We start from the raw sequence: 223,181 nt of genomic DNA on the forward strand, positions 1-223,181 counted from the left end.
ATCCATCACAGCTTCATTACGTTGGTCGGGAAATAAAAGGACTCTGTGTCAGGCGATCTCCTGTAAGGTGAGCGCCGTATCGGTCTGCAGCCACGCGAGGGGGTTCTCGGCGTCGTAGAACACTGTCCCCTCCTCGGTCTCGTAGGTCTCGGTCGTCTGGATGGCGTCCGGGAGCGCCGGCTCCGACCGCAGTTCTTCGGACCTATCCGCCTCGCCGTGGGGGGATGCGTGGTGCGACATTGGCCGTCAAACTTGGGTATGGTACTCGATGTCATATACTTTCTGCCTGTGGCAACATCCCGTCGACCGTCGGTGTTTTTATCCGGCATCTCGAAGCATGGCCAAGAATGAGTGACGGGACCCAGGGCACGCTGGGGGACTTCGAGCAAGGCGCGGAGGAGGACCGCCCAGTGGCCGACGAAGCGGCAGCCATCGCGGGCAACGGCGGCAGCGACACCGACGGAACGAGCGTCGTCGACCTCGACGAGCGCCAGTTCCCGCCGGTCGAGGAGACCGTCGAGTTCGTCGTCACCCAGGTCGACTACACCATCGAGGGCCAGGGCGACGAGGAGTTCCCAGTGGTCCACGTCTTCGGCCGTACCGACGACAACGAGCCGATTCACGCGCGGGTCTTCGATTTCAAACCCTACTTCTACGCGCCGACCGACAGCGTTACCGACGACGAACTCCGCCAGTACGGCAGCATCACCGGGTGGGAGGAGGCCGACGAGGACGGCGAGCCCTACGAATCGATCCGGGGCGAGCGCCTGACGAAGATATTCGGGCAGACGCCCCGCGACGTGGGCCAGATCCGTGACGACTTCGACCACTACGAGGCGGACATCCTCTTCCCCAACCGCCTGCTCATCGACAAGGACATCACGAGCGGCGTGTGCGTTCCCGCCCGCGAACTCGACGACGACAGTCTGAAAGTCCACCACGAGGAGATTCAGCCGGTCGAAGCCCATGCCGAGCCACGGGTCAACACCTTCGATATCGAGGTCGACGACCGACAGGGGTTCCCCGAGGACGGCGAGGAGACTATCGTCTGTCTCACCTCCCACGACTCCTACCGCGACGAGTACGTCGTCTGGCTGTACGAGTCCCCCGACGGCATCGACGGCCCCGAGGCGCTGGCCGGCTACGACCCGATTCGCGAGGACTTCGAGGCCGACGTGCGCGTCTTCGACGAGGAGGAGGCCATGCTGGAGGCCTTTGTCGACTACATCGTCGACACCGACCCCGACGTCCTCACGGGCTGGAACTTCGACGACTTCGACGCGCCGTACTTCCTGGACCGCCTGGAGGAACTCCAGAGCTACAACCACGACTACGACCTGCAGATCGACCGTCTCTCGCGGGTCGACGAGGTCTGGCGCTCCGGCTGGGGCGGGCCGGACATCAAGGGCCGGGTCGTCTTCGACCTCCTCTATGCCTACAAGCGCACGCAGTTCACCGAACTCGAATCCTACCGGCTCGACGCCGTCGGCGAGCAGGAACTCGGCGTCGGCAAGGAGCGCTACACCGGCGACATTGGCGACCTCTGGGAACAGGACCCCGAGCAGTTGCTGGAGTACAACCTCCGGGACGTGGAGCTGTGTGTCGAACTCGACCGCGAGCAGGACATCATCGACTTCTGGGACGAGGTCCGCACTTTCGTCGGCTGTAAGCTGGAGGACGCGACGACCCCCGGCGACGCCGTCGACATGTACGTCCTCCACAAGCTCCACGGCGAGTTCGCACTGCCCTCGAAGGGCCAGCAGGAGAGCGAGGACTACGAGGGCGGGGCCGTCTTCGACCCCATCACCGGCGTCCGCGAGAACGTCACCGTCCTGGACCTGAAGTCACTGTACCCGATGTGCATGGTGACGACCAACGCCAGTCCGGAGACGAAAGTCGACCCGGATACCTACGACGGCGACACCTACCGCGCCCCCAACGGCACGCACTTCCGGAAGGAACCGGACGGCGTGATCCGGGAGATGGTCGACGAACTCCTGTCAGAGCGCGAAGAAAAGAAGGCCGAGCGGAACAGCTTCGATCCCGACAATCCGGAGTACGAGCGCTTTGACCGGCAGCAAGCGGCAGTTAAGGTCATCATGAACTGCTTCACGCCGGATACCGACGTGCTGACACCGGCAGGCGTTCAGAACATTCGCGACCTTGATGTCGGCGACGAGGTGTATTCGCTGGACCCCGAGACGGAGGAGATGGAGGTCAAACCGGTGGTCGAGACACAGTCGTATCCGGACTACCGCGGCGACCTCGTGGATATAGAGACGAGCAAGATGGACTTCCGCGTGACGCCGAACCACCGGATGCTCGTCCGGAAGAACGATAAAAATGGAATCACCGAAGACGGATGGAAATTCAAAGAGGCAGGGGACCTATACGACTACTGTAACTACGAGATGCCGCATGACTGGGACTTCCAGCACAGGGACCGATTTGGTGAGACCATTGATATCGTCCAATTGGCTAGGGAATACACTGAAACTGGAATCACCTTGTCCGATGGCGGGACGATGGCTGCCGCAAAATACGGAACTCCGAATATCTCACGGAAAGTTTCTACAAACGACTTTCTGGAATTCTTAGCGTGGTACATCACTGAGGGTAGTGTCTACGAATCGAAGACTTCGAACTACCGTATTAATATCGCACAAGAACATACGGGTCGCCGTGAAAAGATAGAGACTCTCGTAGATCAATTCGTTGAGTATTGGTATACCGACGAACGTTCTGTGAGCTTTTCCAGTCGCATCTGGGCTGAGTTGCTTACTGAGCTTTGTGGCAGCGGAAGTGACAGCAAACGGATTCCAGAGCTTGTGTTCGAAGCTTCTGAAAGTCAAAAACAGCAGTTCTTGGAAACGCTGATACAGGGTGACGGTGATTGGCAGAAGAATGCATGGCGCTTTTCAACAATTAGTCAGCAACTGCGCGATGATATATTGCGTCTCTGTACACATCTCGGACTTACAGCTAGTTATAATCGTGATGGGGCAGTCTGGCGTATCTACTGTACTGAAGATGCAAAGAACTCGTTCCGAATGCATAGGGATGGCTCGGAGAGTACCGCCGGAAATGGTGTATACTGCGTAACGGTCAAAGACAATAATACCCTGATAGCGGGCCGGAACGGGAAATTCCAGAACGTGGGGAACTCTCTCTACGGCGTTCTGGGCTGGGACCGGTTCCGCCTCTACGACAAGGAAATGGGCGCGGCGGTCACCGCCACCGGTCGCGAGGTCATCGACTACACCGACGAAGTCGTCGCAAACGAAGGGTACGAGGTCGTCTACGGGGACACCGACTCCGTCATGCTACAACTTGGCAATGTCGGTCCCGACGACGTCGAGGGCGACGTCGAAATCACCGACGAGATGCGCGAGAAGCACCCCGAGATGGACGACGACGAGCTCGAACTCATCGCGACGACCATTCAGAAAGGGTTCGAGCTGGAGGAAACCATTAACGCGTCCTACGACGAGTTCGCGATGGAGCAGCTCAACGCCGAGTTCCACCGCTTCGAGATCGAGTTCGAGAAGCTCTACCGCCGGTTCTTCCAGGCCGGCAAAAAGAAGCGCTACGCGGGCAACATCGTCTGGAAGGAAGGTAAGCACGTCGACGACATCGACATCACGGGCTTCGAGTACCAGCGCTCGGATATCGCCCCCATCACGAAACGGGTCCAGAAGGAGGTCATCGACCGCATCGTCCGCGGTGAGGACGCCGAGTCCATCAAGCAGTATGTCAGCGATGTTATCGAGGACTACCAGGCCGGGAACGTCGACTACGACGACGTGGGTATTCCCGGTGGCATCGGGAAGAAACTCGACAACTACGACACCGACACCGCGCAGGTCCGGGGCGCGAAGTACGCCAACCTCCTGCTGGGGACGAACTTCCAGAGCGGCTCGAAACCCAAGCGGCTGTACCTCGACCGGGTCCACTCCGATTTCTTCCAGCGCATCGAGGAGGAGGAAGGCCTGGACCCCCAGCGGGACCCGCTGTACGGCGAGTTCCGACGGGACCCCGACGTGATCTGCTTCGAGTACGCGGACCAGATCCCCGAGGAGTTCGAAATCGACTGGGACAAGATGCTCGACAAGACGCTGAAAGGCCCGATTGCCCGAATTCTGGAGGCGATGGACATCTCCTGGGAGGAGGTCAAATCCGGGCAGGAACAGACGGGACTCGGCAGCTTCATGTAACCCACAGAATACGGGTAGTTATCTCTGCGAGAAATATTGTTTTCATATGCAGAAGTTGAGTTCACAGCAATGCGAAAGCTTCATGGGTGAAACGTACCTTCTTTCGGTTGACCTAAGAGATACCTATGGCTAAACTCGAAATCAACAATCTCCACGCAGAAGTCGCAGAAGAGGACGGTGAGACGATTCTCCGCGGTGTCGACCTCGAAGTCGAGTCCGGTGAGATCCACGCGCTGATGGGTCCCAACGGCTCGGGGAAGTCGACGACGGCGAAGATCATCGCCGGCCACCCCGCCTACGAGGTAACCGACGGCGAAGTGCTCATCCACCTCGACGAGAACGAGTTCGGTGACGAGGAGATCCCGGAGGATCTCCGAACCTGGAATCTGCTCGACCTCGAACCGAACGAGCGCGCCGCGCTCGGCATCTTCCTCGGCTTCCAGTACCCGGCCGAGATCGAAGGCGTCACGATGGTGAACTTCCTCCGCACCGCGCTCAACGCCAAGCTCGAAGAGCGCGAGGAGATCTTCGAGGACGACGACGAGGAAGAAGTCGAAGCCGAGGGCGGCGACACCAACGAGGACGCCGCTGGCTACGACACCTCCCCGATGGAGGGCAACGTCGAAGAGGGCGAAATCGGCGTCGCCGAGTTCCAGGAGATCCTCCAGGAGAAGATGGAGCAGCTGGATATGGACGAGAAGTTCGCGTCCCGGTATCTCAACGCTGGCTTCTCGGGCGGCGAGAAGAAGCAGAACGAAGTCCTCCAGGCCGCGATCCTCGAGCCCTCGATCGCCGTGCTCGACGAGATCGACTCCGGGCTGGACATCGACCGACTGCAGGACGTCTCCAACGGCATCAATGCGCTCCGTGACGAGCAGGGCGCGGGCATCCTCCAGATCACACACTACCAGCGCATCCTCGACTACGTCGAACCCGACCACGTCCACGTAATGCTCGACGGCCAGATCGCCACCTCCGGTGGCGCCGAACTCGCCGAAAAGCTCGAAGACGAGGGGTACGACTGGGTCCGAGAGGAAGCCTACGAGGCCGCGTAACGCCCTTCCGTACACAGCGATAACACTACACACACTATGAGTTCAGATCAAGACCACCTCAAAGAAACCGACACGGAGAAGCGCTTCGAGTTCAAGAAAGAGGAGAAGTCCGCCTTCGAAGCCGAGAAGGGCCTCACGGAGGAGACCATCCGGGTCATCTCCGAAGACAAGAACGAGCCGGAATGGATGCTCGAACGGCGTCTACGCGCCCTCGAACAGTTCCACGAAATGCCGATGCCGACCGGTTGGCCGGGCGCGCCCGACCTCTCGGAGGTCGACGTCGACGAGATCGTCCCGTACATCCGCCCCGACATCGAGACCCGCGGCGGGGTCGACGACTGGAACGACCTCCCCGAAGAGATTCAGGACACCTTCGACAAGCTCGGCATCCCAGAAGCCGAAAAGAACGCCCTCTCGGGCGTCGGCGCGCAGTACGAGTCCGAGATCGTCTACCAGAACATGCAGGAGCGCTGGGAAGACAAGGGCGTCATCTTCTGTGACATGGACAAGGCCGTCCAGGAGCACGAAGACATCCTGAAAGAGTACTTCATGACCAAGGCCGTGCCGCCGAGCGACAACAAGTTCGCGGCGCTGCACGGCGCCATCTGGTCCGGCGGGTCGTTCGTCTACGTCCCCGAGGACACCACGGTCGACATGCCGGTGCAGGCGTACTTCCGGATGAACTCCGACGGGATGGGCCAGTTCGAGCACACGCTCATCATCGCCGAGGAGAACTCCGAAGTCCACTACATCGAGGGCTGTTCCGCCCCGAAGTACTCCGAGTTCAACCTCCACTCCGGCGGCGTCGAAGTGTTCGTCAAGGAGAACGCACACGTCCAGTACTCGACCGTCCAGAACTGGTCGAAGAACACGTACAACCTCAACACCAAGCGCGCCATCTGTGAGGCCGACGGGACGATGGAGTGGGTCTCCGGCAGCATGGGCTCGAAAGCCACGATGCTGTACCCCTCCACTGTTCTCAAGGGGCCCGGCGCGACGGACAACCACATCACCATCGCCTTCGCCGGCGAGGGCCAGGACATCGACACGGGCGCGAAGGTCTACCACAACGCTCCCGAGACGAAGTCCACCATCGAGTCCAAGTCCATCAGCAAGGACGGCGGCCGCACGAACTACCGGGGTCTCGTCCACATCGCCGACGGTGCCGAGAACTCCTCGACCTCCGTCGAGTGTGACGCCTTGATGTTCGACAACGAGTCCACGTCGGACACGATGCCATACATGGAGATCAAGGAGTCGAAAGTCGACGTTGCCCACGAGGCGACTGTCGGCAAGATCGGCGACGAGGACGTCTTCTACCTCCAGTCCCGCGGACTGGACGACGACGACGCAAAGCAGATGATCGTCGCCGGCTTCATCGAGCCGATCACGGAAGAACTGCCGATTGAGTACGCGGTCGAGCTGAACCGCCTCATTGAGCTGGAGATGGAGGGGTCGCTCGGATAACCATGAGCACGCAGGTACACGCCACACTGTCAGAGAGTCAGGTGGAACAGATTTCCGAGGATCTCGGCGAGCCCGAGTGGCTGCTGGAGACGCGCAAGGACGCCCTTGCCGCGCTCGACGAGCTCGACATGCCGGACGTCATCCGGACGCCGGGTCGAACGTGGACGAACCTCGACGCGCTCGAATACGAGTCGCTGGTCGACCCGCTCGACTACGCACAGGACAAGGACCGCGTCGACGCAGAGGGCGTCGAAGTGCTGTCCTGGAGCGAGGCGCTCGACGAGCATGCGGACCTCGTCAAGGAGCACTTCGGCAGCGTCGTCGACCCGCAGCGGGACTACCTCACTGCGCTGTCGACGGCCCTGTTCTCTGCCGGAACGGTCGTCTACGTCCCCGAGGGCGTCGACGCCGAGGACGTGAAGATCCGGACGACGATGAACAGCCAGTCGCTGTTCAACTACACGCTCGTCCTCGCCGAGGAGTCCTCCTCGGTCACGATTTTGGAACGCCAGGGGACCGGCGAGACGACCGACGCTGACCAGTACTACTCCGGTATCGTCGAGGTCGTCGCCGAGGAGAACGCCTACGTCCAGTACGGCGCGCTCCAGAACCTCTCGGAAGAGACCTACAACTTCCAGGTCAAGCGCGGTCACGCCGACACTTACGCCACGGTCAACTGGATCGACGGCAACATCGGCTCCCGCCTGACCAAGTCCAACGTCGAGACCCGACTGCTGGGTGACTCCTCCGAGTCCCAGATTCTGGGTGCGTTCTTCGGCCACGAGGACCAGCACTTCGACATCGCGTCGCGTGTCTGGCACGAGGCCGAACACACCATCGCCGACCTCGTCACCCGCGGCGTCCTCGACGACGACGCCCGCTCGGTGTACGAAGGCGTTCAGGACGTCGGTCGCGAGGCCTGGGACACGTCGTCGTACCAGCGTGAGAACACGCTCATGCTCTCTGACGACTCCGAGGCCGACGCGTCGCCGAAGCTCATCATCAACAACCACGACACCGAGGCCTCCCACTCCGCGACAGTCGGGCAGGTCGACGAAGAGGACATGTTCTACATGACCTCCCGCGGTGTCGACCCGGAGCGAGCGGAGAACATGCTCGTCGAAGGGTTCTTCGTCCCCGTGCTCGGAGAGGTGCAGGTCGACGAACTCCGCGAGGATCTCGACCAGCTCATCTACGAGCGTCTTCGGGAGTGAGCGGTAGCGCACGACCGAAGGCTCGAAAGAACTCGTTCTTTCGGCGTCTTCGGGAGTAACGCGAGCGCAGGCTCGCGGGAGCGATTTGCTCTCCCGGTGTCTACGCTCATTTCATTCGCGCTGGTAGCGTTGCGGTCAGCCTGATACGCGCAATCAGCAGGTAGAGATTGAGAAAGTCCCTTACCGTTGCGAAACGCGGGCTCGACGACAGGGAACCGCTTAAGTCCGGGCCTCCCCGAACTACGTGTATGACTGCAGCACAGCGCCGAGTGGGGGTGTTGCCGTGAGTCTCACACAGCCGGTCGCGTCCGACCATCAGCTCGCCCGGTTGCTACAGATCGGTATCGTCCTCGAAGAGGTCGTCGAGGCACGGTCGGCCAAGCACGCCGAGGAAACGAGCGGAGAGCACGAACAGGCGGTGCTTGACCTCCTCGCACACGCCGAGACGGAGTCGGCCGAGCACCGCCGGCAACTGGAGTCGCTCATCGACGACCTCGAAGCGGACACCGTTCCGTTCGAGGAAATCGAGATGCTAGTCGAAGCCCAGTACGAGGCCGACAAGGACTTCGACGGCGTGCTGTACGACCAACTCTGTAACGAGGAGACGGCGTACAAGTTCTACGACGACCTCATCGAAGCCATCGAGGCGTCCGACGTGACATTCACCATCGACCGCGAGCGGCTGCTTGCCGTGCTGTCGGATATCCGCGAGGACGAAGCAGAGGGTGTCGAAGACGTGACCGACCTGATGGAGGACTATCAATGAACACGCAGGCCCAGTATCTGAAAGCGATCTATCTCACGCAACAGCAAGAAGACGGTCCAGCATCCACCGGCGACGTGGCCGACATGCTCGATGTCAGTCCGGCCAGCGCCAACGAGATGATCGGCAAACTCGAAAACCGAGGGCTGCTGAACCACGAGAAGTACAAGGGTGTCGACCTCACCGACGACGGCATCGCACAGGCTCGCGAGGCGCTCCAGAACTACTGCATCATCGAGCGGTTCCTCATCGAAGTGCTAGAGGTCGAGGAGTTCCAGGCCGAGGCAAAACAACTGGAGGGCGTCATCGACGAAACGGTCGCTGATCGCCTCGATACGATCATCGACCGCAAACCACAGTGTCCGGACTGTTTCGACCCCGAGGGTGACGTCTGTGGCCTGCTCGAAGTCGAGGCTGAAGTCACCAGCGACTGACCGCCCGCTCTCGAAGCGTTCAAGTGCGTTCCGTCGATTACACCGAATACGGTTAGCTTGCTCATAGCGAGCGCAGTCCCGTGGCGGTGAGCAAATCCTGTTGATTTGCGAGGTACACGGGACGAGCGAACAAAGTGAGTGCAGTCCCGTGGTGGAGAGCAGAACCGAACGGTTCTGCGACTCTCACGGGTCAAGCGAACGTAGTGAGCGCAGTCCCGTGGTGTAGTGGCCAATCATAAGGGCCTTTGGAGCCCTTGACGGCGGTTCGAATCCGCCCGGGACTATTTTCGCGCGAACAAGTCCGTGAGCGCGAAATATCCTCGGCGGTTCGAGCCCAGAAGGCGAGTATTCGAGCCTTCGCGGTTCGAATCCGCCCGGGACTATCCTGTTGCGAACGACTTCGTGAGCAGCGGGTATCCTCAGCGGATTCGAAGGACGTCACGAGCGACGCGAAGTGTCGGCGGTTCGAATCCGCCCGAAGTACCCTCCGACATGAGCACGAACAGTGCCCGCATTCTCGTACGACGCGCCAGCGAGTGGACAGGATAGCCACAGGCCGGTCGAGGTCACAATTCGCGGTGTCCTCGCATGAATAGCCCAACGGGTGTCCCAAATTCTGACACTGAACTGTAGATTTATGATGTTCCGTGCCAACTAGTGGCATATGAAAATCAGGGAGGCAGTGCCGTCGGATCGGCCGGCTATCCGTGACGTGGCGCGTCGCTCACTAGAGGCGTCGTATTCGCTGGGGCCGAAGGCGATTACGAGCGCTATCGAGGAGTGGTACGACGAAGCGCGCATCGAGGAAGTGCTTGCCGATGAGAGTAATCGGTTGATTCTCGTCGGTGAGCGGGACGGGCAGGTGGTCGGCCTCTCCGAGAGCGTCCTGTCGGGCGACAGTATCGGGACGATTCTCTGGCTGCACGTCGACCCGGCATACCGCGGCGAGGGGATTGGGTCGGCGTTGTTCGACGAGACCCACGGGGAACTCCATGACCGGGGTGCCGAGACACTCCAGGGGCGCGTGTTGGCTGACAACGTCGAGGGCAACAGCTTCTACGAGGACCGCGGCTTCGAACGCGCCGGCACGGGTGAAGTCGACATCGCCGGACGGACCTACGTCGAGAACCTCTACACCGACGCCGACGAACTCGGTCGCGAACCCGTAACTGATGACGGCCGGACGGTCTACGTCGACCACAACAACCACGAGTCCGGCTCGATGGCGCCGTTCCATGTGGTCCACGTCACAGAGGAGGGCAGCGACCGCTACGGTTACTACTGCAGTAACTGCGAGACGCTGGCGAACGCGATGGACTCGATGGGCCGCATCGAATGTGACAACTGCGGGAACGTTCGCAAGCCGATGCGCTGGGACGCCGCCTACCTGTAATTACGGGGGCGACTGGTCTCCCGAGCGCTGTGACGATTCCTGCCTGTTCGCCGGGACCAGTATCAGCTTGTAGTACAGTCCGAACAGACACAGGGCGATACCGACGCCGACGAGCACGTCAGTCACTGCGTGTTCGTTTATCGCGTGGGTAACGATCGACACATCACCGACGGGTGTGTGAAGTGGCTGGAGAGGCATATGTACTGATTTATCTATTAGCTGTAAAAAGCCGGACTAATGTTCTCAGCCGTTGAGAACCAGTCGTCGGCAATCACCCGACAGCGACCCAACTCGACACGGAGTCGGGGCCAGCGATGGTGGCTGTCCGGCGTCCGGACAACCGCTCCGAAGGCCGGTTCTGTGACGCTGTTTGCAGACAGAAATACCGGGTGTGGCAGCCGTTCTCCCTGTCGTAACGCTAAAGAGTCGAACGTACGTCTATATGTGTAAGATGACTATCGAAATCCGTCTCCGGAGGTGGTGCTGTGGGCGTCGAGATTAGGGAGTCACCTGTCTCAGCCGACGCGTTCGAGGATATGAAGGAGTTCGTCCACGACTACCTCGCGGCGAGCGTCGAAAACGAAGAAGAGGGCGGCCGCATGCGCTGGTACCCGTGGCACTCCGCGGAATACCGCTTCAACCACATCCTCAACGTCGTCGACATCGCGACAAAAATCGCCCGCAAGGAGGGGGCGAACGTGGACGTGACTCGCGTGGCAGCGTTGTTTCACGACATCGCGAAACTGGAAGCCGAGCAGGACCTCCACGCGGAAGCCGGCGCTCGGATCGCACGCGAGTATCTGAAGGCACACGGTGACTACCCCGAATCGTTTATCGAACAGGTCTGCTCCGCCGTCGATGCCCACTCGTATCAGGGGCCGCTGGACGACCTACCCCTGGAAGTACAGTGTCTCATCGAAGCGGATATTCTGGATAAGGTCGGCGCGAACGGGACCGCCCTGATGCTGTTGCGCATGGGCTATGAGTCCCGGACGCACATGGACGCGGCCGAGATGGTCGACCGGGTCATCGAGCGCGGCGAGGACGCCCGCGAGCGTGTTCAGAGCGACACCGCCGAGTCCATCGTCCACCAGCGGCTCAAGCGGACCCGCTGGTTCCAGGAGTGGCTGACGATGGAGGTCGCCGAAATGGCCGTCGAAGACGACCTCGACGACGTGGCGACCGGAATGGGCGACTCATAGCGCTCGCAGCAGGAACAGGACGCCGGTCCCGGCGAGAACAGCGGCGCTGATCCACGCGATTAGCGGTGCGAGTCGTTCGATACGCGTTCTCGCGGCGACAATCGCCGCCGGAAACCCCGTAATCCAGAGGCCGATACCGCCGAAAAACCCGCCCAGCAGCACCGGATGCCCGGTCTGTACGGTTAGCGCATCAGTCCCGACCGCAGGCACGTACGACGCCACGTCGACCACGCCGGGTTCGAGGAGGCCGACGCCGACGGTGAGCCAGAAGGCGACCTGATAGGGGTTGGTCAGCGCCAGGGCGAACGCCTTACGGAAGCCCCGGCTGTCCCCAGACGCGACCGACGAGTCCCCCTCGGTAACTGTTGTATTCGCTTCTTTGACTGCTCCGTACGCGAACCAGAGCATCAGGAGCCCGCCGGCCCCGACCATCACGCGCCGAACGCCTGGTGTCTCGGTGATGACTGTGGCGGCGCCGAGCACGGCGAGTACGAGGAAACAGGCGTCAGCGGTCATCGCGCCGAGGCCGGCGAAGAAGCCGGCCCGCCAGCCCCGAAGCGCGCTCTCCTCGGCAATAACGGCGTTCATCGGACCCGGTGGCGCGGCGAGCGCGAGGCCGAACAGGACCCCACCGAGAGCTGTCGGGACGAGCGAGAGCGCGCCGAGCTGGAGCAGGCCGAGTGAGTGATGCATCTACAGTCGGTGAAAACAGAGAGAAAATCCTACAGACTTACAGCTTGCCGGCCTTCTGGAGCTTCATCAGGTCCTCGGTGTCGAGGGTCTCGCCCTCCTTGAACTTCTGATAGATCTCCTCGGCTTCCTCGCGAGCGGCTTCCTGCTTCTCCTCGCGCTGGGAGCGCTCCTGCTCCTCTTCCTTCTTGTCGAGCTCGCGGAGGCGCTTCTGGACGCGGACGAAGTCCTCGTGGTGCTGGTCGGCCGCTTCCTGCGCTTCGACGAACTCCTCGTGTTTCTCGTCGGCCTCGTCACGGATCTCGTCGGCCTCGCGGTAGGCCTCGATCATCTCGTTGTGGTGCTTCTGGGCCTCGTCGGCCAGCTCCGTGACCTTCTGGTGGTGCTTTGAGGCTTCCGAGCGGACCTCTTCAGCTTCCTCTTTGAGTGCTTCGAGGTCGCCGCCTTCGTCGAGTTTCTCCTGTTTCTCCTGGAGTTTCTCGCGCTTGGTCTCGATCTTCTCGATGAGCTCCTTCTCGTCCTCCGAGGAGAGCACTTCGGTCTGTTGCTTGAACTCGAGGTCTTCGATCTCCTCTTTGAGTTGTTCGACCGACGTGCCCTCGTCGAGTTCGAGGTCGTTTTTCAGGTTGTCGACCTTGTCGAACAGCTCGTTTGCTTCCGCATTGAGCTCGTTGCGCTGGTCCTTGTGCTCCTGGACCTGCTCGTTGAGCTCGTCGCGCTTCTCGCGGTGTTCCTGCGCCTCGTCGACCTTCTCGCGAGTCTTCGCGTTCAGGTCGTCACGGGCGGAGGCCCGCTCGGACGCCATCTGGTTCAGCTCGTTCCGTCGGTCGCGGAGCTGGCCGGCGAGTTTGATGAGCTCGCCTTTCGATTTGTTTTCGAGATCCTCTTCGGTTACTGTAACGTTCTTTGATTCGTCTATCGAGTCTGCCATTGTTGAATCCTCTATGCCATCACCGCTTCAGCACAGACAGTCGGCCCACTACTGAGGGGCTGACACCAATAACAAGGGTTCCCTCTCATGTTGGGCTGAAAGCGATACTGCCTGAACGCGGAAGCGTTCTGGTGTCTACGAATAGAGGAGGATATTGTTTAAACATTCCGGTGCATTGAATACCGCGTCAACGTCTCACACGCCGCAATTCGGCGGGTGACCCGGTCGTAACCCCACCGGATTACCCTTGTATATCACGGACCTATATTACTGACTAATGGTGTATTCGTTTTTGACGGCCCGCTGCCCGTCGGTGACGGCGAGTGTCACCTCGTCGCCGGCCGACAGCGTGAGTGTGTCGACGGGGACGCGGGCGAAGGGGCCGACGGTGTGTTCGGCCTGCTCGCGCTCGCCGTTGTAGTCCCACTCGACGGTGAGGTTCGTGCTCTCCGGCCTGTCGTGGAGGACGACGACGTCCCGCTCTCCGGGACTGGGCGCGGAGAGGACGACCTGTGTAGGCTCGTAGCTGTCGGCGAGCACGTCGTGTGCCGTCTTTTCGCTCCCGTCAGCGGCGAGTACACCCATGCCCGCGTCGCCGACGTCCCGGAGGCTGTCGAGGACGACGACCGGTGCGCGGCGCTGGCGCAATCCCTCGGCCACCTCGCGGACGACGTCAGCCTGGTACGCCTGTGACGCCGCCACCCCGTCGTCGATGTGGCGGTCGTGCCGGGCGCGGTCGAACCCCGGGGTATCCGCCGGGTCAGCCGTCCCGAGCGCGCCGGCCCCGAAGCCGGCGACGACGTCGCCGACGCCGAACTGGGAACAGAGCCACGGGAGGTCGGCCGTGTCGCCGTACCGCCACCCCGGGTACAGCGTGGCCGCGTCGGGGTTGATTCCGGGCGGGCCGACCACCGGGAACGTCGGGACGGAGTCCACGGCCCCAGCCACTGTCTCGGCCTCGGTGCTGTCGTATCCGGTTCGCCAGGCCCGCCAGCGAAAGCGCAGTCGGTCGAGGAACCCGGACCCAAGGCCGTCGGCGTAGGGTGACACTGGCTCGTCGTGAATGCCGACCGCCGCGAAACTGGGATGCTGCGCGTAAGTCGCATCGAGCCGTGCCGCGAGATTGGTTCCCCGTTCGTTGTCGAACGAACCGGGGCCCGACAGCGGGAGGTCCTGCCAGAGCAGGACGCCGTGGTCGTCACAGGCGCGGGCCACTTCCGGCGGCGTCCCCTGCGCCCGAACCCGGACCAGATTTGCGTTGGCGTCGACGGCCCGCTCGACGTCCTCCGCGGTCGGGTCCAGCAGTGTCACGCCGCGAACCGGTACCTCCTCGCCGTTGACCTGCAGGCCGTCGTCGTACGAAACAGTACGTAGTCCCGTCGTTACCGAGTGTTCGTCGTCATCGAGCTTCGCGCTGAGGACGTAGCGGGACTGGTCGCCGCGGTCGTGGGGCCACCACAGCGACGGGTCGCGCACGTCTATCGTGTAGGTCACCGACGTCGTCTCCTCGTCGGTCGAGACGCGAGCGCGGTCCATCATCCCGCCGCCGCGAACGTCACCCTCCGGCCGGAGCGAGAGCGTGATCCGGTCGTCGAGCGGCTCTTCGGTCAGGACGGTCGCCGACACTTCCACTGTCGCATCGGTTACGTCGGCTTCCGATACCTGTGGCTGGACGGAAAGCTCGCTCACACAGGGGTCCGGTCGGGTTTCGAGGGCCGCGCCCCACCAGATGCCCGGGACACAGCGCTCCGGCGGTAGCTGGTCGGTCGCGTGCAAACCGCCGAAACGGTCCGCCGGCGCGCGACACTCCACGACGATCCGGTACTCCTCGCTCTCGGGGAGTCGAACCCGGAGCGGCTCGAAGTAGGTGTCGTGGCTGGTGAGCAGATCACCGTTGCACCACACGCGTGTGTGCGCGTAAGTGCCACTTAGTACGAGCAGGGTGTGTGCGTCGCTCTCGTCCCGCGGGTCCGAGAACGTCGTTTCGTAGGCCACGGCCTCGGCGCCGGCGAACCCCTCGGGCCGGCCGGGCACTGACACCGGTTCCCACGACTCCGGGGACGGCATCTCGTCGTCCGGCGCAACCGCCGCGCCGCGCCACTCCAGCGACATACCTTGTGGCCCGTTCCCCGGGGGCATATCCTTTGCCCCACGGCTTCACTTTCACTTTCACTCCGGGGATGGCTCGCTTTGACATAGGTAGCCACCTACTATCCAGATATGCTCACCGAACTGCACGAGGCGGCGACACCGACCTGCGAGGCCCAGCACTGCGAGCGCCCGCTCGGCGAGCCAGCGCTGGTGTTCGAGACCGAGGCCGGCCGCCGCGAGGCCCACGAGTGCGCCTGCGGTGCGGTGACGGTTACCGTCGCCCGGTCGGAGTCGTCCCGCTGAAGTACGCCCGGCAGTGACCGGGAGGTATGACACTCGAAGAAGTGGTCCACGCACAGGGCCACGAGAACGTCTCCGGCGAACACGCGAGTACACTGGAAGTGACGAGCGACGACTTTCTGACCCCTGCAGGTGACTGTATCCTCGCCATCGACGCCGACCGCGTCCCCGCCGACTTCGACAGCGAGTTCGTGACGGCTTGCCAGGACGCCGACGCGACGATTACGGCGACTATCGAAGCCGGCGATCAGGTCGTTACCGTGACCGGGACCGGCCACCCCGACCTGTCCTTCGAGAACGACCGGAGCCACGTCCTGCGGACGAGCGACTACGTCGACGACCGGACTGTGATGGTAAACGCCGACGCAGCGGCCGGCGACGTGGACCGGGGCCTCGTCGAAGCGCTCGCTGACGGGGCCGATGCGACGCTGACGCTGGCTGTTGAGCCAAGTAACTAGTACCGCAATTTCTGCTATCGTTCGCGCCGCTGTCCGGCGCAGTCAAAAGAAAACAGGTTGTGAACGGCTTACGACGACGAGATGACGTCGTCGATACGGACGATCATCGTTGCCGCCTCGGTGGCGGAGTCGACCGCTTCGCGCTTGACAGCGGCGGGGTCGAGGATGCCGTAGTCGACGGGGTCACCGACGACGCCGGTCTGGCCTTCGCTGATGATGCCGGCGATGCCCTCGCTCTCGTGTTCGGCGCGGAGGTCGACGAGCGCGTCGATGGCGTCGAGGCCCGTGTTCTCCGCGAGCGTGCGGGGCAGCACGTCGACGGCATCGGCGAACGCTTCGACGGCGAGCTGCTTGCGGCCCTCGATGGACGCCGCTTCGGAGCGGATGTGGTCGGCGATGGCGATTTCGGTCGCGCCTGCGCCGGGGACCACACCGCCGGCGTCGAGCGCGGCGATGACGGTGTCGAGCGCGTCGTTGAGCGCGCGTTCGAGCTCGTCGACGACGTGTTCGGTGGAGCCGCGGGCGATGACCGTGACGGACTCGGCGGTCGCGCCGCCGGTGATGAACGTCACGTCGTCGTCGCCCTGCTTCTCGACGTCGACGCTGTCGGCGTGGCCGAGCGAGTCCTCGTCGAGGGCTTCCAGCGAGCCGACGCGCTTCGCGCCGGTGGCCTCGACGATGTCCTTGGCGGTCGAGGAGCCGATGCTGTCGGCGACGAAGACGCCTTCCTTGGCGAGCTGGGAGGCGACGCGGTCGGCGACGTCCTCGGTGACGAAGGCCACGTCAGCGCCGCTTTCGACGACTTCCTCGGCGTAGCCGCTGAGTTCCTGCTCCTCGGCGTCGAGCGCGGCGTTGAGCTGGTCGACGCTGGAGACGTTGTACTCGGCGTCGATGTTGCTCTCGCGGACGTCGAGTTCGGTGTCGATGACCGCGATGGACGCGTCCTCGACCGAGGTCGGCATGTTGTCGTGGACGGCCGTCTCGTCGACGATGACGCCCTCGACGAGCTTGGTCGCGGAGGAAGCCGCACCCGTCTGGGTGTGGACTTCGATGTTGTCCCGGCGAACGCCGTTGTCGCTCTTGGCGTGGCGGACGGCGTCGACGACGACTTCGGCGAGTTTCTCGGCCTCGACGTCACCGGTGCCCTTGCCGGTCATCGAGGATTCGGCGACTTCGACGAGCGTCTCGTCGTCGAGGTCGACGTCGAGGACGATCTCGTTGATAGCGTCCTGTGCGAGTTCGGATGCGGCAGAGTACCCCTCGACGATTGTCGTCGGGTGGACGTCGTCGTCGAGCAGGTCCTCGCCTTTCGTCAGCAGTTCCCCGGCCAGCACGGACGCCGTCGTCGTGCCGTCGCCCACTTCGTCCTCCTGGGTCTGGGCGACTTCGACGATCATCTGGGCCGCGGGGTGTTCGATGTCCATCTCGGAGAGGATGGTCGCCCCGTCGTTGGTGATGACCACATCACCGTCGTCGGAGACGAGCATCTTGTCCATGCCACGGGGACCGAGCGTGGTCCGTACGGACTCGCTTACGGCCTTTCCGGCGGAGATGTTCGATGACTGTGCGTCCTTCCCGTGTGTGCGCTGGGCGTCCTCATCAAGGATGAAAAGAGGCTGGCCGCCCATGCGTCGCTGGCCAGATGACATATGTGTTGAACCTCACTTAAGACAAGGCAAGCGGTTCTATATAAAACTTTCTAACGGCGTAGACCGTTCGTCGGGCGACAGCGCCGTGCTGTCCCTGTAATCCCGGCTGGACCTACACACCTTTTAATATGGGTGTATACACACCGTATAGTAGATGCTGGAGTTGGAGCACGGCTTTCGGGTCGTCGACGTGCACGCGCGACTGGAACCCGACGAGCAGCGCCGACCCCGGGACGGCATGGGTGACCCGGAGCAACTGGAACGGGAGATGCACCAGGCCGGTGTCGTCCGCTCCGTCGTCTTTCCCGGCGAGCGAGACGGCTCGTATCTGAAAGCGAACAACGCCGTCGCCCGGATGACTGTCGAGCGGCCGATGGTCGCCTTCGCCAGAGTCAACGGCGCTCGGGACCCGGGGACCGGTCCCGGGTCGACCCTTCGCAACCTCGCGAGTAGTCGCACGGAGGAACACACCTCGCCCGAGGACATCGAGCAGTACGCCTACGACGACCGCTTCTACGGCTTCAAGCTTCATCCACCGACGGACGGACTACCCGACGAGGACGTCCTCGCAGAACTGGAGTCCGTATCACTGCCTGTCATCGTCCACGGCGGCGAGGGGTTCCCGCCCGAGACCGTTGCCGAGACCCTGCTCACCTACGACTTCCCGGTCATCCTCTCGCATTTCGGTGCCCACCCGCTCCGGCGGGACCTGATGGAACGAGCTATCGACCTGCTGGAGACCCACGACAAGCTGTATCTCGACACCAGCGCGGTCCGCTACCGGCGGCCGATGGAGAGGGCGATTCTGGAACACCCTGACCGCGTTCTCTTCGGGAGCGGCGTCCCGAGCGTTCACCCGAACGTGGCTGTGATGGAGATACTGACCTTAGACGTGCCCGAAGACGCGATGCGAAAGGTGTTCTCGAACAATCCGAACCGCGTCATCGAGGCGCTGGCCCCCTGACTGCCGGCGGCCGCCGCAGCGGAAGCGCGGGGACGGTCGTCGGTTACCGCCAGTCGTACACAGTCACCGCGCGGTCCGCTCGCGCGGAGCGGCCGTTCGGGTTCCGACAGGGTGTCCGGTCGGTCACGCGTGCGCGGAGGCCGTCGACGATGCCGGACCCAACGCCGCCGAACACGTCCTGCCCGTTGCCGAGCCACTGCGATGGCGTCGTCTCCCCGCGCACGACATCGATCAGCGCGTCCTTCGCGTCACCCGCCGCGTGGCTGAGGAGCCGCCGCAATACGGTCGGGCGGACGTTGTAGTTCTTCACCAGCCGGTAGGCGAGCGAGCGGTACTTCCAGTTCCAGTCGGTCTCCGTGGTGCCGCCGTCGGCCTCGAACTCGCGGCTGACGCACATCTCCGTGCTCCAGTCGACGCCGTAATCACTGGCGGCCATCCGGTGTGCGAAGTCCCGGGCACTGCCGACGTTCAAATACTCGTCGAACCCATCGAGCGCTTCCAGCACCTCCGCGTCGAACGCGACGTTTCCGGGATTGAAATACGTCACGTCGCGGCCGGCTATCGTCCGCGTCTCCTCGGTTTCGGTCGTCATTCCGGCCCAGAGTTGCTGGTGTGTCGGCCCGGTGATGGCCTGGGTGGCCCCCGAGAGCCCGTTTTTCACAGCGTCAGCCCAGCCGGACTCGACCGAGAGTGCCTGGTGGACGAGCGCGATAACGTCTCCCGTTGCCCGGTCGATCCCTGCGTTGCGGGCGACCGTGACTGAGCGGTCGGCGATCTCGACGAGGATCGACACGTCGTCCCGGTCGCGGACCATGCCCGTCGTGCCGTCGGCCGACGGGCCGTTGACGACGATCACTTCGGCATCGGGAACCTGCTCGGTGAGTGCGTCCAGACAGCCGGACAGCTCCTCCCGGCCGTTCAACGTCGGGACCACTACCGAGATATCCATACCTCTGGGTACGGCGGCGAAGGCGCTTAAAAGTCGCGGGAGACGGACGGCGACATCCACTCAGGGAAAACGGGCTGTCCGAGCGGCGGCGAGCTACACGTGGGTGTTCCAGTACGACACCGAGGCCAGCTTTTCGCCGAGTGGCGTGCCTCCGAGCGCCGTATCGAGCGAGCGGAACGAGGCCGCCAGTTCGTTCGGAATCTTCCGGTAGAATCCGTAGGGAAGCAGCCAGTCGTGGTTCGCCTCGGTCAGTTCCAGTCCGGCTCCGTCCAGCAGCCGGTCGATCTCCCAGCGGGAGTAGAGCCGCGACCCCATCGGGAGCGCCCAGTTGTATATCGACCGGGTCGAAAACCGGTTGAACGTATCGAAGAAGACCTGTTCCTTCGAGACGCGGCGCATCTCCGCGAGGAACGCCGCCGGCGTGTCCGCCAGATGGAAAAAGCGCATCGCAAACACGGTGTCGAAGTGGTCGTCCGGGAACGGGAGCCGGGCCGCATCGCCCCGCATGAACTCGACGTGGTCGTCGACGCCGGTCGCCTGTGCCTTCTCACGGCCCTGCTGGAGCATCGGGCCGGAGATGTCCAGCCCGGTGATGTTCGCGCCGCGCTCGGCCAGCATCACGGTGAACCGTCCGGTCCCGCAAGCTACCTCTAACACGTCCTTGTCGGCCACGGGGCCGATTGCGTCGAGGACGGCCTGTTTCTCGCGTCGGTCGATAAGCCGACCGCCACGGGAGAACCGCTTGGCCTCGTACTCTTCGGCCACGGTGTCGGCCTGATACCACTCCTGCCCTTTCACGGTGTATTGCTCACCCCGCGGGGGATAAAACGATACTGGAATCCCCTTTCATCGGTCGGGCTGTTTTCCAGTCAGGCTAGACCCGCTCGCGCTCTCGGCCCTGATAGTTCTGGTCGTACTTTCCGGATAGCGACGAGAACCGCACGATGGCGGTTCTGTATAAGGACACATTAAACACTTCATAGAATCTGTATTGTTTGGTCATGCATATAGCCAAGTTTTACCAGTAAGTCTGGAATATCAGCCACTATGAGCGCATTAACTGAAAACGCTGCACCAGCACCTTTCACCGACGAGGAGTTCCGCGACACCCTGCGTGAACTCCCGCCGAGCGCGAAACTCGTCGCGAAGGTGCTAGAGGACGACGCCCCATTGTCACAGGGCGAACTAGCCGAGAACTCACTGCTCCCGGACCGGACTGTCAGGTACGCCCTGAACCGACTGGAGGAGTCAGAGCTGGTCGACTCGCGGTACAGCTTCACCGACGCGCGCAAACAGGTTTATTTCCTCACAGTCTGACCCGTCGGTATGGACTGGCAGCGGGCCGACGTGCCCGTCCCGACGCGGGCACCGACCGGCAGCACGGCGGCATACGTTTGCGGCGACGAGGCGGCTCTTCTTGTGGACCCCGCGGATACGGATGATGCGCTCGATTCGCTTCTCAGTGACCGCACCCTTGCTCACATTGCGCTCACACACTACCACCCCGACCACGCCGGTGCCGTCGCACACTACGCCAGAGAGACGAACGCGACGGTCTGGGCGCGCCGCGGTCGGGCGACCGCATTCGAGGGTGCGACCGGCGTTACCCCTGACAAACTGTTCAGCGACGGGACGACGATTCCGACCGACGCCGGCCCGGTGACCATCCTCGACACGCCGGGCCACGCGCCGGAGCACGTCGCCTTCGCAACCGACGGCGCCGTCGTCTCCGGCGACCTCGCTGTCGCCGAGGGTAGCGTTGTCGTCGGCGCACCAGAGGGCGACGTTCGGGCCTACCTCTCGTCGCTCCGTCGTCTCCACGCCAGAAACCCCGACGCGCTGTTGCCCAGCCACGGGCCGCGTATCGAGAGCCCACGGGAGACCTGTGCGCGCCTCATCAGCCACCGGCTGGAACGCGAGCGACGTGTTCGGGCAGCTGTCAACGACGGGGCCGACACCCTCGATGAAGTCCTCGACGCCGCCTACGAGAAGGACCTCACCGGCGTGCGCGACCTTGCCCGTGCGACGGTGCTGGCCCATCTGGAGAAACTCGCCGCCGAGGGCACTGTTTCGTGGGACGGCGAGCGGGCCGCACTGCATCCAGCGGAGTGACGCCTTTTTGCCTGTCGGCCCGCTACCACGGCTGTGGACTCCCTCGAAACCGAACTCGAACGGGCCCGTGCGCTCGACGAGTCGGAACTGGCCGACGCTATCGAGGCCATCGGGTTCGAATGCACCCGCTGTGGGGCCTGCTGCAAGGCCGAGTCGGCGTGTGGCGAGGACGGTGAGAGCGCCGACGAGGGTAGCGGAGCCGTCGTCTCCGACGGGAACGCTGAGTCCGCCGAAACCGACGCCGAACCCCACACAGCGACGGTATTTCCCGATGAAATCCGGCAGCTACAGGCGGCCGGGGAGTACGACTTCCGCGACGTGGCCCGCCCGATGCCGTACGGGCTTGCGGATGGCCCGGACGGCCCCGAGGGCGAGACGTTCGAGTGGGCGCTCCAGACCGACGACTGCGGCGACTGCACCTTCTACGCCGAAGACGACGAGGGAACGGGTGCCTGTACGGTCCACGGCGACCGCCCGCTCATCTGCCGGACCTACCCGTTCAGCGTCGCGCTCGGCGGGACGAGCCAGCCGATGGGCGAAGCCGTCGACGAGGAGGGCATGGTCCGCGCCCACGAGTGTGAGGGACTCGGCCGGGATATCTCCAGAGCCGACGCCGAGGAGTTGGCGGCGGCGCTCAAGGAACGTGCCGTTCGGGAACTCGAAGAGGCCATCGGCGTCCGCGACAACTACCGGCCCGTCGACCCGTCAGCCGGACAGGTCGTCGTCCACGACTCCGAAGGGGCAAAGCGCCCCGACGGCAGTGCCTACGAGTAGCCTCAGACGTCGTCGATGATTTCGCCGACCGCGAAGTTCGACTTGACCTCGGTGATCTCGATCTTGACTCGTTCGTCGATTTCGGCCCCCGGAACGATGATAACGTAGCCGCGCTCGACGCGGGCGATGCCGTCGCCCTGCTTCCCGATGTCTTCGATCTCGACGTAGCGCGTCTCACCCGGTTCGACCGGCGGCTGTGGCTGGTCCGGTGGCGTGTCCGACACCGTCTCCTCCTCCGTCTCTGTCCCCTCGTCTGTGGAGATGAGCGCAACACGATAGGTACTGCCCGAGTCGACTGCGCCCGTCTCGATCTCTCGACGCGGGACCTCCACGACGTACCGGTCCCCCTCGTCGCGGATATCGGCACTGAACAGACACAGCAGTTGATCCGAGATTTCCAATGTGATAGACCTCCGTTCGGCCACAAAACGGGCCATTACTAAAGAACTGCCGGAGCGAACGACTGTGACCGTCCCAACTGCGGAGCGACGACGAGCGCTCACGGTGTTTCCCGCCTGTACCAACTACCTGTCGCGTGGCCCAACTCGCGGCAGTATCCCCGGTTCGAGCGAGGGAAAACCGCAAGACCGCAAGCCGTTAACCGTCTGTACCAAATCCCATAAGGGTGTCTCGATACTGTTAGTAACTGTACTAATGAGCGCCACCGCACAAACCCCCGACAGTCCGCTCTCGGACAAGCAGCGACGTATTCTGGAGTATCTCCGTTCCAATGCTGACGAACAGACGTATTTCAAATCGCGGCTCATCGGTGATGAACTCGGTCTCTCAGCCAAAGAGGTCGGGACGAACATGACAGCTATCGCCGACGGCGACCACGACCTGGCTGTGGAAAAGTGGGGGTACTCCTCCTCGACGACGTGGATGGTCGAGACCTGAACCGGTGCCGGCTCGACCGCGGATACGTCGGCACTCCCACTCGGCCGTCCAAGCGAGTGAAAACTGTATCCTCACGTAGAGAAAATCCGGTGCCGTCGCTCATTCATCGTTTCAGACGATTTATCCCTGATATATCCGGACACATTGTAAGTGGTGAATGTCTATATTGATAACCATTGAGGCCATAGTTGCACACATCAATGGGCGAGGCTGGCTCCGCCATCCGGGTGCTTCACGTCGACGACGACCGGCAGTACGCAGAGACGACAGCGGCATTCCTCAAGCGAGAACGGACTGCGTTCGACATCGAGACCGCGACGAGTGCAGCAGCGGGCCTGCGTCTGCTCGAAACAGAGCCGGTCGACTGTATCGTTTCCGACTACGAAATGCCCGGCGAGAACGGCATCGACTTCCTCGAATCTGTCCGCGAGGACTACCCTGACCTCCCGTTTATCCTGTACACGGGCCGCGGCAGCGAGGCAGTCGCCGGTGACGCCATCTCCGCGGGCGTCACAGACTATCTACAGAAGACGTCAGACACCAGCCACTACGCCCTTCTCGCGAACCGCATCGTCAACGCCGTCGAACAGTACCGGTCACAGCGCGCCCTCGAAGCGAGTAAAGACAGGCTCTCGCTGTTTATCGACCAGTCGCCGCTCGGGTTCGTCGAGTATAACCAGGACTTCGAAATCGTCCGCGTCAACGACACTCTCACAGAGATATTCGGCTACACCGAGGAGGAACTGGTCGGCGAGACGTGGGAGGTGTTCGTCAGCGACGAAAGCTACGACCACGTCGACGCGGTCACGTCCGCACTTAGCGAGGCCAGCGGTGGCTACCACAGCGTCAACGAGAACGTCCGGAAGGGCGGGGAGCGTATCATGGTCGAGTGGCACAATCGCCTCGTCACTGACGACTCGGGTGGTGTTGTCACTATCTTCTCACACTGTCAGGATGTCACGGAGCGCATCGAGCACGAACAGAACCTCGCCCAGTTACGGGACTTCTTCGCCGAGGCGGAGGAACTCGGCGACCTCGGTGCCTGGGAGTTCGACGAAACCGGGACGTTGACCTGGACAGCGGGCACTCGCCGTATCCACGAGGTCGACGACGACTTCGAGCCGACAATCGAAGAGGGACTGTCCTTCTATCATCCCGAAGACAGGGAGATGGTTTCGGACGCCGTCGATGCGGCCCTCGAAGACGGGGAACCGTACGATATCGAGACCAGGCTCATCACCGCGACAGGCGACCGTCGGTGGGTCCGGACCCACGGCAAACGCGTCGAAGGCGCGGAGAAGCGGACAGTTCGGGGGTTCATCCAGGATATCACCGAACAGAAGGAGCGCGAACGCAGGCTTCGCGTTCAGAACGAGCGACTGGAGTCCTTCGCCAGTGTCGTCAGCCACGACCTTCAGGGACCACTGACAGTCGCACAGGGCCACTTGGAGTTGGCCCAACAGGCAGTGACCAACGACCACCTCGACAGTATCGACAGCGCCCACGAGCGGATGCAGACGCTCATTGACGATATCCTGACGCTGGCACGGGACGGACGCGAGGCGACGACCACCGAGCCCGTCAGTTTACAGACCGCCGCAAGCGCGTGCTGGGAGACTATCGGGACGGAGAACGGGTCTCTGGTGACCGATACGGACAGTGTCGTCGTTGCTGACCCCCGCCGATTGCAGCGCCTGCTGGAGAACCTGTTCCGGAATTGCATGGCACACGGGTCGGAACCCTCGCTCTCGCAGATGCACGAAAACAGCATGGAGCAGGGCTCTGGGGGCAGTCTGAGACAGTCTGACGAGACCGTCGAAAGCGATACCGGAGTGACGGTTACCGTCGGTGACATCGACGACGCCAGCGGTTTCTACGTCGCTGACGACGGTCCGGGGGTTCCCGAAGACGAGCGAGACACGGTGTTCGAAGCGGGCTACTCGACTGCGCCCGAAGGCACCGGCTTCGGCCTCGCAATCGTGGCCGATATCGCCGCCGTCCACGGCTGGGATGTCAGTGTGACCGACAGCGAGTCGGGCGGAGCCAGGTTCGAAATTACCGGTGTTGACCGGGAGACGTAACTCGGCGGAAAGAATCAGCTCAGGGATCGTACCGCAGCAGCGAGTCGGCCTCGCCGGCCAGCGCTGCGACGTCGTCGCCGAACGAGTCGGCATACCGGATAAGCAGTGTCAACACTGTCTCTGGCTCGGTCACCGCGTACCCGTCTTCTCGGGACAGCAGTCCGGCGGACTCCAGGTCGCCGGCGTAGTTGCTCACTGTCGGTCGCGACACGTCGAGTTCGCTGGCCAGTTCAGAGGCCGTCACGTCCGGACGGCGAAGGAGCGTGACGAGCATCCCGCGGGCTGTCGAGCGTCGCAGGTAGCCAAGCGCTACCTGTTCGAACTCGGAGAACTGGCCGGCCGGGAAGTACCGCCGGTAGTCGCCGTCCTTCTGTGAGGCGACGACGTCCTCGTTTTCCAGCCGGTGGAGGTGGTGCTGGGCCTCGCCGGTCCCGAGTTTGAGGTCGTCGCGAAGCTTCGAGAAGTGTGTCCCGGGATGTGCCGAGACGTACCCGGCGATGGCGTCGGGGGCGTCGCTTTCGCTCCCGCTATCGCCGAAGCGGGCAAACGGGCTCGCTGCACCGAGGGCGGCAAAGCGACGGAGCGTCGCCCGCTTGTCCTCGTCCACGTCGCCCTCACGCGTCATTGCTACCGAAAAGGTGGGTCGGTAATAAAACGTCTTCGCCTGGTTATCAGGACTAGTCGTCCTTATCCACTTCTGACGTTCGCGTCGTGTCGTCGGGGCCGCCGGCCACGTCAGTCGTGCTCGGGTCGTCGTCGATTTCGGCGTCCATCTCCTCGATGACGTCGTCGGCGCTGTCGACGCCGGAGTCCTCGCCGTGTTTGATCTTCTGGGCTTCCTCTTCCATGGCTTCGACGTCGACCTGCGCTTCCTCGTCGATCTGGCCGAGGATTTCCTCGATATCGTCGAGGCCGAGCATCTCGCGGGTCTCGTCGTCGAAGTCAAGGGCTTCCAGCGCGTGCCCGTTCTCTTTCACGTCGGAGCCCTGGAGGTGCTTGCCGTAGCGGCCCACCAGCGAGGTGAGTTCCTGCGGGAGGATGAACTTCGTCGACTCGCCCTGGCCGATCTCGGCCAGCGTCTCCATCCCCTTGTCGATAACAGCACGCTCGCCCATCGATTCGGCGGATTTCGCACGCAGCACGGTCGAGATTGCGTCACCCTGAGCTTCCAGGATCTGGCTCTGTTTCTCACCCTGGGCGCGGATGATGTTCGACTGCTTGTCACCTTCCGCCGTCTCGATGGCGGAGCGCCGTTCACCCTGGGCTTCCAGAATCATAGCACGGCGTTTCCGCTCGGCGGAGGTCTGTTGCTCCATGGCCTGCTGGACGTCCTTGGACGGGTTGACCTCGCGGACCTCCACGCTCTCGACGCGAACCCCCCACTCGTCGGTGGGTTCGTCGAGTTCCTTCCGGATGCGGGCGTTGATTTCGCCCCGCTTGTTCAGCGTGTCGTCCAGTTCCATGTCACCCAGCACGGCACGGAGGGTCGTCTGGGCGAGGTTGGAGACGGCGCGCTCGTAGTTATCGACCTCGAGGAAGGCCTTCTTCGGGTCCATCACCTTGATGTAGACGACGGCGTCGGCGGTCACCGGCGAGTTGTCGCGGGTGATTGCCTCCTGCCGTGGCACGTCGAGCGTCTGGGTACGCATGTCGAACCGCGTCACGTCTGAGACGAAGGGATAGATGAAGTGAATCCCCTGGTCGAGGACGCCGCGATAGGTGCCGAGGACCGTGTAGGCACCTTTCTGGTACGGGCGGATGATCACGACGCTGGAGTACACCAGCGCGATGGCGATCAGGAGGAAGATTACGGTAACGAAACCGATGAGTCCTCCGGGTTGTAGCGGTGCTGTCGCGGGGAACATGACAGTCAGACCTCCGGAGCGCTCAAGGAAAAGGCTTCGGTGTCCCTGTCACAAACTACCGAATTACACACCTACGCCCGCTCGGATTCCCGCTCCGGTTCGGCGTCGTCGTTCTCGCTGCCCCGGTTTCGATCACGTTCGAGTGCGCGGTCGATTTCGTCGCTCGCCGACTCTACCGGCTCGACATCCAGCACGTTCCCGCCGCCGGGGTCGATGACGATGACCTCCGTTCCCTCCTCTATCGGGTCGCCGGAACTGCGGGCCTGATAGTACGGATTGAAGCCGCCGTCTTCCAGTTTGACCTCGCCGTCACTTCGGGTCACGCGCTCGGTCACAGTCCCGAACTGGCCAGTAAGCGAGTCGGAACTGAGCGTTTGGCCGCGGCCCGGCGCGGCGAAATCGAGCTTTCGATACCCCCAGAGCGTGACCGCCGTGGTCGCCAGGACGATGACTGTGAGGATGAGCGGCGCGAAGATGCCCAGGCTCGCTGGGATGAACAGCCCGACCAGCCCCGCTGTCAGCAGGGCCACGCCGAGGACGAAGAAGTGAGTCCCGGGGGCGAGTGCTTCGCCCACGATGAGGCCCGCGCCGGCCAGAAACAGCAGGATGGAGAGCGACATACCTAACAGTGGTTCGGTCTGCAGTGTGGCAACTGCCGCCAGCGGGTTCACCATGCCCCGACTTAGTGTCGGAGCAGGATTAAGTGTCGGGGTAGAGAGCGCGACTCTGAAGGTGCCGATGTAGCCTCACGCATCGCTCGTCCGGACAAAGAACCCGTACAGTACAGCGGTTCCGAGCGCGACAGACAGGACCACGCCGCCGAGTATGGACGGCGCGTACATCTCCGCCCCGAGGAACATCCGTCCGAGGGCGAGAATCGCGATGCAGACCCCCAGCGCGACGAAGACAACGTTCTCAGGCTTCGGCGCATCGGGAGTCACTTCCAGGTCCGGGGCGAACGAGCCCGCGACCGCGCCCTCCTCCTCGTCGGCCGCGTCCGTATCGGCCGCGTCACCGTCGACCTGAATCACGTCGGCTTCCGTCGCCAGTTCGTACTCCTCGGTGAACGTGTCACCCGTAGCGGCCGTATCGTCTCGTGCGGCCCCGTCGTCATCCATGGTCTGTGATACGTGCCGTGACTACAAAAGCGCTGGCGACTGGGCTTACTTGATGCGGGTCCCCAGCGGCGCGTCCTCGTGGGTGGTCAGCAGGTCCGCCTCGTCACCGGCGGCCAGCACCATCCCGTTGGATTCGATGCCGAACAGCTCGGCCTTCTCCATGTTCGCGAGGAGGATAACGCGCGTCCCGGGGAGGGCCTCGGCGTCGTGGAGCTGTCGCAGGCCGGCGACGACCTGTCGGACCTCGTGGCCGATATCGACTTCCAGGCGCAGGAGTTTGTCCGCGCCCTCGACCGGCTCGGCGCTGCGAATCTCGCCGACGCGCATGTCGACGCCCTCGAAGTCCTCGAAGCTGATGCGGTCCTCGACGAGTGGCTGGAGGTCGGCGGTGTCCACGTCGTCGTCCCCGTCATCTCCGGCGGCTTCGCCGCCGTCGTTCGAGGCTTCTGTCGAAGCCTCGCTGGCCTCCTCGACCCGCTCCTGCAGTTCCTCGTTCAGGGCTTCGATGTGGTCGTCCTCGACCTGCTCGAACAGCTCCGCGGGCTCGCCGAACTCGGCCGGCGGCGCTTCGAGCGCGCTGTCGAGGGTCACGTCAGCGACGGAGCCCTGTTCGCCGAGCTGGCCCCAGAGGCGCTCGGCCTTGCCCGGCAGGACGGGCTGCATGAGCACCGCGACAGCCTTGGTCAACTGCACACAGTCGCGGATGACCTGTTCGGCGCGGTCAGGGTCGTCGTCGACGAGGTTCCACGGCTCGTTGCGCTGGATGTACTCGTTGCCGTAGTTCGAGAGTTCGATGGCGATTTCGGCCAGTTCACGCACGTCGTACTCTCGGACGGCGGTCTCGAAGTCCTCGATTGCCGACTCGATTCGGTCGCGAACGTCGTCGCTGACGGCGGCATCGGGCGTCCCGTCGTAGTTGCGCTCGGCGAACAGCAGCGAGCGGTAGATGAAGTTGCCGACGTTGCCGACGAGTTCGCCGTTGACCCGCTCCTGGAAGCGGTCCCAGGAGAAGTCCACGTCGGTGTCGATCTGTGCGCCAGTGGCGATGTAGTACCGGAACAGGTCGGGGTGGAAGCCGGCATCGAGGTACTCGTCGGCCCAGACGGCGCGGTTGCGCGAGGTCGAGAGCGCCTTGCCGTCGATGCCGACGAACCCGGTCGCCAGAATCGACCGGGGCTCGTTGTAGCCCGCGCCGCGCAACATTACGGGCCAGAACACCGCGTGGTGCTGAATGATGTCTCGGCCGATAACGTGGATAATCTCGCCGTTGTCGTCGGTCCAATCGTCGTCCCACTCGGTGCCGTGGTGTTCTTCGCCGTCGACTTTCCAGACCTGCTCCCAGTCGTACTCGTCGTCGCCGACGCGCTCGGAGTACTGCTTCGTCGAGGCAACGTACTCGATAGGCGCGTCGACCCAGACGTACAGCACGAGGTCCTCGCCGCCATCAACGTCTTCGGGATAGTCCACACCCCAGTCCATGTCCCGCGTGATACAGAGGTCCTGCAGTTCGCCCTCGATCCACTCGCGGGGCTGGTTCTGGGCGTTGTCGGTGCCTTCCAGACGGTCGAGGAAGCCCTGGAGGTACTCCTGGAAGTCTGCAAGCCGAAGGAACTTGTGCTCGCGAGTGCGGTACTCGGCGGGGTTGCCGGTCAGCGTCGAGACGGGGTCCTCGATCTCGCCGGGTTCGAGGTGGCGCTGACACCCCTCGTCGCACTCGTCACCGCGGGCCTGCTCGCCGCAGTAGGGACAGGTCCCCTCGACGTAACGGTCGGGGAGGGGCTGGTCCTCCTCGGTGTCCCAGGCGACCTCGATCTCTTTTTCGTGGACGTGGTCGTTTTCGACCCACGAGCGGACGAACTCCTGAGTCAGCTCGACGTTGGTCTCGTCGTCAGTGTGCCCGTAGTTGTCGAACTCGATGTTGAACTGCGGGAACGTCTCGGCGTAGGTCTCGTGGAAGTCAAGCGCGAACTCCCGCGGCTCGACACCCTCTTCGGCGGCGTTGACCGCCACCGGTGTGCCGTGCATGTCCGACCCCGAAACGAACGCCGTCTGCTGGCCGATTCGCCGGAGGGAGCGCGACAGTGCGTCCCCGTCGACGTACGTCCGGAGGTGGCCGACGTGCAAGTCACCGTTCGCGTAGGGCAACCCACAGGTCACGACCGCCGGCTGGTCCGTCGGAAACTCGTCGTTGCTCATACCTGTTCGTGTGCCACCGACGGGTCAAAAGGGGGTTGGTTTCGGCGTGACTGCCGCGCTCTGAGTCTGCCCAGTCACAACAGCGCGAGCGTGCCGCCGGCAAGCCCGAGTGTCACGACAAGCCGCCCGGCACTGCCGAAGAACGTCGCCACACCGAACCGATAGTAGTCGCGTTCGAGGACGGTGAACGCGTAGATAGAGATCGTATCGGGGAAGAAGGGAACACAGAGCGCGAGCGCCAGGCCGACGTAGCCGTACTTCTGTGCGAGCTGTACCGTCTTCTTCTCCGACCATTCGATGATATTGAACCGTGAGCGCTTGATCCAGCGCACGAGTGGGCCGTACTCCTTTGCCTCCTGACCGATGTGGAAGGCGACGAGACTGCCGAAAGCCTTCCCGAGACCACTGACGAGGATAATCGCCACCAGATTCCCGTTCGTAGAGAGTCCAAGCCGAAGCGTTTCGGCCGGAACCAGCACGACCTCGCTCGGGAGCGGGAGAATGAACGCGATCAGAAACGAGTACACCGCGATGATACCCAGTCCGGTTGGACCGGTGGCCGTACAGACGGCCTCTTCCAGCGGCGACAGTGGGGTGCCGGCGGTCGTACAGTCACCGATGAAGGCAATGAACGCTGTGGTCGGTACTACCAGGTCCACGACCCTCTGTAGCAAACAGGCACTTCTAAACCTTCGTATGTCTTCTCGGGAGTAGTCAATACCAGTATGTTCGGGACCGAGGGCGGCGACGCAGTACCAGTCGAAGTCCGAGACTCAGTACCAGTCGAGGTCCGCCACGAACGACCGCAGCATCGACCGCGTAACGTGGGGCATACACACGACGCGCATCTCGCCGGCCCCGGTCTTCGAGACCCGCCAGCCGCGGTCCCGGAGTTCGTCGGTCATCGGCATCGAGAGGTCGGCCGCGACGAGCGGGAGTTCGGGACCGACCACGTCGTGGCCCCGCGCCGTCAGCTGGTCGGCCAGCCAGTCGGCGTTGGCCATCGACGTTTCGTACTGCTGCTCGTAGCCCGCCGGCCACAGCGACTCCATCGCCGCGACGGCGGAGGCCACGCCAGCACCCGAGCGCGTGCCGGTCAGCGTGAGCTGGTCCGTCGACTCAAGATACGGCGTTTCGACGGCGAGTTCGTCGAGCAACGAGCGGTCACGCGCGAGCAGTCCGCCGGCGGGGACCGCCGCCTGCCCGACCTTGTGCGGGTCAATCGTCATCGTGTCCACGTCCGCGTGGCCGAAGTGCCAGTCGTGGTCGGTAAACGGGAGGTAGAAACCGCCCCACGCCGCGTCGACGTGACAGAGTGCGTCGACCGTCTCGGCGAGGTCGGCGATAGCCGGGATCGGGTCGACGTAGCCGTACTCGGTCGAGCCGGCGACGCCGACGACACACACCGTGTCTTCGTCGACGAGTTCGGCCATCGCTTCCATGTTGGCGTGGTAGTCCGTCGCTGGCGCGGTTCGCAGCTCCACGCCCAGCACGTCAGCTGCCTTGGTAAAGGAGAAGTGCGCGTGGACGGGCGCGACCACGTTCGGGTCGTCCGTGTCGCTGCGGTTACGGGCGATGCGTATCGCCTGGAGGTTGGCCTCCGTCCCGCCCGAGGCGACGTAGCCCGCGGGGTCCGAGAGCCCGGTGATGTCGCCGAGATAGTCGACGGCCTCGCGTTCCAGGTCGGCGACGGTCTCGTACGTACCGGGGTCCCCGGGGTTCGTCGCGAGGAAGCGTTCCGCCGCTTCGCGTGCCGACGGATGTGGTACGGTACACATCGACGAGAGGACGCGCTCGAAGTCCTGTGGCTCTGCCCGCTGGAGCATCTATCGCGAGTATAGAGGGGGAGCGGTTTAGCCGTTGTGCTCGGGGATGTCCGTTGTCTGCTGTTTATTCGTCCTGACGGCGAAACGGTGGCCAGAACGGGGCAGTCGTCCGTAGTTGGTCCTGTAGCGCTCGTACCAACCGAATTACCAGTTCGACGGCCCGATCTTCTTCGTCGCTTTCGCGCGAAAGCCCGTGGGACCGATCAGCGACTCGAAGACGGTCTGGCGCTCGGTGTCGAGCGCGCCGCCGAAGGAGCCGACTCGCATCGTCCGATACGTCTCGAACCCCTTGTCGTTGGAGTAGAAGTAGACGCTGCCGTGCAGCAGGCCGTGGATGAGTTCGTCCGACCGCACGTCGCCCGCGGGCCGGTCGAGTTTGACGAAGGCCACGGTCCCCCAGTTGACGACCGCCTCCCGGAGCCCCATGAGGAACGCGATTTCGTGGTTCTGGGGTAGACCGAACTCCGTCGCCCGTTCGAGGTCGGTCAGCGAGTCGATGACGATGAGCGTCTCCGCGGCGTCGCTCACCCGGTCGCTGATGTCGGCAAGCAGTTTCTCGAAGGTCCCCTCGTCGGGCTCCGACTCGGGTGGCTCCGCGTCGGGCTGTTCGATTTCGGCGTCGCTCCGTCGCGCATCGAACAGCGGCTCCGGAACCGGCAACAGCTCCATGAAGCGCTGGGAGAAATCGGCGACAGTCATGTTGTCTGTGAGCGTATCGAACTGGTAGCCGTCGAGCACGGCGTCGAGTTCGCTGTAAACGTGTTCGCGGTCGTGCGAGAGCGTGATGTAGGTCACCGAATCGGGAATTGCCTCGCTCCGCCGGGCGATGCCGTTCGGGACCATCTCGGGCCGGTGTTTCGCGAGCATCAGCGTCGCGAGACTCGTGTAGGTGAACGCGTCGCCGCCCGCGTCCGACGCCCCGGCCAGCAGGACCGTGCTCCCGGTCGGAATCCCGCGGACCTGTCCGTCCAGTCCGGGGATGCCGAAAGGGATGTAGGACACACCGGAACTGATACTCTTGGCTTCCGGTGTCGATTCGGGTGCCATACCGCAACGAAGCGAACGGTGCAAAAAAATCTGCTGGCTACGTCAGGCGGTTGCGGCCTCAGCGGACCGATTCCAGCAGCAGGCGCTGTTCGACGCGCTTGACCTCGTGCTGGACGTCACGCACGGCGTCGATGTTCGGCGAGATGGACGTGACCCCCTCGTCGACGAGGAAGTCGACCATCCGCGGCTTCGAGGCGGCCTGTCCGCAGATGCTCGTGGCGACGTCGTACTCGCGGCAGGTCCCGATGACCTGGCGCATGAGTTCCAGGACGGCCGGGTGGAGTTCGTCGAAGCGGCTGGCGACGTTGCCGTTGTTGCGGTCGAGGGCGAGCGTGTACTGGGTGAGGTCGTTCGTCCCGAAGGAGACGAAGTCGATGCCCGTCTCGCAGATGTCCTCGATGGAGAGCGCGCTCGCCGGCGTCTCGATCATGACGCCCCAGTCGCGCTTCTCGGGGTCGATGCCGACCTCCTGCATCAGCGCCTTCGCCCGCAGGATGTCCTCGGCGTCGGTGACAAGCGGGAGCATCAGTTCGACGTTGTCGTAGCCCAGGTCGTACAGGCGCTCGAACGCACGGAGTTCGAGCTTGAACTCGCCGGGTCGGTCGAGCGAGCGCCGGATACCCCGATAGCCGAGCATCGGGTTGTGCTCGCTCGGCTCGTCCTCGCCGCCCTGGAGCTGTCGGAACTCGTCGGAGGGGGCATCGAGGGTCCGGACCCGGACCGGCCGCGGGTAGAACGCCTCGGCCACTGAGCGGACACCCTCGACGATTTCGTCGACGTAGGCGCGCTCGCCGTGGTCCTCGACGTAACGCGAGGGCGTCTTGTCCGTCGAGAGGATCATGTGCTCGATGCGCAGCAGGCCGACGCCGTCGGCCCCCGTCGCGGCGGCCCGTTCGGCGGCCTCCGGAATGGAGACGTTGACCTTGACCTCCGTTCCGGTCATCGGTTTGACGGGCGAGTGTGCCTCGACCGGCCCGGCGTCCTCTTCCTCGCCGGTCGTCTCGGGAACCTTGGCCCCTTTCTCGACTGTGCCCTTGTCGCCGTCGAGCGTGACCGTCTCGCCGTCCCGGAGCTTCTGTGTCGCGTCCTCGGCACCGACGACGGCCGGAACGCCGAGTTCGCGGGAGACGATGGCGGCGTGGCTGGTCATCCCGCCCTCGTCGGTGATGATGCCGTTGGCGCGTTTCATCGCCGGGACCATGTCCGGCGTGGTCATTTCGGCGACGATGATGTCGCCGTCCTCGACCTTGTCGAGGTTGTCGAGCTTGTCGACGATGCGGACGACGCCGGTGACTCGGCCCGGTGCGGAGCCGATTCCGGAGAGCCGAACCGGCTCGGACTGGCTCTCCATCGACCCGCCGTCAGCCACTCCGGACGCTCCCTCGGGCTGGCTCTCGACATCTGTGGCTGCCTCGCCGTCCGCGTCGGACTCGTCGATGGTGGTGATCGGTCGGGACTGGAGCAGGTACACCTCGTCCTCGTAGATGGCCCACTCGACGTCCTGTGGAGAGTCGTAGTGGTCCTCGATGCGCTCCCCGACCTCGATGAGCCGGTGAATCTCTTCGTCAGAAAGGACGCGCTCGTTGCGCTTCTCCTCGGGGACGGAGCGCTCGATTGTCTCGCCGTCTTCACCCCGAACACACATCACCTTCTTGTCGGCGACGGTCACCTCGTCGATGGTGCCCGTCTCGCGGTCGACGATGTAGTTGTCGGGCGAAACCGCACCGGAGACGACCGCTTCGCCCAGCCCCCACGCGGCCTCGATGATGGCCGTCGGGCCGCCGGTCGAGGGGTGGCTGGTGAACATGACGCCGGACTTCTCCGCGTCGACCATCTGCTGGACGACGACGGCGATGTCCACGGCGTCGTGCGCGAAGTCGTTCTCGTTGCGGTAGTAGATAGCCCGCTGTGTGAACAGCGAGGCCCAGCACTCCTTGACTCGTTGCAGGAGATCCGCACGCGAGACGTTCAGGTACGTGTCCTGCTGGCCGGCGAAGGAGGCGTCCGGGAGGTCCTCGGCGGTCGCTGAGGACCGCACCGCAACGTCCTCGTCGCCCATCTCGTCGTAGGCGGCCAGCAGGTCCTCGCGGACCGACGGTGGGGTGTCGGTTTCCAGGATCAGCTCCTGGGCGCGTTCGGCCGCCTCGGCCAGCGCCTGCGAGTCGTCGCTGTCGACATCGACGGCCTCGAACAGCGGCTCGTCGATTCCAGTTGCTTCGATGAACGACCGATACGTGTCGGCGGTAACGACGAACGCCGACGGAACGGGGAGGCCCGCTCCGGTCAGTTCTCCGAGAGACGCCGCCTTGCCGCCGACCCGCGCCAGGTCGTCGGCACCGATTTCGTCGAGCCACAGTGTTGGCATGGACTCATTCGTACCATCTTCAACGACAATTAAGGATGTTCCGGTTGCAACCAGTGAGAGATCGCTCTTCACTCGATTTCGAGTGAATTAGGCGGTCAGGCTGCCGGTGCGGTGTGGACAGTCACGCTTCGATAATATCGTCGTCGTCAACAGCAGGGACAGTGACCGTCCCGTCCAATGCGGTCACGCCCCGACCGCCGACCCACACCTCGGTCCCGTCGGTGTCGACCGACACCGTCCCGGGCCGGTCGCGGAAGTGCCCGCCCTCGGCGATGATCTGCTCGACGGTGTCATCGAGCGCCCCGTAGCGACGAACGAACGCCGCGCAGGCTCCCGACGCTGCCGCGCTTACCGGCTCTTCTATCCGGCCACCCGCTCGGAAGGCTCGGCCGTGGAACGTCGACCGGCGCGTTGCGTCGCCGCCAACGGTGTCGAAGGTGAACGGGTACACGCCGACTGCGTTCGCGCGGTCACAGAGCGAGGCGACGGCAGCCCCGTCCACGGCGAGGTTACTCAGATGCTCGAAGTAGTTGACCGGGACCATGAGCCACACCTCGCCCGCGTCGGCCGTCACGAGCGGGAGGTCCGCACCCACGTCCTTGAGCGTGGCCGCGTCGAGTCCGAGCGCGTCCGCGACATCGCTGTAGGGGATATCGACCTCGGTGATGTCGGTCCGGCCCTGCTCGACCCAGACCATCCCGTTCGGTTTGGTTTCGACGGCGATGTCGTCCCCGGCAGTGGCAACGGTCCATTCGGCGTCGTCAATCTCGCCGCGCTCGTAGAGCGCCGCGTGAGCCGCAATCGTCGCCGTCTCAGCCCGGTCCAGTTCCTCGGTCGGCGAGAAACAGCGAAGCCGGCGGTCGGCGTCCGCCGCCGGCAGGACGAACGCCGTCTCGGTGGCCCCCAGTTCGCTGGCGACGGCCTGCATCTGGTCGTCGGTCAGTCCGTCGGCCTCGGGGACGACGCCGGTCGGTGTGCCCGCCGTCGGCTCCGAGGCGAACGCGTCGACAAGCAACGCCTGTCGGGTATCCATGGCACGGAGTTGTGCTGACCCGCAGATAATCTTTTCCGGAGCTAGCCATCGTCGTCTGGTGATCGGTTCCGGTGAGACACGCAACAACGCCCGGGACGCGCCTGACGGACGACTTTAGTACAGGGAGGTATCACTGGAACGTATGAGCGAGGACGTCGACCTCCCTGAGAGCCACCCCCGCTACGAGTCGCTTTTGACCCGCCATCGGATCGAGGCGGGCGTCGACCGCGGTATCACCTCCCGCCAGGGCCTCATCGCCCAGGGCCGTGGCGAGGCCTTCGACTACCTGCTGGGCGAGCGCACCATCGACAGCGCCGACGACGCCGAGCGTGCCGCCGCGGCACACCTCCTGTCCGCCGAGCACGCCGTCGTCTCGGTCAACGGCAACGCCGCCGCCCTCGTGCCCGGCGAACTCGTCGAACTGGCCGAGGTGACCGGCGCAGACCTCGAAGTGAACCTGTTCAACCGGACCGAGGAGCGCATCGAGGCCATCGCCAAGTACCTCCGCGAGCACGGGGCAACGGACGTGAAGGGGCTCACCGCTGACGGGCGCATCCCCGGACTCGACCACGAGCGCGCGAAGGTCGACGCCGACGGCATCGGCGCGGCGGACGTGGTGCTCGTCCCGCTGGAGGACGGTGACCGCGCCGAGGCGCTGGGTGAGATGGGGAAGACGGAACTGGTCATCGACCTCAATCCCCAGAGCCGCTCGGCGGAGGTGGCGACGGTGCCCATCATCGACAACATCATCCGCGCGATACCGACCATCACCGAGCACGCTCGGGACCTCCGTGGTGACCCGGACGCCCAGCGGGACGCCATCGAGACCTTCGACGCCGACAGCGCCTTGACTGCCGCCGAGCGGACGATTCGGGAGGGCGACCTCGAATGAGCCTGCCGCCGTACATCTACGCCGACCGGCGGATACCCGACGAGGAAACCGTCAGGGAAACCCTCGACCAGCGGACAATGACCGCCTTCGGCGATACCGAGCAACTCGAACGGCTCCACCGGGTGTTCTATCCGGTGTTCAAAGTCGACTACGAGTACGAGACCGGCGAGGGGAAGCTGTTCGGCACGACGACGAAGTCCGAGACGGCGTTTCTCGACGGTCTCTGGGCGGACAACGACCGGGCCGTCTCGCAGTACGTCGACGACACCGACGCGGTGGTCCGCCGGCCGACGGGCGATTACGATTTCGGCCGCAACGACCCGGCGCTGGGCCGCTCCGTCCTGCTGCAGTTTCAGGTCACTGACGACGACGCCCGGTCGCTGCTGCCACAGCGGGTCGCGGAGTACCGCGAACAGCAACACGATGCCGCCTCGGGCGCTGCGAACGTGTTCCTCCGGAAACTGCGCGAGTCCTACGGGCTTCCCGGAGATTTCGACCCCGACGGGTTCGACGGCGTGACCGGCGTCGAACGCCTGTATCTCCCCTTCTGGCTCGCCGAGTACCACTCACCGGACAGCTCGGACGTCAAGCTCGTCACGTTCCGGGACCCGGACGCCCCGACCGAGGATCTGAAACGCCACGGCTGGCTCGCGGAGTTCCTCAGCGCCGAACCCCGCCGGCTGGCCGAGTACGGCTACGAGGTCAACCCCGACCGGCTCGAACGGAACATCCGAGAGCGGATCGACCAATCCGACGACTCCGGCTCGGCCGGGACGGACCGGGACTCTACTCCCAGTCGTGGCAGTTCCGACGACGACGATGACGGCGCGCCCTCGATAAACCGCGAACGACCCTCGGACGACGGCTCGGTTGTCCAGCCCGACGGCGTCGACATGCAGGCCGACGGGCTAGTCGACCCGAACCCGTCCCGGAGCTTCGCCGACGTGGGCGGGATGTCCGAGCTTCTGGAGACGCTCAACCACAAGGTCGTCAGGCCCTTGCAGGACCCGAGTGCCTTCGAGGAGTACGGCATCGGCGTCGTCAACGGCGTCCTGCTGCACGGGCCGCCCGGCTGTGGGAAGACACACGTCGCGGGTGCGCTCGCGGGCGAAGTCGACCACGCCTTCATCGAGGTCACGCCTGCCGACGTGACCAGCAAGTACATGGGCGAACCCGCACAGAAGGTCGAGGAGCTGTTCCAGATCGCCCGCGCGAACGCGCCCTGTATCCTCTTCATCGACGAAATCGACGGCATCGCTGGCGCGCGTGACGGCGATAGCAACATGAACAGCAGCGAGCAGCAGTTGGTCAATCAGCTGCTCACCGAACTCGAAGGGATCGCCGACGAGGACGTGGTCGTGCTGGGCGCGACGAATCTCGTCGAGGACGTGGACGACGCTATCCGCCGCTCGGGCCGGTTCGACGAGCGCGTGGAGGTCCCGCCGCCGGACCCCGCGGCGCGAACGCAGATCCTGGAAATTCACCTCGCCGGCCGGCCGACGGCGGCCGACATCGACCTCGACCCCGTGGTCGAGGAGACGGCCGGCTTCGCGGCCAGCGACATCGAACTCCTCGCCGAGGACGCAGCCCGCAAGGCGTTACGGGCGGACGACGCAATCGGGACGGACCATCTCATGCAGGCCGCCACTGAAACCGACACCAGCATTCCGGACTGGGTCGACCCCGAGATGGTCGCCGAGAACGGCGTCGTCCAGCCCGACGGCGTCGACCTGCAGGCCAGTTCGCTCGTCGAAACCGACCCGGGACGCGACTTCAGCGGCGTGGGCGGGATGGGCGAACTGAAGGACCGCCTCGAAGACACGGTCATCGACCCGCTCGAGAACGCCGACGCCTACGCCGAGTACGGCATCGACGTGCTCTCCGGCCTGTTGCTGTACGGCCCGCCCGGCTGTGGGAAGACCCACCTCGCCGGCGCGCTCGCGGGCGAACTCGACCACAGCTTCGTCGAGATCAGCCCCGCGGACGTGACCAGCAAGTGGATGGGCGAGCCGGCCCGCAACGTCGCCGAGGTGTTCGAGGTGGCCCGCGCGAACGCCCCCTGCGTGCTGTTCATCGACGAAATCGACGGCATCGCGGGTTCGCGGCGCGGCTCGATGAACACGAGCGAGCAGCAGTTGGTCAATCAGTTGCTCACTGAACTCGAAGGCGCGGCGGCCGACGACATCGTCGTGGTCGCGGCGACGAACTTCGTCGAGGACATCGACGCGGCGCTGCGGCGCTCGGGCCGCTTCGACGAGCGCGTGGAGGTGCCACCGCCGGACGCCGAGGCCCGCAAGCAGATTCTGGAGATCCACCTGCAGGACCGGCCTGTCGCCGGTGATATCGACTGGGACGCCATCATTGAGCCGACGGCTGGCTACGCCGCCAGCGACCTCGAGCTCGTCGCCGAGGACGCGGCGCGGCACGCCTTGCGAGACGGCTCGGAGATAACACAGGCGCATCTCGAAACCGCCGTCTGGGAAACGCATTCGAGCATCGCCGACTGGGACGACCGGGAGCGTTATCAGGGGGCTGAAGGGACCGCGGACCTTGGGCTCGGGTCCTGAGGCCGGGTCACTCCAGCTCCTCATCGAGCGCCGCAGCAACCCGCTCGGTGAAGGCCGGCGACTCGACGAGTGCGCCCGCGGCCTCGATGTCCTCGTGAATGGGTCGGTCCGCCGTCAGCTTCGGGACCACTGCACGGACGGCGTCGTAGGCCTCGGCCGACCCGACGCCCAGTTCGAGGGCGTCGTCGACGAAGTCGGCGGCTTGCGCCCCACAGCACAGCTCGACGCCGAGAATCGCGGCGGCGTTTCGGGCTGCGTTTCGGGCCAGATAGGCCGACTGCGCGCTCATGCTGACGTGGTCCTCCTGATTGCCGCTGACGGGCGTGTTGTCCATCGAGGGCCGGCCGAAGGACCGACATTCGTTCAACAGTGCGGCAGCGGTGTACTGTGCGATCATGTAGCCCGAGCGGACGCCGCTTCGCTCGGTGAGAAACGGCGGGAGGTGTGGCTCCTGCAGATTCGGATTGAGCATTCTGTCGGTCCGGCGCTCCGAGATGGCCGCGAGTTCGGTGAGCGCGTTCGTCAGATAGTCGAGGCGCATGGCGAGCACCGCGCCGTGGAAGTTCCCGCCGGACAGCACGCCCGCGCTGTCGGAGCCGGAGGCCGGGTCCCCCACCGTCTCGCGGGGGAACACCAGCGGATTGTCCGTCGCGCTGTTGAGTTCCACTTCGACGGCTTCCCGGAGGTGGGCGACGGCGTCGCGGACCGCGCCGTGGACCTGCGGCAGACAGCGCATCGCATAGGCGTCCTGCACGCGGTCGCAGTTTCGGTGGGACTCGACCACGTCGGAGTCGGTCGTCAGCCGCCGGACGTTTCGCGCACTCGCGGCCTGACCTGTGTGGGGCCGAACGTCGGTGATGGCTTCGTGGGACGGCACCGTCGAGGAGAGGGTCACCTCCGTCGTGAGCGCGCCGGCGACGTCGGCGGCGGCGACCAGCCGTTCGGCGTCGGCGAGGAGTAGCGCGGCCACGCCGACGGTCAGTTGCGTCCCGTTGATGAGCGCCAACCCCTCCTTGGCCCGGAGCGTCACCGGTTCGAGGCCGGCCGCGTCGAGCGCCTCGTCGCCGGGGAGTCGGTCCCCCTCGAACTCGGCTTCCCCCTCGCCGATGAGCACCAGCGACATATGTGCGAGCGGGGCGAGGTCACCGCTCGCACCGAGGCTGCCCCGCGACGGGACGACTGGGTGGACGCCCGAATCGAGCATCGCTACCAGCAACTCGACGACGGATTCGCGGATGCCCGAATACCCCTTCGCCAGCGTGTTCGCCCGCGCGACCATCATCGCTCGGACTTCCTCGGTCGTCAACTCCCGGCCGACGGCGGCGGCGTGGCTCCGGAGGAGGTTCCGCTGGAGGTCGTCGAGGTCCTCGCGCGGGATGCGCTCGTCGACGAGGTCGCCGAAGCCAGTGGTGACGCCGTACACCGCCTCGCCGCTGTCCAGCACGCTCTCGACGCGCTCGCGGGACTCACGGATTCGTTCGCGGGCGGTTTCGGCAACCGTGACGGTCGCGCCGTTCCGGGCGACAGCGACCACCTCGGCGGGCGTGAGCGACTCGCCGTCGAGGACAACTTCGGCGGTCATGGTTGCATATCCCGGGCGTATGACTCATGCGTTGGGGTGCTGACGACCGAGCCGCCTTTCAGGACGGTGTCGACGACGTTGGTCCCGTACTGGTAGGGAATGTGGACGTGACTCGGCGCGGCAAGGACGGCGACGTCACCGGGTGCACCCTCACGGAGCGTCCCCAGCCCATCGGCCCTGTCCAGCGCGAGCGCGGCGTGTTTCGTTCCAGCGACCAGCGCTTCGGCCGGTGTCAGTCCCATCTCGACGCAGGCCAGCGACAGCGCAAATCCCATGCTGTGACTGTGGCAGTTCGGATTGAAATCCGTCGCTACCGCGACAGACGCGCCCCGGTCGCGGAACGCCGTCGCGTCCGCGTACGCTGCGCCGAGGCCGAACGCCGTTCCGGGGAGCAACACCGGCGTCACGGCAGCGTCGACAAGCGCGTCGATGTCTTCGCCGGTCGCGTGCAGGAGGTGGTCGGCACTGGCCGCGCCCACGTCCGCCGCCAACTGCGTCCCGCCGATGTGGGCCAGTTCCTCGGCGTGGACCTTCGGCGTCAGCCCGGCGGCCGCGCCTGCTTCGAGGACCCGTCGGGACTGCGAGACCGAGAAGACCCCTTCCTCGCAGAACACGTCGCAGAACTCGGCGATACCCTGTGATTCGACAGCCGGAAGCTGCTCGTCGACGACCGCCGCGGTGTAGTCGTCGGCGTCCCACCCCTCGGGAACAGCGTGTGCGCCCATGAACGTCGGGACCACGTCGACGGGATGGATGTCGTCGGCGCTGTCGATAACCCGGAGCATCCGTAGCTCCGTCTCCGTGTCGAGTCCGTAGCCGGACTTTACCTCGACTGTCGTCGTCCCGTGAGCGAGCATGGTGTCGAGATGTGCCAGCAGGTTCGACAGCAGCGTTTCCTCGTCGGCTTCCCTGACCGCTCGGACCGTTCTGAGGATGCCGCCGCCTTCGGCGAGGATGTCCTGATAGGACTTCCCGCGCAGTTTGGCGGCGAACTCGTCCGAGCGGTCGCCGGCGAACAGCGCGTGGGTGTGGGGGTCGACGAAGCCCGGAACGACGGCCTGACCGTCGGCGTCGACAGCGTGGTTGGCGCTCTCCGGCGGGTATTCGGCGGTCACCTCCGCGGTCGGACCGACAGCGGCGACCGTGCCGTCCACGATGGCGACTGCACCGTCCGCGTAGGTCTCCAGACCACGGTCGTCCGCCGCTGGGCCTGCGACGAGTTCAGCCGCGCCGTAGACCACCGCATCGAGGGCTGTCATCGGCTCCCTCCCAGGCCGCTGAGGAAGTGTGCGACGGCGCGGGCCCCGGCGCGGGCGGTCCGGTCCCCGGCGTCCAGTGGCGGCGCGCACTCGACCACCTCGAAGCCGGCGATACGGTCGTCGGACGCGATGCGGCCCAGCATCCCGAACAGTTCCCGCGTCGAGAGGCCGCCCGGCGTCGGCGCGCTCACGCCCGGCGCGGCTGCGGCGTCGAGCACGTCGAGGTCCAGACTCACGTAGACGGCGTCCACGTCGCCGAGCGCGTCGAGAGCGTCGTCCACCGCGCCGGCGGGGTCACCGGCCACCGACGCCGGCGGCAGGACTGTCCCGCCCTGCTCGGCGAGGTAGTCGTGGTACGCGGTCGAGGTTTCGAAGTGGCGCGCGCCGACGACGGCCAGCGCGTCGAGGCCCGCATCGTGGAGCTGCCGGTACGGCGTCCCGCTCGTCGGCTCGTCCCGAACGGCGCGGCAATCGAGGTGGGCGTCGAAGCTGACTGCGCCGACCGTTTCGTGAGCCAACAGCGGCGCGGCGTTCGGGAACGTCAGCGAGTTATCGCCACCGAGAAACACCGGCACTGCGCCCGTTGCGTGAATCTCGGCCGTCATCGAGCGGACAGCGCTCTGGACCCGTTCGACGCCGCCGGCCGGAATCTCGATGTCGCCGAGGTCGGCGACTGAGCGGACCGGTCCGCGTTCGATGTGGTGTGTCTTCGTTCCGCCGAGTTCGCGTCGGAGAGCCGCCGGGCCGGCACGCGCGCCCGGCCGTCCGATGACGGCCCCGTCGTACGGCTCGCCCACCAGCACCACGTCGTACTCGGCAGCAGTCGCGAGCGTGGCCGTCTCGACGACGTCACCGAACTGCTCGTCGTTCGGGTCGCCGGACGAGCCGGTCCACGGCGACGGGTCTGTCAGGTCGGTCATTGGTTGCGGTTGCGGTCACGCATCGGGACCGCGACATCGTTCTCGTCGGCCATCTCCTGTGCGATTTCGTAGCCGGCGTCGGCGTGGCGAATGACGCCCATCCCGGGATCGGTCGTGAACACGCGGCGGGCCTTCTCGGCCGCGAGGTCCGACCCGTTGAGGACGACGTGGTTGTTCGTGTGGAGGGAGTTGCCGATGCCGACGCCGCCGCCGTCGTGGACGCTGACGATGTCTGCGCCGGCGGCGCAGTTCAGCAGGGCGTTCAGAATCGGCCAGTCGGCGACGGCGTCAGTCCCGTCTTTCATCGCCTCCGTTTCGCGGTGTGGCGAGGCGACGCTCCCGGCATCTAGGTGGTCCCGCGTGACGACGATGGGTGCCGTAATCTCGCCGTCGGCGACGAGTTCGTTGATGCGGAGCGCGAGGCGGGCGCGCTCGGTCAGCCCGTCCTCGGTCGCGTACCCCAGCCAGCACACTCGCGAGGGAAGCCCCTGGAAGGATACCTGCTCCTGGGCGAGGTCTATCCAGCGATGGAGGTCGTCTTTCTCCGGGAACAGCTCCTTGACCGCGTCGTCTGTCCGGTGGATGTCCGCGGGATCGCCCGAGAGCGCGGCCCAGCGGAACGGCCCCTTGCCTTCACAGAACAGCGGGCGGATGTACGCGGGCACGAATCCCGGGAAGTCGAACGCGGTGTCGAGGTCGCGCTGGTCCTCGACCTGCCCGCGGATGTTGTTGCCGTACTCGAAAGCGATGGCACCCCTGTCCTGCAGTTCCAGAATGCCCTCGACGTGGCGCTCCATCGTATCGAGACTCTCCGCGACGTACGTTTCGGGGTCGCGCTCGCGGAGTCGGTCGGCTTCCTCGACAGTGTAGCCAGCGGGGTAGTACCCTTCGAGTTCGTCGTGAGCGCTCGTCTGGTCGGTCACTACATCGGGGACGAACCCCATGTCCAACATCTCCGCGAGCATGTCGGCGGCGTTCATGTGGACGCCGACGCTGTAGGGCTCACCGTTCGCCGCGGCCGCCTGTGCGCGCTCGATGGCCGTCGCGAGGTCGTCGGTTTTCTCCTGGCAGTACCCCGTTTCGATGCGCCGGTCGATACGGTCCTCGTCGACTTCGGCCGCGATGCAGACGCCGTGGTTCATCGTCACCGCGAGCGGTTGCGCACCGCCCATACCCCCGAGGCCGCCGGTGACGACAATCTTCCCGCGGAGCCCGTCGTTGTCCGGGTAGTGTTCCCGGGCGAGCGCGGCCAGCGTCTCGTAGGTCCCCTGGATGATGCCCTGCGTGCCGATGTAGGCCCACGAGCCGGCAGTCATCTGGCCGTACATGATCTGTCCCTTCGCTTCGAGTTCGTGAAAGTGCTCCCAGGTGTCCCACTTACCGACGAGGTTCGAGTTCGCGATGAGCACGCGCGGGGCTTTCTCGTGGGTCTTGAACCGGCCGACCGGCTTGCCGCTCTGGACGAGGAGGGTTTCGGTGTCGCCGAGTTCACGGAGTTCGTCGACGATAGTATCGTAGGCGTCCCACGACCGGGCCGCACGCCCGGTCCCGCCGTACACGACCAGCTCCTCCGGCTTCTCGGCGACTTCGGGGTCGAGGTTGTTGTTCAACATTCGGAGCGCGGCCTCCTGTCGCCACCCTTCACACTCGATGTCGGTGCCGGTGGGCGAACCCTGGTACTCGCGCCACTGTTCCGAGGGCGTCCCGACGTCGTGGTCGGTGTCTGGGGAAGACTGCTGTGCCATACCACACCATTAGTGGAGAACCGTGTTAGCAGGTCGTCACCGTTCGGAACTGTTTTTATATATCCTTGTGCACCGCTAGCTATGTACGAGGTACTGTTCCGCGTCTACGGCGACGGGGCCTACGAGGCGGCAACCGACGGGACCGGCACCCGCATCGAGCTGTGGTGTAACGACCACAGCGACCTTCTCCACGTTAGCGGCGGGGACGTCGGGGACGTTATCGAACAGGTCCGCACCACCGTCGGTATCGGTGAGCGGCTGGAAAACGGCGACGAGCAGGTGCTGGTCACTGAGGAGTGTCTGAAAGCACAGCTCGACAACAACGTCGAACGCTTCCTGGCGAGTGAAGGCTGTCTGCTCGTCCCGCCGCTGAAATACGCCAGCGGCGGCAAGCTCGTCCGGGCACTCGGTCTCAGCCCCGACGCACTGGCCAGGGTGTACCAGTCCCTGGCAGGACAGTTCGACGTTACCGTCGAGTCGAAACGTGAGATTACTTCCGTAACGCCGGACGCGCCGCTTTTGACCGTCGATGCTATGCTCCCCGATCTGTCGCCGCGGCAGCGTGAGGTGTTCCTGACGGCGTACGAGCAGGGGTACTACGAACTGCCCCGCGAGACGACGACAGCGGCTGTTGCGGAGCAGGTGGGCGTGGAGCGCCGAACCGCGGAGGACCACTTGCGGCGGGCGGAGAAGAAACTGGCTGAAGCGCTGGTCGAATACCTATAGGAGGCCCAGCGCGGCGAGAGCGTGAGTAATACCGGCGATGAGTGGCACGAGGAGCACCGTCCGCATGATGAACAACGCCACGAGGTCCCGAAACCGGATGGGGACGTCACTGAACATGTCCATCATCATCGGGCCGACGCTGGAGAAGAAGATGAGCTGAGAGACGGCCAGCACGCCGACGAAGAACTTTGCCTTCACCGCTGTCTCGCTCACGAGCAGGACGGGAACGTACATCTCGGTGATACCGACGATGGTCGCCGGCGCAACGACCTCTGCGTTCGGGATTCCGAGCGCAGCGATGACCGGCGTCAGCGGGCGACCGAGGATGTCGAAGACTGGGGTGTGTGCCGAGAGCAGCGTCGCGGCGAGTCCAACAGCGAGGATGGTTCCCAGGATGAGACTGGTGAGCTTCAGGCCGTCGACGAAGCCCCGCTTGGCTGCCTGTGCGAACGTCTCGCCGTCCTTGGCCTTACCGACGGCCTCGCTGACCGCCAGCCGGACGTAATCCGACGGCGTCCCGGAGAAGGCGAGTTCCGGGTCGGGTTCAGCGATGTACTCCTCGGGAATCCTGGAGATGGGCGGCACCCGGACCAGAATCACGCCGGTGACGACGACACAGAAGAAGTACGCCCCGAAGATGAGCGGGAACTTCGGGAGCATCTCGAGCGTGGCGGCGACGACGCCGACGAAGCCGATTGACACCGTCGAAAAGCACGTCGCGATGGTAAACACGTCGCGTTTGTGGTAGCCGCCGTCTTCGAAGACATTGCGGGTGACGTAGAGACCGACGCTGTAGGAGCCGACCCACGATGCGAGACTGTCCAGTGCGGCCCGTCCCGGGACCTTGAACAACGGGCGCATTATCGGTCTCGCAAGCGTTCCGACGAACTCCAGCCCGCCGAGTTCGACGAAGATCGTGATGAAGATGGCCCCGATGGGGATGATGACGCCGACGCTGTACACCAGCGTTCCCCACATCAGCCCGCCGGTGCTGGGTGTGTGGAGCCACTCGGGACCGAGCTTGAAGAACATCACCGGCGCGACGAGCACGCCGGCGACTCGGAGCGCCCAGAAGACTCCAGAGGTTTCGAAGTAGGACAGATTGTACCCCGCGACCTCGCCGTCACCGGTCATCGCGAGCGTCGTCAGCATCCCGCCGGCGAGGATGATGCCCAGCGAGTAGACGCCGACGACGTCCGGAAACGCCCCGGTTATGTTGCTGACGACGATGTCGAACGGGACTGTTACCTCGCCCTGGTACGGGACCGGCAGAAGAAAGAACACCCCACCGATGAGAAACGCGATCAGGAACTTCAGGACCGGCCGCGTTTCGTATTCGTGCAGGTCGATATCGTCGATGTCTCTTGCCGCCGGTTCAGTGTCGACCGTGTACGTGCTGCCTGTTTCGGTAGACATTAGCACACAATACTCTCATTTGATAGTTAGTCCTGAAACCACCGTGTGGAACCATTTTTATTAGTGCTTCCACGCCAGCGGCCGTGCGCGAGATTCAGCAAACAGACGAGGCCATCAGAACGACTATGTACCACCAAAGAATATCACTAGGTGGTATGAGCGATTCCGATTCATTCGAACAGTTCAGCGACGTCGGCGAAGCAGAGGTCACACGCGCAATCGGGCAGGAATGGACCGAGGAGTTCATGGACTTCTCGGACTCGGATGTTATCATCGTCGGCGGCGGCCCGTCGGGACTGATGGCCGCGAAGGAACTCGCCGAGCGCGGCGTGCAGGTGATGGTCGTCGAGAAGAACAACTACCTCGGCGGCGGCTTCTGGCTCGGCGGCTTCCTGATGAACAAGGTCACCGTTCGGGACCCGGCCCAGCAAGTGCTTGACGAACTCGACGTCGACCACAAGCAGTCCAAGGACAGCGAGGGCCTCTACGTCGCCAACGGGCCCGAAGCGTGTTCCGGCCTCATCAAGGCCGCCTGCGACGCCGGCGCGAAGATGCAGAACATGACGGAGTTCACCGACATCGTCATCCGCGAGGACCACCGCGTCGGTGGCATCGTCATGAACTGGACGCCGGTCCACGCGCTGCCACGGGAAATCACCTGCGTCGACCCCATCGCGGTCGAGGCCGACCTCGTCATCGACGCGACGGGCCACGACGCGATGGCGGTCAAGAAACTCGATGAGCGCGGCGTCCTCAACGCGCCGGGCCTCGAAGACGAAGCCAGCGGGATGGACCAGACCGACGACGACACCTACGGCGCACCCGGCCACGACTCGCCCGGCCACGACTCTATGTGGGTCGGCGAGAGCGAGGACGCCGTCGTCGAACACACCGGCCTCGCCCACGACGGCCTCGTCGTCACCGGTATGGCGACCGCGACCACCTACGGCCTCCCGCGTATGGGGCCGACGTTCGGGGCCATGCTCGTCTCCGGCAAGCGCGCCGCGCAGGTCGCGCTGGACGAGTTGGAAGTCGACGCCGAACCGGTCGATGTCACGAGCCGCGACGCCGCATCCCCTGCTGACGACTGAAACCCTCCCATGCCCCAGTTTTTAACCGACTACCTTTCGGCCGCTTAGCTGACCATTCAGGACGAAATATCTCCCTGAAGAAAACAATTAAACAATAGTAGTGCAGAGATGTTAGTGATTGACAACCAATGTCTGAAGAGATGCAACGGAGCGACAACCACAGGGCTGACGAGTCAGTCGACAGCGAAATCGGGGTCCAACTCTGGAGTCGGCGGCCGGTCTGTGGCCCTCGAACGACAGCCATCGACCGGTTCACGGAACTCGCCACGACCGGAGTTATCGAGGATTTCGATGTCCAGACGTGGCCCGAGGAAATTCCGGTCTCACAGCGGAGCGAGCACGGGGAGGTGCTGGCGACTGTCGACCGGTACGAGCAGTGGGCGAGCGAACGGGGACTGAGTCTCCGACCGCCGTTCGAGACGCGAACGTCGTCGCTACTGGTCGGCGGGAGCACGGAGGTGTTGCGGCTACCGATGCTGGCCGTCGCAGTGTACGCGGACGACGAGCTGGTCGGCGTGTATCCGTGTACAGACGGGGAGACGACGTGGTCCGTCACCGATTGCATCGACGCGCTCACTGCGGACCCGACGACGCTCCCGCACGAACCGGAACAGTGACTCTCCACACGAACGGCTCGGTCTGTCCGCCGGCGGCGTCCCCTATAGCACTGAACTGTGGTTGACGTTTCCAGCCGAGAGCACCACGCTAAGCAGCCTGCTCTGATTCTCCACTCCGACGGCTCATCTCTCGTGGGAGTTCCCCGAGACGTAAATGGTATTACTTACCGATACCACTGGCTAATACAATGGAGTCTGTCACGCTGTACCGCGCTCCGACGACGGTCGCCGACGCCGACGCCATCGCCGACTGGCTCGATGCGCGGGTCGACGCCACCGTCTCAGTCCGGGACCGGTTTCTCTCGCTACACGGCGACTCGGAACTGGCGGAGTCGTTCGCGCGGGCGCGGGTGCTCTCGCCGTACGACCGCGAGACTGGGAACACGATGCTGGGGATCGTTCGCTACGAAGAGCGAGCACTGGAATCACCCGAGCGGGCCGGCGGCGTCATCTACGACGGGCTGGCTGTCCAGCGAGCGCTCCACGAGCGAATCCCCGAGCACGAGCGGTCACTGGAGCATCTTCACGTCCCGCTGCTGGACCGCGTCGTCGGGACCTGGGGTGACCACGACGGCCGCTGGCACAAGCGCGTGACCGTCCTGGGCCAGCCCGCTATCGTCTCCGTGCCGGGGCTGTACGAGGCCCCTGCAAAGCCCGAACAGTACTATAAGGAACAGCAGAAACACGCCCTGTTCGGGGGTGGCGCACCGCCCCGAGAAGTGCTCGAAAACGAAGTCGAGGGCGAGTTCCTCGTCGAGGACGACCCGCGGACGACCGACGCTATCAAGGGGTACGTTCTGCAGGCGTACCACTACCTCGACACGGGCGAAGCATTCTGTGAGGAGGAGACCTGCCGGCTCCACAATCCCCACCGCCAGCCCGGCGTCGTCACCGCGCAGCTGCGTGAACCCGAGTTCTGTCCCCGCCACGCCGAGCGCTATCGGCGCTAGACCGTCGGACCGAAGTCGTCCATGACGGCGCGGACGAGTTTCGCCTCGGCGCGCTGGAGGTGGTCGCTGACCGTCGTGGGGGCACACCCCAGCTCGGCGGCCACGTCCTCGTGAGTCGCACCGCGAGGCCGGTCGTAATAACCCAGGGCGAGGGCCGTCCTCACGGCCTCGCGCTGACGCTCGCTGAGTCTGGACGACGGCCGCGCCAGTCCGTCGCTGACGGCGCTGATGCTGTCCAGCCGGACGTCGATGGGCGCTGGCGCGTCGTCGAGGGCATCCTGCAGCGGCCCCGCTTCGCCGACCACGCGACAGGAGACCGTGCCGTCGCGATAGATGAGCGGCTTGAGGACGACGATACCGAGCCGAGTGCTGGCGTCGTGTATCGCGTCGAACATTGGCATCGACAGCGGCCGATTCTCGACGAGTGCGTACGTCCGTCGCCGCTTGGCCCCCGAGAGCGTCACCGATTCGACGCCGGGCGTCGAGGGCGCGTGGTCGACGAACCGGGTCGCGTCACCATCGATGGCGAACAGCACGGTATCACACCCTTCGGGGGTGCGGTTCCAGTCGACGATGCGCGACTCCTCGATTTCGGGGTCGTTCGCCAGCAGGTCGAAGAACTCCGGCGCGTAGTCGGGCGGTATGCGAGCGGTGACCCGGAGGTGTTTCATGTCCGATGTGTGCCGGAACCGCCACATAAACCCACCTCTCATACGTCACAGAACGCTCTCGGTACCGGCGAGCGACCACTCTGACGGCGATGACGAAACCGAAACAGCGACGTGTCGCGAACGCTCCCGACCGGTCGGCTGCCGCTTCGACGGCGGCGATACGCGTCGACGGCCTGCGCGTCACCTACGCGGACGGAACGACGGCCGTCCGGGACGTGTCGCTCACCGTCCCTCGTGGCGAGTTCTTCGGGTTCCTCGGGCCGAACGGTGCTGGCAAGACGACCGCCGTAAAGGTGTTGGCGACGCTGCTGGAACCGACCGAGGGCGAAGTCGTCGTCAACGGTCACGACGCGACCGCGGCGCAGACGGCGGTCAGGGAGACCATCGGATACATGGCACAGGACGTGAGTGTCGACGCGGAACTGACCGCGCGAGAGAACGTCGCGTTCGCCTGCGAGGCCTACGGCGTCCCGCGCGGTCGGCGAGCAGAGCGAATCGAGGAACTGCTCGAACTCGCGGACCTCGGTGATGTCGCCGACACACCCGCTGAACGGTCCTCCGGCGGGATGAAGAAGCGACTGGACGCCGTGACGGCCCTCGTCCACGACCCGGACCTCGTCTTCCTCGACGAACCGACGACGGGGATGGACCCGAAGGCGCGAAACCGCCTGTGGGACCACTTCCGCCGACTCAACGAGACGGGGACCACGATATTCCTCACGACCCAGTATCTCGAAGAAGCCGACGCGCTCTGTGACCGCGTCGCGGTCCTCCGGGACGGCCGCATCGCCGCGACGGGGTCGCCCGCCGAACTGAAGCGCCGCGTCGGCGGTCAGATCCTCGAAGTCGACGTGGACGGCGGCCGTGAGACCGCCGAAACGGCGGCCGACGTGGCCCGTGAGGGAACGCGCTTCGGTCCGGACGCGACGGTCGAAACCGTCGACGACACGGTTCGGGTGACGACGACGGACGCCGCCGAGCGCGGCACGGACTACCTGCTTGCGCTCCGCGAGGCGGGCGTTGCCGTGACCGGGTTCGACGTGGACGAACCGACGCTCGACGACGTTTTCTTCGCCATCGCAGACGGGCGAACCGATGGCTTCACCGCTGGGGACGACGGCGAAACCGGGCCGGGGCCGTCCGGAGGGACACGATGAGTTCCGCGGGCGTCGACGCCGGCCCGTCGCGGTCGGCCGGAAACTCCCTTGTCGGAGACATCTGGGTCAATTTCAAGCGGTGGACCCGGAAGGCGATTCGGAATCCGACCGTCGTCTTTCTCGAACTCTTCATGGCGGTGTTCTCCCTGCTGATGTTCACGGCCGTCTTCGGCGACGTCGGCACTCTCGCTATCGAACGGGCCGGATTCGAGGGCGTCGGCTACCTCCCCTTCGTCCTCCCCGCGGCCGTCGTCCAGGTGTCGATGTCGTCGTCGCTCTCCTCCGGCCTCGGACTGGTCGAGGACCTCCAGTCGGGGATGTTCGAGAAGGTGACCGTCTCGCCGATGCGCTGGACCGCCGTCTTCGCCGGCAAGGCCGCCGCCGAACTGTTCCGCCTCGTCTGTTACGTGTTCGTCATCTTCGGCCTCGGACTGGCGATGGGTGCCACCGTCGCGACCGGACTCGTGGGGCTGTTCGGCATCGCTCTCGTCTGTGTCCTCTTCGCGCTCTGGTACATGGCGCTCTCGAACGCCGTCGCGGTGGTGACCCGGGACGAGGAGACGCTCGACGCCGTCGGGAACCTCCTCCTGTTCCCACTTCTGTTTCTCTCCTCGGCGTTCCTCCCCGTGTCGTCGCTGCCAGAGTCGGTGCAGGTGGTCGCCACGGTCAATCCGGTCACCTACGGCGTCGACGCGATTCGAGCGCTGGTCCTCGGTCGGGACGTGCTGACAGTCGTCGAGGTGACGGCGTTCGGCGGCGTCTTCGATACCCTCGCGCCGGCGTTCGTGGTTCTCTGTGCGCTCGATGTCGTCTTCGGTGCCGTCTCCGTCTGGCTCATGGGCCGTGCGACGGGGTCCGAGGTGGCGTGACCGGGCCGCCCTTACCCGCCCGCCGAATTCACCGGAAGCGTTTCGGCCCTCCGGGTGCCCGCCGGAACCCGCCTGCGCTACGCGACGGTCCCGCTGAGCAGGCCGACGAACCCGCCGGCCATCGTCTCGTAGTGGCGCGCGACCGTCCGCTCGGTGAGTCGCTCGCGGGCTGCGGCCACCCGCCGCTCGAACACGCTGGCGTGTGACCGACGCGAGAGCCGCGTCCCCGGCGCAGAGAGGCGGACGAACCCCTCGAACGCGAGGTTCAACGGTGCGGCGAGAGCGCTGGGGCTTCGCTGGAAGTTCAGCAGGGCGACCCGCCCGCCCGGGTCAACGCTGTCACACCACGCGTCGACGGCCGAAGCGGGGTCTTCGAAGATACCGGTAACGAACGTCGCCAGGACAGCATCCGCCGCTCGAACTGGCGGACGAGCGGCGTCAGCTTGCACGTAGTGAACGGTCCCGCCCGTCCGCACGGAGCGTTCGCGTGCGCGGTCGAGCATTTCCCGAGTCACGTCGATGCCGACGATCCGACCCGTCGGCCCGACCCGCTCGCGGAGGACCGGCACGTTCGCCCCGGTCCCACAGCCCATTTCGACGACGGTATCGCCGGGTGCGAGCGCCAGCGAGTCCGCTCCTCGGTCGCGCCAGGACGCCACGCCGGGGGCATTCGCTACCCAGTCGTACACTCGCGCCCACCGGCCGTAGAAGGACTGCGCGTCTGTCACAGGATTTCGCGTGCCGTTTCAGCGACCGACACAGCGTCGTCCCCGAGCAGGTACACCACCGGCTCGATACCCATCGCGCCGGTGTGATACAGCACGTCGGCCCCCGGGTCGTCAGCCAGCGCGGCCGCGACGGCCGGTTCGACGCTCTCCTCGGCGTCGAACTCGACCACGGTCCGGCCCGAATCTCGCAGTGCAGCTACGACGCCGTCGTCGTACCGGACGTTCAACACCGCGCGGGCGTCGCTGCCGGCGGCCCGCGCCGCCAGCAACAGCGTCGCGACGTGCTCGCTGACGCCGAACTCCGGGTCCGCCGGAATCGTTGCCCGTCCCTTCACGTCGAGAATCCGTCCCGGGACAGCGGCCACGTCCTCGATGCTGTCGGCCTCGGGGAGACACTGGACGAGATTCGACCCGACCGCCGGGATGAGCGTCGCGAACCCGCTGGTGTTTTCCAGCACGCTGAGCCCCCGCCGCACCGACGCGAGCGTCCGCTCGGCCGACCGCAGCTGCGAGTCCGGGTCGTGGACGGCGAACTCGTCGTCGTAGTCGCCCAGTTCCGGAACGGCCTCCTCGTGTAACTGCGCGAGGACGCCGCCCTGTTCGAGTTCGCGGATGAACACCTCTGTTTCGACCAGCGCCTGAACGGAGCTCATATCCCCGTCGGCCAGCCCGTCAGCCAGTCGCTCGACGAGTTCCTCCAGCCCGCGATGGGCCAGCAAGTCCTCCTGACGCGCTACGTCGCCGTGGACGTACTTCGACACCGCGCTCTGGCTGATGCCCAGCAGGTCGGCGACTTCGGACTGTGTCAGTCCGCGCTCTCTGAGGGCGTCGGCCAGCAGCGAGCGAAACGTCGGCAGGAAGTCGTCGACGACGATTTCCTCGATGAATCGCACTATTGGTCGCCTCCGAATTCTCTATCTCCCTGTATCTTGCTCGCCTGCGGCCCGGACTGGCCCTGGTACTTCGAGCCGCGCTCGGCTCCGTACGGCCGGTCGGCGGGCGTCTTGAGTTCGGTGAAAGTGAGCTGTGAGATCCGCATTCCGGGCGTGAGCGCTACGGGCGCGGTGCCGAGGTTCGACAGTTCCAGCGTGATTTGACCCTCGTAGCCGGGGTCACACAGGCCGGCCGTTGCGTGTACCACAATCGCAAGTCGGCCCAGCGAGGAGCGCCCTTCGACGTGGGCGATGAGGTCGTCGGGGATGGCGACGCGCTCGTGGGTCGTCCCCAGCACGAAGTCGCCGGGATGGAGGATGAACTCCTCGTCTTCTTCGACGACAGTCTCCTCGACGTAGTCGGCGACTTCGTCCTCGGAGTTCGGGTGGATACAGGGGATGTTGGCGTGCTGGAACTCCAGGAACTCCCGGCCGAGACGGAGGTCGACACTGGCCGGCTGGATCTGGATGTCCGGGTCGTCGAGCGGTTCGACGACGAGGTCACCCTGCTCCAGCCGCCGGAGAATATCCGCATCTGAGAGTATCATGAGAGTGGCGTGTGCGGCCGGAAGCCTAAACTCCTCGATTCTCAGGAGGCGATCACGGGGAGCGTCGCAGCGATGACGGCGACGGCGACTGCGGCGTATCTGCTGATCTCGTGGACGACTCGGAGGCCGCCAGCCCAGACGTACGCCTGCCAGGCTGCAGTGCCGACCTGTATTGCCAGGAATACGAGCCCGGAGAGCCCGTTCTGTAGACGGCGAACCTGTTCGAGCAACAGCTCCGGCGAGGACGCGGAGAGGTCGGTGCTGGCGGCGAAGAAGACGAGTGCGGTACCACCGGCGACGACGCCGACAACGGACGGGAGCAGTCCCCAGGCGGTGATCTCTACCGTCTCGCCGAACCGCCCGGAGCCGCCGGCTAGCTTTGCGCCGACGTACAGCCCGATCATCAGTCCGATCCAGGCGATAATCAAGCCGAAAAACAGTCTTGGAAGGGCCCTAGTCGCGTAGTCCCAGATGAACGACCCGACTTCGACAGTCTGTGTCGCCGGTTCGTCACAGCCGGACACGGTTATTCCGCCGACGCCGCCGTCTTCGCACAGCCGTTCCGGCGGCCGTGCGGGGTTGTCTCGCTCGACGGTGCCGGTGAACTGGTCAGCGAACAGCCGGAACGCGACTCCGAGAACGATTGTGACGACGACAGCGATGCCGAGAGCGAGGCCGCCGCCACGGTATCCGTTCAGCCGGTCACGTCGCTGTTCGAAGAACGCGCCCGGTCGCAGGAGGAACGTTCGGACGGTGGAGGGCATCTCCGGGGTGTGCTCGGCCACGGCGTATGTACTCTGTGGTATGTGCAACCGTGGAGGGAGTCCGACGGGCGTTTAAGTACGGGTAGCCATGTAATCGTATGAAGCAGGCTATCGTCGCGCGGGCCGACATCGGCATGGGCGAGGGCAAGCTCGCCGCCCAGGTTGCCCACGCCTCGCTGTCGGCCTACGAGGACGCCGGCCCGAAACCCCGCAAAGCCTGGAAAGGCGCGGGGCAGAAGAAAGTCGTCCTGAAGGCCACCAGCGAGTCCGAACTGTTCGAACTCGCGGACGTGGCCGAGCGCGAAGGCCTGCCGCATGCGGTCGTCCGGGACGCCGGCCACACACAGCTCGATCCGGGGACCGTCACGGCCCTCGCCGTCGGCCCCGCCGAGGACGAGCTGGTGGACCGCGTCACCGGCGACCTGCCGCTGTTCTGAGGGCAGCGGCCCGCGATACGGTTATATAAGAGCAACCCTAACCTCAGGTGAACAACAACACGATACATCATGCAAGGAAACGAACAACAGGCCTACGACCGCGGGATAACCATCTTCTCCCCGGACGGACGCCTCTATCAGGTCGAGTACGCACGAGAAGCCGTCAAGCGCGGAACCGCGAGCGTTGGTGTCCGCACCGAAGACGGCGTGGTCATCGCTGCGGACCGCCACGCCCGGTCGCCGCTCATCGAGCGCGACAGCATCGAGAAGATCCACGAGATCGACTCCCACGTCGGCGTCGCCAGCGCGGGCCATGTGGCCGACGCGCGCCAGCTCATCGACGTAGCCCGTCGCCAGGCCCAGGTCAACCGCCTGCGCTACGACGAGCCCGCCTCCGTCGAGTCGCTGACGAAGGAGATTACGGACTACATCCAGCAGTACACCCAGACCGGCGGCGCACGCCCGTTCGGTGTGGCGCTACTCGTCGCCGGTATCGAGGACGGCGAACCCCGGCTGTTCGAGACAGACCCCTCGGGAACGCCCTACGAGTGGCAGGCAGTCGCCATCGGCGGCTCCCGCGAGGACATCCAGACGTTCCTCGAAGACGAGTACGCCGAGGAGATGGACCTCGAAGCCGGCATCGAACTCGCGCTCCGGGCGCTGGCCTCGGTCAACGAGGACGGCCTCGACGCGACCGGCGTCGACATCGCCACTATCGACGTGGAGACCGAGCAGTTCCAGAAGCTCTCGGAAGAGGACATCGCCGAGCGCCTTGAAGAGTTCGAACTCGGAGGTGAGAACTGATGTACGACCCCGAGAACCGACTGACCGACGCCCACGAACCCGAGGTCGGCAACCTGCCGAACGAGGATGGCGGCCGCGACGAGGAGAACGTCGTCAAGACCGGGACGACGACCGTCGGCATCGCGACGGAGAACGGCGTCGTCATCGCGACGGACCGCCGCGCCTCCCTCGGTGGCCGCTTCGTCTCGAACAAGCAGGTCCAGAAGGTTGAGCAGATCCACCCGACGGCCGCGATGACGCTGGTCGGCAGCGTCGGCGGGGCCCAGTCGTTCATCCGCTCGCTGCGCGCCGAGGCCGACCTCTACGAGGTCCGCCGCGACGAACCGCTCTCGATTCACGCGCTGGCGACGCTCGCGGGTAACTTCGCCCGCGGCGGCCCGTACTTCGCCATCAATCCCATCGTCGGTGGCGTCGACGAAGAGGGCAGCCACGTCTACAGCGTCGACCCCGCTGGCGGCGTGCTCGAAGATGACTACACCGTCACTGGCTCCGGGACGATGGTCGCGACGGGGACCATCGAAGGGCAGTACGACCCCGAGATGAGCCTCGGCGAGGCCCGCGACCTGGCCATCCGCGCGGTCAACGCCGCGGCCGAGCGTGACACCGGGTCCGGCAACGGTGTCGTGCTCGCGGAAATCACCGGCGAGGGCGTCGAGATCGACGCCTTCGACGACTACGAGTCGGCCGAATAACTCGGCTGCCTCGGCTTCGGTTTCTTTGCAGTTAGTTGCCAACGGCCAGTGGCTACTCACTCCCGCGGAACGACCCGCATCGGGTAGTCTGACTGTCGCATGATATTTTGGGCGACGCTGCCGAAGATGAGGCGGTCGGTCTGGCTCCGTTTGCGGACGCCGATGACGAGTTCGTCCGCATCGACCTCCTCGGCGATGTCGAAGATATCCTCAGCCGGGCTGTTCCCCCGGATTATCTGGTAGGTCTCGACGGACACCTCGTCGCCCAGACGATCCGAGACGACTTCGAGCGCGGCCTTCCCGTCGGCAACCGCATGCGGTGGCGTCCTGTCTCCGCCCGGCTGTGAGTTGACCGCGTACACGCTGTCGTCCGGGTCGAGGACGCCTTCGAGGTACGAACACAGTGTCTGGCTGACTGTCTCGGAGTTGGTTGCGAGCACGAAGGTCTGCATATGCGACGTTCCTCACCCATCATGATAAGTATGTGTCTTGTTACCACGAAACGTCGTATATCCGGACTCTCACGGTCGCCGGACTACTCGGTCAGGACCAGCCAGCCGACGGCGAGGAAGACGGCGAGCACGAGCAGAATCGATCCCCAGGCCAGCGCCGCGAACGCCGTCGATCCGAGCGCGGCCAGAGGGAGGATGGCTGACGGCGTCATTGCTCGGACCCCCCGTCAGCCACCGGGTCGTCGAGCGCGCGGACCTCCCGTCCGAGGCTTTCGAGGTCGGCGTCGGCCCCGCCCAGCAGCGTCGCAACAACGGTGAGGGCTGCCGAGACGAGCGTCGCGCCGGCGAAGGCAATGAGGAACGACGGCGCTGGCAGCATACTCCCGACGCCCGGTATCGCGGCTATGAGGCCACGGAGCGACGGGAAGTACGTGAACCCGACGAGTAATCCTGCGATGCCAGAGACCAGCGCGCCCGGTCCGGTGAGCCGCTCGGTGTAGAGGCCGGCGAGGAAGGGCACGAAGACGCCGGCGGCCAGCAGGTCAGCTGTCAGGAACAACTGGAGGACGCTGTACCCCTGCGCGCCGATGAACATCGCGGCGAGCGCGACGGCGACCGTCAGCCCGCGCCCGCCCAGCCACAGGGTCCGCTGGTCGGGGTCGTCGAGCAACCGGGCAAGGTCGGCCGTGACGACGCTGGCGATAGCGTTGAACATCGTGTCGGCTGAACTCATCACAAGCAAGACGGCGAGGACGACGATGGCGAGGGTCACCCACGTCGGGAACGCCTCCGCGACCACGAGGAAGAAGGCGATACTGGCGGAGCCGGATTCGGTGAGACCCAACCCCGCGGCGGCGATGCCGAACAGGCCGGCGAGCAGGAGCATCGGGACGACGACGACGGCGGCGATGCCAAGTCCGCGGCGGAGGGCGCGCTCGCCGTCAGCGGCGTACACCCGCTGCCAGACACCCTGATTCAGCATATTCGCGCCCAGCAGGGCAAAGGCCACGTACAGTCCGAACTCCAGACCGGGGCCGAACCCGGGGTCGAGCAGCGTCGGATCGGCCGACACTACCGTCGCGTGGAATTCGCTCGTGCCGCCCAGTGAGAGCAGCGCGCCGCCAAAGCCCACCGCCAAGAGCGGGAGGATGACCAGCGTCTGGACGGTATCGGTGACGATGCTCGCCAGCAGGCCGCCGTAGGTCGTGTAGACGAGGACGAAGCCGCCGATGAGCACCGAGGTCTGCCAGAGGGGGACATCTGCAACGAGCGCGAGCGCGCCGGCGATGCCGGTCATCTCCGCGGCGAGGAAGATGAACATGTAAAACACCGAGACGAGCAGGACGAGCAGGTACATCCCGGACCCGAAGCGGGCGTAGGCGAACTCCGTCAGCGAGTGCCCCGCGGGCATCACCTCGCGGATGCGAGCGCCCACCGGAATAAAGAGGAGGAGCGGAATCGCGCTGCCGATGGCGTAGCCCAGCACGGCGGGCAGCCCACCGAAGGCGGCCCCGGCCTCGGCGGGGCTCAGCAGAATCCAGACGCCCATCATCGACGCGATGACCGTCGCAGCGAGGGTCCCGCTGCCGGCTGAGTCGCGGGCCGAGATGTAGGTCTCAACAGAGTCAATGCGACCGCGGGCGGCGAAGAGGCCGATACCGGTGAACACGAGCACGGTCGCCGCGGTCAGGCCGAGAACAATAGCTGAGGAGACCATCTACGGACTCACCTCGTGGCCGGGCGTCTCGGTGGTTTCTCCGTAGGCCGTCTCGAAGAACTGTCGTTCGAGCGTGACCGTGCGGTCGAACAGCGACGCGACGCGGGCCTCCCGGCGGGGCGAAAGCGTCGGCCCGACGGCGTCGAGTTCGCCCCGGAGCCAGTCGACGAACGCGACGAAGGAGTCGACGGCGTGGAGGTCCACCCATTCGGCTAAATAGAAGGGGAGTCCCATCCCCGCGCTGGGGAGGCCGTCGCTGTCCGGGTCGCCGTGGGTCGCCGCGGCCGCCGTCGCCCACGACTCGTATATCCACTCTGCCGGGACGAGGACGGCCAGCGTCTCGGCGTAGCCCCCCTCTCGGGCGGCACGAGCGAGCAGGTCGATGAACGCCCTCGTCGCCGGCGTCTGCTCGGGGTCTTGCCAGCGCGAATCTTCGACGCCGAGTGCGGCAAAGGAGCGCTCGAAGTAGTCGTCTTCCTCGTCGGTCACGGTATCGAGGAACTCCACAAACTGGCGTTTGGCGGCCATGTCCGGGGCCTGCCCGACCGCGTGGCCGAACGTCCCGACGAGTTCGCCGACGAAGGCGTAGTCCTGTACCAGATACGCGGCGAACGCGTCCTCGTCGAGCGTGCCGGCCCCGAGTTCCTCGACGAACCGGTTCCCAACGGCGGCGTCCCAGTCCGGCTGACTCTGCTCGCGGAGCCAGTCGGTAAATCGGGGATCGTCGTTCTCTTCGGCGTACTCTGAGTACGTCTCGCCTGTCATAGCTCCCACCCCTCCTGCGTGTAGGCCATCTCCCAGAACCGGTGTTCGAGTTTCGCGCTCGTGCGGAACGCGTCTTCCATGGCGTCGTGTTGGCCAGGATAGCGCTCGCCACAGCGGTCGACGTACGCCCGACACCAGCCCGTCGCCTCGCGGAAGTCGTCGCTGGTGTACATCTCGATGAACGGCGTGTACTGGTGCTCGCCGTCGGCCAGGTCGGCCATGTGTTCGGCCACGTCGAGGTACCCCTGCATACAGGGGTACAGCGCGGCGGCGATCTCCGCCTCGTGGCCCTCGTAGGCTGTCCGAACGAGGAAGTTCGTGTACGCCAGACAGGTCGGAGTCTTCTCGGTAGACTCCAGCTCACGACGCGAGATGCCGTAGTCCGACGCGAACTCCCGGTGGAGGTCCATCTCGGTGTCGAGCACCTGATGGGCGACCCCGAGAAGGTGCGTCATCGTCGACTCGTCGTTTGCCGTCGCGCCGGCGAGCGCGAACAGCCGCGCGTAGTCCTGCAGGTACCGGTAGTCCTGTTTCACCCAGTGCTCGAACGCCGCTTCGTCGAGCGTCCCGTCGGCCAGTTCGCGGACGAACGGGTGGTCCTTCTGTGCGTCCCAGATGTCTTCGCCGGTGTCGAGCAGGTGGTCGCTGAACGCCATTGGTGGCCAACACAACAACCTCCGACGTATTATATCCTGCTAATACAACCAAGTTGTAACGAGGTGCTCCGTGACGCACACGGCGAACTCCGAGCACGAGCGGGCCCCTCCGGCTGTCTGCTTCCACAACGACGCAGTCGACCGGCAGCTTTCGTAGTCCAAACTGCTAAACGAACCACGACCCTCACTTCTGGCAATGACACTGCAGTTGCCGAGCGAAATCGTGGTCGAGCGATTTCTCCCGACGGCCCGGGCGATGCTCGCCACGGAACTCGACGAGAAGGGCTGGACCCAGCAGGAGATCGCCGACCAGCTCGGAGTGACACAGGCCGCAGTAAGCAAGTACGGCAGCGGCTCGGTCACCGTAGAAGAGCGATTTCGAGAGGATGCCCGGATGCAACAGACTATCGAGCGGATCGCCGACGGGCTGGCCGCGGGCGAGATGGACGAGTTCGCGGTGCTTGGCGAACTGCTCGCCCTGGTACGGGAGTTCGAGGATAGGGGGCCGATCTGTGCGGTCCACGAGGAGGAGATGCCGGCGCTACAGGGGATGGGCTGTGACCTCTGCGTTCGGGGGACAGATACCGCCGTGGAAGCGGAACGGGCCGTGCTGTCGTCGGTCCGGCGAGCCACGCGACTGCTGGCGGACAGCGCCGTCGTCGTCGACGCCATCCCGAACGTGGGGATGAACGTCGGCATGGCGCTGCCGGACGCCGGAGACACCCTCGACGTGGCGGCAGTTCCCGGCCGAATTCACGACCTACGGGGACGGGTCAACGTCCCGTCGAACCCCGAGTTCGGCGCGTCGGAACACGTCGCGCGGACGATACTGGCCGCGATGGCCGTCGACCCTTCGCGCCGGGCGGCGCTCAATCTGAGCACTGCCGAGTCGCTCCTCGATGCCGCCCACGAGCAGGGCATCGAGCCGCTGGAGTTCGACGCTGGCTACGAGGACCGGGACGAACGGCTCGAAGCGGCCTTCCGCGAACGCGGTGACGTCCCCCGTGTCATCTACCACAGCGGCGCGTTCGGCATCGAACCGATAACCTACGTCTTTGGCGAGTCGGCGCTCGAGGCGGCCGAACTTGCGGTCGAACTCCTCGGCGCAGTCGACACATAACCGTCTCGGCCGCCGAGACCGTCAGAACCAGCCGGTCTCGGGGTCGACGGGGTTCTCCGGTTCCTCGCCCCGCAGGACCCGGATGACGTCTTCGGCCACGGTCTGTGTCAGTTCGACCCGGGACGCCTCGGAGTACCACGCGACGTGGGGGCTACAGACGACGCTGTCGAGGTCGTGCAGCGGCGAGTCACCGGGCGGTTCCGCCTCGCGAACGTCCAGTCCGGCCCCGCCGAGGTCGCCGCTGGTGAGCGCGTCGTACAGCGCCGTCTCGTCGACGAGCCCGCCCCTGGCCGTGTTCACGAGCAGCGCGTCGTCGCGCATCCGGTCGAGCGCGTCCGCGTCGATCATCCCCCGAGTCTCATCGGTCAGCGGGGCGTGCAACGAGACGATATCGGAATCGGCCAGCAGCGTCTCGAACGCGACCGGCTCGACGCCGAGGTCGCCCATCCGGTACTCGGGCGCGTACGGGTCGTAGGCGACGACGTCCACGTCGAACCCCCGGAGCTTCGCGGCGAACCGGCTGGCGAGCTTGCCGAAGGCGACGAGGCCGACGGTGCTGCCGGCGAGGCGACGGATCGGCTGCCCGACCGACCACTCCCACTCGCCGCGCTTGACCGAGCGGTCGAACGTGGGTATCTTCCGCAGGCAAGCGAACACGAGCGCGAACGTGTGGGTCGACACCTCCTCGACAGAGTACTCCGGGACGTTGACGACCGCCACGCCAGCGTCGACCGCCGCCCGTACGTCGATGTTGTCCACGCCGATGCCGGCCCGGCCCACCACCTTGAGCGAGTCCGCGGCGTCGATGACTTCGGCCGTGACCTGTGTACCGGCGTCGACGATCAGCGCGTCCGCGCCCTCGACTGCGCGTGCGACAGCCGCCGGCTCTTTCGCCCCTGTCGTTTCGACGGTCGCATCGACCGCGTTCAGTACCGCCGCCCGTGTCTCCCCGTCCATCACCTTGGTGTCAGAGACGACGACTTTGTATGACATACTCTGGCTTGCTTCGGACCCGAGATAAAATCATCTGTCAGGATCGGTCCGGTCGTCGGAATCGCGTCACAGGACTGTGGTTGCACAGCGGTGACTAGCGGAGAACTGACAGAATAGTAGCAAACTTTTATGATATATTCGCGAGGAGGTGGCAACAGTATGTCGGCTGGTAACACAAATGAAACCTCCCTCGAACGTATCGGCTATCGACTCTCCGCGTGGGTGGAACGGTGGATGCCCAGTCCGTTCCTGTTCGCGCTCATCCTCAGCTACGTCGTGTTCCTGGCCGGCGTCGGCCTCACCGGGTCCGGCCCCGTCGAGATGGTCGGGTTCTGGTACGACGGCTTCTGGGCCTTCCTGACGTTCTCGATGCAGATGGTCCTCATCCTGATGACGGGCTTCGTCGTGGCGTACCATCCGCGTGTCAACGCCGGTATCCGCCGGCTGACGGAGCTTCCCAACACCGGGAAACAGGCGGTCGTCCTCGTCGGATTGCTGACGATGCTGCTCGGCTGGATTCACTGGGGACTGAGCCTCATCCTCGGGGCTATCTTCGCCCGAGAGATGGGCAAGACCGCCCACGAAAACGACATCGACGTCCACTATCCGGTCCTCTGTGTCGCGGGCTATCTCGGCCTCGGCCTCACCTGGCACTGGGGGCTGTCCGGGTCCGCGCCGCTATTGCTTGCGACTGAGGGCAACGAGTTCATTCAGCAGGGCGTCATCGACGTCGTCGTCTCCGCCTCCGAGACCATCTTCCACCCCTACGGCCTCATCCTGACTGGCCTGTCGATAGCCTACGCCCTCGTCGTCCTCTACGTCATCACGCCGACCGGTGACCAGGCGCGGGGCATCACGCACTACATCCCCGAAGACGACCTGTTCGAATCCGCGAGTGACGGCGGCGTGGAAGCGACCACCGAGCCGTCTCCGCAGGTCCCGGCCGAGCGCATCAACCACAGCCGCGTCCTCGGCGGGATTATCGGCCTGACCGGCATCGCGCTGGTCGTCTCACAGTTCGTCCAGTCCGGCATCGACGCGCTCGGGCTGAACATCGTCAACTTCGGCTTCCTGACGATTGGCATCTTCATCTACATGGACCCACAGACCTACCGGGAGAAGTTCGGCGAGGCGGCGACCGCCGCGTCGGGCATCGTGTTGCTGTTTCCCTTCTTCGCCGGCATCCAGGGGATGATGGCCACCTCCGGGCTGGCGCAGTTGATGGCCAACGCGCTCATCTCGGTCTCGACGCCCCAGACGTTCCCGGTCATCGCCTGGCTCACGGGCGCGACGGTCAACATCTTCGCGCCCTCCGGCGGCGGCGAGTGGATCATCCTCGGTCCGCCGATTCTCGAAGCCGCCCAGGACCTCGGCGTCCCGGTCGGGCAGGCGACGATGGCCTACGCCGTCGGTGACGCCCACACGAACCTCCTGAACCCCTTCTGGGCGCTCCCGCTACTCGCCATCACCCAGATCAAGGCCCGGGAGATGTTCGGCTACGCTATCGCGATGTTGCTCGCGCTCACGCCGTTTCTGGCGGTCGTCCTGTTCGTTCTCCCGTACTGAGCAGGGACCCGGCGGGACAGCTACGGCTGCTTGCCCCTTCTTCGAGCGTTAAGTTGTTGGGGAAACTGCACTCGGATAATGGCAACCGAGACGGGAGCCGAGGAGGACGTGGACCTGCTCGACTCCTTCCGCCAATTCTTTGCGCTGGAGCGGGACGTACTGGTCCTGTCGCTGTCGATGCTGGCCTTTAGCCTCGCGTTTCAGATGACTAGCCGGTACATCCCCGAGTACATGCGTCTTCTGGGGGCCAGCGCCGGCGTCATCGGCCTCTACGGGAGCGTCGGGAACCTCATCAGCGCGGTGTACCCCTACCCCGGCGGCGCGGTGTCTGACCGCATCGGCTCGCGGCTGGCGTTGACTGCTTTCGCGACGCTGGCGACGGTTGGCTTCGGCATCTGGTATCTCGCCTCAGTCGTCGGCGACATCACGCTCGGCACGACAACGCTGCCGGCCTGGACGCTCGTGTTCGTCGGGCTCTTTCTCGCACAGGCCTGGAAATCCTTCGGGCTGGGCGCGACCTTCGCCATCGTCAAGCAGAGCGTTCCGCCACAGCGGCTTGCGATGGGGTTTGCCAGCACGGAGATGTTCCGCCGCATCGGGTTCCTGCTCGGGCCGCTCGCCGCTGCGGCGCTGCTCGCGACGACTGCAACCTTCGTCGACGGCTTCCAGCGCGTGCTGCTGGTCGCGCTGGCCTGTGGCCTCGTCGCCACTGTCGCCCAGCACGTCCTCTACGACGCGGGCGAGGACACGCTCGGGAAGTCCTTCGAGGGCATCGACCAGATACTCGCCGACCTGCGGACGATGCCGGCGACGCTCCGGCCGCTCTTGGTCGCCGATACGCTCGTCCGCTTCGCCAACGGGATGGTGTACGTCTTCTTCGTCATCGTCGTCACCGAGTTTCTCTCGGTGGGGTTCACCGGCTTCGGCGTCCAGCTTCGGCCCGACGCCTTCTTCGGCGTCCTACTGGGCGTCGAGATGGTCGTCGCCATCGTCTCGATGGCTCCCGTCGCAAAGCTCACCGAGTGGGCCGGCCTCAAGCCTGCTGTCGCGCTCGGCTTTCTCGTCTACGCCGTCTTCCCGCTCCTGCTCATCTTCGCGCCGGACGACCAGTGGGTGCTGGTGCTGCTGTTCGCGTTCTCGGGCCTGCGATTTGCCGGCCTGCCGGCTCACAAGGCGCTCATCGTCGGCCCGGCAGAACAGGACGCCGGTGGCCGCGTCACCGGGACCTACTACCTGCTTCGGAACACGCTGGTCATCCCCAGCGCCGCGCTCGGCGGCTGGCTCTACGGCAGCGAGTGGGCCGTCTCCGTCGGTGGCGTGGCGCTACAGGCCGGCCCGGAACTGGCCTTCGGCGTCGCTACAGTGGTCGGCCTCGCCGGTGTGGCCTACTTCATCGCCTTCGGCCGAGAGTTCGAGGCCTACAGATAATCGCCGCGTCGGCCTACCACTCCTCGCGCGGCGGGAACTCGTCGCCACAGCGTGGACAGTACCGCATCGGCGCGCGGGACTCCTGACCGTCCCTGTCGAACGTTATCTCTCGTCCGCAACTCTCACATGCTAGCTTTGGCATCGTGGTGCTCTCCGGTCGCCCGCATAGCCACGACCTACTCACAGGTAGTATGTGTGCCGTGATAACACTAGGTACCAGCTGCGATATGGTCGATAGCGAGTCCGCAAACGCCAGCCCTAAGCGCCGACCCGCAAACAGCCACACAATGCAAGCGGCCCACCCAATCGAGCGAGCGGTCGGTATGGAGTACTACGTCAGCGACGCCGACGGGGTGGGCGGCCACCTCCGCGCCTCCCCCGCGGATTTCCGCGTCCGGGAACTGGAGGCGTTCGGCACCGAACCGGTCGACGCCGACACCGGCGCGTATCCGCATCTCGTTTTCCGGGCGGAGCTCCGTAACTGGGAGACTAACGACTTCGCCAGCAAGCTCTCCGACCGGCTGGGCATCTCCCGCGAGCGGGTGTCGTGGGCGGGGACGAAAGACAAGCGCGCGGTCACGACCCAGTTGTTCTCGGTAAAAGGAGTCGCGGCCGAGGACCTGCCGGAAATCGGCGGCACGGACATCGAGGTCATCGGCCGCGCCGGCCGCCCGATTCTCTTCGGCGACCTGGCGGGCAACGCCTTCGAGATCGTCGTCCGGGACACCGAGAACACCGACAACGCCGCCAGCGTCGTGGCGGACCTTCAGGCGTTCGCCAGCGGTGACGACACACTGTCGGGCGGCGACCAGTCGGGCGATTCCGCACTGCCGAACGGTGACACGACGGTCGGCGTACCCAACTACTTCGGCCAGCAGCGGTTCGGATCGCGCCGGCCGGTCACCCACGAGGTCGGGCTGGCAATCGCCCGCGGCGAGTGGCGGGACGCGGTCCTCGCCTACGTCGGGAACCCGAACGAGCGCGAACCGGAGTCGACGCAGGCGGCGCGAGCGTACGTCGACGAAACCCACGACTGGGCCGGCGCGCTGGACGAACTGCCCGGTGCGCTGGGCTACGAACGCTCTATCTGCCACCGGCTGGTCGAGAACGGGGCCGACGAGCCGGAAGATTTCCGCGAGGCGCTGGAGTCGCTACCGTCGAACCTCCAGTCGCTGTTCGTCAACGCCGCCCAGTCCTACGTGTTCAACCGCATCCTCTCGGAGCGGTTAGAGCGGGGGCTCCCCTTCGACCGCCCGGTCGAGGGCGACGTGGTCTGTTTCCGGGACAGCGACGCGCCCGAGGACTTCCCGATTCCGGACGCCAACCGGACCCAACAGGTCACGGCAAAGCGGCTCTCGACCGTCGAGCGCCACTGCGAGCGCGGCCGAGCGTTTGTCACCGCGCCGCTGGTCGGGACCGACACCGAACTCGGCAGCGGTGAGCCGGGTGCTATCGCCCGTAAGGTGCTCGACGATGTCGGCCTCGAACAGAGCGATTTCGACCTCCCGGGGGCGTTCGACAGCGACGGGACGCGGCGGGCCATCCTGCTCCGAACGGACCTCGGTGTCGAGCGAGACGACGCCGACCTGACGTTCTCGTTCTCGCTTCCGAAGGGAAGCTACGCGACGGTGCTTCTCCGGGAGTTCCGGAAGGGAGACCCCGACACGTAGCGGGCCACTCAAGGCTCGGTAAATGACGCGGAATATGCAACGGTTAAGTCCGGCCACACACGCCATCTCGTATGGGCGAGCTACCGGACGAGTTCTCGTGTACCATCACCGACTGGGAGTACATCTACGGCCTCTGCCGGGACGTGGCCGACGACGTGAAAGCCGCCGAGTTCGAGCCCGACGTGGTCGTCGCGCTGGCGCGGGGCGGCTGGTTCGGCGGGCGCTGTCTCTGTGACTTCCTCGGGCTGGACGACTTGGCAAGCCTGAAGGTCGAACACTACGTCGGGACCGCCGCGAAAGGCGAGGAGGCACAGATCAAGTACCCGCTGGCCGACGGCGCAGTCGAGGGGAAGGACGTGCTGGTCGTCGACGACATCGCCGACACCGGCCAGTCTATCGAGACGGCCGCCGAGTGCGTCCGTGACCGAAACCCAAGCAGCGTCCGGACGGCGACGCTCCAGTTGCTCCAGACCAGCGACCACGAGCCGGAGTTCGTCGGCGAGCGCCTCGACGAGTGGACCTGGGTCGTCTACCCCTGGAACTTCGTGGAAGACATGGTCGAACTCGTCGCGGGCGTGATGGCGAAGAGTGGTCAGGAAACCCACACCGAGGACGATATTCGCCAGTTACTGCGGGAGTACCACGGCGTCAGCCGCACGAATCTAGAGATCGCACAGCCGAACCGACTTGGCGAGGTCACGACCGAGATGGAGCGGCGCGGCGTCGTCGAATCGGTCGGCGACGGCTGGCAACTCACCGACGACTGAGGATGTTCGACGGGAAGGGACGACAGGAGTCACTCGAATCCGCTAGTCTCGCCGCTCACTATCGCTAGTCACTCGCGCCTGCTAGTCACGATAAAAATACGGTCAGCGACGGGTGCGGCCGTCGTCCCGGACGTACTCTAACGCGCTGACGAACTGCTCTTTGTCGACCCGGCCTTCCGCCTCTTCGAGTCGTTCACGAATTTTCGTCGGAGTCATGTGTATTGGTAACATGGGACTGCGTCGATATAACTCTTTCTCACCCGCCAACAGATTCGATGTGAGCACGGGTCTGAACTGGCCGGTGAGCCGGACAGTAGACCGCCAAACCGCCGTACCGGGACGACACCCCCGTCGAGGGAATATATTTAATACCCCGCTTACCCAATAGAAACTATGGCCGCTTACGGCCGGCCGTCACTTCGAGACCTGTTCGATGAATCACCGACGCCGCACATCGCGCATCCGCCGCGGAGTCACCATCGAGACTTCTACATCGCCACAGACGGGTCGTTCAGACCCCACGGCGGTACGACATCACCCGACAGCGAGTCAGGCGGCCCGACAGGCGGGCTGGGTGTCGTCGTCGAAACGCTCGACGGTGAGCGCGTCGTCAGGCTGTCTGTCCCAGATACCTGCCCCGACAACAACGTCGCGGAGTACCGGGCGCTCCATCTGGGGCTCGACGTGCTTGCGAGACGGGCCCCGCCCAACGCCCGCGTCGGCCTGCTCATCGACCACGACCAGCTCGCCGAGAACGTGAACGCGGAGGTACTGGCCTCCCATGGCTCCGCCTACGACCCGCCACACTCCGTGTCGGTCCCATCGGCGACAGGGCTGCACTGGCGCGGAATTCAGGCACGTATCAACGGGTTCGGCGAGGTCCGTGCCGCGCGGATCTCCGGCGACCGAAACCCCGCCCATCCGCTGGCGAACGCACCCGACCAGTATGCGCACGTCAACGGCGAGCCGGACCGGTGTGTCCTCCCCGACGCGCCGACGGTAAACGAACGCGTCCCGCCGCCGTCACGCGCGGAGCGTGGCGGCGCATCTGACTGACGGAGCGCACCGGCACCCCTGCCGGCCACAGTATCCCATTCTTTCACACCGCTGCCGACAGTAGCACGTAGCCGTAGCAGCCCCTCGACCGGCACGCAGCTGTCGTCCCTGAAATATCACATACGACCGCGATTCTGTGGAGAAATCTGACCACAGCCAGAAATCATCGTAACTGGTGGTTCCGAGGATCTCTGTCAGTCACGTTTCACAGTAGATAATCTCTATAAGTTATGCAGATAGTTGGGGCCATTCCAGCGTACGTTTGGGGAACGTCACACAGACCAAATTTTATGTATTAGAAATGGGATAGTATACAGTGGGAGGTGAGCAACGGTGAGTACCAGAACTGACGGACCGGACGGTTTCAGCGGACAGTACGTCGAGCAGCAGTTGCCGCGTCAGTCGCCGACGCGGCACGACCTCGTTCTCGCCGTCATCCCCGCGGTGTTCGTGCTTACACTCGTCGCTGCGGTTGTTCTGGACCTCTCGCTTCAGGCGGCAATCGCTGGCGGTTCACTTGTTGGCGCTGTGGCGGTCGTCGATGCACTCTTCCTCCACCCACCGACACGCGGTCGACGGCGAGACGATACGTGACATCGCGTTCCGGCGACGGGCCTGAACGCTATGTTCTGACGGATGATTCCGACCTAGCTCGAAAAAAGCAGTCGCTAGTCGTTACTCCTGCTGTGCGTCGACGACAGCGACGCCCGCAAGGTTCACGATGTCGCTACCACCTTTTTCAGCGTCGGGTGTGCTCGCAGCACTCGCACACCACTCCTCGAAAAACGTGGTTCTCGTGAGCGGAGCGAACGAGGGCTCGAAAGACGAGGGCAGCGAGTCTTTCGGCGGCGAAAAACGCTCGCTACGCTCGCGTCGATTACTCCTGTTGAGCGTCGACGACGGCGACGCCCGCGAGGTTCACGATATCCTTGACCTCGTCGCCGCGCTGGAGGACGTGGACCGGCTTGTCCATGCCCACGAGCATCGGTCCGATGGCCTCAGCGCCGCCCAGTCGCTGGAGGAGCTTGTAGCCGATGTTCCCGGCTTCGAGGTTGGGGAACACGAGGACGTTCGCGGGGTCGTCGAGTTCGGAGAACTCGTAGGTGTCTTGCAGGATGTCCTCGACGACGGCGGTGTCGGCCTGCATCTCTCCGTCGACCGGGAAGTCGACGCGGTCGTCGTCCTGCAGGCGCGAGACCGCCCGGCGGATCTTCTTCGTCCCGGGGTTGTCGACGCTCCCGAAGTTCGAGTACGACAGCATCGCCGCTCGCGGTTCGACGTTGAACCGACGGGCCAGTTCCCCGGTGTGGCGGGTGACCTCCTCCAGTACGTCCGTGTCGGGGTCCTGATTGACTGTGGTGTCAGCACAGAAGATGACGCGGTTCTTGAACGTCAGCATGTACACACCGGCCGCGTAGTCGGCGTCGTCGGCCGTGCCGATGACCTGCAGCGGCGGGCGCAGGGCCGAGGGGTAGTGGTGGGTGAGCCCGGTCAGCATCGCGTCGGCGTCGCCCATCTCGACCATCACGCTGCCGAGGTAGTTCCCGTCCCGAATGAGTTCGTCGGCTTCGCGGCGGGTGATGCCTTTCCGCCGGCGGAGTTCGTACAGTCGGTCGGCGTAGTCTGCCACGTCGGCTGTCTCGGGGTCGACGACGACTGGGTCGAACTCCAGGCCGAACTTCCGGCGCGTGGACTCGATGCGGTCGGCGTCACCGATGAGGACCGGTTCGGCGATTCCCTGTTCGACCAGCTGGTAGGCCGCGCGGATCATCTTCTCGTCGTGACCCTCGGCGAGTACGACCCGCTGGGGGTCGCTCTTGGCCTTGTTGAGCACGACGCGCATCATCTCGCGGGACTTGCCCAGCCGCGCTTCGAGCTCTTCGACGTAGGCCTCCGTATCGATATTCGTCCGTGCTGCGCCACTCTCGATGGCGGCCTCGGCGACGGCGGGGGTCACCTCGAACAGGACCCGCGGGTCCAGCGGTTTCGGGATGATGTAGTCCGGGCCGAACTGCAGGGGCTGGTCGCCGTAGGCCTTGACGACCTCGTCGGGCACGTCCTGCTTTGCGAGGTCGGCCAGCGCGCGGGCCGCTGCGACTTTCATCTCCTCGTTGATTTCGGTCGCCCGCACGTCGAGTGCGCCGCGGAAGATGAACGGGAACCCGAGGACGTTGTTGACCTGATTCGGGTAGTCCGAACGGCCGGTCGCCATGATGACCGTGTCGTCGCGGGCGGCCTTGGCCGACTCGTAGCCGATCTCCGGATCCGGGTTCGCCATCGCGAAGATGATGGGGTCGCTGGCCATCGACCGCACCATCTCCTGGTCGACGATGCCGCCGACGGAGAGCCCGACGAACACGTCGGCCCCGTCCATCGCGTCGGCGAGGTCGCCCTCGGGGATGTCGCGGGCGAACTCCTGTTTGAATCGGTTGAGTTCCTCGTGGGTCGCTCGTTCCTCGGTGATGATGCCCGAGGAGTCACACATCGTTATGTTGTCCTTCGAGACGCCCAGGGAGACGTAGAACTTCGCCGAGGCGATAGCGGACGCTCCGGCCCCGGAGAAGACGACCTCCAGCTCCTCCAGGTCCTTGTCGGCGATGTCGGCCGCGTTGACCAGCGCCGCGCCGGAGATGATCGCGGTCCCGTGTTGGTCATCGTGGAACACCGGGATGTCGAGTTTCTCGCTGAGTCGGCGCTCGACCTCGAAACACTCCGGGGCGGCGATGTCTTCGAGGTTGATACCGCCGAAGGTCGGCTCCATCGCCTCCACCGTCTGTATCATCGCCTCGGCGTTGTCCGTGTCCAGCTCCACGTCGAACACGTTGATGTCGGCGAAGCGCTTGAACAGCACGCCCTTCCCCTCCATGACCGGCTTCCCGGCTTCCGGGCCGATGTCGCCGAGGCCGAGCACGGCGGACCCGTCGGAGACGACGCCCACGAGGTTCCCCTTCGCGGTGTACTCGAAGGCCTTCTCGGGATCTTTGTCGATCTCCTCACACGGTGCGGCCACGCCGGGCGAGTACGCCAGCGAGAGGTCACGCTGTGTGTTCGTCGGCTTCGTCGTCGCAATCTCTATCTTCCCCGGCGGCTTGCTCCGGTGGTACTCCAGTGCGTCCTCGTCAAGTCCCATACCAAGACGTCGAACCCAACTGTAAAAAAGACAAGTTTACCGTCAACGGACGAGCGGTACAACGACGGTTGTCGAATGTCGCCTTGTTGCAGCGGTTTTTGCCCCGGTCGTGTCCCACCAATTGGAAAACACCCGCCGCCGGGGACCCGCCCGATGGACCGGCCGCGGACCTCAGTTCGTGTTGGTGAGTTCGCCGACCCGGTCGGTCAGTTCGGTGACCGCCTCTTCCTGTCGGTCGGTCGCTTTGACAATCTCTTTCGTCGCCGTTTCGGCCTCCTGAGCGTGGTTCTGTGCGTCTTCGACCATCGAAGTCACGTTCTCGATAGCGCTCGCTTGGTCGTCGTTGGCGTCGGCGACTTCCTGGATGCCCCTCGTCGCTTCCTCCACAGCGTCGGATATCTCGTCCAGCGCATCCAGGGCGTCCGCGATCTCGGATTCCGCGTGCTCGACCTGCTCGTGGGACGTCTCGACCATTTCGGCTGTCTCGGACGCCTGGTCCTGAATCGTGGTGATACTCGTCGATATCTCGGACGCGTACTCGCTCGTCTCGTTAGCGAGCGTCTTCACCTCGTCAGCCACGACAGCGAACCCGCTCCCGCTTTCGCCGGCTCTGGCCGCCTCGATGTTGGCGTTTAGCGCGAGCATATTCGTCTGCTCCGCCACGTCGGCGATTATCTCGACGATCTCACTCACTTCGTCCATCTGGTCGTCGAGGTCTGTGACGGTGTCCACGAGGTCTTCGCTCGTCTCGGCGAGCCCGTCGGTAACGTCCATGACTGCTTCACCGGCGTCTGACCCGTCTTCTGCGGCCGCCTTCGCGCGCTGTGCTGCCGACGCCACTTCGCTAGATGTCGCGGCGACCTCCTCCATCCCGGCCCCGATATCCTGGATGTTGTCGGCCGCCTGGGTGAGGGAGTCGGTCTGTTCGGCAACCCGGCTCTCGACGTCCTCTGCGGACGAATTCGCCTGCTCGATAGTGGTCGCAAGTTGCTGCGCCTGTGCGTCCACCTGGTCCGCCAACTGCTCGACCTGTTCGGCCATGTCGTTGAGCGAGCCGACGACCTCGTACAGCTGGTCGTCGACGTACTCGCCGCCGTCGGTCCGGTCGAACGACGCCCGGGCGTCGAGGCGGCCGTTCTTGAGCGCGGCCATGGTCGATTTGATCTCATCGACCAGACTCGTCACGGCCTCGTGGCGGTTGGCCTCGTCAGTCCGGTCCTGGACCATTTCGACGACCGCGATGAGTTCGCCGTCGTCGTCGTAAATCGGGGCGGCGCTAAAGGAGATGTGGCGTTCGTTCCCGTGCTGGTCGGCCATCACGCTCGTGTCGCGGTACAGCGTGAAGTCCTCGTCCTCGACCTTCGGCACGTCGTACTCCGTATGGGTGGTCTCCGGGGCGTCGAGAACCTTGTCGGCGAGGGTCTTCCCGCGCCGACCGTCTGGATAGAACGCCATGCTCGCCATCTCCATCTCCTTTGCTTCGGCCTCGGAGACGCCGGTGAGGTTTTCGATCGAACGGTTCCAGCTGAGGATATCGCCGTTCGTATCCAGAATAAAGAGCGGTGTCCCGATGTGATGCAACACGCTGTGGTAGTCGAGTCCCGTGCCGGAGCCACTGTCCGCCGCAGAGTCGGTGAACGCATCGACACCGGCCCGGGAGACTGACTGTGTCGTTTCCAGCCCTTCTTGGAGCTCCACCTCGACGGAGTCGATAGCGGCCTGTGCATCCGGGCCGAGTTCGTCCCGAAGCTGCTCGAACGCGCCTTCGACGAGCGATTCGGTGACGAAGCCCTGGGCCGCAATAAACTCACTCTGGCTGATTCCGGCGGTTTCGTATTCGTCGATCAGCGCTCGGAGTTCGTCGGGTTCGAGTTCGAACTGCCGCTCGACGTGTTGGGTCCCGATAGCGGCCTTCTCGGAGTCGTCGAAGCGGTCGTTGAGGCGTGGCGAGTCCGGGTCGATGGCGTCGGCCAGAAAGCGGGTCTGCCCGTCACTCGCGACGAGGCCTCCGTCCGCCCGTCGGGCCGCAGCGTCCGAAGAACGGGACCCCTGGCCGTAGATGTAGGTGCGGATCTGTTCGAACATAAGGTAGCTATGTTACATTCCAGAACACCTGTAGATAAAGATGACTCCGAGAATATCAGTAAAGATAATGATGCTCGCTGGCAAGGCACGAAAAGAGAGCATAAGTACGTGCAACCGAAGATATAGGTATGACCACCCGTTTCCGCCGACTGGTGGCGACGACGACGGTGCTGACGTTCGCACTCATCCTGCTTGGCGTGTACACCGGTGCCATCGGCGCCGGGCTGACCTGTGAGGCACGCTGGCCGTTCTGTGACGGCTGGATGGGTCTGTTCCCCGCAAACTGGGCGAGTTTCGTCGAGTGGTTCCACCGTTTAGTCGCGATGATCACCGGCTTCGGCATCCTCGGTTCGACAATCGCCGCGTGGCGCGGTGAGTACAGCCGGCGGATCAAGCTCGCAACTGCCGTCGCCACGGTCGTGCTCCCGGTGCAGGTCCTCCTCGGCGCGAACACCATCTTCAACTTCGGTGCCACGGCGCAGGTCCTCCACCACGGGGCCGCACAGCTCATCTTCGGCGCGATGGTCGCGGCGACGGCGTGGGCCTACACCGACACGGCGGAGTCACCGTCGGTACAATCGGCCGATACCCAGCACACGGCACGCGCAGACGATTGAACACGAGTACCACCCCCGTGGTTAACACGTAAGATATATTCCGGTCTGTCGTGTGGTGGGGATTATGTCAGACGACGGCCTTTCACGACGCCAGTATCTCTCCACGGTCGGTGGAACCGCAGTAACCGTCTCACTTGCCGGCTGTTTCGGCGGCGGCGGTGGCGGTGATGACGGCACTACCGAAATCACTGCCGGAACTGCACCGGGCTTCCCCCCGTTCGAGATGAAGGAGGACGGCGAACTCGTCGGGTTCGACATCGACCTGCTGGAAGCGGTCGTCGACGAGACCGACTACACCCTGGCCGGCTGGGAAGAGTTCGAGTTCAAGTCCCTGATTCCGGCGCTGACGAACGAGAACATCGACGTGGTCGCCGCAGGGATGACTATCAACGACGAGCGTGACGAGACCATCGACTTCACCGACCCGTACTACAGTTCCAATCAGGCAATCGTCGTCCGCGAAGACGGTGACTTTTCCCCGTCCTCGCTGTCGGACCTCTCCGGACGCCCCATCGGCGCACAGAAGGGTACTACCGGCGAGAGTACGGTTCAGTCGGAGCTCATCGAACCGGGGAACCTCGATGAGTCGAACTACAACTCCTACGGCAACTACGTGCTGGCTGTCGAAGACCTCCAGAACGGCAACATCGACGCGGTCGTCATTGACGAGCCGGTCGCTCAGACCTTCGCCGCCCAGCGCCCGGTCGTCATCGCCTTCACGTACGAGACGGGCGAGAACTTCGGCTTCGGCGTCCGCGAGGGCGACGACGAGTTCACGCAGGCCCTCAACGACGGTCTGTCCACTGTCAGGGACGGGAGCACGTATCAGGACCTGACGAACAAGTGGTTCGGTCAGCAGTAACCGATGCCCCCCCTCCCGTTGCAGAGTGACTGGGCGTTCGTTGTCGGGAACCTCGACCTGCTACTCGTCGGTACGGGTGTCACGGTCGCCCTGACAGCGGCGAGCATCTTGCTTGGCTTTCTGCTCGGGTTCCCGGCGGGAGCCGTCGAGGTGTACGGCCGCGGCCCGCTCAAACGCGCCGTCGAGACAGCCGGCGTCGTGCTCCGCGGGACGCCGCTGCTCGTCATCATTATCCTGCTGTTCTTCGGCCTCTCGGTGTCGAGCAGCGCCTTCGTGACGGCGACTATCGCGCTCGGACTCCGGAGCGCCGCGTATCAATCACAGATCTTCCGTGGCGCGCTCCAGAGCGTCGACGAGGGGCAACTGGAAGCCGCTCGCGCCGTCGGCATGGGCCGACTACAGGCGATCCGTAGCGTAGTCGTCCCGCAGGCGCTGCGCCGGAGCGTGCCCGGCTTCCAAAACGAGTTCACGATCGTCCTGAAAGACACGAGTATCGCCATCGTCATCGGCCTCGGCGAACTGCTGACCGTCGGCCAGAACCTCTACCAGGGCGGTCAGAGCACGGCCGCGCTTGAAATCTTCTTGACTGTGAGTCTCATCTACTTCGTTCTCACGTTCGTGACGAACCGTTCGCTCGACTACGTCGACGACCACTTCAGCATCCCCGGAGGTGAGCGTGCATGAGCGATCCGCTGTTGGAACTCGACGACGTGTACAAGTCCTACGGTGAGGAACAGGTGCTCTCCGGCGTCAGCTTCGAGATGGACGCCGGCGACGTCGACGTGGTCATCGGCCCAAGCGGGAGCGGCAAGTCGACGATGCTTCGCTGTGTGAACCGCCTCACCGAGATTAACGGCGGTGCCATCTACCTCAATGGTGAGTGCGTCACCGATGCCGACACCGACGTGAACGAACTCCGGAAACAGGTCGGCATGGTGTTCCAGGACTTCAACCTCTTCGCCCATCTCACCGCGCTGGGGAACGTCACGCTCGGCCTCCGGAAGGTCCGCGGCATGGACAAGGCGGCGGCTCAGGAGCAAGGCTACGAACACCTCGAACAGGTCGGGCTGCTTGACCAGGCCGACTCCTACCCCGCCGAACTCTCAGGCGGCCAGAAACAGCGGGTCGGCATCGCTCGCGCGCTCGCCATGGACCCGAAGCTCCTGCTGTTCGACGAGCCGACCAGCGCGCTCGACCCGGAACTCGTCGGGGAAGTGGTCGAGGTGATGCGCGACCTCGCTGCCGAGGGCATCACGATGCTCGTCGTCAGCCACGAGATGGGGTTCGCGCGGTCGGCCGCGTCGGACATCATCTTCCTCGACGACGGTGAAATCGTCGAACACGGCCCGCCGGAACAGCTGTTCGAGAACCCGCAGGCGGCCCGAACCGGCGAGTTCCTCAGTCGCCTGGAGACGACCCACGAGGGGGAGTGACCGATGGGGACGCCGGAGTCCACGACGACCGGCCGAACGATCCGCGCCCGTGCCGCCGGACTGACCGACCAGCCGCTGACGCTGCTGACTGTCGGGGCTTTCTGGACGTGGCTCGTCGTGCGCTGGACGAACGACTTCCTGCTGGACGGCGCGCTCATCGAGCGCAACACGTCGTTTTTCCCGACTGCACCGTTCGAGTCGGCCGCGTCGACGCTCGGCGGTCTCGCGGCGAGTCTCGGTCCGGTCGGGTTCCCCGTCGGCTGGGTCGCCGGCTTCTTCGAGTTCCTGGCGGCGTCGATTCCCTACCTGCCCCAACTGGCGACTGGCGTGTGGGCGACGATACTGCTGACGCTGCTGGGTATCGCCCTCGGGTTCGTCATCGCCGTCCCGCTCAGCGTCGCCCGGGTGTACGGTGGGGGCGCCACCCGCTCGGTCGCGCTGGGGTACACCGAACTGTTCCGCGGGACGCCGTTGCTCGCTCAGCTGTTCGTCCTCTACTTCGCGACGCCGCTGACGACGATCATCCGTGAACTGCCTACCGTTGGGACCGGATTCATCCCCGCCCAGGCGTTCTGGGTGGCCGTCATCGCGTTCACCCTCAACAGCGCGGCCTACCAGTCTGAGTACATCCGCTCGGCGCTGAACTCCGTCCCGGAGGGTCAGCTCACCGCCGCTCGTTCGATCGGCCTCTCGAAGGTCGATGGAATCCGGCACGTCGTCCTGCCCCAGGGCCTTCGCTACGCGATTCCGGGCTGGTCGAACGAGCTGGTGTACCTCATCAAGTACTCCTCGCTGGCGAGTTTCATCACCGTCCGCGAACTGTTCCAGCGAACCGACTCTATCGCGAGCGAGACCTACCGGTACACGGAGCTGTTCGTCCTCGCCGGCCTGCTGTACCTGGCGCTGGTCATCTCGGCGTCGCTCCTGATGGAGTACGTCGAAGGGCGGGTCGCGATTCCCGGCCTCGGTACGACCGGCCGGTGACTACATAAAGTCGGAGAGGCCGGACTGCTGGTCGTCGTCTTCGGCCGCCTCGCTCGCGGATTCGGTATCGTCGCTGTCAGCCGCATCGCTTGCTCCGGTGTCATCGGACCCTCCTTCGTCGTCGGCCGCAAGCGTTACTTGCTGGTCGCCGTTCTCCTCGTCGGCGTCGGCGGTTTCGTCGCCATCCGCCTCACCCGCTCCGTCACCGCCGTCCGCACTCGCCCCCTCGAAAACCCCGCCGGAGTGTTCGACGGCGGCTTCCTCCTTGAGCGCCTCGGCGTCGGCGACGATGTCTTGCACCTTGTTCGTGTCCTTGCCCGATCCGGTGACGAAGGAGACGTGCTCGGCCTCCATATCGTAGGTCGCCGCCATCGCCACCGTTAGCTCGCGGTTCCGACAGTGGTGGGTCATCGTCGAGAGGAACGGCATGACCTCCCGACGGGCGGTCCGCATCGAGACGCCGTCGATAGCGGCTATCTGCTGGGCGACGTAGTCTCGCGTGTTTCGGGTCCCTTTCGACCGGCCCAGTTTCGACCAGTAGCTCGGCGGGCCGTAGCGGGTCCAGCCGCCCTTCGTTCCGTCCCGGGCCGCGGCGACGCCGGCGGTCATGTTGTCGCCCGCGTAGCGCCAGAAGGAGTAGTTCTGTGTCTCGCGGACGCGGCCGAGCCACTGGTCGGCGTTCGAGAGGAACTCGTAGGCCCGGGTCAGTTCGGCCCCCTCGTAGTCCTTGGGCATGTTGTCCTCGATCCAGTTGATGAGGTCGTCGGGCGTCTCGTCCACGTCGTAACTGGCCTCCAGAGCCTCCTGCGCGCTGGCTTCCTTGAGTACCACGTCGAGGTACTCGAAGATGCCCTCGGTCGTGTCGCGCTCGCCGGTCACCACGTCGTCGGCGGTCAGGCGCTCCGTCGTCTCGGCGATGGCCTGGAGGTCCTTGACCGCGCCCCGTAGGTCGCCGCTGTTCTGCTCGGCGAGTTCCTGCAGCGCCTCACTCTCGTACTCGACGCCCTCTTGGCGACAGAGGTCACGGAGGACGGGGACGATAGAGCGGGGCGAGACGTCCCGGAACTCGATGTCCTGGCAGTTGTTCCGCAGGCCGTTCGACATCTCGTAGTACTCGTTGGCGATGAGGATCATCGGCTGGCTGGCCTCCTTCACCAGCGCGGTGATGGCCCGCGCGCCGCCGCGGTCGGCGTTGCCGTGGATGTTGTCCGCCTCGTCCATGATGACGAGTCGCCGGCCGCCACCGCCGGCGGTCAGCGTGCCGGATTTGGCGGCTTCGCCGGCCACCCGATTGATAACGTCCTTGGTTCGGGAGTCGCTGGCGTTGAGTTCGATGGTCGGCCACCCCATGTCGTTTGCCAGCGCGTGGGCGGCCGAGGTCTTCCCGATGCCCGGGGACCCGTGGATGATGACCGCCTCGCGGTGGTCGTCCCACGTGTCCGCCCACTTCTTGAGTGCGTCGCGGGCCTTATCGTTGCCCCGCACCTCCGACAGTGTCGTCGGGCGGTACTTCTCCGTCCAATCCATTGGGTCGTGATTGGCGCGACCGGCGTTTAGGGATTGCGGAGCGGTGTCGGTCCACTGCTGAGGTTTTTGTCGGAAGGCAGCACATAGAGCGTGACACCAGTGGCAGTACAGACCTTCTATCGTGGCTGTCGCGGTGTCAGTCCCGTCATCGGCGTCGTTCTCGTGCTCTCGGTCACCGTCCTCTTAGCCGCGACAGTCGGTGGGTTCGCACTCACTGCGACTGCCGACCTGGACCAGCGGACGCCCACCGTCGCCCGCTCGACCGGAAACTTCGTGACTGGCCCGTCGGGGGGATGCGGCGGGAACACAGTAGCGATTCGACACGCCGGCGGCGATCCGGTCCCGGCCGATGAACTGGCAATCGCTGTCGAACTCTCTGACACCGACGCCCGCATCGTCGACCTGCCAGTTTCCGGAACGGCGCTGTCAGCGAGCAACACCGACGACCCCGACAACATCGTCTACGACTACTGTGTCGGCGGTGTCATCGCCAATGGCGGCAAGCGGTGGTCAGCGGGCCGGGCAATCACCTTTCAGTTGAACGCCGGCGGCGGCACTGTCGACCCGGGCGACAGCATCGACGTGCGCGTCGTTCACGCTCCCACGAACGGCGTCCTCGCTGCGGTCGAACTGACCGCCCGCCGGTAATCGCCCGTGGTTCCGATACCCTTTTATTCGCGACCCTCCAGCGTGTGAACTAATGGCAGGGGGCGCACGCGACGACCTCGCGGAGAAAATGGCGGGTGAGGTGGCACTGAGCGACGACCCAGGGGCGACCCTGCGGAAGTGGCGCACTGACTTCGACGTTGCACAGACCGAACTCGCCGACGAACTCGACGTCTCTCCGTCCGTGGTCTCGGACTACGAGAGCGGGCGGCGTGACAACCCCGGTATCGGCGTGGTCAGGCGACTCGTCGTCGCACTGCTCGATATCGACGAGAATCGCGGCGGCGACCACATCCGCCAGCACGCCCGCGTGCTCTCGGCCGGGTTCGACAGCGACGTGGTACACGACCTCCGCGAGTACTCCGCCAACGTCGGCGTCGAGCGCGTCTACGACGCTATCGACGCCGAAGAACTGTTCCGGGGCAGTCAGGACACCGTCGCGGGCCACACCGTCATCAACTCCATCGCCGCCATCACGCGCCTCTCCTCGGACGAGTTTTACCAGCTATACGGGCAGTCGACGAACCGCGCCCTCGTGTTCACGAACGTGACCCGCGGCGAATCCCCGCTGGTCGCGCTCCGTGTCGTCTCACCGACGCCGAACGCGGTTATCCTCCATGGGCTTGACGACGAGGCGGTCTGGGAGCACGCACAGGACCTCGCCCGCATCGACGACTTCTCCCTTGCGATCACCGATATCGATCTGGAGGACCTGCTTGGCGGGCTGCGGAGTCTTCCCTGAGCGCGCCGGTTCCGGCCGTGCTGTTTCGCGCCCGTCGACGTACTCTCTGGAAAACGACTGTTGTCGTGACTGCGATCTCTTTGTTCACCGGACAGCGTGACACAACTGCTCCGTCGGACTGCAGAGTTTCTAGGGAGAACTACTTTGATACCGAGGTGTCATGTCCACGCATGGTGCAATTGGGCTATCTTATCCTCTGGGCGTTCGCCGGCTTTGGACTTCTTGTTGCTGCCTCATTCGTCGGGACGATGCTTGCGCTTCAATACTACAACAGTGGGGGAACCCTCTCTGTATCTCTCGATGACAGTATTAGCCGCCTCAACAACGATAAGCCGTAGTCGGGTAGTGTATACTGTCCAGTGTAGTACAAATAGAATTCCACGTATCCACGACAATAGATGGGATACCCCTCGCTATTCTCCACGGCTCCCTGCGGTCGCCGTTCCGATTCGAGAGCCACTCCCTTCGGTCGTGCCCCTCGCTGCTCACGGGTCACTCCGTTCCCCGTTCGCATTTCGAGGTTCTCGCTCGCGCTGCTCGCTCCGAACCTCGCCTACTCTCGCGGCTACGCCGCTCGTCGTGTACGAGAGCCACTCCCTCCGGTCGTGCCTCTCGCTACTCCACGTACCGATATTTCCGCTCACCCATCCGGCCCCAGCCGTCGAAGGCGAACTCGTCTTCGGGCGCGGTGAACTCCTCGACATCGGTCTCGGTCTCGTGGTTGTGGACGTCGTGGACCTGTTCGTACTCGGCGAAGGAGAGGTCGTAGCGGTTCCGTATCTGCTCGTCGATGTTGAGCGCGCCGATCTCCTCCTCCCACCCGGGGACGATGGTCTCAGCGTGGACTTCCGCCTGTGCGCCGGACCCGTAGGAGGCAACTAACAAACGGGCCTCGTCCAGATCCAGTCCGCTCTCGCGGGCGTGTTTCAGGCCGGCGGCGCGGGCGATGTGGACGGAGCCAGTGTACCAGTTCCCGACCTCGCGGGAGATCGCAAGCGTCGGCTCGATGGTGTTAGCGTACCAGTCTTGATAGCGCTCGGTTTCGGTGAGTGCGTCGGTGTACTCCTTGATAGCGGCGTGGAACTCGTCGTCGGTCTCGAAGTCCGCGCGCATGGGCTGGTGACCGATTTCCTCGGCCATCAGGTCACCCACGTCGGTGCCGCGGATGATGTGCCGGTAGCCGAGTGCCGCGGCCTTCCGGACCATCCCCGGGAACGGCGTGTGGAACGGAATCATCTCGTAGTCGCCCGGGTGGATGTCGCCGGCCACCTCCGCGAAGTCCTCCAGCGCCTCGCGCATACGGGCGAGGTAGACGTTCACCGAGCGCTTGCCGTCGACGGACGGGAACTGCTGATTGGGCTTGAGGAAGTCAGTTTCGTCGGCGCTGCCGTAGCCCTGTTCGGTCGAGAGTTCGACCAGATTCGGGTCTTCGTCGACGAGCATCGCCACCGCGCCGGCCCCCTGCGTGGCCTCGCCGGGGTCGTCGCGGGCGTACAGGGCGGTGTCAGTTGCGATGACGAGCGCCGCCCGACCGCGGTTGCGGCCGGCGCGGATCCAGTTGTAGGCGTCGTCGAGGCTCTGTGTCCCGGAGATACAGGCGAACTTCCGCTCGCCCTTGTTGGCGTGGTGGAAGTTCTCGTCGTACACCTGTTCGAGACAGCCCGCGATGTACGTCGAGACGGGCTTCGAGTTGTCGAAGGCGCTCTCGGTCGCCACATCGATGCGGCCGATGTCCTCGGGCGTCAGCCCCTTGCGCTCCATCAGGCGATGGGCCGCGTTCGCCCCCATCGTGACGATATCCTCGTACACGTCCGGGAACGACGACGCGCGCAGGCCGAGCCCCTTCGTGTACTTCCCCGGGTCGTCTCCTTGAGCCGGCGCGAACGTCTCTGCGAGGTCGAGTTTGAGCTTCCCGGTCCAGATCTCCATGGCGTCGATACCGACTGCAGTCATGAGTATAGCGTCAGCGTGGATGTATATGGGCTTGTCGACTGTCTTTTCGACGGTTGACTAGTATTGCGCCGATGGGCCGCGAACTCTCTGTGGGACAGTTACTCGCTGGTCGCCGGTTCCGTACTAAAAGAGAAATCGACCATGCATTCGCCTTCGAGAACGTCGTACGGCTCATCCGGTGACGGAACGGCACGCGACCAGTCGGTGTTGTTGACTACGAGCCGATACGTCCCCGGCGAGATGGTAATCCGCTTGTCGCGGATGTTCGTCTCGTGGAACCGCGACACCTCACCGGCGTATCGGGCCCGGTAGCGGCTCTGGAACGCTCGATACTCCTCTTCGGTGAACAGGAGGACATCTACGGCCGGCCCCCGTCGAACAATGAGATCGTAGGTGAGCGTTGTCTGGCCAGTCGCGTCAACTGTGAAATCCTCGTACTCGTTTTCCTCCAGTCGGAACGTCGTATCGACCGACCGGTGGTCCGGCTCGGGTGTCGGCGTCGGTGTCTCGGTCTCGACCTGGAGACGTGCCGACGTCTCCGTAGAGTTGTTCGCTTGCGCCGCATCAGCGCGCTGTGCTGTCGGGGTGTCCGCTGAAGCCGCAGCACCCTCTGCCGCTGGCGTCGAGGCAGCCCCGGCGTGGTCAGTTGTAGCAGCACGCTGTGACGCTGTCGGTTCCGGGACTGGTGTCGTCTCGGACTCCTGTGTCGGTCGATTCCCGAGACAGCCGGCGGAGAGCGCGGCGAGCACCGAGGCCCCGAAGCCGCGCCGCGACAGGTCACCCATACCTCAGCACACGCAGCCACAGTAAAGATGTTTACGGGCGGGTTTTCGTCGCTGGTAATCGGAACGCCGATTCTGTCCAAACATATTTGTGGAGAGAGAGCCGAATCTACGCCGTTCGAACCAGTCCCGGGAGAACTGTATCCCACCTATCATCTCTCGGAACAGGACAGGAACGTTTCACATGAACAGATCGGTCATCACATTCGGATTAATTGTTCTGGCGGCACTCAGTGTCTCGGGACTCGCAGGAGTAGCAGTCGAAGGGACGCTTGGTGCAGACGCGACCGAGTCAGCGCCGGCGGAATCCACGGATGCGTCGCCGGCAGCGACGCCCAGTGCAGAAAGTGCGTCACCGGTGACGCCGAGTACCGAGGCGACTGCGGCCGGAGTGACGCAGTCCGCAGAACCGACCGCGACCACGGACGCGGCACAGACCACGCCAGCTGATTCGGGGACGGCTATCGATACGGCCCGTCTCGAAGACCGGCTTGTGGCGGCGATCAACGACCGACGCGGCAACCCGGTTGCCAACGACGCCTTCGACGGCTCGCTCTCGGATGAGACCAAAACCGGACAGAAGCTGTCAGCCATGGCCGGTAACCACAGCGAACGAATGGCCGCGCAGGGGTCGGCCTCGCCGATCGCGAACGGGTCAGACACGACGGACCGGTACGCGGCCGCCGGACTGTCCGAGCAGTGTCACCTCCGCCACGAAGGAAACGCGTACATCCGCCCGGTGACCGACCTCGAACTGGTCACGAGCATCGACCCGAACGGGGCGAACGCGACCCGGACGGCGAACGCCGTCGCCGACCACTGGTTCGACCTCTCTGGCCCCCGTGACACGTTGTACGTGGCGAACGCGAACCACATCGGTGTCGGTGCGGCGACCGCCGACGGCGTCGTCTACATTACCGTGAATCTCTGCTGAGGGCCGGTGAGAAAGGCCGTTACGGGACCTCTTTGCGGACAGTGTCGGCATTCCCTTCCGAGTCAACGACGCGGAGTGCGACCACTGTGCCGGAGTCCACTCTTTTCTTTTCTACTGTCTGGCCGGTCGTCTCGAAGATACCGTCTTCGTCGAAATCCCATTCGTAGGTCACGATGTCGCCTTGCGGATCGCTGGACGGGCTGGCGTCGAAGTCCCACTTGCCGTTCGATTCCGACCCGTCAGAGGTTATCGTGAAGTCGGCGTTCGGTTGCTCGTTCGTGTTCGCGCCACCGGGAGTGACCGTGAACATCTTCGAGTCGGTCCCGCCACTCGACCGCTCGTAGGTCACGGTTATCGTGACGCTTTCGCCGCTCATGTCTACCTCGGAAGAGCCAAAGAAAGTCTCTTCGCGGAACTCGAACAGGTGGAACGTCGCAATTGATGTATCAGACAGAACCGGGTTCGGACCGCTCAGACTGCCATCATCGTCGACGTCAACGGTTCGTGGGACGTCTGTCCCACCACCGAAATCAGTGTACCCGTCAGTGTTTGCCTCGATGTACAGCTCGTTTTCTTGCGGTGCCGGCTCACGGTCGTTGCTAAAGCTGTCGCTGAGGCGAATTATATCGTTGTTGACTGGGTCGATTGCCACTGTCGTTATTGTGATGGTCTCGCCTAATTCATTGGTGACCGTAAACTGGACGCCTCCATCAACGTCCCCGTTGCTGTCGAGGGCAACAGCGTCCTCGTTGTAGATGAGCCCGTTGTTGCCGGACCCGCCCCCGGATCCTGGATTCGCTTCCGTCACCGTCACCGGCACTGAGACGTCTTCAGGAGACCCGCCGTCGAACGAACCATTGATCTCGTCGAGGCTGAACTGGACGGTGGCTGTTCCAGTTGCCGTCGACTGGCTTGTTTCGTAGACGAACCTGACGCGACCGTCACTGTCGGATGACTCTGTGTCCGTGGTAAGCGACCCCGCGTTACTCCCATCGACTGAGCCGTTCACTTCGACATCGCTTACGGGGTTGTTGTACGCGTCCCGAACCTCCAGCACAATCTCTTCGTCGTCGCCCTTTGCGACAGTAACGTTCTCACTGCCGACAGTGGTGAGGTACGCGTCACTTTCAGAGGCAACACGAGTGCCGACGCCCGCTTTCGCCATCTTCAGGCGATATGTGGCTCCCCGCTCGAAGACGACTGTGACGTTGTAGAGCGAGCCTGGCCCCTCGGCTTCGATGACGTTTGCGATGTACCGGTCGTTGCTTTTGTTACCCGGATTCGGGTCGATTTCGTCTTCGAGAAGCACTCTCCACTCCTCCGCCGGGAGCCGGGAGAGAAACGAGACCGACACGTTCGACGTCTCTGTCGCGTTCGTGACGCGAACCGTTCGGGACGACTGCGATGTCGGCCGCACGTCGACCGTAACCGAATCGCTCGCCGAGCGGCTCATCGACCCGTTGAGTGCGACGAGCGTGATGTCGCGCCCATCGACCATCGCCTGTTCCGAGAGCGTGATGTTCCCCTCGCGGAACTGGTTGTAGACGACCGAGTGCTCGTACACGGTCTCCGGGGCCTCCCCGTAGACGTTGTACTCCGGCTTGTAGGCGATGGCCCCCGTGTTGTAGTGCCGCGGTGCGGTTCCGTCCCAGTAATCTGCCGTCTCGGGGTTAATCGCCTCGGCGTTACGAACCGTGAGGTTCTGCGACTCGTTGGTCGTTCCGTCCGTGTATAGCAACCCCGACGGCGGCCCGGGATTCGTCGCCACCAGCCGACTCGGGTATCGGGTTCCCAACTGGACTGAGACGGCTTGCTGGCTCGGCTGTCCCGGAACGGAGACGATGGCGTTTCGCAGGTCCTGTAGCTGTGTCTGGACCTGCTGATTGTGGTTGAACTCCACCTCCCGGTTTTGCTCCGGTACGGCAAACGCCTGGTACGAGGAGAAGGCGATGATCAGCACGCCGAACAGCAGTACAGCCCCGACCTGTACTGACTGCGCGCGCTCATCGCCCGTGAAAGTCATGCCGATGAGTTGCGGAGACGGCGGTAAAAACCTGACTGCCGAATTATCAACTCTCGTCTTCTTCGACGACTTCCGGGTCGCTCATCGCGGTCTGGAGACTGTCGAGTCCGTTGACCCACTCGGAGACGAGCCCGTATTCGAGGTCCTCGGCGACCTCCATCGGGAGCTCCGACCCGCCGATGATCTGCGTGCCGGCCTGTACACAGTACCCGAGCGCCGCATCGAGGTCCTCCTCCGCTTCCGCATCCGCGGCGGCCTCGATGTAGTCGGTGATGGTCGCGTCGTCCGCGGCCCCTTCAGCAACGAACTCCTCGGCCGCGTAGAACACGCACAAAAGCGAGGTCTGGACGCCGTCGATCAGCATCACGGTCTCCTCGTCGTCGATGTCGATGTCGTCGAGAACGATCTCTCGGACGCCGGTAAGCTCATCGATGGTCGCCTCTTCGTCGAGCGGCCCGTCCTCGTAATCGGTGAGGATCTTCGCGACCGCGATCGCGGCGTCGTCCTGGAGGTTCAACAGGAGCCGTGCTGAATCCTCGTCTTCAGGGTCGACTTCTTCTTCCTCGATACGGTCTAGCCAGTTCTGCCAGCGTTCTTCGGTGTAATACTCCCCCGGCGGAGTGCTCATATCACTCCGTTCGTCCCGTTGGGGATAGTAGTTTCGACCGGCGGCCGCTCCGCCGCGGCGTGTCTACCACCCAGGGCGAACGGCAAGTACTGGTTTTAGCGCCTGAGACGACTGTTCTGTGTGATTACCGGATCGGCTGCGCACTCCGAATATGTGTCACGGTCTCCGTCGAGGAGCGCACTTTTATATCATTCGAACATGTTATGAAATAGCATGGCACAGGGACAGCCGGCCGCGACCTACAGCGGACCCCTCGACCCGGCTGCAGTCGCCGCGCGAGCCGAACGTGTCGGTCTGGTGCTGATCGCCGTGGCGCTACCGGTCGCCGTCGGCACATTCGCCGGTATGGTTCTGACCTCTGGGTCGCTCTCGGCTGCGAGCGATGCCGCGACTGCCGCGATGAGCGGGCCGCTGACAACAGAGCAGGGGCTGTCCTGGCTGTTCTACGTCAGCACGCTCGGGACCGCACTGGGATGCTGGGTTCTCGGACTGGGGCTCCTTCTCGACGGTCTCGACCTGTAGGTCAGCCGTCGCCGTCCGGACGCATCTCCACGCCGCCTTCCAGCGACTCCTCGTCCGCCGCGTCCACGCGGTTCGAGAGGGTCCGCTGGGGGAACGGGATCGTGATGTCCTCGTCGTCGAAGGTGGCTTTCACACCTCGGACGACCGCCGAGATGGCGCGCCACTTTCGCGGTGGCGTCGGATGATCGATCCAGAACCGGAGTTCCATCACCACAGCGGAGTCCCCGAAATCTTTCGGGACAACATCCGGCGTCGGCGAATCGACGACGTGTTCGATGTCGGCCATCGCCTCGCGAGCGAGGTCCATCGCCCGGTCAACGTCGGTGTCGTAGTCCACACCGATGTCGACCGTGAGCCGCAACAGCCCCTTGCGGCTACGATTCGTCACTGCGCGGTCGCTCACGCGGTCGTTCGGAATGATGACGAACTCGCCGTCGAAGTTCTCTAGCCGCGTGTTGAAGATGGTGATATCGGTCACGATCCCTTCCTGGTCACCGACGAGCACCCAGTCGCCGATGGTGAACGGGCGAGAGAACATCAGGACGAAGCCGGCGATGAGCGACCCGAGCGTCTGTCTGGCGGCCAGACCGACCACGATACCGAGGAAGCCGGCCCCGACGAGCAGGCCGCTGAGGTCGATGCCCCAGACGGCGAAGATCGTCGCACCGATGGTGACGAACACAGTGACCTGCCCCAGTCGGAGCAGGATCTCTTCCTGGTGTTCGGTGAAGCCGGTAACGGCCTGGCTGAACCGGCCGATCCACCGCTGCATCTGATCGGACAGGACAAAGGCCAGCATGACGAGGACGACCGTCTGTATCGTCGCCAGTACTGACTGATCGCTCCCGTCGAGGTACGGACCCACTGTCTGGACTACATCGAGGACTCCCCAGACGATGAGAAACGAGACGACGACGAGGACGACCATCGAGAACTGAGCGATCCGGAGAAACACGCCCCGGATGGTCGTCGGCGTATAGTCGGCCATGACCTGCAGCCAGTCGCCGGTTCGGTCCGACGTGACAGACCGAAGCCGGGAGAGGGCTGCGGGAACGACGACGACGCTGAAAAGCAGGACGACCAGGAGGATGAGCGTCGCGACGAGTCGCCCCTGCGTCGCGACCAACTGGTCCAGCGATCGCTGTAACACGGTAAAGAGTTCCAAAAGGCCTTCACCGGTGTCGTTGGCCGCTGGCGTCGGCGTGGCCGTCCCCTGCACAGCCACCTATCGCCGCCGTAGGAACTTGTGTCTTCGTCTTTGTGCGGCCGTCTGTAAGCTGTCTGACACCGGAGGGAAACCGACTGGTCGCGCCGTTAGACGCCGCGGCCCTGCAACTGCTCTTCCTCGTCTAGGTCCGCGTTCGCCTGTCCCTTCATCCCCTTGCCGGGGTTCTTCGCGATCTCCTTGAGCTGTTCGGGGTCGTCGTAGTTGTTGACCGCCGCGACGATGGACTCGCCCATCGCCTGTGGGTTCTCCGCGCCGAAGATGCCCGAGCCGACGAAGATGCCGTCACAGCCGTGTTGCATCATCAGTGCGGCGTCGGCAGGCGTCGCGATACCGCCGGCCGCGAAGTTGACGACCGGAAGTCGGCCGCGGTCCGCCGTCTCGTGGACGAGTCGCCGGGGCGCGCCGTGTTCGCGGGCCCACTCGTCGCGCTCCTCGTGGGCCATCCCCTCAAGCATCCCGATGGAGCGCTGGATGTTGCGCTGGTGAGTCACGGCCTGGTTCACGTCGCCAGTCCCTGCCTCACCCTTCGTGCGGATCATCGCTGCACCCTCGTCGATACGGCGCAGCGCCTCGGCGAGGTTCCGCGCCCCGCAGACGAACGGCGCGGTGAACTCCCGCTTGTCGATGTGGTAGCGGTCGTCGGCCTGTGTCAGCACTTCCGACTCGTCGACCATGTCCGCGCCAGCCGCTTCCAGAATCTGGGCCTCGGCGGTGTGGCCGATACGGGCCTTGCCCATCACCGGAATCGACACTTCCTCGATGATCTCTTCGAGCTTGCCGGGGTCCGCCATCCGGGCGACACCGCCCCGCTTGCGGATGTCGGCCGGCACCGACTCCAGGTGCATCACGGCGACTGCGCCAGCGTCTTCGGCGATTCGGGCTTGCTCGCGGTTGACGACGTCCATGATGACGCCGCCCTTCTGCATCTTCGCGAAGCCGCGCTTGACGAGGTCAGTCCCGCGACGGAGGTCCTCGAGGTCGGTCTCTTCAGTCATTACCCAGACTTAGGACTGGATTTACTTAACGCGTGTCCTTTCGAGGGACAGAACGGCGTTTGACCCACGCGCAGAGGCCCCGATATCGCGCCAGCGACCACAATATTCTCCAGGGGACGGGGCTGAGACCACTACCGTTTTCATCGCGTCTCCCCACTGCATCGACATGGCTACGGACGAGGGTGTCGGCGGGCGCATCGACGCGGCTGTCGCGCGGGTGTTCAGCCGCCGGCTCCCCGATGCCGAAGGGCTCCCGCGGTACGTCGCGCCGCTACCGGCGTGGTTAGAGAACGTCGGGCTTCGGCTCGCCTGCCCAATCGCCCTCGTCAATCTGGTCGGGACGCTCTTCGGCTTCTGGTACTACGCCGGCCGCCCGCTGAACACAGCGCCGCCGCTCGTGGAGGGGCAACTGGGCGCGGCTCCGCTGGCCGCCTACCCCTTGATTCCGGACTCGCCCGTCGCGACGATGTTCATCGGGCTCTCGCTGGTGGCCTGGCGGCTCGACTGGAACGCGGAGTGGCTCCACATGCTCGGCTTCTTCGGCTGTATCAAGCTCGGTCTGTGGACGCCGTACGTCCAGCTCGTCCTCAACGGCCCCGGCGGGATTCCGCTGTGGCTCTACTGGTTCCTGATTCTGAGCCACCTGGCGATGGCGCTGGAGGCGTTTCTCATCCACCGCTACGCGAGCTTTTCCGTCGTGTCCGTCGCCGTTGCGGTGTTCTGGTACGGCTTCAACGACGTGGTAGACTACTTCGTCCCGATTCTCGATGGGCCACACCACACCTGGCTACGGGCCGAGCCGCTGGTCGCAGCCGGCGGGTTCGACCATACGGTGCTCGCCCACGACCTCGCGGCGGGCTGGGCGGTTGTGTTGACGCTCATGGCGACGTTTCTCGCACTGGCGACGCGCGTAGAGAAAGTAAAACGGCAGGCATGACCGCCGGTGTCTCGCGCTCGCGGTTCCTTCGGCGTCTCAGGTCGTGAACCCGTCCTCGGCCTCGCGCTCGTCGAGGACCCACTCCAGTTCCTCGATAGCGCGCAGGATGGCGACCTCGGCCTCGTCTTCTAGCTCGGTCGACGGCGGGTCGTGCCTGTCGTACTCGTCCTGCAGCGCCTCGATGCGGTCCCGGATCGTCTCCTCTGTTCGCATGGTTCCAATGACCGGACCCGCAGGTCTTGATGCTACTGGTCGCGGCGATGGGTGCGGACCAGCGGCCATTCCGAATACGAAAAAAACGCGTCGAGCTTACCGAACGACGACGACGGCGCTCTCGGTTTCGGTCATCTCGCCCTCGCCGGAGTAGGTCCGGGACTCCTCGACGGTGAACATCTCGTCGGCGAGTTCGTAGTCGCCGCCAGCAACGACCAGCGTGTCGCCGTCAATCTCGTAGTCGCCGCTCTCGATAGCGTCGTCAATCGAGCCGACTTCGCTGCCGAACTCGGGGCCGACGATGGAGTAGTCGAGGTCGATACCGCTGACCTCGGTCGTGATGTCCGGGGCCTCGTCGTAGGTCTCCAGTTGGGCGACGTGCATCGCCTCGGCGACGGCGTCCTCGAAGCCGGCGATGTGGCCGAACACCTCGACGTGGTCGAGGTCGGCGTTCAGCGGTAGGCCGTTCTCGGTCTTGTACCGCCGGAGCGCGGAGACGACTTCCATCGCCGTCTCGCCCGCTTCGAGGTCGGCGTCGTAGCCGCCTGCGGTCGGCCAGTCCGTCGTGTGAATCGAGTCTTCTTCCGAATAGCACCGCTCCCACAGCTCCTCTGTGATGTGCGGGAGGAACGGTGCGAACAGTTGCAGGAAGGTCCGGTGGGCCTGCAGTAGCGTGAACTCGGTCGAGGTGTCCTCACCATCAGACAACCGCTGCTTGGCGATTTCGAGGTAGTCGTCACAGAACGTGTTCCAGAAAAAGGAGCGGAGCTCGTTCCGGGCCTTCGAGAACTCGTAGTCCTCGAACTTCGTCGTGACCGACTTGACGGTTGCGTCCAGTTCGGCCAGCAACCACTCGTCGACCGCCGCCAGCTCGTCGGGCTCGTCGGGCTGACTCGCGGGCGTGAGCTGGTCGACCAGCCGCGAGGCGTTCCAGAGCTTCTGGAGGAGGCGCTCGCCGGCCTCTAGGTCGCCTTCCTTGTACGGGAAGTCGTCGCCGATGGAAGTGCCAGCGGCCCAGTAGCGCGTGGCGTCGACCGGGAACTCCTCTAGGACTTCGCTCGGCGGGATGACGTTGCCCTTGGACTTGGACATCGCCTCGCGGTTCTCGTCTAACACCATCCCGTTTATCATCACGTTCTCGAAGGGCACCTCGCCGGTGTGCTCGTAGCACTTGACGACGGTGTGGAACAGCCAGAACGAGATGATGTCGTGGCCCTGCGGGCGCAGGTCGAATGGGTACAGCTCGGGGTTGTCCCAGGTGAACTCCTCGCTGTCGGCGTCCCAGTCCCAGCCAGCGTTCACGAGCGGGGTCAGCGACGACGTCGCCCATGTGTCGAACACGTCCTCCTCGGGCGTCAGCGAGTCGTGGCCGCAGTGGGGACAGGCCTCGACCGGCGGGTCGTCAGACAGCGGGTCGACCGGGAGCTGGTCGCGCTCGGCCATCACGGGCTCGCCGCAGTCGTCGCAGTACCACACCGGAATCGGGATACCCGAATCGCGCTGTCGGGAGATACACCAGTCCCATTCGAGCCCTTCGATCCAGTGCTCGTAGCGGGTCGCCATCTTCTCGGGGAACCACTCCATCTGGCGGCCGGCCTCGATGTACTCCTCTTTCTTGTCGAGCAGTTCGATGTACCACTGCTCGGTGACGAGGTACTCGACTTCCTCTTCACAGCGCTCGTGGACCTGCACGGTGTGGTCGTGGTCGCGGCTCTCGAGCAGCGAGCCCTCTTCGCCGAGGTCCTCGATGATGGCCTCGCGGGCCTCGGTGGTGTGCATCCCCTCGTACTCACCGGCGAGGTCGGTCATCGTCGCGGACTCGTCGATGGCCAGCCGCAGCGGCAGGTCGTGGGCCTGGTACCACTCGATATCGTTCTGGTCGCCGAACGTACAGCACATCACGATGCCGCTGCCGGTCTCCATGTCGACGCGCTCGTCGGCGATGATGGGCACCTCCTGCTCGAAGATGGGGACCCGCGCACTGCCGCCGACAAGGTGCTGATTGTCGTCGTCATCGGGGTGGACGAAGACGGCGACACACGCCGGCAGCAGTTCCGGTCGTGTCGTCGAGATGGTGAAGGTTGCGCCCTCGTCGGCTGGTCCCTCGCCGGTCTCGACCAGATCGAAGGCGATGTCGTTGAACTTCGTGTGTTTGTCCTTGTCCTCCTGTTCGACCTGCGAAATGGCGGTCTCACAGTCCGGACACCAGATAGTCGGCGCGCGCTGGCGGTACTCCCGTCCCTGCTCGTAGAGGTCGAGGAAGGAAAGCTGGGAGACGCGCTGGACGTCCGGCGCGATGGTCTTGTAGGTGTTGTCCCAGTCGATAGAGATCGCGAGCGACTGGACGTCCTCGGTGAACTCGTCCTCGTACTCGGTACAGATGTCGCGGCATTTTTCCTGGAATTCCCGCCGGGCGAAGTCCTGGTGCCGGATGCCGAGTTCGCGCTCGGTCAGGCGCTCCGAGGCGATGCCGTTGTCGTCGTAGCCAAAGGGGAAATACACCGTGTCGTCGCGCATCCGGTGGAAGCGGGCGACGAAATCCTGTAGCGTGAACTGGTAGAGGTGGCCCATGTGAAGGTTCCCCGACACCGTCGGCGGCGGCGTGTCGATGGTAAAGCGGGTATCGGCGTCCTCGTCGTAGGCGTAGGTCTTGTCGGCGACCCAGCGGTCCTGCCACTCGGGTTCTACCTCGCGGGGGTCGTACTCCCCGTCAAGGGCGTCCTTTGATTTGTCTGCGGTCGATTCGTCCTGCGGTGGGTCCTGTGTGTCACTCATGTTCGAACTCGGGTGTAGCACCCGGATAGTATCGGACTGCGGCGTGGTTGTCAGCGGTGCGTGCGTCGATGGATGGGGGTGGTGTGGGGCGTGGGGACCCCTACACCGACGGGCGCGAGAACCAGCGTTCGGGAGAGTCGACGCACCATCTATCTAGTAGTCAGCCAACGGCAGGATTAACGACTTCGGTTTTCGCCGGCAGCCTGACGGGCTCACAGCAGCCACTCACTCACGGCAAGTCAGGCTCGCGGTGCTCGCGGTCCTCGGCGGAGTGGGCGCGAACCCAGAGCTGTCCGATGCGGGAGAGCGTCGTCCGGTAGGATTTCCCGTGGTCCTCCTGCTCGATGTACCCCTTCCCGCCGGGGCCGAGCCGGTCGACATTGTAGATGACCTTCGAGCGGAAGGAGTCGGTGTACTCCTCGCCCATGTCCCGGGCCAGTTGCTGGGCCAGTTCGGAGACGGACTCGAACTCGCCATGTTCGCCGAGCGTGAAGAGGATGACCTCCTCGAAGGGCTTGACGTTCGAGAAGGAGGCGACCGGCAGTTCGACGATGTGGGAGCCGTCGATTTCCTTCGCGCCGATGGTCGTCCCGCGCTCGTCGAACTCCGCTAGCAGGTCCCGTGCGGTTTCGAGCCGCTCGTCGACGCGCTCGTCGACTTCTTCGCCTGTGCGCATATCTTCCAGCATGTCGATTTGCTTGCGCAGTTCCTCCGCAAGCTCGGTCTCCAGATACTTCTCGGGGACCGTGTAGTAGGTGTGGATGCGGTCCCGGTCGCCCTCGCGTTCGACCATGATCGAGTGGGCCGCGGTCGCAAAGGCAAAGGAGACGGTCCGAGGCATCGCGGAGACGTTGACCCACACCTCGCTGCCCGCGTCGAGTTCGGCGTTGATGAGTTCGAAGGCCTGCTCGAAGGCCTCGTCGTAGTCGTACACGTCGGCGACGACGAACCGCTCGGTTTCGGCCCCGAGCAGGTTCTGGTAGTCCTTTTCGAGCTTCTCGGCGAGGTTTCGCGAGTACTCGACGTTGGCCTCGCTGCCGACCGCGCCCTCGAGCAGGATGACGCGGTCAACGTCGAGTTGCTCGCGCACGAGCGGCGCGATGAGCCGGTCGTAGTCGAACCCGACCGGGACGATGTGGGTCTGCATACGTGAAAGACTGGGACGGTGATTATAAAAAGAACCAGACTCGGGCTGCCGAGCGCGTATCGGGGCGGCGCGTTACTCGCAGCTTTCGTGCACGATAGCGCCGTCATCGTTCGGTCCGCGGCGCTCCCCGGGAACGATGGGGTCCTCGCAGACGGCGCAGGTCAGCTTACCACTGGCGTGGCCGTTCGAGGCCTCGGTATCGCCGGAGGAGGTGAAGTCCACGCTCACGTCCGTCGACTCGTCGGCTGCCGGCTCGTCGTCCGCATCCGGGGCAAACACGTCGTCGTCATCGGCCGTCGTGTCGATGTCGAGCGTATCGTTGAAGCCACAGTAGCCCGTCGAGGCGTTGAATCCCAGGCCGAGCGCGCCGATCCCGGCGAGCAGGCCGCGCTTGCGCTTCCCGCTGCGAAGCCAGCGCAGGGAGACGATTGTCAGCACGACTGCCAGCACCGCTCGGATCAGGCGGTCGCGACCGCCGACGTTTTGATCGGAGTCCATACCGACACATTGGTCTGGACGCTTTTGTAGGTTTACATGTCTGCCGACGGCCGCCGTCCAGTGGTTGCCGTGCCGGAGGGCGGCACGCAGACCGACCGCGTCTCAGTCGCTTTCGATACCGGTGACGGCGTAGGCGGTACGGTTCTCGGTCGCGGCGGGGGCAGTCACCAGCGAGACGGCGACTGTCAACACGAGACCGACTAGGATGCCGACGATGCCGGGCGTCCAGCCCAGGTACGCTGTCGGCAGGGCGACGTCGAGGCCGGCCAGTCCCCCAATCGTCGCAAGCACCGGGAAGACGTGCAGGCCGTAGAACACCTGACTACCCACCACGCCAGCGTACATCCCGGTGCGCGTGGTTCCCTGCCAGTACAGCGCCAGCGCGACTGGGACAGTTAGCTGGGCGAAGCCGCTGAAGGCGGTGTCGCCGATCTGGACCAGCGTCCCCGGCGTGTAGAGACTCGCAACGAAGGACAGTGTGGCGAAGGCGACGACGCCGATGCGGGCGACGAGCGCTTCGCGGCGGTCGGTCGCCTCGTCGCTGGCATCGTCGCGGCCGGTCAGCGGCCGGTAGAGGTCACGGGTGAGGTACGACGACCCCGAAAGCAACATCGAGTCGCTGGAGGACATCATCGCGGCCATCGCGCCGGCGATGACCAGCGCGGTGAACCACGTCGGCGTGTACTCGCCCAGCAGCGCCGGGATGACGTTGCCGCCCTCCGGCACCGTGACGCCGAGTCCCGCCGCCCACGCCCCCAGCATGAACGCCGGAACGAACAGAAGCAGGACCAGCACTGGCCAGAGCGCGAACGTGCGCTTGAGCACCTTCTTCGAGCCGGCGGCGAAGAAGCGCTGGTTGATCTGCGGGAACATCGTCACGCCGAAGGCGATGCTGACCGCGGTCGAGATGATGTACTGCGGCGTGTAGAGGCCGCCGCCAAGGCCGACGAAGGCCGGCTCTTCAGAGGCCAGCAGGGCCGTCGCCTCGCCCGCGCCGCCGACGGCCGACAGGACCCAGGCGACGGCGACCCAGATCAGCGAGAGCATGAACAGCCCTTGGAGCGTGTCCGTCCAGGCGACGCCGCGCATGCCCGAGAGCGCAACGTAGAGGATCATGAACAGCGTGATGCCGCCGGCTCCGACCCAGAACGGGACCGCGCCGTTCGTGAGGCCGACGATGGCCTGGCCGGCCCCCTTCTGCTGGAGCATCACGTACGGGAACAGCCAGACCAGGCTCACGGTGGCGACAAGGACCCGCAGCGCCGTTGACCCGAACCGGTCGCCCAGCATCTCGCCGAGCGTCACGTAGCCGTGGCGCTTGCCGACCAGCCACTGCTTGTACCCCAGCACGTACCAGAGAACAGCAAAAATAACGCCGTCCATCAGCCCCATCACGAGAATCCACTCGGGGCCGGCGCTGAACGCGAGGTTCGGGCCGCCGAAGAACGTAAACGCCGACAGCAGCGTCGCGAACGTCGTGAACAGCAGAACGACCGTGCCGAGCGTCCGGCTCGCGAGGTAGTAGTCCTCGGCGGTGCGCTCGGTGAGTCGATAAGCGACGGCCCCCACTGCGAGCGCGACCACCATGTACGCGCCGACGATACCCAACTGGAGCGCGGTATCGGCCACGTCAGTTCACCTCCTCGACGCCGAGGCCCCAGTCGGTGCGCGCGAAGACGGCGAAGACGACGCTCGCGAGCGCCATCCACCCGATGTGCCACCACAGCCACACCGGCAGCCCTGCGGCAATCGCGCTGGTGTCCCAGAGGAACCACGGCACTGCCAGCGCCATCAGCACGAACGCGACGACTGTCCACCCAGCGACCCTGACCGAACTCATATTACGACAAACTAGCCGCTAGCGATACTAATGGGTAACGAACCTTCACCCAGCCTCGTTGAAGAACAATCGTCTTCAATACGTCCGAGTCACAGAGATCGCTTTCAATACACGCGCGTCCCGGGTTCGACCTCCCGCTCGGGCGTCAGGTGGACGACACCGTCCTCGCTGTCGACGCCGGTGACCAGGCACTCGCTCTCGAAGCCGGCGATAGAGACTGTCCCGAGGTTGACGACAGCGACGACCTGCGAGCCGAGCAGGTCCTCCGGATCGTACACGTCGGTCAGTCCCGCGGCGGACTGGCGCGTCTCGTCGCCGAAATCCACGTCGAGTTTGTACACGTCCTTGCGGGCTTCGGGGAACGGTTCGACGTCGACGATTTCGCCGATACGCATCTCTACGTCTTCGAGGAACCGCGCGGGGTCGATCTCTGTTTCAGTGAATCCCATGCCCGCCGGTAGTATGTCCAGTTATTTCACGACAGCGTTCGCAGCAACGGTATGCAGACAGCGATCCAGCTCTGGACGCTCCGAAAGCTCCAGGAGCCGCTATCGGACGTACTCGACCGTATCGCGGCCGCCGGCTACGACGGCGTGGAGTTCGCCGGCATCGGCGACCCGGGCGCATCCCGACGCGCGCTCGACGAGGCGGGGCTCGGTATCGCCGGCGTCCACGTCCAACTGGAGGACCTGCAGTCCGATTCTCGCACCGTTGAGAATCAGGCCCGGACGCTCGACGCGCCGTACGTCGTCCTCCCGTATCTCGACGACGACCACTTCGCGAGCGGGCGCGCCGTCGAGTCGACCGCGACGCTGCTCGGGATGCTCGACGCGGAGTTCGACCGACCCCTGCTGTATCACAACCACGACCACGAGTTCGTCCCGCTCGGGGACGGTACCGCCTTCGACGCGCTCGCCGACGGGACGACGATCGGCTTCGAGTTCGACGCTGGCTGGGCGCACGCGGCGGGCCAGGACCCCGTCGCACTGATTCGGCGGCTCGACGGGCGCGTCCCAGTCGTCCACCTCAAGGACATGACCGAGGACGGGGAGCCGACCGCCCTCGGTGACGGCGTCGTCCCGCTTCAGGCGGTGGTGGATGCGGCCCGCGAGGCCGGGACTGAATGGCTCGTTTTCGAACACGACGACCCCGAGGACCCGGTCGACGCCATCCAGGCGGGTATCGACGGTATGCGCCCGTTACTGGAGTGAGTGGCCGACCTGTCGGAGGAGAGATGTTCCACACGGGCAGTGTCGGCTCGCTGCTCAACTGAGGCAATGTCGGCTCGCAGTTCCACCGAGCGATGGTTTGTCCTCCACCGACTCGCGTGCGCAAGGTTATTCCGCTGTACTTCCCAACATCAGTATAGTGACAGCAGTCCGTCGGAACAGCGTTCGAGGGGCTGGAAAACAGGACAATCATGCAAGATACGGCGAAATATCTGATACATGCCGACATCACGGCGGCGGGAGTCGTCGAGCGGAGCGACGTCGTCGGCGCGGTGTTCGGCCAGACGGAAGGGCTACTCGGCGACGAACTGGACCTGCGGGACCTGCAGGACTCGAAGAAGGTCGGCCGCATCGACGTAGAGATACGCTCTGAGGGAGGACAGTCCTTCGGCGAGATAACCGTCGCAAGCGGCCTCGACAGAGTCGAGACAGCGATTCTCGCAGCGGCGTTAGAGACCATCGAACAGGTGGGGCCGTGTCGCGCCGAGATCGAGGTCTCCGAGATAGAGGACGTACGCAGCGCCAAGCGGCGCGAAGTCGTCGAGCGCGCGACAGAACTCCTGAACGACTTCGAGGAGAAGTCGATCCAGACCGCGGACATCGTCGAGACGGTCAGACAGCAGGTCCGGGTCGCCGACGTGACCGACTACGAGGGACTCCCGGCCGGCCCGCGGGTGGCCGACTCCGACGCGATTGTCGTCGTCGAGGGCCGCTCGGACGTGATGCAACTGCTCAAGTACGGGATCAAGAACGCCGTCGCAGTCGAGGGAACGGACGTCCCCGACGCCATTGCGGACCTGACGGCCGGCCGGACGGTGACCTCGTTCCTCGACGGTGACCGCGGCGGGGACCTCATCCTGAAGGAACTCGCGCAGGTCGGCGACGTGGACTACGTCGCCGTCGCACCCACCGACAAGTCCGTCGAGGACCTCTCCCGCAGCGAGGTGATGTCGGCGCTCCGGGACAAGGTGCCGTACGAGACAGTCGCAAGCGCCAAGAGCCTCGACAGCATCCGCGAGGAGATGTCCCATCCCGGGGAGTCGACGACCGCTGACGGCGGTGCCGTGGCGGCCGCGACGTCGGAGGACACCACAGACAGCCAGCCTGCGCCCGGTCCGCAGGCCGGGTCGGCCCAGGCCGAAACGACCGAGGGGGCGACGAGTGTCGCGGACAACTCGAACGCAACCGCTGTGGCGGATGCCGCAGCCGACGAGGAGTCGACCGAAAGCGGCGACGGACCGACCATCCCCTCGCTTTCGGACCACATCGAAGCCGTCATTCAGAACCACAGCGGGACGGCCAGGCTGGTCGACGAGGACGCGACGCTGCTCGCTGAAGGCGACGCTGATACCGTCGTCTCGCTGCTTGCAGCCGCTGAGGCCGTTCCCAAGACCGTCGTCATCGATGCCGACTGCACGCAGAAGCTCCTCGATGTCGCCGCCCAGCGCGGCGTCGATGTTGTCGTCGCCGCCGGCCACGGCGAGTACGTCAAACAGCCGACGGCCGTACAGGTTCGCATCGAGGACTAGAGTTCGCGAACGAGCAACACACCGTCGCCGTCGTCGTAGTGGTCGGGTAGTTCGTCGGCGACAGAGAACCCGAAGCCGTCGTAGAACGAGCGTGCCCGCTCGTCGTCCGCGCGGGCGGTGAGTCTGATCGTCTCGAACTCGCCAGCGCGGAGCCTGTCCAGCAGCCCGTCCATCAGTGTCGTCCCGAGGCCCTGCCCCTGTTTGCCGGGCGCGATAGCGAACTCCGCCAGGTACGCGACCGGATGGTCCGGCACGACGAGCGCGTAGCCGAGCGGTTCGCCGATGTCGAGGACCAGCACGAGCGGCGGGCCGTCGATTCCGACGCCGAGGAGCCCCGGCCACGGCTCGTCGAGCGCGTTCGTCTGGATCGCCCGGAGACGGACCTCGTCTTCGGGGCGGGCCTCGCGGATCATAGGAGGCCGACGGCCAGCACAACGCCGGCACCGGTCAGCGCGGCTGCCAGGGTCGCGAGCATATTGACGCCCTGATTGCCGACGACCGACCCCTCTACGGTCGCACCCAGCAGGCTGTCGACGGTCATGCCGACCAGTCCACACAGGAGGATGACGCCGCTGCCGACTGTGCTGATGTCCTGCGTGAGCGCGGCGATGCCGGCGATGATGCCCGCGCCGACGGCCCCGGCGGCCACGCCCTGCCAGGTGACGCCGCCGTCAGTGCCCGGCTCGACGGGTTTGAGCGTCGTAATGAGCCGCGGGTTGTCGTAGAGCCCGCCGAACTCGCTCGAGAACGTGTCGGTCATTGCGGCGGCGACGGCCCCGGCGAAGGCATAGAAGAACAGGAGCGGGTCGACGGCGATGTGGCTCGGACTCGCCGCCGCGGCGACGACGGCGAACAGCGCGACGATGGAGTTCGCGAGCACGTTCCCGCTCCCGCGTGCGCCCTCGTTCTCCTCGGCGATGCCGCGGTCCAGTTTCTCCTCGTAGCGGAACTTCGTCGAGAGGCCACCGAGCGCGAAAAAGGAAATCAGCATGGCGAACCAGCCGAAACCGCCGAGCACGATGGTCAAAAAGGAGAGGAGAACGCCGGTGAGCATCCCCGGGAGGGACGCCGTGTCGAGCGCGTAGGAGAGATAGCCGAGCAGCACTGTCACGGCGAGCGCGATGACGACGCGTTGTGCCGTCACCGACGGGTCGAGTTCGAAAAACAGCCACAGCAGCAGTCCCACCGTGAGCATCACGAGCGGGTCGTCCCGTTCGAACAGGACCGAGCGAAGCAGGGCAGCGACGAACGCGCCGCTGGCGGCGAGAAACAGCACGAGTGGCATGTCGACGGCGGCCGCTCCCTCGCCGACGGCGGCCTGAATCCGCGTTCCGAGCACCTGTCCCGCGACGCCGGCGACGAAGCCGACGAGGACAAAGCCTGCGGTTGCGACCACCTCGTCGGAGCGGACGGTGTAGGCGAGTCGCTGGCCGAGGTTCCCGTAGGCGACGACGACGACGACGCCGACGAACACCGGCACCGGTAGACTGAATCGGACGGCAAGCAGCGCGAGCCCGGCGGCGGCAAGCGAGAAGGCCGCCAGGCCGTACAGTTTCCCGTCCTCGTAGTCGCCGGGGCGCGCGAACAGGTCGAACAGCCGCGAGTCCTGCCCGATGACCGTCACACCGAGCGCGGCGACGAGGACGAAGGGTGCGATAGCGGCGACAGTCGCGAGTTCGAGCGAGCGAAAGCCCGTTGCGGCCGGGACGGCGACCGCGAGGGTCCCCACGGCGGCGAACGCGCCTGCCCGACGGACTGTGCCAGTCACGTCCCACCGGTATCCCCGAGAGGCACTTACCCTTTCCGAACTGCGGAGGCGACGGTACCGTGAGATTTACTGGGGCTGTCAGCATACCGGCGGGCGTGGGACTATACGACCGATATCTCGCGATGCGCGTTCGGCGCAGCGACGCCGACCTGCCCGAGACGGTCGCGCTGGTGATCACCGAGCGGGACCTCCTGGGAGACGGTGCATACCGGACGTTAGAGCGGTTCTTCGACTGGGCCGTCCAGTACGGGACCGACACAGTCGTCGTCTACGTGAGCGTCCTCGACGAGGAGGCGATTCCGACGCTCCAGCGCGAACTCGAAAGCGTCACTGCGCCACGGGAGATAGCGGTCAGAGTACCGGACGACGAGACGACGGCCGACGCCCCGATCCAGATTTCCATCGGCCTCGGCGGACAGTCGGAGTTCGCGACGGCCGTCCAGAAGCTCGCGGAAGACGTCGACGAGGGGTCACTCGACCCGGCCGACATCGACGAGGCCGCGGTCGAGGAGCATCTCGTCTTCCCGACCGACCCGGATCTGGTTATCAAGACCGGGGCCGAACGGCTCTCGGATTTCATGATCTGGCAGTCCGTGTACTCGGAACTGTACTTCACCGACGTGAACTGGCAGAACTTCAGACTGCGGGATTACCTGCGGGCATTGCGGGATTACCAGGAGCGCCAGCGTCGGTTCGGGCGGTAAGAGGTCAGTCCGCGAGGTCGTACTCTTCGTCGAGTTGCTCGCGCTCGGTACTCGGGAGCGCGTCCCGGAACCGTCCGAGCATCCGTTTGGCCGTCGGCAGTTCCGACTGCTCGATGGCACGGACCAGCGCGAGCGACCGCTCGGCACGGGTCGTCCGCCAGGACTGCTCGCGGTTCTGGTACGTCCGGATCGCCCGCAGGAAGTCGACTTTCCGAAACTCGGGCCAGTAGGGGGTACAGAAGAACGTGGCGGCCTCGTTGCCGTTGGCGTGCCACGGCAGGAAGTTCGAAGTGCGTTCGTCGCCGCCGGTCCGGACGATGAGGTCGACGTCGCGGGTCGGCCCCTCGTAGAGCCGCGCTTCGATAGTCTCCGCGGAGACATCCGTCGGGTCGAGAGTGCCGTCTTCGACGGCGGTGGCGACGTTGCGGGCCGCGCCGAGCAGTTCGGCCCGGCCGCCGTAGGCCAGCGCGATGTTGAGGTTGAGCTGGTCGTACTGGGCGGTTCGCCCTTCAGCGTAGTCGATAGCGTCTCGGACCCGCTCGGGTAGCATCTCCGTCTCGCCGATGGCGCGGATACACACACCGGCCTCGTGGACCCGGTCGGCGTCGGCAAACGTCCGGAGCTTCTGTTCGACGAGGTCGAAGATGTGTTCGCGCTCCTCGGGGTCGCGATCGAAGTTCTCCGTCGAGAACGTGTACAGCGTCACCTCACGAACGCCGAGTTCGTCGCACCAGTTCAGCAGCGCCTCCGTCGTCTGGGCCCCTTCCCTGTGGCCCTCCTGCTTTTTTTCGCCCTGCTTTTCAGCGTACCTTCGGTTTCCGTCCATAATGACTGCGACGTGGTCCGGCGTCCCTGACAGTTCCCACTGGAGCAATCGCTCGTAGGCCGCATATCCCAGTCGCTTCCCCCTCGATAGCATCGTTGTATACATTTCAACCACTCAATAAGGGCTTTGTGGAAGGGACCGGGTACAGTTATTTCCCTCCTAATCTGGCGAAATATATGCGCATAGTTTTAATATACCCCGGCTTAACGTTCAAATTGCAATGGCGACCGGTACGGTAGACTTCTTCAACGACACAGGCGGTTACGGGTTCATCGATACCGAAGACTCCGACGAGGACGTCTTCTTCCACATGGAGGACATCGAAGGTCCTGACCTCGAGGAGGGGCAAGAAGTGGAATTCGAGATCGAGCAGGCCGACAAAGGCCCGCGCGCGAAAAACCTCACGCGGCTGTAACCATGGCGACAGGCACTGTAGACTTCTTCAACGATACGGGTGGCTACGGTTTCATCGAAACCGACGATGCCGACGAAGACGTGTTCTTCCACATGGAAGACGTCGGCGGCCCGGACCTAGAAGAAGGGCAAGAAGTCGAATTCGACATCGAACAGGCAGACAAAGGCCCGCGGGCGAAGAACCTCACGCGACTGTAAGCGAGAACGGCTCGCTTTTCAACGGGTTCGCGACTGACCGAGCGGCGCTACTCGGCAGCGCGTGGGTTCCCACCGCTGTCGCTGTGCCGCCTCTCGGACCGAATATCTTCGGGTAGAGCCCGACCAGCGCTTGGAATCCGAAGTGTCTTAGGGACAGCAACACCGACCGCATGGTATGAGCGAGGCCGACGCACTCGACGACGACCTTTACCGCCGGACCAAACAACTGCTTGAGCCCGGCGAGATTCAGCTCAACGGCGCTGTCGTCCACACGGAGTACGACGGCAGCGACGAGATCGAGATGATGCAGGCCACCATCGAGGTCGGCGAACTCATCGCCGAGGGCGCGGGCTTGGACCCGAAGGACACGTACGTCTACTCCGGTAGCGACGATCCGGAGTTCGCGTCGAACCAGCATCAGGGCCTCACGCTGGACGACGAAGAGTTCGTCTGGGAGTGCCAGCAGCTCCTGCGTAACAGTTCCTTTGACCTGGTGTTCTACTACGAGGCCAGCGCCGACCACGACGGCATTCTCGAAGCTATCGAGGACGCTGGCTACGCGGTAACCGGTGTCGAAGGCGAGTAACCGCGTCAGTCGCCAGTCGCCAGCCGTTCCTGGCAGTTGTGACAGTAGGTGTAGTCGGGGCCGTTCGCTGCGCCACAGATGCGACAGGTCGTGGCCTCGACGGCGGCCTGTTCGAAGTAGGCGTTGAGCTGGCCGGTGTCGCGACCGTTGCGTCGGCCGCTGAACTGCTCGACCAGCGTGCCGTGTGCGGCGTAGTCCATGAGCCGAAACATCAGTACGAACCACAGCGGCACTCCTATCAGGACGAACAGGTAGACCAGCAGCCGGACCGCCAGTTCGGCTGTCGAGATTGCCACATGTGAGCTAGGGGCGGAAGGGGGTAAAACGCTCCGACGACCCGGACATGGTACCGGCTGTCCCGGACTGTTTTTATTCGCAGGCCCCCCAGATTCGGGCATGAGCGAAGACCTCGGGACGGTAGACCGGGCGGTGTTGAACGCCTTCCAGGGCGGCTTCCCGGTCGTCGAACGGCCGTTCGAACCGGCCGCGGCGGCCCTCGCCGACCACGGCGTCGACATCGACGCTGACGAGCTGTTGACGCGGGTACAGGACCTCGACGATGCGGGTGTGCTCACGCGGTTCGGGGCACTCATCAACGCCGAAGCTATCGGCGGCACCGCCACGCTTGTCGCGACCCACGCCCCCGAGGACAGCTACGACGACCACGCCGAGATGATAAACGCACACCCGGAGGTCGCGCACAACTACGAGCGCGAGCACCCGCATCTGAATATGTGGTTCGTTCTCTCGGTGGCCGAGGAAGGACGGGTCGAGGAGGTCCTGGCCGAGATCGAGGCCGAAACCGGCGAGGAGACGTACAACCTCCCGAAACAGCAGGAGTTCCACGTCGGCGCGAAGTTCCCCGTCGAGGGGCCACAGACCCAGGCCATCGACTGTTCTGATCTGGGGCCGGACGTGACGCCGACCGACAGCCAGTCCCTGACCGCCGACGAACTGGACCTGGTGCTGGCGATTCAGGACGGCCTCCCGGTCACTGCCACGCCGTACGCCGACGTGGCCGACGAGATCGACGCCGATGTCGACTGGGTTCTGGAGACGATACAGCGGTTCAACATGGAGGGGAAAGTCCGCCGCGTCGGGGTCATCCCGAACCACTACGCGCTGGGCTACAGCGAGAACGGGATGACCGTCTGGGACGTCCCCGACGAGGTCATCGACGAGGTCGGCCCGGCTATCGCCGAGTTCGACTTCGTGACCCACTGCTACGAGCGGCCGCGTCACGACGGCGTCTGGCCGTACAACTTCTTCGCGATGACCCACGGGCGAAGCGAGGCGGAGAGTCAGGAGCGCATCCAGCAGGTCCGCGACCGGATGGCCGACCACTGGGACGTGTCCGAGGACGACTGGGACACGCTGTTCTCGACGCGCATCCTGAAGAAGACGGGTATCAGGCTGGACGAACGAGCGCGGCAGAACACAGAGACGGCGTGACCGTGTCCGCTTGGTGTAGCAGCGCCAGATCAGGAGGGGAGCACCGATGATTCCGCTGATGCACGACTTCGAAGGCGAGACGGTACTCGTCGTCGGCGGCGGTCCGGTCGGCGCGCGCAAGGCCCGAACGTTCGCCGCGGAGGCGAGCGTCGTCGTCCTCAGCCCCGAGTTCGCCGACCGGGCGTTCGCGGACGCGGAAAAGGTCCGGGCTGCCCCGACTCCTGAGGACGCCACAGAGTGGGTCGAGCGGACCGACCCGGCGCTGGTCGTCGCCGCGACGGACGACTCGGACCTGAACGACGCCTTCACCGCGGCTGCCAAGGACCACGGCGCGTTCGTCAACCGGGCCGACGACCACGGCGACCAGTCGTTCGGCAACGTCGTCGTTCCGGCGACGGTGCGGGACGACCCGGTGACGCTGGCGATTGCGACCGGTGGGCGCGCGCCGGCGCTGTCGAAACACCTCCGCGAGCGTTTCGAAGACGAGTTCGGAAACGCCGGTCTGATGGCGGAACTCGCCGGCGACCTCCGTGAGGACCTGCGCGATCGGGGGGTCCCGCCGACCGAACGGCGTGACGCCGTCAGGTTCGTTGTCAGGTCACGGGAAGTTTGGAAGGCTTTAGATAGTGGCAGGTACAAGGGAGAGCAAGTAGCTAGAGACGTGATCGGAGAGTTACCTGGTGATCAAACGTGAGAGGGGACACTGGTGCAATCGTTGGGGTCTGTATCTCCCATGAGCGCGCGAGCGTCGACCAATTAGAGACCGCTGCGGCGGACAGCGAGCGCCACGCCGTCGAATCCCTGCTCGCCAACCCCGCGGTCGAAGAGGCGATTGCGCTGCAGACGTGTAACCGTACCGAAGGGTACGTCGTCGTCTCTGATCACGCGGACGGGCTCGACGCACTCGAACTGTTCACCCGCGCCGTGCCCGAAGATGTCGTCGTCGAGATGGGTCACGAGGAGAGTCTCCGCCACTTGCTCCGGGTAGCGGCCGGGCTCGAATCGATTGTGCTGGGCGAGGACCAGATCCTCGGCCAGCTCCGGACCGCCTACGAGACCGCCCGCGGCGTTGGCGGCATCGGGCCGATGCTGGAAGACGGTGTCACGAAAGCGATTCACGTCGGCGAGCGCGCCCGCACGGAGACGAAGATCAACGAGGGTGTCGTCTCGATTGCCTCCGCCGCGGTGCGCCTTCTCAAACAGGAGAGTTCGCTGGCGGACGGGACCGCGCTCGTCGTCGGGGCTGGCGAGATGGGCCAACTCGCTGCGGATGCGCTCAGCGAGGAGGTAGACCGGCTGCTCGTGGCCAATCGGACAGTGCCACACGCCGAGCACGTCGCCGAATCGGTCGACATCGACGCCAGCGCGGTTGCGCTCGACGGCATCGAAGCGGCCGTCTCCGAGGCCAGTGCCGTCATTTCGGCGACGGGAAGCGGCGACCAGGTGTTCGATATCGGGACGTTCAGCGACGTTGGCGAGGTTTCTATCGTCGACATCGCACAGCCGCGTGACGTCCCGGCCGGGGCGGACCGACTCCCGTCGGTGACGGTGTACGACCTCGACGCGCTGGAGTCGGTGACCGCCGAAACGCGCAACAAGCGACAGCGAGCCGCGGAAGCGGTCGAGCGCATCGTCGACGAGGAGTTCGACCGCCTGCTCACGCAGTACAAGCGCAAGCGCGCTGACAGGGTCATCTCGACGATGTATGAGAGCGCCGAACAGGTCAAGGCAGCCGAGATAAACAGCGCGCTCTCGGCGGCTGACTTCGACGATGACCAGGCGGAAGTCGTCGAAGCGATGGCCGACGCCATCGTCTCGCAGATCCTCGCCGCGCCGACCAAGAGCCTCCGCGACGCCGCGGAGGAGGACGACTGGTCAACGATTCATACGGCGCTCCAGTTGTTCGACCCGGACTTCGGCGGCCCGGACCAGGCCACCCCGCCCGAGTTCACCCAGGGCATGTCGGTCGACGACATCCCCGACGGCATGCGCGACGAGATCCCGAACGCGATGCTCGACCGGCTCTCCGACGACTGACCACGCCCACCTTTTTGCCCACGCCGCCCGACGTAGCCGATATGGCAGACCTGCTCTCTGATGCAGAGATTAGCGACCGGCTACCCGAGGAGTGGACCCGCGACGGCGACGAAATCGTTCGCGTCTTCGAGTTCGACGGCTATCTGGACGCGTCGGGTTTTCTGAGCGCCGCGGCCGGCCTCGCTGAGGACGCGTGGCACCACCCGGAGATGACCATCCGCTGGGGCGAGGTCGAAGTCCGACTCACGACCCACGACGCCGGTGGCATCACCGAGAACGACATCGACCTCGCCGAACGGCTGAACGGCATCCACGACTGACGGTGTGACCGTGGACACGACCGACGGACTCGCTTCGCTCCGGCCGACCGAGCCCGACAGCGCGACCGCACGATACGTCTTCCGGGTCGAAATCCGACTGGAGCCGGACGCGGACGGGCTGTGGACCGACCCCGACCGGTTCGAGACGACGCTGTACCGGGCGGCTGACGATCCGGGGACCAGCGGGTGGCTGTTCTTCCGTGACACGCTCTGGCGTGGCGAACTCGCTGACGAACCGCACTTCCGTCGGCTCGTCGCGGACGAACTCGGCTGTCCGGTCGTCTCGGCGTCGTTCAGCGAACTCCGGACTGACGAGGCGTATTTCGACGCGCTGAAAGCCGAAATCGCCGACGACCTGGCCCTGTTCAACGCCGACTCGGTCAGCGAGGTGCTCACCAAGTACCTCGGCAGTTCAGTTCGTGTGGCGTGAAACGAACTGTCGCTTCGTAGTCAGTGTCTATAGCGGCGTTATACGCAGCAAAACTAGTCGTAGGGCCCGAAAGACTTTATTAGCGAATCCCCAATAATTGTACCCCTCATGACCACCGACTACGACTTCTGGCTGTTCGACCTCGACGGAACGCTCGTCGATATCGAGCCAGCGTACCCCCGGAAAGTGATGGGTGCCGTCGGCGACCGCCTCGGCGTCGAGTTCACGGACCGGGAGCGGGATGCGCTCTGGTACGGTTTCGGTGGAACACGGTCACAGACACTCGCAGAGCGCGATGTCGACCAGCAGGAGTTCTGGCGGCTGTTCCACGAGGAGGAAGACCCCATTGCCCGGGCCGAGGCGACGTATCTCTACGACGACGCCGAGCAGTTCCTCGCCACCCTCGATACACCGGTCGGGCTGGTCACGCACTGCCAGCAGTACCTCACCGAACCGGTGCTCGATCACCTCGACATCGCCGACTGGTTCGAGACGGTCGTCTGCTGTGACGACGACATCGGCTGGAAGCCCGACCCGAAGCCGGTGGAACTGGCGATGCGGGAGATGGACGTCTGGTACAACGGCCACCGCGGCGTGCTCGCCGGCGACAACCCGTCAGACATCGGCGCGGCGTGGAACGCCGGTCTCGACGGCGTCCACGTCGGTCGCCGGTCCCCCGCAGAGACGGGTCGGTGCGTGCGTGGCGACCGGCGCGTCGCATCGCTGCTTGACCTGACCTCGTCTCAAGGGAGGTAGTCCCAGTTTTCCACCCTGACGGTCGTCCCGGCATCGATACCAGTTTCGTCTGCAGGCACGGATACCCAGCCGTCGGCTCGGGTCGCCGTGGCGAGGTCAACGCCGGGTAGCGGCGTCGCCGTCCCGTCGCTCACGGCGACCGGAGTAAACGTCCGGACCGCGTCCTGACTGTCGACCTGCTCCGCCAGCGTCGCTCGTGTCTCCGGATGCGCAGACAGCGGTGCATCGGCAAACGCCTTCAATAGCGGACGAAAGAGTTGTACCGCGCCGACGCGGGCTGCACTCGGCGACTCCGGCAACAGCAGGACTGGGCGGTCCTCGACGACGGCGACTCCCGTCCGCTGGCCCGGGTCGATATCGACGTAGTCGGTGAACACCTCCCCGAGGTCCGCAACGACCTCTCGAAGCGTGTCCCCCGGCTCGGTCCCGGTGATGACGAGCGCATCACGGGTGAGGTCGCGCTGGACGGCCATCCGGAGCGCCGGTGCGTCGTCGGCGACGGGGTCCCGGTAGGTCACTTTCCCGCCCCACCGGTCGGCGTACTGCGCCAGCGTGAACCCCGCTGTCTCGACCTCGCGGGCCGCGCTGGCAGCCGCTCGGAGTTCGTCGCCCGTCGGTACGATTCCGACCTGTGGTCGCTGGCGGGCGAGCAGTTCGGAGACGCCGCTTGCCCGCAACAGTCCCACATCGCCGGGCCGTACCTGATGCCCCTGCTGGAAGACGGTGTCGTCGACCGAGATATCCGCCTCTTCCACGGGTTCGTTCGCCGTCGCATCTGTCGCCAGCACTCGTCCGACAGCGACGGACAGCGGAATCCTGTCTGTCCGGTCGACGGGGACAGCGAAGCTACCGAGCTGTCTGCGGGCAGTCTCCAGCGCGAGCGACTCGGCCTCCGACGGCGGGGAGCCAGCCATACCCTTGCTAGTGGGTACTGTGGCAAAAACGCCCCGAGTGGCCACGGCCCATCAGTCACCGGTCCACATGGACTGGGAACGCTTTTGTTCGGTCCGACTCGGAGTGGCCGTATGGTCCTCCCGCAACTGGTCGCCATCGTGTTCCTGGTCATCGGCGGCTTCGTCCTCCTCCGCGGTGGCCGGGAACTCCGAACGGTGTTTCACATCCTCCGTAACGATCCAGTCCCGGTGCGCTCGCTCGACGGGCACTCCGGTCCCGTCGAAATCACCGGCACAGCTGTTGCCGACGAGGACGCCGGAACCGTCACGGCTCCCTTCACCGGCAGCAAGTGTCTGGCCTACACCTACGAGGTCGAGGAGTATCGGTCGTCGAGGAAACACTCCAGTTGGGAGACGCTGGACGAGGGGCAGGCCGGCGTCGACTTCGTTGTCGACGACGGGGGCGCTCGCGTCCGCGTGAATCCCGACGGAGCGGACGTGCGGTTCGAATCCCAGTCAGTGACGGTGTCCCCCGGGACTGAACTCCCCGAGCGCCTGGCCGACTACGTCGAGCGGACGGAGGGCGTCGAGGCACAGGACGGGTCCGTGAACCTGCTCGTGACGGAGATCAGCCTGGGGAACAAGCAGCGCTTTACCGAGCGCCGGCTGGACGTTGGCGAGGACGTGTACGTCTACGGCCAGGCGATGCGCGGCCCCGCATCGGAGTGGGGAAGCAATCTGGTCGACGCCGTCGTCGGGGACGGCGACGGGACGCCGGTGTTCGTCATCTCCGACACCAGCGAGCGTGGCACGGCCCGACGGATTGTTCGGGGCGCTATCGCTGAAACTGTGTTCGGACTAGCGGCTGTCCTCATCGGTGCTGCCGTCCTCCTCTCCGTACCCCTGTAGAGTAGCAGAGACCGTCGGGTTTACCACTGCGTACCACTTAGACAGGCGTATGCCAGCCCTGCGTGAAGCGCTTCGGGACCTTCCCGACGCCGTGTTCGCGGACGTGCTCGAATCCGAGGACGAATACCTGCTCGTGCTCGACCTGCCGGGCGTGACCGCGGAGACAATCGACGTGACCGTTGAGGGGGGCCGCCTTCGTATCGACGGGCAACGGACCAAGGACGTGCCCGGGGAGTTCACGTTCGTCCGCGAGGACCGCTCCGTGTTCCTCGACGCCGAGCTCCCGCTCCCGCCGGACACGACCGGGCAGGGCGGGGAGGGGACCGTGGAAAACGGCGTCCTCGAACTCCGCCTGCCGAAGGCGACAGCCACACCGAGTACTACAATCCCGATCGACGGGGACTGACCCAGAGGTGGCAAGCCGGTGAACCTTCGCGCGTACTGGCGGTTCCTCGTCGTCGCTCGCCACTTCCTGCCCCTGTTGGTCGCGTACGCACGAGACCGAAAGCGGTTCTTCGTGGTCGGCTCGTCTCGCCGTGTCACGCCTGAACAGCGTCGCAAACGTGCACAGCAGCTGCTCGACTCGCTGCTGACGCTCGGCCCGACGTTCATCAAACTCGGACAGATACTCTCGACCCGCCCGGACGTCCTGCCACCGGAGTACATCGAGGAGTTCTCCAAGTTGCAGGACCGCGTGCCACCGGCGGACTGGGACGAGGCACAGGTCGTCATCGAGGACGAACTGGGCTCTGTCGACGACCGCTTCGACGAGTTCGAGACAGAGGCGATAAGCGGCGCGTCGCTCGGTCAGGTGTATCTGGCGGAGGTCGACGGCGAGAAGGTCGCCGTCAAGATTCGCCGCCCCGGCATCGAAGCGCTTGTCGAAGCCGACCTCCGGGTCGTCCGCTGGTCGCTCCCGCTGTTGATGTATTTCATCGACGACTCCCGGTCGTTCTCGCTGGAGACGCTGGCCGACGAGTTCTCGAAGACCATCCGCGAGGAGATGGACTACCAGCGAGAGGGCCATATGCTCACCGAAATCCGGGAGAACTTCAGGGACAACGACCGCATCTGTATCCCCAAGGTCAAGGAGTCCCACTCCACGCGGCGCGTCCTGACGATGGAGTACGTCCCCGGTACGAAGATCAACGACATCGACAGCCTCGACGCGGGCGGTATCAACCGGACGGAACTGGCTGAGACGCTCCAGCGGGCGTACCTCCAGATGATCATCGACGACGGCGTGTTCCACGCTGACCCGCATCCCGGAAACCTCGCCGTACAAGACGACGGGACGCTCGTCTTCTACGACTTCGGGATGTCCGGCCGGGTCGACCCGTTCGTGCAGGACAAGATCATCGACTTCTACGCCGCCGTCGCCGACCAAGACATCGACGCCATCCTCGATGCCCTCATCGAGATGGGGACGCTCTCACCGGAGGCCGACCGGCAGGTGATGGGCGACGTGATGGAACTGGCCATCGCCGACGCTCGCGGCGAGGACATCGAGCAGTACCGCGTCCAGCAGATCATTCAGCAGGTCGAGGACACCATCTACGAGTTCCCGCTTCGGCTCCCGGCGAACCTGGCGCTCGTGTTGCGCGTCGCCACAGTCGTCGAAGGTGTCTGTGTCACCCTCGACGAGGATTTCGACTTCATCGGTGTCGCAACCGACTATCTCCGCGAGGAGGGGTATCTCGCCGAGGGCGTCCGGAACTTCGTCGAGGACCGGGCGACCGAAGTGTCCGACGCCGCCCGGTCGGCCGTCCGAATCCCGCCGAAACTGGAGTCCGCCCTCGACAGAGTCGAGCGGGAGGACTTCCGCGTGCAGGCCGACATCGAGGACTCCGACGGCCTGCTCGCGACGATGACCAAGCGGCTCATCCTCGGGATGTTGCTTGCGAGCACGCTGTTCTCGACGGCGTTCCTCTACACGCAGGCGTCGCTGCCGGCCACCGGTGTCGGTATCGCCGGAACTGTCGGCCTGTCCCTGGCGCTGTGGTGGTCGTTCCGTTCGAAGAAGGCCGTCCGGGCCAAGCCGCAGTTCACGCGACAGAGCATGCGCGAGCAGGACCGGGAGAGCCCGGGCGGGCTCAACACCTCCTTCGGCGAGGACACCGACGACGCCTACAGCGGCGACTGAACGCCCATCCGACTGTTGGGTCAGAGCCGTTTTTCGAAGTGGACGAGTTCGTACTCGCCCTGCGTCGACCGGCCGACCTCCTGATACCCCTCGTCGCGGTAGAACGCGACCGCGGCGGGCTGGCTCTGTGACGTCGTCGCAAGCAGGACCTCGTAGCCTCGCTCGGCCACTTGCTGTTCGAGTTGGCCGAGCAGGCTGCGACCGTAACCGCGCCGCTGCCGGGACGGGGCGACCCGCATCCGGTGGAGTTCGGCCGCGCCGGGAACGGTGCGCTCGTCCGCGTGGCCGACCTCGTTCGGGAGGAACCCGCCCATCGCGGCCAGGCCGCCGTCGAACGTCTGTGGGAGTTCGTCGTCGACGGCGGGCACGACGCCGACGAGAAACGCACCGCCGGTGTCGAAATACCGCGTCTCGATGTTTTGCAGGTCCGACGTGCCGGGGATGTCACTGGGGTCGTTTCCGGTCGCTCGTATCGCGCGCTCGTGGAGACGCCAGACAGCGTCGGCGTCTCGGTGGTCGTAGGACCGAAACTGAATCTGGTCGGTCATCGAACACGTCCGAAATAGTCATTGTCGGAGAAGGGTTTAGTTCTACCTTATCAGAGTATGGTTCTATTATAGCCGTCTGAATTTATCCGGAACGTTCAGTATTCAGTGTCTGGTATAGGGGGTATGAGAGAATTCGGTGGTACGCACTGGGCGCAAACCCCAGTTTGTGGACGCGATACGTCGGTACTATTACCGTTGTGGGGGAGTGTGGGCCGACAATGACGGCGCCGGCAACGAACAACGTGGTGCTGGTCACGGTTGACTCGCTGCGGGCGGACGCACTGGGTGGTACTGACAGCGTCTCCCCAGTCCTGGACTCGCTCGCTGAGTCGGGCGTCGTCTTCGAAAACGCCGTGGCACAGGGGAACTGGACGCCGTTCTCGTTCCCGTCCATCCACGGCTCACGGCCGGTGTTCGCGGAAAGCGAGGACATCGGTCTGGCGTCGACGCCGACGCTGGCCGAGCAGGTGTCCGATGCCGGTATCGAGACGGCAGGGTTCAACGCCGCCAACGGTTTCCTCACCGACCACTGGGGGTACGACCGCGGGTTCGACGAGTTCGAGCCGTTCGTCGACAGCGGCGGCTACAGCAAGTATCTGGCGGCTCACCCGACGATTCAGGCATGGGTCCAACTGGGGACCTCGCCGTTCCGTCGTGCCGCGACCGTCCTCAGCGGCGGGTCCGACGAACGGCCCTTCGCCGACGTGTCTCGGATGGGCGACCTCGAAGACCACGCCACCGAGTTCCTGAAGGCGACCGACGGACCGTTCTTCCTGTGGGTCCACTACATGGACACACACACGCCATACGTGCCGGCCCCGCGGCACATCCGCGAGGTGTCGGACAACCACTTCGGTGTCCTCCGAATGCTCACCTCCCACCTCCGAACCGGGCTGGGCTGGGAAGTCGACGACCGGACGCTGGAGACGCTCCGGACGCTGTACGAGGCGACGGTTCGGCAGGTCGACGCCAGCGTCGGTCGGTTACTCGACACCCTCGAAACAGAGGGCCATCGCGACGATACGGCCGTCGTCGTCGCCGGCGACCACGGCGAGGAGTTCCTCGAACACGGCCATCTCGCCCACTACCCCAAGCTCTATCGGGAACTCATCGACGTTCCCTACATCGTCTCGACGCCGGACAGCGAGGGCCAGTCGGTCGAGACCCCGGTCGGCCTCGACACGATCGCGCCGACGGTGTGCGATCTGCTGTCGCTCACGCCGGCGGCGGAGTGGGACGGGGCCTCCGTCGCCCCGGCGATCCACGGCGCGGGTATCGAGGACCGCGGCCCCATCGTCTCCGCAGCGGTCCGGGGCGAGAGTGTGACCAGCCAGCCGATCCCGCGGAGCCGCGCGGACGGGGAACTCCTCCTCAGCGCCCGCGACGAGCGATACACGTACATCGAGTTCACGGAATCGGGGCGTCAGGAACTGTACGACCGGACGAACGATCCCGAAGAGCAGGTCGATCTGTGTTCGGACTCGGCGGACGCCCCGCCTGCGACCGTCCTCGACCGGCTCTCGGATGCAGTTGCCGAACACCTCGCAGAACTCGATAGCGACGGGACCGGTACTGAAAACACCGAGGCATCCGACGAGATAACAGCACGGTTAAAGGCGCTCGGTTATCAGTAAGGCTGTATGGCGTCCGCTGTCGTCACACCGGCCCGACGACAGCAACTCGTCCGGTTTTTTCTCGTCGGTGTGTTTGCCGCGTCGATTCAGCAGGCGCTGTTGTGGTTGTTCAACGATGTCGGTGGCCTGAATTACATTCTCGCGGCCGCTATCGCAATCGAGTGTACGATTCTGCTTCAGTACGTCCTCAACAACGCTTGGACGTTCCACCGGTCACAGCATTCGGATCTGCGGGAGTACGTAGTCGGGTTAGGGAAGACGAACCTCGTTCGTGGAACGGCGATCCCGCTCCAGTTGGGCCTCCTCTACGCGTTTGTCACCTGGGGCGGTGTCGTGCCGCTGGTCGGCAATGGCGCGGCTATCGTCATCACGGGCCTGTACCGGTACGCCCTCGACGCCCACTGGACGTGGGGTTAGACGGTCGGGACGGGGACTTCGTCGAGCACGCTCTGAATGACTGTTCCTTTGTCGACCTGCTCGACGCGCGCATCAGGCGTCAGCACAAGCCTGTGAGCCAGTACCGGCTGCGCGACCCGCTTGATGTCGTCCGGCGCAACGTACTCCCGGCCCGCGATGGTCGCCATCGCCCGCGCTGCCTCGAACAGCCGCTGGGTCCCGCGCGGTGAGACCCCGACGTCCACGCGGTAGTCGTCTCTGGTCGCCCGGGCGAGGGCAGCCATGTACTGCAGCAGGTCGTCGTCGACGGTGACCGTCTCCGGGACGCTCCGGAGTTCCGTGACCGACTCCGCGTCGAGTATCGGCTCCACGGTCGGACTCTGTGTCGTCCGGCCGGCACGCCGCCGGAGGAGTTCGACCTCGCCCTCGTCGTCAGGGTAGCCAAGCGAGGTCTTTGCCAGGAACCGGTCGACCTGCGCTTCGGGGAGTTCGAAAGTCCCCTCCATGTCGACGGGGTTCTGCGTGGCGATGACGAAGAACGGTTCGGGCAGGTCGTAGGTGTCCCCGTCGACGGTGACCTGTCCCTCTTCCATCGCTTCGAGCAGGGCGGACTGGGTCTTTGGCGGTGCGCGGTTGATCTCGTCGGCCAACAGGACGTTGGCGAACACCGGCCCCTCGGTGAATTCGAAGCTCCGGGACTCCTCGTTGAAGATGTGTGTTCCTGTGATGTCGGCGGGCAGGAGGTCCGGCGTGAACTGGATGCGGGAGAAGGACAGTCCCAGCGCGGTCGCGACGCTGCGGGCGGTCAGCGTCTTTCCCGTGCCGGGAACGTCCTCGAGCAGGACGTGGCCCTTCGCGACGACTCCCAGCAGCACCGTCTCGAAGAAACCGCGGTCGGCGATGACGGCACTCCCGATCTCGTCGAGGATCTGACTCGACACCTCGCTTGCCTCGGTAGCGTCCATAGCCTGTCATGTTACGGGTCCGGTAAAGGGGTGTCGAGTCTGAAATCGAAACCCCTAAAGAGCAAACGGCGGTACTGATGGGTGAGCCGAGGTAGCCTAGCCTGGCCAAGGCGGTTGCTTCGAGAGCAACTGTCCTCACGGACTCAGGAGTTCAAATCTCCTCCTCGGCGTTCTCTGCAGCCATTCCGACGAGCGCAGCGAGTCGGCAGTGCTGCAGGACCGTGATGCGTGGAGAGTTGGAGTAGACCAGTCGCAGTCCGGAACGGCGCACCGCGCCGCACGCCCGGACCGTCTGGGCGTGGTTCAAATCTCCTCCTCGGCGTTCTCTGCAGCCATTCCGACGAGCGCAGCGAGTCGGCAGTGCTGCAGGAATCGGATCGTATCCGGTCGACCGCCGTCAGGTCAGCAGGAATATCAACACGCTGATCGTCATTACGACGAGAATGAACGCCCCGGCCAGCGCGCCCCCCATCGAGACCATCGCGTTGGCAGTCGAGGCCAGCGTCTCGGTCCGGTCGTTGCCGAACACCGTCACGGTCGCCTGTTCGCTCGCCATCCCGGCCTCGACGGGTTCGAGGTCGGCGACGGCTCTGTCGACGAGGTCCCCGATGAGCGCAACGATTTCCTTCTCGGGGATGACCTGTCCGACCTGGTTCTCGGCCTCGACGGTATTGACGATGTGGGTGTCGCTGGTCATCACCTCCATCAGATCCACGCCGTCGGCGGCGTCGATGATGCGCTGGCGGAGGCCCGGTTCCATGTTGTTGCCGTCGATGAGCACGTACGCCGTTCGCTGGCCGTTGACTTCGAAGACACAGACCCGGATTCCGAGCGGGCCGATACCCTCCTCGGGCTCCCAGGGGGTCCTGTCCCAGGCGACTCCACAGCGGAGTTGGCCAGTTTCGGCATCTGTGAGCAAGGTTCCAAGCTGTCCGGCCCCGTGGAGCATGTCGAATGACCGCTGACTGCCGGGAACGACGTGGCCGAGGTCGTCGCCCTCGAGCCCGTCGTTGCAGTTGTGTGCGTCGACCAGCAGCACGTCGTCGAGGCCGTCGGCCCGCGCTTCCGACATCGCTGAGAGACCCACGGCGTACTCCACGTCGTCGGCACAGCCCGGCGCGTACGTGTTCACGACGAGCGCGTCGTCGCCGAAGGCCTGACCGGTCAGCGTGGCCTCGCCCTCTGTGACACGGAGGCCCGCCGTCGCCTGGTCGTCGTATTCGAGGTTCTGGTACGCCGTCTCTGCGGTCGACAAGATCGTGTCGACCTCCCGCTCGGTGACGAGGTTGAAGTCGTGGCCGGCGGTCGCGTGTGGCGGAAAGGCCAGGCCGTCGGCCGATTCGGCGACGCGTCTGGGGAGGTTGCCGCCGCCGATTTCACCCATCGGGCCGGGGTGAATCATCGGCAGGACGAACCGGGCTTTCTCCTCGCCGCCCGGCCGACGGACCGACAGCAAGGTGACCGGGACGACGGCTTCTTCGCCGATTTCCTCGAAGAACTCCTCCAGTTCGCGCGTACCCTCGGCGATGTGCCCGATGAAGCCCCGGAGGAAATCCAGCGCGGAAACGCCGAGCGAGGAGCGCCACGGTTGGTCGATGACGACCAGGAACAGCCAGACTGCCAGCGCGTAGATGACACAGATAACCGCGAGAATGATGAAGTCCTGCGGGATGAACCCCTGTACCTGCGGCGGGACCTCTTCCGGGCGGGAGAGGTACTCCCGGAGCATCGGGTCTTCGAGGATGAACGCGGTCGCCCCGCTGTATATCGCCAGCAACACGGCGGCAGTGACCGTCTGGACGCTCGCCGGAATCGCCGCCTTCAGCAGTGAGTGCCGCGAGACGGCCATCAGTATCAGCAGCCGGAAGGCGAATATCGACGCCAGCGCGACTAACAGCACGTCGAAGACGAAGTTCTGCCCGAGGCGGACACTGAAGATGGCGATAACGCCGGCGACAGTCAACATTGCGATAGTGATCAGCTCACAGATGACCGCAAGCAGCGTGGCCCGGTTCGGGGTCAACTGCCCGCCCAGTTGCCGGTCGACCCACGGTGTCACGGCACTGGCGATTGAGGTCGGCAGGCCGATGAGAAACACGCCCTGCCAGGCGTCGTCGAGGATGAACCGTGAGTCGAACGCGACGATGCCGGTCATCGCGGCGATGACCAGCGCAAAGGCAAGGCTCGTATACCAGGTCGGAGCCCTGAAAATAAACCGCGAAAGGCTAGCGAGATTGCCCTGTGTCGCCGTCATTTATGTATCACAGCCTACGAGCGAATATAAAACCAGTTACATTGCCCTCCGACGGTTACTGGCGGGCGACAGACTGCTGGTCACAGACCGACAGGAAGTTCTCGAACACTTCCTCGCCTTCCTCAGTATGGGCGACCTCCGGGTGCCACTGGACACCGTATATCGCCTCGTCCGTGTTGCTCATCGCTTCGACGCCACAGACGTCGGAGGTCGCGGTCCGCTCGAATCCGGGCGGGACTTCTTTCACTTCGTCAGCGTGGCTGGCCCACACGCGCGTTTCGGGGTACAGCGAGCCCAGAAGCGGGTCGTCCTCGTCGAGGATGTCGACCGTCACGTCCGCGTAGCCGCCGTACTCGCCGCCGCCGACCCGACCGCCGAGTTCGTCGGCGATGAGTTGCATTCCCAGACAGATGCCGAGCACGGGAACGTCGAGGTCGAGGTACTCGGGACAGTTCCCGATATCGTCCATGTCCGGGCCGCCCGAAAGGACGATGCCGTCGGCATCGATCTCCTCCGGGGGTGTCGTGTTGTCCCTGAGCGAGACGTCGACGCCCATGTCCCGGAGCGCGCGCTGCTCCAGATGTGTGAACTGTCCGTGATTGTCGATAACGTCGATTCGGGTCATTACTGACGCGAAGGCTACGAAGGCGTATATATCTCCTGATGCGGTCGACGGTTCCCCCGCGTCCGGCTTCAGGGCCACTCTCGAAGGGTTTGGCGAACCCCGTCAAGAACTGTCGGGCCACGCAGTTCCAGCGTCACGGTGTTGCCGCCGTCCGAGGTCGTGAGGTGTACTGCCCCGCCGTAACTCTCGACGATCCACGTCGTCAGCCAGAGCCCGATCCCCTTTGAATGGCACAGTTGCGTTTCCACGCCGCTATTGAGGACATCTCGTTCGTGCTGTGGAATCGACGGACAGTTATCGCCGACGTGAACGAACACGGTTCGGCCGTGCTCTTCGACTGAGATATACAGCGTCGGGGTATTTTCGCAGTGAACGACCGCATTTTCGATGACGTTCCGAAGCACAGTGTCGAGCATCCAGTCGGCGTACACCTTCGACTGCTCCGGGAGGTCGAGTTCAACAGTTGTCTCCGGGTGCGATTGCGTGATTTTTTTCGCCTGTTCTCTGACACACGGCACGAGGTCGATCGGTTGCTGTGCGCGACGGTCCGCGTCGAACGCGAACTCTATCTGCCTCGCCTTCTCCGTAGTGGCGATGATATCGTCGATAGTACCGTTCAACTGCTCGACGTGCGCACGCGACTTGGAGTCGCCACGCTCTGCTGTCTCCCGCTGCAGTTCGCCGAGGTGCCCGAGTGCGACGTTGAGGTCGTTCCGGAGGTCGTGCCTGAGCACTCGAAACAACACCTCGTTGCTCTGGGTGAGTCTGCGCCGGGACCGCCGGAGTTCCAGCAGCCACCCGAACAGAACCCCGCCAAACCCGCCGACTGCGACCCCGCTTGCGAGTATCGACGGGATCATCGAGGACTGCGGTACTGGGGCGAGCAGCACGACGATTTTGATGAGCGTAAACAGCGCGATGCCCAGTCCGCACCACTCCGCGGCAGTCCATATCTGATCTCCGGACAGTCCGCTCACCGGGAGCCAGTAGTTCGCGGCTACCAGGGCTAGCGCCGGTGTCAACCCCACGCTGAGGATGACCACGTCTATCGGGGACGGCCGGACGATAGACATGCCGTGGGCGAGTAACGCGCCGGAAATCACGAAACCCGTTGCGACGACATATCCCGTCCCCAGCGACTGCTTCGTGAGCGCCGGAGAGGTCACTATACTAATCAGTTACTGTGTTCCTACTTATCCGTCTGCCACTGATTATCGGGTTTGATAATCGAGTGGGGCTACGAGTCGTCGTAGCGGTCGGCAGCCGATTCAAACCCCAGTTCGGATTGCTCCTTAGAGCGGCGCTGTTCCCGCTGTGCAATGGCTTCAGGGTCCGGGTTTGCGTCGTCGTCGAGCCGCGCCCACGACTGGTGGATCTTCGCGTGACACCACCGGCAGAGAAAGACCGTTATTTCGTGTGATAGCTCGTTGCCGCCTTCGCGGTACGAGAGGTGGTGTTCCTCTAGCAGCGGTCGGTCCGCAGAGTGGGCCATCCGTCGCTCTTCAAGTCCGCAACGAACACACTCCCGGTCGTGGTTCCGAGAGCGGAAATGCGGGCAGTCGGCCCAATCCCATTCCGGCTCCGCATCTGCGTCCGCGTCGTCGGGCGCAACTGCTGCCGGACAGCGGAAGTCGTCGGCACTTCGGGCGTTGGCGAACTCGGGGTCGTGGTGGCCGTGTTCGCGCGCCCAGCGACACTTCCCCTCGCTGGTGACGAAGTCACACCGCTGGACGTGGTCGTACGGGTCGTCGACGCCGACGGACGTCCCCCCGGGAGCCTTCTCCATACGATATAGTGAGTGCCCGTGCCCCCTCAAACCCCCGTTCCGACAGAAGACTTTTTCCCCACCTGTGACTTCCGCGGTGGTATGCGGCTCGTCCACGACCCCGACGGCGCGGCTCGCCCCCTCGCGACTGAGGTGGAGTACGCCGAGTCGGTCCTCGAACAGGGCCGGGGGCTGATGTTCCGGTCATCGATTCCCGACGACTACGCGCTCGTCTTCCCGTTCGACCGCGCGAGTCGACAGTTCATCCACATGCTGTTCGTCCGGTTCCCGCTGGACGTGCTCTGGCTCGTCGACGACGAGGTCCAGGCCGTCGAGACCCTCAAGCCCTGGCGGTCGTTCGGCTACGCGAACGCGGACACTGTCATCGAACTGCCCGGTGGCGCGGCATCGGGCGTTTCCGAGGGTGATACGGTGCGTCTTGAATCCTGAACGGGACCGGCGTGGTAGTCGGTTCCGTCACCTTTTAGACCATGAAGGTTAGAGTAGACACCACTATGTCGGAACACCCGACGGAGGATAGAGGAAGTCGCCGCGAGGCGGCTGGCCGCGAAATTCGTGGCGCGTGATGGAGTATCTTCTGTGAGTCAGAACACATTGTTCGAGGGGCACCCAGCGATGCGTGCCCTCTCAGACGTCGGTGAGGTACAGTTTCTCGACACGACACTGCGCGACGGCGAGCAGGCTCCCGGCGTGTCGCTGACGCCGGACGACAAGGCCGATATCGCCCGCTCGCTCGATGCGGCGCGTATCGACGTTATCGAAGCCGGGAGCGCCTGTACCGGCCCCGGCGAACGCGAGACGATTTCCCGTGTCGCGGGGCTCGACCTCGACGGCACCATCACAAGCTTCTGTCGCGGTATCCAGAACGACATCGACCTCGCGCTCGAGTGTGGTGTCGACGGCATCAACCTCGTCGTCCCGGCCAGTGACAAGCACGTCGAGCAGAAAGTCGGCACTTCAAAGGCCGAGAACGTCGAGACAACCGTCGAACTGGTGGAGTACGCCACCGACCACGGGCTCTGGGTCGAGGTCATCGGCGAGGACGGCTCGCGGGCCGACCTGGACTACCTCGAAGAACTGCTCGGTGCCGCAGTCGAGGCCGGCGCGGACCGCATTTGTTGGGCTGACACTGTCGGCCACGCGACGCCGGACCGAGCGCTCGAATGCGTCTCCCGGCTCTCGGACCTGGGTCCGGTCAGTACCCACACCCACGACGACTTGGGGCTCGCAGTGACGAACGCCCTGGTCTCCATCACGGCAGGTGCGGACCTCGTCCACGGGACGATAAACGGGATCGGCGAGCGCGCCGGCAACGTCGCCCTCGAAGAGGTCGCCATCGCGCTCGACCACGGCTACGGCGTCGAGTCGATGGCCCTGACCGAGGTGTACGACCTCGCCCAGCTCATCGCCAACCGGACCGGCATCCCGCTGGCTCCCAACAAGGCGGTCGTCGGCGAGAACGCCTTCACCCACGAGTCCGGTATCCACACCGACGGCACGCTCAAGGACGACTCGATGTACGAGCCGTACCCGCCGGAGAAAGTGGGCCGCGAGCGCCGCCTCGCGCTCGGGAAGCACGCGGGCCGGGCCGGTGTCGAGGCTGCACTCGACGAGCACGACGTCGAGGTCACAGATGACCAGCTCTCGGAGATCGTCAGCCGAGTCAAGGAGATCGGTGACCGCGGCAAGCGCGTCACCGACGCCGACCTGCTGACTATCGCCGACGAGGTGACCGGCGACGCGCGCGACCGCCGGGTCGAACTGCTCGGCCTGACCGCTGTTTCCGGCTCCGATACACCGACAGCGAGCGTCCGGCTCGCGGTCGACGGCGAGGAACGCAAGGAGGCAGCGGTCGGCTCCGGGCCGGTCGACGCCGCGATGAACGCCGCCGAGGTGGCGCTGTCCCACACCGCCGACGCGACGCTCGAAGACTACCACGTCGACGCCATCACCGGCGGAACGGACGCGCTCGTCACGGTCGAAATCGAGATGTCACGCGGCGACGACCACGTCGTCGTCTCCGCCAGCGACTCTGACATCACACGGGCGTCCGTGCGCGCGATGGTCGACGCGATGGACCGCCTCGTCGCCGACGACGAGGACCCGCTCGTCGCCGACGACTGACGGCACGACAGCTCTCTGGTTCAAACGCGTAGAATCAGTCTGGCCCTCACCGCGGACCACCACATGTCGTTTTGTTATTTATATCCGCGGCTGGCTTCGTGGTACTGGAACACTGTCTCCATGCCCTGCACCAGTGCGTCGAGGTCGACGCTGTCCGTGTCGAACTCGCGGTCACGGACGGACTGGTAGATGTCGGCCCACCGGTCCCGGAACCGGGCCTCGAACTGTTCGGCTTTGATTTTGTCGATGAGTTCGGCCTTTCCGTCAGGGTTTTCCAGTTCTTCGGGAGTGACGAACCCTTCTTGAAGGGCCAGCACGACGATTCCCGCGGTGTAGTCTCCCTCCCTGACTTCTCGTTCCCAGGTCGTGAGCCAGTTGCCGATGCGGGCCATTTCTTGCAGGTCCCAGATCAGGTCCCGGACCGTGCCGTAATCGGCGAGTTCGAATTCCGGCGAATACATGAGGTCAACGGCCGCGTAGGGGAACATTACCATGTTATGTGCCCCGTATGTTTCGGCCCCGCTGAGGTTCGCAATCCGTGGGTTCTCGTTGACGACGGCGCTGTAATCCATCGCGTTCAGCGTCTGTCGCATATCGTAGGTGAACACGTCGTAGAACTCGTCGACCCGGGGCGCGTCAGCTAGTCCACCCTCGAACTCGCGCCACACACGCTCGATAAAGGAGAAATATTCCTCGCTTACCGCCGCACGGCTCGGGTCAACGGACGACGGGTCCTGCACGAGTCGTCGGGCCTCTTCGAAGGTGTCTCGGTCCCCGTCGTTCTCGACGATGTCGTCCAGAATCGTGACGTACATCGTGAGTACCGTCTTCTGCGTCCGGACGTGGTCTGCGTGGTCCGGGTGGACGGAGGAGAGCGTGAACTCGGGGAACAGCGAGTAGATCCACTGCCAGAGGAACCGGTCACGCTCGCCACAGACCCGCTCGTACTCGTCTGCCAGTTCTGCAACCCGGTCGGGGAGGCTGGTCGTCCGAACCTCTTCGAGAAGGTCCTGCGTATCGACCGAGGGTGACTCAACGCTCATTGTGACTGCCCCCCAACGCTTGCACCCTGCATCTCGGCACAGCCAGTTGAATAATGTTCGATTAACCGACTTTTGGGTGTTTCTACTTCTTCAGATTGGTCGGTCACTGCCTCGATGCTTTTGCCCGACCGCGAGCCGGTTTCAATCAGTTGGTGTCCGAGGTCCATACATTCGAGAGGCGAAGTTGCGCTTATAGTGGTACTGACCTGTAGGATGCTGGTAATGTGCTATTAACAGTATACTTAAACAATTTTACTCTAAGTTACGTACCAGTTTTTCAACTGCTACTACAAAGGAAATATCTGCTTACTGAACTGTCTCAATGATATTCAAATGAGTGAGGAAATAAGGCGACAATAATGCACCTCTTGACGGGAGTCACGGGTAAGGGTACACAGCGCCAGCAGAACAGTCGCACACGGAGCCGAGTTACGCTTCGAGCCCAGTTGCCGCCGAGACGTCGCGGGACGGTGTCACCAGCACCGAACGGTTTCCTTCGACTTCGATACGACAGCCAGCCATACTGAACACGACCAGCCCGTCAGGGCTCGTGGTGCCGTCCGTATCGGGACGGAACAGTCGGTCCAGCGCATCAGGGTCGATACAGTCACTGATTCGGTCATCGAGGTCGACGGGGTCGATACCCAGCGTGTCGGCCACGGCGTGGACGATGGTTTCGCTCAGCGGTTCGTTGGGTGTCGGTCTGTAGACCAGTTTTGCCTGGGACATAGTTTGTCGCTGTTTGTCCCTTGATGAGTGATTGAAAAGGTGATTGTGGCTATACAGATACAGCCCGCCGGACTGGTCACTACTACTATAGCGACGGTCTCAGCTATCGCCGAACACGAGTTCGAGCAGTTTTCGCTCGCTGACGCGGAGATGGCGGTTGACCGTCGGCTGTGACACGTCCAGGCTGACCGCGATTTCCTGGCCGGTCGTCTCTCGAGGCCAGTCGAAGAAACCACTCAGATACGCCGTCTGGAGTACTTCGAGCTGTCTGTCGGTGAGTTGCTCCTCCAACGCCGACCGGACTGTACTGTCTCGCTGGCCATTGGACTGTGTGCCGTCACGGCGCGCGATCAGTTTGACGTCCGCGTAGCGCTCGCCGAGTTGTTCGACGAACTGGCGGACATCAGTTTCGCCCGAGACGACAACCGTCACCGTGAGTCCGCCCGTCGACGTTCGGATCGTTTTCAACCGCCCGCCCTGCTCCAGTAGCGTCTCCGCGACAGTCTGGCCGGTCACGACAACCTCATAGAGCCCGTCCAGTTGGTCGGTCGAAATCGCTCGTGCGGTGTCGACACGAGCCATCGACAGCATCTCCTCCTCGACGACAGCCGGGTCACAGTCCGAGATAGCGAGGAAGAGACGGATCGCGCCGTCGCTCCGCTGGACGGCCCCCTCACAGATGACCGGGACACCGACTCGATCCGAGAGGTGGGTCAGGAACGACTGCGGGGCTGACAGTGAGAGTTCGAGTTCGACGGTGCCGTCACCGGCCCGGCGCTGCCGGGACTCGACCTCCCGTATCGCGTTCGCGATGGTCTCACCGAGTTCGGCAAACACCTCCTGCAGCATCTCGTCGAACCCGTCTTCTTGCTCGGCGTACACCGTCAGGACACCGTAGACGAAGTCGTCGTATTCGAGCGGGATGCTGAGCGCCGACTGGAACTCGCGGGAGAGCGCTTCCGTCCGCCAGTGATCACCCCGGAGGTTGTCAGCCACCGACGGGACGATAGTCATCGCTTCGGACTGTGCAGTCTGGACGGCCGGCGGCCCGCCCTCGCGCTCCAGCGACAGCGAGATGGCGTCCAGATAGCTGGCGGTGTCGCCCGCCCACGCTCTTGGGACGAGTTCCGTCGCGTCCTGTCGGCCGATCCAGGCGAAAGAGAACCACTGGGATTCGGCCAACTGGTCACACACTGCCTGCTCGATCTCCTCGGTGGTCTCCGCTTCGACGAGCACCTGATCGATCCGTCGGATGATCGCGTTGACCTGCTTGAGCCGTCGCAGCTCGCGGTTCTGTTCGCGGCGCTCGGCCTCGCGTTCGCGGAGCGTCGTCTCGCGGTCGACGCGCGCGAGCGCGGCTTCCGCGCTGGCGGCGAGCAGATCCACCATCTCTCGGGTCCTGGCGTCGCTGTGTTGCTCGCCCAGTTCGATGTAGAACACGCCGTGGTCTTCGAGCGGGAGGCAGAGCCGCTTCGCGTCCGCCGTGACCGGTCCCGCACCGAGGTCGATGCGTTCGCCGGGGGCGACCTCGACGGCGCTGTCCTGCACGAACACGTCCCACACTGTGCTCTGCCCCGGCCCGACCGACGCGCTTCGGTCCGCTTCGGCGTCGCCGACGCTGCGAAGGGTGTTGTCGCTTCGGTCGAACAGATAGATCTCCACGTCGGGGAGTTCCAGCACGTCGACGGCCGTGTCGAGTATCTGTTCGGCCACGGCTGTCTTGGTTTCCGTGTGCAGCAGTTTTCTGGTCGACTCGTGCAGCGCCGCGAGCGTCTCCTCGAACCGCTTCCGGTCCGAGATGTCCCGAACGACGCCGACCTGCCGATAGCTTCCGTCTTCGCGGTCGTACGTCGTGAACTTGGTCTCTATCGGGAACGTGTCCCCGTCAGCGGTTCTGAGATCCGTCGTCAGCGTCCCGACGTCGCGCTCGCCCTCGATGAACTGCCGGGACATCTCCGCGGCCTCCTCGATAACGGATTCGTCCGCCAGTAGCGTCGCGTTCGACCCGACCAACGTGTCCTTGTCGTAGCCGGTCATCGACTCGACGGCGCTGTTGACCGTCTGCATCGTAAACCCCTCGTCGAGCGTGTAGATGCCGTCCTCGATGGTCTCGACGATGCGCTCGTACTGTTCGAGCATCTCCGTCCGCTCGTGGCGCTCGGTGATGTCGTGGACGATACCCAGGTACAGTTCCTCGCCGTCCCACTGCTGGGGTTCGAAGGCGATTTCGACCCACCGTTCCGTGTCGCTGGCGGAACACGACGACGTCAGCGGTGTTCCTGGCGACGGACTGCAGTGGGTTCCGAGGTCAACGTCACGCAGATCCGGGAAGAACTCGGCTATCGGACGCCCGAACACGTCCGACGGGTCGGAGTCGAGGAGGTCACAGAGGTGATCGTTCCCGGTCCGTATCTCCCCGTCCGCGGCGGTGACGACCACTGGCTCGGGCATTCGCGCGGCGAGAGTCTCCAACAGCACAGGGGGAGACTGCTGTGCCGGTGTGTCGCGTGCCGCTTGTTCGTTCTCGTCCGTTCCACCGACCGGCTTCTCCATACCGTTTCACGGCACTTGCCATGGGAAAGGTTGCTTTCAGTATACGTACCAGAATATGCTGACTATGCATCTGTTAGGTCCGGATACGATTCAGTCGCTCCCGCTGTGTCGGCCAGCGATCCGAACCACGTCTTCGAGGCCGGACACGTCGTGGTCCGGCGTCACGTCGAGTCGGGTGTCGGTCCGATGCGGACGACGGATGAACGCCGAGTCGATTCCGGCCCGGTGTGCCGCCTCGATGTCGGATTCGTTGTCCCCGACGAACAGGGCGTCACTGACACCGAGGTCCGCCATCGCCCGCTCGATGTAGTACGGCCGGGGTTTCTTCCGGCGGAGGCTCTCGACTGTCGGCTCGCGCGCCCAGACGGTGTCGAAGTAGTGACCGATATCGAAATGCTCGAACGCGAACGCCACGGTGTCCCGTTGATTCGACGAGACCACGCCCAGCGGACAGTCCAGTCGGTCGAGCATGGACACGTCGCCGTAGGGCTGTTTCTCGCCGGCCCGGATAAGCGCCCGCTGCACTGTAGTCAGTGCCTCGTCACGAGCCTGGAAGAACCGCTCGGGGTCGATATCGTACTGGGTACAGATGTCGGTGAGTTCGGGCACCGTCACGCCGATGCTCATGGCCTCGACGTGGGCTGTCGACGGCGACAGCACGCCGAGTTCCTCGAAGGCCCGGCGCGCGCCGACGTAGTGTGCGTCCATGTCAGTCAGCGTCAGCAACACGCCGTCGTTGTCGAAGATGACCGATTCGTACCACATCAACGGTATCAAGGGCGGCAGACGCAGAAATGTTTCGCGTTCTCACAGCCCGAGGTCCTCGCTGCCGCTCCCGCCTTGGTCGAACTGTTCCGGCGGTCGCCCGGCCTCGTCGATAACATCGTCCGTTACGACGACCGGACAATCCACCCGGAGGGCAATCGCGACGGCATCAGAGGGGCGGGCGTCGAACACCATGTCCTTGCGCCGGTCGTCGGTGTACTGCTCGGCGTCAATTTTCCCGTAAAAAGTCCCGTCGGCCAGATCGTCGATACGGACCCGGTCGATGGCGCCCCCGAACTCCGTCACCATCTCGACCAGCAGATCGTGGGTGAGCGGGCGCTCGAAGGGCTCGCCGGCCATCGCCAGTTGCATCGACTGGGCCTGGTCCTTGCTGACGAAGATGGGGACAATCTCTTCGCGCGCACGGAGCAGGACGACCGGCGTGCCACTCCCTTCTTCGCTGACGCCGACGCCGACCCCTTCGACCGTGGCATCGTGTTCCATGAACCAGTGTTGGGTTTGCGGGTATGAAAAGCTACCCCGGCGGCGGTTTCAGGGGTCTATCCCGTCCGCTATCGTCTGGCCGACTCCGGCTCCGTCCTCGTCGATCTAACCGACTGCGCGACGCGCACGCCAGCCATCCCGCCCAGCAGACCAGACTCGACGCTGTGGGGCGTCGAGTCCACCCTGAATCGGGATTAAACCGAATTAAAACGGGAGATAGAGCGTCCAATTCGGATAAATTCGACTTAATTCGCCTTTTCGGCTTGCCCCCTTCATATGCCACTGGGACAGAGAGACGAGCGGAGGCAACGATCACAATGAAACTCACTACGATTGCCGGCGGCCTGCTTGCCGTGCTCGTCATCACGGGCTCGGCGGCGGCACTCCCCGGCGCAGCAGGCGCACAGGCCGATGACCACGCGGACAACGCACAGGCGGACAACGCCGCCGAGCAGGCAGCGAACGAAACAACGACCGCAGACGAGAACGAATCGGGCGGCGCTGCCGAGGCAGCTGACCGCCGCGGCCCGCCCGCTGACGCCGGCCAGGCAGGCGACCAGCGCGGCCCGCCGTCGGACCTCCCCGGACAGGTCCCTGACTTCGTCAGCGAGATTCACACGCTCATGGGGCAGAAGCAGGCCGGCGAACTCGCGGGCGACCTGGGCGCACAGATCAGCGACCTGACCCCCGGTGACGAGAGCGACGGGGCCGAGAACGAAACCGAATCCGCGTCCGAGGACGCTGATGCGGACGATGCTGGCGAGGAGTCCACTGACGACGCGGATGCAGACGAGGACACCGACGAGACGGACGCGGACGACGAACAGTCCACTGAGGACGAAAGCGACGACAGCGACACGTAATCCCCTCTGACCTGACGGCTCTTCCATCGACGATCGACCAAGCGCGGTTTTTTTGCTTGCTGAACTCCGAGTAAGAGGTATGGATGACACCGCCGAGTCCAGCGTCCACGCCGACGACGGACCCCGTGACCGTACGACTGCAGACCTCCTTGCGGGTGACGAGGACTCGTCGGCGTCGGAACCGTCAGATGGGGTGAACCGGAAGCGAGCCCTCCTGTTCGTCTCGCCGTTTCTCGCTATCGGGCTGTTCGACCTGGCCCTGCTACTCGGCTGGGGCTTAGACCCGCTATGGGGGTTCATGATTCTCCCGCCGATACTGTTCGTCTCAGTGCTCGGCTGGATTGCGTTCCGAACCGGGTTCGCGAGCGACCGGACCGGGGACCCAGCCACGACTGACGGTTCGCGGCGTCGGTAGAACACCGAGTGACTGCCCGCTCCGTTGCGGGTCCCTATTCTTCGAACAGGTCGTCGACGGCGGCCCGAGCGGCAAGGGCAGCGTCGTCCGCGACCTGTGCCTCGTCCTGCCGACTGTCGGGCGCGTTGACGTACACGTCGACGTCTAAGACGCCGTCTTCGAAGGTGACAGTCACGTCGAGGTCCTCGACCGCGCTGACATCGTATCGCGAGAAGACAACGTCTTCGGCTGCGGTCGAGGCTGTCTCGACGACCTCATCGTCTGTCGGCATCGCCTTATGCGCCGCCAGCGCCGGGGCCGCCGGCCGGACCCGCGCCACCTGCGCCGCCGAGCATCTGCTGGAGCTCGCTCTGGAGCTCTTCGAACTGCTCCTGCACGCGCTCTTCCTGCTTTTCGAGCGTCTCGACGCGGACTTCGAGGCTGTTGACCTTCTCTTCGAGGTCGTCCTGCGCCTCGTCGAACTCAGTCTTCACGAGGAGTTCGCCGACCTCGCGGTACATGGTCGAGTCCTCGTCGATGTCGTCGAGCTCGTCCAGAGCCGTCTGGGACTCCTGGAGCTCTGTCTCGGCCTGCTGTTTCTGTGCGGCGACCTGCTGTGCTGTCTGCTGAAGGTCCTGCAGTTCCTCGAGCTTCTCCTGTGCTTCAGGCGGAAGATTACCCTGCATACCTCCAGAGTTGGGGGCCGCACTGTTAAACCCACGCTTTCAAGTCCAGCAGCGGGACGGCAAGGGGCTGAGAGCACAGTCGTTCTGTCGAAAACCCGGCGTTAAAACACACGAACCCACTATTCGCGGCAGTGAACTCAGGCGACTTCTCCGACTGCCCGCTCCCGCAACTCTCCGGTCAGGTGCATCCCGTGTTGGTCGATCCGTCTGACGATCCGCTTCGCCTGGGTCGGTTTGAGGTACTTGTCCTCGATAGCGGCCCGGACCACGACGCCGAAACTGCTCGTCACTTCTGCCCCCAAGCCCTGCGCCATCCGGCGGACCGTGCGATCTTCGGAGACGACGGCCACGGCGGAGCGGTCGTCGCTGTCGCGGTGGGCCAACACGCCGGCGAGGACCGTCACAGCGGCACCGAGGTCTTTCTCGCCCAGCAGGGACTCGGCCTGGTCGACGTGGGCCTCGTCGACGCCGGTGTCGATGCCGTTCTCGCGGTACTCGGTCAGGTTCGTCGCGGTCGGTTCGACCTGGACCTCGTCGATGACGGGCTCCGGAATGACGATGTCGCCGTCGAACGCGTCCAGCAGCGACAGCTCCCCCACCTGCCCCAGCGAGTACAGCGACGTCGGCCCGACGTAGATGCGGGTCATAGCTCCGCGGCCGTGTCGGCGTCGAGCTCCAGATCGGACAGCTCGAGCTGCGTCGTCAGGTTTCGCTCGCGGGCCACGTCGAGCCACTCGGCGATGGAGAGGTCCGCAAGCTGTGCGGCTTCGGCCGCCGACACGTCGCCGGACTGGTACTGCTCGACGGCGACGCGGAGCCGGAGCGTCTCCAGTCCCTCCCGCAGGGCCTTCCGAATCGTGGTCGACCGGTCCTCGGAGAGCAACTCGGCGACGTCGTCCAGTTCGTCTTTCTCTTCACTCGGGAGCCGCGCGCTGATTGTCGGCATGTTTTCACAGTCATCTCGTGTAAACATACATCAAACTACGGGTCGGAGAACCGCCTGTCGGTCTCCTGAAACTCTGGGCGGAGAGAACGTCCACCAGCCTGTGAGGACGGAGCGGGCGACCACCAATCCTTAACGCCACCGGGTCCCACGGGGAGGCAATGAGCGACGAAGCACACGCGTTCGTTCCCGGTCACATCACGGGCTTTTTTACGGTCGACCGGGGCGATGACCCCATCGAGACCGGCTCTCGCGGCGGCGGGCTGGCCCTGTCTGACGGCGTTTCTGTTACCGTCAGCCGCGGAGCTGAAACCGAAATAACGTTGAACGGCGAGGAAATCGAGGTGGAAGCCGTCGAGCGAGTGCTGGACGCGCTGCGAACCACGGCGACTGTCACCGCCGAAACACCGCTCCCGCTCGGCTCGGGCTTCGGCGTCTCCGGCGCGCTGGCGCTTGGCACCGCACTGGCGGCCAATGCCGTCTTCGGCCACGGGCTCTCGTACAACGAACTGGTGACAATCGCCCACGGTGCGGAGGTCCAGGCCGGCTCCGGGCTCGGCGACGTTGTCGCGCAGGCCCGCGGCGGCGTGCCGCTCCGGCTCGAACCCGGCGGGCCGCAGTTCAACTACCTCGATGCCATTCCGGCCCGCAGCCGCGTCGAGTACGTCACGCTCGGGGAGCTATCGACGGCGGATGTCGTCGGCGGTGACACGGACATCCTGACGGCTGCCGGCGAGCGCGCGCTCTCTACCGTCGTCAAGGAGCCGAAACTGTCGACGTTTATCCAGGCCTCCCGGCAGTTCTCCCGTGAAGCGGAGCTGCTGACGCCGGCGGTGAAAAGCGTCATCGACGACGTGGCCGAAGCCGGCGGGGACGCCGCGATGGCGATGCTCGGAGAGACGGTGTTCGCGCTGGGGACCGGCCTCACCGACGCGGGCTACGATGCGACCGTCGCCGCTATCTATCCGCCCGGTGCGACCATCGAAGACGAGGGCTGACCACACGTCGCAAAACCACCGAACCGGCTTCCTTATCAGCGCGCAGCCGTAGCCACAGCTATGGACTGTCGGCAGTGTGCCACGCCGCTCGACCGACCGGGCGACTACTGCCTGGTCTGTCACACTGCCAACACCGACGCCGTCGTCCTCGAACTCGACCGCGAGCGGGCGACGGTGACATCGCTGCTGGACGGGTCGATTGTGGGCCAGCGAACGGTGACGACGACGCCGGAGGGCGAGGGGAGCGACGAAACGGTCGTCGTCGAGCTCCGCAACTTCGCCGGCCTCGTCGCGGACGAGGTGCGACGGAAACGACCGGAGGAGGTGTACGTCACGGGCGACCGTGACGTCATCGCCGCCGTCCGCCCGCAACTGCACTACGAGTTCTTCCGCGTCGAGGGCGACGATCCGGTTCAGCGGGTCATCGACCGCCAGGGCGAGCCCGCGCTGGAAGTGGTCGACGCCGCGCCCTCGGAGAAACTCGGCGGGAGCCACTCGACGCTCATCGGCGGCCGGTCGGGCCAGCGAGTCATCCAGACCGTCGCCGGCCACCCCCACGTCAAGAAGGTCATCCCCGGCCCTATCGACGCCGGCGGCGCGAGCTCACCGACGGGCGTCCGAGCGAAGGCGACCCGCGCCGATGCTAACGGCAACGTCCGGGTGCTCATCCGCGACGGCTCCAGCGTGCAGGAGAACCGCGTCGTCACGACGGCCGGCGACCGCGAGCTCGGCGAGCACGTCCGGGCCGACCTGAACGAGGCGCTGCGAGAAGCTGAACTGCAAGAGTAGTGCTTGTGGTACTCTATTCACGCCACGACAACGCCGACAACGAGCACAGCGGCTACCGCGGCACCAACGACACCAGTCCGGTGAACAGCCGGTAACGCCGTCCGCACGTCGAGTATCATCGGATCTGCATGGAGCGCAGCGAGCGCCAGATAGCCGGTCGGGGCGACCAGCGGAAACGCGACGGCCCCGATAGTCAGCAGACAGAGGCCGACGACGCCCGCTCCGAGGTAGCCGCGGCCGCGCACGGGCTGACCGGCTCCTTCGAGGACGCCGCCGGTCCAGCAGTAGCCGATGGCCGTCGCGCCGACCCACGCGTGCCAGTACGCCAGTTGTTCGGGGACGACACTGAGGAGGCCGCCGACCGTCAGCGCCATCGCAGTGGTGTTGACCGTTCCCCAGGCGAGCATCGCGTCGGAGAAGCGGACCGAGTCCGGTGCGTGCAGGACCGTCAGGCCGACGAAGCCGCCGATCAAGACGACCCACAGCACCGTTGCGAGCAGCTGGCCGTTGGCGTGGTCGAGCCAGGTGAGCGCCTGGGTGCCGCCCCAGCCGAGCAGTCCGGCTGCTGCGCCCGAGAGCAAGAACTCCGAGGCCGTAAGCCGCCCGCTCGTGGCCGGTGCGACCCGCTGGAGGCGACTTCGGAGCCCGTCGAACGCTGCCATCGACCGACGGTTTGCCCGCCTCCCTCTTGAGTTCTCTAGGCTAGCTCCGCGGTCAGCAGGAGAATGCTGGGCGCGACGAGCAGGACCATACCGGCGAGTATCAGCACTGCCGGCACGACGAGCAGTCCCATCTCGGTGAACAGCCACAGCCCGAGCCCGCCCAGCAGCGCGACGAGACCGACGATTCGCACGAGCCATGTGACGATACCCTCGAACCCGGAGTCCGCGACGAGGTCGACGACGTCGAGTAGCTCGTCCATGTCAGTCGGTCGTTGCCGGCCGGGCCTGTTAATCCCTGTGGCCGTCGGTCGACCGGGCCGCATCTCGAAGGCCTTATGTGGCCGCTCGGCGGACAACAGACCACTATGGCTAGCAAGAGCGGAAAGACCGGCAGCTCGGGCCGTTTCGGCGCTCGCTACGGTCGCGTGTCCCGACGCCGCGTCGCGGAGATCGAATCGGAGATGAACGAGGACCACGCCTGTCCGAACTGCGGCGAAGACCGAGTCGACCGCCAGGGGACGGGCATCTGGCAGTGCAGCTACTGTGACTACAAGTTCACCGGCGGCAGCTACAAGCCGGAGACGCCTGGCGGCAAGACCGTCCGACGCTCCATTCGGGCCGCACTGTCCGAAGACGAGGAGTAAAGGACCCCCGTTCCTATCTCTCAACTATGAGCTACAAGTGTTCACGCTGTAAGCGCGACGTGACGCTGGACGAGTACGGCGGCGTTCGCTGCCCGTACTGCGGACACCGCGTCCTGCTGAAGGAGCGGTCACCCGACGTCAAAGAGATCAACGTCAACTGAGGCTGTCGGTACGCCGTTGACGGTCGACGGCCGACTGCGCCACGTTGCAAACGGCTTTTCTGGGACAGTCCCGCGACTGATACGACGACGCTCCCATTTCGAACAGTATGACTGCACAACACCAGACCCACCTCACCGCCGAGTACGACAGCGCCGACCGGGCTCGCGCTATCGAGCGGAGCATCCGTCCCGAAATCGACGACATCGAGGGCGACCGGACGACGGCGCGCCTCAGTCGGGACGGACAGCGGGTCGAACTCACTGTCGAGGCGGCCGACCTCGTCGCATTGCGGGCCGGCATCAATACGTGGCTGACGCTGCGTGGCGTTGCCGAGGACGCTCTGGCGGGACGGAAGTGACGAAAGCGGCGTCAGTCGAGCGTTACTGCCGGTATCGGTCCGGAACATAGGTCGCAATCGACTCGGGAACGTTGCCGAACACGACCGGGGCCAGGGTTGCCAATCGACGCCGGAGGAGGCTGTACGTCGCACCGGTGACGAGGGCCGCGGCGACGACCCACCGGAACGGCCCGTCTAGAACGACGAACAGCGGCGAACCCACGAGTACCATCAGCCCCACATCCGACGGTGCACCGTCGTACTGTATCCATCGCTTCGGCGACCGCCATCGCCCGCGGACGTGGTCGTACACGGCGCGTTCGGACGTGCCTTCCCACGGGCGGAGTTCGAGGCCGCCGCCGTACCGGTCCATCCGGCAGTGGAGGGCAGCGCCCAGCAGTACGAACGTGAGCGCGACGAGCAGCGGTGTCTGGAGGATAGCGGCGAACCCGGCGGTCGGGAGCGCCGCGAGCGTGTACCCGCTTGGATAATGGAGGGTACGCCGATGACCCGAGTAGAGGTCGAGGTCGGGCAGAACGCCACCGACGAGGCCGCCAGCGAGCGCTACTGCGGCGTGGTCTGGCGCAAGGACGAGCAGCGGTGTCGCGATTGCGAGCCCCGCTATCGCGTGCGTCGGCAGCATCATATACCTGTACAAGGGGCCGTAGCCGGTATAAACACGTCGCTGGGTTTATTCTCCGTCGTACCCCAGTCCACTGCAATGAGCGATGGTGCCGGCCGTCCCGACAGCAGTCTCGGGGCTATCGACCTCGATGACACGTTCGAGAAGCTCTTTCGTGATGGGCGAACAAACGCGATCATCGCGTGGATGCTCGTCGCGATTCTCACGGCTGTGTTCGTCGAAAGCGTCCTCGATATCGACTACCAGTGGATACTGCTCGTCGGTGTCGTCGGCTTCGTCGTCCTCGTGCCGCCGGTGGCGTTCCGCGAGTGGCGCGTCATGCTGCCCTGGGAACTGCTCTTTCTCGCCTGCCTGCCGATCTTGGTCCGCGGCCTCGTCGGGGGGACGGTCGGAACCTTTGCCACGTATGTCTCGCTGGCAGCGCTGTCGCTACTCGTCATCGTGGAACTGCATATGTTCACCGAGCTGGAAGTCACACACTGGTTCGCCGTCTGTCTCGTCGTCTTGACGACACTCGCCGCCGTGGCGGCCTGGACGGTGTTCCGGTGGAACGCCGACCGGTTTCTCGGGACGTCGTATCTCACGACCAACGAGGCGCTGATGACCGAGTGGCTGTACGTCACCCTCGCCGGACTCGCCGCGGGTGTGTTGTTCGATGGCTACTTCAGACGGCGGGACCGCCGCCTCTGGCGTGGTCTCCGACGGATGGTGCGGCGATGAGGCTGCCCCGACCGTCGATGCGGAACCAGCGGCGGATCACCCGCGCGATGCAACTCGTCTTGCTCGGGCTGGTCGGCTACGGCATCGTCGCCGGCCAACCGAAGCCGATCACGAACGGCGGTATCGGCCTGCTCGTGACGTTTCTCCCCGCGGTGATGCGGCGAAACTACAATCTGGCTCTGGACCCGTGGCTCGCCCTCTGGATCACGACCGCGGTGTTCCTGCACACCCTCGGGTCGGCCGGGCTCTACGGACAGATCGGCTGGTGGGACCACCTCACCCACGCGATGTCGGCTTCGCTCATCGCCGCGTTCGGGTACACGACGGCCCGGACCATCGACCTCCACAACGATTCGATTCACATCCCCAAGCGCGTCTTCTTCGTGTACATCTTCGTCGTCGTGCTGTCCTTCGGCGTGATCTGGGAACTGTTCGAGTTCGCGCTCGATATCATCGCCACCGAAACGGGTGTCACGATGCCGCTGGCGCAACACGGCCTCGACGACACGGTCCGGGACACGATGTTCAATTCGCTCGGGGCGCTCCTGGTCGCGGCGTTCGGACAGGCCCACCTCACCGATGTCGCAGAAACCCTCCGAGAGCGGCTGTCCGTTGTCGACTGACTCGGATGTGTCACTGGACCCGTTGCCGGGATGATAGCTGGCGGGACTGTGGTGACTGAACACAGTGCGTCACCGGTTCAAGCGTTTTCTGTCCGATGGGCTACGACAGGAACCGTGTTATCCCCGATGGGGTAGCCACTGTGTCGGCAAACGTGTCGGCTCGTTGTCTGGAGCTGCTGTGGCCGCCGAACAGTTATTATGCCTCAGTAAAGTGGTTGAACAGCATACCAGGGCGATGATTGGGAATGGCCTCGACGACGTCGCGTTTGCGGGAGCGAGACGGACCGGCGCTGCCAGTCGAGACATCGAAGTCGTGTATCTCGATTCCGACGCGACGGCACGAGAGCAGATACACGAGGTTCTGGCGGATCACAGCGCCGAGATGACGGTGACGAGCGTGGCAACGACGGATGCCGCGTTGGAGGCTGCCGCGTCGACAGCGGTCACCTGTCTCGTCCTCGACCCGACTGGACTGGGCGATATCCCGGCCCCACTGGTGTCGAACGACCGCTACCCGGTCGTCCTCTACACCGACGCCACTGCACCGGACAGCGCTGCGACTGTCTTCGACGATGCAGAGACGGTCGTCAGGAAACAGGGGGACGGACAGCCGACGTTTCTGGCGGAGAAGATCGTCAGCGTCGTGTCGGCGTCGGCCGATCGGACCGAATCCGCGCTCCGAGATGCGCTGTCCGGAATCGAATCGCGCGCTGAAGCGAACGAAATCGCTGTCCTGCTGGCGGATGACGGGACGGTACACTGGTCGAGCGACTCGGTGTCGACGTTCGTTGACCGCCTCGACGATACCCGCCGGGTCGAGGGCTTTTACGACGCCATGGCCACAGCGCTTCCCGACACGCCTGGCGGCCGTCGACAGCTACAGCGACTCCGGGACACCCCGACCGAACCGGTTGCGGTCCGGGTTCCGGGTAGCGACCGCGACCAGTACCTCCTTCGACACGGGCACGAGCTACCGGACGCCGCTGGGGGACTCACGCTCGTCCTGCTGCGAGACATCACCGAGACTGCACGACGTGATGCCCGCATGGCGCTGCTGGATCTCCTCGTCGAGCAGGCACAGGACGGCCTCTACACGCTCGACGAACGTGGTGTCATCGACTTCTGTAACGAGTCGTTCGCGGCGAACCTCGGGTACGAGCCGGACGAACTGTGTGGCGAACACGCCTCGACAGTGCTGGCCTCCGGTGAACTCTCGAAGGGGCAGGCGACTGTGGAAACGCTGCTCGAAACGCCTGGGCAAGAGAGCACGACTGCCGATCTGACGTTCTGTCGGAAAGACGGTACCGAACGGGAGGTGTCGATCAACTATACGCTGATTCACGACGAAGCCGGCAACTACAGCGGGTTGATCGGCGTCGCTCGGGACATCACGGAGCGCTGTAACCGCGAGCGGGAGTATCAGGAGATGACTGAGCGATTGAATCTCGCGCTCGAAGGCGCGGAACTCGGCGTCTGGGACTGGAACCCCAAAACCAACGATGTCACCTTCGACGAGCGCTGGACCGGGATGCTCGGCTACACCACGGACGAACTGGAGCCACACTACGAGACGTGGGCCGACCTCGCCCATCCAGACGACCTCGACCGAGTGGAACAGGCGCTCGCGGAACTGAAGTCCGGGGAGACCGATCTGTATCAGAGCGAGTTCCGGATGCGGACGAAAGACGGGGAGTGGCGATGGATCCGGGACATCGGCAAGGTGTTCGAGTGGAACGACGACGGCGAGGCGATCAGGGCCGTCGGGATCCATCAGGACATCACCGAAGAGCGGAAACGTCAGGATGCGATCGAACGACAGCGCGACGAACTGGCGACACTCAACGGGGTCAACATGCTCATACAGGACCTCATTCACGCTTTGGGTGGTGCCGCGACTCGCCACGAGACTGCAGAGACAGTGTGTGAGCGCATTGTCGAATCGGACCTCTGTGAGCTAGCGTGGATCGGTGAGCGAGCCGGCGCGGACGATAGACTCGTGCCGAAAACGGTAGCCGGCGACAATAGTGACGTTCTCGACGAACTCATCGTTAGTGACGGGAACGACCAATTGCTGTGTGAAACAGCCCTCGTGACAGGTGCGGTCCAGACGATACAAGACTGCGGCGACCCGGCCGAATTCAAGCAGTGTGGGGCCGCTGCTCGCGAGCAGGGGTTCAAGTCCGCCGCAGCGATTCCACTGGTTCAGGGAAACACTGTCCACGGCGTTCTCTGCGTGTACGCCGACCAGCCAGCGGCGTTCGGCGGCCGAATAGCTGACAGTTTCGCTGTCCTCGGTAAAATGGTCGGGTACACGCTCGCCGCGGTCCAGAACAGGCAACTCCTGTCTGACGATACCACGCTCGAACTGACATTCGAATCGGAATGCCCCGACATACCCCTTGTCTCGGCGGCGAATGCGTACGGGTGCCGAATCGAGGTCGTCGAATCTGTCGATACCGAGCCGACGCACCTCCTCTATGTCTCCGTCGACCACGGGCCGCCCGATGCAGTCTCTGCGCACCTCTGTTCTCATGCGGAGATTCTCGGCTCGCGGGTCGTCCGTGCAGACGATGCCAATGGTATCATCGAGCTGCAGGTTACAGAAACCGTCCAATCGCTGCTTCTCGATGTCGGTGCTCGCTGTCGGACGGTGGTTGCCGACGATGGGGCGCTCTCCATTACTGTCGAGGCCTCGCCGGATGCCGACTCCCGGGCGATACGGGACGCAGTCTCCGACCGGGTGCCTGAGAGCACGCTGACGGCAAAGCAGGAGTGCGACCGGACAGACGACATACTTGACGTCGAAACGGACCCACGCAACCACCTGACTGACCGCCAGAAGGAAGTCCTCCGCACGGCCTTCCTGACGGGCTACTACGCCTGGCCCCGGGATACGAACGCCGAGCAACTGGCAGAGAGGCTCGGTATCGCGTCACCGACGCTCCATCAGCATCTCCGGCGAGCGCAGCGGAATCTCATCGACGCTGTGTTCGATATGCAGTGATACGCGACGGTGACGCTGTTGGCAATTACAGCCAGCGCGTTCGACGGGTACCTAGCCGTCTAGGTACAGAGTTAATAATATTGGGAGCTATTAATTTAATACGAGTAAATGAGTAACCAAAGGAATGGAGGGTCGCAGAGTGACCAGTGGTGTGGGATGACGCCGTCGGACAGAACGCTGTCTACGGCGGATGTAGACGACGTGTTCGAGGTTTTGGCTGATTGGCGACGCCGTGCCGTCTGTCACTACTTCGCGAGCGGTGACCAGACGGCCGCTGACGTCACGGCGCTAGCCTCGGCAATATCGGAGCATGGAGAGACGAGCACGGTCGATGCAACAGATACGTCACCCTCGACGATCCGAACACAGCTCGAAGAGGAGCACCTGCCAGTCCTCCACCGGATCGGGCTCATCGACTACGACGAGCGAAGCGGCGCAGTGAAGTACTGGGGGTCCCCGACCGTAGAAAAGTGGGCGGACCACGCGGAAGCTGTCACGCAGCGGACCGACTTCTAATCGACCGGCGGGCCGCATCTGGGGGGATGTGGCCTGTCGGAGCCACTACTCCTTTTTAATAGGGGTCCGAACGCCGGAGCATGGATCTCCCACCGGTCGGACTCGGCACGATGGGTATCGAGGACGAGGCTGTCGTTCGGACAGCCATCGACTGTGGCTACCGCCACCTCGACACCGCTCAGATCTACGACAACGAAAGTACTGTGGGTGCAGGCATCACCGCCGCCGACACCGATCGGGCTGACCTGACTGTCGCGACGAAACTCTGGATCGACGCCCTTGAGGCGACCGCTGTCCGTCCAAGCACGGAAGCCAGCCTCGACCGACTCGGTCTCGACGCCGTCGACCTCCTGTACGTCCACCGCCCGCGTGGCGACTACGACCCCGAAACGACGCTGCCTGCCGTCGAGGCCGTGCGCGAGGCGGGACTGACCGAGCACGTCGGGCTCTCGAACTTCGAGCCGGACCAGTTGACTGTCGCGCGCGAGCACCTCGACGGAATTGCTGCACACCAAGTCGAGTTCCATCCGCTATTCTGGCGCGAATCGCTGCTCGCTGACGCCCAGAAACACGGCTACCCGCTGGTCGCGTACGCACCGCTGGCCGGCGGTCGCGTGTTCGAGGACCCGACCGTCGTCGACATCGCCGACCAGCACGACACGTCGCCGGCCGCCGTCAGCATCGCGTGGGTGACCAGCTACGAGAACGTCGTCACAATCCCGAAGGCGTCTTCCCGACCCCATCTCGAGGCCAACCTCGCCGCTGCCGACCTGGAACTGACCGACGCCGAAATTGCGCGCATCGAGGCCATCGAGCGTGAAGAAGAGCTGTTCCCGGAGTGAGTCATACGCCGTTCGACACGAGCGGTGAGTCGTGGTCTGAGACGGTCTAGTGCGGCGGTTCCGCTGCAGTGTCCGGGACTCGTCTCTCCCTTCCGAAACCCGAAAACAACGGCGGATACCGATACCGTTTGGCTACGCGTCTTTAAGTGTGCTCTTCGTAGTCAGTATACATGACAGCTGCCAGTACCACTGCAACGACAGTACTCCAGGCGACACAGTCAGACGTGCTCCAGGAGATACAGTCGAATTTCCTCCTGAACTCATCGCTCTGGGTGAACATCGCGCTGGCGGGCGTGGTCATCCTCCTGTTCGTCGCGATGGGTCGGGACATCGAGTCGCCCCGTGCAAAACTCATCTGGGTTGCGACGATGCTGGTTCCGCTGGTCTCGATTTCCAGCTACGCCGGTCTGGCCTCGGGCCTGACGGTCGGCTTCCTGCAGATGCCGCCGGGCCACGCTCTCGCCGGGCAGGAAGTCCTGTCACCGTGGGGCCGCTACCTGACGTGGACGCTCTCGACGCCGATGATTCTCCTGGCGCTGGGCCTGTTGGCTGACACCGATATCGCGTCGCTGTTCACCGCCATCACGATGGACATCGGGATGTGTGTGACCGGCCTCGCCGCCGCACTAATTACTTCCTCGCACCTGCTGCGGTGGGTATTCTACGGCATCAGCTGTGCGTTCTTCGTCGCGGTGCTGTACGTCCTGCTCGTCCAGTGGCCGGCCGACGCAGAAGCTGCCGGGACGAGCGAGATATTCGGGACGCTCAAGCTCCTGACCGTGGTCCTCTGGCTCGGCTATCCGATTCTCTGGGCGCTGGGTTCCGAAGGGGTGGCCCTCCTGGGCGTCGGCGTCACCTCGTGGGGCTACTCCGGTCTCGACATCCTCGCGAAGTACGTCTTCGCGTTCCTGCTCCTGCGTTGGGTCGCCGCCAACGAAGGCACCGTCTCGGGGTCCGGGGCGAGTATCGGCTCCGGCGGCGCTGCGCCCGCAGACGACTGAGATACGCGTCGCGAACGCTCCTCTTTATTTTGCCCGTTCTATACATCTCCCGGCCGCTGTTCTTCCCAACCGTGCTCACTCGGTCCCCTCGTAGCGGCCACCCAATCGGCAACCAGTGGCTGTCGTAGGTACACTCGCCGGCACCTGAGTCGCTCACAATCCACCGAAGTCAGAAACGAATATGAGACAGCGTTCGATTGACTAGTCTGTATGCCCTCCCCTTTCGAAAACCCGGTCGTTCGCTACGGTATCCCACTGGGCAGCGCCACGGTAGTTGCGGCTGTCGCGTTCCTCTTCCTTGAGGGAACGATACGGTACGTCGCACTCGGTATCGCTGCGCTCGAAGTTGTGGTCACGCCACAGATTCTGAAACAGGCGGCGTCGAACGCATAGTCGGGGACGGGTCGTACTCCCGTCCTCGTGTCGGATACAGTGTGTAGCCCTGCGGCTGTCTCAAGACGTGCCGAACTCGAACCGCTGCGAGACAGTGCGCTCGCGTGTCGTTCCTCCCCGTCGTCGGGCGGTGGTACCGCCCGACTGCCTGCGGGACCTTCGGTCCCGCTCTGCTCGCGATTCCGAGGTTCTTCCCCGCGGTCAGAACCTCGCTTCCTACGGGCTCAGACGCTGCCGATCTCGCGGGAACAGAACCGCTTCTCGGATGTTCTCTAACCCGAGCATCGTCATGATGAGGCGCTCGCCGCCGAGGCCCCAGCCGGCGTGGGGCGGCATGCCGTACTTGAACATCTTGGTGTAGTACTCGAAGGCTTCCGGGTCCAGGCCCTGCTGTTCGAACCCTTCGACGAGGTGGTCGAAGCGGTGCTCACGCTGGCCGCCAGAGACCAGTTCCATCGACGGGTGCATCATGTCGAAGCCGGTCGAGACCTCCTCGTCGTCGTCGTGGTCCTTGATGTAGAACGGCTTGATCTCGCTGGGCCAGTCGGTGATGAAGTAGTGCTCGCCGACTTCCTGCCCGAGGACGTGCTCAGCCTCGGTCGAGAGGTCGTCGCCCCACACCAGCGGCTCGTCGAGTTCGCCGGTGGCGTTGATGCGGTCCAGGGCGTCCTCGTAGGTGAGTCGCGGGAAGTCGCCCTCGGGGGCCGCGAACTCGTCTTCGAGGCCGAGCGCTTCCAGTTCGTCCTGACAGTTCTCGGCGACGCCCTCGTAGGCGGATTGGACGACGTGTTCGCAGGCGTCCATCGCTTCGGTGTGGTCGTAGAACGCCGACTCGAAGTCGATGGAGGTCGCCTCGTTGAGGTGCCGCGGCGTGTTGTGCTCCTCGGCGCGGAAGATCGGGCCGATCTCGAAGACGCGTTCGAGGCCGGAGCCGACCATCAGCTGCTTGAACAGCTGCGGGCTCTGGTTCATGAACGCTTCCTGCCCGAAGTAGGTGATCGGGAACAGCTCGGTCCCGCCTTCGGTCCCCGTAGCGACGATCTTCGGCGTGTTGATCTCCGTGCAGTTGAGGTCGCGGAACGCCTCGCGGACCGACCGGAGGACCTCTGCGCGGATCTCGAAGATGGCCTTCACCTCGTCCTTGCGGAGGTCGAGCGTGCGGTTGTCGAGGCGGGTCGGCAGTTCGGCGTCGACCTTGCCCGAGGGGTCGAGCGGGAGTTCGGGGTCGGCTTCCGAAATCACGTCGACGGACTCCGGCGTGACTTCGACGCCGGTCGGGGCGCGCGGCTCCTCCTCGACGTCGCCGGTGACCGAGATGACCGACTCGCGCTGGACGTTCAGCCCCGTCTCCACGAGGTCGTCGTCCATCTCGTCTTTCTCGAACTTGACCTGAATCTTTCCGGTGGTGTCCCGAAGGATAAGGAAGGCGATTCCACCGAGGTCTCGGATCTCGTGGACCCAGCCGGCGACGGTGACCGTGTCACCCGGCGCTGCGTCCGTCGTGTAGGTTCGGTTTTCCATGGACGTTGGTTCTTGTGGGCCTAACTTAAGAACAGTCTTTCGAGGCGAGGGCGCAGGTCCCTCTCGGACGCGGTGGTCTCGGGACAAGACGCCATTGATGCGCAGGCCCGGCAGAAGCGATAGCTCGGTGCCGTGTAAACAGAGTAGCCGTTGACAGTGTGTTTTATATGAAACACTTTCAAATCCGACTACATGGCCCTCCCCCGATGGTTTCCCGTCGCACGGAAAGAGGCAGTCGCGTTACTCAAATCGAAAGGAACCTGGATACTTGCGCCCCTGCTCGTCGTCTGGGGGTATGGTCCCACATACGAGAGCTGGGACGTGCTCGGCCCGAACGTCACGGTCGGCTTCGTTCAGGTCGCCGGGTCAATCCTCCTCCCGCTGGGTGTGCTGTTGCTGACGTATCGGTCGATTATTCAGGAGCGCACGTCGGGCAGTTTGAAATTCCTGCTTGGACTGCCCCTCACGCGAACTGATATTCTCATCGGCAAGGTCTTCGGTCGGAGCGTCGGGGCTATGCTCCCGTTTGCCCTCGCAACAGTTATTCTCGGCGTGATTGGCGGTGTCAAGTTCGGCCTGTTCTCCCCGTTACGTTTCATCGGCGTGTTTCTGGTGACAGTGCTGTACATCGTTGTGCTCGTGTCAGTCGCAACAGCGGCATCGGCAGCCACGACCAGCACAGTCCGTGTCACCAGCGTACTCTTCGGCGGTTTCTTTCTACTTTTGACGCTGGGGTGGAAACGCATCGGCGTCGGTATCTATTCCGCTGTGACCGGCAACGCAGTCAATCCGCTCGAACCGCCGGCTGACGGTCTGTTGTTCGCTATACTTCGGCTTTCGCCGGGTCGAGCGTACCGAACTGTAACGAACTGGATACTCGGACTGGCGAACTCCGGTGGCCAGTACACGTCAGTCATCGACGTGCTGTATCCCGGTATCTCAACCAACGAGTACGTCGTTGATGTAGCCTTTAGTGGACAGCCAGTTCCGGTCTACCTTCACGAATCGCTCGGCCTCGTCGTACTGCTTTTCTGGGGTGTCGTCCCGCTGGCACTGGCCGGCTATCGGTTCAAGCGAGGTGACCTCGCATGACGCCGCCGGCAATCGAGACCGACGGGCTTTCGAAGCAGTACGGCGAGACTGTTGCGCTCGATGCGCTGAACATGACCGTTGCACAGGGCGAGGTGTACGGCTTCCTCGGCCCGAACGGTGCCGGCAAGTCGACCACTATCAATCTGCTGATGAACTACATCAAACCAACGTCGGGAACGGCCCGCGTTCTCGGCCACGACCCGTGGAACGATGTCGTCGCCTGCCACCAGCGCGTCGGTATCTGTCCCGACCGCTTCGAGACCTACGAGTCGCTGTCCGCGCGGCGGCACCTCGAACTGGTGATCGATACGAAGCGTGCGGACGACGACCCACGAGCACTGCTCGAGCGCGTGGGACTGGCCGACGCTATCGAAAGACCCGCTGGCGAGTTCTCACAGGGGATGGAACAGCGGTTGGCACTCGCGATGAGTCTCGTCGGGGAGCCGGACCTCCTGATTCTCGACGAGCCGTTCACCGGGCTCGACCCCCACGGCGTCGCGCTGGTGCGAGATGTTGTCGAAGCCGAGTCCGAACGCGGTTCGACGGTGTTTTTCTCCAGTCACGTCCTCGGGCAGGTCGATCTGGTCTGTGACCGCGTCGGGATTCTCTACGAGGGGGACCTCATTGTCGAAGGGACCCTGCCGGCGCTCCGGGACACCTGTGACCTTTCGTCTGACGCGACAGTCGAAGACATCTTCATGACACTGACTGACGGCTCCGCTCACGCCGGGGCGGTGGACGCATGAACCGCCGCCAGTATCTGGCCGTGTCGACGGCGGCGCTGTCCGGTCTCGCCGGCTGTCTCGGCGATACCGAGTACACTATCTCCAGCGTGGAGACCGAGGATGGTTCGCACCCGCTGGCACTCGATGTAACACCGGCTGACCGGGCTATCGAGATCGAAAGCCCCGGTCGGCTGGACATAACGCTCCGAAACACCGGGACACAGGACCTCAGAATCAAGAACACCGGCGTCTGGCCACTCGGGGTGTTAGGACTGGTTTCAGCAGGCGATTCGGGGTCGCTCGACGTCTTACTACTGACTGACGAGTATGCGGAGGTAGATACCGTCGAGATACGGCCAAACGGGGCGAACAAAGACAACGCCCCACTCACCGGAACGCTGGAGGCTGGTGAATCCATCGAGCGGCAGTACGAACTCATCGGGCGGCGGGTTTCAGGTGCCGGCACGTACACGCTGCAGGGCTACTTTGACGAAGTTCCCCTCTCCTACCGCACTGGCGAGAATACCGACTGGGTCGCGTATCACCCGACGGTAACCGTAACACTCACCGAACAGTCGGTGCTTTCCTGAGACACAGCGGCGTCTGTGGCTCGAATCCCCATAGCGAGTCGCCGTGTTGCTGGCGAACCACAGCGGAGTGTCGAGGACAGTCGGGCGATACCAAGGCGTCGGGACAATATCCTGAACCTTTGTACTGGTAGCCGTCAAAACAGCCGACATGGCCGACGCGGAGTACCCTATCGACGATCTGGACCGGAACATCATCTACGCGCTCCAGCAGGATGCGAGACACACGTCGGCGAGTGAGATCGCTGAATCGCTTGATGTCTCCGCACGAACTGTTCGGAACCGAATCACAAAGCTCGAAGAGGCCGGCGTTATCGCCGGCTACGATGTCGATGTCGATTACGAGGCTGCGGGGTATCAGCTCCATACGCTCATCGTCTGTACGGCACCGATCCACGAGCGCGAGGAGGTCGCACAGCGGGCGCTCGAGGTGTCCGGCGTCGTCGCCATCCGGGAAGTCATGACCGGAGCCGACAACGTCCACGTCGAGGTGGTCGGCACCGACGGCAACGACCTGAGCCGCATCGGCAGGGACCTCAACGACATCGGACTGGAGGTCGTCGACGAGGACCTTATTCGGAACGAGTACACCCGGCCGTTCCACCAGTTCGGGCACGACGACCCCGGTCCAGACACTAAGTAATATAAGCTTCCGAAAATTGATTATATGCATAAATAGATCCGGAATCGGAAACAGGTCCTAGATATTTATCGGATGTCGGAACCAATGGGTGCGTATCGGTCGGGTAGCTCCGACCTCTACGAACCCATGATCTCGCTTACAGGACTCCGCGAACGAGTGGACGACGACATCGACCCCCCGTCGGTGCTGGTCATCAGTGACTGTCACGTCGGGTCTGAGGTAGTAACGACGTTAGATCGAGGTACCGATGCCTGTCTCGTCACCGACCACGACGGCGTTGCCGGGCAAACGCCCGACGACACCCGCGTGGTAGTCGGTGACGGGCGGGAGCGTGCTGTGCTTCAGGACGCCGGGGCCGAAACGACCGATGTCGCCCTGATCTCGATGCAGACGGACCACGGGGCGTTCCTCGTGACACAACTGCTTCGGACGCAGTTCGATGTCGAAACCGTGGTCGTCGTGCTCAATGACCCACAGCATCGATCGGCGTTCGAGTCGGCTGGCTCGACGGTGATCTGTGGCTCACGCATCCTGGCGACGGAACTGGAACGCGCTGTGGAAACAACGCTCCAGACGGCCGAAATCGCCTAACAATGGCAAAGGACCTGGAACGCGACCTCGGACTGCTGTCAGTGGTAGCGATATCCATCGGCGCGATGGTCGGCAGTGGTATCTTCATCTTGCCGGCGCTGGCGGTGAAAGACGCCGGGGCCGGCATCATCGCCGCCTACCTCCTCGCGGGCGTGCTCGTCCTTCCCGCCGCACTCAGCAAGGCCGAGATGGCGACGGCCATGCCGGAGGCCGGCGGCACGTACGTCTACATCGAGCGGTCGATGGGGCCGCTGCTGGGCACAGTTTCGGGGCTCGGAACGTGGTTCTCCCTCTCGTTCAAGGGCGCGCTCGCGCTCGTCGGCGGCGTGCCGTACCTCGTTCTTCTGTTCGATCTACCAATCAAGCCGGTTGCCATCGGGCTCGCCGCCGTCCTCATCCTCGTCAACATCCTCGGCGCGGAACAGACCGGCCGACTCCAGATCGGCATCGTTGCGGTGATGCTCGTGGCTATCGGCTGGTTCGTCGCCGGCGGCGGCCCGGCAGTCAACACCGCGAGTTACGGCGGGATGTGGGACTACGGCATCGAGGGTATCTTCGCCGCGACCGGCCTCGTGTTCGTCTCTTTCGCGGGCGTGACGAAGATCGCCTCCATCGCCGAGGAGGTAGAAGACCCGGACCGCGTCATCCCACTCGGGATGCTGGGCTCGCTCGGCTTCACGACGCTGTTGTACGTGCTCGTCGTCGCCGTCGTCGTCGGCGTCATCCCGCTCGACCAACTCGCCGGGAGCACGACGCCCATCGCGGACGCGGCCGAGGCGACGCTGGGAACTGCTGGCGTCGCGGCCGTCGTTCTCGCGGCGATTCTGGCGCTGGTCAGCACGGCCAATGCCGGCATCCTCTCCTCGTCGCGGTACCCGTTCGCCATGAGCCGTGACGGCCTCGCGCCCGACCTGTTCAGCACGGTCAGCGACCGGTTCGGCACGCCGGTGACCGCGATCACGCTGACCGGCGGCGTGATGTTGCTGCTCATCCTCTTCGTTCCGATCCTGGAGATCGCGAAGCTCGCGAGCGCGTTCAAGATCCTCGTCTTCGCGCTCATCAACGTCGCGCTCATCGGTTTCCGGGAGAGCGATGCCCCGGACTACGACCCCTCCTTCGAAGTGCCGCTGTACCCGTGGACGCCGATATTCGGCACCATAACCGGCTTTGCCCTGCTGACGCAGATGGGCCTGATCGCGATCGTCGGGGCCGTCGGTATCGTCGTCGGCAGCATCGTCTGGTATCTGGGTTACGTCCGGCCGCGAGTCACGAGGGAAGGGGCGATCAAGGAGTCCGTCCGCCGGAGCATCGGCGACCGCGCGCTCGACCGGACCGAGGAGACGCTCGATGAGACGACAGAGACCTCCGTGCTTGTCGCGCTCCCCGAAGGCTCCTCGCGACAGAGTGAAGCGACACTGCTGGAAATCGGGGCCGCGCTCTCGCCAGCCGGCAGCAGTCTCTCGGTCGTCCAGTTCGACGAAGTGCCCGACCAACAGCCCCTCGATTACGCCTCCGGCGTCCAGTCCTCTGACGACCTCGAGTTCGAGTGCCGGACCGACACGCTGGCGGCTGAGTTCGATGTTCCCGTCGAGTACGGTGAACTCGTAAGCCACCACCCCGAGCGGGCCGTCGCCAACGCGGTCGACGAGCGGGACGTCGACGTGCTCCTGGTGGAACGGGGCGCGTCGTTCGAGGACTCGCTGTTGGGCGACAGTATCGACCGCATCCGGAAACAGACCGACTGTGACACCATCGCTGTCGACGCACAGTCCCTCGAATCGTTGGAAACAATCACGCTGGTCACGACCCGCGGCCCGTACGACCCGCTGAAAGTCCGCGTCGGCAACGCTGTCGGGACGGAGACCGGAGCCGACCTCCAGTTCCTCTACCCGCTCGACGAGCGCCAGTCCGCGGAGGAACGCCAGCAACTCGAAGCGTACCACGACGACCTGCTGGACCTCTGTGACGTGCCGACGGAGCGGACCTTCGTGGACCGGCAGGACCTCTCATCGGCGATAGACGCGGCTGACAGCGACAGAACGCTCCTGATACACGCGAACAACGGTGGACTCGCGGCTCGTACGTCAAACGACGACGGGTCTACGCAGTCAGCAATTCAGGACAGCGACCACGCGTCGATGGAAGTAGACACGAAACGCCATCCGGGGGGCGTCGTCGGTCGATTGCTCGAGCGGCTGGCGTTCTAGCTACTTGACCGTCGCCGTCGCGTCTTTCGCGCCTTTCACCGTCTCTCGAACCGCGTCGACACCCTCGTCGTGGACGAGGTCGCCGACGACGATGGTGTCCGCGTGCTGTGCCATCGTGCGGGCGGACTCGTAATCGTGGATGCCACCGCCGTAGAACAGCGTGGCGTCGTCGAGGATGTCCGCGGCGGCGGCGACGATGTCGGTGTCGCCGAGCATCCCCGAGTACTCAACGTAGACGATCTCCTGCCCGAGGAGGTGTTCGGCGGCTTCGGCGTAGGCGGCCACGTCGTCCGCGTCGAGGTCGCAGTTGGCCTGCGTGTAGGACGCCACCGACGCCTCCGGGTTCATCACGATGTAGGCCTCGGTGAAGGTCCGCGACCAGTCGATATCGTCGTCCATGCGTATCCACTCCTTGTGCGCGCCGGTGATCCAGGCCACGTCGCCGGCGTTCATCACGACCGGGATGAGATAGCCGTCGTGACGGTCGCTGTGGACGACCGATGCGGGGTTGGACGGCTCGATGTACACGGGGATGTCGTGTTTCCCGCAGGCGTCGACGACCCGCTTCATCTTCTCCTCCGTCATCCCGGTCGTCCCGCCGACCTCGATGGCGTCGGTCCCCGTCGCCGCGACGTCTTCGAACGTCTCTCCGTCGACCAGCATCTTGTCGGGGTCTATCTTCACGATGTGGTCCCAGTCCGCCCAGTCGCTCATACCTGCCAGACTTGCGCGTGGCCGTATAACCGCTTCGGATACACCGACCACAGTGGGTCACACTGACAGCCCGCCCAAACAGCCACGCTGACAGCCCACCCGAACAGCCAGATAGCGACCGAGTGGTGTCGGCCCCATACGTATATCTCCGAAGATTTATGATGACTATGTTACAATCGTCAGACAATGACCGCGGACAAGCGCCGGTACGTCGTCGCTGCTATCCGGGCCGCGCTCGTTCTCACAGGCGCTGTCGTAACGGTGGCAGTGCTGTACTCGTTTTCGACGATGCCGACAGCGTCACCGTCCGGCAACGGCTTCGTCCGCGGGCTCTCGTATCTGTTCGGTAGCGTTTTCTTTATTCTGGCGCTGGGCGGTGCCGGACTCGGCATCGCCTTGCCATCGCTGCTGGGGGCTGAGGACGCGCTGGCGTTCGACCGCTGGCAACGCCGCTGTCTCCAGGGCGCTGGCGGCCTCTTCGTCGGAGGGTTCGTCGTCGGACTGACGGCAGGACTGCTCACCGAGTTGCAGTTCGGTCTCTTTCTCTGGCTCGTCGCCATCGTCCTTGCCGTGCTCGTCGTCAGTTGCGTCTTGGTCTGGCGACTGTTCGAGGTGTTCGTTACCGCACTGGTTCGCCTCATCGCCGCGGAGACCGGCGAGTGACGCGCACAGTTCCCGCCGTACTACGGTAACGCTGATACCGGCGCCAACCGAACACGCCAGCCGTGCAGCGACTTACGACAGTCGAGACGGTCCACGAGGACGGGTCGTGGCTGTTCACCGCCGAAGACGCCTACGGCGACCTGGAGGAGGTCGTTCTCGTCCCCTGCGAGGACGGCGTCGAGGCATGGGTGAACCGATGTACGCACGAGGCACAGCGGTTCGACACCGGGCGAGGCGTCCCGATGCGGGACGACCAGCTCATCTGTCCCCGACACGGCTCCCTGTTCGACGCCTGTGACGGCGGCTGTGACAACGGCGACGCCGCGGGGACGACGCTCCCTGGCGTCGAAATCTCGGAGACTCACGGCGACGTGTTCCTCACGGACGACGACTACACGTTCGCCCACGAGGGCGGTATCGATGACGACGACGGCCCGAGTTCCACGTCTCACCTCCAGCTGTGACCACTGGCCACAGCATCGACCGGGACCGACTGCGGGCGGGCGTCGTCGAGTGCCCGCTCTGTGAGCGCCAGATTCCCGAGCCGGTGGCACACGCGGTCGTCTACGGTGCCGTCGACCCAGTCACAGCCGACAACGCGGAGGCCGTCGAGTGTCCGGTCTGTGACGGCGTGACGTTCGTCGCCGACTGACCGGACCGAATGTTAGGCTTCCAGTTCGTCCTGCCACTCCCGGACCTGCGTGGCGCTGACACCCTGCACCTCGGTAGCGACGATGTCGGGGTCGGCCTCCCGGAGCGCCGCCAGCGAATCGACGCCGGCATCGCCGAGCTTCTCCGCGGTCGCCGAGCCGATGCCGCTCAGGTCTTCGAGGTCCTCGACGGCGGTGCGGGCCTGGTACTCCTCGTAGTTGCAGATGGGACAGCCCAGTTCCCAGGGGTCGTCGCTGTCGGCGTCGATGACCAGCTCCGGGAGGTCGTGCTCCTCGCAGAACGCCTCGGTCACCGAGATGTCGCCGTTGCGGGGCAGCGGCAGCGAGTAGTCACAATCGGGGTAGCGCGTACAGCCGACGAGCCGGGAGCCTGAGCGGAGGTGTTTGATGGCCAGCTCGCCCCCCTCTGCTTCGTCGCCGTCGCCTCGTTGCTCCTCCGGAGCAACGCCGCATTCCGGACACGGCCCGATGACCTCGTCCTCGCTCTTGTCGGCTTTCTCGGCCTCACAGCGGGGGCAGCCGTGGACGAAGGTGTCCCGGCCGGCGAGCATCTTGACGTGGTGCATGTCGTGTTCCTCGCAGTGGTCTTCGAGCACCTGCGGCTCACCCGTCGACGGCAGCGGCAGCGTGTTACGACACTCGGGGAAGCCGTCACAGCCGACGAAGTACGACCCCTGGCGCGAGCGCCGGACCAGCATGTCCTCGCCGCATTTCGGACAGGGGCCGAGCGTCTTGTCGGCTTTCAGCGACTCCTGGAGGTGCTCGCCGATCTCCTCGCGGGAATCGCGCAGTTCGTCGAACACCCGCTTGAGCATCTCGCGGGACTCGTCGGCCACCGTATCGAGCGACTCCTCGCCGTTGGCGATGGCGGTCATGTCAGCCTCTAGCCGGGCGGTCATCTCGTCGCTGACGACGTGGTCGGCGAACTCCTCGGCGGCCTCGACGACGGCCATCGCCAGCGTCGTCGGGCGGGGCGGGTCGCCCTCGATGTAGCCGCGGTCGTACAGTTTCTCGATGGAGTTGTGTCGGGTCGACTTCGTCCCCAACCCTTTATCCTCCATGGTCTGAATGAGCCGCGACTGGCCGTAGCGACGCGGCGGCTGGGTCTGTTTGGCTTCCATCCGCACCTCGGAGATGGCCAGCTCTTCCCCTTCCTCAACGTCGGGGACGTGGTTCTCGCTGGCGCTGGAGTAGGGGTACACCTCGTGGTAGCCCGGTTCGACCAGGCGCTTGCCGTTGGCCTTCAGCGAGCGGCCGCCGGCGTCGGCGACGACGCGGAGGTGCTCCCACGTCGCGGCCTCGGCGACCGTCGCGAAGAACCGTCGGACGACCAGTTCGTAGATCTCCCACTCGTCGTCCGAGAGGTCGACCTTCGGCGGAATCTCGCCCGTCGGGTGGATGGGCGGGTGGTCGGTGGTCTCCTCGTCGCCCTCGGTGGCGGTGATGTCGTCTTGCTCCAGCAGCTTTTCGGCGTCCTCGCCGAAGTGGCCGGCACCGACGAACTCGTCGAGCAGGGCGTCCTCTTCGAGGTCGTCGGGATACACCGTGTTATCCGTTCGCGGGTAGGTGATGTAGCCGGTGGTGTACAGTTCCTCGGCGATAGACATCGCCTGCTGGGCGGAGTAGCCCAGCGAACTGGCGGCGGAGATGAAGGCGGTGGTGTTGAACGGCGTCGGCGGGCTGTCGGTGCGGGTCCGGCGGCGGACGCTCGTCACCGTCGCCGCGTCGACGCCCGTCAGGTCGGCGTAGGCGTCGTCGGCGTCGTCCTCGACCCAGACCCGCTCGGCCTCCTTCCCGTCGTCGTCGTAGAAGTACTGGGCCTCGAAGCCCGAGCCGTTCTTCTGGAGGTCGGCGAAGATCTCCCAGTAGTCCTCGGGGTCGAAGGCCTGGATCTCGCGCTCGCGGTCGACGATGAGCTTCAGCGTCGGCGACTGGACCCGACCAACGGAGATGAAGTCGTCGCCCAGTTGCCGGGCCGACAGCGAGAGGAAGCGGGTCAGCGCCGCGCCCCACACGAGGTCGATGATCTGGCGGGCCTCGCCGGCGGCCGCCAGGTCGAAGTCGATGTCGTCGGGGTTGGCGAAGGCGTCCCGGACCTCCCGCTCGGTGATCGAGGAGAAACGGACGCGGTCGACGGGCGCGTCGGTCTCCTCGCGGATGAGTTCGTAGGCCTCCTTGCCGATGAGTTCGCCCTCGCGGTCGTAGTCTGTCGCAATAGTGGCCTCGTCGGCCTCCCGGGCCAGTTGCTTCAGCGTCGTGACGATGTTCTCTTGGGTCGGCTCCTTCGTCACGTCGGCGTCGATGAGTTCCACCGGCTCCACGTCGCGCCAGTCGTTGTACTCCTCGGGGAAGTCGACGCCGACAACGTGGCCGGAGAGGCCGACGACGCGGGTGTTCCCCCACCGATAGACGTTGACGCCGTTTTGCCGGCTCGCGGACGCGCTCCCCTCGGAGAGGATCTCCGCGATGCGGCGGGCGGCGTTGTCCTTCTCGGTGATAATCAGCCGCATCAGACACCACCTGTCTCTGTCATTACCCGTCGCTACGGAGTCAATTGTTCTAAAGGCTTTCGGGAAAATCAGGCGACAGCGCGGGTGTGCGGGCGCTTGCGGGGCCGCTCGCGCTCGCGCGGAGGTAGCCTCTTACCACTCGGTAGCGGTCCCGCACTGCCGCCGTAACCGGCGGCACTTATCACTTCGATGCACTCTTGCCACTGCCACCCCGACTGCCGGTATGGATCGCCGGACGACCAAACTCCTCCGCGGAACCGCCGCCGCACTCGTCTTCTCGACGGCGGCGTTTCACCTCTGGTGGGGTCTCCCGCGAAGCATCATCTACGCGCAGGCGATCGAGGGACTGTTGGGACAGGGGCTCCCGCCGGACCCCCGCCCGTTCCTGTTTGTCGCCTTCGCCGCGGTGTTGCTCGCCGGCCCGTATCTCATCACCCGGGGCGTCATCGGCCTGCGGAACGCCTACATCGCCGGGACGCTCCTCATGATCACGTCCATCGCCGGCTGGGTGTTCTGGCACGCTACTGGACACGGTGCCTTCCTCGTCGAGGGGTTCTCTGCACCGTCGTCCGGTGGCGGCGGACACCACGGCGGGAGTACCGCGTTGCTGATACTAGACCATTTCAACACTGAACCGACCGAATCAGCTATCAAGACCCTCGAAGCCCTCGCCGCTGCGATATTCGTCACGCTGCTGTGGAAGGACCCCGCGATCATCCCGGGCGAGCGGCGCGAGAGCGTCGAGTCGAACGCGTCGAGCGAATCGTAGCACGCAGCTCAGCGTAGCGGCTATCGGGCCGGCCTCTCAAATCAAATTCACCTGTACGATTCAGGATCGATTCGGCAAGGAAACGGCGGTATCGTGACATTTATCATCAATAGTATGTCTCTTGTTACAGGATGGAAACCTCTATCCCGGATGTGATATGGGACCCAGGGATGGACCGGGTGTTCGAGGCGTTGTTTACCCGCCGTCGACGAATGATTCTGTTTATGGTAAAACAGAGTAGTCCACGGCCGATTGTCGACTTTCTCCCCAGAAGTGCCGGGGCCAGAAACACCGAAACCGAACTCCGCCACGACGACCTGCCGCGGCTGGCCAGTCTGGCATACATCGACTGGGACCGAGCGGCCGATGAAGTATCGCGGGGCCAGCGATTCGACGAAATCGAACCGATGCTCGACCTGCTCGAGAACCACGCTGATGAACTGCCGGCCGACTGGCCACAGCGGTGACTGTGACAACTCACCACTGTGCCGCGCAGGCCGAGTAGGACGCTGTCTTAGCTCTCCAACTCCTCGCGAAGCAGCCCGTTCACGTCGCCGGGGTCGGCGCTCCCGCCGGTCTTTTGCATGACCTGCCCGACGAGGAAGTTGATTGCGCCGTCCTCGCCGTTATGGTAGTCCTCGACGGCGTCGGGGTTTTCGTCGATGGCGTCCACGACAACCTGCTGGACCTCGTCGCCGGAGGTCTTGCCAAGCCCTTCGCGGTCGACGACAGCGTCGGGGCCGTCGCCCGTGTCGAGCATCTCCCGAAGCACGGTCTCGTGCGCGTTTTTCGCCGTGATATCGTCCTCGGCGACGAGTTCGACGAGCCGGGTCACTTCGTCGAAGCGGTCGTCGATATCGGTGATGGCCATGTCGCGGTAGTTCAGTTCGCCGAGTAGATTGTCGGCGACCCAGGTCGCAGCGAGGTTGGCGTCGAAGCGCTCGGCCACGTCCTCGAAGAAGTCCGCCACCTGCTTCGTGCTCGTGAGCTTCGAGGCGGCTTCCTCGCTGAGGCCGTACTCCGCGACGAACCGCTCGCGGCGGGCGTCGGGGAGTTCCGGAATCGGGACCTCGTCCTTCCAGTGGCTCACGCGAAGCGGCGGCAGGTCGGCCTCCCGGAAGTAGCGGTAGTCTTTCTCCTCTTCCTTCGAGCGCATCGACACCGTGTTGCCGTGCGTTTCGTTGAAGTGGCGGGTCTCCTGCTCGACGGCGCGGCCCGACTGGATGAGCTTCCGCTGGCGGGAGGCCTCGAAGGAGAGCGCCTGCTCCGCGCCCTTGTGACTGGAGATGTTCTTGACCTCGGTGCGGTTGGCGTCTTCGAGGACGGATTCGTCGATGTCACCGTCGTCGTCCACCTCGCTGGCGTCGACCATGGAGAGGTTCGCGTCGATGCGGAGGCTGCCGTCCCGCGTCGCGTCGAACACGCCCAGGTACTCAAGCACTTCTTCGAGCTTTTCGAGGAACGACCGGACCTCGCCCGGCGCGCGGAAGTCCGGTTCCGTGACGATCTCCATCAGCGGCGTCCCGGCGCGGTTGTAGTCGATGAGAGTGTAGTCCGCGCGCTCGATGGAGCAGGTTCGGGACTCCAGCGGCCCGGTGCCCTCTCGGACGTGCTTGATTGAGCCGGGGTCCTCTTCGAGGTGCGCCCGGCGGATGTCGACGCTGCGGCGCTCGCTCTCGACGGAAAATTCGAGTTCGCCGTCCTGGCAGATGGGCGAGTCGTACTGCGTGATCTGGAAGTTCTTCGGGAGATCGGGGTAGTAGTAGTTCTTCCGGTGGAAGGTGGTCTCCTCCGGGATGTCGGCGTCGATGGCCTTGCCGACCTTCACGGCGGCCTCGACCGCCCCCTCGTTGATGACCGGGAGCGCGCCGGGAAGGCCAAGACACACCGGGCAGGTGTGGGTGTTAGGTTCGGCATCGGCCACGTCGGTCGAACAGCCACAGAAGATCTTCGTCTCCGTCTCGAGCTGGACGTGGACCTCCAGCCCGATGACGGCCGCGAGCTCGCGGGCTTCGGACGCTTGCGCAGTCATTGTCCGGGATTCGGTGGCGCGTGGCTAAAGGCTAACGACCCTGTACAGTGTCGGGAGGGGACTCGATCCATCGGACCGGACGTATCACTCGGACTGCCAATGTCTGACGTAGGTATAAGTGTCCACAATGGCTGGGTTACGGATATGTGCGGCAACCGAGTCGAGGAACTCGAAACGCGCGTCAGAGAACTGGAAGCGTCGGTCGAAGGACTGACCGACGAACTCGTCGAATGCAAGGTCCGCATCCGTGAACTCGAAGCCAGCGTCGACGAAGACAACGGATTCAGCGCTGACGAGTCCGACTCGGAGGAATCGGCCGCTACCCCGACGGAGGCCGACACACCTAACACCGAGGATACCGACGAGGTTGATAACAGGGAGGAAGCCGAGGCCGCGTCGGAGACCGAGACCGAGGAGGACTCGGAGTCCGACATCATCGTCGCGTAGGGCTGTCGGCCATACCACCGCATGCATATCAAAGAGCTCGTCCTCGACAATTTCAAGAGCTTCGGACGCAAGACCCGAATCCCGTTCTACGAAGACTTTACCACTATCAGCGGCCCGAACGGCTCGGGCAAGTCCAACATCATCGACGCGATTCTGTTCGCGCTCGGACTCGCTCGCACCTCGGGTATCCGCGCCGAGAAGCTGACTGACCTCATCTACAACCCCGGCCACGCCGACGAAGACGCCGAGTACGACGGCGAACGGCAGGCCAGTGTCGAGGTAATTCTGGCAAACGACGACCGGACGCTGTCACGTTCACAGGTCGTCAACGCCGCCGGCACCGAGGACGTGGGCGACGTGGACGAGATCGCCATCAAGCGCCGGGTCAAGGAGACCGAGGACAACTACTACTCCTATTACTACATCAACGGCCGCTCGGTCAACCTCTCGGACATTCAGGACCTCCTCGCGCAGGCGGGCGTGACGCCGGAGGGATACAACGTCGTCATGCAGGGCGACGTGACCGAGATCATCAACATGACCGCCGGCTCCCGTCGGGAGATCATCGACGAGATCGCCGGCGTCGCCCAGTTCGACGCGAAGAAGGCCGACGCGTTCGACGAACTGGAGGTCGTTCAGGAGCGCATCGACGAGGCCGAGCTCCGCATCGAGGAGAAACAGGAGCGCCTCGACCAGCTCGAAGACGAGCGGGAGACGGCGCTCAAATACCAGGACCTCCGCGACGAGAAAGAGGAGTACGAAGGCTATCGCAAAGCCGCCGAACTCGAAGACAAACGCGAGGAACTGGCGGCCGTCGAGGAAACTATCGACGAGCTGGAAGCGGAACTCCAAGAACTGCAGACCGAACTCGACGAGCGCAAGGGCGCGGTTATCCGGCTGGAAGACGAGCTCCACGAACTCAATCAGGAGATCGAGCGCAAGGGCGAGGACGAACAGCTCGCCATCAAGCGCGAGATAGAGGAGATCAAAGGCGACATCTCCCGTCTGGAGGACAAGATCGAGTCCGCCGAGGAGACCGTCGAGGCCGCCGAGAACGAGCGCCGGCAGGCGTTCGTCCAGATCGACCGCAAGCAGGAGACCATCGACGACCTCGAAAGCGACATCCGCGAGACGAAGGTCGCCAAATCCAACGTCAAAGCCGACATCGCCGAGAAGGAGTCCGAACTCGCGGAGGTCCAGCAGCGCATCGACGAGGTCGGCGAGGAGTTTCAGGAGGTCAAGGACGAACTGGAGGAGAAGCGCTCGCGGCTGGAGACGCTCAAAAGCGAGAAGAACGACCTCCAGCGCGAGCAGGACCGCCTGCTCGACGAGGCCCGCCGGCGCTCGAACGCCGAGGACGAGAAGCGTGAAGCCATCGAAGACGCGGAAGCCGAGATTCCCGACCTCGAAGCCGATATCGAGGACTTAGAGACGGAACTGGAGAAAGCAAAGCAGAACAAGGCCACCATCGGCGAGGTCGTCGACGACCTCCGGGCCGAGAAGCGGGAACTCCAGTCGGACCTCGACGAACTCGAAGACGAAATCAGCGCGAAACAGCAGGAGTACGCCCAGCTAGAGGCGAAAGCCGGTGAAGACGGCGACTCCTCGTACGGCCGCGCGGTGACGGCGATTCTCAACGCCGGCCAGGACGGCGTCCATGGGACCGTCGGCCAACTCGGCGGGGTCGACCCAGAGTATGCCACGGCCTGTGAGACGGCCGCCGGCGGGCGGCTCGCCCACGTCGTCGTCGACGACGACAGCGTCGGCCAGCGCTGTATCGAGTACCTCAAATCCCGCAGCGCCGGCCGGGCGACGTTCCTGCCGATCACGCAGATGCAGAACCGGTCGCTGGGGTCGCTGCCCAGCGCCGACGGCGTCATCGACTTCGCGTACAACCTCGTCGACTTCGACCGCGAGTACGCGGGCATCTTCTCGTACGTGCTCGGCGACACCGTCGTCGTCGACAGCATGGACACCGCTCGCGACCTGATGGGCGACTACCGGATGGTCACGCTCGACGGCGACCTCGTCGAGAAGTCCGGCGCGATGACCGGGGGCTCCTCCTCGGGCACGCGCTACTCCTTCTCGGGTGGCGCGGGCAAGCTTGAACGGGTCGCCACGCGCATCAACGAACTCGAAGACGAGCGCGCGGACGTTCGCGAGGACCTGCGGGACGTGGAGGAGCGCCTCGACGACGCCCGCGACCGCGAATCCGACGCGACCGAGCAGGTCCGGGACATCGAGACGAGCATCGAGCGCAAGCAGACTGCCCTCGAAGACACCCGCGACCGTATCGAACAGCTGGAAGCCGACCTCGAAGAGATCGCCGACGAGCGCGAGGACGTGGCCGACCAGATGGACGAACTGGAGGCCGACATCGAGGAAAAGACCGAGGAAATCGACGCGCTCCAGAGCGATATCGACGACCTCGAAGCCGAGGTCGAGGATTCGGAACTGCCGGACCTGACGGACCAGCGCGAGTCCATCAAGGACGACATCGACGCGCTGGAGGGCCGGCAAAGCGAACTCGACGCGGAACTCAACGAATACGAACTCGAAAAGCAGTACGCCGAGGATGCCATCGAGGACCTCCACGACGACATCGAGGCGGCCCAGAACCGCAAGACCGAACACGAGGAGCGCATCGAGGACCTCGAAGCGAAGGTCGCCGAGAAACAGGAGCTGAAAACAGAGAAGGAGCAGGCTGTCGCCGATTTGGAGGAGGAGCTGGCCGAACTCAAGGCCGAACGCGAGGAGCTGAAAGACGACCTGCAGGAGGCCAAAGAGGCCCGCGACGAGCAACAGGCCGCAGTCTCCGAAATCGAGCGGGACCTCGAATCCGAGCAGGAAACCCAGGAGCGCCTGGAGTGGGAAATCGACGAACTCGAAGCGCAGGTCGGCGACTACGACCCCGAGGACGTGCCTGACCACGACACGGTCGAGCAGGAGATCGACCGGCTGGAGACGGAGATGGAGAAGCTGGAGCCGGTCAACATGCGCGCCATCGAGGAGTACGACCGGGTGAACGACGACCTGCAGGAACTCGAAGACAAGAAGGCGACGCTGGTCGAGGAGGCCGACGGCATCCGCGAGCGCATCGACACCTACGAGGCGCGCAAGAAGGAGACGTTCATGGAGTCGTTCACGGAGATCAACGACCAGTTCCAGAACATCTTCGAGCGGCTCTCGAACGGCACCGGCCACCTCCACCTCGAAGACGAGGACGACCCCTTCGAGGGCGGGCTGACGATGAAGGCCCAGCCGGGCGACAAGCCGATTCAGCGCCTGAACGCGATGTCCGGCGGCGAGAAGTCGCTGACGGCGCTGGCGTTCATCTTCGCCATCCAGCGGCACAACCCCGCGCCGTTCTACGCGCTTGACGAGGTCGACGCCTTCCTCGACGCGGCCAACGCCGACCTCGTCGGCGAGCTGGTGGACGAACTCGCCGGCGACGCCCAGTTCGTCGTCGTTTCACACCGCTCGGCCATGCTCGAGCGGTCCGAGCGCGCTATCGGGGTGATGATGCAGGGCGACAACGTGAGCGCCGTGACTGGGATTGACCTCTCCGGTGAGGGCACAGATGACGGTGACGAGGAGGTACCAGCCGATGACTGATGAAGGGGTTGAAAGGCAAGCGGATGACATTCCACTCAACATTACCGGCCACGAGGACCGTGAGCCGCCCGGCGAATCAGGTGATGCGGCGGCGCTGCTGGGCGACTCCCCCGATTCAGATGATGCCTCTCCCGAGCAGGGCGGCCCCGAAAGCGACTCGGACGACGACAGCGAGGACGAGGACGTCGAACCGGTCGAGGTACTGGTCCAGCTCGCGGACGACGGCGAAATCGACCCGTGGGACATCGACGTGGTACGGGTCACTGACAAGTTCCTCCAGCGCATCGACGACGCGGACCTGCGCACGTCGGGCCGGGCGCTGTTCTACGCGAGCGTCCTCATCCGGATGAAAAGCGACGCGATGCTGGGCGAGGGCGACGACGAGGAGGAGCCGGCCGAGCCGTGGGAGCAGGCGATGCACGAGGACGCACCCATCGAGGACCCGGATCCCTTCGCCGCGCTGGAATCGGAGATGGACCGCCGGCTCGAACGCCGGCGTGCCCGTGGGATGCCACAGACGCTCGACGAACTCGTTCGGGACCTCCGCGACGCCGAGCGCGAATCGTGGTGGAAGGAGTCCCGCGAGTACGACACCAGCGACTCCCCGAGCGGGTACGACCGCGGGACGCAGGAACTGGACTACCGCGGGGCCGACGACATGCGGCTGGACGAGGAGCCGTCAGCGGCGGACGTGACCGGGACGGCCCACGCCGAGAACATCGACGACATCATCGCCAACGTGCACGACGCCGTCCGCGAGCAGTACGACCAGGGCCGCGAGGAGGTGCTGTACCGCGAGGTCGACACCGCCGGCGGGACCCGCGTCGAGACGTTCCTCGGCCTCCTCTTTCTTGCCCACCGCGGCCAGGTCCGCCTCCAGCAGGACGACCTTTTCGGCGACCTCTGGATTCAGGACCCCAGCGCTGCGACCGGGTCGGACGAGGCTGTCGCGGACTAACGCCCTCCGAGTCCTCTATTGGCGGTGTGTCCCTCTTCTAGTGCCGCGGCAAACAGGTTCAAACGGGTCGAACCCCAAACGCGAGTAATGGCGACCCAGTCCTCGCCGCCGGAGTTACCGGACCCGGAAGCGCTCGCAGACTCGTTCTACGTCTACGAGGTCGACAGGACCGCCGAGGACGGCGTCCGGTATTACGGCGAGCCGATGACCGAGTCCGAACAGGTCATCCACCGCATCGCACCGGCGTTCCGTCAGCGCGGGTATCGCGTCACGCTCAAGCGGGAGATGGGCGAGTGGGTCCTGATCGCGCGGGAGCGGTCGCTCGGCGTCGATGGCATCCCGTGGCTGAACGTCGGGCTCGCCGTCCTGACGCTGTTGTCGACGCTGTACGCCGGGACCCGCTGGTACGGGCTGTCTGTGCTCGACGAGCCGACAGCCATGCTCGAGGCGTGGCCCTTCGCCGCCGCTGCACTGGGAATCCTTGCGATTCACGAGTTCGGCCACTACGTCATGAGCCGCTACCACGAGGTCGAGGCGAGCCTGCCGTACTTCCTGCCGTTCCCGAACGTGCTCGGGACGCTGGGCGCGGTCATCAGCATGAACGACCACATCCCCGACCGGAAGGCGCTGTTCGACATCGGCGTCGCCGGTCCGCTGGCGGGCCTCGCCGCGACAGTCGTCGTGACCGCCATCGGCGTGACGCTCCCGCCGGTGGAGGTAACCCGCGGCATCGTCACGAACATCGAACTCGGCTACCCGCTGCTGTTGCAGGGCATCGCGGCGGTGATGGGTGAACAACTGGAGTACGCGAACCCGCAGCTCCTCCCGAACCCGGTCGTCATCGGCGGCTGGGTGGGGGCGTTCGTGACCTTCCTGAACCTTCTGCCGGTCGGTCAACTCGACGGCGCACACGTCGCCCGCTCGCTGTTCGGCGACCGCCTGTCGCTGGTCCAGCTAGCCGTCCCCGTTGCCCTGTTCGGGCTCGCGGGCTACCTCGTCGCCTTTGAGGGGGGTCGCGCAGCCGGACTGTGGGCGTTCTGGGGGCTCCTGGCGCTGGTGTTCGGTCGGCTCGGGTCGGCGACGCCGCTGGACGAGACGCCGCTGGGGCCGGGCCGCTGGGCTATCGGCCTGGTCACGTTCGTTCTGGGCATGCTCTGTTTCGTTCCGGTGCCGCTCGTCATCACGATGTAGGCTCCTGTGGACCGCCCCACCGACCCCTTACAGCCCGTACGGGTCGTACTCGGGTCTGTTGTCCGTGTCGGCAGAGAGATCATATCGGTCCCGGAACTCAGCGAGTAGGTCATCAGCGGCGGCGGTGAACAGCACGGCGACGCCGTAGGGGCGGGCGTACGAGTCGGCATCGGGCGGGTCGGGGTCGATGAAGATAGCGTCTGTCGGCGGTTCGCCGATACCGGGGAGGTCGGTCAGCAGTGATTCCATCGGCACGAGGCCGGTGAGCACGCTCGGGACGAACGTGCCGCCGGGCAGCGGCGCGCGCGGCTGCACGAAACACTCCGCGACCGGCTCGCCGTCCTCTTCGAGCACGGCGCTTGCCGGGCGTTCGAGCCCCGGTTCCCAGAGGTCGGCCGCCACTGCTGGGACTTCAGCATCCACAGCAAAGTCCATCGCGACGCGGTCGAGCCGCTCGAAGGAAAGTAGCGACCAGGCCTCGTCCGAATCGTCGGGATCACCGCCGAGCGTCGCCTCGACGCGGTCGCCCGTCCGGAGGTCGTCGACTGCTGGCTGGCGTTCGCCGTAGCCGGACTGATACACCGTGTAGAGCCGCGTCGCGTCGGTGTCAAATAAATTGATGTGCGGGACCGCTTCGACGACGCGGTAGACCCTGAATACGCCCGTACGCTCGTCCATATCTGCCCGACGGGTTCCACCGTCAAGACTCCGCGGACTCACTGACGCTCAGGCAGCTGTCATGAGTTTGAGCCAGTCGGTCAGGCAGTCGTCGCTACAGTGGTGGTGGCGCTGTCGTCCGCAGGCTGTATCCAGGACTCCGACGACGAGATGCCAGTCGTCAGCGTAGACATGGCCGCCACAGACCACGCAATCGCGCACCGTCTCGTCGTCCGTCCGTTTTCCGACGGATACCGTCTCGACGTAGTAGGTCCCCCCGAGGGCGTACGGCGTGTCCAACTCCATCGGCACAGTCTGAGGACTACACACCCCTAAATGACGGGGACAAACTGACTGCTCCGACGCAACACGGAGGTAGCCTCGGCTCTAAGCCACAGGTATGAGTCAATCCACGGACCTCCCGGACCCGGACCCGGAACAGCTCCGCCTGGCCGTCGAACGGCTGCTCGACGAGACGGTTGATCGCGACGAGGCGCTCCACGTCACGGCCGATGATCTGTCGGTCTCTATTCCGATGCGATTCGGCTCGGACTCCCCGCAGGCGACGTGGCGGTTCGACGGCGACATGACGATCTCAGTCGACGGTATTCGGGGGCCGCTCAGAGAGTGGGTCGACCTCCTCGAAGAGTAGCCGGAACGGAGGTGAGACGCTCAGAACGCTTCGACGTGGGGGCGGAGGTCGAGTTCCAGCGTCCACGCCGAGCGGTCCTGTTCGACGAGATGCCAGTACGACTGAGCGATTTCGTCCGGGTCAAGATACGACTGTGTGTCGCGGTCAGCTGCGTCGGCGGCGCTCGGCGGGAGAATCTGACCGTCGATGACGACGTGGGCGACGTGGATGCCTTCGGGACCGAGTTCCCGGGCCATCGATTCGGCCAGCCCGCGGACGGCGAACTTGGCGGCGCTGAACCCGACTGCGCCGTCGCGGCCCCGGACGGCGGATGTCGCACCGGTGAAGATGATCGTCCCGCCGTCACCCGTCAGCATGTCGTCGACGGCCTCCTGCGAACAGGCCAGCCCGCCCGCCGGGCCGACGGCGAGCGCGTGCTGGAACTCGTCGTGTGTGATCTCCTGTATGCCTTTCCACGCGCCGCCGCTGGCGTGGTTCACGAGCACGTCGACAGGGCCGAACTCGTCCCGGACCTGCTCGAAGCCTGCCGCAACCTGGTCCGGGCTGGTAATATCAGTCTGTACTGCGAGCGCGTTGTCACCGAGGTCTGCCGACAGTGACTCCAGATACGACGCCGACCGGGCGAACAGGCCGACCTGACAGCCTTCGTCGATGAATGTTCTGGCCAGTGACTCCCCGAGGCCCGGACCGACGCCTGCAATGACTGCTGTCCGTGACATATGCACACGAACGACTACCGGGTGGATGAAAGTATGGTCACAGCGGCACTGCGGGGAGGAGGGCCGCACTATCTACGGTAATGCCTGGTATCATAGGGTTCCGTGTCAGTCGTCTCCACCGTGTGCGTGGCCGATACGCAGCGTCACGGCGTTGAAGACGACGAGCGCGACGAACGCGATCCGCGTCGCCCCGGAGTTCAGGCCGGTAATCAGTAGCGGGAGATATAAAAACGGGAGCGCAATCGCCGTCCAGAACGCGATACCTCGAACGGCGGAGACGAGTGACTCGTCGAACTCCGGTACGGACTCATCAAACTGGGCGAGTAATTCGTATGCGGACGAACTTGACATATGGGGGACCTATCCACGGCTTCTACTGGAGATAGCTTATAACCTCTAGAGGTTTCCGCCCGTTTCGCTTCGTTTCACGCACAGCGGCCCCTAGCCGTTCATTTTATTACCGGCTAAAAGACGCTTAGACGTTTTATTGGCGGTGTAGCTGTGGTATGACCTACTGTAACACTCCCAGTCCCGGTAACGCCTCCGGTGGACGTGTACGACCGATTACGGTCCGAGTAGTGACACAGTTACGTCGTGCGCTGTGTCGCTTAGTGTCGTGCTATCGACGACGTGGTCCGGAAGCGACTCCCGCCACTCGGCGAGTCGCTGCTCGTGGTAGGTCCGATGGCGCTCCACCGAGTACGTCTCATCGTCGTGAGCCCGGAGTTCGTCGGCGGTGTCATCGGGCGTCGGATACGACGGTGCATCCGTAGTCAGCAGTGAGTCGGGCTCTATGTGAACCGTGTCATCGTCGTCGTCGGGCTGAACGACGTGGAGACGCGCCCGCATCCGGCCGCTGAACGGTGGTGTGACGCGCAACACGGTCTCTGATTCGTCTGCAGTCGCTTCAATAGCTGCGACGAGGTCGGTGGCGCTTATCGCGATTGATTTGATGTCTGTCGGGTCAGTGTCCATGGCTGAGTCTGTGGGTCCCATTGGTTCAGGCAGTTACATCCGGTTGCTATAGTCCCAGGTGTGGAGACGGTCGGGCGTGATCGTGATCTGGATCTCGCGGCGGTCGGGTGCGAGCAGTCGTTCGGCCAGTGGTGAGTCGGTCCCGCCGAGGTAGCGGTGCAGCAGGTCGGTGAGCACCGTCTTGTCCTCGTCTGTTGTCATCGTCGCTGTGCCATTGCCTCTGACGCCGCGGTACGGCGGCTCGTTCGTCGAGACTTCGAATGACACGTCGTCGTCATAGTCGAGGTAGTCGACAACCGCTGCGTCTGCCCCGGTCGCACACTCGAAGATACCGTCAACGAATCGGTACCAGAGCGAGAGCATCCAGGGCCTGTCTGCTGGAGTTCGGCACCCGAGACGGAGTGGAACCGTTTCGGCGCTGAGAAACTGTTCCATCTCCCCGCTCGTCCACGGTCCGGAGACGGTCACCATACACACAGGGTACGGTCGCCGCTATGTTAACATCTCTGGGATAAGTCACTGCCTTGTGACAGCACGCCTCCATGAAAAAGTCAACAGACCAACTGCAGTATTCTCAGAATCGATAATATGCTGGGTACCTTTATCTTGCTGTTCGGGAAAGTCACCGTGAGAGCAGTACGTGAGTCGACAGGAGGGATAACAAGTGCAAAAGCGTGGTGAGACGGAGGAGGCAACGGTGCTCGTCGTCGACGATGAACAAGATATCGCGGATCTGTATTCGACGTGGCTGCTGACCGCACACGACGTTCGGACCGCACACAGCGGTACGGAAGCGCTCCAGTTAGTCGACGCGTCCGTCGACGTCGTCTTTCTGGACCGGCAGATGCCCGATATGAGCGGTGACGAAGTCCTCGATACCATCGCGGAACGGGGTATCGACCCGGCGGTAGTGATGGTAACGGCCGTCGACCCGGACTTCGACATCGTCGAGATGCCCTTCGACGAGTACCTGACTAAGCCGGTCAGCCGCGAGGACCTCCTCGACACCGTCTCGGAGATGCTCGTCCGGACCACGTACGACGATCAGGTGCAGGAGTACTTCGCCGTGGCCTCGAAGAAGGCGACGCTGGAAACGCAGAAGAACACCGCGCAACTGGAAGCCAGCGACGAGTACCGGACTGTCAGCGAGCGACTCGAAGAACTCCGCGAGACAGCCGATTCCACGGCCGCAGAGATCGACGACTTCGAGGCCGTGTTTCAGGAGTTCCCCGGCGGCGGCCTCTCGTCTGGCTGACCGCTGGCGGTTCTTTTCCCACGAAACTACCATCTACGTCTCCAAACAGTCGTGACAAGCACGACAGCGTTCGGGAGCGACTCGGCGAGGATACCGTCTGATCACTCGGAACAGCCCTGCTCGGGCTAGTCGCGTACCGTTTGTTCGGCACGGGCCAGTGATGCTGCTGGCTGCTGGCCGATGTGATCTGGAAAATGCCCGGGGAGGGCTCCGAACCCTCGATCTCCGCATGGCCCAGGTCTGGGGCGTGACGAGCGCCCCGGGGTCATGACGGGTGCACTGCCGCATGAGTCGAAAGACCCTATGAGTGCGGCGCTATGTCCAGCTAAGCCACCCGGGCGCGGGTGCATTCAGCCGTTGGCCGTTAGCCGTCTTGAAGGTTCTCATCTCTGCCGGGACTGTGGCACAGTCCCACGCTGTGTCCACCTGATCGGTGCTGATAATCGACCCGCGGATTTAAGCCACCACGCAGGTATGCAGGCAGTATGGAGATACCAGACCTCGTCCAGCAGGAACTCGGGGACGAGGAGATCCGGGGCGGTGTCAACCTCGGCGACGAAGACGCGGCCTGTTTCACACCGACCCGGACGCTCGTCTACCGCGGTGAAGGCCTTCTCAGCGACGAGAAGGTCGCCAGCTATCCGCACGATTTCGAACGGCTCACGGTTTCGGAAGGCCGGCGCAAGACCAAGTTCTCGCTCATCTACACTAGTGAGAAACTCGAACTGTCCGTGCCCGGCAGCCGCGGCGACGCCGTCCTCGAACGGCTGCTCGAAGGGAAGCTCACCGTCTCCGGCGGTATCGCACCCGACGAGAGTCTCGCTGGCGTGTTCCGGTTCAGCGAACTAACGCTGGTCGTTACCGACCGCCAGCTACTCAAGCACATCGGCAACGTCACCTGGGACGCCGACTACGAGGCGTTCTCCTTCGACGACGTGACCGGCCTTGAGTTCGAGGAGGGCAGCGTCGCTACGGCTGTCGTCCTCTCGTTCAACGAGCGGCCAGAGCGCATCAAGGCGCCGTCCGAGCAGGCACCGATGGTCCGGAAAACGCTCGAAGAGGCCCTCTTTGCGTACCACGAGGTCGGTTCGCTCGCTGAGCTCAACGCCAAGGTCGGAGCGGACCCCGAAGAGAGCGCCACAGATGCGGGCAACGGGCTCGGCCTCGAATCCGGTATCGACCCGCTTGTGAGCAATGATGAGGAGAGCGGTGACGGTTCTGAGGCTGAAACCGCGAGCGCCAGCACGCAGGCCGCGACCGCATCGACCACTGAGCAGGGAACTGCCGCCGAAGCCACGACGGAAACCCAACCCAGTGACACCTCTGACATAGGCACCGACTCGGTCGAGCCGGACACCTCGGCAGACCCCGATGTCGCTGACCTCGAAGCACAGGTCGCCGAACTGACCGCCGCTGTCGAGGCCCAGAACGAACAGCTCCAGAAGCAGGAGCGCACCATCAAACAGCTCATCAAGGAACTCCGCCAGGGCCGCTGAGGCATCTGTTTTTGACTGCACTCGTGTGTTTGGGGACGTTTATCTAACGTGGTGACCGCGGCCACGACCTCGCTGCCACCAGGGTCGCTCCGCTATTGCGCTGCTCACGGCTCCTCCCGTCGCCGTTCGCATCAACGAGGGCCGCTCACTTCGTTCGCCGCTCGTAATTCCGAGGGCCGCTCGCTTCGCTCGCGCCCCTCGCTACTCCCGCCCTAACACTTTCCGAATACACGTCGACCCGAACGGTCCCAGTTCGCCGCCGTCGAACTGGACGAAGTGGCCAGTACTGATAGCTGCGCCACAGCGCTGACACGAAAACTCCCCCTCGCGAACGACGACGTCGCTGTCGAAGTTCACGTACGACCCCTGTGACCGCGGGCGAACGACACCGTTCTCGCGCTCGATGAGGCCACGCATCACTGCAGTATCGAGTATCTCGCGCTGGACCTGTGGGTTGGTCGTCACTGTCTCGATACGGTCGAGCGCGTCGGCGACGGACAGCTCCCCGTGTTCCAGATGGGCGAGCAGTTCGACGCCGAGTTCGACCGGATCACGCCTCTCGGACACAATCGCCGATTCAACCCCGAACAACCTAAAAGATACCACAAAGCGTTTGTCGATTGCTACCGCTCAATTGGGTAGATGGACCGCCTCGCGAAGCGACAACTGGTCGGGACTGCCGGGCTGGTGGTAGTCGTCGCCGTCGCGACAACGCTGCTCACCCCCGAGCGGGTAGTGGCCCAGACGACGCATCTCGCCGACCACCCTGTCTACCTCGCCGGCGTCATCGTCGGGCTGTACCTAGTTCGCCCGTTCTTCGCGTGGCCGACGATGCCGCTGTCCGCGTTCGTCGGGTTCGTCCTCGGTGTCAAATACGGCTTCCCGGTCGCACTGATGGGCGCACTCGTCACCTGCCTCATCCCCTACCGGTTCGCGCTCCGGGCCGGCGAACAGGGCGGGATGTTCGGCTGGCTGGGCGACTCAGGCCGCCGGATTATCGAGGTGACCGGCGAGACGCGGGGGGTGCTCGCGGCACGGCTCTCACCGGTGCCTGCGGACCCCGTCTCTTATGGAGCCGGGTTCGCCCGCGTCTCGCCGCGCTCCTTTGCGGTCGGGACGTTCCTCGGCGAAATTCCGTGGGTCGCGGTCGAGGTCACCGCGGGCGCGTCGCTGCGGTCGCTGACGCTCACGGGGCTCAGTGTCGACGCGCTCCCGCACGTCCTGTTGTTCTCCGCGGCGCTGGCCGTGCTGGTGCTCGCGGGGCCGGCCTACCGCCACGTCAACGCTCCGAACTCGTCGTGAACTCGAACCGCGCGCCGCCGTCCTCGCTTTCGGTCACCGACACAGACCAGCCGTGGGCCTGTGCGACCTCAACGACGATTGCCAGCCCGAACCCGGTCCCGGTGTCGCTCGTGGTGTAGCCGCGCTCGAACACGTCATCTCGCTCTTCTGGTGGGATTCCCACGCCGTCGTCGGCGACGTAAAATCCGTCGTCCGTTGTTCCGACGGAGACAGTGACCGGGGCTGCGCCGTCTGCACAACGTCCGTGTTCCACACTGTCGTCGGACTCCGTCCGACTGCTCGTGGAGCCATGTTCCACACTGTTCCGGAACAGGTTCTCGAACACCGTGCGAAGCCGTTCCGCGTCGGCTTCGACCGCCGCTGTCCCGAGCTTTTCGAGCGTGGCCTCGCCGGTTTCGACATCGACCCAGGCCTGGCTCGCAAGGGCAGCGAGGTCGACCATCGTCGTCTTGCCGACCGTATCGCCCTGTCTGGCGAGCGTCAACAGATCGTTGATGAGTTCGTCCATCCGGTCGGCCGCGGACGCCGCCGCTTCGAGGTGCGAGACGTCGCCCGACGTCCGAGCGACCGATATCCGACCTTTGACCACGTTCAGCGGGTTTCGCAGGTCGTGGCTGACGACAGACGCGAACTCCGCGAGCTGTCGCTCTCGCTCTTTCCGGTCGCTGATATCGCGGATGACGCCCGCTGTACCGTTGAACTCCCCGTCCGCGGCCGGAAGCAACGCGATGTGGATTTCGATAGGGGTGTGCGCCCCGTTCTGGTCGACGATATCCGTTTCGAAGGTCACGTTCTGCCGGGTCGGGTCAGACAGCATGGTCCGGATGAGGTCATTGCCGCGGTTGATGTCCTCGCCGGCCATGATCGTGGAGATGTGCTCGCCGACGAGTTCGTCGGGCTCGAACCCCGTCAGTCGCTTTATCGCCTCGTTCGCGTAGGTGAACACGCCCTCGTCGTCGAGGGTGTACACCGGGTCGCCGACGGCCTCGATGATCGTCTCGTAGCGTTCGAGTTCCCGTTCGCGTTGCTTGCGCTCCGTCGTCTCGCGCATCACGCCGACCGAGCCGTCGAAGTTCCCGTCCTCGTCGAACAGCGGTGCGATCCTGTCCTCGTTGATCCGGACTGTCCCGTCAGCGGATATCGTCCGCATCTCGTAGGCCCCCCACGTCCGCTCGTCGTCGTCGAGCAGGTCACAGATGAGTGCTGTCGCTCTTTCGACATCCGTCTCGGGCATGAAACGGACTGGTTCCGAGCCGACGATTTCCGAGCGGTCGTACCCCAGATGGGCGGCCATCGCCTCGTTTACCATCTCTACTGTCCCGTCAGTATCGAGGACGTACATCGGGTCCCCGACGTTTTCGACCAGCGTCCGGTACTCTCTGAGCTCCCGTTCCCGGCGTTTCCGTTCCGTGATATCCCGGCCGATACCGGCAATCCCGAACAGGTCGCCGCGCTCGTCTTCGATGAGCGAGCCCTTGAATTCGTACTGGAGCGCCCTGCCGTCAGCCGTCTCGACACCTGCTTCAACGGTTCCGTATCCGGTCTCCAGCGTCTCCTCGAACACTCGCCATAATTTCTCGTGGTCGGAATCCACGATGAGTTCCCCAATGCCCATCGACGCTAACTTCTCGTTTGTGTAGCCGGTCACCGACGAGACGGTGTCGTTCCATCGGACCAGACTGCCATCGGGACCGACAACGTAGAACATATCGTCGACGGAGTCGATGAGCTTCTCGGTAAATGCCCGCTGATTCGCGAGTTCGCGCTCGCGCTCCTCGCGCGCGGTTACGTCAGTGATGAACCCTTCGAGGATTTCGACCCCGTCGTCGTCAGTGCCGACGACGCGCCCGCGCTCCCACATCCAGCGGGTCTCACCGTCGGCCGTCTCGATCTGGTAGGAGACTTCGAACGGTTCGCCGGCGGCGATACAGGTCTGGACAGTCTCCCAGAGACGCTCCGTCTCAGAATCCTTGATCAGCGTCCCCCAGGAGACGTCGCCGCTCTCGAGCGCCTCCGAACTGTAGCCGACTAACTCCGTCGCACCGTCGCTGACGAACTCCATCGGCCAATCGGGTTCGTTCCGTGCGCGGTACACCATCCCCGGCAGGTTCGAGATGAGCGTCGACAGCATCCGCTCGGACTCTTCGAGCGCGGCCTTGGCCCGCCGTTCCCCGACAGCCCGCTCGATACGGTTGGCAAGGACAGTGTACTGGTCCGTCCCGACTCCTTTCTGGAGGTATTCGGTGACGCCAGCGGAGATGGCATCACTCGCGATTTCCTCGTTTCCTTTGCCAGTAAAGAGAATAAAGGGTAGCTCCTCGTACTCCTCGCGGACGACCTTCAGGAATTCGAGCCCGTCCATACCCGGCATGTCGTGATCGCTGACGACACAGTCGAACGTGCGCTCGGACAATCGCTCTAACCCATCTGCCGCGCTTCGCACGGTACAGACGGAAATATCACCGTGAGTTTGCTCCAGATGGACCGCCACGAGATCGCCAAGGTCGGGGTCGTCGTCGACGTGCAGCACCGAAATCTCTCCCCCGTGGCCACTCATATCACCTCTTTCGTTGTTCCAAGATATTAAACCCGCGAGCGTATCGTCAGTAGAACGTGTCAGCGCAGTCATATACGACGCCGTGCTCCGGACAGACGTACTTGCAGTGTCGGTGGTACATTGCCCGTTCACAGAGCGGGCAGGGCCGACCCCCGGGCTGCTCGTCCATGATTTCGTAGAACAGCTCCGCTCGCTTGTGTCTTCCGGAGTTTCGGAACGGAATCCGGACGAAATTGGAACAATCCCTTTTGCGGGGTAGACCCTCGATTGAGTCATGACTGACGACCTCCTCGACTCGCCCGGCGGTCGGCTGCTGGTCAGCGTTGCCGCCGCCATCGCGGGCCTGGCCGGCTCTTACGCGGTGACCGGCTACGCACCCGCGTTCGTCGCCTCACCTATTGAGCGGACGCTCGCACGGTCGATGCCCGGTATCGTCGTCTCGACTGCCATCTCGACGCTCGGCAGCCTCGGCCAACAGCTCAATCTCCTGCTCGCTATCGGACTCGCGGGGCTGTTCATTGCGCTGGCAGCCAGGGCAGCAATCCTCACCGGCCAACTGGCGAACAACCGCGCCCTCCCGGTCGTCGGAACGGCTGTCGTGACCTGGGCCGTGAGCGTCGTCCTCACCGGCGAGGTCGTCCTCGCGGCCGGTCCGGCGGTTCCCGCCGCCGCCGTTGTCGGACTCGCACAGACACTCGACAGATTCGGTGGTCCGATGTCACCGATCTCCTCGAAACGGCGGCGGGCGCTCTCGACGGTCGGCGCGGCCGTCGGCGCGGCGACGGTCGGCTACGCGGCTGGCAACCAGCGGTCGGTCGTCGCGACGGGTGACGATGCGCCCGCACTCAACGCGCCGGGGGCCGATCTCGACGATATCGACGAAAAGCTCGCCGTCGCAGCGGACTATTCCCTGGGCTTCGACGATATCGACCCGCTGGTCAGCGAGAACTTCTACGAGGTCGACATCAACTCTATCGACCCGGAACTCTCGGCCCCGGACTGGTCGCTTTCGATCACCGGCGCCGTCGAGGAGGAGGTCACGCTCACCTACGCGGACCTGCTGGAGATGGATGCCGAAAACCGGTTCGTTACGCTCCGTTGCGTGGGCGAGCGCCTCAACGGCTACAAGACGGACACCGCGCTGTGGACTGGCGTTCCCGTCGACAGCCTCCTCGAAGAAGCCGGCGTCCAGAGCGGCTGTGAATGCGTCATGCTCCGAGCCGAGGACGACTACTACGAGGAGTTCCCCATCGACGCGCTCCGGGGCGGGATGCTCGCCTACGGCATGAACGGGAAGGTCCTCCCGCGCGGCCACGGCTACCCCGTCCGGGCACTGGTCCCCGGCCACTGGGGCGAAGTCAACGTCAAGTGGCTCTCGGAGATCGAAGTGCTGGACGAAGAGGCGGACGGCTACTGGGAGAAACGCGGCTGGCAGGGGACCGGCCCCGTCAATCCGGTTGCCAAGCTCCACTACGAATCGATGCTTTCGGACGGTCGCCGGCGCATCGGCGGCCACGCCTACGCCGGCCTGCACGGCGTCCAGCGCGTCGAAGTCTCCACCGACGGCGGCGAGACGTGGGCGGACGCGACGCTCTCGGACCAACTGCCGGCCGCCAGCGGCGACGGCCCCGCAGAGGACGCGTGGCGACAGTGGGAGTACACCTACGACCCACCGTCCGGCGGCCACACCGTCGTCGTCCGGATGGTCGACCAGCGCGGCGAGGTGCAGCCCGAGGAGGAGACCGATTCCTATCCCAGCGGTCCCTCGGGATGGGTGTCGAAGCAGTATTCGTAGTGCAAAGCGAGCGGCACATACCGCTGTAGTCGCTATCGTGGGTATGGACGAGACGATTGCCGGCGAGGTCATCCACGTCGTGGAGCCGGCCGAGCACGAGGATTACGACTTCGAGCCCAAGATGGCGTCGCTCGCGGACTCGCGCTACGTCATCGTCTGTCGCAAGGGCGGGAAGCCATCGTGGCTCGAACGGATCGCGGCCTTTCTCCGCCGCCAGCCTATCGAGCCGGTGACACTCGTCGCGGACTCGGCGGCCGAGGAGGGCGCAGAAATAATGGCGGTTGTCGAAGAGACTGGTATTTCTGGCGTGTACGACGTGACGGAATTTCGATAGCAGAACGCGACGGGACAGCGCGGACAGAAAAGAACGGCCGCAGGCGCGTCGAAATCAGAATCCGCGTCTCAGGCGGTAGCGTTCAGCACTCGGACCAGCCACAGGACTCGCAGGTCTTGCAACCCTCTGAGTAGTACAGCGACAGCGAGCCACAGTCAGGGCACTCCGGGCTTTCGCCGGCGTCGATGATGTCCTGCTGGTCGCCACCTGCGTCAGATGCGGCGGCGGCCGCACCGCCGTCAGTCTGGGTCTGCGTGGCGGTCTCGCCGTCGGCCTTCTCGGCAGTCTCCTCCAGCGTAGTCTGGTCGGGGTAGGCCTTGTCGACGTCGCCGTCGAGGTAGCGGCGCAGGGCTGTGCCGATGGCGTCCGGGATGGACTGGATCTGCTCGCCCTTGTCCCAGGCGACCTTCGGCGACCGGATGCCCTGCAGTTCGTCGGCGATCTCTTCGGGGTCGACGCCCGAGCGCAGCGCCGTCGAGATGGTCTTGGCCAGCGCCTCGGTGAAGGAGGCGGTGAAGCCGCCGGAGTTGCCGATGTTGGCGAACAGTTCGAACGGCCGGTCGGCCTCGGGGTCCTCGTTGATGTTGACGTAGAGCTTCCCGTAGCCGGTGTCGATGCGCTGGGTCACGCCGTGGAGTACGTCCGGCCGAGTCTGCTTCTCGGCGTACTCGGCGTCCCCGTCGGCGACACCAAGCACCTGTTCGATGGAATCATCGATGGCCGCCTGGACGGCCTCGTCTTCGAGGAAGCCCTCGATGCCGCCGAAGACCTCCTCGATCTGGGCGACGATCTCGTCGGCGTCCATGTCCGAGAACTCCGTGTTCTGGGCGCGCGTCGTCAGCACCTGCTTGCTGCGGGTGCCGTCGCGGTAGTAGGTGACGCCCTTGCCGCCGTGGTCGTAGATGTACTCGAACACTTCGGCGGCGTCCTCGGTCGTGGAGTCGTTCGGGGCGTTGACCGTCTTCGAGATGGCGGAGTCGACGCCTTCCTGACAGGCCACCTGGATGCCCGCGTGCTGCTTCGCCGAGAGGTCGCCAGTGGTGACGAACAGTTCGCCGATAGCGTCGGGCACGGTCGTCAGCCCGTCGACGCCGTCGAACTCGTTGTTGGCCATCTGCTCCTGGGCCTCCTGTTTGACGGCCTCGACGTCGATGTCGTTGTCCTCCAGCGCGCGGAGGAAGTAGTCGTCGAACTCCACGAGCATCTCGTCGCCCTGCACGTCGTCGGAGACGTTCTTGTAGTAGGCGACGTTGTAGATCGGTTCACACCCACCGGTGGTGTTGCCGATCATCGAAGTCGTCCCGGTCGGGGCGATGGTCGTGGTGTTGTGGTTCCGAATCGGGTAGCCGTCAGCCCAGTCGCCGGCGTCCTCGCCGGTCTGCTTCTCGAACCACTCGGGGTAGTCCGTCGGGTTCGCGTACTTGGAGTTCTCCCACTCGGAGAAGACACCACGGTCCTCGGCGAGTTCGTGGCTCGCGGCCTTGGACCCGTGGTTGATGTGGCGCATCGTCTGGCGGGCGATCTCGTTGGCCTCTTCGGTCCCGTAGGCGACGCCGAGCTGGATGTACAGCTGGGCCAGGCCCATGATACCGAGGCCGATCTTGCGCATCTCCCGGACCTTCTGCTCGATCTTCTCGACCGGGAAGTCGGACATCGTGACGACGTTTTCGAGGAAGCGGGTACCGAGTTCGATGCGGCGGTCGAACTCCTCCCAGTCGATGGCGTCCTCGAGGAACGCGTCGATAGCTGCCTCCTTCGAGTCGTACTCGCCGGCGTGCTGGTCCGACCAGACGCGCCAGTCCGGCGCGTCTTCGGCGGCCAGCGTCGAGAGGTTGATGTGCCCGAGGTTGCAGGCCTCGTACTCCTCGAGGGGCTGTTCGCCACACGGGTTCGTGGCGAGAATCTCGTGGTCGGGGTGCTCCTCGACGTCGAAGGAGTGCTGCTTGTTCACCCGTTCGAGGTAGATGACGCCGGGCTCGCCGTTCTCGTGAGCGCCCTCGACGATGTCGTCCCAGAGTTCCTCGGCCGGAATCGAGAGCTCCTCGCCGACCTCGACGTGCTCGCCGAGGCCGAACATGTCGTACAGTTCCTTCGTCTCCTCGGTGGCGATGTGGGCCTCGCCCGTTCGCGGGTTGGTGAAGGTGAACTCCTCACCGGCCTTCAGCGCCTCCATGAAGTCGTCGGTGACGCCGACGGAGATGTTGAAGTTCGAGAGGTGGCCCTCGACGGCGTTGCGGAGGTGCTTTGGCACCTTTCCGTCGTCGTCGATGAGTTCGCGGGCCTCCTCCAGCGCCTCGGCGAAGGAGTTGTGCGTGAAGTCGTCCGGGTCGTTCAGGCGCAGCGTCTCGGCGAGCGAGACGTCCTTGTTCTTGGCGTGGATGAACTGGATGACGTCCGGATGGGAGACGCGCATGACGCCCATCTGTGCGCCGCGGCGGGCGCCACCCTGGGCGATAGTCTCGCACATCTGGTCGTACGTCCGCATGAACGTGATGGGGCCGGACGCGATGCCGCCGGTCGAGCCGACGGGGTCGCCGTACGGGCGGAGCTTCCAGAACGCGTAGCCCATGCCACCGCCGGACTGGAAGACCTGTGCGGCCTCCTTGGCGGTCTGGTGGATGTCGTCGATGTCGTCACCAGGGGAGTCGACGAAACAGGCCGAAAGCTGCTGGAGTTCGTCGCCAGCGTTCATCAGCGTCGGCGAGTTCGGCATGAAGGAGAGCTGCTCCATCTGCTCCTGGAATGCGTCGGCGGTCGATTCGACGTGGTCGCGGACGCCCTCAGGAAGTTCCGGCACGACCGTCTCGTAGGCGAACTTGTTGACGTTGTAGACAGAGAGCTCGGTCTCGACGTCGTCGTCGACGGACGTTCCCTTGCCGAACACCTCGTCGGCGAGTTCGTCGCGGCGCGGGTGGTCGGGCTTCAGCTGGTCCGGCGAGACGTGTACGTCGACGTCCTGCTTGTTGGCCTCGAACACGGCCTCGGCGAGCGCGATGTTCTTCGCGACACGGTCGAAGAGATCTTCGGGTTCCTCGATGAGGTCACCGTTGGCGTCCTTCCGGAGGTAGCGAGCCGGGAGGATGTTGTGGTAGGCGTTGCCTGTAAGTCGCTCTTCGATAGTGTCACCGTCGGTACGTTTGATCGGGAGCGTGATCTCGTCGGCGGAAAGGTCGCTGTTACTCATCGCCCGCTCCTCCTCCCGACAGCGGCCGTCTGTCGGTCGATACCCCTCGTCGTAGCTACCCGTGATCCTGTCATTTCTGGCGGCGAATACGTATTCATCGATAGCGTTTAATCCTTCTTGTCTGCGATTCGGCGGCGGCCGTAGCAATCTCGGGAGTCGTGGCTACGGTACTCGACGAACTGTGCTGGTGACGCGTGAAACGATAGCCGCGTACAACGGAATAGATGCCGTCGATTCTCCTTAATACTGTCCAGACCGAGGTGAAAGTGAAACCCCGGCCCTGTGAACCACCAGACGTAAGCGAGATATCCAATGGAAACTGGCGGGGGTTTGCGGGTGAGGATATACGCTCGCCAACAGTGCGTAGGGATGTAATAAGGCTGTGTCAGACGCCCCGCCGTAGTGCGGTTTCGATGAAACAGGCCTGTCAGTCCGTGCGGTGTCGATATGGTGTGGTGGTAGCTCAGTTCGTCCCTGTGCCATCCGGGAACGTGCCCGGTATTCAGTTCGAGGCCGGACCGAATGGAAGGCGAGAGGCGGGACGCTTACAGGTCTGTGGACCGAAGGAGTGTGCGTGCAGTACGACGGGCTCACCAAGGGAATCGCAGTGGTGTTTGGAGGCCTGACAGTCGTCCTGACAGCGGTGGGCCTCGTGATCAATCCCGCGGTGCTCTTCCTGGCGCTCATGTTCGGCGCGTCGACGTATTTCATGTACTACCACCTCAGCGGGAAGATGGCCGCGAGCCTCTACGAGCGGGTCGAACGACAGGCGGCACAGAACACGGGGAACGCCCGCCGCGGTGGGTTCGGGGCCGGCCCACGCGAAGAATGGGAACCGCCACGAGACGGCCGGCGAGCGCGCCGCTCGCGAGCGTCGCAGGGTGGCCAGCGTCGTCGCCAGGGGCGGCAGCGACAGCGTCGCCAGGCAGCGGGCGGCCGGCAGCGCCGACAGCGGGTTCAGTCGTCGGGACCGAGTCCGGCGGAGGCCTACCAGCGGCTCGGCATCGAGCCGGACGCCGATCAGGGGACGATCAAGCGGGCTTACAGGGAGAAAGTCAAGGAGGTCCACCCCGACACTGACAGCGGGAGCGAAAGGGAGTTCAAGCAGGTGCAAGCGGCCTACGAAACGCTGACTGACGACTGACCGCAATTCCCATATGCGGCGCTCCGAACCCGGACGTATGGACAACGACACGCCGCCGCTCATCGTCGACATCGACGGAACGTTGACTGACGAAAGCCGAGCGATTGACCCCCGCGTCATGCCGGTCCTTCGCGAGTGGCCTGCACGCGTCGTCATCGCGACCGGAAAAGCGATGCCGTTTCCAATTGCGCTCTGTGAGTTTCTCGGCATCGAACGGACGGTCGTCGCCGAGAACGGCGGCGTGGTGTTCGTCGAAGCTACCGACGAGCTCAGACTCGAAGGCGACCACGAGGCGGCGCTCGCGGTCGGCGAGGCCTATCGCGACCTGGGCCATGACCTGGGGTTCGGACAGGTCGACCTGGCAAACCGATGGCGCGAGACGGAACTCGTCGTGTCGCTCGACCAGCCGCTCGAACCGCTGGAGGACCTGGCCGCGGCACGCGGGCTCGTCGTCCTCGACACCGGCTTCGCGTACCACGTTACAGACCCGGTCGTCGACAAGGGGACGGGCCTCGAAGCGGTGTGTGCTGAACTGGACCTCGCTCCGGAGACGTTCCTCGCCGTTGGCGACTCAGTGAACGACGCCCAGATGTTCGACCTGGCTGGAGAGGCCGTGGCCGTCGCCAATGCCGACGAGACAGCGCTCGAACGCGCCGACCGGGTTACCGACGGGACCTACGGCGACGGCTTTCTCGAAGCAGTCGCGCCGTACCGGGAGTGACAGTCGTGTGATTCACTTTTAGACCAGTCGCTAATCAGATAGGCAAACAGGAGACACCATCGGCGCAACCCAGCACACGGAGCGGCGTCACACAACCGCAAACTCCGTGTGGCGGCTCAGTCCACGACCCGGTCTGGCCGCGCCTTCGCGTATAAATATCCGCCGACCGCTACTGTGAGAGGGATACTCAGCCACCGCGCTCAGGAGTTCTCTGGAGCCGTAAATCCGGGGAAGGCTTATATCTGCCCCACAGTAACGGGAGGATATGAGCCCCGACCGGGCCGTCCTCCGGCGCGCGCTTGACCGCGGCGAGCGGGAGGGCGGCAGCGTCGAGTTCAAAGAACGGCTCACCGAAGATCTCCACCTGTCAGAGGGGCGACTCGAATCCCTCGCAGCGCAACTCCGCCACCGCGTTCTCTCCGGGGACGGGGAGGCGACGTACGTCGTCGGCGTCACCGACGACGGCGGGCTCGCCGGCATCTCGCCGGCGGAGTTCTCAGAGTCGATGGACGTACTCAGCCTGCTGGCAGAGGAGGCCGGCGCGCACATCGAGGAAGTGAAAACGTGGGGCGTCGACGGCGTTTCGGAAGACGGGGCGACAGTCACCGACGGCATCGTGGGCGTCGCGACGGTTTCGGAGGGATCGGTCCTCGCAGACGACGACCACATCGTCGTGGGTACAGCCGGCCACGTCGACCACGGCAAATCCACGCTCGTGGGGTCGCTGGTCACCGGCGACGCTGACGACGGCGAAGGCGGGACACGCGGCTTTCTGGACGTTCAGCCACACGAGGTCGACCGAGGTCTCTCGGCGGACCTCTCCTACGGCGTCTACGGCTTCGACGAGGACGGCGAGCCGATCCGCATGGACAACCCACATCGGAAGGACGACCGCGCGCGGGTCGTCGAAGCATCCGACCGGCTCGTTTCCTTCGTCGACACTGTGGGCCACGAGCCATGGCTACGGACGACGATCCGCGGCCTCGTGGGCCAGAAACTCGATTACGGTCTCCTGACCGTCGCGGCCGACGACGGAGTGACAGAAACCACGCGCGAACACCTCGGCATCCTGCTGGCGACGGACCTTCCGACCATTGTCGCAATCACCAAGACCGACCTGGTCGATGCGGAACGGGTCGCGGAGGTCGAACGCTCCGTCGAGCAGGCACTGCGAGAGGTCGATAAGACGCCGCTCCGGGTGGCGCGACACGGCGTCGATACGGCCATCGACGAAATCTCCGAAACCGTCGTCCCCGTCGTCACCACCAGTGCCGTCACCAAGGCGGGGCTGGACGACCTCGACGAGATGTTCGAGGCGTTACCCAAGACGGCCGGCGAGGTGGGCGACTTCCGGATGTACGTCGACCGGACGTACAACGTTCAGGGGGTCGGCGCAGTCGCCTCTGGCACCATCAAATCCGGCGAGGTCGAAGCCGGCGACGAACTGCTGCTCGGGCCGATGCAGGACGGGAGCTTCCGCGAGGTGGAGGTCCGGTCCATCGAGATGCACTACCACCGGGTCGACGAGGCCAAGGCCGGCCGCATCGTCGGCATCGCGCTGAAGGGAGTCCGCGAGGCGGACATCGAGCGCGGGATGGTCCTGCTGCCGAGCGACGCCGACCCATCGCCCGTCCAGGAGTTCGAGGCCGAGGTGATGGTGTTGAACCATCCGACCCGTATCGGTGACGGTTACGAACCCGTGGTCCACCTCGAAACGGTCAGCGAGGCTGCGGCCTTCTATCCAGAGGGCGGGCAGTTGCTCCCTGGCGACGCGGGCAAGGCCCGAGTCCGGTTCAAGTTCCGTTCGTATCTCGTCGAGGAAGGCCAGAAGTTCGTCTTCCGCGAGGGGAGTTCCAAGGGCGTCGGGACCGTCACCGACACCGACCCGGCCGAGTAGCGGCCCGCTGTCTCACTGGTCTGTCCCGTCTTCAGTCGGCTGTCTGTAACCGTCGTCCGTTTTCTCGGCGAGTCCCAATATCACAGCCCACTCCAGCAGGTTCGCCGTGCGCTCCTGCCAGACGGCTTCCCAGTCGGTGTGACGTTCACGTTCCCAGCGAGGAATCTCCTCTCGGAGTGCATCGAACGCAGCGGCAGCCTCTACCGGCTCCGAACCGAGCACGGCGAGGAGCACGTCGACGCCGAAGACCGATTCCTCGAAGGCCGTCGCGAGGGCCGCCCGGTCGGGGTCGGTCCTCGTCCTGTAGTAGCCCCGGTCGCTCTCGGCGACCAGTCCCAGCGCCTGTAGGAAAACCAGATATTTTTGGGCCGTTTCGCGGTCGGACACGTCAGTCGCCGTCTGAATCGCGCGACAGCAGTCGGCCTCGCTGTCGGGGACGAGCGGAATCGCGTCTCTGGCGCTCTCCAGAAACGAGTGCGAGCGGGCCGGCGGCGCGACCTTGTAACGCATACCCGATTACAGGCCGAAGCTCTCGGCCAAGACGCCCTCGCTCGTCTCACCGACGACGTGCGTGTCGCCGCCGACCACGTCGAGGGTGACCGCGGCGGGGCCGAACAGTTCGACCGGGAGCTCCGCGAAGTCCCAGTCGACGTCCTCGAAGACGCCTTCCAGCGGCTCGCCGTATTCTTCGGCCGCGACGGAAGGAACCTCGTCGAAGCGGTCGAGGGACTCGTCGACGGTGAGGTGGACCTCGCTGCCGTAGGCGAGCGCGTCCGTGGTCCGGGCCATCGCGGTCGCTTCGTCGCCGGCGACCGGCGCGACCGGCGCGCGGCCGCTGGCCGACAGGACCGACACCGGGTCGAAGCCGAGTTCGGCCAGTCGGAAGACGGCCAGTTCGGCGGCCCGGGCCGCGGCGACGACGCTCCCGGTGACACTCGCAGTCGCGAACGACGGCAGGAACACGCCCGTCTCGGGGACGCCGGTGCGCTCGGCGACCTGGCTCGCAACGTCCTCGTCCGGCAGTTCGTCGGTTTCCAGGGCCAGCACGGCGAAGTCGGCGTCCTCGCGGTAGCCGATGCGCTGGAAGGCCTCCTCCTCAGCGACGAGCGCGCGTGCGGGACCGCTTCCCAGCGCTTCGAAGCCGTCGACGGCCAGTTCCCAGCCGCCCTTTTGCGAGCACAGCAGGGCCAGCGCCGGGTGGTCCGTCGACAGTTCGACGTGGTTCAGCGGCGCGCCGTCGACGGTGGCCATCGTGGACTGGACCGTCGCCAGCCCGGCCGTCTGGATTTCCGCGAGCAACATTCCGGCTTCGACAGCGCCGGGGACCTCGACGCCGAAGTCCAGCACCGCGGCGTCGCCCTCCAGCGCGTGTACGTCTATCGTGAGCTCGTCGGCGAAGTCGATGGCCTCGTCGACGAGTTCCGTGGCCATCCGATTGAGACTATCCATACGCCGTCTTTGGCACCCTTCCCTTTAATTGCCGCCTTCGGTCGCGCCGCTTCTGGCCGCCCGACCCAGATGCTCCTCGACGGCGTCGACCTTGTCTTGTGCCTGCTGGTCGACGGTCCGCTTGTCGTCGATCTTCAGGAACGTGCTCACGCGGTCGCTCTGCTCGCCGACGGCCTCGTGAGCCGCGTGGGTGGCCGCGAACAGTTCCTTGCTGTCCTCCGCTTCGATGATGGTCCCCATCGGTGTCGTCTCGTACTCGACGTCGAACGCCTCCAGCGCCGCGACGGCGTCGGCGACGTAGGAGGACATGCTGCCTTCGATGACCGGTGCGACCGAGAGAAACCCTATGCAGGTCATATCGGTCTTCACGCGCGCCCGCGACCTAACCGCTGTGGTGTACGCGACCCGCCGTGGTGCTCGCGTGACGCTACCCGCTGTCAGACTGGACTAAAGAAGCCGCCGCTGTTCGGAACGATTACTCGCCTTCCTCGACCGGAGCCCCGCGAGCGTTCGTCTTCACGCTCTGGAGGCCCTGCTTCGCCTTCTGCTTGGAGGCGTAGCCCTGCCCGCAGTCCGCGATTATTTCCCCGTTGTCGTGGCGGAGCCGCCAGCGCGCCTTGCCCTCGCTGTCTTTGAAGAGTTCGAACGTCGCTTTGCTGCCCCCCTCTTCGACAACACCGTCGTCGTCTTTGGACTCGTCGACGACGTACGCGCCGGGCGCGTTGGATTTGACGCTCTCGAGGCCCTGCTTGGCTTTCTGCTTGGAGGCGTAGCCCTCCCCGCTGTCGGCGATGATGTTTCCGTTGTCGTGGACGAGCCGCCAGCGGTACTGCTCGGCGTTGTCCTCGTACACCTCGAACGTGGCCTTGCTCGCAGCCACGTCAGTCGCTACCTCCCCCTCGTCTTCGTCCCACTGCATATCGATTTCAAGTGAGACAGTGCCGTCTTCCTGCTCGACCTCCACCTCGAACTCGGATTCGGCCGGCGGCGTGACCGTCACAGTCTGTTCCTCATCTGCCGGGGCCGGCTCACCGCGGCTGAGTCTGTTCGCCAGCCGTCGGAAGTACGACGCAATTCCTCTTCGACTCCGCGTCTCCTGTGACTCGTGGACCGTCTCGTCTGTCATACAACCGGACTGTCGATGGGGTAGCAAATAATGGTACTCCCCATCTGTCAGGCAATGCGATAGTCGCTCAGGGGAACCCTCGATACGTGGTGTGCAATCAGATGACTCAAAGGGACGCATCGCTCGTCGGTTTGCGTCGTCAGAAATGCGCTGGCTGGGATTTGAACCGGAGCCAGACGGTCGCCCTCACTCGCTACGCTCGTTGTGGGCGCTGCGACTGGCAGGATTCAAATCCAGTTCGATTTTATGACTCACAGATTACGAGCACACGCTACGCGGTGCTCGGTGGAGTTGTTCGTCGTAGAAATGCGCTGGCTGGGATTTGAACCCAGGTTGTGACCATGGCAAGGTCACGTGATACCAACTACACTACCAGCGCGCACTTCGTTCTGCACTGACCCTTGCGGCCGTCGGCCGCTCGGTACCAGCGCGCAACGCCTCGTTGCAATCAAATCTGGCGGGGGTGAGAGTAAAAAGCCTTCCGTTTTCCGGGGAAAACCATGGGAAGTGAGGGCAATCGCCGCCCCGTCTGAGAGCCGTATCGTGTGATGGCGTCACGGGGCATGGCCTTTCGGAAGCGGCAATCCAGCGAACGGTCCCATCGGTCCCGAACCGGCATGACGGACCATGTGAACGCGACGCATCGCGAACGCGAAACGGGGCCTTTTTAAGCCCGGGAAGGGGAGATATCGGCACAGTCTAGTGGCGCGACGTGGAAGCGTCACGGCATGACGACCAGCGTACTCGTGCCGTCTTCCCTCGCACGGGAAGCCGAAGACAGACGCGAGGCAACTCGCAAGCTCGGTTACGTGGCCCGCGCGGCCGCGGTCTACCGGGTTGATCGGCTGACAGTGTACCCCGACCCTGACGGGGCGGGCAAGTGGGAAGACGGGTTCGTCGAAACCGTGCTGCGGTACGCCGCGACGCCCCCGCACCTCCGAAAGGAGATGTGGGGTAAGCGGGACGAACTGGAGTACGTCGGCGTCCTGCCGCCGCTCCGCGTGCGTTCACAGACCGGCTCCGGATCTGAGGGTTCGGGGTCGTTAAGACAGGGAATCGTGACCGAGGTCGGAGCTGATGGGCGCGTCCGGGTCAATTGCGGCATGCAACACCCGATCTCCCTTCCCGTCCCAGCGGATATGGACGTGGAACAGGGGGAGCGCGTGACCGTCAGGGTCTCTTCGCGACGGCCGGTCCGGGCGAAACTCGTCGACGCCCCCACAACGGGATTCGACGTTGTCGCCGCGGACCTCGATGCGGCACTCTCGCGCGACGATGCCGGGCTCACTATCGCGTCCTCGCGATACGGCGAGCCGGTAACGTCGACCCGTCTCGGCCAGTTGGCCGAGCGGCGCGACGCCGAGGGCGGCATGACCGTCGCCTTCGGGGCACCCGAGCGCGGGTTACCGTCGATACTCGACGTTGCCCCGGACGCCGTCGGGGGAGACCAGACGAGCGACGAACCAGAAGGGTTCGACCTCTGGCTGAATACGGTTCCGAACCAGGGCAGTGAGGTCGTGCGAACGGAGGAAGCTCTGTTCGCCTCCCTCACCTGTCTAACCCTCACGGAGTAAACGAATGCCACAACCAAGCAGACCACGCAAAGGCTCGCTGGGCTTCGGCCCGCGCAAGCGCTCGACGAGCGAGACACCTCGCTTCAACAGCTGGCCGTCTGACGACGGGCAGCCGGGCGTCCAAGGGTTCGCCGGCTACAAGGCAGGCATGACACACGTCGTGCTCGTCAACGACGAACCCAACTCCCCCCGCGAGGGGATGGAGGAGACTGTCCCGGTGACAGTCATCGAGACGCCGCCGATGCGCGCCGTCGCCCTGCGAGCGTACGAAGACACGCCGTACGGTCAGCGTCCGCTGACGGAAGTCTGGACCGACGAGTTCCACTCGGAACTCGACCGGACCCTGGACGTTCCGGAGGACCACGACCCGGACGCTGCTGAGGAACAGGTACGAGACGCACTCGAGGCCGGTGACCTCGGGGACGTGCGACTCATTACGCACACCGTCCCCGACGCCGTCCCGAGCGTCCCGAAGAAAAAGCCCGACGTGATGGAGACTCGCGTCGGCGGTGGGTCCGTTTCGGACCGCCTCGACCACGCCCTCGACCTCGTCGAGGACGGTGGCGAACACGCCATGAACGACATCTTCCGCGCCGGCGAGTACGCCGACGTGGCCGGTGTCACGAAAGGCAAGGGGACGCAGGGTCCCGTCAAGCGATGGGGCGTCCAGAAGCGGAAAGGCAAGCACGCCCGCCAGGGATGGCGCCGACGGATCGGCAACCTCGGTCCGTGGAACCCGTCCCGTGTGCGCTCGACGGTCCCCCAGCAGGGGCAGACCGGCTACCACCAGCGCACCGAGCTCAACAAGCGCCTCATCGACATCGGCGACGGCGACGAACCGACCGTCGACGGTGGCTTCGTCAACTACGGCGAGGTCGATGGGCCGTACACGCTCGTGAAGGGCTCCGTGCCCGGTCCGGACAAGCGCTTGGTGCGCTTCCGGCCCGCGGTGCGTCCGAACGACCAGCCGCGCCTCGACCCCGAGGTGCGCTACGTCTCTAACGAATCGAACCAGGGATAACCTATGCAGGCAACAATCTACGACCTGGACGGCAACACAGACGGCGAGGTCGACCTGCCGGACGTCTTCGAGACGCCGGTTCGGACCGACCTCATCGGCAAAGCTGTACGTGCCGCACAGGCCAACCGAAAGCAGGACTACGGGTCCGACGAGTACGCCGGCCTCCGAACGCCGGCCGAGTCCTTCGGTAGCGGCCGCGGCCAGGCACACGTCCCGAAGCAGGACGGCCGTGCCCGCCGCGTCCCGCAGGCGGTCAAGGGGCGACGCGCCCACCCGCCGAAAGCCGAGAAGGACCGCTCGCTCGACCTCAACGACAAGGAACGGCAGCTGGCCGTTCGCTCGGCGCTGGCCGCAACGGCCGACGCCGACCTCGTCGCCGACCGCGGCCACGAGTTCGACCGTGACGAAGTGCCCGTCGTCGTCTCCGACGACTTCGAGGACCTCGTCAAGACGCAGGAAGTCGTCTCGCTGCTGGAGGCGCTCGACGTCGACGCCGACATCGACCGCGCCGACGACACGAAGATCAAGGCTGGACAGGGCTCGGCCCGCGGACGGAAGTACCGTCGCCCCGCCTCGATTCTCTTCGTGACCAGCGACGAGCCGTCGACGGCCGCCCGCAACCTCGCGGGGGCCGACGTGGCGACCGCCAGCGAGGTCAACACGGAAGACCTCGCGCCCGGCGGCGAGCCCGGTCGACTCACCGTCTTCACGGAATCCGCACTCGCGGAGGTGGCCGAGCGATGAGCTGGGATGTCATCAAGCACCCACACGTCACGGAGAAGGCCATGAACGACATGGACTTCCAGAACAAGCTCCAGTTCGCCGTCGACGACCGCGCCTCCAAGGGCGAGGTCGCCGACGCCGTCGAGGAGCAGTACGACGTGACAGTCGAACAGGTCAACACGCAGAACACGATGGACGGCGAGAAGAAGGCCGTCGTTCGCCTCTCCGAGGACGACGACGCCCAGGAAGTCGCCTCCAGAATTGGGGTGTTCTAACGATGGGACGACGAATCCAAGGACAACGGCGCGGCCGCGGGACCTCCACGTTCCGTGCCCCGTCGCACCGTTACAAGGCGAATCTGGAGCACCGCAAGGTCGAGGACGGCGACGTCGTCGCCGGCACGGTCGTCGACATCGAGCACGACCCTGCCCGCTCGGCCCCGGTCGCCGCCGTCGAGTTCGAAGACGGCGACCGCCGACTCATCCTCGCGCCGGAAGGCGTCGGGGTGGGCGACGAGCTACAGGTCGGCGTCAGCGCCGAAATCGCACCCGGGAACACGCTCCCGCTGGCCGAGATCCCAGAGGGGGTCCCGGTGTGCAACGTCGAATCCAGCCCCGGTGACGGTGGGAAGTTCGCCCGCGCGTCGGGTGTCAACGCCCAGCTGCTCACCCACGACCGCAACGTCGCGGTCGTCAAGCTCCCCTCCGGGGAGATGAAGCGGCTTGACCCGCAGTGTCGTGCCACCATCGGCGTCGTCGCCGGTGGCGGCCGAACTGACAAGCCGTTCGTGAAGGCTGGCAACAAGCATCACAAGATGAAAGCGCGAGGGACGAAGTGGCCCAACGTCCGCGGTGTGGCGATGAACGCCGTCGACCACCCGTTCGGTGGCGGCGGCCGCCAGCACCCCGGCAAGCCCAAGTCCATCTCGCGGAACGCCCCGCCTGGCCGTAAGGTCGGGGACATCGCCTCGAAGCGAACTGGTCGAGGTGGCAACGAATGAGCTCAGAATATCAAATCGGCCACGAAGGAGAGTTCTCCTTCCGCGGCCACACGCTCGACGAGCTGCAGGAGATGGAGCTCGAGGAAGTCGCGGAACTGCTCCCCGCTCGACAGCGGCGAAGTATCGTACGCGGCCTGACCGAGGAGAAACACAAGCTCCTCGAAAAGGCCCGCGAGGCCGGCGAAGAGGAGACAGCCAACGACCCGATCCGGACCCACCTGCGCGACATGCCGGTGGTCCCGGAGATGGTCGGGCTGACCTTCGCCGTCCACGACGGCCAGAACTTCGAGCGTGTCAAAGTCGAGCCCGAGATGCTCGGCCACTACCTCGGTGAGTTCCAGCTCACACGGAGTAGCGTCGAACACGGTCAGGCCGGTATCGGAGCGACACGCTCCTCGAAGTTCGTACCGCTCAAATAATCATGGGAATCAGTTACTCAGTCGAAGCCGACCCGGACACGACGGCCAAAGCGATGCTCCGGGAGCGGCAGATGAGCTTCAAGCACAGCAAGGCCATCGCCCGCGAAATCAAGGGCAAAACGGCCGGCGAGGCTGTCGACTACCTCGACGCGGTTATCGAGGGCGACCAGCCCGTTCCGTTCAAACAGCACAACTCGGGCGTCGGCCACAAAAGCAAGGTCGACGGCTGGGACGCCGGACGATACCCGGAGAAGGCCAGCAAGGCCTTCCTCGACCTGCTCGAGAACGCGGTCGGCAACGCCGACCACCAGGGCTTCGACGGTGAGGCCATGACGATCACGCACGTCGCCGCCCACAAGGTCGGCGAGCAGCAGGGTCGCAAGCCCCGCGCGATGGGGCGTGCCTCGGCGTGGAACAGCCCGCAGGTCGACGTCGAACTCATCCTCGAAGAGCCGGAGGTCGAAGACTAATGGCCGACGAACAACAGTTCATCGAGGACGGACTCCAGCGGACCCAGATCGACGAGTTCTTCGCAGAGGAACTCGGTCGCGCCGGCTACGGCGGCATGGACGTCGCCAAGACGCCGATGGGGACCCAGATCGTGCTCAAAGCCGAGAAGCCAGGGATGGTCATCGGCAAGGGCGGGAAGAACATCCGGAAGATCACCACGGAACTCGAGGACCGATTCAACCTCGACGACCCGCAAGTCGACGTGCAGGAAGTCGACGAGCCGGACCTCAACGCCCGCATCGTCGCGGACCGACTGGCCAACGCACTCGAGCGTGGCTGGTACTTCCGCAAAGCGGGCCACACCACCATCGACCGTATCATGGAGTCGGGCGCGCTCGGCGCAGAGATCGTCCTCTCCGGGAAGGTCACCGGTGCACGCTCGCGCGTGGAGAAGTTCAACCGCGGCTACGTCAAGCACAACGGCGAACCCGCGGAGGAAATCGTCGACAGCGGTGTCGGCGTCGCCGTGATGAAGCTCGGTACCATCGGGGTCCGAGTCAAGATCATCCCGCCGGACGCTGAGCTCCCCGACGACTTCGAGATCTACGAGGATGTCGACGTCGAGGACTACGTGGCCGACACCGACGGCGAGTCTGTCGAGGAACTCCTCGAAGGCGAGCCCGAAGACAGCGAGACGGCCGAGGAACTCGACGAAGACGTGGCCACCGGGGCCGACGACGAGTCCGAGGCTGACGAGGAGTTCGTCGACGAGGAAATCGTCGAGGAAGACGTCGAGGTCCCGACTGACGACGATGTCGAGGACGTCGACGTCGACGAACTCGAAGACGCTGTCGACGAGGAACTCGACGAGGACGTCGAGGCGGAAGCCGAAGAGCTGATGGACGAAATGGACGACGAGGAGGCTGACGACGAATGACCGTCCTCCACGTCCAGGAGATTCGGGACATGACGCCCGCCGAGCGCGAGGCGGAACTCGACGACCTGAAGACCGAACTGCTGAACGCCCGGGCCGTGCAGGCCGCGGGTGGTGCACCGGAAAACCCCGGTCGCATCAAGGAGCTGCGGAAGGCCATCGCCCGCATCAAGACGATTCAGGGCGAAGAAGGCGACCTGCAGGAGAACGAATAATGCCACTGACACCCGAGACGCTCCCACGACACGAACTCGTCGGCCTCGACTGTGAGGTCGTCGCGGCGTCCAACCCGGACGCCATCGGTATCAGCGGAACTGTCGTCATGGAGACGACACAGATGCTGACAATCGAGGGGGCCGACCGGGTGTGGCACGTGCCGAAGGACAGCGCGACTTTCGCCTTTGCCGTTTCCGGACAGCGAGTCCGGGTCGACGGCGACCGACTCGTCGCGCGTCCCGCTCGTCGCACAGAGAACACAGGAGATTCACTATGGCGCTAGGACTGAACGTACAGGAACCGGAGGAAACCTGTGCCGATCAGAACTGCCCGTTCCACGGAGAGCTCTCCGTGCGCGGACAGACACTGAACGGCGAGGTAGCCTCCACTGACATGGAGAAGACCGTTGTCGTCGAGCGCGAGTACGACGTGAAGGTGCCGAAATACGACCGCTTCATGAAGCGGCGGAGCCGCGTTCCGGCTCACGCACCCGATTGTCTCGACCTCGCGGTCGGTGACACGGTCACGATAGCAGAGTGTCGACCGCTCTCGAAAACGAAAAGCCACGTCGTCGTTAGCGCGGGCTCGGACGAGGCCGCGAACGACGAACAGGACGGTGATGCCTGATGGAAGCACTCGGTGCTGACGTCACGCAAGGCCTCGAGAAGGGCTCGCTCATTACGTGTGCGGACAACACGGGAGCGCGCGAACTCAAGGTCATTTCCGTCCACGGCTACTCGGGAACGAAGAACCGCCACCCCAAAGCTGGGCTGGGCGACAAGATCACGGTCTCGGTCACCAAGGGGACGCCCGAAATGCGTCGCCAGGTGCTCGAAGCCGTCGTCGTCCGCCAGCGAAAGCCGATCCGTCGACCCGACGGCACCCGCGTCAAGTTCGAAGACAACGCGGCCGTCATCGTCGACGAGAACGAGGACCCGCGCGGGACCGAGCTGAAAGGTCCTATCGCACGGGAAGTCGCACAGCGATTCGGCAGTGTGGCATCAGCAGCGACGATGATCGTATAGAACCATGAGCAAGCAACCAGACAAACAACGCAAGAGTCAACGACGTGCCCCGCTTCACGAGCGGCACAAGCAGGTCCGGGCGACGCTCAGCGCCGACCTCCGCGAGGAGTACGGCCAGCGCAACGTCCGCGTCAACGCTGGTGACACCGTCGAGGTGCTCCGTGGCGACTTCGCCGGCGAGGAAGGCGAAGTCCTGAAGGTGGACCTCGACAAGGCCGTCATCCACGTCGAAGACGTCACGCTCGAAAAGACGGACGGCGAGGAAGTCCCGCGACCGCTCGACACCTCGAACGTCCGCGTGACGGACCTGGACCTCGAAGACGAGAAGCGCGAGGCCCGTCTCGATTCGGAGGATGATTCCGCATGAGTAACCACCAGAAGCGACTCTCGGTGCCGGACAGTTGGCCCGTAGAGCGCAAGACCGCGACGTTTACGGTGAAAGCCGGCGCCGGCCCGCACGGTGAGGACGGGGTTCCCCTACTCATCGTCCTTCGGGACGTGCTCGGCTACGCCGACAACCGCAAAGAAGCCCGCTACGCCCTCAACGAGGACAACGTCCTCATCAACGGGAAGGCCATCTCCGACGAGGAACGCCCCGTCGGGATGTTCGACATCCTGGCCTTCACCGAGCGCGAGGAGTACTACCGCGTGTTCCCCGGCGAGGGTGGTCGGCTGGCGCTGACCGCAATCGACCCGGACGCGGCCGAGTCCAAGCTCGGTAAAATCGTCACCAAGACCCACGTCTCCGGTGGCGACGTCCAGCTGGGCCTCCACGACGGTGAGACGCTCATCGTCGAGGACGACCAGACCTACGACGCTGGCGACTCCATCGTCGTCGGCAACGAGGACGGCGAAATCGTCGCCCACTTCGAGTACGAAGAGGGCGCGCTCGTCACCGCCGTCGACGGCGCCCACGCGGGCGAAGTCGGCGAGATCGAGGAGATTCAGGTGACGCCGGGGTCGGCCCAGAACAATGTCATCGTCTCTCAAGAGAACGGCGAGGGCTTCGAGACGGTCGAAGAGTACGTCGTCGTCATCGACGAGAACTTCACGGGTGATGACGAATGAGCTCCGAGAGTGAGTCCGGCGGCGACTTCCACGAGATGCGCGAACCGCGCATCGAGAAGGTCGTCGTTCACATGGGTATCGGCCACGGTGGCCGCGACCTCGCCAACGCAGAGGACATCCTCGGGGAAATCACCGGGCAGACGCCGGTACGAACGAAGGCCAAACGGACCGTCAGCGAGTTCGACATCCGCGAGGGTGACCCCATCGGTGCGAAGGTCACGCTCCGCGACGAGATGGCCGAAGAGTTCCTCCAGACGGCGCTGCCGCTGGCCGAACTGGCGACGAGTCAGTTCGACGACACCGGCAACTTCAGCTTCGGCGTCGAGGAACACACCGAGTTCCCGAGCCAGGAGTACGACCCGAGCATCGGAATCTACGGGCTGGACGTGACGGTCAACCTCGTCCGCCCCGGCTACCGCGTCGCAAAGCGCGACAAGGCGTCGCGCTCGATTCCGACGAAGCATCGACTCAACCCGGCGGACGCGGTCGCCTTCATCGAGTCGACCTACGACGTGGAGGTGAGCGAATGAGCGAAAGTGAAACCACAGACGAGCCCGATTCCGAGACGGCAACCAGTGAGCGAACTGGCCAGCTCGAGTCCTGTCAGCGCTGCGGTCGCGAACAGGGACTCGTCGGCAAGTACGACATCTGGCTGTGCCGCCAGTGCTTCCGCGAGATTTCGCGGGGCATGGGCTTCAAGAAGTACAGCTAACAATGACAGGGAACGACCCATTTGCCAACGCACTGTCGGCGCTTAACAACGCCGAGAGCGTCGGGCACTTAGAGCAGACAGTATCGCCCGCTTCGAACGAGATCGGCAGCGTCCTCGAGGTCTTCTACGACCGCGGGTACATCGACGGATTCAGTTTCGTCGACGACGGCAAAGCCGGCGAGTTCGAAGTCGAACTGAAAGGAGCCATCAACGAGTGTGGCCCGGTCAAGCCCCGCTACTCTGCGGGCGCTGACGAGTTCGAGAAGTGGGAGAAGCGGTTCCTCCCCGCCCGTGACTACGGGACCCTCGTCGTCACGACCAGCCACGGCATCATGAGCCACTACGAGGCTCGTGAGCAGGGCGTCGGTGGCCAAGTCATCGCGTACGTATACTAACAATGCCACGAGTAGAACTGGAGATTCCGGAGGACGTGGACGCCGAGCAGGACCACCTTGACATCACCGTCGAGGGGGACAACGGCAGCGTCACGCGTCGGCTCTGGTACCCTGACATCGACGTGTCCGTCGACGGCGACACGGTCGTCATCGAATCCGATGAGGACAACGCCAAGACGATGTCGACGATCGGTACCTTCCAGAGCCACATCGAGAACATGTTCCACGGCGTGACCGAGGGCTGGGAGTACGGTATGGAAGTCTTTTACTCTCACTTCCCGATGCAGGTCGACGTCGAGGGTGACGAAGTCGTCATCGAGAACTTCCTGGGCGAGAAGGCCCCCCGCCGCACGACGATCCACGGCGACACGGACGTCAAAATCGACGGCGAGGAGCTGACCATCAGCGGTCCCGACATCGAAGCCGTCGGCCAGACCGCCGCTGACATCGAGCAGCTCACGCGCATCAACGACAAGGACGTGCGCGTGTTCCAGGACGGGGTGTACATCACCCGAAAACCGAACCGAGGTGACGCCTGATGGCGGATAACGAAGAAGACGTCGAAGCAGAGGAAGAGTACACCGAACTGACTGACATCAGCGGCGTCGGTCCGTCCAAGGCGGAGTCGCTCCGCGAGGCCGGCTTCGAATCGGTCGAAGACGTTCGCGGTGCCGACCAGTCCGCGCTCGCCGATGTCAGCGGTATCGGGAACGCGCTGGCGGCCCGAATCAAGGCCGACATCGGCGGACTCGAAGTCGAGTCCGAGACCGAAGCCGAAGTCGAAGAGGAAGGCGTCGAGGAAGCGCCCGACGAGGACGTGGAGACGGAACTCCAGGCCCGCGGGCTCGCCGACAAGACGCCGGACCTCTCCGACGAGGACGCGCGCCTGCTGACCCAGCGACACCGGGTCGGCAAGCCGCAGTTCAACCGTCAGGACCACCACAAGAAAAAGCGCGTCTCGACCTCGTGGCGCAAGCCCCGCGGCCAGCTCTCGAAGCAGCGCCGCGGCATCAAGGGCAAGGGCGACACGGTCGAGGCGGGCTTCCGCTCGCCGACCGCGGTTCGCGGCAAGCACCCGTCCGGCTTCGAGGAGGTCCGCGTGCACAACGTGGACGACCTCGAAGGCGTCGACGGCGACACCGAGGCCGTCCGTATCGCCTCGAAGGTCGGCGCTCGCAAGCGCGAGCGAATCGAGGAGGAAGCCGAGGACGCGGGCATCCGCGTGCTCAACCCCACCTACGTCGAAGTCGAGGTGAGTGAGTGATGACTGATCTCTCCGCACAGAAGCGACTCGCGGCTGACGTCCTCGACGTCGGGAAGAACCGCGTCTGGTTCGACCCCGAGCGACAGGGCGACATCGCCGACGCGATCACCCGCGAGGACGTTCGCGAACTGGTCGATGAGGGCGCCGTTCAGGCGAAAGACAAGAAAGGCAACTCCCGTGGACGCGCCCGGGAGCGCCAGAAGAAGCGTGCGTACGGCCACCAGAAGGGAGCCGGTTCCCGGAAGGGCAAGGCAGGCGCACGGCAGAACTCCAAGGAGGACTGGGAGTCACGCATCCGCGCACAGCGGACGAAGCTGCGCGAACTGCGTGACGAGGGAACGCTTTCGAGTTCGCAGTACCGCGACCTGTACGACAAGGCCGGCGGTGGCGAGTTCGACAGCGTTGCCGATCTCGAACGTTACATCGACGCAAACCACGGTGACGCATAATGGCGACAGGACCACGATACAAAGTACCGATGCGGCGACGCCGCGAGGCCAGAACCGATTACCATCAGCGGTTGCGCCTGTTGAAATCCGGTAAGCCACGTCTCGTTGCTCGAAAGAGCAATAAACACGTCAGGGCGCAGCTGGTGACGCTTGGCCCCAACGGCGACGACACTCTCGCGTCCGCTCACTCGAGCGACCTCGCCGAGTACGGCTGGGAGGCCCCGACGGGCAACATGCCCTCGGCCTACCTCACCGGTCTGCTCGCCGGGCTTCGCGCGCAGGAAGCGGGCATCGAGGAGGCAGTGCTCGACATCGGACTCAACAGCCCGACCCCCGGAAGCAAAGTATTCGCAATACAGGAAGGCGCAATCGACGCCGGCCTGGACATTCCGCACAACGACGACGTACTCGCCGACTGGCAGCGCACGCGCGGTGCCCACATCGCCGAGTACGACGAGCAGCTCGAGGAGCCGCTGTACAGCGGCGACTTCGACGCTGCAGACCTCCCGGAGCACTTCGACGAGCTCCGAGAGACCCTACTGGACGGTGACATCGAACTATGAGTGCTAACAACGGATGGGAGCCACGGACACGCCTCGGCAAGCAGGTCGTCGAGGGCGAAATCGACTCCATGCAGGAGGCGCTGAACTCCGGACTCCCGCTGAAAGAATCGGAAGTCGTCGACCAGCTCGTTCCCGACCTGGAAGACGAAGTGCTGGACATCAACATGGTCCAGCGGATGACAGACTCCGGCCGCCGCGTGAAGTTCCGCTGCGTGGTCGCCGTTGGCAACCGCGACGGCCTCATCGGCTACGCCGAAGGGCGTGACGACCAGGTCGGCGGTGCCATCCAGAAAGCCATCGACATCGCGAAGCTGAACATCATCGACGTCTCCCGCGGCTGCGGGTCCTGGGAGTGTGGCTGTGGCCGTCCGCACACGGTCGCGCTGCGCACCGAGGGCAAGGCCGGGAGCGTCGAAGTCGAGCTGCAGCCGGCCCCGCGCGGGCTGGGCCTCGCGGGCGGAGAGACCGTCCGCAAGGTGCTCGAACTCGCCGGTATCGAGGACATCTGGACACGCAGTAGCGGGAACACGCGCACCACGGTCAACTTCGCAAAGGCGACGTTCAACGCCCTGCAGAACACGGCCGAGGCACGCGTCCCCGAACGAACCTTCGAGAAGCGAGAGGTGATCGAGTGATGCACGCGCTCGTCCAGCTCCGTGGCGAAGTCAACATGCACAGCGACATCCAGGACACCCTAGAGATGCTCAACATCCACCATGTGAACCACTGCACGCTCGTCCCCGAGACGGACGCCTACCGCGGCATGGTGACGAAGGTCAACGACTTCGTCGCCTTCGGTGAGCCGAGCCAGGAGACGCTGGAGACAGTCCTGGCGACGCGCGCCGAGCCGCTCGAGGGCGACGCCGACGTGGACGACGAGTGGGTCGCCGAGCACACGGACTACGACGACATCTCCGGGCTCGCGTTCGCGCTCCTCTCCGAGGAGACGACGCTACGCGAGCAGGGACTGTCCCCGACACTCCGTCTGCACCCGCCCCGCGGCGGTCACGACGGCGTCAAACACCCCGTCAAGGAGGGCGGGCAGCTCGGGAAACACGACACCGAGGGTATCGACGACCTCCTGGAGGCGATGCGATAATGACGAGCAAAAAGAAACGACAGCGCGGCTCGCGCACGCACGGCGGCGGCTCGCACAAGAACCGACGTGGTGCCGGCCACCGCGGTGGTCGCGGTGCCGCAGGCCGTGACAAACACGAGTTCCACAACCACGAACCGCTCGGCAAGAGCGGCTTCAAGCGCCCGCAGAAGGTGCAGGAAGAGGCCGCCACTATCGACGTTCGCGAGATCGACGAGAACGTCACGCTGCTGGCCGCCGACGACGTCGCCGAAGTCGAAGACGGTGGCTTCCGCGTCGATGTCCGTGATGTGGTCGAAGACGCCGACGACGCCGATTACGTGAAGGTACTCGGTGCCGGCCAGGTTCGCCACGAACTCACGCTCATCGCCGACGACTTCTCCGAGGGCGCTCGCGAGAAGGTCGAAGCCGCAGGCGGGAGCGTCGAACTGACCGACCTCGGCCAGGAGCGCCAGGCCGAGGCCGAGACAGACGAAGACGCGGACGCGGACGAGGAATAACGAACGATGAGCTGGAAGGACACCGCCGAACCACTGCTTGTCCGGATGCCCGCAGTCCAGCGGCCGGACGGACACGTTCCGTTCAAGCGCAAGCTCACCTGGACAGGAGGCGTGCTCCTGCTGTATTTCTTCCTGACGAACGTGAAGCTGTTCGGGCTGGACATCGACGCCAGTCAACAGGTGTTCGGGCGCTTCTCCTCGATTCTGGCCTCTGGCCAGGGGAGCATCATGCAGCTGGGTATCGGTCCGATTGTCACGGCGTCCATCGTGTTACAGCTCCTCGGTGGGGCGGACCTGCTCGGGCTGAACACCCAAGACGACCCGCGGGACCAGATCCTGTATCAGGGGCTCCAGAAGTTGCTGGTGCTCGTGATGATCTGTCTGACCGGGCTGCCGATGGTGTTTGCGGGCAACTTCCTGCCGGCGGATACGGCAGTCTCGAACTCGCTGGGTATCGGCACGGCCGGTGTCCAGTGGCTCATCTTCGGCCAGATGTTCGTCGGCGGTGTCCTCATCCTGTTCATGGACGAGGTCATCTCCAAATGGGGCGTCGGCTCCGGTATCGGCCTGTTCATTGTCGCCGGCGTGAGCCAGCGACTCATCGGTGGCATCCTGACGACACCGTTTATCGGCAACAACGAAGGGATCATCTACACCTGGTATCTGTTCATCACCGGCGAGCGCGGCACCGGGCCAGTGCTGGCTGCTGATGGCCTCCAGACCGTGTTGCTGCAGGGCGAACTGCTGGGACTGTTCACGACGGTCCTCATCTTCGCAGTGGTCGTCTATGCCGAATCGGTCCGCGTGGAGATCCCGCTGTCGAACGCCCGCGTGAAAGGAGCCCGTGGCCGCTTCCCGGTCAAGCTCATCTACGCGAGCGTCCTGCCGATGATCCTCGTCCGGGCGCTACAGGCGAACATCCAGTTCCTGGGCCGTATCCTGAACGCCCAACTGGGCTCGATGCCGTCGTTCCTCGGCACGTACGCCAACGGCCAGCCGACCGGCGGCCTGTTCTACTTCCTCGCTCCCGTCCAGAGCCGTGGCGACTGGATGTGGTGGCTGGAAGGGACTGCTCAGCCGGTCTGGCAGATCCTGACCCGTGTCGGGATTGACCTGTTCGTGATGATCGTCGGCGGCGGCATCTTCGCCGTCTTCTGGGTCGAAACCACTGACATGGGTCCGGAAGCAACGGCCAAGCAGATCCACAACTCCGGGATGCAGATCCCCGGCTTCCGACAGAACGTCGGCGTCATCGAGAAGGTCCTCGAGCGGTATATCCCGCAAGTGACTGTCATCGGCGGCGCCTTGGTTGGGTTGCTCGCCGTGATGGCCAACATGCTGGGTACCATCGGCGGCGTCTCCGGTACCGGGCTGCTACTGACGGTCTCCATTACGTACAAGCTGTACGAGGAGATCGCCGAAGAGCAGCTCATGGAGATGCATCCGATGATGCGCCAGATGTTTGGGTAGAACTGCGGAAGCTACCTTTCTTTATTTTATCAATACTGCTGAGCGGCTGCTCCGTTGTCAACCTTCCTTCGTTGAGGTTTGGTGCGAGTCATATTGCGACTACCCCGAACGCATGTGAGGGCAATGTTATTTTCACCGAACACGGCAAGAGCCCGTACTGGGTCGTAAGCAAACTGCTTTTTGACGGATTTGACGGCTACTCTGGAGAAATCGAGGTGTCTCTTGGGGAAGTACCTGGACGGTCAACCTAGAGATCAGAAAGGGGGCATCGCTCCACGCCCCGACGATCCTGTCGACGTAGATCGGCTTTATGAGTTCCGCATAGGGCTCTACGAGGAAGGCGAAAGCGAGCGGAAGGCGAACTACCTAATTCAGCCCCGGTTCACCGGGATACAGCACTACGAAACGGGCGACCGGATCAGCAGCCCGTTCGACCACGCGAGCAACGCAGAAGGCGTCAACGTCCACTTCAGTGGGACAAATTTTGAACCAAAGGAGTACTATTGCCGCAAGTGCTCAACGTTCTTGCGAACGAGGGAGAGATGCGCGTCAACTCCGACTACTTCGCTACGCAGCCCCACGAGATGAGCAATATCACGACCTTCGAGAGGTACGTTCGCCTCCGGCGGTCGATGAGTCCCAAAGTCGTCGGACAGTCGGGTATCATGCAACGGTTCCTCCACCTCTGCGCTACTAAGCAGGGGAGCCGGTTCGAGTACAAGGTCGACAACGAAGAGATCGTAGGCAAGAACCACCAGAAAGTTCTCCCCAAACAAGCCGCCAAGCGGCTAATCTCCGGCCACCAGTACGGTAAGCAGGTCATACACTACCATCCCAAGCACGTCCGAAAGAAGGACGAGACGGACCTACTCTTCCATCCCAAGATCGGCGTGCTGGTTAATAAGTCGTTGAATAACGATAATGCGGTCAAATGGGCACAGAAAGAGGAGTGCGGCGGGAGATTGAGGAGGCGTTCATCAACACTCTCTATGGGCTGATGTTCCGACAAAAGCGGATCCCACGCCGAGGGCAGCGAACATCCTCCGGTACAGCGAGGAAATCATCACGCTGATCGAGGATCAATGCAACATCCGGAATAAGGCCATCGTGGCGACCTGCTGGTCGTCCGGCGGTCGCCCCGAGACGGAACTCCACGAACTCACCCTCAAGGATGGAGAAATCAAGAACGGATTCGTTCGGCTCTCGATCCCTGAGAACACGAAAACCGGCAGCCGAGAAGTGAAGATGTACACCGGCGCGCCGTTCCTCGTCAAGTGAATCAAGAACCACCCAGGCCACGACATCGAGGGTGGCCTCCAACCGGACCTGCCGCTGTGGGCGAATATCCGACCAGGATACGTGGCCATCTACGACCGCATCTCGTACAACCAGTTCGCGAAGCCGCTCGACGATGTCGCCGACGCTCTCAGCATTCAGAAGATCTGACACCCCAGCACTGCCGACGGAACCGCGCAAGCAATCTCGCCGCGAAGACCTACATCAGCCAGGTCGGTCTCGAAGTCTGGTTCTACGCACACAATCCCTGACCGGTCATCGACCGAGAGGACTGGGACGAGTGCGAACTCCGAGTCGTGGAAAACACGAAGACGCTCCTCGACCTGCTCGATCGACATGACGTGACGGCGACGTTCTTCGTGTTGGGCTATGTCGCTGACAGAGCCCCTGATTTGATACGGGAAGTCGAAGCCCGGGGACACGAGATTGCAACCCACGGATACAACCACGAGGAGGTGACCAACCTGACGAGAGCGGAGTTCAGGTCCGATGTCGAACGGTCGATCGAGAGTATCGAAGCCGCTATCGACGGCGACGTGCACGGATACAGAGCATCGAGCTTTTCGATAACAGGGTGGGCACTCGACGTACTCCGGGAACTCGGGCTGACGTACGATTCGAGTTCCTCCCCCGTTCGTTGGTCATCCGCGGTACGGGAACATCGACCTACAGTGGGAACGTACCTTCGTCAGGCTGGACAACAGTCTGGTCGAGGCTCAGCTGCCGCTTCTCTGGATCGCTCGAAAACAGATCCCGTGGGCTGGCGGTGGATACTTCGGGTTCAGGCCGTACACGATTTACCAGCGCGGGATACAGCACATTCAGAAACGGCAGGATGTTATCTTCTACGTGCATCCCTGGGAACTCGATCCCGACCAGCCCTCACTGCCGGGGCTCTTGCCGCTCTGAAAGGTGCGACACTACCGGAACCTCGGTGTGTCAGTCCATCTGCTCGATCGGCTGTTGGGTGCATTCGAGTGGGAACCGATCGGGGCAAAGGTGAACAAACTGTAAACCCGCTACATTTAACCATTCGTCGTTGAAGGAACCAGTATGCCCCACCAGAACGTCGTCCTCGTGACTGTCGATTCGTTGCGACGAGACTCCGTTAGATTTCTCTCCGAATCCTCCCCTCAGACGCCTGCCATCGACGATAGAGCGGACGACGCGGCAATCGCGAGTACGACGACGACACCGAGTACGCACACCCGGGCCTCCGTGCCGGCGATCCTGAGTTCGCAGTACGCACACAACTTCTTCAACCACTTCTTCGGCGACACCGAGATCCCACATCTCGGATCCATCCTCGGCGAGCACGGCTACGAAACCGCGGGGATCCACTCGAATCCACTGCTGTCCTCGTTTTTCGGGTACGACGAGGGGTTCGGCACGTTCTACGACAGCATGAACGAGGTGACGTTACCCTCGGAACGCCTCACGACCGTCTACTCGAAGATCAAACGGCTACTCAGACGCCATCCGTACGAACCGGCCGACGAGATTACGGATCGTGCCATAGAGTGGCTCGGAACCGCATCTGAGCCCTACTTCCTCTGGGTCCACTACATGGACCCACACGGTCCGTATCGGCTCGACCCCGGGCGGGGGTACCTTGACAAGTTCGCGTCAGAGCGCCTCTGGTACAAGGCGGTCCGATCTCCAGAAGCGGTGACAGACCGCGAGAACGATCGTCTCCGAGAGGGATATCGGAACGAGGTCGAATTCACCGACGCAGAGATTGGTCGGCTACTGTCGGCAGTCGGGAACGATACCGCCGTGGTCCTCACAGGCGATCACGGAGAGGAGTTCGGTGAGCATGGGGGCTACTCCCACTCCAAGAAACTGTACGACGAACTCGTACAGGTCCCGTTCGTGCTCGATCTCCCGACCGTGACGGAACCCGTCGACGGGCCGTACTCGTCGCTGGACATCGTGCCGACGCTATGTTCGTATCTCGATATCGAAACCGACGTGGAGTTCGTCGGCGACGACCTGCTGGACGATACTCACGCCGATCGGAAGCATGTTCTCACGGAGACGAACACGGACGAAGCAGTGACGATCGGGGTGCGGTCGTCGACGCACAAACTCATCGCCAAAGGGGACGAACGAGAGTTTTACGACCTACGGGCGGATCCAGACGAACAGAGCGATCTCTCGGGGCGAGAGGGTGAGGCGTTCGACCGGTTCGAGTCGATACTCGCGCAATTCAGGGCCTCGACAGAGATCGGCTACTCCGGTGTCCTAGACGGATACGGTGATATCGACCCGCACACGGAGGACCGATTGCGGGACCTCGGATACATGGACTGACAACGATGCCCGGCGTCTCCGCGCTCGTCTGTACGTATGCGGGTGACGATGCCGACTACCTCGCGGAAGCCTTACAAAGTCTCCGAGCTCAGACACGCCCACCCGACGAAATCGTGATCGTCGAGGACGGTCCCGTGACACCTGCGATAGCCGAGACGATCGAGCACTTCCAGCGAACGTCCGAAATCCCAGTAAACCGGACGGCGCACGACGAGAACCGAGGACACGGCGCGGCGAGAGCGACCGCCGTCTCGACAGCGACCCACGAGTTGATCGCGATACAGGATGCCGACGACATCTCGGTCCCGGAACGGATCGAGAGGTCGCTCTTGAAGCTTACCGAGACGGGTGCGGATCTCGTCGGTGGCTACATCGAGGAGTTCGAGTCAGATATCGGGGAGCCACACGCAGTTCGAACGGTGCCCTGTGAACAGCACGCGATCGAACAAATGGCCCCACTCCGCAATCCGATCAACCACACGACGGTCCTCGCGCGGAGAGATGCGATACTGGCCGCCGGAAGCTACCGCGCCGTCGGACAGATGGAGGACTACGAACTTTGGGCACGGATGCTCACCAGGAACGATACGCTGGTGAACGTTCCCGTGGTACTGGCGAAGGTGCGTGCTGGAGAAGCGATGTACCATCGCCGAGGGGGTCTCGAACACATGAAAGAGGAGGCACGACTACAGCGCCACTTCGCCGAGATCGGGTTCGTCTCGCGGCCCAGAGCAGCGGTAAACTTCGTCGTTCGATCGGTTCCAAAGCTCGTTCCGAGCCGGCTCCGGGGCTGGCTGTATCGGACCTTCTTTCGAGAGTAAGAGCGGAATCCATCCACGGCGAGTGAGCACGGAACCGATGGCTTCTAAACGAGTCTGACCGTACGTCCCAGCCATGCAGTCCGGTTCGCGGAACCACTGGCGCTGGATAGCGATCCTGCTCGTCATGTACGGGATTGTGCTCTTTCGTGGACTGGACTACGTCCAGACCGGGCTCGCGTCGGTCGGACTCCTCATCGCTATCGACTCAGTTGCCAGACGGACTGGCGTCAATCCAACCGTCCCACTGGCGGCATTCGGCGTTTTCGCTGCACTCATTCACCTGAACGCCGTCGGACAGTTCTTACCGGGGCTCCCGGACGCGGATACGTATCACGGACTAAGCCGGTACATTGCCCAGCAGCTCGCAGCGGGGACCATACCGTCCCCACCACACATCCGTCTGCGGGTGAACGCGTTCGTCTACGTCGTCGGTGCGATCTACTTCGTGATTGGCGAGAACCGACTGCTGATCGGATTGCTGAGTGCCGGCTGCTGGTCGGTGTCGATCCTGTACTGGATGCGGATCGCGAAATTGGTCGCACCAGACCGAATGGCGGCGACCAAGCGGCAATTCGCCACCGCCGTCGGCGTCCTCATGATGGGGGTCCCGGCCACCGTCAACCTGATGCGAGATGTCCTGCGGGAGCCCGTCGCGATGCTCTCGCTCACCCTCTGTTGCTGGTTGCTGCTCAAATGGACACGCAGACGGAAACACCGGCATCTCGTATACGCACCGCTCACTCTCCTCCCTGCCGCGCTCGTTCGACCGGAAGTGTTCGCGGTCGTCCTCGTCGCTGCGAGCTGTACGGTCGCTTTTGTCGTCGCAGAACGGAACGGGCAAACGATACCTGCGCTGACGACGCTCGCGCTCACTGGTGCGGTTCTTTTCACCTACGTCACGTCGATGTTCAATTTCCTGGCACTCGAGTGGTTGAATGGGTATCGCCAACACGGACTCTACAGCTACCGAAACGGCGAAGCGTACATCGACCCGAAAGCGTATCTGCTGGAGATGGAGTACGAGACGTGGTTTGACGTGATCCTGTTTCTCCCGATTCGTGCGTTCTATTTCTTGTTGACGCCGTTCCCATGGAAGCCGGAAAACTACAGCGCGTTCGTCTCGACGGTGGACGGAACCTATCAATTGCTGCTCGTACCACTAGCACTCTTCGGTGGGGCGTACGTGGTCCGTGAGTGGGATTGGGAACACGTCATCCTGTTCGGCGGTATCGCCGCCCTGACAATCGCGGGGTATGCGACGATCGTTAGCGCCGGCGGAACTGCCACCAGGCGACGGATCTTTGCGACACCCGTCATCGCACTGTTTGCGGCGTATTTCCTGAGTCGCAGCCTCCGTGTCGCGCTCGAAGTCCCTGACTGGCTACGGTCTGTGACCGATGTCGAGCCGGAGGCTCGTATGGATGCCGAGGGGACGTATGTGCGGATCTGGCAACGATCGCGTGTCGGTCGGACGATCGGCCGATACTTCAGCTGGCTAGGCCGGCAGTGGGCACCCGCTCTGGCGGCAGCCAGAACACATGAAATAGCCCGGCGGATCAGGGTCGGCGTTCGCCAGTCCCGGGTCCTGTCGATTGGTCGGCCGACACGCCTGTGGTCGGCGTGGGCCGGGTCCAATCTGAGACGACAGTATGTCCAGCCAGCGGTGGCCTCGTCGACAAGCGTCACTATGACAGCTTCGGTCAGGCAGACCACCGTCGAGAAGCTACCACAGTGGAGTCGGAGTCGTGACGTGCACCAGATACGCGTCGACCTTCGGGATGCCACAGTCGTACGGGCCCTCGAGCAGTTGCTCGGATTGCCCGATTCGATACGGACGGCGTCGACGCCCACACTCGCCAGACGGGCGAAGCGGTACGCAAATCGATCACCGATAACAGCAGCGCTCGTTTCAGCGGCGGCGATCACCGGCCTGAATCTCGTCTGGATGCTCGTCACCAACCAACCGATGACCGTGATCGCCGGACGGGGTGCGCTCCTCTGTCTGTTCTCCGTTGCAGCAGCCGGGTCCGCCGACGAGGCCGTCCAACATATTTAAGAATAGTGGAGAGCTTCACCTACTCATGCCACAGACCGACGCGGATGTGGAGTCTACGCTGAGGGAGATACTGAACGATATTCTTCGTATAAAGGACGGTGCCGAGGAGATCGAGGAGTTAGACGCACAGCTCTCTTTGACAGACGATCTCGGACTAGAATCGATCGAGCTCGCGGAGATGACGGTCCGTATCGAAGACGAGTACGGTGTCGATGTCTTCGAGGACGAAGTCGTGGACGAAATCGGGACCGTCGTCGAAAAGATCCGGCAGCGATGACCCTGTTTTGGGCGACAATCGAGGACGGGGGAGACCGAACGTATCGACAGTTGGTGACAGAGGTCAACGATCGAACAGTCCTTCCATCCGTCGTGTACAGCGACGATCCCTGGGACGTGTTCACCGCCCTCGTCAAGAGCATCGTCGTCGATCGCTCCGTGACCGTGTTGGATCCCGCCCTCTCAGCGCAGACGATCGAGGAACTCGGCTTCGAAGACGAACTCACTGAACAAGAATCGGTCGAGGAGACGGACTTCGACTCACCGGCGGCCCTCATCGATACGGTCTTCGAACGACAGTCTTGGGAGGTGACGCTCTACACGTCGGGCACCACGGGCACACCGAAGCCCGTGACACAGAGTCTCGGTGATCTGACCAGGAACGTCCGTCGGGAACCACGGACGCGCGACGCCACGTGGGCCTTCGCGTACAACCCGACGCACATCGCCGGTCTGCAAGTGTTCTTTCAGGCGTTCGGGAATCTGAACCCGATGGTGTATATCTTCGAGTCGTCACCGATAGCGATCGCGGACGCGCTGTCCGAGTACGGCGTCACGCATCTCTCTGCGACGCCGACGTTCTACCGGCTGAAAGTATTGCAGTCTGACAGTACTTTTCCGGCCGTCGAACGGATCACGACTGGGGGAGAAAAGTTCCAGTCGGATCTGGTGGCAAAGATCGAACGACAATTCCCGAATGCCGAACTGAGAAACATATACGCGCTCACCGAGGCAGGAACCATCCTCGAATCCGACGGTGCAACGTTCGAGATCGGTGACGACGACCGGGTCGACGTGTCCGACGACGGAGAACTTCTGATCCACGAATCGCTCATCGGCCGGACCCCAGAAGTCACGGACGACGAGTGGTACCAGACCGGAGACCTCGTCGAGACGGTCGAACCGGGGCGGATCGAGTTCGTTGGCCGCGACGACGACCTCGTCAACATCGGTGGATACGAGGTCAATACCGCCACTGTCGAGGCGGCGATTCGTGGTCTGGACGAGGTCGTCGATGTCGTCGTTAGCACGCGGAGTAACAGCGTGACTGGAACGATGTTGGTCGCAGACGTGGAACTCACATCGAAAGTCGACGCATCAGAACGGTCGGCGGAGATCAAATCGACGCTCCAAGAACGTCTGCCATCGCACGAGGTCCCGCGACTAATCAGTGTTGTTGAGAATATTGATACGTCCCGGACCGGAAAGAAGCAACGAGAATGAGTGCAATCGTCGTCACGGGCGACTCTCGTGGACTGGGGGCTGCGGTCGTGGCCGACCTTTTGGAGTCCACCGAACACGACGTGATCGGCCTCAGTCGCTCGGAGACGGAACAGGTCGATACGCTGAGTGCCGACTATCCAAACCGGTACCATCACCTCACGTTCGATCTCGTCGAGACCCCCGAGATAGAAGCGCTGTACAAGGACGAACTGAAGCCTCGCGGACCGATCGAAGGGCTCGTGAACAACGCCGCGATAGGCTATGACGATCTCGTGACGAACGTCGATATTGGGCGACTGGAGCAGATGATGTACGTCAACGTCCTGTCGCCGATCGTGTTGACGAAATACGTACTGCGAGATATGCTACTCAACCGGACCGACGGCGCGCTCGTCCACGTCTCGTCTGTGAGTACGGCAACCGGATACAAGGGACTCAGTATGTACGCGGCGAGTAAGGCAGCGCTCGAAGGCTTCTCCCGCAACGTCGCCAGAGAGTGGGGCGAACGGGGCATCCGATCGAACGCCGTCGTCCCGGGATTTATGGAGACCGATATGACGGCCGATCTCTCAGAGCGCCAGCGTGATCGAATCTACGAGCGGACCGGCCTGGGCGAGCCGACAGATATCGGCAGTGTCGTCGATACTGTCCGCTTCCTGCTGTCGGACCACGCACGCTCTATCACCGGTGAGACCGTCCGAATCGACAGCGGCACTTTGTAGGTAAACCCCAGAAGGGTGGTTTCCACGCTCCCCCCCGCTATCAGCGGGGGAGCCCGATAGCGACGAACAGACCGACAGCGACCCCACTTTCGTGGTCGTGAGAGAGCGAAATCGAGGTCGCGGTACTGTCCGAGTCGACCCCGTGTGTCGACAGGACTTCGCGCCACCGCGTCGCTGGCGTTCCACTGAGTGAGAGGGACGGTCGCCCCTCGGAACGAGTTACTTCGATCGACTGAAGTTTTGAGGATAGCTCGGGGTCACCGATCCCTTTCAGAAACGCTTCCTTGACTGCCCATCGTCCGGCGTAGTGCTGTGGCGGATACTGCTTGCGGTCACAGTACGTCTGTTCCGCTCGCGAGAACGCGTACGATTTGAACTGCTTGGGGTAACGGTCAAGCAGTCGTTCAAGCGCGTCGATGGCGATAGTGTCGACACCTGACAACAGCATCGGCTGAGCCACACTCAGAACGCCTCGTTTTCGATCTGTGCCAGATGCCAGTTGTCACACTCGGCTAGTCCGGAAAACGCGGACGACTCGTCACGGACGATAAACGGTGATCGGGGTGGCTCTGGCAACCGGTCGCCGACTGCGTCTGGCAATGCTTCACGCAGCGTCTCGACGACGCCGAAGTCGACAAACCCCTGTCGGCGGACCAATGTCGACGACAGGCTCGGAGGGACCTCGATGACCGCGGCGTCGATATGATCGGCGACGACACAACGGAGCAGGTGACGAAACACTGCTGGCTGTTCAGTGGGTCGAGCAGGCAGATAGTCACAGATCGACACACGCCGACCGCCGACCTGCTTTCCCGTGACGATGCAGCCAACGATGTCGTCCCCCTCACGCGCGTAGTACGCTGTATACTGATGCCCGGGCTTGGCGAGTCGCCAGTCGTAGTACGCCCCGTTGCGGGTGATATGATTCGCCGCCGGTCGGTGGTCGGCGTACACGGAAGCCAGTGTCGACCCTGCGGGGTCGGACACAACAGAGACGGAGAGATCAGTCGAATCCGCGAGGAGCCCAGAGAGAGTGTCGAGACCACGGAACCCCAGTCGCAACAATGGGGCGAGACGGGATGCCGACCCAGCCAGAGACTCGCGCCCAGCGTAGTCGAGCAGTGTCCCCGGATCGTGGACGCGCCAGACTCGCGACGAATCGCAGACGAGGTCCCAGTCCAGCAGTCGGGTGTAGATCCGAGTGGTGTCGCTCTGGGGATACCCCACCTGGAGGTCGGCGACGGTGCCGTATCTGTCAGCCCCGGACTGGAGCAACTCGATAAACGTCCCGCCGTCGCGATACTCGGGGTCGACCATCGCGTCGGCTGGCTGCAGCAGCGAAACAGATCGGCCGTCGACGTGACCGTCGTACCGGATGTACCCCAGCGCGCCGACGAGTGAGTCGTCGGCTTCCGCCACGAGGAGTCGTGGTCGCTCGGAGAGTGACTGCTGACCGTATTTCCACTCGAACCACGCGTCGTCGACCGTCGACGAGAAGATATCCCGGTGGAGCGAGAGGAACGCAGACCGGTCAGAAGGATCATATTCTCGGACGGAGACCAAAGACATCGACACAGATATTCGCGAGACAGGGTATAAAAACCTTCGTTCCGAACGTTCGTCGCCCCCCAGCGAACCGGTACATTCAACCATCGTCTTTGCTATGATACAGTACGGATGTGCAGCGACAGGGGCTATCGGACCTTCGTGTCTCGATGGCACACCCAGCGATGTCTGACGGCGCCGTTCTCTGGAGACTGATACATGACAGACACACCAGCACTGTACGGGGGAACCCCCGTTCGTGACCAGCCGATGGGTTACGGGAGTCAAACGATTGAGCAGCGAGACAAGGACGCAGTTCTGGATGGGCTAGACGGGAACTATATCTCTCGTGGCCCCACTGTCGAAGCGTTCGAGGAGGCGATGGCCGACTACATTGGTGTCGACCACGCTGTCGCGACGACATCGGGGACGACTGCACTACAACTCGTCGGTGCCGCGATGGATATTGGCCCGGGCGATGAGATCGTGACCACACCTTTGACCTTCGTGGCCAGTACATATCCGGCCTGCCACCAGGGTGCGAAACCGGTGTTTGCCGACATCGACCCGGAGACGCGAACGCTTGACCCGGCAGCCGTTCGGGACGCAATCACGCCGGAGACGGTAGCACTGCTCCCCATGCACTACGGGGGCCATCCCTGTGACATCGAAGAGTTGCTCGCAATCGCCGACGAGCACGACCTCCAAGTCATCTGGGACTGCTGTCACGCGCTTGGCACGGAGTACGAGGGCGAGCAGATCGGCGCACAGCGGGACGTTGCGACGTTCAGCTTCCATCCGGTCAAAAACATCACCACGGGCGAAGGCGGGATGGTCGTCACCGATGACGACGACCTCGCGGCCGAACTTGAAAGACTGCGTTCGTTCGACATGAACTACGATGTTCCCGGCCACGAGGACGAACCCTGGTATCAGATAAGTGAAGGACTGGGATACAACTTCAACATCACGGACTTCCAAGCGGCACTCGGGTACGAACAACTCGACCGGATCGAGGAGTTCAAGCGCCGACGCCAGGAGATCACCGCCCGATACGACCAGGCGTTCACGGACATTCCAGGCCTTGAGACGCCGGTCGTCGACGACGGCGTCGACCCGATGTTCCACCTGTACGCCGCCGAAATCACCGCGAAGTTCGGGTGTTCACGGAAAGAGTTCGTCAACGCGATGCACGCCGAGGACATCTACGTGCAGGTCCACTACGTCCCGCTCCACTACCACACGTACTTCCAGTCGGAGTACGGGTACGAACGTGGCCAGTACCCGAACACTGAGACGGTATACGACAGGCTCGTCTCACTGCCACTGTATCCCGCGATGGACGATGAAGATGTCGAGGATGTCGTCCGAGCCGTCAAGCGACTCCACGACTACCACACAGACTCAGTACGAGCGGAGTAGGCCTTCTGGAGTTTCGGCGTCACTTTCGTCCGCCTGACGGATCTCGACATCGACGTAATAGGTCTCGCCGTCGACTTCGAGGTGCGCGTTATCGAACGGCGGAAAGGTAAGTGCACGGAGAATATCCAGAAGCTCCTTGGCTTCGTACGTCGCCTCTGGGTCGATTTCACAGAGTGATCGAAAATCATTGATACTGTGATAGCTACTGGCCGCCGCGGACTGTGGTGTCGCCTCAACGGTTCCGTTGGCGATTTTCGGCCAAACCTCGGTGAACAACTCGAACTGGACGCGCTCCATTCGTCGATACAGCGTCTTTCCGGTGTCGGTGAAGTCTGTCTCGACCATCCGCTGGGCGATAATCTCGCCGGTGTCGAACTCCGCGTCCATGTAGTGAAGTGTTACCCCGGCAGGCGTGTTCTCAACGAGGGGCCACACGTTCCCGCTCTTTCCGCGGTTGTGTGGGAGATAGCCCGGGTGCATATTGATACAGCCTTCAGAGGGAATCGAAAGGATCGAATCCGGCACGAGATGATCATAACCGACTGAGACGACCAGATCTGGTTGCAGTTTTTCGACGAGTTCTAGCTGCTCTTTCGTCGTGACCAGCGACAACACCGACACGTTCGGTCGGTCACAGAGCCACTCGTATATCCGCATACCGACATCGTTGATGCCGAGAAAGACCACGTCCATACAGCACAATCCAGTGACTGTGGTTAATCAGTAACGGTTCGCCACTACCTGTCGAACGGTACGTATATTCTCTTGGCAGTGTTTGTTGTCAGTATGACTGTCCTCTGTGTCGTCGCACATCCTGACGACGAAGTGCTGGGGGTCGGTGGAACGCTCGCACGCCACGCCGCTGCTGGCGACCGAGTGGTCGTCTGTATCCTCTCCGACGGTGTCACGTCCAGGTACGATGCGGGCGAGCAAGTGGCCACCGACGAGATTGAACAACGCCGAAGTCGGGCCGAAGCGGCCTGCAATGAAATCGGTGTCGCCGAGGTCAGTGTTCATGGGTTTCCGGACAACCAATTCGATTCCATGCCGTTACTCGACATCGTCCAAGCGATCGAAACAGAAATCGAAGAGCACGACCCGACACATGTGTACACACACCACTACGGAGATCTTAACGTCGACCACGAGCTGGTGTGCCGGGCGACGGTGACGGCGACACGACCCCTGCCGGAGTCGTCGATTGAGAGCGTTCGAGCGTTCGAAACACTCTCTTCGAGTGAGTGGTCGGTCCCCTCGGTCGAGAATGGCTTTCAGCCCCAGATGTACATCGACGTGAGCGACCATTTGGAAGCAAAGCTCGAGGCACTCAGAACGTACGAGACAGAACTCCGTGACCCACCACATCCGAGATCGGTCGATATCATCCGACAAAACGCACAGGTCTGGGGGGCGAAAGCTGGAGTGCCAGCAGCAGAGCCGTTCGAAGTACTCCGCGCCGTACACCGGTAAGCACCGTCTCGGGGTACCGGTGATCTAAAGACCCCCGCTACCATGGGTTTTGATTACTGATGCGATCGGACACAATTTCGTTCGACGGCGGGACGATCGGTGATGGGGAGACGTTCATCATCGCAGAAGCGGGCTCGAACCACAACGGTGACCTCGAAACGGCAAAAAAGCTGGTCGATGCGGCAGCGGAAGCAGGTGCCGACGCTGTGAAATTCCAGACGTTTCGCGCGGAACGCCACTTCGTGGAAGACAGTGGGACGATTCCCCAGATGGAAGGCGATAAGTCGATCTATGAGACGTTGGCTGAGGTCGAGATGCCCTACGAGTGGATCCCGGAACTCCACGAACGGGCCGTTGAACAAGACATCCTGTTCATGTCCACGCCCTCCGACGAACAGTCGGCACACGAACTCGACCCTTACGTCCCGATGTTCAAGATCGAGTCGTTCAACCTCAGCAACTACCCATTCCTAGAGTCAGTTGCCGAGATCGGAAAGCCGATGATTCTGTCTGCCGGTGCCCACACGTACGAGGAGATCGAAGAAGCTGTCGAGTTCCTCGATTCGATCGACGGCCCCCCGACGGTGTTGCTTCACTGTGTCTCGGCGTACCCGACCGATCTGTCGGATATCAACGTCCGCGCGATCGAACGAATCCAGTCTGACTTCGGTCTGCTGTCCGGGCTCTCCGATCATACGACCGACCCGGTGACGGCACCGAGCGCTGCCGTTGCAGTCGGGGGGAGTGTCGTCGAGAAACACTTCACACTCGACAACGACATGCCGGGGCCGGACCACGATTACGCGCTGGAACCGGACGAGCTATCGGAGATGGTGACTGCGATCAGGAGAACTGAAATGGCTCTCGGAGATGGAGAGATTCGAGTCCTCGAAGAAGAACAGGGCGATATCGTCCGCCGGCACGTCCACGCAACGGTAACGATCGAGGCCGGCGAACAACTCACCGAAGACAACGTCGCCCTGCTCTCGTCGGGGATGAAGGATCCGGGTCTCGAACCGAAACACTACGAAGAAGTCATCGGTCGGACGGCAGCGCGAGACATCGACAAGGACGACGGCATCACCTGGGACGATCTCGAATAGTCACTCGATATACTGTCGGTGATCGTCAGTGCCAAACAGTGCGTCCAGTGCGATGACGTTACCATCTGGCCACGGACATTTCCAATCTTGAACCCGGATATCGAGGTCACGTGCTTCGAACGGTTCTTCGCGCAAGTAGGCGTTGTACGCGTTCGCCCCGCAAAAATAGGTGTCGCAGTCGAAGTGGTCGGTGAGTCGGGCATTATACACCGATGGCTCGCCTTTTTTGTATGGAACATCGAGCGTTGACGAGTGGTAGATCTCGATATCGATATCGAACGCCTCAAGCAATCGTTTCAGTAGCGGGACCGTGATCTCTGACAAGTGACTATCGTCGTCGATTCGGTCGTAGTATTCTCCGAGTATGTCCGTCGCCCCACCACCGTATTTCGCCTGAAGTGTGCCCGTGTGCTTGCTGATCCAGTCTTGGGACATATCAAGCGGTGCCTCGTTAATCCGCATCGTGTCGTCGCTTCGTTTGACCGGGATAGTCAACCATTTGGAGTTCTGAAAGTCGATCTTGGTCCTGTGTTGGCGAGAGCTGCGTGTAAACTCGGCATCGTCGAAGATGACGAAAACATCGCTCCTCGCCAACCGCGCGAAATAATGTAGTTTAGGGAGATATAATGGTTGCCAGACCGTCATCACACGACTCATCTTTATTGACGGAGCGGCTGGGATTCGAACCCAGGCATGCAGTGTTGCACTCCCAGTGTGAGTGGGCGCTCTTGCCGTACCGCAGTACTTTGGCGGAAACGCTTACTCTTCCCGCGGTTGCGAGCTACCGCCCCATCGTTGGATATGATTAAATCTGGTATATGCCTTTCGTTCTCCAAGCGGGGAAAGCCCGGTACGGCGCGTCGTCGTCACTTCACAACCGTTCGATGGTCGCCGTCGATCGACCCTCGGTAGCGTTTCGAGTGTCGAACACGAACTCGGAGTGTTCGACCACGAAATCGAAGTCGAACTGCGAGTGGTCCGTCGCGATGACGACACAATCGGCCGCCGAGAGGCGTTCGGCAGTCAGTGCAGTCGATTCGTAGGTGCCGTTGTTATGAACTTCGACAGTGTCGACGTACGGATCGTGGAACGAGATTGAAGCGTCGTGGGCCTCCAGTTCTTCTATGATGTCGAGTGCCGGTGAATTGCGGATATCGGCGACGTTCGGCTTGTACGTCACGCCGAGGACCATCACGTCGGCATCGGGAACGGGGACACCACGGTCGTTGAGACTCTCGATAATCCTGGTAACGACGTACGACGGCATCTCTCGGTTGGTGGTGTCCGCGAGGTCGATCAGCGGCGTCTTGAGCCCATCCTGTTTCGCTTTCCAGGAGATGTACATCGGATCGACGGGGATGCAGTGACCCCCCAGCCCCGGACCGGGATAGAACGGCATGAAGCCGTACGGCTTCGTTTCCGCCGCCTCGATGACGCGCCAGAAGTCGATATCGAAGTTGTCTGCCACCTTCGCGAGTTCGTTCACGAGCGCGATGTTGACGTTTCGGAACGTGTTTTCGAGGATCTTGGCCATCTCGGCTTCAGTCGATGAGTCGACCCGCTTGATCGTCTCGAACACCTCGCCGTAAAGCGCTTCGACGTGGTCGCCACACTGGGGTGTGACGCCACCGACGATCTTCGGAATCTCTGTCAACGAGTACGCGTCGTTACCGGGGTCGACACGTTCCGGCGAACTGGCCAGGAAGACGTCCTCACCGACGGTAAACCCCGCATCTTCGAAGACACCGCTGACGGCTCGCTCGGTCGCAGTCGGGTAGACCGTGCTCTCGATGATCACGGTCGTCTCCGGCTCGATGACCGCCGCGAGACTCTCGGTGGCAGAGACTATATAGGAGATGTCCGGTTGGCCCGACTTCTGTAACGGTGTCGGAACACAGACTGCCACGTGAGAAACCTCGGTGAGCCGATCGTACTTGGTCGTTGCTTCGAACCCGTTCGCCGTAAGCGACTGTACCGCAGTGTCCGGGATATCACTTATATATGAGCTGCCGTGGTTGAGAGCGGCCGTCCGCTCAGCGTCGACATCGACACCGAGAACGTCGAATCCAGCGTCGGTAAACGCGATAGCGAGTCGCAAACCAACTTCACCGAGTCCGACGACGCCGAGGGATTCGTTCGATCGCATCCTGAGTGGCACACAAACGCCACGTAGTTATATATGATCTGATTTTGCTCGCACCAGCAGTGGCGTGACGATCGGCAAGACGAAGCCTTTACCCCACGTTCGATAGAACCAACCGCAAGGACAACCATATGAGTGAGAGAATCCTCGTCACTGGTGCGACCGGGTTCGTCGGTCAACACCTCGTCCAACGGCTCGTCGAAGACGGCCACAAGGTGACCGCAGTCGACATCAAGCGCCATCCTCCGGCAGCGATCGAACACCTGGTGGGTGATCAAGTCGAGTACCATCACGGGAGTGTCATTCATGAGGACTTCGTCGAGAACGTGCTCTTTCCGACGCCCAACGCGTACGATCGAATCTTCCATCTGGCGGCAATCGTCGGGGTCGACCGGTATATCGAGCCGACCGACCCACTCTATCCGTTCGAGGTGAACTTCACGGGGACAAAGTACCTCCTTGACCAGATTCGAGGGTCGCGGACGCGGTTCGTCTACACGAGCACCAGCGAAGTGTACGGCAAAAACCCGAACATCCCGTGGTCGGAGGACGACGATCAGGTACTCGGTGCGCCCGGGAACTCCCGCTGGAGCTACGCGGTCTCGAAGAGCCTCTGTGAACACATGATCCAGCTGTTCAGCGAGGTCGATCTCGGCGTTTCGTCGACGATCGTTCGGCCGTTCAACCTCTACGGTCCGTACCAGCGGCCGAAGTTCGTGATTCCGAAGTTCATCGATATGGTGCTTGACGGTGATCGACCGACGGTCTACGGCGACGGCACTCAGAGCCGGTGCTTCACCTTCATCGACGACTTCGTCGAAGGGCTCGTACGGGCGTCGGAGACGACACGAGGAGAGAATGTGGTCTACAACCTCGGCGGAACCAAGCAGACCGAAATCGGCGAGCTGGCCGAACTCATTCTCGAACTGGCCGACGCCGACCAACGAGAGCCCCGGTACGTCACCCGAGAGGAAGCGACCGGAAGCGATTTCGACGATATCGAGACGAGGATCCCGGACATCTCCCAAGCGAAGTCAGAACTCGACTGGGAGCCGACGACGACGTTACGAGACGGCCTCGAGGAGACGATCGAGTGGATGCGGACCGCGAAGTTCGACTGAATCGACATCACCTCGCCGAGGTGAATCGGTCACAGACCGGCGATCGCGTCCGCAACTCGGACGCCACCACGCCCGTCGACGAGCGCTCGGCCGGCATCCTGTTTCTCCTCCCGAAGTGACGAGTCGGTCACGTATCGCTCGATCGCTCGTCGAAACGCATCGGTTCCGGCGTCCCTGTCGAGGACGATCCCGAGGTCACGGTCCGAAATCTCGTCCGCGATCCGCTCCTGATGATCGACGACTGGCTTGATGATGCCAGGCGTGCCGAGCGCAAACAGCTCGAAGGTAGTACTGCTGGCCGTCGTAACAGCGAAGTCCGCGGCAAAGAGCCGATCGGCCAGATCGTCGGGGTCGCGGGTGACACGAACCTCAGTCTCCACTTCGGCTGCGGTTGTGCGGACGCGCTCTTCGAGCGATTCATCGAAGCCGGGGCCGACGATCGCTTCGACACGACCGTCGAACCGGTCGAAGGCTCGGAGGATCGATGGCGTCTCCTCGGTCGTGTCGCTACCACCCATGGTGACCACTGCATGCTCTGGCACTGCCCGGCGTGGTGGCTCCCGATCGGTAAGCTGCCGGATCGGTTCGCGCAGGAGCGCGTACTTCGGTCCGAAGTACGTCTCCGGTTTCGGACCGGTAAACGAGTAATCGAGGCCGCTGGCGTAGAGGTTGTTGTTGATCAGTGCGTCGGCCGCGATCGGGTACGCCGCGTAGTCCTCGAACGCGACGTGCTTGGCGTGCGTGCGTATCTCGCGCTGGTAGTCCGTTTGCACGGGATACGCGTCGGTGTACACGACAGCCGCGTCGTTCGTTGCGAGCCACTGGCACAGGGGTTCGGGATCACTGCGGTCGGGAAGCGAGACGGTCTCGGTCCCATCGGGAAAGCTCTCCCGGACGGCCGACGGCGTCGTCGTCGCAACAGTCACGTCGATGCCCCGCTCCAGCAAGACAGTCGCGACAGCGCTCGCTCGCATGAGGTGTCCGTACCCGATCTCCGTCCCGCCGTCAGCTCTGAAAACGACGTTCATTGGACACCCACTCCTCCGAACGAAACGACGACTGGACTGGAAGTCGCACGAAGGTACGGTCTCATCCGTCCTCTCCCTCGACGGTCGGGAGGTCGTCGACGCTCTCGACGAGACGCATCCGATCGTCCGGATCACCGTAAATGTGCCAGGCGTCTTCGATCACATCTGGCGTCTCGCCATCCGGTTTGTCGGCGTTCAGGCTACCCAGTTCAGCCCCGTCGTGTTGTTCGATGATCCGACCCAGATCGTACGGGTTCCGTGCCGACCCGACGTGCTCCCAGAGCCGCCGCACCAATACGAGATCCGACGGATTGTCGACGGTCAAACGGATGTCGGGCCGTTGGAGCGAGTCCTCGGGTTCGATACCGAGGATGCCGAACGACTCTGGATTCTCGGTCAGGAACGAGGCAACGTGCTCGCTCCGATGTCGATCGTCGCCAAGTCTGTCCGCATCAGCGAGTGCCGCGAGATCGAACACCTCGACGAACGAGCCGAAGGGAAGCTTGCGTGGTGCGACCAGATCGGCCTGTGTGTTCCGTGCGGCGGTGACGACGTCGTCGACGATTCCGTAGTGCAAGAACGGGTTTTCGGTTGTCGATCGGAGGACCAGATCCGCGTCCGCCTCCCGGCCCGCGGCGACAAGGCGACCGACAACGTTCTTCGGGTAGCCAACGACGTACGGGAGGTCTCGTGACTCTGCGAAGTCGATGTAGGCGGTCTGTGAGGGAGCGTCGCTGATCGCCAGCACAACCTCGTCGATCGCGTCGACCGCCCGGAGCTGATCGACCTGATGCGCGATGATCGGCTTGTCGCCCAGCAGTTGCAGTGGCTTGCCGTAGAGACGCGTCGACTCAGATCGACAGGCCAGCGTCGCGACGACCCGTTGCGTGAGATGGCGACGACCGATCGGCTGTGAGCGGGGAATATCGGTCCGCGCAGTCTGACCGACGACCGGGTCCGTCGATTTGTACGCTCGTTCCGGGTCGTCGACCGGCCGGCGAACCGTGACATCGTCGGGCTCGATCCGTTCACCGGGCTCTATCTTTCGGGTCGCCAGCACGCACTTCTTGTGGGAGTTTCTGTACGATAGCTCGCTCTCTGAGAGGGCGATCGTCCGTTCCCCGACGGCAGTCTGGGCCTTCTCGACGGTATTTGCCATCTCCTCAAACGCTGCCGGTTCGAGTGAGGAGTAGTAGTCGATCCCTTCCTCGGCCCGATCCAGCGTGACGTGAACCTCGACGAACGACGCACCGGCAGCGACGGCCCAGGCGGGGAGCTGTGTGGCGAGATCCGTCCCACCGTCGAGGTGGCTGGTGTAGCCGACGGGGTAGTCGAACCGGTCGATAAGCTCGCGAAGGCGGTGCAGATGTGTATCCTCGAGTTCGGTCGGATAGTTCTGAAAGCCGTAGACCAGCGACAGTGGCACCGAGGCGGTCGTTTCGATCGTCTCGATCGCCTTTCGGAGTTCGATCGGCGTCACACCGCCGGCAGAGAGAATCATTGGCTTGTCGAGCACGGCGACGCGTTCGAGCAGTGCCTGATGAGCGAGATCCGAGCTATGGATCTTGAACCCGTCGATATCGGCATCTTCGACGCGGGAGATGCCGTCGGGGCCTTCGACATCGGCGAGAATCTCGAGACCGTGGTCGTGTGCAACATCGGCGAGACGTTCGACATCGTCATGTGAGAGCGACAGTTCGTCCAGAAGTTCGTGATCCTCATGCGACGAGATGACCACGTCTTCGGCCGAAAACACCTGTATCTTGACCGCGTCGGCAGCCGTCGCGACGCGCTCGATCATTTCGACAGCAGTCGAGAGATTGCCCTGATGAGCGTTCGCCAACTCGGCGATGACGGTTGTCTCACCGTCGAAATCTACCATACTCGCACATCCTGTCGAGGTGGACTTTAGTATTGTGTCTGGGCTGGTAGTGGCGACTCACTCGTCACCGAAGTTCCGGTCGACAGCCTCCCGAATCTCGGCGGGGAAATCCTCCGGGTGGAGCAGCGAGTGGTAATGGTCGTGCAAGGTACGGTCGGGAAACACGTTGTACCCG

241 protein-coding genes, 5 tRNA genes and 2 pseudogenes (2 of these 248 only partly in view) are annotated in these 223,181 nt (G+C 64.0%); 142 read left to right on the top strand and 106 right to left on the bottom strand.

Annotated elements, in window-relative coordinates:
* Positions 1-6, bottom strand: partial view of a DUF7322 domain-containing protein gene (locus VI234_RS01390; RefSeq protein ID WP_336329049.1) — the start only. Its footprint begins 399 nt before the window's first position; 6 of the gene's 405 nt are visible here — the first part of the coding sequence; the start codon lies at positions 4-6; its stop codon lies off the left edge, out of view.
* A gap of 42 nt (positions 7-48) precedes the next feature.
* Complete coding sequence (locus VI234_RS01395; RefSeq protein WP_004517169.1) at positions 49-240, bottom strand: DUF7331 family protein; 192 nt, start codon at positions 238-240, stop codon at positions 49-51.
* A gap of 107 nt (positions 241-347) precedes the next feature.
* On the opposite strand from VI234_RS01395, the gene VI234_RS01400 reads away from it, so the two are divergent.
* The 8 genes from VI234_RS01400 (at position 348) to VI234_RS01435 (ending at position 10,540) form a co-directional block, all read left to right on the top strand.
* Complete coding sequence (locus VI234_RS01400; protein ID WP_336329050.1) at positions 348-4,214, top strand: DNA polymerase domain-containing protein; 3,867 nt, start codon at positions 348-350, stop codon at positions 4,212-4,214.
* A gap of 125 nt (positions 4,215-4,339) precedes the next feature.
* Positions 4,340-5,269, top strand: coding sequence for an ABC transporter ATP-binding protein (locus VI234_RS01405; protein WP_336329051.1), 930 nt, complete (start codon positions 4,340-4,342; stop codon positions 5,267-5,269).
* Between the two features lie 36 nt (positions 5,270-5,305).
* Positions 5,306-6,736 (top strand): Fe-S cluster assembly protein SufB, encoded by a 1,431-nt coding sequence (sufB, locus tag VI234_RS01410; RefSeq protein WP_336329052.1) that lies wholly within the window; start codon positions 5,306-5,308, stop codon positions 6,734-6,736.
* Between the two features lie 2 nt (positions 6,737-6,738).
* A complete protein-coding gene (sufD, locus tag VI234_RS01415) occupies positions 6,739-7,950 on the top strand; it encodes a Fe-S cluster assembly protein SufD (protein WP_336329053.1) in 1,212 nt (403 codons plus the stop codon).
* A 283-nt stretch (positions 7,951-8,233) separates the two neighbouring features.
* Complete coding sequence (locus tag VI234_RS01420) at positions 8,234-8,716, top strand: hypothetical protein (protein WP_004591304.1); 483 nt, start codon at positions 8,234-8,236, stop codon at positions 8,714-8,716.
* Complete coding sequence (locus VI234_RS01425; protein WP_008312443.1) at positions 8,713-9,147, top strand: metal-dependent transcriptional regulator; 435 nt, start codon at positions 8,713-8,715, stop codon at positions 9,145-9,147. Before VI234_RS01420 ends, VI234_RS01425 begins: the two co-directional genes overlap by 4 nt.
* Positions 9,148-9,358: 211 nt before the next feature.
* Positions 9,359-9,431: transfer RNA gene (locus VI234_RS01430), tRNA-Gln, on the top strand.
* 380 nt (positions 9,432-9,811) lie between these two features.
* Positions 9,812-10,540 carry a GNAT family N-acetyltransferase gene (locus VI234_RS01435; protein WP_008312445.1) on the top strand — a complete coding sequence of 243 codons (729 nt, stop codon included), beginning with the start codon at positions 9,812-9,814 and terminating at the stop codon, positions 10,538-10,540.
* Here the strand turns inward: VI234_RS01435 and VI234_RS01440 are convergent, their stop codons facing one another.
* The gene (locus tag VI234_RS01440; protein WP_008312456.1) at positions 10,541-10,738 is read right to left on the bottom strand and encodes a hypothetical protein; all 198 of its coding nucleotides are present in this window, start codon (positions 10,736-10,738) and stop codon (positions 10,541-10,543) included.
* Between the two features lie 287 nt (positions 10,739-11,025).
* Here VI234_RS01440 and VI234_RS01445 point away from each other — a divergent pair, with 287 nt between their 5' ends.
* Complete coding sequence (locus VI234_RS01445) at positions 11,026-11,742, top strand: HD domain-containing protein (protein WP_008312457.1); 717 nt, start codon at positions 11,026-11,028, stop codon at positions 11,740-11,742.
* Here the strand turns inward: VI234_RS01445 and VI234_RS01450 are convergent.
* The 3 genes from VI234_RS01450 to VI234_RS01460 all read right to left on the bottom strand — a co-directional run bounded on the left by VI234_RS01450 (position 11,737) and on the right by VI234_RS01460 (position 15,475).
* Positions 11,737-12,435, bottom strand: coding sequence for a LysE family translocator (locus tag VI234_RS01450; protein ID WP_336329054.1), 699 nt, complete (start codon positions 12,433-12,435; stop codon positions 11,737-11,739). The two genes, VI234_RS01445 and VI234_RS01450, sit on opposite strands and share 6 nt — an antisense overlap.
* Before the next feature lie 37 nt (positions 12,436-12,472).
* Complete coding sequence (locus VI234_RS01455; RefSeq protein ID WP_336329055.1) at positions 12,473-13,363, bottom strand: coiled-coil protein; 891 nt, start codon at positions 13,361-13,363, stop codon at positions 12,473-12,475.
* Between the two features lie 267 nt (positions 13,364-13,630).
* Positions 13,631-15,475 (bottom strand): hydrolase, encoded by a 1,845-nt coding sequence (locus VI234_RS01460; protein ID WP_336329056.1) that lies wholly within the window; start codon positions 15,473-15,475, stop codon positions 13,631-13,633.
* A 108-nt stretch (positions 15,476-15,583) separates the two neighbouring features.
* Between VI234_RS01460 and VI234_RS01465 the strand changes: the two genes are divergently transcribed.
* The gene (locus VI234_RS01465) at positions 15,584-15,757 is read left to right on the top strand and encodes a hypothetical protein (protein ID WP_008312465.1); all 174 of its coding nucleotides are present in this window, start codon (positions 15,584-15,586) and stop codon (positions 15,755-15,757) included.
* Between the two features lie 26 nt (positions 15,758-15,783).
* Positions 15,784-16,212: a DUF371 domain-containing protein gene (locus VI234_RS01470; RefSeq protein WP_008312467.1), complete on the top strand. Its 429-nt coding sequence runs from the start codon at positions 15,784-15,786 to the stop codon at positions 16,210-16,212.
* A gap of 68 nt (positions 16,213-16,280) precedes the next feature.
* On the opposite strand, the gene thsA is transcribed toward VI234_RS01470, so the two are convergent.
* Positions 16,281-17,840, bottom strand: coding sequence for a thermosome subunit alpha (gene thsA / locus VI234_RS01475; protein WP_008312469.1), 1,560 nt, complete (start codon positions 17,838-17,840; stop codon positions 16,281-16,283).
* 175 nt (positions 17,841-18,015) lie between these two features.
* Between thsA and VI234_RS01480 the strand changes: the two genes are divergently transcribed.
* A complete protein-coding gene (locus VI234_RS01480) occupies positions 18,016-18,825 on the top strand; it encodes an amidohydrolase family protein (protein ID WP_008312472.1) in 810 nt (269 codons plus the stop codon).
* A 43-nt stretch (positions 18,826-18,868) separates the two neighbouring features.
* On the opposite strand, the gene VI234_RS01485 is transcribed toward VI234_RS01480, so the two are convergent.
* Positions 18,869-19,774, bottom strand: coding sequence for a glycosyltransferase family 2 protein (locus tag VI234_RS01485; protein ID WP_336329057.1), 906 nt, complete (start codon positions 19,772-19,774; stop codon positions 18,869-18,871).
* Between the two features lie 93 nt (positions 19,775-19,867).
* On the bottom strand, positions 19,868-20,572 hold the full coding sequence (locus tag VI234_RS01490) for a class I SAM-dependent methyltransferase (protein WP_005537823.1): 705 nt from the start codon (positions 20,570-20,572) through the stop codon (positions 19,868-19,870).
* Positions 20,573-20,821: 249 nt separating this feature from the next.
* On the opposite strand from VI234_RS01490, the gene VI234_RS01495 reads away from it, so the two are divergent.
* Genes VI234_RS01495 through VI234_RS01505 form a run of 3 tightly spaced genes read left to right on the top strand, consistent with a single transcriptional unit; the run spans position 20,822 to position 22,660 of the window.
* Entirely contained in the window at positions 20,822-21,091 is a 270-nt protein-coding gene (locus tag VI234_RS01495; protein WP_004591318.1) for a MarR family transcriptional regulator, read from the top strand.
* A 9-nt stretch (positions 21,092-21,100) separates the two neighbouring features.
* On the top strand, positions 21,101-21,886 hold the full coding sequence (locus tag VI234_RS01500) for an MBL fold metallo-hydrolase (protein ID WP_336329058.1): 786 nt from the start codon (positions 21,101-21,103) through the stop codon (positions 21,884-21,886).
* A gap of 33 nt (positions 21,887-21,919) precedes the next feature.
* Positions 21,920-22,660: a YkgJ family cysteine cluster protein gene (locus VI234_RS01505; RefSeq protein WP_336329059.1), complete on the top strand. Its 741-nt coding sequence runs from the start codon at positions 21,920-21,922 to the stop codon at positions 22,658-22,660.
* Between the two features lie 2 nt (positions 22,661-22,662).
* On the opposite strand, the gene VI234_RS01510 is transcribed toward VI234_RS01505, so the two are convergent.
* The gene (locus tag VI234_RS01510) at positions 22,663-23,061 is read right to left on the bottom strand and encodes a TRAM domain-containing protein (RefSeq protein ID WP_008312481.1); all 399 of its coding nucleotides are present in this window, start codon (positions 23,059-23,061) and stop codon (positions 22,663-22,665) included.
* Positions 23,062-23,314: 253 nt separating this feature from the next.
* On the opposite strand from VI234_RS01510, the gene VI234_RS01515 reads away from it, so the two are divergent.
* Positions 23,315-23,557: a DUF7123 family protein gene (locus VI234_RS01515; protein WP_008312482.1), complete on the top strand. Its 243-nt coding sequence runs from the start codon at positions 23,315-23,317 to the stop codon at positions 23,555-23,557.
* 200 nt (positions 23,558-23,757) lie between these two features.
* Positions 23,758-25,638 carry a PAS domain S-box protein gene (locus tag VI234_RS01520; protein WP_336329060.1) on the top strand — a complete coding sequence of 627 codons (1,881 nt, stop codon included), beginning with the start codon at positions 23,758-23,760 and terminating at the stop codon, positions 25,636-25,638.
* A 19-nt stretch (positions 25,639-25,657) separates the two neighbouring features.
* Here the strand turns inward: VI234_RS01520 and VI234_RS01525 are convergent, their stop codons facing one another.
* From VI234_RS01525 to VI234_RS01570, 10 genes are all read right to left on the bottom strand, one after another.
* Positions 25,658-26,263 carry a winged helix-turn-helix transcriptional regulator gene (locus VI234_RS01525; RefSeq protein ID WP_336329061.1) on the bottom strand — a complete coding sequence of 202 codons (606 nt, stop codon included), beginning with the start codon at positions 26,261-26,263 and terminating at the stop codon, positions 25,658-25,660.
* Positions 26,264-26,315: 52 nt separating this feature from the next.
* A complete protein-coding gene (locus VI234_RS01530) occupies positions 26,316-27,503 on the bottom strand; it encodes an SPFH domain-containing protein (RefSeq protein ID WP_008312485.1) in 1,188 nt (395 codons plus the stop codon).
* A gap of 71 nt (positions 27,504-27,574) precedes the next feature.
* On the bottom strand, positions 27,575-28,177 hold the full coding sequence (locus VI234_RS01535; protein ID WP_008312487.1) for an NfeD family protein: 603 nt from the start codon (positions 28,175-28,177) through the stop codon (positions 27,575-27,577).
* 72 nt (positions 28,178-28,249) lie between these two features.
* A complete protein-coding gene (locus tag VI234_RS01540) occupies positions 28,250-28,621 on the bottom strand; it encodes a DUF7312 domain-containing protein (protein WP_336329062.1) in 372 nt (123 codons plus the stop codon).
* A gap of 45 nt (positions 28,622-28,666) precedes the next feature.
* Complete coding sequence (gene metG, locus VI234_RS01545) at positions 28,667-30,817, bottom strand: methionine--tRNA ligase (RefSeq protein WP_336329063.1); 2,151 nt, start codon at positions 30,815-30,817, stop codon at positions 28,667-28,669.
* Between the two features lie 74 nt (positions 30,818-30,891).
* A complete protein-coding gene (locus tag VI234_RS01550; protein ID WP_008312493.1) occupies positions 30,892-31,476 on the bottom strand; it encodes a YqaA family protein in 585 nt (194 codons plus the stop codon).
* Between the two features lie 114 nt (positions 31,477-31,590).
* Positions 31,591-32,643 (bottom strand): tyrosine decarboxylase MfnA, encoded by a 1,053-nt coding sequence (gene mfnA, locus VI234_RS01555; RefSeq protein WP_336329064.1) that lies wholly within the window; start codon positions 32,641-32,643, stop codon positions 31,591-31,593.
* A gap of 144 nt (positions 32,644-32,787) precedes the next feature.
* Complete coding sequence (locus VI234_RS01560) at positions 32,788-33,690, bottom strand: RAD55 family ATPase (RefSeq protein ID WP_008312496.1); 903 nt, start codon at positions 33,688-33,690, stop codon at positions 32,788-32,790.
* A 58-nt stretch (positions 33,691-33,748) separates the two neighbouring features.
* Positions 33,749-36,055: a phosphoenolpyruvate synthase gene (gene ppsA, locus VI234_RS01565; protein ID WP_336329065.1), complete on the bottom strand. Its 2,307-nt coding sequence runs from the start codon at positions 36,053-36,055 to the stop codon at positions 33,749-33,751.
* 121 nt (positions 36,056-36,176) lie between these two features.
* A complete protein-coding gene (locus VI234_RS01570; RefSeq protein WP_336329066.1) occupies positions 36,177-37,088 on the bottom strand; it encodes a PhzF family phenazine biosynthesis protein in 912 nt (303 codons plus the stop codon).
* A 142-nt stretch (positions 37,089-37,230) separates the two neighbouring features.
* Between VI234_RS01570 and VI234_RS01575 the strand changes: the two genes are divergently transcribed.
* Both VI234_RS01575 and VI234_RS01580 read left to right on the top strand, forming a co-directional pair.
* Positions 37,231-37,980 (top strand): 4-phosphopantoate--beta-alanine ligase, encoded by a 750-nt coding sequence (locus VI234_RS01575; protein ID WP_336329067.1) that lies wholly within the window; start codon positions 37,231-37,233, stop codon positions 37,978-37,980.
* On the top strand, positions 37,977-40,547 hold the full coding sequence (locus VI234_RS01580) for an ATP-binding protein (protein WP_336329068.1): 2,571 nt from the start codon (positions 37,977-37,979) through the stop codon (positions 40,545-40,547). The genes VI234_RS01575 and VI234_RS01580 overlap by 4 nt, the downstream gene beginning before the upstream one ends.
* Before the next feature lie 7 nt (positions 40,548-40,554).
* Here VI234_RS01580 and hutH read toward each other — a convergent pair whose 3' ends face one another.
* Genes hutH through hutU form a run of 4 tightly spaced genes read right to left on the bottom strand, consistent with a single transcriptional unit; the run spans position 40,555 to position 46,053 of the window.
* Positions 40,555-42,129 carry a histidine ammonia-lyase gene (gene hutH, locus VI234_RS01585; protein WP_336329069.1) on the bottom strand — a complete coding sequence of 525 codons (1,575 nt, stop codon included), beginning with the start codon at positions 42,127-42,129 and terminating at the stop codon, positions 40,555-40,557.
* The gene (hutI, locus tag VI234_RS01590; RefSeq protein WP_336329070.1) at positions 42,126-43,388 is read right to left on the bottom strand and encodes an imidazolonepropionase; all 1,263 of its coding nucleotides are present in this window, start codon (positions 43,386-43,388) and stop codon (positions 42,126-42,128) included. Before hutI ends, hutH begins: the two co-directional genes overlap by 4 nt.
* On the bottom strand, positions 43,385-44,308 hold the full coding sequence (gene hutG, locus VI234_RS01595) for a formimidoylglutamase (RefSeq protein ID WP_008312510.1): 924 nt from the start codon (positions 44,306-44,308) through the stop codon (positions 43,385-43,387). The genes hutI and hutG overlap by 4 nt, the downstream gene beginning before the upstream one ends.
* Positions 44,305-46,053: a urocanate hydratase gene (gene hutU, locus VI234_RS01600; RefSeq protein ID WP_336329071.1), complete on the bottom strand. Its 1,749-nt coding sequence runs from the start codon at positions 46,051-46,053 to the stop codon at positions 44,305-44,307. The genes hutG and hutU overlap by 4 nt, the downstream gene beginning before the upstream one ends.
* 81 nt (positions 46,054-46,134) lie before the next feature.
* Here hutU and VI234_RS01605 point away from each other — a divergent pair, with 81 nt between their 5' ends.
* A complete protein-coding gene (locus tag VI234_RS01605; RefSeq protein WP_336329072.1) occupies positions 46,135-46,779 on the top strand; it encodes a helix-turn-helix domain-containing protein in 645 nt (214 codons plus the stop codon).
* On the opposite strand, the gene VI234_RS01610 is transcribed toward VI234_RS01605, so the two are convergent.
* Positions 46,774-48,195 carry a YjiH family protein gene (locus tag VI234_RS01610; protein ID WP_336329073.1) on the bottom strand — a complete coding sequence of 474 codons (1,422 nt, stop codon included), beginning with the start codon at positions 48,193-48,195 and terminating at the stop codon, positions 46,774-46,776. The genes VI234_RS01605 and VI234_RS01610 overlap by 6 nt on opposite strands.
* A 155-nt stretch (positions 48,196-48,350) precedes the next feature.
* On the opposite strand from VI234_RS01610, the gene VI234_RS01615 reads away from it, so the two are divergent.
* The 3 genes from VI234_RS01615 (at position 48,351) to VI234_RS01625 (ending at position 50,853) form a co-directional block, all read left to right on the top strand.
* Positions 48,351-49,286: a sulfide-dependent adenosine diphosphate thiazole synthase gene (locus VI234_RS01615; RefSeq protein ID WP_008312519.1), complete on the top strand. Its 936-nt coding sequence runs from the start codon at positions 48,351-48,353 to the stop codon at positions 49,284-49,286.
* 128 nt (positions 49,287-49,414) lie between these two features.
* Complete coding sequence (locus VI234_RS01620) at positions 49,415-49,903, top strand: HTH domain-containing protein (protein ID WP_008312521.1); 489 nt, start codon at positions 49,415-49,417, stop codon at positions 49,901-49,903.
* A 188-nt stretch (positions 49,904-50,091) separates the two neighbouring features.
* Positions 50,092-50,853: a DUF7001 family protein gene (locus VI234_RS01625; RefSeq protein WP_008312524.1), complete on the top strand. Its 762-nt coding sequence runs from the start codon at positions 50,092-50,094 to the stop codon at positions 50,851-50,853.
* Here the strand turns inward: VI234_RS01625 and VI234_RS01630 are convergent.
* Positions 50,850-51,524 carry a helix-turn-helix domain-containing protein gene (locus VI234_RS01630; protein ID WP_336329074.1) on the bottom strand — a complete coding sequence of 225 codons (675 nt, stop codon included), beginning with the start codon at positions 51,522-51,524 and terminating at the stop codon, positions 50,850-50,852. The genes VI234_RS01625 and VI234_RS01630 overlap by 4 nt on opposite strands.
* Positions 51,525-51,613: 89 nt before the next feature.
* On the opposite strand from VI234_RS01630, the gene VI234_RS01635 reads away from it, so the two are divergent.
* Both VI234_RS01635 and VI234_RS01640 read left to right on the top strand, forming a co-directional pair.
* On the top strand, positions 51,614-52,681 hold the full coding sequence (locus tag VI234_RS01635) for an ABC transporter ATP-binding protein (protein WP_336329075.1): 1,068 nt from the start codon (positions 51,614-51,616) through the stop codon (positions 52,679-52,681).
* A complete protein-coding gene (locus VI234_RS01640) occupies positions 52,678-53,550 on the top strand; it encodes an ABC transporter permease (RefSeq protein ID WP_336329076.1) in 873 nt (290 codons plus the stop codon). Before VI234_RS01635 ends, VI234_RS01640 begins: the two co-directional genes overlap by 4 nt.
* 77 nt (positions 53,551-53,627) lie before the next feature.
* On the opposite strand, the gene VI234_RS01645 is transcribed toward VI234_RS01640, so the two are convergent.
* From VI234_RS01645 to VI234_RS01660, 4 genes are read right to left on the bottom strand one after another with little or no spacing between them, the layout of a single operon-like run.
* Positions 53,628-54,278 carry a class I SAM-dependent methyltransferase gene (locus tag VI234_RS01645; protein ID WP_336329077.1) on the bottom strand — a complete coding sequence of 217 codons (651 nt, stop codon included), beginning with the start codon at positions 54,276-54,278 and terminating at the stop codon, positions 53,628-53,630.
* Complete coding sequence (locus tag VI234_RS01650; protein ID WP_008312534.1) at positions 54,275-55,171, bottom strand: thiamine-phosphate synthase family protein; 897 nt, start codon at positions 55,169-55,171, stop codon at positions 54,275-54,277. The genes VI234_RS01645 and VI234_RS01650 overlap by 4 nt, the downstream gene beginning before the upstream one ends.
* Positions 55,171-55,758, bottom strand: a complete 588-nt coding sequence (dcd, locus tag VI234_RS01655; RefSeq protein ID WP_008312536.1) for a dCTP deaminase — start codon at positions 55,756-55,758, stop codon at positions 55,171-55,173. Before dcd ends, VI234_RS01650 begins: the two co-directional genes overlap by 1 nt.
* 41 nt (positions 55,759-55,799) lie before the next feature.
* Positions 55,800-56,522 (bottom strand): Yip1 family protein, encoded by a 723-nt coding sequence (locus VI234_RS01660; protein ID WP_336329078.1) that lies wholly within the window; start codon positions 56,520-56,522, stop codon positions 55,800-55,802.
* Between the two features lie 98 nt (positions 56,523-56,620).
* On the opposite strand from VI234_RS01660, the gene pth2 reads away from it, so the two are divergent.
* From pth2 to psmB, 3 genes are all read left to right on the top strand, one after another.
* Complete coding sequence (gene pth2 / locus VI234_RS01665) at positions 56,621-56,959, top strand: peptidyl-tRNA hydrolase Pth2 (RefSeq protein ID WP_004591375.1); 339 nt, start codon at positions 56,621-56,623, stop codon at positions 56,957-56,959.
* Positions 56,960-57,028: 69 nt separating this feature from the next.
* Positions 57,029-57,763, top strand: coding sequence for an archaeal proteasome endopeptidase complex subunit alpha (psmA, locus tag VI234_RS01670; protein ID WP_008312539.1), 735 nt, complete (start codon positions 57,029-57,031; stop codon positions 57,761-57,763).
* Positions 57,763-58,455 (top strand): archaeal proteasome endopeptidase complex subunit beta, encoded by a 693-nt coding sequence (gene psmB, locus VI234_RS01675; RefSeq protein ID WP_336329079.1) that lies wholly within the window; start codon positions 57,763-57,765, stop codon positions 58,453-58,455. Before psmA ends, psmB begins: the two co-directional genes overlap by 1 nt.
* Before the next feature lie 56 nt (positions 58,456-58,511).
* On the opposite strand, the gene VI234_RS01680 is transcribed toward psmB, so the two are convergent.
* The 5 genes from VI234_RS01680 to tenA form a co-directional block, all read right to left on the bottom strand.
* Positions 58,512-58,907: a universal stress protein gene (locus tag VI234_RS01680; RefSeq protein ID WP_008312541.1), complete on the bottom strand. Its 396-nt coding sequence runs from the start codon at positions 58,905-58,907 to the stop codon at positions 58,512-58,514.
* 83 nt (positions 58,908-58,990) lie between these two features.
* The gene (locus VI234_RS01685) at positions 58,991-59,119 is read right to left on the bottom strand and encodes a hypothetical protein (protein WP_008312542.1); all 129 of its coding nucleotides are present in this window, start codon (positions 59,117-59,119) and stop codon (positions 58,991-58,993) included.
* Positions 59,116-60,624, bottom strand: a complete 1,509-nt coding sequence (locus VI234_RS01690; protein WP_336329080.1) for a sodium:solute symporter family protein — start codon at positions 60,622-60,624, stop codon at positions 59,116-59,118. Before VI234_RS01690 ends, VI234_RS01685 begins: the two co-directional genes overlap by 4 nt.
* Positions 60,625-61,389, bottom strand: a complete 765-nt coding sequence (locus VI234_RS01695; RefSeq protein WP_336329081.1) for a TenA family protein — start codon at positions 61,387-61,389, stop codon at positions 60,625-60,627.
* A complete protein-coding gene (gene tenA / locus VI234_RS01700) occupies positions 61,386-62,045 on the bottom strand; it encodes a thiaminase II (protein WP_336329082.1) in 660 nt (219 codons plus the stop codon). Before tenA ends, VI234_RS01695 begins: the two co-directional genes overlap by 4 nt.
* A 196-nt stretch (positions 62,046-62,241) precedes the next feature.
* On the opposite strand from tenA, the gene VI234_RS01705 reads away from it, so the two are divergent.
* On the top strand, positions 62,242-63,165 hold the full coding sequence (locus VI234_RS01705; protein ID WP_008312547.1) for a thiamine-phosphate synthase family protein: 924 nt from the start codon (positions 62,242-62,244) through the stop codon (positions 63,163-63,165).
* A 21-nt stretch (positions 63,166-63,186) separates the two neighbouring features.
* On the opposite strand, the gene VI234_RS01710 is transcribed toward VI234_RS01705, so the two are convergent.
* Positions 63,187-64,158: a C-terminal binding protein gene (locus tag VI234_RS01710; protein ID WP_336329083.1), complete on the bottom strand. Its 972-nt coding sequence runs from the start codon at positions 64,156-64,158 to the stop codon at positions 63,187-63,189.
* A gap of 159 nt (positions 64,159-64,317) precedes the next feature.
* Here VI234_RS01710 and VI234_RS01715 point away from each other — a divergent pair, with 159 nt between their 5' ends.
* Together VI234_RS01715 and VI234_RS01720 are read left to right on the top strand one after the other, a co-directional pair.
* Positions 64,318-65,724: a short-chain fatty acid transporter gene (locus VI234_RS01715; RefSeq protein ID WP_336329084.1), complete on the top strand. Its 1,407-nt coding sequence runs from the start codon at positions 64,318-64,320 to the stop codon at positions 65,722-65,724.
* A gap of 78 nt (positions 65,725-65,802) precedes the next feature.
* Positions 65,803-67,152 (top strand): MFS transporter, encoded by a 1,350-nt coding sequence (locus VI234_RS01720; protein ID WP_336329085.1) that lies wholly within the window; start codon positions 65,803-65,805, stop codon positions 67,150-67,152.
* A gap of 13 nt (positions 67,153-67,165) precedes the next feature.
* Here VI234_RS01720 and VI234_RS01725 read toward each other — a convergent pair whose 3' ends face one another.
* Positions 67,166-67,294 (bottom strand): hypothetical protein, encoded by a 129-nt coding sequence (locus VI234_RS01725; RefSeq protein WP_255518322.1) that lies wholly within the window; start codon positions 67,292-67,294, stop codon positions 67,166-67,168.
* Positions 67,295-67,439: 145 nt separating this feature from the next.
* Between VI234_RS01725 and truD the strand changes: the two genes are divergently transcribed.
* The 4 genes from truD (at position 67,440) to VI234_RS01745 (ending at position 71,239) form a co-directional block, all read left to right on the top strand.
* Complete coding sequence (truD, locus tag VI234_RS01730) at positions 67,440-68,822, top strand: tRNA pseudouridine(13) synthase TruD (RefSeq protein ID WP_336329086.1); 1,383 nt, start codon at positions 67,440-67,442, stop codon at positions 68,820-68,822.
* 71 nt (positions 68,823-68,893) lie between these two features.
* A complete protein-coding gene (locus tag VI234_RS01735; RefSeq protein ID WP_008312558.1) occupies positions 68,894-69,589 on the top strand; it encodes a phosphoribosyltransferase in 696 nt (231 codons plus the stop codon).
* A 393-nt stretch (positions 69,590-69,982) separates the two neighbouring features.
* Complete coding sequence (locus tag VI234_RS01740; protein ID WP_336329087.1) at positions 69,983-70,645, top strand: ribonuclease H; 663 nt, start codon at positions 69,983-69,985, stop codon at positions 70,643-70,645.
* Between the two features lie 333 nt (positions 70,646-70,978).
* Positions 70,979-71,239 (top strand): hypothetical protein, encoded by a 261-nt coding sequence (locus VI234_RS01745; protein WP_008312564.1) that lies wholly within the window; start codon positions 70,979-70,981, stop codon positions 71,237-71,239.
* Positions 71,240-71,522: 283 nt separating this feature from the next.
* Here the strand turns inward: VI234_RS01745 and VI234_RS01750 are convergent, their stop codons facing one another.
* Together VI234_RS01750 and VI234_RS01755 are read right to left on the bottom strand one after the other, a co-directional pair.
* Positions 71,523-73,775: an NADP-dependent malic enzyme gene (locus VI234_RS01750; protein WP_336329088.1), complete on the bottom strand. Its 2,253-nt coding sequence runs from the start codon at positions 73,773-73,775 to the stop codon at positions 71,523-71,525.
* A gap of 171 nt (positions 73,776-73,946) precedes the next feature.
* Positions 73,947-75,860, bottom strand: coding sequence for a methyl-accepting chemotaxis protein (locus VI234_RS01755; RefSeq protein WP_008312568.1), 1,914 nt, complete (start codon positions 75,858-75,860; stop codon positions 73,947-73,949).
* A gap of 128 nt (positions 75,861-75,988) precedes the next feature.
* Between VI234_RS01755 and VI234_RS01760 the strand changes: the two genes are divergently transcribed.
* From VI234_RS01760 to VI234_RS01780, 5 genes are all read left to right on the top strand, one after another.
* Positions 75,989-76,477: a COX15/CtaA family protein gene (locus VI234_RS01760; protein ID WP_008312570.1), complete on the top strand. Its 489-nt coding sequence runs from the start codon at positions 75,989-75,991 to the stop codon at positions 76,475-76,477.
* A gap of 64 nt (positions 76,478-76,541) precedes the next feature.
* Complete coding sequence (locus VI234_RS01765) at positions 76,542-77,339, top strand: basic amino acid ABC transporter substrate-binding protein (RefSeq protein ID WP_008312571.1); 798 nt, start codon at positions 76,542-76,544, stop codon at positions 77,337-77,339.
* Between the two features lie 3 nt (positions 77,340-77,342).
* Complete coding sequence (locus VI234_RS01770; protein ID WP_014040983.1) at positions 77,343-78,023, top strand: amino acid ABC transporter permease; 681 nt, start codon at positions 77,343-77,345, stop codon at positions 78,021-78,023.
* Positions 78,020-78,772: an amino acid ABC transporter ATP-binding protein gene (locus VI234_RS01775; RefSeq protein WP_014040982.1), complete on the top strand. Its 753-nt coding sequence runs from the start codon at positions 78,020-78,022 to the stop codon at positions 78,770-78,772. Before VI234_RS01770 ends, VI234_RS01775 begins: the two co-directional genes overlap by 4 nt.
* A gap of 3 nt (positions 78,773-78,775) precedes the next feature.
* Positions 78,776-79,756 (top strand): amino acid ABC transporter permease, encoded by a 981-nt coding sequence (locus tag VI234_RS01780; protein ID WP_336329089.1) that lies wholly within the window; start codon positions 78,776-78,778, stop codon positions 79,754-79,756.
* Here the strand turns inward: VI234_RS01780 and VI234_RS01785 are convergent, their stop codons facing one another.
* The gene (locus VI234_RS01785; RefSeq protein ID WP_336329090.1) at positions 79,757-81,283 is read right to left on the bottom strand and encodes a replication factor C large subunit; all 1,527 of its coding nucleotides are present in this window, start codon (positions 81,281-81,283) and stop codon (positions 79,757-79,759) included.
* Positions 81,284-81,382: 99 nt separating this feature from the next.
* Between VI234_RS01785 and VI234_RS01790 the strand changes: the two genes are divergently transcribed.
* Positions 81,383-81,931 (top strand): type IV pilin N-terminal domain-containing protein, encoded by a 549-nt coding sequence (locus tag VI234_RS01790; protein WP_336329091.1) that lies wholly within the window; start codon positions 81,383-81,385, stop codon positions 81,929-81,931.
* 52 nt (positions 81,932-81,983) lie between these two features.
* A complete protein-coding gene (locus VI234_RS01795) occupies positions 81,984-82,691 on the top strand; it encodes a helix-turn-helix domain-containing protein (RefSeq protein ID WP_008312606.1) in 708 nt (235 codons plus the stop codon).
* Between the two features lie 615 nt (positions 82,692-83,306).
* Here the strand turns inward: VI234_RS01795 and hmgB are convergent.
* Entirely contained in the window at positions 83,307-84,644 is a 1,338-nt protein-coding gene (gene hmgB / locus VI234_RS01800; protein WP_008312608.1) for a hydroxymethylglutaryl-CoA synthase, read from the bottom strand.
* Between the two features lie 98 nt (positions 84,645-84,742).
* The gene (locus VI234_RS01805; protein WP_008312610.1) at positions 84,743-85,429 is read right to left on the bottom strand and encodes a hypothetical protein; all 687 of its coding nucleotides are present in this window, start codon (positions 85,427-85,429) and stop codon (positions 84,743-84,745) included.
* 181 nt (positions 85,430-85,610) lie between these two features.
* Here VI234_RS01805 and VI234_RS01810 point away from each other — a divergent pair, with 181 nt between their 5' ends.
* Entirely contained in the window at positions 85,611-86,360 is a 750-nt protein-coding gene (locus tag VI234_RS01810; RefSeq protein ID WP_336329092.1) for a CAP domain-containing protein, read from the top strand.
* Between the two features lie 19 nt (positions 86,361-86,379).
* Here VI234_RS01810 and VI234_RS01815 read toward each other — a convergent pair whose 3' ends face one another.
* On the bottom strand, positions 86,380-88,383 hold the full coding sequence (locus VI234_RS01815; protein ID WP_336329093.1) for a PKD domain-containing protein: 2,004 nt from the start codon (positions 88,381-88,383) through the stop codon (positions 86,380-86,382).
* A 46-nt stretch (positions 88,384-88,429) separates the two neighbouring features.
* Entirely contained in the window at positions 88,430-89,011 is a 582-nt protein-coding gene (locus VI234_RS01820; RefSeq protein ID WP_008312616.1) for a DUF2150 family protein, read from the bottom strand.
* Between the two features lie 213 nt (positions 89,012-89,224).
* On the opposite strand from VI234_RS01820, the gene VI234_RS01825 reads away from it, so the two are divergent.
* Positions 89,225-89,533, top strand: a complete 309-nt coding sequence (locus VI234_RS01825) for a hypothetical protein (protein WP_008312618.1) — start codon at positions 89,225-89,227, stop codon at positions 89,531-89,533.
* Position 89,534: 1 nt separating this feature from the next.
* Here VI234_RS01825 and VI234_RS01830 read toward each other — a convergent pair whose 3' ends face one another.
* Both VI234_RS01830 and pdxS read right to left on the bottom strand, forming a co-directional pair.
* On the bottom strand, positions 89,535-90,758 hold the full coding sequence (locus VI234_RS01830) for a mechanosensitive ion channel family protein (protein ID WP_008312620.1): 1,224 nt from the start codon (positions 90,756-90,758) through the stop codon (positions 89,535-89,537).
* An 89-nt stretch (positions 90,759-90,847) separates the two neighbouring features.
* Positions 90,848-91,756, bottom strand: a complete 909-nt coding sequence (gene pdxS, locus VI234_RS01835) for a pyridoxal 5'-phosphate synthase lyase subunit PdxS (protein ID WP_050036890.1) — start codon at positions 91,754-91,756, stop codon at positions 90,848-90,850.
* Positions 91,757-91,922: 166 nt separating this feature from the next.
* Between pdxS and VI234_RS01840 the strand changes: the two genes are divergently transcribed.
* A complete protein-coding gene (locus tag VI234_RS01840) occupies positions 91,923-92,693 on the top strand; it encodes a DUF1405 domain-containing protein (protein WP_336329094.1) in 771 nt (256 codons plus the stop codon).
* A 36-nt stretch (positions 92,694-92,729) separates the two neighbouring features.
* Here the strand turns inward: VI234_RS01840 and VI234_RS01845 are convergent, their stop codons facing one another.
* From VI234_RS01845 to VI234_RS01875, 7 genes are all read right to left on the bottom strand, one after another.
* Complete coding sequence (locus tag VI234_RS01845) at positions 92,730-92,906, bottom strand: hypothetical protein (protein ID WP_008312626.1); 177 nt, start codon at positions 92,904-92,906, stop codon at positions 92,730-92,732.
* Between the two features lie 96 nt (positions 92,907-93,002).
* Complete coding sequence (locus tag VI234_RS01850) at positions 93,003-95,681, bottom strand: valine--tRNA ligase (RefSeq protein ID WP_336329095.1); 2,679 nt, start codon at positions 95,679-95,681, stop codon at positions 93,003-93,005.
* Positions 95,682-95,910: 229 nt separating this feature from the next.
* Positions 95,911-96,828: an HFX_2341 family transcriptional regulator gene (locus VI234_RS01855; RefSeq protein WP_151103650.1), complete on the bottom strand. Its 918-nt coding sequence runs from the start codon at positions 96,826-96,828 to the stop codon at positions 95,911-95,913.
* Between the two features lie 72 nt (positions 96,829-96,900).
* Positions 96,901-97,326 carry a YgaP family membrane protein gene (locus tag VI234_RS01860; RefSeq protein WP_336329096.1) on the bottom strand — a complete coding sequence of 142 codons (426 nt, stop codon included), beginning with the start codon at positions 97,324-97,326 and terminating at the stop codon, positions 96,901-96,903.
* A 102-nt stretch (positions 97,327-97,428) separates the two neighbouring features.
* The gene (locus tag VI234_RS01865; RefSeq protein ID WP_336329097.1) at positions 97,429-98,955 is read right to left on the bottom strand and encodes a sodium:solute symporter family protein; all 1,527 of its coding nucleotides are present in this window, start codon (positions 98,953-98,955) and stop codon (positions 97,429-97,431) included.
* A 1-nt stretch (position 98,956) separates the two neighbouring features.
* A complete protein-coding gene (locus tag VI234_RS01870; protein WP_008312634.1) occupies positions 98,957-99,166 on the bottom strand; it encodes a DUF3311 domain-containing protein in 210 nt (69 codons plus the stop codon).
* A 104-nt stretch (positions 99,167-99,270) separates the two neighbouring features.
* On the bottom strand, positions 99,271-99,615 hold the full coding sequence (locus tag VI234_RS01875) for a tRNA-binding protein (RefSeq protein WP_008312635.1): 345 nt from the start codon (positions 99,613-99,615) through the stop codon (positions 99,271-99,273).
* 51 nt (positions 99,616-99,666) lie between these two features.
* Between VI234_RS01875 and VI234_RS01880 the strand changes: the two genes are divergently transcribed.
* Both VI234_RS01880 and dnaG read left to right on the top strand, forming a co-directional pair.
* Positions 99,667-100,377, top strand: a complete 711-nt coding sequence (locus VI234_RS01880; protein ID WP_336329098.1) for a sugar phosphate isomerase/epimerase family protein — start codon at positions 99,667-99,669, stop codon at positions 100,375-100,377.
* 209 nt (positions 100,378-100,586) lie between these two features.
* Positions 100,587-101,924 (top strand): DNA primase DnaG, encoded by a 1,338-nt coding sequence (gene dnaG / locus VI234_RS01885; protein ID WP_008312637.1) that lies wholly within the window; start codon positions 100,587-100,589, stop codon positions 101,922-101,924.
* Here dnaG and VI234_RS01890 read toward each other — a convergent pair.
* Together VI234_RS01890 and VI234_RS01895 are read right to left on the bottom strand one after the other, a co-directional pair.
* Complete coding sequence (locus tag VI234_RS01890) at positions 101,921-102,337, bottom strand: GNAT family N-acetyltransferase (RefSeq protein ID WP_008312639.1); 417 nt, start codon at positions 102,335-102,337, stop codon at positions 101,921-101,923. The two genes, dnaG and VI234_RS01890, sit on opposite strands and share 4 nt — an antisense overlap.
* Positions 102,334-103,692, bottom strand: a complete 1,359-nt coding sequence (locus VI234_RS01895; protein ID WP_008312641.1) for a DUF92 domain-containing protein — start codon at positions 103,690-103,692, stop codon at positions 102,334-102,336. Before VI234_RS01895 ends, VI234_RS01890 begins: the two co-directional genes overlap by 4 nt.
* Positions 103,693-103,787: 95 nt before the next feature.
* On the opposite strand from VI234_RS01895, the gene VI234_RS01900 reads away from it, so the two are divergent.
* A complete protein-coding gene (locus VI234_RS01900) occupies positions 103,788-104,396 on the top strand; it encodes an undecaprenyl diphosphate synthase family protein (RefSeq protein ID WP_049943071.1) in 609 nt (202 codons plus the stop codon).
* A 4-nt stretch (positions 104,397-104,400) separates the two neighbouring features.
* Here the strand turns inward: VI234_RS01900 and uppS are convergent, their stop codons facing one another.
* Entirely contained in the window at positions 104,401-105,327 is a 927-nt protein-coding gene (uppS, locus tag VI234_RS01905; protein WP_336329099.1) for a polyprenyl diphosphate synthase, read from the bottom strand.
* Between the two features lie 115 nt (positions 105,328-105,442).
* Here uppS and VI234_RS01910 point away from each other — a divergent pair, with 115 nt between their 5' ends.
* From VI234_RS01910 to VI234_RS01920, 3 genes are all read left to right on the top strand, one after another.
* Positions 105,443-105,637 carry a cold-shock protein gene (locus tag VI234_RS01910; RefSeq protein ID WP_008312646.1) on the top strand — a complete coding sequence of 65 codons (195 nt, stop codon included), beginning with the start codon at positions 105,443-105,445 and terminating at the stop codon, positions 105,635-105,637.
* A gap of 2 nt (positions 105,638-105,639) precedes the next feature.
* Entirely contained in the window at positions 105,640-105,834 is a 195-nt protein-coding gene (locus tag VI234_RS01915) for a cold-shock protein (RefSeq protein ID WP_004591449.1), read from the top strand.
* 175 nt (positions 105,835-106,009) lie between these two features.
* Positions 106,010-106,420 (top strand): DUF5778 family protein, encoded by a 411-nt coding sequence (locus tag VI234_RS01920; RefSeq protein ID WP_008312649.1) that lies wholly within the window; start codon positions 106,010-106,012, stop codon positions 106,418-106,420.
* 5 nt (positions 106,421-106,425) lie between these two features.
* Here VI234_RS01920 and VI234_RS01925 read toward each other — a convergent pair whose 3' ends face one another.
* Positions 106,426-106,716, bottom strand: a complete 291-nt coding sequence (locus VI234_RS01925; protein ID WP_336329100.1) for a DUF7577 domain-containing protein — start codon at positions 106,714-106,716, stop codon at positions 106,426-106,428.
* Between the two features lie 100 nt (positions 106,717-106,816).
* On the opposite strand from VI234_RS01925, the gene ahbB reads away from it, so the two are divergent.
* The 6 genes from ahbB to VI234_RS01955 all read left to right on the top strand — a co-directional run bounded on the left by ahbB (position 106,817) and on the right by VI234_RS01955 (position 111,415).
* Positions 106,817-107,872 carry a siroheme decarboxylase subunit beta gene (ahbB, locus tag VI234_RS01930; protein ID WP_336329101.1) on the top strand — a complete coding sequence of 352 codons (1,056 nt, stop codon included), beginning with the start codon at positions 106,817-106,819 and terminating at the stop codon, positions 107,870-107,872.
* 46 nt (positions 107,873-107,918) lie between these two features.
* The gene (locus VI234_RS01935; RefSeq protein ID WP_008312655.1) at positions 107,919-108,566 is read left to right on the top strand and encodes a precorrin-2 dehydrogenase/sirohydrochlorin ferrochelatase family protein; all 648 of its coding nucleotides are present in this window, start codon (positions 107,919-107,921) and stop codon (positions 108,564-108,566) included.
* Entirely contained in the window at positions 108,563-109,909 is a 1,347-nt protein-coding gene (gene hemA, locus VI234_RS01940; protein WP_336329102.1) for a glutamyl-tRNA reductase, read from the top strand. Before VI234_RS01935 ends, hemA begins: the two co-directional genes overlap by 4 nt.
* Positions 109,910-109,950: 41 nt before the next feature.
* Positions 109,951-110,229 carry a 4a-hydroxytetrahydrobiopterin dehydratase gene (locus VI234_RS01945; protein ID WP_008312658.1) on the top strand — a complete coding sequence of 93 codons (279 nt, stop codon included), beginning with the start codon at positions 109,951-109,953 and terminating at the stop codon, positions 110,227-110,229.
* Between the two features lie 10 nt (positions 110,230-110,239).
* Entirely contained in the window at positions 110,240-110,659 is a 420-nt protein-coding gene (lwrS, locus tag VI234_RS01950; protein ID WP_049943083.1) for an LWR-salt protein, read from the top strand.
* Between the two features lie 108 nt (positions 110,660-110,767).
* A complete protein-coding gene (locus VI234_RS01955; protein WP_008312662.1) occupies positions 110,768-111,415 on the top strand; it encodes an HAD family hydrolase in 648 nt (215 codons plus the stop codon).
* On the opposite strand, the gene VI234_RS01960 is transcribed toward VI234_RS01955, so the two are convergent.
* Positions 111,403-112,329 carry a molybdopterin-binding protein gene (locus VI234_RS01960; RefSeq protein ID WP_008312664.1) on the bottom strand — a complete coding sequence of 309 codons (927 nt, stop codon included), beginning with the start codon at positions 112,327-112,329 and terminating at the stop codon, positions 111,403-111,405. The genes VI234_RS01955 and VI234_RS01960 overlap by 13 nt on opposite strands.
* A gap of 111 nt (positions 112,330-112,440) precedes the next feature.
* Here VI234_RS01960 and VI234_RS01965 point away from each other — a divergent pair, with 111 nt between their 5' ends.
* Genes VI234_RS01965 through VI234_RS01975 form a run of 3 tightly spaced genes read left to right on the top strand, consistent with a single transcriptional unit; the run spans position 112,441 to position 115,360 of the window.
* Positions 112,441-113,217: a GIDE domain-containing protein gene (locus VI234_RS01965; RefSeq protein WP_336329103.1), complete on the top strand. Its 777-nt coding sequence runs from the start codon at positions 112,441-112,443 to the stop codon at positions 113,215-113,217.
* A gap of 49 nt (positions 113,218-113,266) precedes the next feature.
* Entirely contained in the window at positions 113,267-113,623 is a 357-nt protein-coding gene (locus VI234_RS01970; RefSeq protein WP_336329104.1) for an Hsp20/alpha crystallin family protein, read from the top strand.
* 18 nt (positions 113,624-113,641) lie between these two features.
* Positions 113,642-115,360: an ABC1 kinase family protein gene (locus tag VI234_RS01975; RefSeq protein ID WP_336329105.1), complete on the top strand. Its 1,719-nt coding sequence runs from the start codon at positions 113,642-113,644 to the stop codon at positions 115,358-115,360.
* 20 nt (positions 115,361-115,380) lie between these two features.
* Here VI234_RS01975 and VI234_RS01980 read toward each other — a convergent pair whose 3' ends face one another.
* The gene (locus VI234_RS01980; RefSeq protein WP_008312672.1) at positions 115,381-115,908 is read right to left on the bottom strand and encodes a GNAT family N-acetyltransferase; all 528 of its coding nucleotides are present in this window, start codon (positions 115,906-115,908) and stop codon (positions 115,381-115,383) included.
* Positions 115,909-116,126: 218 nt separating this feature from the next.
* Here VI234_RS01980 and VI234_RS01985 point away from each other — a divergent pair, with 218 nt between their 5' ends.
* Together VI234_RS01985 and VI234_RS01990 are read left to right on the top strand one after the other, a co-directional pair.
* On the top strand, positions 116,127-117,542 hold the full coding sequence (locus VI234_RS01985; protein WP_008312674.1) for a sulfatase-like hydrolase/transferase: 1,416 nt from the start codon (positions 116,127-116,129) through the stop codon (positions 117,540-117,542).
* Between the two features lie 6 nt (positions 117,543-117,548).
* On the top strand, positions 117,549-117,959 hold the full coding sequence (locus tag VI234_RS01990; protein ID WP_008312675.1) for a GtrA family protein: 411 nt from the start codon (positions 117,549-117,551) through the stop codon (positions 117,957-117,959).
* Here VI234_RS01990 and VI234_RS01995 read toward each other — a convergent pair.
* A complete protein-coding gene (locus VI234_RS01995) occupies positions 117,956-118,903 on the bottom strand; it encodes an AAA family ATPase (RefSeq protein WP_008312676.1) in 948 nt (315 codons plus the stop codon). The two genes, VI234_RS01990 and VI234_RS01995, sit on opposite strands and share 4 nt — an antisense overlap.
* A gap of 85 nt (positions 118,904-118,988) precedes the next feature.
* Between VI234_RS01995 and VI234_RS02000 the strand changes: the two genes are divergently transcribed.
* A tRNA-Ser gene (locus tag VI234_RS02000) sits at positions 118,989-119,073 on the top strand.
* Here VI234_RS02000 and VI234_RS02005 read toward each other — a convergent pair.
* The 5 genes from VI234_RS02005 to VI234_RS02025 all read right to left on the bottom strand — a co-directional run bounded on the left by VI234_RS02005 (position 119,055) and on the right by VI234_RS02025 (position 123,568).
* Positions 119,055-119,210, bottom strand: coding sequence for a hypothetical protein (locus tag VI234_RS02005; RefSeq protein WP_161606631.1), 156 nt, complete (start codon positions 119,208-119,210; stop codon positions 119,055-119,057). The genes VI234_RS02000 and VI234_RS02005 overlap by 19 nt on opposite strands.
* A 90-nt stretch (positions 119,211-119,300) precedes the next feature.
* Positions 119,301-121,157: a DUF2070 family protein gene (locus tag VI234_RS02010; protein ID WP_336329106.1), complete on the bottom strand. Its 1,857-nt coding sequence runs from the start codon at positions 121,155-121,157 to the stop codon at positions 119,301-119,303.
* A 55-nt stretch (positions 121,158-121,212) separates the two neighbouring features.
* Positions 121,213-121,782: a GMP synthase subunit A gene (locus VI234_RS02015; protein WP_004517046.1), complete on the bottom strand. Its 570-nt coding sequence runs from the start codon at positions 121,780-121,782 to the stop codon at positions 121,213-121,215.
* Positions 121,783-121,850: 68 nt separating this feature from the next.
* Complete coding sequence (locus VI234_RS02020) at positions 121,851-122,948, bottom strand: ATP-binding protein (RefSeq protein ID WP_008312682.1); 1,098 nt, start codon at positions 122,946-122,948, stop codon at positions 121,851-121,853.
* A 71-nt stretch (positions 122,949-123,019) separates the two neighbouring features.
* Positions 123,020-123,568, bottom strand: a complete 549-nt coding sequence (locus VI234_RS02025) for a DUF7097 family protein (protein ID WP_336329107.1) — start codon at positions 123,566-123,568, stop codon at positions 123,020-123,022.
* Between the two features lie 81 nt (positions 123,569-123,649).
* Between VI234_RS02025 and VI234_RS02030 the strand changes: the two genes are divergently transcribed.
* Both VI234_RS02030 and VI234_RS02035 read left to right on the top strand, forming a co-directional pair.
* Positions 123,650-123,997 (top strand): DUF192 domain-containing protein, encoded by a 348-nt coding sequence (locus VI234_RS02030; protein WP_336329108.1) that lies wholly within the window; start codon positions 123,650-123,652, stop codon positions 123,995-123,997.
* Between the two features lie 186 nt (positions 123,998-124,183).
* A complete protein-coding gene (locus VI234_RS02035; RefSeq protein WP_336329295.1) occupies positions 124,184-125,692 on the top strand; it encodes a (R)-citramalate synthase in 1,509 nt (502 codons plus the stop codon).
* Between the two features lie 74 nt (positions 125,693-125,766).
* On the opposite strand, the gene VI234_RS02040 is transcribed toward VI234_RS02035, so the two are convergent.
* From VI234_RS02040 to VI234_RS02060, 5 genes are all read right to left on the bottom strand, one after another.
* Positions 125,767-126,735, bottom strand: coding sequence for a terpene synthase family protein (locus VI234_RS02040; RefSeq protein ID WP_008312687.1), 969 nt, complete (start codon positions 126,733-126,735; stop codon positions 125,767-125,769).
* Positions 126,736-127,164: 429 nt separating this feature from the next.
* Positions 127,165-127,464 carry a HalOD1 output domain-containing protein gene (locus VI234_RS02045; protein WP_008312688.1) on the bottom strand — a complete coding sequence of 100 codons (300 nt, stop codon included), beginning with the start codon at positions 127,462-127,464 and terminating at the stop codon, positions 127,165-127,167.
* Positions 127,465-127,563: 99 nt separating this feature from the next.
* Positions 127,564-130,017 (bottom strand): bacterio-opsin activator domain-containing protein, encoded by a 2,454-nt coding sequence (locus VI234_RS02050; protein ID WP_336329109.1) that lies wholly within the window; start codon positions 130,015-130,017, stop codon positions 127,564-127,566.
* Between the two features lie 90 nt (positions 130,018-130,107).
* On the bottom strand, positions 130,108-130,782 hold the full coding sequence (locus VI234_RS02055) for an HAD family hydrolase (RefSeq protein ID WP_336329110.1): 675 nt from the start codon (positions 130,780-130,782) through the stop codon (positions 130,108-130,110).
* A gap of 42 nt (positions 130,783-130,824) precedes the next feature.
* Positions 130,825-131,286: a bifunctional nuclease family protein gene (locus VI234_RS02060; RefSeq protein WP_008312691.1), complete on the bottom strand. Its 462-nt coding sequence runs from the start codon at positions 131,284-131,286 to the stop codon at positions 130,825-130,827.
* 317 nt (positions 131,287-131,603) lie between these two features.
* Here VI234_RS02060 and VI234_RS02065 point away from each other — a divergent pair, with 317 nt between their 5' ends.
* Positions 131,604-132,149 carry a hypothetical protein gene (locus VI234_RS02065; RefSeq protein ID WP_336329111.1) on the top strand — a complete coding sequence of 182 codons (546 nt, stop codon included), beginning with the start codon at positions 131,604-131,606 and terminating at the stop codon, positions 132,147-132,149.
* Positions 132,150-132,228: 79 nt separating this feature from the next.
* The gene (locus VI234_RS02070) at positions 132,229-132,564 is read left to right on the top strand and encodes a hypothetical protein (RefSeq protein WP_008312693.1); all 336 of its coding nucleotides are present in this window, start codon (positions 132,229-132,231) and stop codon (positions 132,562-132,564) included.
* Between the two features lie 34 nt (positions 132,565-132,598).
* Here VI234_RS02070 and VI234_RS02075 read toward each other — a convergent pair whose 3' ends face one another.
* From VI234_RS02075 to VI234_RS02090, 4 genes are all read right to left on the bottom strand, one after another.
* Positions 132,599-132,835 carry a hypothetical protein gene (locus VI234_RS02075; RefSeq protein ID WP_005537965.1) on the bottom strand — a complete coding sequence of 79 codons (237 nt, stop codon included), beginning with the start codon at positions 132,833-132,835 and terminating at the stop codon, positions 132,599-132,601.
* A gap of 4 nt (positions 132,836-132,839) precedes the next feature.
* A complete protein-coding gene (locus VI234_RS02080) occupies positions 132,840-133,229 on the bottom strand; it encodes a prefoldin subunit beta (protein WP_004591484.1) in 390 nt (129 codons plus the stop codon).
* A gap of 137 nt (positions 133,230-133,366) precedes the next feature.
* Positions 133,367-133,876, bottom strand: coding sequence for a hypothetical protein (locus VI234_RS02085; RefSeq protein ID WP_008312695.1), 510 nt, complete (start codon positions 133,874-133,876; stop codon positions 133,367-133,369).
* The gene (locus VI234_RS02090) at positions 133,873-134,175 is read right to left on the bottom strand and encodes a UPF0175 family protein (RefSeq protein WP_004517029.1); all 303 of its coding nucleotides are present in this window, start codon (positions 134,173-134,175) and stop codon (positions 133,873-133,875) included. Before VI234_RS02090 ends, VI234_RS02085 begins: the two co-directional genes overlap by 4 nt.
* Positions 134,176-134,333: 158 nt before the next feature.
* Between VI234_RS02090 and VI234_RS02095 the strand changes: the two genes are divergently transcribed.
* Positions 134,334-135,170: a pantoate kinase gene (locus VI234_RS02095; RefSeq protein ID WP_008312698.1), complete on the top strand. Its 837-nt coding sequence runs from the start codon at positions 134,334-134,336 to the stop codon at positions 135,168-135,170.
* Positions 135,171-135,230: 60 nt separating this feature from the next.
* Positions 135,231-135,959 (top strand): DUF2103 domain-containing protein, encoded by a 729-nt coding sequence (locus tag VI234_RS02100; RefSeq protein ID WP_008312700.1) that lies wholly within the window; start codon positions 135,231-135,233, stop codon positions 135,957-135,959.
* A 17-nt stretch (positions 135,960-135,976) separates the two neighbouring features.
* Here VI234_RS02100 and VI234_RS02105 read toward each other — a convergent pair whose 3' ends face one another.
* Together VI234_RS02105 and VI234_RS02110 are read right to left on the bottom strand one after the other, a co-directional pair.
* Positions 135,977-136,621, bottom strand: a complete 645-nt coding sequence (locus VI234_RS02105; protein ID WP_336329112.1) for a hypothetical protein — start codon at positions 136,619-136,621, stop codon at positions 135,977-135,979.
* 35 nt (positions 136,622-136,656) lie between these two features.
* The gene (locus VI234_RS02110) at positions 136,657-136,881 is read right to left on the bottom strand and encodes a hypothetical protein (protein ID WP_008312705.1); all 225 of its coding nucleotides are present in this window, start codon (positions 136,879-136,881) and stop codon (positions 136,657-136,659) included.
* A 75-nt stretch (positions 136,882-136,956) separates the two neighbouring features.
* On the opposite strand from VI234_RS02110, the gene VI234_RS02115 reads away from it, so the two are divergent.
* From VI234_RS02115 to VI234_RS02125, 3 genes are all read left to right on the top strand, one after another.
* Positions 136,957-137,265, top strand: coding sequence for a 50S ribosomal protein L37ae (locus tag VI234_RS02115; protein WP_004591489.1), 309 nt, complete (start codon positions 136,957-136,959; stop codon positions 137,263-137,265).
* A gap of 26 nt (positions 137,266-137,291) precedes the next feature.
* Positions 137,292-137,426: a DNA-directed RNA polymerase subunit P gene (locus VI234_RS02120; protein WP_004517024.1), complete on the top strand. Its 135-nt coding sequence runs from the start codon at positions 137,292-137,294 to the stop codon at positions 137,424-137,426.
* Between the two features lie 107 nt (positions 137,427-137,533).
* Entirely contained in the window at positions 137,534-137,785 is a 252-nt protein-coding gene (locus VI234_RS02125; RefSeq protein ID WP_008312710.1) for a KEOPS complex subunit Pcc1, read from the top strand.
* Positions 137,786-137,807: 22 nt separating this feature from the next.
* Here the strand turns inward: VI234_RS02125 and VI234_RS02130 are convergent, their stop codons facing one another.
* The gene (locus VI234_RS02130) at positions 137,808-138,410 is read right to left on the bottom strand and encodes a metal-dependent hydrolase (RefSeq protein WP_008312711.1); all 603 of its coding nucleotides are present in this window, start codon (positions 138,408-138,410) and stop codon (positions 137,808-137,810) included.
* A gap of 75 nt (positions 138,411-138,485) precedes the next feature.
* On the opposite strand from VI234_RS02130, the gene VI234_RS02135 reads away from it, so the two are divergent.
* The 7 genes from VI234_RS02135 to VI234_RS02165 all read left to right on the top strand — a co-directional run bounded on the left by VI234_RS02135 (position 138,486) and on the right by VI234_RS02165 (position 145,506).
* Positions 138,486-139,127 carry a hypothetical protein gene (locus VI234_RS02135; protein ID WP_008312713.1) on the top strand — a complete coding sequence of 214 codons (642 nt, stop codon included), beginning with the start codon at positions 138,486-138,488 and terminating at the stop codon, positions 139,125-139,127.
* A 17-nt stretch (positions 139,128-139,144) separates the two neighbouring features.
* Entirely contained in the window at positions 139,145-139,750 is a 606-nt protein-coding gene (locus VI234_RS02140; RefSeq protein ID WP_008312715.1) for a hypothetical protein, read from the top strand.
* 235 nt (positions 139,751-139,985) lie between these two features.
* A complete protein-coding gene (locus tag VI234_RS02145) occupies positions 139,986-142,754 on the top strand; it encodes a PAS domain S-box protein (RefSeq protein ID WP_336329113.1) in 2,769 nt (922 codons plus the stop codon).
* A 156-nt stretch (positions 142,755-142,910) separates the two neighbouring features.
* Complete coding sequence (locus VI234_RS02150) at positions 142,911-143,270, top strand: DUF7344 domain-containing protein (RefSeq protein WP_008312718.1); 360 nt, start codon at positions 142,911-142,913, stop codon at positions 143,268-143,270.
* An 80-nt stretch (positions 143,271-143,350) separates the two neighbouring features.
* Complete coding sequence (locus tag VI234_RS02155) at positions 143,351-144,112, top strand: aldo/keto reductase (protein ID WP_336329114.1); 762 nt, start codon at positions 143,351-143,353, stop codon at positions 144,110-144,112.
* A gap of 170 nt (positions 144,113-144,282) precedes the next feature.
* Entirely contained in the window at positions 144,283-145,113 is an 831-nt protein-coding gene (gene hop / locus VI234_RS02160; protein ID WP_008312723.1) for a halorhodopsin, read from the top strand.
* A 210-nt stretch (positions 145,114-145,323) separates the two neighbouring features.
* Positions 145,324-145,506, top strand: coding sequence for a hypothetical protein (locus VI234_RS02165; protein ID WP_336329115.1), 183 nt, complete (start codon positions 145,324-145,326; stop codon positions 145,504-145,506).
* 216 nt (positions 145,507-145,722) lie between these two features.
* Here VI234_RS02165 and aspS read toward each other — a convergent pair whose 3' ends face one another.
* Positions 145,723-147,027, bottom strand: a complete 1,305-nt coding sequence (aspS, locus tag VI234_RS02170; RefSeq protein ID WP_008312727.1) for an aspartate--tRNA(Asn) ligase — start codon at positions 147,025-147,027, stop codon at positions 145,723-145,725.
* 192 nt (positions 147,028-147,219) lie between these two features.
* On the opposite strand from aspS, the gene VI234_RS02175 reads away from it, so the two are divergent.
* The 6 genes from VI234_RS02175 to VI234_RS02200 all read left to right on the top strand — a co-directional run bounded on the left by VI234_RS02175 (position 147,220) and on the right by VI234_RS02200 (position 152,872).
* The gene (locus VI234_RS02175; protein ID WP_336329116.1) at positions 147,220-148,119 is read left to right on the top strand and encodes an ABC transporter permease subunit; all 900 of its coding nucleotides are present in this window, start codon (positions 147,220-147,222) and stop codon (positions 148,117-148,119) included.
* Entirely contained in the window at positions 148,116-148,865 is a 750-nt protein-coding gene (locus VI234_RS02180; protein ID WP_008312730.1) for an ABC transporter ATP-binding protein, read from the top strand. The genes VI234_RS02175 and VI234_RS02180 overlap by 4 nt, the downstream gene beginning before the upstream one ends.
* On the top strand, positions 148,862-149,434 hold the full coding sequence (locus VI234_RS02185; RefSeq protein WP_008312732.1) for a hypothetical protein: 573 nt from the start codon (positions 148,862-148,864) through the stop codon (positions 149,432-149,434). Before VI234_RS02180 ends, VI234_RS02185 begins: the two co-directional genes overlap by 4 nt.
* 148 nt (positions 149,435-149,582) lie before the next feature.
* Entirely contained in the window at positions 149,583-150,074 is a 492-nt protein-coding gene (locus tag VI234_RS02190) for an Lrp/AsnC family transcriptional regulator (protein ID WP_008312734.1), read from the top strand.
* 126 nt (positions 150,075-150,200) lie between these two features.
* Complete coding sequence (locus VI234_RS02195; protein WP_049943084.1) at positions 150,201-150,665, top strand: NAD-binding protein; 465 nt, start codon at positions 150,201-150,203, stop codon at positions 150,663-150,665.
* 2 nt (positions 150,666-150,667) lie between these two features.
* Positions 150,668-152,872: an APC family permease gene (locus VI234_RS02200; RefSeq protein ID WP_336329117.1), complete on the top strand. Its 2,205-nt coding sequence runs from the start codon at positions 150,668-150,670 to the stop codon at positions 152,870-152,872.
* On the opposite strand, the gene VI234_RS02205 is transcribed toward VI234_RS02200, so the two are convergent.
* Positions 152,873-153,586, bottom strand: a complete 714-nt coding sequence (locus VI234_RS02205; RefSeq protein ID WP_336329118.1) for a phosphoglycerol geranylgeranyltransferase — start codon at positions 153,584-153,586, stop codon at positions 152,873-152,875.
* A gap of 186 nt (positions 153,587-153,772) precedes the next feature.
* Between VI234_RS02205 and VI234_RS02210 the strand changes: the two genes are divergently transcribed.
* From VI234_RS02210 to VI234_RS02220, 3 genes are all read left to right on the top strand, one after another.
* Entirely contained in the window at positions 153,773-154,249 is a 477-nt protein-coding gene (locus VI234_RS02210; protein WP_008312738.1) for a hypothetical protein, read from the top strand.
* Between the two features lie 62 nt (positions 154,250-154,311).
* Positions 154,312-154,713, top strand: coding sequence for a Rieske (2Fe-2S) protein (locus tag VI234_RS02215; RefSeq protein WP_008312739.1), 402 nt, complete (start codon positions 154,312-154,314; stop codon positions 154,711-154,713).
* Positions 154,710-154,901 carry a hypothetical protein gene (locus VI234_RS02220; protein ID WP_336329119.1) on the top strand — a complete coding sequence of 64 codons (192 nt, stop codon included), beginning with the start codon at positions 154,710-154,712 and terminating at the stop codon, positions 154,899-154,901. Before VI234_RS02215 ends, VI234_RS02220 begins: the two co-directional genes overlap by 4 nt.
* A 12-nt stretch (positions 154,902-154,913) precedes the next feature.
* On the opposite strand, the gene VI234_RS02225 is transcribed toward VI234_RS02220, so the two are convergent.
* Positions 154,914-157,430, bottom strand: coding sequence for a DNA topoisomerase I (locus VI234_RS02225; RefSeq protein ID WP_336329120.1), 2,517 nt, complete (start codon positions 157,428-157,430; stop codon positions 154,914-154,916).
* Positions 157,431-157,653: 223 nt separating this feature from the next.
* Between VI234_RS02225 and VI234_RS02230 the strand changes: the two genes are divergently transcribed.
* Positions 157,654-158,199: a hypothetical protein gene (locus VI234_RS02230; RefSeq protein WP_008312745.1), complete on the top strand. Its 546-nt coding sequence runs from the start codon at positions 157,654-157,656 to the stop codon at positions 158,197-158,199.
* Between the two features lie 170 nt (positions 158,200-158,369).
* Positions 158,370-158,666, top strand: a complete 297-nt coding sequence (locus VI234_RS02235; RefSeq protein ID WP_008312747.1) for a hypothetical protein — start codon at positions 158,370-158,372, stop codon at positions 158,664-158,666.
* Between the two features lie 47 nt (positions 158,667-158,713).
* Here VI234_RS02235 and gatB read toward each other — a convergent pair whose 3' ends face one another.
* Positions 158,714-160,231: an Asp-tRNA(Asn)/Glu-tRNA(Gln) amidotransferase subunit GatB gene (gene gatB / locus VI234_RS02240; RefSeq protein WP_336329121.1), complete on the bottom strand. Its 1,518-nt coding sequence runs from the start codon at positions 160,229-160,231 to the stop codon at positions 158,714-158,716.
* Between the two features lie 144 nt (positions 160,232-160,375).
* Between gatB and VI234_RS02245 the strand changes: the two genes are divergently transcribed.
* The 4 genes from VI234_RS02245 to VI234_RS02260 all read left to right on the top strand — a co-directional run bounded on the left by VI234_RS02245 (position 160,376) and on the right by VI234_RS02260 (position 166,442).
* Positions 160,376-160,678 (top strand): DUF7518 family protein, encoded by a 303-nt coding sequence (locus VI234_RS02245; RefSeq protein WP_008312751.1) that lies wholly within the window; start codon positions 160,376-160,378, stop codon positions 160,676-160,678.
* A 21-nt stretch (positions 160,679-160,699) separates the two neighbouring features.
* Positions 160,700-164,293 (top strand): chromosome segregation protein SMC, encoded by a 3,594-nt coding sequence (smc, locus tag VI234_RS02250; RefSeq protein WP_336329122.1) that lies wholly within the window; start codon positions 160,700-160,702, stop codon positions 164,291-164,293.
* Positions 164,286-165,251, top strand: coding sequence for a ScpA family protein (locus tag VI234_RS02255; protein WP_336329123.1), 966 nt, complete (start codon positions 164,286-164,288; stop codon positions 165,249-165,251). Before smc ends, VI234_RS02255 begins: the two co-directional genes overlap by 8 nt.
* A gap of 87 nt (positions 165,252-165,338) precedes the next feature.
* Complete coding sequence (locus VI234_RS02260) at positions 165,339-166,442, top strand: site-2 protease family protein (protein WP_336329124.1); 1,104 nt, start codon at positions 165,339-165,341, stop codon at positions 166,440-166,442.
* A 27-nt stretch (positions 166,443-166,469) separates the two neighbouring features.
* Here VI234_RS02260 and VI234_RS02265 read toward each other — a convergent pair whose 3' ends face one another.
* Together VI234_RS02265 and VI234_RS02270 are read right to left on the bottom strand one after the other, a co-directional pair.
* Positions 166,470-167,120 carry a hypothetical protein gene (locus VI234_RS02265; RefSeq protein ID WP_008312759.1) on the bottom strand — a complete coding sequence of 217 codons (651 nt, stop codon included), beginning with the start codon at positions 167,118-167,120 and terminating at the stop codon, positions 166,470-166,472.
* A 48-nt stretch (positions 167,121-167,168) separates the two neighbouring features.
* Positions 167,169-167,405: a DUF7576 family protein gene (locus VI234_RS02270; protein ID WP_008312761.1), complete on the bottom strand. Its 237-nt coding sequence runs from the start codon at positions 167,403-167,405 to the stop codon at positions 167,169-167,171.
* 94 nt (positions 167,406-167,499) lie between these two features.
* On the opposite strand from VI234_RS02270, the gene VI234_RS02275 reads away from it, so the two are divergent.
* Positions 167,500-167,751, top strand: coding sequence for a hypothetical protein (locus VI234_RS02275; RefSeq protein WP_008312763.1), 252 nt, complete (start codon positions 167,500-167,502; stop codon positions 167,749-167,751).
* A gap of 20 nt (positions 167,752-167,771) precedes the next feature.
* Here VI234_RS02275 and VI234_RS02280 read toward each other — a convergent pair whose 3' ends face one another.
* The 4 genes from VI234_RS02280 to VI234_RS02295 all read right to left on the bottom strand — a co-directional run bounded on the left by VI234_RS02280 (position 167,772) and on the right by VI234_RS02295 (position 169,916).
* Positions 167,772-168,470: an SDR family NAD(P)-dependent oxidoreductase gene (locus tag VI234_RS02280; RefSeq protein ID WP_008312765.1), complete on the bottom strand. Its 699-nt coding sequence runs from the start codon at positions 168,468-168,470 to the stop codon at positions 167,772-167,774.
* A 105-nt stretch (positions 168,471-168,575) separates the two neighbouring features.
* On the bottom strand, positions 168,576-168,821 hold the full coding sequence (locus VI234_RS02285; protein WP_008312767.1) for a hypothetical protein: 246 nt from the start codon (positions 168,819-168,821) through the stop codon (positions 168,576-168,578).
* 213 nt (positions 168,822-169,034) lie between these two features.
* A complete protein-coding gene (locus VI234_RS02290; RefSeq protein ID WP_193363419.1) occupies positions 169,035-169,466 on the bottom strand; it encodes a hypothetical protein in 432 nt (143 codons plus the stop codon).
* Positions 169,467-169,478: 12 nt separating this feature from the next.
* A complete protein-coding gene (locus tag VI234_RS02295) occupies positions 169,479-169,916 on the bottom strand; it encodes a pyridoxamine 5'-phosphate oxidase family protein (RefSeq protein WP_336329125.1) in 438 nt (145 codons plus the stop codon).
* A 193-nt stretch (positions 169,917-170,109) separates the two neighbouring features.
* Here VI234_RS02295 and VI234_RS02300 point away from each other — a divergent pair, with 193 nt between their 5' ends.
* Positions 170,110-170,700: a HalX domain-containing protein gene (locus tag VI234_RS02300; RefSeq protein ID WP_008312771.1), complete on the top strand. Its 591-nt coding sequence runs from the start codon at positions 170,110-170,112 to the stop codon at positions 170,698-170,700.
* Between the two features lie 195 nt (positions 170,701-170,895).
* Here the strand turns inward: VI234_RS02300 and VI234_RS02305 are convergent.
* Positions 170,896-171,040: transfer RNA gene (locus VI234_RS02305), tRNA-Met, on the bottom strand.
* Between the two features lie 145 nt (positions 171,041-171,185).
* On the opposite strand from VI234_RS02305, the gene VI234_RS02310 reads away from it, so the two are divergent.
* Positions 171,186-172,196 carry a DUF7115 domain-containing protein gene (locus VI234_RS02310; protein ID WP_336329126.1) on the top strand — a complete coding sequence of 337 codons (1,011 nt, stop codon included), beginning with the start codon at positions 171,186-171,188 and terminating at the stop codon, positions 172,194-172,196.
* A 201-nt stretch (positions 172,197-172,397) separates the two neighbouring features.
* Here VI234_RS02310 and VI234_RS02315 read toward each other — a convergent pair whose 3' ends face one another.
* A complete protein-coding gene (locus VI234_RS02315; RefSeq protein WP_008312872.1) occupies positions 172,398-172,787 on the bottom strand; it encodes a DUF5830 family protein in 390 nt (129 codons plus the stop codon).
* Between the two features lie 51 nt (positions 172,788-172,838).
* On the opposite strand from VI234_RS02315, the gene VI234_RS02320 reads away from it, so the two are divergent.
* Complete coding sequence (locus tag VI234_RS02320; protein WP_008312874.1) at positions 172,839-173,498, top strand: TVP38/TMEM64 family protein; 660 nt, start codon at positions 172,839-172,841, stop codon at positions 173,496-173,498.
* On the opposite strand, the gene VI234_RS02325 is transcribed toward VI234_RS02320, so the two are convergent.
* Together VI234_RS02325 and VI234_RS02330 are read right to left on the bottom strand one after the other, a co-directional pair.
* Positions 173,476-176,055 (bottom strand): PAS domain S-box protein, encoded by a 2,580-nt coding sequence (locus tag VI234_RS02325; protein WP_336329127.1) that lies wholly within the window; start codon positions 176,053-176,055, stop codon positions 173,476-173,478. The two genes, VI234_RS02320 and VI234_RS02325, sit on opposite strands and share 23 nt — an antisense overlap.
* A 46-nt stretch (positions 176,056-176,101) precedes the next feature.
* Entirely contained in the window at positions 176,102-176,224 is a 123-nt protein-coding gene (locus VI234_RS02330) for an HVO_2523 family zinc finger protein (RefSeq protein WP_004591539.1), read from the bottom strand.
* Positions 176,225-176,329: 105 nt separating this feature from the next.
* Here VI234_RS02330 and VI234_RS02335 point away from each other — a divergent pair, with 105 nt between their 5' ends.
* Both VI234_RS02335 and VI234_RS02340 read left to right on the top strand, forming a co-directional pair.
* The gene (locus VI234_RS02335; RefSeq protein WP_336329128.1) at positions 176,330-177,850 is read left to right on the top strand and encodes a sulfite oxidase; all 1,521 of its coding nucleotides are present in this window, start codon (positions 176,330-176,332) and stop codon (positions 177,848-177,850) included.
* A gap of 43 nt (positions 177,851-177,893) precedes the next feature.
* Positions 177,894-178,184 (top strand): DUF7526 family protein, encoded by a 291-nt coding sequence (locus tag VI234_RS02340; RefSeq protein ID WP_008312878.1) that lies wholly within the window; start codon positions 177,894-177,896, stop codon positions 178,182-178,184.
* An 82-nt stretch (positions 178,185-178,266) separates the two neighbouring features.
* Here VI234_RS02340 and VI234_RS02345 read toward each other — a convergent pair whose 3' ends face one another.
* Positions 178,267-181,368, bottom strand: coding sequence for an adenosylcobalamin-dependent ribonucleoside-diphosphate reductase (locus tag VI234_RS02345; RefSeq protein WP_336329129.1), 3,102 nt, complete (start codon positions 181,366-181,368; stop codon positions 178,267-178,269).
* A gap of 574 nt (positions 181,369-181,942) precedes the next feature.
* On the opposite strand from VI234_RS02345, the gene VI234_RS02350 reads away from it, so the two are divergent.
* The 3 genes from VI234_RS02350 (at position 181,943) to VI234_RS02360 (ending at position 185,130) form a co-directional block, all read left to right on the top strand.
* Positions 181,943-182,512 (top strand): J domain-containing protein, encoded by a 570-nt coding sequence (locus VI234_RS02350; protein ID WP_064287673.1) that lies wholly within the window; start codon positions 181,943-181,945, stop codon positions 182,510-182,512.
* A 37-nt stretch (positions 182,513-182,549) separates the two neighbouring features.
* A complete protein-coding gene (locus tag VI234_RS02355; RefSeq protein WP_014040882.1) occupies positions 182,550-183,233 on the top strand; it encodes a phosphoglycolate phosphatase in 684 nt (227 codons plus the stop codon).
* A gap of 265 nt (positions 183,234-183,498) precedes the next feature.
* Positions 183,499-185,130 carry a GTPBP1 family GTP-binding protein gene (locus tag VI234_RS02360; protein ID WP_336329130.1) on the top strand — a complete coding sequence of 544 codons (1,632 nt, stop codon included), beginning with the start codon at positions 183,499-183,501 and terminating at the stop codon, positions 185,128-185,130.
* A gap of 12 nt (positions 185,131-185,142) precedes the next feature.
* Here VI234_RS02360 and VI234_RS02365 read toward each other — a convergent pair whose 3' ends face one another.
* The 5 genes from VI234_RS02365 to VI234_RS02385 all read right to left on the bottom strand — a co-directional run bounded on the left by VI234_RS02365 (position 185,143) and on the right by VI234_RS02385 (position 188,084).
* The gene (locus VI234_RS02365; RefSeq protein WP_008312883.1) at positions 185,143-185,640 is read right to left on the bottom strand and encodes a hypothetical protein; all 498 of its coding nucleotides are present in this window, start codon (positions 185,638-185,640) and stop codon (positions 185,143-185,145) included.
* A gap of 6 nt (positions 185,641-185,646) precedes the next feature.
* Positions 185,647-186,579 (bottom strand): methenyltetrahydromethanopterin cyclohydrolase, encoded by a 933-nt coding sequence (gene mch, locus VI234_RS02370; protein ID WP_336329131.1) that lies wholly within the window; start codon positions 186,577-186,579, stop codon positions 185,647-185,649.
* A 24-nt stretch (positions 186,580-186,603) separates the two neighbouring features.
* A complete protein-coding gene (locus VI234_RS02375; RefSeq protein ID WP_008312885.1) occupies positions 186,604-186,936 on the bottom strand; it encodes an MTH1187 family thiamine-binding protein in 333 nt (110 codons plus the stop codon).
* 118 nt (positions 186,937-187,054) lie between these two features.
* Positions 187,055-187,705 carry an HVO_2922 family protein gene (locus VI234_RS02380; protein ID WP_008312886.1) on the bottom strand — a complete coding sequence of 217 codons (651 nt, stop codon included), beginning with the start codon at positions 187,703-187,705 and terminating at the stop codon, positions 187,055-187,057.
* A gap of 307 nt (positions 187,706-188,012) precedes the next feature.
* Positions 188,013-188,084 (bottom strand) — tRNA-Gly (locus tag VI234_RS02385).
* 349 nt (positions 188,085-188,433) lie between these two features.
* Here VI234_RS02385 and VI234_RS02390 point away from each other — a divergent pair.
* The 35 genes and pseudogenes from VI234_RS02390 to VI234_RS02555 all read left to right on the top strand — a co-directional run bounded on the left by VI234_RS02390 (position 188,434) and on the right by VI234_RS02555 (position 211,292).
* Positions 188,434-189,279, top strand: coding sequence for a putative RNA uridine N3 methyltransferase (locus tag VI234_RS02390; protein WP_004957426.1), 846 nt, complete (start codon positions 188,434-188,436; stop codon positions 189,277-189,279).
* A gap of 4 nt (positions 189,280-189,283) precedes the next feature.
* The gene (rpl3p, locus tag VI234_RS02395; protein WP_008312890.1) at positions 189,284-190,300 is read left to right on the top strand and encodes a 50S ribosomal protein L3; all 1,017 of its coding nucleotides are present in this window, start codon (positions 189,284-189,286) and stop codon (positions 190,298-190,300) included.
* Between the two features lie 3 nt (positions 190,301-190,303).
* Complete coding sequence (rpl4p, locus tag VI234_RS02400) at positions 190,304-191,044, top strand: 50S ribosomal protein L4 (protein WP_008312892.1); 741 nt, start codon at positions 190,304-190,306, stop codon at positions 191,042-191,044.
* Positions 191,041-191,298, top strand: a complete 258-nt coding sequence (locus VI234_RS02405) for a 50S ribosomal protein L23 (protein ID WP_004591553.1) — start codon at positions 191,041-191,043, stop codon at positions 191,296-191,298. The genes rpl4p and VI234_RS02405 overlap by 4 nt, the downstream gene beginning before the upstream one ends.
* 2 nt (positions 191,299-191,300) lie before the next feature.
* Positions 191,301-192,023, top strand: coding sequence for a 50S ribosomal protein L2 (locus VI234_RS02410; RefSeq protein WP_336329132.1), 723 nt, complete (start codon positions 191,301-191,303; stop codon positions 192,021-192,023).
* On the top strand, positions 192,020-192,442 hold the full coding sequence (locus VI234_RS02415; protein ID WP_004516967.1) for a 30S ribosomal protein S19: 423 nt from the start codon (positions 192,020-192,022) through the stop codon (positions 192,440-192,442). Before VI234_RS02410 ends, VI234_RS02415 begins: the two co-directional genes overlap by 4 nt.
* A 2-nt stretch (positions 192,443-192,444) precedes the next feature.
* On the top strand, positions 192,445-192,912 hold the full coding sequence (locus VI234_RS02420; RefSeq protein WP_008312913.1) for a 50S ribosomal protein L22: 468 nt from the start codon (positions 192,445-192,447) through the stop codon (positions 192,910-192,912).
* Entirely contained in the window at positions 192,912-193,829 is a 918-nt protein-coding gene (locus VI234_RS02425) for a 30S ribosomal protein S3 (RefSeq protein WP_008312915.1), read from the top strand. Before VI234_RS02420 ends, VI234_RS02425 begins: the two co-directional genes overlap by 1 nt.
* Entirely contained in the window at positions 193,826-194,041 is a 216-nt protein-coding gene (gene rpmC, locus VI234_RS02430) for a 50S ribosomal protein L29 (protein ID WP_004516964.1), read from the top strand. Before VI234_RS02425 ends, rpmC begins: the two co-directional genes overlap by 4 nt.
* A complete protein-coding gene (locus VI234_RS02435) occupies positions 194,041-194,325 on the top strand; it encodes a ribonuclease P protein component 1 (protein ID WP_336329133.1) in 285 nt (94 codons plus the stop codon). Before rpmC ends, VI234_RS02435 begins: the two co-directional genes overlap by 1 nt.
* Positions 194,316-194,669 carry a 30S ribosomal protein S17 gene (locus VI234_RS02440; protein ID WP_008312918.1) on the top strand — a complete coding sequence of 118 codons (354 nt, stop codon included), beginning with the start codon at positions 194,316-194,318 and terminating at the stop codon, positions 194,667-194,669. Before VI234_RS02435 ends, VI234_RS02440 begins: the two co-directional genes overlap by 10 nt.
* Positions 194,669-195,067: a 50S ribosomal protein L14 gene (locus VI234_RS02445; RefSeq protein WP_004516961.1), complete on the top strand. Its 399-nt coding sequence runs from the start codon at positions 194,669-194,671 to the stop codon at positions 195,065-195,067. Before VI234_RS02440 ends, VI234_RS02445 begins: the two co-directional genes overlap by 1 nt.
* A gap of 4 nt (positions 195,068-195,071) precedes the next feature.
* Entirely contained in the window at positions 195,072-195,434 is a 363-nt protein-coding gene (gene rplX / locus VI234_RS02450) for a 50S ribosomal protein L24 (RefSeq protein WP_008312919.1), read from the top strand.
* Positions 195,431-196,135 carry a 30S ribosomal protein S4e gene (locus VI234_RS02455; RefSeq protein WP_008312920.1) on the top strand — a complete coding sequence of 235 codons (705 nt, stop codon included), beginning with the start codon at positions 195,431-195,433 and terminating at the stop codon, positions 196,133-196,135. The genes rplX and VI234_RS02455 overlap by 4 nt, the downstream gene beginning before the upstream one ends.
* The gene (locus VI234_RS02460; protein WP_336329134.1) at positions 196,132-196,665 is read left to right on the top strand and encodes a 50S ribosomal protein L5; all 534 of its coding nucleotides are present in this window, start codon (positions 196,132-196,134) and stop codon (positions 196,663-196,665) included. The genes VI234_RS02455 and VI234_RS02460 overlap by 4 nt, the downstream gene beginning before the upstream one ends.
* A complete protein-coding gene (locus VI234_RS02465) occupies positions 196,662-196,847 on the top strand; it encodes a 30S ribosomal protein S14 (RefSeq protein WP_008312921.1) in 186 nt (61 codons plus the stop codon). The genes VI234_RS02460 and VI234_RS02465 overlap by 4 nt, the downstream gene beginning before the upstream one ends.
* A gap of 2 nt (positions 196,848-196,849) precedes the next feature.
* On the top strand, positions 196,850-197,242 hold the full coding sequence (locus tag VI234_RS02470; RefSeq protein WP_004516956.1) for a 30S ribosomal protein S8: 393 nt from the start codon (positions 196,850-196,852) through the stop codon (positions 197,240-197,242).
* A gap of 2 nt (positions 197,243-197,244) precedes the next feature.
* Positions 197,245-197,781, top strand: a complete 537-nt coding sequence (locus VI234_RS02475; protein ID WP_336329135.1) for a 50S ribosomal protein L6 — start codon at positions 197,245-197,247, stop codon at positions 197,779-197,781.
* Positions 197,781-198,506: a 50S ribosomal protein L32e gene (locus VI234_RS02480; RefSeq protein ID WP_336329136.1), complete on the top strand. Its 726-nt coding sequence runs from the start codon at positions 197,781-197,783 to the stop codon at positions 198,504-198,506. The genes VI234_RS02475 and VI234_RS02480 overlap by 1 nt, the downstream gene beginning before the upstream one ends.
* Positions 198,506-198,955, top strand: a complete 450-nt coding sequence (locus tag VI234_RS02485) for a 50S ribosomal protein L19e (protein WP_008312924.1) — start codon at positions 198,506-198,508, stop codon at positions 198,953-198,955. Before VI234_RS02480 ends, VI234_RS02485 begins: the two co-directional genes overlap by 1 nt.
* Complete coding sequence (locus VI234_RS02490) at positions 198,955-199,518, top strand: 50S ribosomal protein L18 (RefSeq protein WP_023843357.1); 564 nt, start codon at positions 198,955-198,957, stop codon at positions 199,516-199,518. Before VI234_RS02485 ends, VI234_RS02490 begins: the two co-directional genes overlap by 1 nt.
* On the top strand, positions 199,515-200,153 hold the full coding sequence (locus tag VI234_RS02495; RefSeq protein WP_004957374.1) for a 30S ribosomal protein S5: 639 nt from the start codon (positions 199,515-199,517) through the stop codon (positions 200,151-200,153). Before VI234_RS02490 ends, VI234_RS02495 begins: the two co-directional genes overlap by 4 nt.
* Entirely contained in the window at positions 200,153-200,617 is a 465-nt protein-coding gene (gene rpmD / locus VI234_RS02500; RefSeq protein ID WP_008312926.1) for a 50S ribosomal protein L30, read from the top strand. The genes VI234_RS02495 and rpmD overlap by 1 nt, the downstream gene beginning before the upstream one ends.
* Complete coding sequence (locus VI234_RS02505) at positions 200,617-201,114, top strand: uL15m family ribosomal protein (protein ID WP_008312927.1); 498 nt, start codon at positions 200,617-200,619, stop codon at positions 201,112-201,114. The genes rpmD and VI234_RS02505 overlap by 1 nt, the downstream gene beginning before the upstream one ends.
* 6 nt (positions 201,115-201,120) lie before the next feature.
* Positions 201,121-202,584, top strand: a complete 1,464-nt coding sequence (secY, locus tag VI234_RS02510) for a preprotein translocase subunit SecY (protein WP_336329137.1) — start codon at positions 201,121-201,123, stop codon at positions 202,582-202,584.
* Positions 202,585-202,806: 222 nt separating this feature from the next.
* A pseudogene (locus VI234_RS21245) lies at positions 202,807-203,582 on the top strand (DUF7845 domain-containing protein).
* Positions 203,583-203,691: 109 nt separating this feature from the next.
* On the top strand, positions 203,692-203,862 hold the full coding sequence (locus VI234_RS02520) for a hypothetical protein (protein WP_336329139.1): 171 nt from the start codon (positions 203,692-203,694) through the stop codon (positions 203,860-203,862).
* Between the two features lie 359 nt (positions 203,863-204,221).
* Positions 204,222-204,434: pseudogene (locus VI234_RS21250) on the top strand (polysaccharide deacetylase family protein); the annotation flags it as partial.
* A gap of 61 nt (positions 204,435-204,495) precedes the next feature.
* Positions 204,496-204,789 (top strand): DUF3473 domain-containing protein, encoded by a 294-nt coding sequence (locus tag VI234_RS21255; protein WP_442905017.1) that lies wholly within the window; start codon positions 204,496-204,498, stop codon positions 204,787-204,789.
* Between the two features lie 144 nt (positions 204,790-204,933).
* On the top strand, positions 204,934-206,193 hold the full coding sequence (locus VI234_RS02530; RefSeq protein WP_336329141.1) for a sulfatase: 1,260 nt from the start codon (positions 204,934-204,936) through the stop codon (positions 206,191-206,193).
* 5 nt (positions 206,194-206,198) lie between these two features.
* Positions 206,199-207,014: a glycosyltransferase gene (locus VI234_RS02535; RefSeq protein WP_336329142.1), complete on the top strand. Its 816-nt coding sequence runs from the start codon at positions 206,199-206,201 to the stop codon at positions 207,012-207,014.
* Positions 207,015-207,087: 73 nt separating this feature from the next.
* Positions 207,088-209,070 carry a hypothetical protein gene (locus tag VI234_RS02540; RefSeq protein ID WP_336329143.1) on the top strand — a complete coding sequence of 661 codons (1,983 nt, stop codon included), beginning with the start codon at positions 207,088-207,090 and terminating at the stop codon, positions 209,068-209,070.
* A 25-nt stretch (positions 209,071-209,095) separates the two neighbouring features.
* Positions 209,096-209,347, top strand: a complete 252-nt coding sequence (locus VI234_RS02545) for an acyl carrier protein (RefSeq protein ID WP_336329144.1) — start codon at positions 209,096-209,098, stop codon at positions 209,345-209,347.
* Positions 209,344-210,570: an AMP-binding protein gene (locus VI234_RS02550; protein ID WP_336329145.1), complete on the top strand. Its 1,227-nt coding sequence runs from the start codon at positions 209,344-209,346 to the stop codon at positions 210,568-210,570. Before VI234_RS02545 ends, VI234_RS02550 begins: the two co-directional genes overlap by 4 nt.
* Positions 210,567-211,292, top strand: a complete 726-nt coding sequence (locus VI234_RS02555; RefSeq protein ID WP_336329146.1) for an SDR family NAD(P)-dependent oxidoreductase — start codon at positions 210,567-210,569, stop codon at positions 211,290-211,292. Before VI234_RS02550 ends, VI234_RS02555 begins: the two co-directional genes overlap by 4 nt.
* Before the next feature lie 40 nt (positions 211,293-211,332).
* Here the strand turns inward: VI234_RS02555 and VI234_RS02560 are convergent, their stop codons facing one another.
* Positions 211,333-211,752 (bottom strand): holo-ACP synthase, encoded by a 420-nt coding sequence (locus VI234_RS02560; protein ID WP_336329147.1) that lies wholly within the window; start codon positions 211,750-211,752, stop codon positions 211,333-211,335.
* A 2-nt stretch (positions 211,753-211,754) separates the two neighbouring features.
* The gene (locus VI234_RS02565; RefSeq protein WP_336329148.1) at positions 211,755-212,861 is read right to left on the bottom strand and encodes a GNAT family N-acetyltransferase; all 1,107 of its coding nucleotides are present in this window, start codon (positions 212,859-212,861) and stop codon (positions 211,755-211,757) included.
* 195 nt (positions 212,862-213,056) lie between these two features.
* Between VI234_RS02565 and VI234_RS02570 the strand changes: the two genes are divergently transcribed.
* Positions 213,057-214,259, top strand: a complete 1,203-nt coding sequence (locus VI234_RS02570; RefSeq protein ID WP_336329149.1) for a DegT/DnrJ/EryC1/StrS family aminotransferase — start codon at positions 213,057-213,059, stop codon at positions 214,257-214,259.
* Here the strand turns inward: VI234_RS02570 and VI234_RS02575 are convergent.
* On the bottom strand, positions 214,242-214,952 hold the full coding sequence (locus VI234_RS02575) for a methionyl-tRNA formyltransferase (protein WP_336329150.1): 711 nt from the start codon (positions 214,950-214,952) through the stop codon (positions 214,242-214,244). The two genes, VI234_RS02570 and VI234_RS02575, sit on opposite strands and share 18 nt — an antisense overlap.
* A 93-nt stretch (positions 214,953-215,045) precedes the next feature.
* Here VI234_RS02575 and VI234_RS02580 point away from each other — a divergent pair, with 93 nt between their 5' ends.
* Together VI234_RS02580 and VI234_RS02585 are read left to right on the top strand one after the other, a co-directional pair.
* Positions 215,046-215,729, top strand: coding sequence for a PIG-L deacetylase family protein (locus tag VI234_RS02580; protein ID WP_336329151.1), 684 nt, complete (start codon positions 215,046-215,048; stop codon positions 215,727-215,729).
* A 59-nt stretch (positions 215,730-215,788) separates the two neighbouring features.
* On the top strand, positions 215,789-216,832 hold the full coding sequence (locus tag VI234_RS02585) for an N-acetylneuraminate synthase family protein (protein WP_336329152.1): 1,044 nt from the start codon (positions 215,789-215,791) through the stop codon (positions 216,830-216,832).
* Here VI234_RS02585 and VI234_RS02590 read toward each other — a convergent pair whose 3' ends face one another.
* From VI234_RS02590 to VI234_RS02600, 3 genes are all read right to left on the bottom strand, one after another.
* Positions 216,833-217,489, bottom strand: coding sequence for a WbqC family protein (locus tag VI234_RS02590; protein WP_336329153.1), 657 nt, complete (start codon positions 217,487-217,489; stop codon positions 216,833-216,835). It lies immediately after the preceding gene.
* Between the two features lie 9 nt (positions 217,490-217,498).
* A tRNA-Val gene (locus VI234_RS02595) sits at positions 217,499-217,623 on the bottom strand.
* An 80-nt stretch (positions 217,624-217,703) separates the two neighbouring features.
* Positions 217,704-218,978, bottom strand: a complete 1,275-nt coding sequence (locus VI234_RS02600) for a nucleotide sugar dehydrogenase (protein WP_336329154.1) — start codon at positions 218,976-218,978, stop codon at positions 217,704-217,706.
* A 128-nt stretch (positions 218,979-219,106) separates the two neighbouring features.
* Between VI234_RS02600 and VI234_RS02605 the strand changes: the two genes are divergently transcribed.
* Positions 219,107-220,096, top strand: a complete 990-nt coding sequence (locus VI234_RS02605; RefSeq protein ID WP_336329155.1) for an NAD-dependent epimerase/dehydratase family protein — start codon at positions 219,107-219,109, stop codon at positions 220,094-220,096.
* A gap of 29 nt (positions 220,097-220,125) precedes the next feature.
* On the opposite strand, the gene VI234_RS02610 is transcribed toward VI234_RS02605, so the two are convergent.
* The 3 genes from VI234_RS02610 to VI234_RS02620 form a co-directional block, all read right to left on the bottom strand.
* Complete coding sequence (locus tag VI234_RS02610; protein WP_336329156.1) at positions 220,126-221,124, bottom strand: PseG/SpsG family protein; 999 nt, start codon at positions 221,122-221,124, stop codon at positions 220,126-220,128.
* Positions 221,125-221,185: 61 nt separating this feature from the next.
* Positions 221,186-223,006 carry an N-acetylneuraminate synthase family protein gene (locus tag VI234_RS02615; RefSeq protein ID WP_336329157.1) on the bottom strand — a complete coding sequence of 607 codons (1,821 nt, stop codon included), beginning with the start codon at positions 223,004-223,006 and terminating at the stop codon, positions 221,186-221,188.
* 57 nt (positions 223,007-223,063) lie between these two features.
* A protein-coding gene (locus tag VI234_RS02620; protein WP_336329158.1) for a hypothetical protein crosses the window boundary here: on the bottom strand, positions 223,064-223,181 show its 3' portion. The gene runs 1,076 nt beyond the window's last position; the window shows 118 of its 1,194 coding nt (coding positions 1,077-1,194); its start codon lies beyond the right edge, outside the window; it ends in the stop codon at positions 223,064-223,066.

It is taken from the genome of Haloarcula sp. CGMCC 1.2071 (genome assembly GCF_037078445.1).
Taxonomy (GTDB): Archaea; Halobacteriota; Halobacteria; order Halobacteriales; family Haloarculaceae; genus Haloarcula; species Haloarcula amylolytica.

Coding starts and splice junctions, on each gene's coding strand:
- VI234_RS02615 (WP_336329157.1), bottom strand. CDS start 223,006: ATGGTAGATTTCGACGGTGAGACAACCGTCATCGCCGAGTTGGCGAAC.
- VI234_RS01965 (WP_336329103.1), top strand. CDS start 112,441: ATGGTCCTCCCGCAACTGGTCGCCATCGTGTTCCTGGTCATCGGCGGC.
- VI234_RS02205 (WP_336329118.1), bottom strand. CDS start 153,586: ATGAGCGACTGGGCGGACTGGGACCACATCGTGAAGATAGACCCCGAC.
- VI234_RS01910 (WP_008312646.1), top strand. CDS start 105,443: ATGGCGACCGGTACGGTAGACTTCTTCAACGACACAGGCGGTTACGGG.
- VI234_RS02320 (WP_008312874.1), top strand. CDS start 172,839: ATGGACCGCCTCGCGAAGCGACAACTGGTCGGGACTGCCGGGCTGGTG.
- VI234_RS02285 (WP_008312767.1), bottom strand. CDS start 168,821: ATGTCAAGTTCGTCCGCATACGAATTACTCGCCCAGTTTGATGAGTCC.
- VI234_RS02570 (WP_336329149.1), top strand. CDS start 213,057: ATGACAGACACACCAGCACTGTACGGGGGAACCCCCGTTCGTGACCAG.
- VI234_RS01840 (WP_336329094.1), top strand. CDS start 91,923: ATGGCTACGGACGAGGGTGTCGGCGGGCGCATCGACGCGGCTGTCGCG.
- VI234_RS01540 (WP_336329062.1), bottom strand. CDS start 28,621: ATGGATGACGACGGGGCCGCACGAGACGATACGGCCGCTACGGGTGAC.
- ahbB (WP_336329101.1), top strand. CDS start 106,817: ATGAGCGAAGACCTCGGGACGGTAGACCGGGCGGTGTTGAACGCCTTC.
- VI234_RS01440 (WP_008312456.1), bottom strand. CDS start 10,738: ATGCCTCTCCAGCCACTTCACACACCCGTCGGTGATGTGTCGATCGTT.
- VI234_RS01450 (WP_336329054.1), bottom strand. CDS start 12,435: ATGCATCACTCACTCGGCCTGCTCCAGCTCGGCGCGCTCTCGCTCGTC.
- VI234_RS01935 (WP_008312655.1), top strand. CDS start 107,919: ATGATTCCGCTGATGCACGACTTCGAAGGCGAGACGGTACTCGTCGTC.
- VI234_RS02120 (WP_004517024.1), top strand. CDS start 137,292: ATGAGCTACAAGTGTTCACGCTGTAAGCGCGACGTGACGCTGGACGAG.
- VI234_RS02460 (WP_336329134.1), top strand. CDS start 196,132: ATGAGCTCCGAGAGTGAGTCCGGCGGCGACTTCCACGAGATGCGCGAA.
- hop (WP_008312723.1), top strand. CDS start 144,283: ATGACAGCTGCCAGTACCACTGCAACGACAGTACTCCAGGCGACACAG.
- gatB (WP_336329121.1), bottom strand. CDS start 160,231: ATGACTGCGCAAGCGTCCGAAGCCCGCGAGCTCGCGGCCGTCATCGGG.
- VI234_RS01625 (WP_008312524.1), top strand. CDS start 50,092: ATGGAGTCTGTCACGCTGTACCGCGCTCCGACGACGGTCGCCGACGCC.
- VI234_RS01870 (WP_008312634.1), bottom strand. CDS start 99,166: ATGAGTTCGGTCAGGGTCGCTGGGTGGACAGTCGTCGCGTTCGTGCTG.
- VI234_RS02080 (WP_004591484.1), bottom strand. CDS start 133,229: ATGCAGGGTAATCTTCCGCCTGAAGCACAGGAGAAGCTCGAGGAACTG.
- smc (WP_336329122.1), top strand. CDS start 160,700: ATGCATATCAAAGAGCTCGTCCTCGACAATTTCAAGAGCTTCGGACGC.
- VI234_RS02045 (WP_008312688.1), bottom strand. CDS start 127,464: ATGTCCCAGGCAAAACTGGTCTACAGACCGACACCCAACGAACCGCTG.
- VI234_RS02075 (WP_005537965.1), bottom strand. CDS start 132,835: ATGCCGACAGACGATGAGGTCGTCGAGACAGCCTCGACCGCAGCCGAA.
- VI234_RS01890 (WP_008312639.1), bottom strand. CDS start 102,337: ATGATCCGCGAGGCCCGCCCCGAAGACGAGGTCCGTCTCCGGGCGATC.
- VI234_RS02010 (WP_336329106.1), bottom strand. CDS start 121,157: ATGACGGCGACACAGGGCAATCTCGCTAGCCTTTCGCGGTTTATTTTC.
- VI234_RS01760 (WP_008312570.1), top strand. CDS start 75,989: ATGACCACCCGTTTCCGCCGACTGGTGGCGACGACGACGGTGCTGACG.
- rpl3p (WP_008312890.1), top strand. CDS start 189,284: ATGCCACAACCAAGCAGACCACGCAAAGGCTCGCTGGGCTTCGGCCCG.
- VI234_RS02435 (WP_336329133.1), top strand. CDS start 194,041: ATGCCACTGACACCCGAGACGCTCCCACGACACGAACTCGTCGGCCTC.
- VI234_RS02055 (WP_336329110.1), bottom strand. CDS start 130,782: ATGTGGTACGAATCGGTCATCTTCGACAACGACGGCGTGTTGCTGACG.
- VI234_RS02185 (WP_008312732.1), top strand. CDS start 148,862: ATGAACCGCCGCCAGTATCTGGCCGTGTCGACGGCGGCGCTGTCCGGT.
- VI234_RS02455 (WP_008312920.1), top strand. CDS start 195,431: ATGAGTAACCACCAGAAGCGACTCTCGGTGCCGGACAGTTGGCCCGTA.
- VI234_RS02405 (WP_004591553.1), top strand. CDS start 191,041: ATGAGCTGGGATGTCATCAAGCACCCACACGTCACGGAGAAGGCCATG.
- VI234_RS02125 (WP_008312710.1), top strand. CDS start 137,534: ATGACTGCACAACACCAGACCCACCTCACCGCCGAGTACGACAGCGCC.
- rplX (WP_008312919.1), top strand. CDS start 195,072: ATGAGCAAGCAACCAGACAAACAACGCAAGAGTCAACGACGTGCCCCG.
- VI234_RS02030 (WP_336329108.1), top strand. CDS start 123,650: ATGCGGCTCGTCCACGACCCCGACGGCGCGGCTCGCCCCCTCGCGACT.
- VI234_RS02265 (WP_008312759.1), bottom strand. CDS start 167,120: ATGGACGAGCGTACGGGCGTATTCAGGGTCTACCGCGTCGTCGAAGCG.
- VI234_RS02325 (WP_336329127.1), bottom strand. CDS start 176,055: ATGAGTGGCCACGGGGGAGAGATTTCGGTGCTGCACGTCGACGACGAC.
- VI234_RS01435 (WP_008312445.1), top strand. CDS start 9,812: ATGAAAATCAGGGAGGCAGTGCCGTCGGATCGGCCGGCTATCCGTGAC.
- psmB (WP_336329079.1), top strand. CDS start 57,763: ATGTACGACCCCGAGAACCGACTGACCGACGCCCACGAACCCGAGGTC.
- dcd (WP_008312536.1), bottom strand. CDS start 55,758: ATGATACTCTCAGATGCGGATATTCTCCGGCGGCTGGAGCAGGGTGAC.
- VI234_RS02580 (WP_336329151.1), top strand. CDS start 215,046: ATGACTGTCCTCTGTGTCGTCGCACATCCTGACGACGAAGTGCTGGGG.
- VI234_RS02255 (WP_336329123.1), top strand. CDS start 164,286: ATGACTGATGAAGGGGTTGAAAGGCAAGCGGATGACATTCCACTCAAC.
- VI234_RS02115 (WP_004591489.1), top strand. CDS start 136,957: ATGTGGCCGCTCGGCGGACAACAGACCACTATGGCTAGCAAGAGCGGA.
- VI234_RS02375 (WP_008312885.1), bottom strand. CDS start 186,936: ATGACCTGCATAGGGTTTCTCTCGGTCGCACCGGTCATCGAAGGCAGC.
- truD (WP_336329086.1), top strand. CDS start 67,440: ATGCAAGCGGCCCACCCAATCGAGCGAGCGGTCGGTATGGAGTACTAC.
- VI234_RS01915 (WP_004591449.1), top strand. CDS start 105,640: ATGGCGACAGGCACTGTAGACTTCTTCAACGATACGGGTGGCTACGGT.
- VI234_RS01850 (WP_336329095.1), bottom strand. CDS start 95,681: ATGAGTGACACACAGGACCCACCGCAGGACGAATCGACCGCAGACAAA.
- VI234_RS02295 (WP_336329125.1), bottom strand. CDS start 169,916: ATGGTGACCGTCTCCGGACCGTGGACGAGCGGGGAGATGGAACAGTTT.
- VI234_RS01765 (WP_008312571.1), top strand. CDS start 76,542: ATGTCAGACGACGGCCTTTCACGACGCCAGTATCTCTCCACGGTCGGT.
- hutU (WP_336329071.1), bottom strand. CDS start 46,053: ATGGCACAGCAGTCTTCCCCAGACACCGACCACGACGTCGGGACGCCC.
- rpl4p (WP_008312892.1), top strand. CDS start 190,304: ATGCAGGCAACAATCTACGACCTGGACGGCAACACAGACGGCGAGGTC.
- VI234_RS02565 (WP_336329148.1), bottom strand. CDS start 212,861: ATGTCTTTGGTCTCCGTCCGAGAATATGATCCTTCTGACCGGTCTGCG.
- VI234_RS02590 (WP_336329153.1), bottom strand. CDS start 217,489: ATGAGTCGTGTGATGACGGTCTGGCAACCATTATATCTCCCTAAACTA.
- VI234_RS01680 (WP_008312541.1), bottom strand. CDS start 58,907: ATGCAGACCTTCGTGCTCGCAACCAACTCCGAGACAGTCAGCCAGACA.
- VI234_RS02345 (WP_336329129.1), bottom strand. CDS start 181,368: ATGAGTAACAGCGACCTTTCCGCCGACGAGATCACGCTCCCGATCAAA.
- VI234_RS01755 (WP_008312568.1), bottom strand. CDS start 75,860: ATGTTCGAACAGATCCGCACCTACATCTACGGCCAGGGGTCCCGTTCT.
- VI234_RS01735 (WP_008312558.1), top strand. CDS start 68,894: ATGGGCGAGCTACCGGACGAGTTCTCGTGTACCATCACCGACTGGGAG.
- VI234_RS01515 (WP_008312482.1), top strand. CDS start 23,315: ATGAGCGCCACCGCACAAACCCCCGACAGTCCGCTCTCGGACAAGCAG.
- VI234_RS02490 (WP_023843357.1), top strand. CDS start 198,955: ATGGCGACAGGACCACGATACAAAGTACCGATGCGGCGACGCCGCGAG.
- VI234_RS02355 (WP_014040882.1), top strand. CDS start 182,550: ATGGACAACGACACGCCGCCGCTCATCGTCGACATCGACGGAACGTTG.
- VI234_RS02015 (WP_004517046.1), bottom strand. CDS start 121,782: ATGACCCGAATCGACGTTATCGACAATCACGGACAGTTCACACATCTG.
- VI234_RS02105 (WP_336329112.1), bottom strand. CDS start 136,621: ATGGCAGCGTTCGACGGGCTCCGAAGTCGCCTCCAGCGGGTCGCACCG.
- VI234_RS02555 (WP_336329146.1), top strand. CDS start 210,567: ATGAGTGCAATCGTCGTCACGGGCGACTCTCGTGGACTGGGGGCTGCG.
- VI234_RS01485 (WP_336329057.1), bottom strand. CDS start 19,774: ATGGATATCTCGGTAGTGGTCCCGACGTTGAACGGCCGGGAGGAGCTG.
- VI234_RS01520 (WP_336329060.1), top strand. CDS start 23,758: ATGGGCGAGGCTGGCTCCGCCATCCGGGTGCTTCACGTCGACGACGAC.
- metG (WP_336329063.1), bottom strand. CDS start 30,817: ATGAGCAACGACGAGTTTCCGACGGACCAGCCGGCGGTCGTGACCTGT.
- VI234_RS01460 (WP_336329056.1), bottom strand. CDS start 15,475: ATGTCGCTGGAGTGGCGCGGCGCGGCGGTTGCGCCGGACGACGAGATG.
- VI234_RS02090 (WP_004517029.1), bottom strand. CDS start 134,175: ATGCCGACAATCAGCGCGCGGCTCCCGAGTGAAGAGAAAGACGAACTG.
- VI234_RS01855 (WP_151103650.1), bottom strand. CDS start 96,828: ATGCAGACCCACATCGTCCCGGTCGGGTTCGACTACGACCGGCTCATC.
- VI234_RS01575 (WP_336329067.1), top strand. CDS start 37,231: ATGAGCGAGGACGTCGACCTCCCTGAGAGCCACCCCCGCTACGAGTCG.
- VI234_RS02610 (WP_336329156.1), bottom strand. CDS start 221,124: ATGAACGTCGTTTTCAGAGCTGACGGCGGGACGGAGATCGGGTACGGA.
- VI234_RS02130 (WP_008312711.1), bottom strand. CDS start 138,410: ATGATGCTGCCGACGCACGCGATAGCGGGGCTCGCAATCGCGACACCG.
- VI234_RS01405 (WP_336329051.1), top strand. CDS start 4,340: ATGGCTAAACTCGAAATCAACAATCTCCACGCAGAAGTCGCAGAAGAG.
- VI234_RS01695 (WP_336329081.1), bottom strand. CDS start 61,389: ATGACAGGCGAGACGTACTCAGAGTACGCCGAAGAGAACGACGATCCC.
- VI234_RS02485 (WP_008312924.1), top strand. CDS start 198,506: ATGACTGATCTCTCCGCACAGAAGCGACTCGCGGCTGACGTCCTCGAC.
- VI234_RS01795 (WP_008312606.1), top strand. CDS start 81,984: ATGGCAGGGGGCGCACGCGACGACCTCGCGGAGAAAATGGCGGGTGAG.
- VI234_RS02035 (WP_336329295.1), top strand. CDS start 124,184: ATGCGTGCCCTCTCAGACGTCGGTGAGGTACAGTTTCTCGACACGACA.
- VI234_RS02365 (WP_008312883.1), bottom strand. CDS start 185,640: ATGCGTTACAAGGTCGCGCCGCCGGCCCGCTCGCACTCGTTTCTGGAG.
- VI234_RS02280 (WP_008312765.1), bottom strand. CDS start 168,470: ATGTCACGGACAGCAGTCATTGCAGGCGTCGGTCCGGGCCTCGGGGAG.
- VI234_RS02025 (WP_336329107.1), bottom strand. CDS start 123,568: ATGGAGAAGGCTCCCGGGGGGACGTCCGTCGGCGTCGACGACCCGTAC.
- VI234_RS01690 (WP_336329080.1), bottom strand. CDS start 60,624: ATGGTCTCCTCAGCTATTGTTCTCGGCCTGACCGCGGCGACCGTGCTC.
- mch (WP_336329131.1), bottom strand. CDS start 186,579: ATGGATAGTCTCAATCGGATGGCCACGGAACTCGTCGACGAGGCCATC.
- VI234_RS02060 (WP_008312691.1), bottom strand. CDS start 131,286: ATGGAACACGATGCCACGGTCGAAGGGGTCGGCGTCGGCGTCAGCGAA.
- VI234_RS02470 (WP_004516956.1), top strand. CDS start 196,850: ATGACAGGGAACGACCCATTTGCCAACGCACTGTCGGCGCTTAACAAC.
- VI234_RS02290 (WP_193363419.1), bottom strand. CDS start 169,466: ATGGGACCCACAGACTCAGCCATGGACACTGACCCGACAGACATCAAA.
- VI234_RS01740 (WP_336329087.1), top strand. CDS start 69,983: ATGGCCGCTTACGGCCGGCCGTCACTTCGAGACCTGTTCGATGAATCA.
- pth2 (WP_004591375.1), top strand. CDS start 56,621: ATGAAGCAGGCTATCGTCGCGCGGGCCGACATCGGCATGGGCGAGGGC.
- VI234_RS01920 (WP_008312649.1), top strand. CDS start 106,010: ATGAGCGAGGCCGACGCACTCGACGACGACCTTTACCGCCGGACCAAA.
- VI234_RS01960 (WP_008312664.1), bottom strand. CDS start 112,329: ATGGCTGGCTCCCCGCCGTCGGAGGCCGAGTCGCTCGCGCTGGAGACT.
- pdxS (WP_050036890.1), bottom strand. CDS start 91,756: ATGACTGAAGAGACCGACCTCGAGGACCTCCGTCGCGGGACTGACCTC.
- VI234_RS02360 (WP_336329130.1), top strand. CDS start 183,499: ATGAGCCCCGACCGGGCCGTCCTCCGGCGCGCGCTTGACCGCGGCGAG.
- VI234_RS02065 (WP_336329111.1), top strand. CDS start 131,604: ATGAAACTCACTACGATTGCCGGCGGCCTGCTTGCCGTGCTCGTCATC.
- secY (WP_336329137.1), top strand. CDS start 201,121: ATGAGCTGGAAGGACACCGCCGAACCACTGCTTGTCCGGATGCCCGCA.
- VI234_RS01860 (WP_336329096.1), bottom strand. CDS start 97,326: ATGGACTCCGATCAAAACGTCGGCGGTCGCGACCGCCTGATCCGAGCG.
- VI234_RS01970 (WP_336329104.1), top strand. CDS start 113,267: ATGCCAGCCCTGCGTGAAGCGCTTCGGGACCTTCCCGACGCCGTGTTC.
- VI234_RS01630 (WP_336329074.1), bottom strand. CDS start 51,524: ATGAAACACCTCCGGGTCACCGCTCGCATACCGCCCGACTACGCGCCG.
- VI234_RS01815 (WP_336329093.1), bottom strand. CDS start 88,383: ATGACTTTCACGGGCGATGAGCGCGCGCAGTCAGTACAGGTCGGGGCT.
- VI234_RS02070 (WP_008312693.1), top strand. CDS start 132,229: ATGGATGACACCGCCGAGTCCAGCGTCCACGCCGACGACGGACCCCGT.
- VI234_RS02175 (WP_336329116.1), top strand. CDS start 147,220: ATGGCCCTCCCCCGATGGTTTCCCGTCGCACGGAAAGAGGCAGTCGCG.
- VI234_RS02420 (WP_008312913.1), top strand. CDS start 192,445: ATGGGAATCAGTTACTCAGTCGAAGCCGACCCGGACACGACGGCCAAA.
- VI234_RS01560 (WP_008312496.1), bottom strand. CDS start 33,690: ATGGCACCCGAATCGACACCGGAAGCCAAGAGTATCAGTTCCGGTGTG.
- VI234_RS02270 (WP_008312761.1), bottom strand. CDS start 167,405: ATGGAGTTGGACACGCCGTACGCCCTCGGGGGGACCTACTACGTCGAG.
- VI234_RS01845 (WP_008312626.1), bottom strand. CDS start 92,906: ATGCGAACAGAGGAGACGATCCGGGACCGCATCGAGGCGCTGCAGGAC.
- uppS (WP_336329099.1), bottom strand. CDS start 105,327: ATGTATACAACGATGCTATCGAGGGGGAAGCGACTGGGATATGCGGCC.
- VI234_RS02410 (WP_336329132.1), top strand. CDS start 191,301: ATGGGACGACGAATCCAAGGACAACGGCGCGGCCGCGGGACCTCCACG.
- VI234_RS01455 (WP_336329055.1), bottom strand. CDS start 13,363: ATGGCAGACTCGATAGACGAATCAAAGAACGTTACAGTAACCGAAGAG.
- VI234_RS01880 (WP_336329098.1), top strand. CDS start 99,667: ATGCAGACAGCGATCCAGCTCTGGACGCTCCGAAAGCTCCAGGAGCCG.
- VI234_RS02475 (WP_336329135.1), top strand. CDS start 197,245: ATGCCACGAGTAGAACTGGAGATTCCGGAGGACGTGGACGCCGAGCAG.
- VI234_RS01465 (WP_008312465.1), top strand. CDS start 15,584: ATGCTCACCGAACTGCACGAGGCGGCGACACCGACCTGCGAGGCCCAG.
- VI234_RS01525 (WP_336329061.1), bottom strand. CDS start 26,263: ATGACGCGTGAGGGCGACGTGGACGAGGACAAGCGGGCGACGCTCCGT.
- VI234_RS02150 (WP_008312718.1), top strand. CDS start 142,911: ATGACGCCGTCGGACAGAACGCTGTCTACGGCGGATGTAGACGACGTG.
- VI234_RS02535 (WP_336329142.1), top strand. CDS start 206,199: ATGCCCGGCGTCTCCGCGCTCGTCTGTACGTATGCGGGTGACGATGCC.
- VI234_RS01985 (WP_008312674.1), top strand. CDS start 116,127: ATGACGGCGCCGGCAACGAACAACGTGGTGCTGGTCACGGTTGACTCG.
- VI234_RS01720 (WP_336329085.1), top strand. CDS start 65,803: ATGGCAACCGAGACGGGAGCCGAGGAGGACGTGGACCTGCTCGACTCC.
- VI234_RS02605 (WP_336329155.1), top strand. CDS start 219,107: ATGAGTGAGAGAATCCTCGTCACTGGTGCGACCGGGTTCGTCGGTCAA.
- VI234_RS02330 (WP_004591539.1), bottom strand. CDS start 176,224: ATGGACGAGCAGCCCGGGGGTCGGCCCTGCCCGCTCTGTGAACGGGCA.
- VI234_RS02445 (WP_004516961.1), top strand. CDS start 194,669: ATGGAAGCACTCGGTGCTGACGTCACGCAAGGCCTCGAGAAGGGCTCG.
- VI234_RS02505 (WP_008312927.1), top strand. CDS start 200,617: ATGACGAGCAAAAAGAAACGACAGCGCGGCTCGCGCACGCACGGCGGC.
- VI234_RS02440 (WP_008312918.1), top strand. CDS start 194,316: ATGGCGCTAGGACTGAACGTACAGGAACCGGAGGAAACCTGTGCCGAT.
- VI234_RS02545 (WP_336329144.1), top strand. CDS start 209,096: ATGCCACAGACCGACGCGGATGTGGAGTCTACGCTGAGGGAGATACTG.
- VI234_RS01470 (WP_008312467.1), top strand. CDS start 15,784: ATGACACTCGAAGAAGTGGTCCACGCACAGGGCCACGAGAACGTCTCC.
- VI234_RS02110 (WP_008312705.1), bottom strand. CDS start 136,881: ATGGACGAGCTACTCGACGTCGTCGACCTCGTCGCGGACTCCGGGTTC.
- VI234_RS01395 (WP_004517169.1), bottom strand. CDS start 240: ATGTCGCACCACGCATCCCCCCACGGCGAGGCGGATAGGTCCGAAGAA.
- VI234_RS02200 (WP_336329117.1), top strand. CDS start 150,668: ATGGCAAAGGACCTGGAACGCGACCTCGGACTGCTGTCAGTGGTAGCG.
- VI234_RS01535 (WP_008312487.1), bottom strand. CDS start 28,177: ATGGTGAACCCGCTGGCGGCAGTTGCCACACTGCAGACCGAACCACTG.
- sufB (WP_336329052.1), top strand. CDS start 5,306: ATGAGTTCAGATCAAGACCACCTCAAAGAAACCGACACGGAGAAGCGC.
- VI234_RS01620 (WP_008312521.1), top strand. CDS start 49,415: ATGTCTGAAGAGATGCAACGGAGCGACAACCACAGGGCTGACGAGTCA.
- sufD (WP_336329053.1), top strand. CDS start 6,739: ATGAGCACGCAGGTACACGCCACACTGTCAGAGAGTCAGGTGGAACAG.
- VI234_RS01615 (WP_008312519.1), top strand. CDS start 48,351: ATGAGCGATTCCGATTCATTCGAACAGTTCAGCGACGTCGGCGAAGCA.
- VI234_RS01995 (WP_008312676.1), bottom strand. CDS start 118,903: ATGGACGCTACCGAGGCAAGCGAGGTGTCGAGTCAGATCCTCGACGAG.
- VI234_RS02340 (WP_008312878.1), top strand. CDS start 177,894: ATGGACGAGACGATTGCCGGCGAGGTCATCCACGTCGTGGAGCCGGCC.
- VI234_RS02100 (WP_008312700.1), top strand. CDS start 135,231: ATGGACTGTCGGCAGTGTGCCACGCCGCTCGACCGACCGGGCGACTAC.
- hutI (WP_336329070.1), bottom strand. CDS start 43,388: ATGACAGCCCTCGATGCGGTGGTCTACGGCGCGGCTGAACTCGTCGCA.
- VI234_RS02190 (WP_008312734.1), top strand. CDS start 149,583: ATGGCCGACGCGGAGTACCCTATCGACGATCTGGACCGGAACATCATC.
- VI234_RS01820 (WP_008312616.1), bottom strand. CDS start 89,011: ATGAGCACTCCGCCGGGGGAGTATTACACCGAAGAACGCTGGCAGAAC.
- VI234_RS02095 (WP_008312698.1), top strand. CDS start 134,334: ATGAGCGACGAAGCACACGCGTTCGTTCCCGGTCACATCACGGGCTTT.
- VI234_RS01780 (WP_336329089.1), top strand. CDS start 78,776: ATGGGGACGCCGGAGTCCACGACGACCGGCCGAACGATCCGCGCCCGT.
- VI234_RS01400 (WP_336329050.1), top strand. CDS start 348: ATGAGTGACGGGACCCAGGGCACGCTGGGGGACTTCGAGCAAGGCGCG.
- VI234_RS02230 (WP_008312745.1), top strand. CDS start 157,654: ATGGATCGCCGGACGACCAAACTCCTCCGCGGAACCGCCGCCGCACTC.
- VI234_RS02480 (WP_336329136.1), top strand. CDS start 197,781: ATGGCGGATAACGAAGAAGACGTCGAAGCAGAGGAAGAGTACACCGAA.
- VI234_RS01980 (WP_008312672.1), bottom strand. CDS start 115,908: ATGACCGACCAGATTCAGTTTCGGTCCTACGACCACCGAGACGCCGAC.
- ppsA (WP_336329065.1), bottom strand. CDS start 36,055: ATGCCAACACTGTGGCTCGACGAAATCGGTGCCGACGACCTGGCGCGG.
- hutG (WP_008312510.1), bottom strand. CDS start 44,308: ATGACCGACCTGACAGACCCGTCGCCGTGGACCGGCTCGTCCGGCGAC.
- VI234_RS01810 (WP_336329092.1), top strand. CDS start 85,611: ATGAACAGATCGGTCATCACATTCGGATTAATTGTTCTGGCGGCACTC.
- aspS (WP_008312727.1), bottom strand. CDS start 147,027: ATGGAAAACCGAACCTACACGACGGACGCAGCGCCGGGTGACACGGTC.
- dnaG (WP_008312637.1), top strand. CDS start 100,587: ATGCAAGATACGGCGAAATATCTGATACATGCCGACATCACGGCGGCG.
- VI234_RS01530 (WP_008312485.1), bottom strand. CDS start 27,503: ATGTTCCCCGCGACAGCACCGCTACAACCCGGAGGACTCATCGGTTTC.
- VI234_RS02425 (WP_008312915.1), top strand. CDS start 192,912: ATGGCCGACGAACAACAGTTCATCGAGGACGGACTCCAGCGGACCCAG.
- VI234_RS01480 (WP_008312472.1), top strand. CDS start 18,016: ATGCTGGAGTTGGAGCACGGCTTTCGGGTCGTCGACGTGCACGCGCGA.
- VI234_RS01610 (WP_336329073.1), bottom strand. CDS start 48,195: ATGTCTACCGAAACAGGCAGCACGTACACGGTCGACACTGAACCGGCG.
- VI234_RS01875 (WP_008312635.1), bottom strand. CDS start 99,615: ATGGGATTCACTGAAACAGAGATCGACCCCGCGCGGTTCCTCGAAGAC.
- VI234_RS02310 (WP_336329126.1), top strand. CDS start 171,186: ATGGAGATACCAGACCTCGTCCAGCAGGAACTCGGGGACGAGGAGATC.
- VI234_RS01605 (WP_336329072.1), top strand. CDS start 46,135: ATGTACGAGGTACTGTTCCGCGTCTACGGCGACGGGGCCTACGAGGCG.
- VI234_RS01685 (WP_008312542.1), bottom strand. CDS start 59,119: ATGACGCCGTCAGCCATCCTCCCTCTGGCCGCGCTCGGATCGACGGCG.
- VI234_RS02530 (WP_336329141.1), top strand. CDS start 204,934: ATGCCCCACCAGAACGTCGTCCTCGTGACTGTCGATTCGTTGCGACGA.
- VI234_RS02195 (WP_049943084.1), top strand. CDS start 150,201: ATGATCTCGCTTACAGGACTCCGCGAACGAGTGGACGACGACATCGAC.
- VI234_RS01495 (WP_004591318.1), top strand. CDS start 20,822: ATGAGCGCATTAACTGAAAACGCTGCACCAGCACCTTTCACCGACGAG.
- psmA (WP_008312539.1), top strand. CDS start 57,029: ATGCAAGGAAACGAACAACAGGCCTACGACCGCGGGATAACCATCTTC.
- VI234_RS01990 (WP_008312675.1), top strand. CDS start 117,549: ATGGCGTCCGCTGTCGTCACACCGGCCCGACGACAGCAACTCGTCCGG.
- thsA (WP_008312469.1), bottom strand. CDS start 17,840: ATGGGCGGCCAGCCTCTTTTCATCCTTGATGAGGACGCCCAGCGCACA.
- VI234_RS01945 (WP_008312658.1), top strand. CDS start 109,951: ATGGCAGACCTGCTCTCTGATGCAGAGATTAGCGACCGGCTACCCGAG.
- hmgB (WP_008312608.1), bottom strand. CDS start 84,644: ATGACTGCAGTCGGTATCGACGCCATGGAGATCTGGACCGGGAAGCTC.
- VI234_RS01715 (WP_336329084.1), top strand. CDS start 64,318: ATGTCGGCTGGTAACACAAATGAAACCTCCCTCGAACGTATCGGCTAT.
- VI234_RS02260 (WP_336329124.1), top strand. CDS start 165,339: ATGGCGACCCAGTCCTCGCCGCCGGAGTTACCGGACCCGGAAGCGCTC.
- VI234_RS01750 (WP_336329088.1), bottom strand. CDS start 73,775: ATGGGACTTGACGAGGACGCACTGGAGTACCACCGGAGCAAGCCGCCG.
- VI234_RS02165 (WP_336329115.1), top strand. CDS start 145,324: ATGCCCTCCCCTTTCGAAAACCCGGTCGTTCGCTACGGTATCCCACTG.
- VI234_RS01805 (WP_008312610.1), bottom strand. CDS start 85,429: ATGGGTGACCTGTCGCGGCGCGGCTTCGGGGCCTCGGTGCTCGCCGCG.
- VI234_RS01775 (WP_014040982.1), top strand. CDS start 78,020: ATGAGCGATCCGCTGTTGGAACTCGACGACGTGTACAAGTCCTACGGT.
- VI234_RS02135 (WP_008312713.1), top strand. CDS start 138,486: ATGAGCGATGGTGCCGGCCGTCCCGACAGCAGTCTCGGGGCTATCGAC.
- VI234_RS01770 (WP_014040983.1), top strand. CDS start 77,343: ATGCCCCCCCTCCCGTTGCAGAGTGACTGGGCGTTCGTTGTCGGGAAC.
- VI234_RS02050 (WP_336329109.1), bottom strand. CDS start 130,017: ATGGAGAAGCCGGTCGGTGGAACGGACGAGAACGAACAAGCGGCACGC.
- mfnA (WP_336329064.1), bottom strand. CDS start 32,643: ATGCTCCAGCGGGCAGAGCCACAGGACTTCGAGCGCGTCCTCTCGTCG.
- VI234_RS01570 (WP_336329066.1), bottom strand. CDS start 37,088: ATGGATACCCGACAGGCGTTGCTTGTCGACGCGTTCGCCTCGGAGCCG.
- VI234_RS02275 (WP_008312763.1), top strand. CDS start 167,500: ATGAGTCAATCCACGGACCTCCCGGACCCGGACCCGGAACAGCTCCGC.
- VI234_RS02155 (WP_336329114.1), top strand. CDS start 143,351: ATGGATCTCCCACCGGTCGGACTCGGCACGATGGGTATCGAGGACGAG.
- VI234_RS02235 (WP_008312747.1), top strand. CDS start 158,370: ATGGACCGGGTGTTCGAGGCGTTGTTTACCCGCCGTCGACGAATGATT.
- VI234_RS02465 (WP_008312921.1), top strand. CDS start 196,662: ATGAGCGAAAGTGAAACCACAGACGAGCCCGATTCCGAGACGGCAACC.
- VI234_RS01825 (WP_008312618.1), top strand. CDS start 89,225: ATGGCACAGGGACAGCCGGCCGCGACCTACAGCGGACCCCTCGACCCG.
- VI234_RS02585 (WP_336329152.1), top strand. CDS start 215,789: ATGCGATCGGACACAATTTCGTTCGACGGCGGGACGATCGGTGATGGG.
- VI234_RS01725 (WP_255518322.1), bottom strand. CDS start 67,294: ATGCCAAAGCTAGCATGTGAGAGTTGCGGACGAGAGATAACGTTCGAC.
- VI234_RS02380 (WP_008312886.1), bottom strand. CDS start 187,705: ATGACAGACGAGACGGTCCACGAGTCACAGGAGACGCGGAGTCGAAGA.
- rpmD (WP_008312926.1), top strand. CDS start 200,153: ATGCACGCGCTCGTCCAGCTCCGTGGCGAAGTCAACATGCACAGCGAC.
- VI234_RS02180 (WP_008312730.1), top strand. CDS start 148,116: ATGACGCCGCCGGCAATCGAGACCGACGGGCTTTCGAAGCAGTACGGC.
- VI234_RS02140 (WP_008312715.1), top strand. CDS start 139,145: ATGCGGAACCAGCGGCGGATCACCCGCGCGATGCAACTCGTCTTGCTC.
- VI234_RS02540 (WP_336329143.1), top strand. CDS start 207,088: ATGCAGTCCGGTTCGCGGAACCACTGGCGCTGGATAGCGATCCTGCTC.
- VI234_RS02245 (WP_008312751.1), top strand. CDS start 160,376: ATGTGCGGCAACCGAGTCGAGGAACTCGAAACGCGCGTCAGAGAACTG.
- tenA (WP_336329082.1), bottom strand. CDS start 62,045: ATGGCGTTCAGCGACCACCTGCTCGACACCGGCGAAGACATCTGGGAC.
- VI234_RS01705 (WP_008312547.1), top strand. CDS start 62,242: ATGACACTGCAGTTGCCGAGCGAAATCGTGGTCGAGCGATTTCTCCCG.
- VI234_RS01425 (WP_008312443.1), top strand. CDS start 8,713: ATGAACACGCAGGCCCAGTATCTGAAAGCGATCTATCTCACGCAACAG.
- rpmC (WP_004516964.1), top strand. CDS start 193,826: ATGACCGTCCTCCACGTCCAGGAGATTCGGGACATGACGCCCGCCGAG.
- VI234_RS02495 (WP_004957374.1), top strand. CDS start 199,515: ATGAGTGCTAACAACGGATGGGAGCCACGGACACGCCTCGGCAAGCAG.
- VI234_RS02335 (WP_336329128.1), top strand. CDS start 176,330: ATGACTGACGACCTCCTCGACTCGCCCGGCGGTCGGCTGCTGGTCAGC.
- VI234_RS02040 (WP_008312687.1), bottom strand. CDS start 126,735: ATGAGCGTTGAGTCACCCTCGGTCGATACGCAGGACCTTCTCGAAGAG.
- VI234_RS02550 (WP_336329145.1), top strand. CDS start 209,344: ATGACCCTGTTTTGGGCGACAATCGAGGACGGGGGAGACCGAACGTAT.
- VI234_RS01500 (WP_336329058.1), top strand. CDS start 21,101: ATGGACTGGCAGCGGGCCGACGTGCCCGTCCCGACGCGGGCACCGACC.
- VI234_RS01635 (WP_336329075.1), top strand. CDS start 51,614: ATGACGAAACCGAAACAGCGACGTGTCGCGAACGCTCCCGACCGGTCG.
- VI234_RS01660 (WP_336329078.1), bottom strand. CDS start 56,522: ATGCCCTCCACCGTCCGAACGTTCCTCCTGCGACCGGGCGCGTTCTTC.
- VI234_RS02600 (WP_336329154.1), bottom strand. CDS start 218,978: ATGCGATCGAACGAATCCCTCGGCGTCGTCGGACTCGGTGAAGTTGGT.
- VI234_RS02225 (WP_336329120.1), bottom strand. CDS start 157,430: ATGCGGCTGATTATCACCGAGAAGGACAACGCCGCCCGCCGCATCGCG.
- VI234_RS01640 (WP_336329076.1), top strand. CDS start 52,678: ATGAGTTCCGCGGGCGTCGACGCCGGCCCGTCGCGGTCGGCCGGAAAC.
- VI234_RS02415 (WP_004516967.1), top strand. CDS start 192,020: ATGAGCTCAGAATATCAAATCGGCCACGAAGGAGAGTTCTCCTTCCGC.
- VI234_RS01580 (WP_336329068.1), top strand. CDS start 37,977: ATGAGCCTGCCGCCGTACATCTACGCCGACCGGCGGATACCCGACGAG.
- VI234_RS02210 (WP_008312738.1), top strand. CDS start 153,773: ATGACCGCGGACAAGCGCCGGTACGTCGTCGCTGCTATCCGGGCCGCG.
- VI234_RS01710 (WP_336329083.1), bottom strand. CDS start 64,158: ATGTCATACAAAGTCGTCGTCTCTGACACCAAGGTGATGGACGGGGAG.
- VI234_RS02390 (WP_004957426.1), top strand. CDS start 188,434: ATGACGACCAGCGTACTCGTGCCGTCTTCCCTCGCACGGGAAGCCGAA.
- VI234_RS01785 (WP_336329090.1), bottom strand. CDS start 81,283: ATGGATTGGACGGAGAAGTACCGCCCGACGACACTGTCGGAGGTGCGG.
- hutH (WP_336329069.1), bottom strand. CDS start 42,129: ATGACCGCCGAAGTTGTCCTCGACGGCGAGTCGCTCACGCCCGCCGAG.
- VI234_RS02575 (WP_336329150.1), bottom strand. CDS start 214,952: ATGGACGTGGTCTTTCTCGGCATCAACGATGTCGGTATGCGGATATAC.
- VI234_RS02145 (WP_336329113.1), top strand. CDS start 139,986: ATGATTGGGAATGGCCTCGACGACGTCGCGTTTGCGGGAGCGAGACGG.
- VI234_RS02085 (WP_008312695.1), bottom strand. CDS start 133,876: ATGACCCGCATCTACGTCGGGCCGACGTCGCTGTACTCGCTGGGGCAG.
- VI234_RS01955 (WP_008312662.1), top strand. CDS start 110,768: ATGACCACCGACTACGACTTCTGGCTGTTCGACCTCGACGGAACGCTC.